The 215,398-nt window shown below is 65.2% G+C and carries 202 protein-coding genes, 1 tRNA gene, 6 pseudogenes and 3 riboswitches; of the genes and pseudogenes, 118 read left to right on the plus strand and 91 right to left on the minus strand.

Features of this window, described 5'->3' with window-relative positions; all coding sequences use genetic code 11:
* A partial coding sequence (locus tag FDW83_RS09740) for an alcohol dehydrogenase catalytic domain-containing protein (protein ID WP_171027525.1) occupies nucleotides 1-516 on the minus strand: 516 nt, incomplete at its 3' end.
* Between the two features lie 231 nt (nucleotides 517-747).
* Here FDW83_RS09740 and FDW83_RS09745 point away from each other — a divergent pair.
* Genes FDW83_RS09745 through purM form a run of 3 tightly spaced genes read left to right on the plus strand, consistent with a single transcriptional unit; the run spans nucleotide 748 to nucleotide 3,935 of the window.
* Nucleotides 748-1,062 carry a hypothetical protein gene (locus tag FDW83_RS09745; protein ID WP_138137898.1) on the plus strand — a complete coding sequence of 105 codons (315 nt, stop codon included), beginning with the start codon at nucleotides 748-750 and terminating at the stop codon, nucleotides 1,060-1,062.
* Nucleotides 1,063-1,110: 48 nt separating this feature from the next.
* Nucleotides 1,111-2,781, plus strand: a complete 1,671-nt coding sequence (gene purF, locus FDW83_RS09750) for an amidophosphoribosyltransferase (protein ID WP_138137899.1) — start codon at nucleotides 1,111-1,113, stop codon at nucleotides 2,779-2,781.
* Nucleotides 2,778-3,935 (plus strand): phosphoribosylformylglycinamidine cyclo-ligase, encoded by a 1,158-nt coding sequence (gene purM / locus FDW83_RS09755; RefSeq protein WP_138137900.1) that lies wholly within the window; start codon nucleotides 2,778-2,780, stop codon nucleotides 3,933-3,935. Before purF ends, purM begins: the two co-directional genes overlap by 4 nt.
* Nucleotides 3,936-3,994: 59 nt before the next feature.
* Here the strand turns inward: purM and FDW83_RS09760 are convergent, their stop codons facing one another.
* The gene (locus FDW83_RS09760; RefSeq protein WP_138137901.1) at nucleotides 3,995-4,759 is read right to left on the minus strand and encodes a VOC family protein; all 765 of its coding nucleotides are present in this window, start codon (nucleotides 4,757-4,759) and stop codon (nucleotides 3,995-3,997) included.
* A 94-nt stretch (nucleotides 4,760-4,853) separates the two neighbouring features.
* Between FDW83_RS09760 and FDW83_RS09765 the strand changes: the two genes are divergently transcribed.
* Nucleotides 4,854-5,624 carry an alpha/beta fold hydrolase gene (locus tag FDW83_RS09765; protein ID WP_138137902.1) on the plus strand — a complete coding sequence of 257 codons (771 nt, stop codon included), beginning with the start codon at nucleotides 4,854-4,856 and terminating at the stop codon, nucleotides 5,622-5,624.
* 140 nt (nucleotides 5,625-5,764) lie between these two features.
* The gene (locus FDW83_RS09770) at nucleotides 5,765-7,033 is read left to right on the plus strand and encodes an MFS transporter (RefSeq protein ID WP_138137903.1); all 1,269 of its coding nucleotides are present in this window, start codon (nucleotides 5,765-5,767) and stop codon (nucleotides 7,031-7,033) included.
* A gap of 233 nt (nucleotides 7,034-7,266) precedes the next feature.
* On the opposite strand, the gene FDW83_RS09775 is transcribed toward FDW83_RS09770, so the two are convergent.
* The gene (locus FDW83_RS09775) at nucleotides 7,267-7,500 is read right to left on the minus strand and encodes a DUF3073 domain-containing protein (RefSeq protein WP_138137904.1); all 234 of its coding nucleotides are present in this window, start codon (nucleotides 7,498-7,500) and stop codon (nucleotides 7,267-7,269) included.
* A gap of 275 nt (nucleotides 7,501-7,775) precedes the next feature.
* On the opposite strand from FDW83_RS09775, the gene FDW83_RS09780 reads away from it, so the two are divergent.
* Nucleotides 7,776-8,498, plus strand: a complete 723-nt coding sequence (locus tag FDW83_RS09780) for a septum formation family protein (RefSeq protein ID WP_138137905.1) — start codon at nucleotides 7,776-7,778, stop codon at nucleotides 8,496-8,498.
* Nucleotides 8,499-8,538: 40 nt separating this feature from the next.
* Here FDW83_RS09780 and clpB read toward each other — a convergent pair whose 3' ends face one another.
* Complete coding sequence (clpB, locus tag FDW83_RS09785) at nucleotides 8,539-11,178, minus strand: ATP-dependent chaperone ClpB (protein WP_138137906.1); 2,640 nt, start codon at nucleotides 11,176-11,178, stop codon at nucleotides 8,539-8,541.
* A gap of 156 nt (nucleotides 11,179-11,334) precedes the next feature.
* On the opposite strand from clpB, the gene FDW83_RS09790 reads away from it, so the two are divergent.
* Nucleotides 11,335-11,718 carry a hypothetical protein gene (locus FDW83_RS09790; protein WP_138137907.1) on the plus strand — a complete coding sequence of 128 codons (384 nt, stop codon included), beginning with the start codon at nucleotides 11,335-11,337 and terminating at the stop codon, nucleotides 11,716-11,718.
* A 68-nt stretch (nucleotides 11,719-11,786) separates the two neighbouring features.
* On the opposite strand, the gene FDW83_RS09795 is transcribed toward FDW83_RS09790, so the two are convergent.
* The 4 genes from FDW83_RS09795 to FDW83_RS09810 are packed head-to-tail and all read right to left on the minus strand — an operon-like array spanning nucleotide 11,787 to nucleotide 14,876.
* Nucleotides 11,787-12,845 carry a sulfate/molybdate ABC transporter ATP-binding protein gene (locus FDW83_RS09795; protein ID WP_138137908.1) on the minus strand — a complete coding sequence of 353 codons (1,059 nt, stop codon included), beginning with the start codon at nucleotides 12,843-12,845 and terminating at the stop codon, nucleotides 11,787-11,789.
* Nucleotides 12,842-13,693: an ABC transporter permease gene (locus FDW83_RS09800; protein ID WP_138137909.1), complete on the minus strand. Its 852-nt coding sequence runs from the start codon at nucleotides 13,691-13,693 to the stop codon at nucleotides 12,842-12,844. Before FDW83_RS09800 ends, FDW83_RS09795 begins: the two co-directional genes overlap by 4 nt.
* Complete coding sequence (gene modA / locus FDW83_RS09805) at nucleotides 13,690-14,469, minus strand: molybdate ABC transporter substrate-binding protein (RefSeq protein WP_138137910.1); 780 nt, start codon at nucleotides 14,467-14,469, stop codon at nucleotides 13,690-13,692. The genes FDW83_RS09800 and modA overlap by 4 nt, the downstream gene beginning before the upstream one ends.
* A complete protein-coding gene (locus tag FDW83_RS09810; RefSeq protein WP_138137911.1) occupies nucleotides 14,466-14,876 on the minus strand; it encodes a molybdopterin-binding protein in 411 nt (136 codons plus the stop codon). Before FDW83_RS09810 ends, modA begins: the two co-directional genes overlap by 4 nt.
* Before the next feature lie 115 nt (nucleotides 14,877-14,991).
* Here FDW83_RS09810 and FDW83_RS09815 point away from each other — a divergent pair, with 115 nt between their 5' ends.
* Nucleotides 14,992-15,861 (plus strand): DUF4031 domain-containing protein, encoded by an 870-nt coding sequence (locus FDW83_RS09815; protein WP_138137912.1) that lies wholly within the window; start codon nucleotides 14,992-14,994, stop codon nucleotides 15,859-15,861.
* Nucleotides 15,858-16,667 (plus strand): 2-phosphosulfolactate phosphatase, encoded by an 810-nt coding sequence (locus FDW83_RS09820; protein WP_138137913.1) that lies wholly within the window; start codon nucleotides 15,858-15,860, stop codon nucleotides 16,665-16,667. The genes FDW83_RS09815 and FDW83_RS09820 overlap by 4 nt, the downstream gene beginning before the upstream one ends.
* A 57-nt stretch (nucleotides 16,668-16,724) precedes the next feature.
* Here FDW83_RS09820 and FDW83_RS09825 read toward each other — a convergent pair whose 3' ends face one another.
* On the minus strand, nucleotides 16,725-17,126 hold the full coding sequence (locus FDW83_RS09825; RefSeq protein WP_138137914.1) for a YccF domain-containing protein: 402 nt from the start codon (nucleotides 17,124-17,126) through the stop codon (nucleotides 16,725-16,727).
* A 95-nt stretch (nucleotides 17,127-17,221) separates the two neighbouring features.
* A complete protein-coding gene (locus tag FDW83_RS09830; protein ID WP_138137915.1) occupies nucleotides 17,222-17,833 on the minus strand; it encodes a phosphoribosylanthranilate isomerase in 612 nt (203 codons plus the stop codon).
* A gap of 105 nt (nucleotides 17,834-17,938) precedes the next feature.
* On the opposite strand from FDW83_RS09830, the gene FDW83_RS09835 reads away from it, so the two are divergent.
* The 7 genes from FDW83_RS09835 (at nucleotide 17,939) to FDW83_RS09865 (ending at nucleotide 22,505) form a co-directional block, all read left to right on the plus strand.
* The gene (locus FDW83_RS09835; protein ID WP_138137916.1) at nucleotides 17,939-18,505 is read left to right on the plus strand and encodes a HutD family protein; all 567 of its coding nucleotides are present in this window, start codon (nucleotides 17,939-17,941) and stop codon (nucleotides 18,503-18,505) included.
* Nucleotides 18,506-18,597: 92 nt separating this feature from the next.
* The gene (locus FDW83_RS09840) at nucleotides 18,598-19,128 is read left to right on the plus strand and encodes a ferritin (RefSeq protein WP_138137917.1); all 531 of its coding nucleotides are present in this window, start codon (nucleotides 18,598-18,600) and stop codon (nucleotides 19,126-19,128) included.
* A 140-nt stretch (nucleotides 19,129-19,268) separates the two neighbouring features.
* Nucleotides 19,269-19,334, plus strand: a riboswitch (guanidine-III (ykkC-III) riboswitch).
* A gap of 9 nt (nucleotides 19,335-19,343) precedes the next feature.
* Complete coding sequence (locus FDW83_RS09845) at nucleotides 19,344-19,667, plus strand: multidrug efflux SMR transporter (RefSeq protein ID WP_138137918.1); 324 nt, start codon at nucleotides 19,344-19,346, stop codon at nucleotides 19,665-19,667.
* Entirely contained in the window at nucleotides 19,667-20,050 is a 384-nt protein-coding gene (locus tag FDW83_RS09850) for a multidrug efflux SMR transporter (protein WP_138137919.1), read from the plus strand. The genes FDW83_RS09845 and FDW83_RS09850 overlap by 1 nt, the downstream gene beginning before the upstream one ends.
* Nucleotides 20,051-20,161: 111 nt before the next feature.
* Complete coding sequence (locus FDW83_RS09855; protein ID WP_138137920.1) at nucleotides 20,162-20,788, plus strand: nucleoside/nucleotide kinase family protein; 627 nt, start codon at nucleotides 20,162-20,164, stop codon at nucleotides 20,786-20,788.
* A 37-nt stretch (nucleotides 20,789-20,825) separates the two neighbouring features.
* A complete protein-coding gene (locus tag FDW83_RS09860; protein ID WP_138137921.1) occupies nucleotides 20,826-21,818 on the plus strand; it encodes an aldo/keto reductase in 993 nt (330 codons plus the stop codon).
* 36 nt (nucleotides 21,819-21,854) lie between these two features.
* Entirely contained in the window at nucleotides 21,855-22,505 is a 651-nt protein-coding gene (locus FDW83_RS09865) for an MBL fold metallo-hydrolase (RefSeq protein ID WP_138137922.1), read from the plus strand.
* A 63-nt stretch (nucleotides 22,506-22,568) separates the two neighbouring features.
* On the opposite strand, the gene FDW83_RS09870 is transcribed toward FDW83_RS09865, so the two are convergent.
* Nucleotides 22,569-24,377 (minus strand): DEAD/DEAH box helicase, encoded by a 1,809-nt coding sequence (locus FDW83_RS09870; protein ID WP_138137923.1) that lies wholly within the window; start codon nucleotides 24,375-24,377, stop codon nucleotides 22,569-22,571.
* A 421-nt stretch (nucleotides 24,378-24,798) separates the two neighbouring features.
* On the opposite strand from FDW83_RS09870, the gene FDW83_RS09875 reads away from it, so the two are divergent.
* The gene (locus tag FDW83_RS09875) at nucleotides 24,799-25,605 is read left to right on the plus strand and encodes a bifunctional 2-polyprenyl-6-hydroxyphenol methylase/3-demethylubiquinol 3-O-methyltransferase UbiG (protein WP_138137924.1); all 807 of its coding nucleotides are present in this window, start codon (nucleotides 24,799-24,801) and stop codon (nucleotides 25,603-25,605) included.
* Between the two features lie 61 nt (nucleotides 25,606-25,666).
* On the opposite strand, the gene FDW83_RS09880 is transcribed toward FDW83_RS09875, so the two are convergent.
* Together FDW83_RS09880 and FDW83_RS09885 are read right to left on the minus strand one after the other, a co-directional pair.
* A complete protein-coding gene (locus tag FDW83_RS09880; RefSeq protein ID WP_138137925.1) occupies nucleotides 25,667-27,058 on the minus strand; it encodes an MFS transporter in 1,392 nt (463 codons plus the stop codon).
* Nucleotide 27,059: 1 nt separating this feature from the next.
* Nucleotides 27,060-28,385 (minus strand): MFS transporter, encoded by a 1,326-nt coding sequence (locus FDW83_RS09885; protein ID WP_138137926.1) that lies wholly within the window; start codon nucleotides 28,383-28,385, stop codon nucleotides 27,060-27,062.
* 126 nt (nucleotides 28,386-28,511) lie between these two features.
* Here FDW83_RS09885 and FDW83_RS09890 point away from each other — a divergent pair, with 126 nt between their 5' ends.
* The 3 genes and pseudogenes from FDW83_RS09890 to FDW83_RS09900 all read left to right on the plus strand — a co-directional run.
* Nucleotides 28,512-28,937 carry a hypothetical protein gene (locus FDW83_RS09890; protein ID WP_138137927.1) on the plus strand — a complete coding sequence of 142 codons (426 nt, stop codon included), beginning with the start codon at nucleotides 28,512-28,514 and terminating at the stop codon, nucleotides 28,935-28,937.
* 74 nt (nucleotides 28,938-29,011) lie between these two features.
* Nucleotides 29,012-29,935 (plus strand): tRNA (guanosine(46)-N7)-methyltransferase TrmB, encoded by a 924-nt coding sequence (gene trmB / locus FDW83_RS09895; RefSeq protein WP_138137928.1) that lies wholly within the window; start codon nucleotides 29,012-29,014, stop codon nucleotides 29,933-29,935.
* Between the two features lie 308 nt (nucleotides 29,936-30,243).
* Nucleotides 30,244-30,864 (plus strand): annotated as a pseudogene (locus tag FDW83_RS09900) (IS30 family transposase); the annotation flags it as partial.
* Here the strand turns inward: FDW83_RS09900 and FDW83_RS09905 are convergent.
* From FDW83_RS09905 to FDW83_RS09925, 5 genes are all read right to left on the minus strand, one after another.
* A complete protein-coding gene (locus FDW83_RS09905; RefSeq protein WP_138137930.1) occupies nucleotides 30,851-31,519 on the minus strand; it encodes a thioredoxin domain-containing protein in 669 nt (222 codons plus the stop codon). The pseudogene FDW83_RS09900 and the gene FDW83_RS09905 overlap by 14 nt on opposite strands.
* A complete protein-coding gene (locus FDW83_RS09910; protein WP_138137931.1) occupies nucleotides 31,516-32,340 on the minus strand; it encodes a cation diffusion facilitator family transporter in 825 nt (274 codons plus the stop codon). Before FDW83_RS09910 ends, FDW83_RS09905 begins: the two co-directional genes overlap by 4 nt.
* Nucleotides 32,337-32,663, minus strand: a complete 327-nt coding sequence (locus tag FDW83_RS09915) for a helix-turn-helix transcriptional regulator (RefSeq protein WP_138137932.1) — start codon at nucleotides 32,661-32,663, stop codon at nucleotides 32,337-32,339. Before FDW83_RS09915 ends, FDW83_RS09910 begins: the two co-directional genes overlap by 4 nt.
* Nucleotides 32,664-32,914: 251 nt before the next feature.
* Nucleotides 32,915-33,574 carry a zf-HC2 domain-containing protein gene (locus tag FDW83_RS09920; protein ID WP_138137933.1) on the minus strand — a complete coding sequence of 220 codons (660 nt, stop codon included), beginning with the start codon at nucleotides 33,572-33,574 and terminating at the stop codon, nucleotides 32,915-32,917.
* Nucleotides 33,571-34,065 carry a sigma-70 family RNA polymerase sigma factor gene (locus tag FDW83_RS09925; protein WP_138137934.1) on the minus strand — a complete coding sequence of 165 codons (495 nt, stop codon included), beginning with the start codon at nucleotides 34,063-34,065 and terminating at the stop codon, nucleotides 33,571-33,573. Before FDW83_RS09925 ends, FDW83_RS09920 begins: the two co-directional genes overlap by 4 nt.
* 174 nt (nucleotides 34,066-34,239) lie before the next feature.
* Here FDW83_RS09925 and FDW83_RS09930 point away from each other — a divergent pair, with 174 nt between their 5' ends.
* Nucleotides 34,240-34,797 (plus strand): hypothetical protein, encoded by a 558-nt coding sequence (locus tag FDW83_RS09930; RefSeq protein ID WP_138137935.1) that lies wholly within the window; start codon nucleotides 34,240-34,242, stop codon nucleotides 34,795-34,797.
* A gap of 49 nt (nucleotides 34,798-34,846) precedes the next feature.
* On the opposite strand, the gene FDW83_RS09935 is transcribed toward FDW83_RS09930, so the two are convergent.
* From FDW83_RS09935 to FDW83_RS09945, 3 genes are all read right to left on the minus strand, one after another.
* Entirely contained in the window at nucleotides 34,847-35,605 is a 759-nt protein-coding gene (locus tag FDW83_RS09935; protein ID WP_138137936.1) for a hypothetical protein, read from the minus strand.
* Nucleotides 35,598-36,176 (minus strand): RNA polymerase sigma factor, encoded by a 579-nt coding sequence (locus tag FDW83_RS09940; RefSeq protein WP_138137937.1) that lies wholly within the window; start codon nucleotides 36,174-36,176, stop codon nucleotides 35,598-35,600. Before FDW83_RS09940 ends, FDW83_RS09935 begins: the two co-directional genes overlap by 8 nt.
* 178 nt (nucleotides 36,177-36,354) lie before the next feature.
* Nucleotides 36,355-37,062 carry a protein tyrosine phosphatase gene (locus tag FDW83_RS09945; protein ID WP_138137938.1) on the minus strand — a complete coding sequence of 236 codons (708 nt, stop codon included), beginning with the start codon at nucleotides 37,060-37,062 and terminating at the stop codon, nucleotides 36,355-36,357.
* 146 nt (nucleotides 37,063-37,208) lie between these two features.
* On the opposite strand from FDW83_RS09945, the gene FDW83_RS09950 reads away from it, so the two are divergent.
* The gene (locus FDW83_RS09950) at nucleotides 37,209-37,844 is read left to right on the plus strand and encodes a DUF5655 domain-containing protein (RefSeq protein WP_240720943.1); all 636 of its coding nucleotides are present in this window, start codon (nucleotides 37,209-37,211) and stop codon (nucleotides 37,842-37,844) included.
* 65 nt (nucleotides 37,845-37,909) lie between these two features.
* Here the strand turns inward: FDW83_RS09950 and FDW83_RS09955 are convergent, their stop codons facing one another.
* On the minus strand, nucleotides 37,910-38,755 hold the full coding sequence (locus tag FDW83_RS09955; protein ID WP_138137939.1) for a hypothetical protein: 846 nt from the start codon (nucleotides 38,753-38,755) through the stop codon (nucleotides 37,910-37,912).
* Between the two features lie 220 nt (nucleotides 38,756-38,975).
* Here FDW83_RS09955 and FDW83_RS09960 point away from each other — a divergent pair, with 220 nt between their 5' ends.
* Nucleotides 38,976-42,473, plus strand: coding sequence for a DEAD/DEAH box helicase (locus tag FDW83_RS09960; RefSeq protein WP_138137940.1), 3,498 nt, complete (start codon nucleotides 38,976-38,978; stop codon nucleotides 42,471-42,473).
* Nucleotides 42,474-42,520: 47 nt separating this feature from the next.
* Here FDW83_RS09960 and map read toward each other — a convergent pair whose 3' ends face one another.
* Nucleotides 42,521-43,303 (minus strand): type I methionyl aminopeptidase, encoded by a 783-nt coding sequence (gene map / locus FDW83_RS09965; protein WP_138137941.1) that lies wholly within the window; start codon nucleotides 43,301-43,303, stop codon nucleotides 42,521-42,523.
* A gap of 66 nt (nucleotides 43,304-43,369) precedes the next feature.
* On the opposite strand from map, the gene FDW83_RS09970 reads away from it, so the two are divergent.
* Nucleotides 43,370-43,669, plus strand: a complete 300-nt coding sequence (locus FDW83_RS09970; RefSeq protein ID WP_138137942.1) for a helix-turn-helix domain-containing protein — start codon at nucleotides 43,370-43,372, stop codon at nucleotides 43,667-43,669.
* A gap of 181 nt (nucleotides 43,670-43,850) precedes the next feature.
* On the opposite strand, the gene FDW83_RS09975 is transcribed toward FDW83_RS09970, so the two are convergent.
* Nucleotides 43,851-45,521 (minus strand): HNH endonuclease signature motif containing protein, encoded by a 1,671-nt coding sequence (locus FDW83_RS09975; protein ID WP_138137943.1) that lies wholly within the window; start codon nucleotides 45,519-45,521, stop codon nucleotides 43,851-43,853.
* Between the two features lie 148 nt (nucleotides 45,522-45,669).
* Between FDW83_RS09975 and FDW83_RS09980 the strand changes: the two genes are divergently transcribed.
* On the plus strand, nucleotides 45,670-46,695 hold the full coding sequence (locus FDW83_RS09980; RefSeq protein WP_138137944.1) for a family 43 glycosylhydrolase: 1,026 nt from the start codon (nucleotides 45,670-45,672) through the stop codon (nucleotides 46,693-46,695).
* A 147-nt stretch (nucleotides 46,696-46,842) separates the two neighbouring features.
* Here the strand turns inward: FDW83_RS09980 and FDW83_RS09985 are convergent, their stop codons facing one another.
* The gene (locus FDW83_RS09985; protein ID WP_138137945.1) at nucleotides 46,843-48,132 is read right to left on the minus strand and encodes an ammonium transporter; all 1,290 of its coding nucleotides are present in this window, start codon (nucleotides 48,130-48,132) and stop codon (nucleotides 46,843-46,845) included.
* A 306-nt stretch (nucleotides 48,133-48,438) separates the two neighbouring features.
* Here FDW83_RS09985 and FDW83_RS09990 point away from each other — a divergent pair, with 306 nt between their 5' ends.
* From FDW83_RS09990 to FDW83_RS10000, 3 genes are all read left to right on the plus strand, one after another.
* Entirely contained in the window at nucleotides 48,439-49,542 is a 1,104-nt protein-coding gene (locus FDW83_RS09990) for a Gfo/Idh/MocA family protein (RefSeq protein ID WP_138137946.1), read from the plus strand.
* Nucleotides 49,542-50,291 (plus strand): ThuA domain-containing protein, encoded by a 750-nt coding sequence (locus FDW83_RS09995; RefSeq protein WP_138137947.1) that lies wholly within the window; start codon nucleotides 49,542-49,544, stop codon nucleotides 50,289-50,291. Before FDW83_RS09990 ends, FDW83_RS09995 begins: the two co-directional genes overlap by 1 nt.
* A 66-nt stretch (nucleotides 50,292-50,357) precedes the next feature.
* A complete protein-coding gene (locus tag FDW83_RS10000) occupies nucleotides 50,358-52,055 on the plus strand; it encodes an alkaline phosphatase D family protein (protein WP_138137948.1) in 1,698 nt (565 codons plus the stop codon).
* On the opposite strand, the gene gdhA is transcribed toward FDW83_RS10000, so the two are convergent.
* Nucleotides 52,052-53,389 (minus strand): NADP-specific glutamate dehydrogenase, encoded by a 1,338-nt coding sequence (gene gdhA / locus FDW83_RS10005; protein WP_138137949.1) that lies wholly within the window; start codon nucleotides 53,387-53,389, stop codon nucleotides 52,052-52,054. The genes FDW83_RS10000 and gdhA overlap by 4 nt on opposite strands.
* A 201-nt stretch (nucleotides 53,390-53,590) precedes the next feature.
* On the opposite strand from gdhA, the gene FDW83_RS10010 reads away from it, so the two are divergent.
* Entirely contained in the window at nucleotides 53,591-54,220 is a 630-nt protein-coding gene (locus tag FDW83_RS10010) for an AmiS/UreI family transporter (RefSeq protein ID WP_138137950.1), read from the plus strand.
* A gap of 8 nt (nucleotides 54,221-54,228) precedes the next feature.
* Here the strand turns inward: FDW83_RS10010 and purU are convergent, their stop codons facing one another.
* The 7 genes and pseudogenes from purU to glyA all read right to left on the minus strand — a co-directional run bounded on the left by purU (nucleotide 54,229) and on the right by glyA (nucleotide 62,967).
* Nucleotides 54,229-55,125 (minus strand): formyltetrahydrofolate deformylase, encoded by an 897-nt coding sequence (purU, locus tag FDW83_RS10015; RefSeq protein WP_138137951.1) that lies wholly within the window; start codon nucleotides 55,123-55,125, stop codon nucleotides 54,229-54,231.
* A gap of 4 nt (nucleotides 55,126-55,129) precedes the next feature.
* Nucleotides 55,130-56,503 (minus strand): L-serine ammonia-lyase, encoded by a 1,374-nt coding sequence (locus tag FDW83_RS10020; protein WP_138137952.1) that lies wholly within the window; start codon nucleotides 56,501-56,503, stop codon nucleotides 55,130-55,132.
* Complete coding sequence (locus FDW83_RS10025) at nucleotides 56,503-57,153, minus strand: sarcosine oxidase subunit gamma (protein WP_138137953.1); 651 nt, start codon at nucleotides 57,151-57,153, stop codon at nucleotides 56,503-56,505. The genes FDW83_RS10020 and FDW83_RS10025 overlap by 1 nt, the downstream gene beginning before the upstream one ends.
* On the minus strand, nucleotides 57,146-60,088 hold the full coding sequence (locus FDW83_RS10030; RefSeq protein ID WP_138137954.1) for a sarcosine oxidase subunit alpha family protein: 2,943 nt from the start codon (nucleotides 60,086-60,088) through the stop codon (nucleotides 57,146-57,148). The genes FDW83_RS10025 and FDW83_RS10030 overlap by 8 nt, the downstream gene beginning before the upstream one ends.
* Before the next feature lie 32 nt (nucleotides 60,089-60,120).
* Nucleotides 60,121-60,390: pseudogene (locus tag FDW83_RS10035) on the minus strand (sarcosine oxidase subunit delta); the annotation flags it as partial.
* Between the two features lie 19 nt (nucleotides 60,391-60,409).
* Nucleotides 60,410-61,630, minus strand: coding sequence for a sarcosine oxidase subunit beta family protein (locus tag FDW83_RS10040; RefSeq protein ID WP_138137956.1), 1,221 nt, complete (start codon nucleotides 61,628-61,630; stop codon nucleotides 60,410-60,412).
* Nucleotides 61,627-62,967 (minus strand): serine hydroxymethyltransferase, encoded by a 1,341-nt coding sequence (gene glyA / locus FDW83_RS10045; RefSeq protein ID WP_138137957.1) that lies wholly within the window; start codon nucleotides 62,965-62,967, stop codon nucleotides 61,627-61,629. Before glyA ends, FDW83_RS10040 begins: the two co-directional genes overlap by 4 nt.
* Nucleotides 62,968-63,102: 135 nt before the next feature.
* Here glyA and FDW83_RS10050 point away from each other — a divergent pair, with 135 nt between their 5' ends.
* Nucleotides 63,103-63,762 (plus strand): GntR family transcriptional regulator, encoded by a 660-nt coding sequence (locus FDW83_RS10050; RefSeq protein WP_138138078.1) that lies wholly within the window; start codon nucleotides 63,103-63,105, stop codon nucleotides 63,760-63,762.
* A gap of 36 nt (nucleotides 63,763-63,798) precedes the next feature.
* Here the strand turns inward: FDW83_RS10050 and FDW83_RS19150 are convergent.
* Nucleotides 63,799-63,918, minus strand: a pseudogene (locus FDW83_RS19150) (VOC family protein); the annotation flags it as partial.
* A 147-nt stretch (nucleotides 63,919-64,065) separates the two neighbouring features.
* On the opposite strand from FDW83_RS19150, the gene FDW83_RS10055 reads away from it, so the two are divergent.
* Together FDW83_RS10055 and FDW83_RS10060 are read left to right on the plus strand one after the other, a co-directional pair.
* The gene (locus FDW83_RS10055; protein ID WP_138137958.1) at nucleotides 64,066-65,979 is read left to right on the plus strand and encodes an amylosucrase; all 1,914 of its coding nucleotides are present in this window, start codon (nucleotides 64,066-64,068) and stop codon (nucleotides 65,977-65,979) included.
* A 109-nt stretch (nucleotides 65,980-66,088) separates the two neighbouring features.
* Entirely contained in the window at nucleotides 66,089-66,943 is an 855-nt protein-coding gene (locus FDW83_RS10060; RefSeq protein ID WP_138137959.1) for a prephenate dehydratase, read from the plus strand.
* Here FDW83_RS10060 and FDW83_RS10065 read toward each other — a convergent pair.
* Nucleotides 66,916-68,838 (minus strand): FAD-binding monooxygenase, encoded by a 1,923-nt coding sequence (locus tag FDW83_RS10065; RefSeq protein ID WP_138137960.1) that lies wholly within the window; start codon nucleotides 68,836-68,838, stop codon nucleotides 66,916-66,918. The two genes, FDW83_RS10060 and FDW83_RS10065, sit on opposite strands and share 28 nt — an antisense overlap.
* 265 nt (nucleotides 68,839-69,103) lie before the next feature.
* On the opposite strand from FDW83_RS10065, the gene FDW83_RS10070 reads away from it, so the two are divergent.
* From FDW83_RS10070 to FDW83_RS10095, 6 genes are all read left to right on the plus strand, one after another.
* The gene (locus tag FDW83_RS10070) at nucleotides 69,104-70,549 is read left to right on the plus strand and encodes a fumarylacetoacetate hydrolase family protein (protein WP_240720951.1); all 1,446 of its coding nucleotides are present in this window, start codon (nucleotides 69,104-69,106) and stop codon (nucleotides 70,547-70,549) included.
* Entirely contained in the window at nucleotides 70,542-71,216 is a 675-nt protein-coding gene (locus FDW83_RS10075; protein WP_138137962.1) for a GntR family transcriptional regulator, read from the plus strand. Before FDW83_RS10070 ends, FDW83_RS10075 begins: the two co-directional genes overlap by 8 nt.
* 29 nt (nucleotides 71,217-71,245) lie before the next feature.
* Nucleotides 71,246-72,784: a 5-carboxymethyl-2-hydroxymuconate semialdehyde dehydrogenase gene (gene hpaE / locus FDW83_RS10080; RefSeq protein ID WP_138137963.1), complete on the plus strand. Its 1,539-nt coding sequence runs from the start codon at nucleotides 71,246-71,248 to the stop codon at nucleotides 72,782-72,784.
* Nucleotides 72,785-72,850: 66 nt separating this feature from the next.
* Nucleotides 72,851-73,942 carry a 3,4-dihydroxyphenylacetate 2,3-dioxygenase gene (gene hpaD, locus FDW83_RS10085; protein WP_138137964.1) on the plus strand — a complete coding sequence of 364 codons (1,092 nt, stop codon included), beginning with the start codon at nucleotides 72,851-72,853 and terminating at the stop codon, nucleotides 73,940-73,942.
* A 3-nt stretch (nucleotides 73,943-73,945) separates the two neighbouring features.
* Nucleotides 73,946-74,731: a 2-oxo-hept-4-ene-1,7-dioate hydratase gene (gene hpaH, locus FDW83_RS10090; protein ID WP_138137965.1), complete on the plus strand. Its 786-nt coding sequence runs from the start codon at nucleotides 73,946-73,948 to the stop codon at nucleotides 74,729-74,731.
* Complete coding sequence (locus FDW83_RS10095) at nucleotides 74,716-75,516, plus strand: HpcH/HpaI aldolase/citrate lyase family protein (RefSeq protein ID WP_171027527.1); 801 nt, start codon at nucleotides 74,716-74,718, stop codon at nucleotides 75,514-75,516. Before hpaH ends, FDW83_RS10095 begins: the two co-directional genes overlap by 16 nt.
* A gap of 186 nt (nucleotides 75,517-75,702) precedes the next feature.
* Here FDW83_RS10095 and FDW83_RS10100 read toward each other — a convergent pair whose 3' ends face one another.
* From FDW83_RS10100 to FDW83_RS10135, 8 genes and pseudogenes are all read right to left on the minus strand, one after another.
* The gene (locus FDW83_RS10100; RefSeq protein WP_138137966.1) at nucleotides 75,703-75,939 is read right to left on the minus strand and encodes a hypothetical protein; all 237 of its coding nucleotides are present in this window, start codon (nucleotides 75,937-75,939) and stop codon (nucleotides 75,703-75,705) included.
* Between the two features lie 285 nt (nucleotides 75,940-76,224).
* Nucleotides 76,225-76,611, minus strand: a complete 387-nt coding sequence (locus tag FDW83_RS10105) for a hypothetical protein (RefSeq protein ID WP_138138080.1) — start codon at nucleotides 76,609-76,611, stop codon at nucleotides 76,225-76,227.
* Nucleotides 76,612-76,773: 162 nt separating this feature from the next.
* Nucleotides 76,774-77,199 (minus strand): heat shock protein transcriptional repressor HspR, encoded by a 426-nt coding sequence (locus FDW83_RS10110; RefSeq protein ID WP_138137967.1) that lies wholly within the window; start codon nucleotides 77,197-77,199, stop codon nucleotides 76,774-76,776.
* Between the two features lie 15 nt (nucleotides 77,200-77,214).
* Complete coding sequence (locus FDW83_RS10115; protein ID WP_138137968.1) at nucleotides 77,215-78,186, minus strand: DnaJ C-terminal domain-containing protein; 972 nt, start codon at nucleotides 78,184-78,186, stop codon at nucleotides 77,215-77,217.
* Nucleotides 78,187-78,268: 82 nt separating this feature from the next.
* The gene (locus FDW83_RS10120; RefSeq protein ID WP_138137969.1) at nucleotides 78,269-78,937 is read right to left on the minus strand and encodes a nucleotide exchange factor GrpE; all 669 of its coding nucleotides are present in this window, start codon (nucleotides 78,935-78,937) and stop codon (nucleotides 78,269-78,271) included.
* A 2-nt stretch (nucleotides 78,938-78,939) separates the two neighbouring features.
* Nucleotides 78,940-80,808, minus strand: a complete 1,869-nt coding sequence (gene dnaK, locus FDW83_RS10125) for a molecular chaperone DnaK (protein WP_138137970.1) — start codon at nucleotides 80,806-80,808, stop codon at nucleotides 78,940-78,942.
* A gap of 251 nt (nucleotides 80,809-81,059) precedes the next feature.
* On the minus strand, nucleotides 81,060-81,356 hold the full coding sequence (locus FDW83_RS10130; protein ID WP_138137971.1) for a hypothetical protein: 297 nt from the start codon (nucleotides 81,354-81,356) through the stop codon (nucleotides 81,060-81,062).
* A gap of 100 nt (nucleotides 81,357-81,456) precedes the next feature.
* A pseudogene (locus FDW83_RS10135) lies at nucleotides 81,457-82,107 on the minus strand (MMPL family transporter); the annotation flags it as partial.
* Nucleotides 82,108-82,167: 60 nt separating this feature from the next.
* Between FDW83_RS10135 and FDW83_RS10140 the strand changes: the two are divergent.
* The 6 genes from FDW83_RS10140 to pabB all read left to right on the plus strand — a co-directional run bounded on the left by FDW83_RS10140 (nucleotide 82,168) and on the right by pabB (nucleotide 87,798).
* The gene (locus tag FDW83_RS10140) at nucleotides 82,168-82,986 is read left to right on the plus strand and encodes a methyltransferase domain-containing protein (RefSeq protein ID WP_138137972.1); all 819 of its coding nucleotides are present in this window, start codon (nucleotides 82,168-82,170) and stop codon (nucleotides 82,984-82,986) included.
* A gap of 66 nt (nucleotides 82,987-83,052) precedes the next feature.
* Nucleotides 83,053-83,676 carry a LysE family transporter gene (locus FDW83_RS10145; RefSeq protein ID WP_138137973.1) on the plus strand — a complete coding sequence of 208 codons (624 nt, stop codon included), beginning with the start codon at nucleotides 83,053-83,055 and terminating at the stop codon, nucleotides 83,674-83,676.
* Between the two features lie 137 nt (nucleotides 83,677-83,813).
* Entirely contained in the window at nucleotides 83,814-84,353 is a 540-nt protein-coding gene (locus FDW83_RS10150) for a low molecular weight protein-tyrosine-phosphatase (RefSeq protein ID WP_138137974.1), read from the plus strand.
* 53 nt (nucleotides 84,354-84,406) lie between these two features.
* A complete protein-coding gene (locus FDW83_RS10155) occupies nucleotides 84,407-85,492 on the plus strand; it encodes a GTP-binding protein (protein WP_138137975.1) in 1,086 nt (361 codons plus the stop codon).
* A 67-nt stretch (nucleotides 85,493-85,559) separates the two neighbouring features.
* Nucleotides 85,560-85,682: a type B 50S ribosomal protein L36 gene (gene ykgO / locus FDW83_RS10160; RefSeq protein ID WP_138137976.1), complete on the plus strand. Its 123-nt coding sequence runs from the start codon at nucleotides 85,560-85,562 to the stop codon at nucleotides 85,680-85,682.
* Nucleotides 85,683-85,698: 16 nt separating this feature from the next.
* On the plus strand, nucleotides 85,699-87,798 hold the full coding sequence (gene pabB, locus FDW83_RS10165; RefSeq protein ID WP_138137977.1) for an aminodeoxychorismate synthase component I: 2,100 nt from the start codon (nucleotides 85,699-85,701) through the stop codon (nucleotides 87,796-87,798).
* 60 nt (nucleotides 87,799-87,858) lie between these two features.
* Here the strand turns inward: pabB and FDW83_RS10170 are convergent, their stop codons facing one another.
* Entirely contained in the window at nucleotides 87,859-88,590 is a 732-nt protein-coding gene (locus tag FDW83_RS10170) for a polysaccharide deacetylase family protein (protein WP_138137978.1), read from the minus strand.
* Between the two features lie 216 nt (nucleotides 88,591-88,806).
* On the minus strand, nucleotides 88,807-89,841 hold the full coding sequence (locus tag FDW83_RS10175) for a LacI family DNA-binding transcriptional regulator (RefSeq protein ID WP_138137979.1): 1,035 nt from the start codon (nucleotides 89,839-89,841) through the stop codon (nucleotides 88,807-88,809).
* 180 nt (nucleotides 89,842-90,021) lie between these two features.
* On the opposite strand from FDW83_RS10175, the gene FDW83_RS10180 reads away from it, so the two are divergent.
* Nucleotides 90,022-91,188: an endo-1,4-beta-xylanase gene (locus FDW83_RS10180; protein WP_138137980.1), complete on the plus strand. Its 1,167-nt coding sequence runs from the start codon at nucleotides 90,022-90,024 to the stop codon at nucleotides 91,186-91,188.
* Between the two features lie 66 nt (nucleotides 91,189-91,254).
* Here FDW83_RS10180 and FDW83_RS10185 read toward each other — a convergent pair whose 3' ends face one another.
* Together FDW83_RS10185 and FDW83_RS10190 are read right to left on the minus strand one after the other, a co-directional pair.
* A complete protein-coding gene (locus FDW83_RS10185) occupies nucleotides 91,255-92,166 on the minus strand; it encodes an aldose-1-epimerase (RefSeq protein ID WP_138137981.1) in 912 nt (303 codons plus the stop codon).
* A 29-nt stretch (nucleotides 92,167-92,195) separates the two neighbouring features.
* Nucleotides 92,196-93,221, minus strand: coding sequence for a LacI family DNA-binding transcriptional regulator (locus FDW83_RS10190; protein WP_138137982.1), 1,026 nt, complete (start codon nucleotides 93,219-93,221; stop codon nucleotides 92,196-92,198).
* Nucleotides 93,222-93,360: 139 nt separating this feature from the next.
* On the opposite strand from FDW83_RS10190, the gene FDW83_RS10195 reads away from it, so the two are divergent.
* The 6 genes from FDW83_RS10195 (at nucleotide 93,361) to FDW83_RS10220 (ending at nucleotide 100,466) form a co-directional block, all read left to right on the plus strand.
* Entirely contained in the window at nucleotides 93,361-94,659 is a 1,299-nt protein-coding gene (locus FDW83_RS10195; protein ID WP_138137983.1) for an extracellular solute-binding protein, read from the plus strand.
* 9 nt (nucleotides 94,660-94,668) lie between these two features.
* Nucleotides 94,669-95,622, plus strand: coding sequence for a carbohydrate ABC transporter permease (locus FDW83_RS10200; protein WP_138137984.1), 954 nt, complete (start codon nucleotides 94,669-94,671; stop codon nucleotides 95,620-95,622).
* Nucleotides 95,623-96,441 carry a carbohydrate ABC transporter permease gene (locus FDW83_RS10205; protein ID WP_138137985.1) on the plus strand — a complete coding sequence of 273 codons (819 nt, stop codon included), beginning with the start codon at nucleotides 95,623-95,625 and terminating at the stop codon, nucleotides 96,439-96,441.
* A 2-nt stretch (nucleotides 96,442-96,443) separates the two neighbouring features.
* Nucleotides 96,444-98,807, plus strand: coding sequence for a beta-glucosidase (locus FDW83_RS10210; protein WP_138137986.1), 2,364 nt, complete (start codon nucleotides 96,444-96,446; stop codon nucleotides 98,805-98,807).
* A gap of 97 nt (nucleotides 98,808-98,904) precedes the next feature.
* Nucleotides 98,905-99,132 carry a hypothetical protein gene (locus tag FDW83_RS10215; protein WP_138137987.1) on the plus strand — a complete coding sequence of 76 codons (228 nt, stop codon included), beginning with the start codon at nucleotides 98,905-98,907 and terminating at the stop codon, nucleotides 99,130-99,132.
* A 128-nt stretch (nucleotides 99,133-99,260) separates the two neighbouring features.
* Nucleotides 99,261-100,466 (plus strand): multidrug effflux MFS transporter, encoded by a 1,206-nt coding sequence (locus FDW83_RS10220; protein WP_138137988.1) that lies wholly within the window; start codon nucleotides 99,261-99,263, stop codon nucleotides 100,464-100,466.
* Between the two features lie 6 nt (nucleotides 100,467-100,472).
* On the opposite strand, the gene cls is transcribed toward FDW83_RS10220, so the two are convergent.
* Complete coding sequence (cls, locus tag FDW83_RS10225) at nucleotides 100,473-101,912, minus strand: cardiolipin synthase (RefSeq protein WP_138138081.1); 1,440 nt, start codon at nucleotides 101,910-101,912, stop codon at nucleotides 100,473-100,475.
* Nucleotides 101,913-102,044: 132 nt separating this feature from the next.
* Here cls and FDW83_RS10230 point away from each other — a divergent pair, with 132 nt between their 5' ends.
* Complete coding sequence (locus tag FDW83_RS10230; RefSeq protein ID WP_138137989.1) at nucleotides 102,045-102,971, plus strand: aminodeoxychorismate lyase; 927 nt, start codon at nucleotides 102,045-102,047, stop codon at nucleotides 102,969-102,971.
* 63 nt (nucleotides 102,972-103,034) lie between these two features.
* On the opposite strand, the gene FDW83_RS10235 is transcribed toward FDW83_RS10230, so the two are convergent.
* Nucleotides 103,035-103,739 carry a TetR/AcrR family transcriptional regulator C-terminal domain-containing protein gene (locus FDW83_RS10235; RefSeq protein WP_138137990.1) on the minus strand — a complete coding sequence of 235 codons (705 nt, stop codon included), beginning with the start codon at nucleotides 103,737-103,739 and terminating at the stop codon, nucleotides 103,035-103,037.
* Between the two features lie 223 nt (nucleotides 103,740-103,962).
* On the opposite strand from FDW83_RS10235, the gene FDW83_RS10240 reads away from it, so the two are divergent.
* Entirely contained in the window at nucleotides 103,963-104,217 is a 255-nt protein-coding gene (locus tag FDW83_RS10240; protein WP_138137991.1) for a hypothetical protein, read from the plus strand.
* 80 nt (nucleotides 104,218-104,297) lie between these two features.
* Here the strand turns inward: FDW83_RS10240 and opgC are convergent, their stop codons facing one another.
* Entirely contained in the window at nucleotides 104,298-106,775 is a 2,478-nt protein-coding gene (opgC, locus tag FDW83_RS10245) for an OpgC domain-containing protein (RefSeq protein ID WP_138137992.1), read from the minus strand.
* Nucleotides 106,776-107,005: 230 nt separating this feature from the next.
* A riboswitch (SAM riboswitch) is annotated at nucleotides 107,006-107,121 on the plus strand.
* A 13-nt stretch (nucleotides 107,122-107,134) separates the two neighbouring features.
* Here opgC and FDW83_RS10250 point away from each other — a divergent pair.
* The 3 genes from FDW83_RS10250 to FDW83_RS10260 are packed head-to-tail and all read left to right on the plus strand — an operon-like array spanning nucleotide 107,135 to nucleotide 109,029.
* Entirely contained in the window at nucleotides 107,135-107,413 is a 279-nt protein-coding gene (locus FDW83_RS10250) for a DUF1737 domain-containing protein (protein ID WP_138137993.1), read from the plus strand.
* Nucleotides 107,410-107,820, plus strand: coding sequence for a rhodanese-like domain-containing protein (locus tag FDW83_RS10255; protein WP_138137994.1), 411 nt, complete (start codon nucleotides 107,410-107,412; stop codon nucleotides 107,818-107,820). Before FDW83_RS10250 ends, FDW83_RS10255 begins: the two co-directional genes overlap by 4 nt.
* Complete coding sequence (locus tag FDW83_RS10260) at nucleotides 107,821-109,029, plus strand: O-succinylhomoserine sulfhydrylase (protein WP_138137995.1); 1,209 nt, start codon at nucleotides 107,821-107,823, stop codon at nucleotides 109,027-109,029.
* On the opposite strand, the gene FDW83_RS10265 is transcribed toward FDW83_RS10260, so the two are convergent.
* Nucleotides 109,026-109,349 (minus strand): DUF1905 domain-containing protein, encoded by a 324-nt coding sequence (locus FDW83_RS10265; protein ID WP_205754669.1) that lies wholly within the window; start codon nucleotides 109,347-109,349, stop codon nucleotides 109,026-109,028. The genes FDW83_RS10260 and FDW83_RS10265 overlap by 4 nt on opposite strands.
* Before the next feature lie 144 nt (nucleotides 109,350-109,493).
* On the opposite strand from FDW83_RS10265, the gene FDW83_RS10270 reads away from it, so the two are divergent.
* Nucleotides 109,494-111,059, plus strand: coding sequence for an HNH endonuclease signature motif containing protein (locus FDW83_RS10270; protein WP_138137997.1), 1,566 nt, complete (start codon nucleotides 109,494-109,496; stop codon nucleotides 111,057-111,059).
* Between the two features lie 92 nt (nucleotides 111,060-111,151).
* Here the strand turns inward: FDW83_RS10270 and FDW83_RS10275 are convergent, their stop codons facing one another.
* From FDW83_RS10275 to FDW83_RS10300, 5 genes are all read right to left on the minus strand, one after another.
* Nucleotides 111,152-112,381, minus strand: a complete 1,230-nt coding sequence (locus FDW83_RS10275) for a glutamate--cysteine ligase (protein ID WP_138137998.1) — start codon at nucleotides 112,379-112,381, stop codon at nucleotides 111,152-111,154.
* Nucleotides 112,382-112,448: 67 nt separating this feature from the next.
* Nucleotides 112,449-113,972 (minus strand): UDP-N-acetylglucosamine 1-carboxyvinyltransferase, encoded by a 1,524-nt coding sequence (locus FDW83_RS10280; protein WP_138137999.1) that lies wholly within the window; start codon nucleotides 113,970-113,972, stop codon nucleotides 112,449-112,451.
* A 780-nt stretch (nucleotides 113,973-114,752) separates the two neighbouring features.
* Complete coding sequence (locus FDW83_RS10290) at nucleotides 114,753-115,553, minus strand: energy-coupling factor transporter transmembrane protein EcfT (protein WP_138138000.1); 801 nt, start codon at nucleotides 115,551-115,553, stop codon at nucleotides 114,753-114,755.
* A gap of 13 nt (nucleotides 115,554-115,566) precedes the next feature.
* The gene (locus tag FDW83_RS10295) at nucleotides 115,567-117,117 is read right to left on the minus strand and encodes an ABC transporter ATP-binding protein (RefSeq protein WP_138138001.1); all 1,551 of its coding nucleotides are present in this window, start codon (nucleotides 117,115-117,117) and stop codon (nucleotides 115,567-115,569) included.
* The gene (locus tag FDW83_RS10300) at nucleotides 117,117-117,740 is read right to left on the minus strand and encodes an ECF transporter S component (RefSeq protein WP_138138002.1); all 624 of its coding nucleotides are present in this window, start codon (nucleotides 117,738-117,740) and stop codon (nucleotides 117,117-117,119) included. Before FDW83_RS10300 ends, FDW83_RS10295 begins: the two co-directional genes overlap by 1 nt.
* Nucleotides 117,741-117,799: 59 nt before the next feature.
* Nucleotides 117,800-117,936: riboswitch (TPP riboswitch) on the minus strand.
* 78 nt (nucleotides 117,937-118,014) lie between these two features.
* Here FDW83_RS10300 and FDW83_RS10305 point away from each other — a divergent pair.
* The 8 genes from FDW83_RS10305 to FDW83_RS10340 all read left to right on the plus strand — a co-directional run bounded on the left by FDW83_RS10305 (nucleotide 118,015) and on the right by FDW83_RS10340 (nucleotide 124,423).
* On the plus strand, nucleotides 118,015-118,566 hold the full coding sequence (locus tag FDW83_RS10305; RefSeq protein WP_138138003.1) for a heme-degrading domain-containing protein: 552 nt from the start codon (nucleotides 118,015-118,017) through the stop codon (nucleotides 118,564-118,566).
* A complete protein-coding gene (locus tag FDW83_RS10310) occupies nucleotides 118,563-118,769 on the plus strand; it encodes a hypothetical protein (RefSeq protein ID WP_138138004.1) in 207 nt (68 codons plus the stop codon). The genes FDW83_RS10305 and FDW83_RS10310 overlap by 4 nt, the downstream gene beginning before the upstream one ends.
* Nucleotides 118,770-118,886: 117 nt before the next feature.
* Entirely contained in the window at nucleotides 118,887-119,345 is a 459-nt protein-coding gene (locus FDW83_RS10315) for a DUF4383 domain-containing protein (RefSeq protein WP_138138005.1), read from the plus strand.
* A gap of 79 nt (nucleotides 119,346-119,424) precedes the next feature.
* Nucleotides 119,425-120,480: an iron-containing redox enzyme family protein gene (locus tag FDW83_RS10320; RefSeq protein ID WP_138138006.1), complete on the plus strand. Its 1,056-nt coding sequence runs from the start codon at nucleotides 119,425-119,427 to the stop codon at nucleotides 120,478-120,480.
* A complete protein-coding gene (locus FDW83_RS10325; RefSeq protein ID WP_240720944.1) occupies nucleotides 120,429-121,604 on the plus strand; it encodes a glycosyltransferase family 2 protein in 1,176 nt (391 codons plus the stop codon). Before FDW83_RS10320 ends, FDW83_RS10325 begins: the two co-directional genes overlap by 52 nt.
* Nucleotides 121,601-121,816, plus strand: a complete 216-nt coding sequence (locus FDW83_RS10330; protein ID WP_138138008.1) for a CDGSH iron-sulfur domain-containing protein — start codon at nucleotides 121,601-121,603, stop codon at nucleotides 121,814-121,816. The genes FDW83_RS10325 and FDW83_RS10330 overlap by 4 nt, the downstream gene beginning before the upstream one ends.
* Nucleotides 121,817-121,955: 139 nt before the next feature.
* Complete coding sequence (locus tag FDW83_RS10335; protein WP_138138082.1) at nucleotides 121,956-124,112, plus strand: hypothetical protein; 2,157 nt, start codon at nucleotides 121,956-121,958, stop codon at nucleotides 124,110-124,112.
* Between the two features lie 47 nt (nucleotides 124,113-124,159).
* A complete protein-coding gene (locus FDW83_RS10340) occupies nucleotides 124,160-124,423 on the plus strand; it encodes a DUF4235 domain-containing protein (RefSeq protein WP_138138009.1) in 264 nt (87 codons plus the stop codon).
* Between the two features lie 76 nt (nucleotides 124,424-124,499).
* Here the strand turns inward: FDW83_RS10340 and mnhG are convergent, their stop codons facing one another.
* From mnhG to FDW83_RS10370, 6 genes are read right to left on the minus strand one after another with little or no spacing between them, the layout of a single operon-like run.
* The gene (mnhG, locus tag FDW83_RS10345; protein ID WP_138138010.1) at nucleotides 124,500-124,925 is read right to left on the minus strand and encodes a monovalent cation/H(+) antiporter subunit G; all 426 of its coding nucleotides are present in this window, start codon (nucleotides 124,923-124,925) and stop codon (nucleotides 124,500-124,502) included.
* Nucleotides 124,915-125,193 carry a monovalent cation/H+ antiporter complex subunit F gene (locus tag FDW83_RS10350; RefSeq protein WP_138138011.1) on the minus strand — a complete coding sequence of 93 codons (279 nt, stop codon included), beginning with the start codon at nucleotides 125,191-125,193 and terminating at the stop codon, nucleotides 124,915-124,917. The genes mnhG and FDW83_RS10350 overlap by 11 nt, the downstream gene beginning before the upstream one ends.
* The gene (locus FDW83_RS10355; RefSeq protein WP_138138012.1) at nucleotides 125,190-125,735 is read right to left on the minus strand and encodes a Na+/H+ antiporter subunit E; all 546 of its coding nucleotides are present in this window, start codon (nucleotides 125,733-125,735) and stop codon (nucleotides 125,190-125,192) included. The genes FDW83_RS10350 and FDW83_RS10355 overlap by 4 nt, the downstream gene beginning before the upstream one ends.
* On the minus strand, nucleotides 125,732-127,369 hold the full coding sequence (locus FDW83_RS10360) for a Na+/H+ antiporter subunit D (protein ID WP_138138013.1): 1,638 nt from the start codon (nucleotides 127,367-127,369) through the stop codon (nucleotides 125,732-125,734). The genes FDW83_RS10355 and FDW83_RS10360 overlap by 4 nt, the downstream gene beginning before the upstream one ends.
* On the minus strand, nucleotides 127,366-127,887 hold the full coding sequence (locus FDW83_RS10365) for a Na(+)/H(+) antiporter subunit C (protein WP_138138014.1): 522 nt from the start codon (nucleotides 127,885-127,887) through the stop codon (nucleotides 127,366-127,368). The genes FDW83_RS10360 and FDW83_RS10365 overlap by 4 nt, the downstream gene beginning before the upstream one ends.
* Nucleotides 127,884-130,892 (minus strand): Na+/H+ antiporter subunit A, encoded by a 3,009-nt coding sequence (locus FDW83_RS10370; protein ID WP_138138015.1) that lies wholly within the window; start codon nucleotides 130,890-130,892, stop codon nucleotides 127,884-127,886. Before FDW83_RS10370 ends, FDW83_RS10365 begins: the two co-directional genes overlap by 4 nt.
* A 194-nt stretch (nucleotides 130,893-131,086) precedes the next feature.
* Here FDW83_RS10370 and FDW83_RS10375 point away from each other — a divergent pair, with 194 nt between their 5' ends.
* The 3 genes from FDW83_RS10375 to FDW83_RS10385 all read left to right on the plus strand — a co-directional run bounded on the left by FDW83_RS10375 (nucleotide 131,087) and on the right by FDW83_RS10385 (nucleotide 134,245).
* Nucleotides 131,087-132,490 carry an MFS transporter gene (locus FDW83_RS10375; protein ID WP_138138016.1) on the plus strand — a complete coding sequence of 468 codons (1,404 nt, stop codon included), beginning with the start codon at nucleotides 131,087-131,089 and terminating at the stop codon, nucleotides 132,488-132,490.
* Nucleotides 132,491-132,578: 88 nt separating this feature from the next.
* Entirely contained in the window at nucleotides 132,579-133,061 is a 483-nt protein-coding gene (locus tag FDW83_RS10380; RefSeq protein WP_138138017.1) for a cation:proton antiporter regulatory subunit, read from the plus strand.
* Between the two features lie 5 nt (nucleotides 133,062-133,066).
* Nucleotides 133,067-134,245, plus strand: coding sequence for a cation:proton antiporter (locus tag FDW83_RS10385; RefSeq protein ID WP_138138018.1), 1,179 nt, complete (start codon nucleotides 133,067-133,069; stop codon nucleotides 134,243-134,245).
* A gap of 11 nt (nucleotides 134,246-134,256) precedes the next feature.
* On the opposite strand, the gene dcd is transcribed toward FDW83_RS10385, so the two are convergent.
* A complete protein-coding gene (gene dcd / locus FDW83_RS10390; protein ID WP_138138019.1) occupies nucleotides 134,257-134,832 on the minus strand; it encodes a dCTP deaminase in 576 nt (191 codons plus the stop codon).
* Nucleotides 134,833-135,040: 208 nt separating this feature from the next.
* Here dcd and FDW83_RS10395 point away from each other — a divergent pair, with 208 nt between their 5' ends.
* Nucleotides 135,041-136,693 carry a CAP domain-containing protein gene (locus FDW83_RS10395; protein WP_138138020.1) on the plus strand — a complete coding sequence of 551 codons (1,653 nt, stop codon included), beginning with the start codon at nucleotides 135,041-135,043 and terminating at the stop codon, nucleotides 136,691-136,693.
* Between the two features lie 48 nt (nucleotides 136,694-136,741).
* On the opposite strand, the gene FDW83_RS10400 is transcribed toward FDW83_RS10395, so the two are convergent.
* Nucleotides 136,742-137,206, minus strand: a complete 465-nt coding sequence (locus tag FDW83_RS10400; RefSeq protein ID WP_138138021.1) for an SRPBCC family protein — start codon at nucleotides 137,204-137,206, stop codon at nucleotides 136,742-136,744.
* Nucleotides 137,207-137,446: 240 nt separating this feature from the next.
* Here FDW83_RS10400 and FDW83_RS10405 point away from each other — a divergent pair.
* Nucleotides 137,447-137,520: transfer RNA gene (locus FDW83_RS10405), tRNA-Gly, on the plus strand.
* A 42-nt stretch (nucleotides 137,521-137,562) separates the two neighbouring features.
* Here the strand turns inward: FDW83_RS10405 and FDW83_RS10410 are convergent.
* Nucleotides 137,563-138,945, minus strand: coding sequence for an MFS transporter (locus tag FDW83_RS10410; protein WP_138138022.1), 1,383 nt, complete (start codon nucleotides 138,943-138,945; stop codon nucleotides 137,563-137,565).
* A 142-nt stretch (nucleotides 138,946-139,087) separates the two neighbouring features.
* On the opposite strand from FDW83_RS10410, the gene FDW83_RS10415 reads away from it, so the two are divergent.
* Together FDW83_RS10415 and FDW83_RS10420 are read left to right on the plus strand one after the other, a co-directional pair.
* Nucleotides 139,088-139,942, plus strand: a complete 855-nt coding sequence (locus FDW83_RS10415; RefSeq protein WP_138138023.1) for a LysR family transcriptional regulator — start codon at nucleotides 139,088-139,090, stop codon at nucleotides 139,940-139,942.
* A 228-nt stretch (nucleotides 139,943-140,170) separates the two neighbouring features.
* A complete protein-coding gene (locus tag FDW83_RS10420; RefSeq protein WP_138138024.1) occupies nucleotides 140,171-140,485 on the plus strand; it encodes a hypothetical protein in 315 nt (104 codons plus the stop codon).
* 78 nt (nucleotides 140,486-140,563) lie between these two features.
* On the opposite strand, the gene FDW83_RS10425 is transcribed toward FDW83_RS10420, so the two are convergent.
* On the minus strand, nucleotides 140,564-144,082 hold the full coding sequence (locus FDW83_RS10425; RefSeq protein WP_171027528.1) for a bifunctional proline dehydrogenase/L-glutamate gamma-semialdehyde dehydrogenase: 3,519 nt from the start codon (nucleotides 144,080-144,082) through the stop codon (nucleotides 140,564-140,566).
* Nucleotides 144,083-144,410: 328 nt separating this feature from the next.
* Nucleotides 144,411-145,874 carry an amino acid permease gene (locus tag FDW83_RS10430; RefSeq protein WP_138138025.1) on the minus strand — a complete coding sequence of 488 codons (1,464 nt, stop codon included), beginning with the start codon at nucleotides 145,872-145,874 and terminating at the stop codon, nucleotides 144,411-144,413.
* 153 nt (nucleotides 145,875-146,027) lie between these two features.
* Here FDW83_RS10430 and FDW83_RS10435 point away from each other — a divergent pair, with 153 nt between their 5' ends.
* Genes FDW83_RS10435 through FDW83_RS10450 form a run of 4 tightly spaced genes read left to right on the plus strand, consistent with a single transcriptional unit; the run spans nucleotide 146,028 to nucleotide 149,558 of the window.
* A complete protein-coding gene (locus FDW83_RS10435; RefSeq protein WP_138138026.1) occupies nucleotides 146,028-146,939 on the plus strand; it encodes a LysR family transcriptional regulator in 912 nt (303 codons plus the stop codon).
* A 59-nt stretch (nucleotides 146,940-146,998) separates the two neighbouring features.
* Nucleotides 146,999-147,424 carry an aspartate 1-decarboxylase gene (panD, locus tag FDW83_RS10440; RefSeq protein WP_171027529.1) on the plus strand — a complete coding sequence of 142 codons (426 nt, stop codon included), beginning with the start codon at nucleotides 146,999-147,001 and terminating at the stop codon, nucleotides 147,422-147,424.
* A gap of 52 nt (nucleotides 147,425-147,476) precedes the next feature.
* The gene (locus FDW83_RS10445; protein WP_138138027.1) at nucleotides 147,477-148,403 is read left to right on the plus strand and encodes an AEC family transporter; all 927 of its coding nucleotides are present in this window, start codon (nucleotides 147,477-147,479) and stop codon (nucleotides 148,401-148,403) included.
* A gap of 30 nt (nucleotides 148,404-148,433) precedes the next feature.
* Nucleotides 148,434-149,558 carry an FAD-dependent oxidoreductase gene (locus FDW83_RS10450; protein ID WP_138138028.1) on the plus strand — a complete coding sequence of 375 codons (1,125 nt, stop codon included), beginning with the start codon at nucleotides 148,434-148,436 and terminating at the stop codon, nucleotides 149,556-149,558.
* A gap of 37 nt (nucleotides 149,559-149,595) precedes the next feature.
* On the opposite strand, the gene FDW83_RS10455 is transcribed toward FDW83_RS10450, so the two are convergent.
* The 6 genes from FDW83_RS10455 to FDW83_RS10480 all read right to left on the minus strand — a co-directional run bounded on the left by FDW83_RS10455 (nucleotide 149,596) and on the right by FDW83_RS10480 (nucleotide 156,037).
* Nucleotides 149,596-151,020: an MFS transporter gene (locus FDW83_RS10455; RefSeq protein WP_240720953.1), complete on the minus strand. Its 1,425-nt coding sequence runs from the start codon at nucleotides 151,018-151,020 to the stop codon at nucleotides 149,596-149,598.
* Nucleotides 151,021-151,091: 71 nt separating this feature from the next.
* Complete coding sequence (locus tag FDW83_RS10460) at nucleotides 151,092-152,084, minus strand: LLM class flavin-dependent oxidoreductase (RefSeq protein WP_138138030.1); 993 nt, start codon at nucleotides 152,082-152,084, stop codon at nucleotides 151,092-151,094.
* A gap of 262 nt (nucleotides 152,085-152,346) precedes the next feature.
* Nucleotides 152,347-154,680 (minus strand): chromosome segregation ATPase, encoded by a 2,334-nt coding sequence (locus tag FDW83_RS10465; protein WP_138138031.1) that lies wholly within the window; start codon nucleotides 154,678-154,680, stop codon nucleotides 152,347-152,349.
* Between the two features lie 481 nt (nucleotides 154,681-155,161).
* Complete coding sequence (locus FDW83_RS10470) at nucleotides 155,162-155,527, minus strand: SDR family NAD(P)-dependent oxidoreductase (RefSeq protein WP_138138032.1); 366 nt, start codon at nucleotides 155,525-155,527, stop codon at nucleotides 155,162-155,164.
* Nucleotides 155,482-155,718 carry an SDR family NAD(P)-dependent oxidoreductase gene (locus tag FDW83_RS19735; protein WP_171027530.1) on the minus strand — a complete coding sequence of 79 codons (237 nt, stop codon included), beginning with the start codon at nucleotides 155,716-155,718 and terminating at the stop codon, nucleotides 155,482-155,484. Before FDW83_RS19735 ends, FDW83_RS10470 begins: the two co-directional genes overlap by 46 nt.
* 61 nt (nucleotides 155,719-155,779) lie before the next feature.
* The gene (locus FDW83_RS10480; RefSeq protein ID WP_138138033.1) at nucleotides 155,780-156,037 is read right to left on the minus strand and encodes a hypothetical protein; all 258 of its coding nucleotides are present in this window, start codon (nucleotides 156,035-156,037) and stop codon (nucleotides 155,780-155,782) included.
* A 278-nt stretch (nucleotides 156,038-156,315) separates the two neighbouring features.
* Here FDW83_RS10480 and FDW83_RS10485 point away from each other — a divergent pair, with 278 nt between their 5' ends.
* The 7 genes and pseudogenes from FDW83_RS10485 (at nucleotide 156,316) to FDW83_RS10515 (ending at nucleotide 161,957) form a co-directional block, all read left to right on the plus strand.
* Entirely contained in the window at nucleotides 156,316-156,708 is a 393-nt protein-coding gene (locus FDW83_RS10485; RefSeq protein ID WP_138138034.1) for a cupredoxin domain-containing protein, read from the plus strand.
* Between the two features lie 8 nt (nucleotides 156,709-156,716).
* Nucleotides 156,717-157,196, plus strand: coding sequence for a hypothetical protein (locus tag FDW83_RS10490; protein ID WP_205754670.1), 480 nt, complete (start codon nucleotides 156,717-156,719; stop codon nucleotides 157,194-157,196).
* A 173-nt stretch (nucleotides 157,197-157,369) separates the two neighbouring features.
* Nucleotides 157,370-158,134 (plus strand): CHRD domain-containing protein, encoded by a 765-nt coding sequence (locus tag FDW83_RS10495; RefSeq protein ID WP_171027531.1) that lies wholly within the window; start codon nucleotides 157,370-157,372, stop codon nucleotides 158,132-158,134.
* A 20-nt stretch (nucleotides 158,135-158,154) separates the two neighbouring features.
* Entirely contained in the window at nucleotides 158,155-158,853 is a 699-nt protein-coding gene (locus FDW83_RS10500; RefSeq protein ID WP_138138035.1) for a class F sortase, read from the plus strand.
* Between the two features lie 47 nt (nucleotides 158,854-158,900).
* Complete coding sequence (locus FDW83_RS10505; protein ID WP_138138036.1) at nucleotides 158,901-159,536, plus strand: hypothetical protein; 636 nt, start codon at nucleotides 158,901-158,903, stop codon at nucleotides 159,534-159,536.
* A 46-nt stretch (nucleotides 159,537-159,582) separates the two neighbouring features.
* Complete coding sequence (locus tag FDW83_RS10510) at nucleotides 159,583-160,026, plus strand: cupredoxin domain-containing protein (RefSeq protein WP_205754671.1); 444 nt, start codon at nucleotides 159,583-159,585, stop codon at nucleotides 160,024-160,026.
* 672 nt (nucleotides 160,027-160,698) lie between these two features.
* Nucleotides 160,699-161,957, plus strand: a pseudogene (locus FDW83_RS10515) (IS256 family transposase).
* A gap of 75 nt (nucleotides 161,958-162,032) precedes the next feature.
* Here the strand turns inward: FDW83_RS10515 and FDW83_RS19490 are convergent.
* Together FDW83_RS19490 and FDW83_RS10525 are read right to left on the minus strand one after the other, a co-directional pair.
* Nucleotides 162,033-162,626, minus strand: a complete 594-nt coding sequence (locus FDW83_RS19490; RefSeq protein ID WP_240720945.1) for a polysaccharide deacetylase family protein — start codon at nucleotides 162,624-162,626, stop codon at nucleotides 162,033-162,035.
* Between the two features lie 531 nt (nucleotides 162,627-163,157).
* Entirely contained in the window at nucleotides 163,158-163,607 is a 450-nt protein-coding gene (locus tag FDW83_RS10525) for a hypothetical protein (RefSeq protein ID WP_138138038.1), read from the minus strand.
* A 494-nt stretch (nucleotides 163,608-164,101) separates the two neighbouring features.
* On the opposite strand from FDW83_RS10525, the gene FDW83_RS10530 reads away from it, so the two are divergent.
* Nucleotides 164,102-164,716, plus strand: a complete 615-nt coding sequence (locus FDW83_RS10530; RefSeq protein WP_171027532.1) for a helix-turn-helix transcriptional regulator — start codon at nucleotides 164,102-164,104, stop codon at nucleotides 164,714-164,716.
* Nucleotides 164,713-164,886, plus strand: a complete 174-nt coding sequence (locus FDW83_RS19160) for a hypothetical protein (RefSeq protein ID WP_171027533.1) — start codon at nucleotides 164,713-164,715, stop codon at nucleotides 164,884-164,886. The genes FDW83_RS10530 and FDW83_RS19160 overlap by 4 nt, the downstream gene beginning before the upstream one ends.
* A 350-nt stretch (nucleotides 164,887-165,236) precedes the next feature.
* Here the strand turns inward: FDW83_RS19160 and FDW83_RS10535 are convergent, their stop codons facing one another.
* From FDW83_RS10535 to FDW83_RS10550, 4 genes are all read right to left on the minus strand, one after another.
* Nucleotides 165,237-165,494 (minus strand): hypothetical protein, encoded by a 258-nt coding sequence (locus tag FDW83_RS10535; RefSeq protein ID WP_240720946.1) that lies wholly within the window; start codon nucleotides 165,492-165,494, stop codon nucleotides 165,237-165,239.
* A gap of 450 nt (nucleotides 165,495-165,944) precedes the next feature.
* On the minus strand, nucleotides 165,945-166,754 hold the full coding sequence (locus FDW83_RS10540) for a cyclase family protein (protein ID WP_138138041.1): 810 nt from the start codon (nucleotides 166,752-166,754) through the stop codon (nucleotides 165,945-165,947).
* Between the two features lie 69 nt (nucleotides 166,755-166,823).
* Nucleotides 166,824-168,470: a thiamine pyrophosphate-binding protein gene (locus FDW83_RS10545; RefSeq protein WP_138138042.1), complete on the minus strand. Its 1,647-nt coding sequence runs from the start codon at nucleotides 168,468-168,470 to the stop codon at nucleotides 166,824-166,826.
* A 115-nt stretch (nucleotides 168,471-168,585) separates the two neighbouring features.
* Entirely contained in the window at nucleotides 168,586-169,569 is a 984-nt protein-coding gene (locus FDW83_RS10550; RefSeq protein ID WP_138138043.1) for a LysR substrate-binding domain-containing protein, read from the minus strand.
* Nucleotides 169,570-169,690: 121 nt separating this feature from the next.
* Here FDW83_RS10550 and FDW83_RS10555 point away from each other — a divergent pair, with 121 nt between their 5' ends.
* From FDW83_RS10555 to FDW83_RS10620, 14 genes are all read left to right on the plus strand, one after another.
* Nucleotides 169,691-171,163, plus strand: coding sequence for a 2-hydroxymuconic semialdehyde dehydrogenase (locus tag FDW83_RS10555; protein WP_138138044.1), 1,473 nt, complete (start codon nucleotides 169,691-169,693; stop codon nucleotides 171,161-171,163).
* 5 nt (nucleotides 171,164-171,168) lie between these two features.
* Nucleotides 171,169-171,960 (plus strand): 2-keto-4-pentenoate hydratase, encoded by a 792-nt coding sequence (locus tag FDW83_RS10560; RefSeq protein ID WP_138138045.1) that lies wholly within the window; start codon nucleotides 171,169-171,171, stop codon nucleotides 171,958-171,960.
* Entirely contained in the window at nucleotides 171,957-172,373 is a 417-nt protein-coding gene (locus FDW83_RS10565; RefSeq protein WP_138138046.1) for a RidA family protein, read from the plus strand. The genes FDW83_RS10560 and FDW83_RS10565 overlap by 4 nt, the downstream gene beginning before the upstream one ends.
* Before the next feature lie 42 nt (nucleotides 172,374-172,415).
* Nucleotides 172,416-172,961: a 3-hydroxyanthranilate 3,4-dioxygenase gene (locus FDW83_RS10570; protein WP_138138047.1), complete on the plus strand. Its 546-nt coding sequence runs from the start codon at nucleotides 172,416-172,418 to the stop codon at nucleotides 172,959-172,961.
* 35 nt (nucleotides 172,962-172,996) lie between these two features.
* Nucleotides 172,997-174,046 carry an amidohydrolase family protein gene (locus FDW83_RS10575; protein ID WP_171027534.1) on the plus strand — a complete coding sequence of 350 codons (1,050 nt, stop codon included), beginning with the start codon at nucleotides 172,997-172,999 and terminating at the stop codon, nucleotides 174,044-174,046.
* A 68-nt stretch (nucleotides 174,047-174,114) separates the two neighbouring features.
* A complete protein-coding gene (locus FDW83_RS10580; RefSeq protein WP_138138048.1) occupies nucleotides 174,115-175,464 on the plus strand; it encodes an MFS transporter in 1,350 nt (449 codons plus the stop codon).
* A 149-nt stretch (nucleotides 175,465-175,613) separates the two neighbouring features.
* Nucleotides 175,614-176,756, plus strand: coding sequence for a thiolase family protein (locus tag FDW83_RS10585; RefSeq protein ID WP_138138049.1), 1,143 nt, complete (start codon nucleotides 175,614-175,616; stop codon nucleotides 176,754-176,756).
* Nucleotides 176,753-177,058 carry a Zn-ribbon domain-containing OB-fold protein gene (locus tag FDW83_RS10590; RefSeq protein WP_171027535.1) on the plus strand — a complete coding sequence of 102 codons (306 nt, stop codon included), beginning with the start codon at nucleotides 176,753-176,755 and terminating at the stop codon, nucleotides 177,056-177,058. The genes FDW83_RS10585 and FDW83_RS10590 overlap by 4 nt, the downstream gene beginning before the upstream one ends.
* Nucleotides 177,059-177,066: 8 nt before the next feature.
* A complete protein-coding gene (locus FDW83_RS10595) occupies nucleotides 177,067-178,680 on the plus strand; it encodes an ATP-dependent acyl-CoA ligase (protein ID WP_138138051.1) in 1,614 nt (537 codons plus the stop codon).
* A gap of 283 nt (nucleotides 178,681-178,963) precedes the next feature.
* The gene (locus FDW83_RS10600; RefSeq protein WP_138138052.1) at nucleotides 178,964-179,767 is read left to right on the plus strand and encodes a 2-keto-4-pentenoate hydratase; all 804 of its coding nucleotides are present in this window, start codon (nucleotides 178,964-178,966) and stop codon (nucleotides 179,765-179,767) included.
* A gap of 41 nt (nucleotides 179,768-179,808) precedes the next feature.
* A complete protein-coding gene (locus tag FDW83_RS10605; RefSeq protein ID WP_138138053.1) occupies nucleotides 179,809-180,765 on the plus strand; it encodes an acetaldehyde dehydrogenase (acetylating) in 957 nt (318 codons plus the stop codon).
* Nucleotides 180,762-181,793, plus strand: coding sequence for a 4-hydroxy-2-oxovalerate aldolase (gene dmpG / locus FDW83_RS10610; protein WP_138138054.1), 1,032 nt, complete (start codon nucleotides 180,762-180,764; stop codon nucleotides 181,791-181,793). The genes FDW83_RS10605 and dmpG overlap by 4 nt, the downstream gene beginning before the upstream one ends.
* Nucleotides 181,794-182,303: 510 nt before the next feature.
* Nucleotides 182,304-182,396, plus strand: a complete 93-nt coding sequence (locus FDW83_RS19740; protein ID WP_370281222.1) for a hypothetical protein — start codon at nucleotides 182,304-182,306, stop codon at nucleotides 182,394-182,396.
* Nucleotides 182,397-182,486: 90 nt separating this feature from the next.
* A complete protein-coding gene (locus FDW83_RS10620) occupies nucleotides 182,487-182,834 on the plus strand; it encodes a carboxymuconolactone decarboxylase family protein (RefSeq protein ID WP_138138055.1) in 348 nt (115 codons plus the stop codon).
* Between the two features lie 1,580 nt (nucleotides 182,835-184,414).
* Here the strand turns inward: FDW83_RS10620 and FDW83_RS10625 are convergent.
* Entirely contained in the window at nucleotides 184,415-185,383 is a 969-nt protein-coding gene (locus FDW83_RS10625) for an alpha/beta hydrolase (RefSeq protein WP_240720947.1), read from the minus strand.
* Between the two features lie 568 nt (nucleotides 185,384-185,951).
* On the opposite strand from FDW83_RS10625, the gene FDW83_RS10630 reads away from it, so the two are divergent.
* A complete protein-coding gene (locus tag FDW83_RS10630) occupies nucleotides 185,952-186,680 on the plus strand; it encodes a serine hydrolase (RefSeq protein WP_255469943.1) in 729 nt (242 codons plus the stop codon).
* 45 nt (nucleotides 186,681-186,725) lie between these two features.
* On the opposite strand, the gene FDW83_RS10635 is transcribed toward FDW83_RS10630, so the two are convergent.
* Entirely contained in the window at nucleotides 186,726-187,223 is a 498-nt protein-coding gene (locus tag FDW83_RS10635; RefSeq protein ID WP_138138058.1) for a hypothetical protein, read from the minus strand.
* A gap of 190 nt (nucleotides 187,224-187,413) precedes the next feature.
* Here FDW83_RS10635 and FDW83_RS10640 point away from each other — a divergent pair, with 190 nt between their 5' ends.
* Nucleotides 187,414-187,680, plus strand: coding sequence for a hypothetical protein (locus FDW83_RS10640; protein ID WP_138138059.1), 267 nt, complete (start codon nucleotides 187,414-187,416; stop codon nucleotides 187,678-187,680).
* Nucleotides 187,681-187,882: 202 nt separating this feature from the next.
* Here FDW83_RS10640 and FDW83_RS10645 read toward each other — a convergent pair whose 3' ends face one another.
* A complete protein-coding gene (locus FDW83_RS10645) occupies nucleotides 187,883-188,464 on the minus strand; it encodes a hypothetical protein (RefSeq protein WP_171027536.1) in 582 nt (193 codons plus the stop codon).
* 278 nt (nucleotides 188,465-188,742) lie between these two features.
* On the opposite strand from FDW83_RS10645, the gene FDW83_RS10650 reads away from it, so the two are divergent.
* On the plus strand, nucleotides 188,743-188,934 hold the full coding sequence (locus tag FDW83_RS10650) for a YegP family protein (protein WP_138138061.1): 192 nt from the start codon (nucleotides 188,743-188,745) through the stop codon (nucleotides 188,932-188,934).
* A gap of 147 nt (nucleotides 188,935-189,081) precedes the next feature.
* On the opposite strand, the gene FDW83_RS10655 is transcribed toward FDW83_RS10650, so the two are convergent.
* On the minus strand, nucleotides 189,082-189,384 hold the full coding sequence (locus FDW83_RS10655; RefSeq protein WP_138138062.1) for a DUF4193 family protein: 303 nt from the start codon (nucleotides 189,382-189,384) through the stop codon (nucleotides 189,082-189,084).
* Between the two features lie 351 nt (nucleotides 189,385-189,735).
* Between FDW83_RS10655 and FDW83_RS10660 the strand changes: the two genes are divergently transcribed.
* Nucleotides 189,736-191,340, plus strand: coding sequence for a polysaccharide deacetylase family protein (locus FDW83_RS10660; protein WP_240720948.1), 1,605 nt, complete (start codon nucleotides 189,736-189,738; stop codon nucleotides 191,338-191,340).
* Between the two features lie 283 nt (nucleotides 191,341-191,623).
* On the opposite strand, the gene FDW83_RS10665 is transcribed toward FDW83_RS10660, so the two are convergent.
* Nucleotides 191,624-191,989, minus strand: a complete 366-nt coding sequence (locus FDW83_RS10665) for a YgjV family protein (RefSeq protein WP_138138063.1) — start codon at nucleotides 191,987-191,989, stop codon at nucleotides 191,624-191,626.
* A 378-nt stretch (nucleotides 191,990-192,367) separates the two neighbouring features.
* Between FDW83_RS10665 and panD (FDW83_RS10670) the strand changes: the two genes are divergently transcribed.
* Entirely contained in the window at nucleotides 192,368-192,793 is a 426-nt protein-coding gene (panD, locus tag FDW83_RS10670; RefSeq protein WP_171027537.1) for an aspartate 1-decarboxylase, read from the plus strand.
* Nucleotides 192,794-193,436: 643 nt separating this feature from the next.
* On the opposite strand, the gene FDW83_RS19295 is transcribed toward panD (FDW83_RS10670), so the two are convergent.
* A complete protein-coding gene (locus FDW83_RS19295) occupies nucleotides 193,437-193,613 on the minus strand; it encodes a hypothetical protein (protein ID WP_205754672.1) in 177 nt (58 codons plus the stop codon).
* Nucleotides 193,614-194,115: 502 nt separating this feature from the next.
* Between FDW83_RS19295 and FDW83_RS10680 the strand changes: the two genes are divergently transcribed.
* Nucleotides 194,116-195,786 carry an alpha-amylase family glycosyl hydrolase gene (locus tag FDW83_RS10680; RefSeq protein WP_138138064.1) on the plus strand — a complete coding sequence of 557 codons (1,671 nt, stop codon included), beginning with the start codon at nucleotides 194,116-194,118 and terminating at the stop codon, nucleotides 195,784-195,786.
* Between the two features lie 57 nt (nucleotides 195,787-195,843).
* On the opposite strand, the gene FDW83_RS19165 is transcribed toward FDW83_RS10680, so the two are convergent.
* Entirely contained in the window at nucleotides 195,844-195,987 is a 144-nt protein-coding gene (locus tag FDW83_RS19165; RefSeq protein ID WP_171027524.1) for a hypothetical protein, read from the minus strand.
* Here FDW83_RS19165 and FDW83_RS10685 point away from each other — a divergent pair.
* On the plus strand, nucleotides 195,947-196,972 hold the full coding sequence (locus FDW83_RS10685; protein WP_138138065.1) for a LacI family DNA-binding transcriptional regulator: 1,026 nt from the start codon (nucleotides 195,947-195,949) through the stop codon (nucleotides 196,970-196,972). The genes FDW83_RS19165 and FDW83_RS10685 overlap by 41 nt on opposite strands.
* Before the next feature lie 258 nt (nucleotides 196,973-197,230).
* Nucleotides 197,231-197,581, plus strand: a complete 351-nt coding sequence (locus tag FDW83_RS10690; protein ID WP_138138066.1) for a hypothetical protein — start codon at nucleotides 197,231-197,233, stop codon at nucleotides 197,579-197,581.
* 66 nt (nucleotides 197,582-197,647) lie between these two features.
* Here the strand turns inward: FDW83_RS10690 and FDW83_RS10695 are convergent, their stop codons facing one another.
* Nucleotides 197,648-198,589 (minus strand): AraC family transcriptional regulator, encoded by a 942-nt coding sequence (locus FDW83_RS10695; RefSeq protein WP_138138067.1) that lies wholly within the window; start codon nucleotides 198,587-198,589, stop codon nucleotides 197,648-197,650.
* Between the two features lie 264 nt (nucleotides 198,590-198,853).
* Here FDW83_RS10695 and FDW83_RS10700 point away from each other — a divergent pair, with 264 nt between their 5' ends.
* The 11 genes and pseudogenes from FDW83_RS10700 (at nucleotide 198,854) to FDW83_RS10745 (ending at nucleotide 209,699) form a co-directional block, all read left to right on the plus strand.
* Nucleotides 198,854-200,203 (plus strand): sugar ABC transporter substrate-binding protein, encoded by a 1,350-nt coding sequence (locus tag FDW83_RS10700; protein WP_138138068.1) that lies wholly within the window; start codon nucleotides 198,854-198,856, stop codon nucleotides 200,201-200,203.
* 65 nt (nucleotides 200,204-200,268) lie between these two features.
* Nucleotides 200,269-201,237, plus strand: coding sequence for a carbohydrate ABC transporter permease (locus tag FDW83_RS10705; protein ID WP_138138069.1), 969 nt, complete (start codon nucleotides 200,269-200,271; stop codon nucleotides 201,235-201,237).
* The gene (locus FDW83_RS10710; protein WP_138138070.1) at nucleotides 201,234-202,151 is read left to right on the plus strand and encodes a carbohydrate ABC transporter permease; all 918 of its coding nucleotides are present in this window, start codon (nucleotides 201,234-201,236) and stop codon (nucleotides 202,149-202,151) included. Before FDW83_RS10705 ends, FDW83_RS10710 begins: the two co-directional genes overlap by 4 nt.
* A 40-nt stretch (nucleotides 202,152-202,191) precedes the next feature.
* Nucleotides 202,192-203,253 carry an NAD(P)-dependent alcohol dehydrogenase gene (locus FDW83_RS10715; RefSeq protein WP_138138071.1) on the plus strand — a complete coding sequence of 354 codons (1,062 nt, stop codon included), beginning with the start codon at nucleotides 202,192-202,194 and terminating at the stop codon, nucleotides 203,251-203,253.
* Between the two features lie 55 nt (nucleotides 203,254-203,308).
* Nucleotides 203,309-204,313 carry a carbohydrate kinase gene (locus FDW83_RS10720; protein ID WP_138138072.1) on the plus strand — a complete coding sequence of 335 codons (1,005 nt, stop codon included), beginning with the start codon at nucleotides 203,309-203,311 and terminating at the stop codon, nucleotides 204,311-204,313.
* 183 nt (nucleotides 204,314-204,496) lie between these two features.
* The gene (locus FDW83_RS10725; protein WP_138138073.1) at nucleotides 204,497-204,715 is read left to right on the plus strand and encodes a hypothetical protein; all 219 of its coding nucleotides are present in this window, start codon (nucleotides 204,497-204,499) and stop codon (nucleotides 204,713-204,715) included.
* A 916-nt stretch (nucleotides 204,716-205,631) separates the two neighbouring features.
* A pseudogene (locus FDW83_RS10730) lies at nucleotides 205,632-206,281 on the plus strand (hypothetical protein); the annotation flags it as partial.
* An 11-nt stretch (nucleotides 206,282-206,292) separates the two neighbouring features.
* Nucleotides 206,293-206,430, plus strand: a complete 138-nt coding sequence (locus FDW83_RS19745) for a hypothetical protein (RefSeq protein ID WP_370281218.1) — start codon at nucleotides 206,293-206,295, stop codon at nucleotides 206,428-206,430.
* Between the two features lie 81 nt (nucleotides 206,431-206,511).
* The gene (locus FDW83_RS19750; RefSeq protein WP_370281219.1) at nucleotides 206,512-206,799 is read left to right on the plus strand and encodes a GNAT family N-acetyltransferase; all 288 of its coding nucleotides are present in this window, start codon (nucleotides 206,512-206,514) and stop codon (nucleotides 206,797-206,799) included.
* Between the two features lie 48 nt (nucleotides 206,800-206,847).
* Nucleotides 206,848-208,566, plus strand: a complete 1,719-nt coding sequence (locus tag FDW83_RS10740; RefSeq protein ID WP_138138074.1) for a helicase HerA-like domain-containing protein — start codon at nucleotides 206,848-206,850, stop codon at nucleotides 208,564-208,566.
* Nucleotides 208,567-208,706: 140 nt separating this feature from the next.
* Nucleotides 208,707-209,699: a hypothetical protein gene (locus tag FDW83_RS10745; RefSeq protein ID WP_171027538.1), complete on the plus strand. Its 993-nt coding sequence runs from the start codon at nucleotides 208,707-208,709 to the stop codon at nucleotides 209,697-209,699.
* 127 nt (nucleotides 209,700-209,826) lie between these two features.
* On the opposite strand, the gene FDW83_RS10750 is transcribed toward FDW83_RS10745, so the two are convergent.
* The 4 genes from FDW83_RS10750 to FDW83_RS10765 all read right to left on the minus strand — a co-directional run bounded on the left by FDW83_RS10750 (nucleotide 209,827) and on the right by FDW83_RS10765 (nucleotide 215,031).
* Entirely contained in the window at nucleotides 209,827-210,240 is a 414-nt protein-coding gene (locus FDW83_RS10750) for an endonuclease domain-containing protein (RefSeq protein ID WP_240720949.1), read from the minus strand.
* 231 nt (nucleotides 210,241-210,471) lie between these two features.
* Nucleotides 210,472-212,478: an NHL domain-containing thioredoxin family protein gene (locus FDW83_RS10755; protein WP_138138075.1), complete on the minus strand. Its 2,007-nt coding sequence runs from the start codon at nucleotides 212,476-212,478 to the stop codon at nucleotides 210,472-210,474.
* Nucleotides 212,478-214,625, minus strand: a complete 2,148-nt coding sequence (locus FDW83_RS10760) for a cytochrome c oxidase assembly protein (protein WP_138138076.1) — start codon at nucleotides 214,623-214,625, stop codon at nucleotides 212,478-212,480. Before FDW83_RS10760 ends, FDW83_RS10755 begins: the two co-directional genes overlap by 1 nt.
* A 118-nt stretch (nucleotides 214,626-214,743) precedes the next feature.
* On the minus strand, nucleotides 214,744-215,031 hold the full coding sequence (locus FDW83_RS10765; protein ID WP_009358243.1) for an HU family DNA-binding protein: 288 nt from the start codon (nucleotides 215,029-215,031) through the stop codon (nucleotides 214,744-214,746).
* Nucleotides 215,032-215,398 lie beyond the last annotated feature (367 nt).

Raw genomic sequence — 215,398 nt, forward strand, 5'->3', positions numbered from 1 at the left:
AATGGCCGCCCCGATGCCGGCCATCACACCGCAGCCCAGCAGGCCAACAGCGGCAGCATCAACATCAGGATCGACCTTGGTGCACTGCCCGGCGGCGACCAGCGTCTTTTCCGCGAACGCGCCAATACCCAGGGCGGGAGAGAGTTCGGTGCCGTCCTCCAAGGTCATCTTCCGGGTGGCGTTGTGCGTGTTGAAGCAGTACTGCGGCTGGCCCTTGGCACAGGCACGGCACTGCCCGCACACGGCACGCCAGTTCAGGATCACCCGATCACCGGGAGCCACGGAAGTAACGTCAGGGCCCACGGCGCTGACCACGCCCGTGGCCTCATGGCCCAGCAGGTAGGGAAAGTCGTTGCCGATGCCGCCCTGCTTGTAATGCAGGTCCGTGTGGCAGACGCCGCAGGTGAGAATGTCCACCAGCGCCTCGCCCGGACCCGGATCCGGCACCAGGATCGTCTCCAACGAAACCGGCGCGTCCTTCTCCCGGACGATGACTGCTTGGACTTTGTGCACCATTGTTCTCGTGTTCCTTTCCTGGTTCCGGTGAGTCGGCAAACCACATGCCAATCTAGTCGACCCGCCGCAGCAGGAGCGCCATCCCGCAATTGCGTATTACACAACACGGTGCGCATGACGCTTACTGGAAAATATGACAGTGGCCACACTCCACTGTCAATAGAAGAGTGATCGTGACGGCCGGGTCCGCTGCTTTAGCCGGACAAAAACAGCGGCAGTAGGCTGGATGGCATGTCCTCGAAAGAACCGCCTGCCGAACGGCGCGAGATCACCGTACGCCGGGCCCCCAAGTATGTGCCCTTCCTGGTCCTCGGGGCGCTGGTGGGCATCGCGGCCGCGGCAGTGGTGGCATATGCGCTTCCGGGAAGCGAAAGCTTCGACAGGGGTGCCGTGTTCGGATTCTTCATGGTGATGCTCGCCGGCGCCGGCGCAATCCTGGGCGCCGTGCTCGCACTGATCCTGGACCGTCGAAGCGTCAAGCGCCGGCAGCGTGCGGTGGTGGAATCCGTGCCGGACACCGAACCGGACACCGACCCCCAGTCATAAAGCCGCAACCGGGAAAAGCCATACCCCATATCGTGCGATAATCGATCAGTGGCACGCGGCGATGGAAAACTTTCCCATGACCTTCTTCCCGGCGAAAAAGGACCCCAGGATGCCTGTGGCGTCTTCGGCGTCTGGGCACCGGGCGAAGAAGTAGCAAAACTCACCTATTACGGGCTGTACGCACTGCAGCACCGCGGTCAGGAGTCGGCTGGCATCGCCACCAGCGACGGCAAGCGGATCAACGTCTACAAGGACATGGGCCTGGTGTCCCAGGTCTTCGACGAGACCACCCTGAACACCCTCACCGGGCACCTGGCTGTGGGGCACTGCCGCTACTCCACCACCGGAGCCAGCCACTGGGCCAACGCCCAGCCCACCCTGGGCGCCACCAGCACCGGTACCGTGGCTTTGGCGCACAACGGCAACCTGACCAACACCGCCGAACTGAATGCGATGATCCACGAGCGCAATGGCGGCCAGCTCACCGGTGAGATGAAGCAGGGCAACACCTCGGACACTGCCCTGGTCACCGCGCTGCTGGAGGGCGAGCCGGGCAGGACCCTGGAAGAGACCGCCACCGAGCTCCTGCCCAAGATCAAGGGCGGCTTCTGCTTCGTCTTCATGGATGAAGGCACCCTCTACGCGGCACGCGACACCTTCGGCATCCGCCCGCTGGTCCTCGGCCGCCTGGACCGCGGCTGGGTTGTGGCCTCGGAGCAGTCCGCCCTCGCTACCGTGGGCGCAAGCTTCATCCGCGAGATCGAGCCCGGAGAGTTCATCGCAATCGACGAACAGGGTGTGCGGTCCAAGCGCTTCGCTGAACCGACGCCGGCCGGCTGCGTTTTCGAGTACGTTTACCTGGCCCGTCCTGACGCCGCCATTGCCGGCCGTTCCGTATACGAGTCCCGGGTGGAGATGGGCCGCCAGCTCGCCCGCGAAAACACGCACGCGGCGGACATCGTCATTCCCGTCCCGGAATCCGGAACGCCCGCCGCGGTGGGCTACGCCGAGGAGTCCGGCATCCCCTTCGCCCACGGCTTCGTCAAAAACTCGTACGTGGGCCGTACCTTCATCCAGCCTTCGCAGACGCTGCGCCAGCTGGGTATCCGCCTCAAGCTCAACGCCCTCGAGTCCGTCATTCGCGGCAAGCGCGTGGTAGTGGTGGACGATTCCATCGTCCGCGGCAACACCCAGCGGGCCATCGTCCGGATGCTCCGGGAAGCCGGCGCCTCAGAGGTCCATGTCAAGATTTCCTCGCCGCCGGTGCAGTGGCCCTGCTTCTACGGCATCGACTTCGCCTCCCGCGCCGAGCTCATTGCCAACGGCGCCACCATCGACGAGATCTCCCAGGCGATCGGCGCCGACTCGCTGGCCTACATCTCCGAGGACGGCATGATCGGCGCCACCCGCCAGCCGCGGGAACGCCTCTGCACCGCGTGCTTCACAGGCAAGTACCCCATCAAGCTGCCGGACGCCGACAAGCTCGGGAAGAACCTGCTCGAGCGCACGGATCTCGGCGGACTGAAGCCCTCGCCGTCCGCGCTGCCCGGTGAGACCGCCGCTTTGGCCGTGGACCCGCAGGAGGACCCTGCGGAAAAGTCCGGCGCCACAGGTTGCGATCCCGGACCGGACTCCGAATTCGAAAACCTGCTCACCGAGGCAGACCTCGTGCCCGACGTACATGCCGCCGCCAGCGCTGACAAGAAAGAGTCCCTATGACTTCCGCCAACACCGCCGCCGGTTCCGCATCGGAGAAGGCGGGCATCACCTACGCCTCCGCAGGCGTCGACGTCGAAGCCGGGGACCTCGCCGTCGAACTCATGAAGGATGCCGTCAAGGCAACCCACAACTCCTCCGTCATCGGCGGGGTGGGCGGCTTCGCGGGCCTGTACGACGTCTCCCGGCTGCTGACGTACAAGAAGCCGCTGCTGGCCACCTCCACTGACGGCGTCGGCACCAAGGTGGCCATCGCCCAGGCCATGGACATCCACGACACCATCGGCTTCGACCTGGTGGGCATGGTGGTGGACGACATCGTGGTGGTGGGTGCCGAGCCGCTGTACATGACCGACTACATTGCCTGCGGCAAGGTGGTTCCGGAGCGCATCGCCGGCATCGTCCGCGGCATCGCGTCCGCCTGCTCCGTGGCCGGCACCGCCCTGGTGGGCGGCGAAACCGCAGAGCACCCCGGCCTGCTGGGCGAGCACGAGTACGACGTCGCCGGCGCAGCTACCGGCGTCGTCGAAGCCGACGCCCTCCTGGGACCGGACCGCGTCCGCGCCGGCGACGTCGTCATCGGCATGGCCTCCTCCGGCCTGCACTCCAACGGCTACTCCCTGGTCCGCCGCGTGATCAACCATGCAGGCTGGGCGCTGGACCGCCAGGTCTCCGAACTCGGCCGCACCCTGGGCGAGGAGCTGCTTGAGCCCACCCGGGTTTACGCCGCCGACTGCCTGGACCTGGCCCGTGCTTTCCCGGTCACGGGTGATGCCGCGGTGCACGGCTTCAGCCACGTCACCGGCGGCGGCCTGGCTGCAAACCTGGCCCGCGTCCTGCCGCAGGGCCTGGTGGCAACCGTGGACCGCGCCACATGGGAACTGCCCGCAATCTTCAAGCTGGTGTCCGAGCTGGGCAACGTCCCGCTGGCCGACCTGGAACGCACCCTCAACCTGGGTGTGGGCATGGTGGCCATCGTGTCCCCCGAAGCCGCGGATGCCGCCGTCGCACGTTTGAATGACCGCGGCCTGCCGTCCTGGGTCATGGGCACGGTCACCGGGGACTCGGATGCGATCCTCAGGTCCGGCCCGGACTACGTCCAGGGCGCCAAGGGCGTGGACGGCGGCGCTGTCCGCCTGGTCAACGCCTACGCCTGAACCTCCATCGGCTGCTCCGCACTTGACGTATTGACGTACGGCAGGTGCGGAGCACCCGTTTAAGCGGGCAACTGGATGAGGCCCAGGATGCCGCCCTGCGGATCCCTGATGGTGGCAGGGCCCTCCCCGTCGGGCTCCACGAGCACCTCGCCGCCGCCCGCTACGGCAGCCTCGACCGCTGCCCGGAGGTCGGCAACACCAAAGTAGATCTGCCAGCCCGCCGCTTCACCTGCTTCGGCAGGGACAACGCCGGCCACCTCCCTGCCGCCGGTGATCAGCGCGGTGTAGCTGCCGCCGTCGTCCTGCGGATACTCGGTGACCTCGTGTCCGAAAAGCTGCTGGAAAAATCCGACGGCGGCCTGCGGCTCAGGCGTGGCAAGTTCCACCCAGGCCAGGGCACCGGGCTCGTTGGACAGCCGGCTGCCCCCGTGCGTTCCGGCCTGGCAGAGGCCGGTGGTGCCGCCGCCGGGCGGAGCGATGAAAGCGAGGGTGCCGGTGTCCGCCACACGCTCGGGTCCGAACTCCACGGTTCCCTGTGCGTAGGCGGTTTCCTCCACCAGGGCCCCGGCGTCCGCTGCAGCGAGGTAGACGTTCCACTGCCCCGGAGCCCGTGCCTTTCCCTGCGCCGGATTCTGCGGGGCGATGACCGATACCAGGTGGCCGTCCGTGAACGCCTGGGCGTAAACCTGCCCGTCGGGGGTGGGAAAGTCCCGGTAGGTCCAGTCGAACAGCCTGCCGTAAAAGTCCTTCGCTGCGGCAACATCGGGCGTTTGCAGGTCGGCCCGGCACGGTTCGCCGTGGCTGTATCCCATGATCTCTGGCATGCCATCAACGCTAGCAAGCCTTGTGGCGCCGGCACCCGGAAGGCAGAATGTCGCACAGACTGCCAGCAGCGGGATGATCGGGAACGGAAATCGGATGGCCGGCCGGATTGACATTGATGGGCACCCCACGTGGGTGGCGGACCTGGGCGGCAGCGGAGCTCCGCTGCTCCTGCTGCACGGAGGCATGGGGAACAGCGACGACCTCCTCAACGGCATCGGGCCGGAACTTTCCAGCCACTACCGGGTCATCGCCTTCGACCGGCGGGGACACGGCTATACCGCGGATACGGATGCCGACTTCCACTACGAGGACATGGCCGCCGAAACCGTGCGGGTGCTCGAAACTCTGGTGGACGGTCCGGCCCACCTGGTGGGTTGGAGCGACGGCGGCATCGTGGCCCTCCTGGTTGCCCTGCGCCGGCCTGACCTGGTGGACAAGCTGGTGGTCATCGGCACCAACTACCATGTGGACGGCAACCTTCCCTTGGAGATGGAGCCGGACGCCGGCGAGGCGCAGGTCCTGGCTGCAGCCTATGCCGAGCGGTCACCGGACGGACCGGAACACTTTGACGCGGTCATGCAGAAGAGCCTCCGGCTGATCAGCACCGAACCGACCCTTACGACGGTGGACATCGCCAGGATTACCAAGCCGGTACTGGTGGTCTCCGGCGATGACGACATCGTGGCCCTCCCCCACACGGTCTCGCTGTATGAAGCGCTGCCGGAAGGCCAGCTGGCCGTGGTACCCGGAGCGTCCCACCTGCTTCCGCTGGAACAGCCATCCACGCTCACCGGCCTCATCCTTCCGTTCCTGGGCGCTGACGGGCCGCCGCAGACCATGATGCCCGTCCGCCGCAAACGGTGACGTCCGGGGAGGGCCACCATTCCGACGCCCCCGGCCCCGCTTGGTAGCATGGGGCGACTCTTCCCCTTGCCTCGAAATGATGTATCCATGCCTGCTGCCATCCCGGTCCGGAACCCCTGCCTCCCAGGCAGGACGGCACCGTGACGGCACTGACAGAGGCAGCCCCGGCGGCCCTCCGGCGGCCGGCTCCCGGGCTCCTGCTTGCCAGCCAGCTCATCTTCAACATCGGGTTCTTCGCGGTTGTGCCGTTCCTTGCCCTGGTCATGAGCCGGGACTTCGGGATGACCGCCACGGCCGTCGGAGTGGTCCTGGGTGCCCGCGTCTTCAGCCAGCAGGGGCTCTTCCTCGTCGGCGGCATGGTCACCGACCGGTGGGGAGCCCGCGGCGCCATGCTGGTGGGCTGCCTGGTCCGGGTCTCCGGGTACCTCACCCTGGCCTTGGCGGACAGCTTTCCGCTCTTCCTCCTGGGTGCCGTCCTCACGGGGATGGGCGGCGCCTTGTTCTCCCCCGCACTGGAATCTCTGGTTGGCATGGCGGAAGAACGACGGCGGGACACCGGAGGGAAGTCCCCCACGCTTTTCGCACTGCTCAGCATCTGCGGCGAGATCGGCGCAGTGGCCGGCCCCTTGGTGGGCGCCCTGCTGCTCGGCGTCTCGTTCACATCCGCCGCGCTGGCGGGCGCAGCCGTTTTCACAGTGATGACAGGTGTCCTGTGGAGCTTCGTGCCGGCCGGGACACACCGGGACCCGCTGGCTGCTGACGGTGGACCTGCACCGGAAGCGGCACGACCGGCGGTGCGTGAAGGCCTGTCCGCCATGCTGCAGAACAAGCGTTTCCTCGCCTTTGCGGGCCTCTACAGCCTGAACCTGCTGGCGTACAACCAGCTCTACTTCGGCTTGCCGGTAGAGCTGGCCCGCAGCGGCGGCGGGCCCGGGGCCCTGGCAGGACTGTTCGCCGTCGCATCCGTCCTGACGGTTGCCCTGCAGTGGCCTGCATCCCGCCTGATGGGCCGGCTCGGTCCAGGGCGGGCCTTGATGGCCGGCTTCACGCTCCAGTCCCTGGCGTTCGCAGCCATGGCGTGTCTGGCCCCACTTGCCCCGCCCGCGACGGCACCCCTGCTCCCGCCGCTGCTGTTCGTCGCGGGCCTCTGCCTCGGCCACATGTGCGTGGTGCCGGTGGCGATGTCGCTTGTCCTGGACTTCTCCCGCGGACGGCCATCAGGGATTTACTATGGCCTCCTGGCCAGCGCCGGCGGCTGTGCCGTGTTGCTGGGGAACACCGTCCTCGGGCCGCTCTACGCAGATGCTGCGGTTCCGGGTCCTGCCGCCCTATGGCCGTGGACCCTCATGGCGGTACTCCTGGCAGTGCCCGCCGTCGGGCTGCCCCGCCTGCTGCGCACGCCCGTTTGACCTGGGACGCCGCTCGGTTCGGCACAACACCGGGGGACACCAAAAGCCCGTTGCCGGCATCCACATGATGCCGGCAACGGGCTTCCGCGCATAAGTCAGGCCCTGAATCTCAATCAGGGTGCCACAAATGAAGCTTTGCACCAGCGTCAGGACGGCGCGGATTTATACCGCTGGATCCATCAGTGCTGCTGCGTCACAGGGCTGCCAGCGCCCGGCATGGCAGCTTGCGACAACTAGCCGATGCGACGGGAATCTACCTCGTCGTCGTCGTCTTCCAAATCATCCGCGTACTTGTCCACGTAAGCCGAATAGTCCGGCTCAGCCGGTTCATTCGCGTAATGGCTCGTGGCACGACTCGACGGGCCCGTCAGCTCGCGCTGAAGTGCCGAATAGTCAGTGTTCGGGGAGTAGTACTTGATGTCCCGAGCCTGCTTAGTAGCTTTTGCCTTTTGACGGCCGCGCCCCATGGCGTGACCCCCTTTTGTACTTGGACCGGAGGTGGTCACCTTTGGCGATGGTGAGGCCCCGGAATGATTGGTCAATTTGTCGTACACCTAGATTACATGCTTTCGCGGTGCCCTGCTTGCCAGACGCGGCCCCCAGGGGTGGTCTGCGCTACCATTCCACCGCTCCACCCGCGAGTTTTCGGCTTTTTTCTTCGGTAGAGTCGCTTAAGCAACTGCTGAAACTGGACGGCTGACCGGCTGCCCACCCCGGACAGAACGCAGGAGGATGCACCGCCGTGAACCACCAGGACGTCCCGCCCAAGCCTGGCACTCCGCCCACTTCCGGCCTTCCCCAGGTTCCTGCCGCGCAGGCCCCGGACCACGGCCGTGCTCACGGCCACGCCCCCGCGCAGGGGCCCGCCCCGGCATCCGTAACCTGGTCCCAGCCGCGGCCCCAGGCGGAACGCGGACCGTCGCGGAAGCTGCCGGCAACAACCCGGCGGACGCTCTGGAAGGCGCTGTTCGCCGTCGTACTTCTGGCAGTGATTGCCGGCCTTGTGTGGCTCGCCCTCTGGCTGAACAGCAGCCCGGGCTCATCGGGGGACGACGACGGCGCCGCCGGGGTTCTTGAAACCACCGCCGCTCCGCGCGCTACACCACTGCCCCTGCCGCGCGACGGCGTGCAGCCCGCCGATTACGCGCTGGGGGACTGCTTTGCCGACTTCGACCCTGAGGCGCTGGCCTCCAGGCTGGTCCCCTGCGACACGGGGCATTCGGCCCAGCTGGTGGCCGTTTTCCGGTACCCGGAGTCCGAGGACTACCCCGGCGCAGAAGCGCTTAAGGCGAAGGCCCTGGAAGCCTGCCAGGCGGCACGGCTGGGGCCGGCGGCCAACGAGTACCAGCTGAACTACCAGCGCAGCTTCCCCAGCAGCACCAGCTGGGAGTCCGGGGACCGCAGGGTGGACTGCTACGTGACCGCATCCGGCGGCAACGTCATAAAAGCAAGCGTGCTGCCCTGACGGCATATCCGCCAGGACAGCACGCAGTGGGTACCGGGCGTTAGCCCTTCCGCTTCACCGACAGGCCGGAGGTCAGTGCCCCGGTCAGGGCGTCAACGTCAGCCCCATCCAGCTCGCCGTCCGGCGCCGTGTCCACCAGAACGGTGTCGCCGTCGCTGATGCCGCCGGCCAGGATGGCCTTGGCCAGCCGGTCCCCGATCTCGCGCTGCACCAGGCGGCGCAGCGGCCGGGCGCCATACGCGGGGTCGAAGCCGGAGATGGCGAGCCATTCCTTCGCAGCGTCCGTGACGTCCAGGGTGAGCCGGCGTTCGTGCAGCCGGCGGCCCAGGTCGGCAACGTGCAGGTCCACGATCCGGGAGAGCTCCTCCACGCTCAGGGCATCGAACAGCACCACCTCGTCCAGCCGGTTCAGGAACTCGGGCTTGAAGGACGCATTGACCGTGGCCATGACGGCGTTCCGCTTGGCCTCCGCATCCAGCGACTGGTCCACCAGGAACTGGCTGCCCAGGTTGGACGTCAGCACCAGGATCACGTTGCGGAAGTCCACGGTGCGGCCCTGGCCGTCGGTGAGTCGGCCGTCGTCGAGCACCTGCAGGAGGATGTCGAAGACCTCGGGGTGGGCCTTCTCCACCTCGTCCAGCAGCACCACGGAGTAGGGCCGGCGCCGGACGGCCTCGGTGAGCTGGCCGCCCTCCTCGTAGCCCACGTATCCCGGAGGCGCGCCCACCAGCCGGGCCACGGAGTGCTTCTCGCCGTACTCGGACATGTCGATCCGCACCATGGCGCGCTCGTCGTCGAACAGGAAGTCCGCGAGCGCCTTGGCCAGCTCCGTCTTACCCACGCCGGTGGGGCCCAGGAAGAGGAACGAACCGGTGGGCCGGTTGGGATCGCTGATGCCCGCACGGGCACGGCGGACGGCATCGGACACTGCCGTGACGGCTTTCATCTGGCCAATCAGGCGCTTGCCGAGTTCTTCCTCCATGTGGAGCAGCTTCTGGCTCTCGCCCTGCAGCATGCGCCCGGCGGGAATACCGGTCCACGCGGAGATGACCTCGGCGATGTCGTTCGCGGTAACTTCCTCGGCCACCATTTGCGCGGACTTGTCCGTCACGGCGGCCTCTGCTTCCGCCGCGGCGTTCAGCTCGCGCTCCAGCGCCGGGATCTCCCCGTAGAGGATGCGCGAGGCGGTTTCGAGGTCGCCTTCACGCTGGGCCTTGTCAGCGGCGCTGCGCAGCTCGTCCAGCTTCGCCTTCAGGTCGCCCACCCGGTTCAGGCCGGCTTTCTCGGCCTCCCAGCGGGCGTTGAGTGCGGCGAGTTCCTCCTCCTTGTCCGCCTTGTCCGCACGGAGCGCGGCAAGCCGTTCCACGGAGGCCACATCGGTTTCGCCTTCCAGGGCCAGCTCTTCCATGGTGAGCCGGTCCACGGCGCGGCGGAGCTGGTCGATCTCCTCCGGGGCGGAGTCGATCTCCATGCGGAGCCGGGACGCGGCCTCGTCCACGAGGTCGATGGCCTTGTCCGGCAGCTGCCGGCCCGAGATGTAGCGGTTGGACAGCGTAGCCGCGGCCACCAGGGCGGAGTCGGCGATGGACACCTTGTGGTGCGCCTCGTAGCGCTCCTTGAGGCCACGGAGGATGCCGATGGTGTCCTCGACACTTGGCTCGCCCACGTACACCTGCTGGAAGCGGCGTTCGAGGGCCGCATCCTTCTCGATGTTTTCGCGGTACTCATCAAGCGTGGTGGCACCAATCAGCCGGAGCTCGCCGCGGGCCAGCATGGGCTTGAGCATGTTGCCCGCGTCCATGGAGGAATCTCCGGTGGCGCCGGCGCCCACCACGGTGTGGATCTCATCGATGAAAGTGACGATCTGGCCTTCGGAGCCCTTGATCTCCTCAAGCACCGCCTTCAGCCGCTCCTCGAACTCTCCGCGGTACTTCGCGCCGGCCACCATGGAGCCGAGGTCCAGGGAGATGAGCGTCTTGCCGCGCAGGCTTTCCGGGACGTCGCCCGCGACCATGCGCTGCGCCAGCCCTTCCACCACAGCGGTCTTGCCAACGCCCGGCTCGCCAATCAGCACCGGGTTGTTCTTGGTGCGGCGGCTCAGGACCTGGACCACGCGCCGGATTTCGGAGTCGCGGCCGATCACCGGGTCAAGCTTGCCGGCCCGGGCCATCGCGGTGAGGTCCGTGCCAAACTTCTCCAGCGACTGGAAGGTGTTTTCCGGGTCCGGGCTGGTGACCTTCCTGTCACCGCGGACACCCGGCAGGGCGGCGAGGAGCGCCTCGCGGGAGGCGCCGGCGTCACGCAGCAGGCGTCCGGCAGCGTCGCTTCCGGCAGAGAGGCCCAGCAGGAGGACCTCGGTGGAGACGAAGGTGTCGCCCAGCCGGTCGGCTTCCTCCTTGGCGTTCTGGATGGCCTGCAGGGCGGGCCGGGAAAGCTGCGCCTGCTGGCTGGATCCGCCGGAGGTGGCGGGCAGGGCCTTGATGGCGCTGCTTGCCTGCACGCTGACGGCATCGGGATCGGCGCCGGTGGCGCGGAGAAGCGCGACGGCGACGCCCTCGCGCTGGTCCATCAGCGCCTTGAGCAGGTGGGCGGGTTCAACCTGCGGGTTGCCTGCCGTGGAGGCGTTCATGGCCGCAGCCGAAAGAGCCTCCTGGCTCTTGGTGGTGAATTTGACGTCCAAAGAGAGCTCCTTTCAGGGGCAGTTTGTCTAAGTTGAGTCTACTACGCTCAACTTTGCTTTGGTGCGGTTTATTTCCTGCCCGAGCCCCCTGTTTGCCCACGGCGAACACGGGTCCGGTTGTTCCCTTGCCTGCCTGATGCCCCTAGGATCGGACGCGTGACCGGGGAGGACGGTTCCGCCGGCGCACTCGAGACGGGACAGGAAATGAAAAAGTTTGTTGTTCTCTACATCGCAGACCAGCCAGCGCAGGCCCAGATGGCGGAAAGCTCGCCCGAGGCCGCCCAGGAGGGGATGAAGGCCTGGATGGAGTGGGCCGGCCGCGCGGGCGACGGCATCGTGGACATGGGCAGCCCGCTGGGCACCGGCAAGGAAGTCACCGCCAGCGGCTCCTCGGAAGCTTCCACCGGGGTTGCCGGCTACGGCATCCTGCAGGCCGAGGACCTGGCCGGTGCCGAGGCGCTGCTGGACGGGCATCCGCACCTGATGATGCCGGGCGCCAGCATCCAGGTGTACGAGACCCTGGACCTCCCGGGCATGTAACCCCCAGGAGTTTTTGTCCAGATATGCAGGGTTAAGCGGCCCGGAAGTCGGCATACCTGGACAAAAACTCAGGCCTCGTAGACGGAGACGGCGGCGGCCTTCACCACGAAGTGCACCGTCATCCCCGGGACCAGGCCCAGGTCCGCCGAGGCGGCGGGCGTGATGTCCGCGGCGAGCCCGCCCGCGCGGACCCGGATCTGGTCGCCGTGCGGTTCCAGGTCCGTGATGGACACCGGGAAGGAGTTCCGTGGACTGCCGTGCGCGTCCGTGAGGAACACGGAAACGGCCGACGGCGGGAACACGGCCACGCCGGGACCGCCCGGCCCGTGCCGGGGGCCGGCTTCCTCAAGGTGGCCGGCCACTTCCCTGCCGCGGCCCGTCCGGATGCCGTCCTTTGTCAGTGTTCCCGGCATGAAGTTCAGCCCGGCGAGCCCGGCTGCGAACGGGCTGCGGGGCTGCTCCAGCACCCGGCGGGTGGGACCGTGCTCAACCACCTTTCCGCCGTCCAGGATCAGCACCCGGTCCGCGAGCATCAGCGCATCCAGCACATCGTGGGTGACGATGACCGCCTGCCGTTCGGCGAGGACACGCTTAAGCAGGCGGCGGAGAAGCGGCGCGGAATGGATGTCCAGGGCCGCCATGGGTTCGTCCAACAGCAGGAGCGCGGGATCGGTGGCGAGCGCCCGGGCCACCGCGACGCGCTGGGCCTGCCCGCCGGACAGTTCCGCCGGGCGCCGCCTGGCAAGATCCAAGGCCTCCACTTCCGCCAGCCAGCGTTCCGCCTCCCGGTTTGCAGCTTTCCGGGGTACGCCGGCGCTGCGCGGGCCGAACGCCACGTTGTCCAGGGCCGTCAGGTGTGGAAACAACAGGGGTTCCTGCGCGAGCAGAGCGGTTCCGCGCCGGTGCGGGGGCGTCCACCGGCTGCTGTTGCCGCCCAGGTGGAAGATGGTGCGTCCGTTGAGTTCGGCGCGGCCGCCGTCCGGCTTGAGCAGGCCGGCGATGCTGGAGAGCAACGTGGACTTGCCGGCGCCGTTGGGTCCCATGACGGCGACGGTTTCGCCCGCTGCCAGGCTCATGGTGACGTCGAAACCCCGCTCAGCCAGGGCTGCCTGGTAGGAGAACGTCACGGAACCGTCCCTCCGGGCGCGGCGGACGCCGTCGCGCGTTCCGTGGAGGCCTGGCGCACTCCCCTGCCCGCCGGGCGCCGGTACGCAAGCGCCACCACGGCAACCGCAACCGCCACCAGGACCAGGGACAGTGCGACGGCGGCGTCCGGGTCAGTCTCCCGCTGCAGATAGATTTCCAGCGGCAGGGTCCGGGTCACCCCCTGCAGGCTGCCCGCGAACGTGAGGGTGGCACCAAACTCGCCCAGGCTCCGGGCAAAGGAGAGCACCGCACCGGACGCCAGCCCGGGCAGCATCAGCGGCAGCGTAACGCGGCGGAACACCACGCCGGGCGGGGCGCCAAGCGTCGCGGCCACGGCCTCGTACCGCTGCCCGCCCGTCCGCACGGCCCCTTCAAGGCTGACCACCAGGAACGGCAGCGCAACGAAGGTCTGGGCCAGCACCACCGCGGTGGTGGAAAAGGCGATCTGGAGTCCCAGCACTTCCAGCGTGCCGCCCAGCAGGCCCTGCCGCCCGAAAGTGTAGAGCAATGCAATGCCCCCGACGACGGGCGGCAGCACCAGCGGCAGCAGCACCAGGGAGCGGAGCAGCCCCTGCAACGGGAACCTCCCCCGGGCAAGGACCAGGGCCAGCGGCACACCCAGGACGATGCACAGCAGGGTGCTGGCGACAGACGTCCGCAGGCTCAGGCCCAGGGCGGACAGCGCCGACTCTGACGTGACCAGCGGCAGGAAGTCAACCCAGTTGACCCTGGCCACGATGGCGGCCAAGGGCAGGACCACCACCAGGGCGGCCAGGACCGCCAGGCCGTAGAGCCAGCGCGGAAGGCCGGTGTAGGTCCGGGTGTTCACTTTCTCCCGGCCCCGAAACCGGCCCCGGCAAGGACAGACTGGCCTTCGGCCCCGGTCACCAGGTTTAGGAACGCGCGGGCCGCTTCCTTGTCCTGCGCGCCGGCCAGGACGGTGATGGGGTAGCTGTTGACTGCGGCACCGGCCTCGGGGAACGGGACGCTTTCCACCTTGTCCCCGGCGGACCTCACGTCCGTGACGTAGACCAGGCCGGCGTCAGCTTCTCCAGAGATGACCTTGCCCAGGACGTCTGTAACAGAGTTTTCCTCGCTGACGGGCTTCAGGACCGTCCCCTGCCGTTCCGCTATGGTGGCGGCAGCAGCGCCGCACGGCACCTGCCGGGCACAGACCACCACCCGGGTGCCGCCCTTGGCCAGGTCTGCGAAGGAGCTGATACCTGCGAAATTGCCGGCCGGGACAGCGATCGCCAGGGTGTTGGTGGCGAAGACAGCCGGTTCGCCGTCCGCGAGTCCGGCGTCCGCCACCTTGCCCATGTTCCTGGTGTCGGCAGCGGCGAACACATCCGCCGGAGCGCCCTGGCCGATCTGCGTCGCCAGGTCCGATGAGCCCGCAAAGTTCAGGACGACCTTTGTGCCGGGATGCTGCGCCTCGTAGGTTTCGGCCAGCTCAGTGAAGCTGGATTTCAGCGAGGCGGCTGCGAAGACGGTCAGCGTTTTTTCTGTGCCTCCAGCCGCGGGGTTGGTGCTGGAGTTTGCACAGCCGCTGAGGCCTGCCGCGAGCGCAATGGCCGCCAGGAGGATTCCGGTTGCCCGTTTCATGGCGCGCCCTTTCCCTGCGGGGTTTCGATAATGACGGTGGTGGCCTTGACCACGGCAGTGGCCACCGAGCCCGGTTCCAGCCTCATTTCCCGTACGGCCTCGCTGCTCATCAGCGACACCACCCGGAAGGGGCCGCATTGCAGCTCCACCTGCGCCATCACCTTGTCTGCGGTGATGCCGGTGACCAGCCCTACGAACCTGTTGCGCGCCGAGCTGCCCGAGCGGTGCGGGTCTTCGGGCAACTGGGCCAGCTTTTGTGCATGCAGGGCCAGTTCAAGGCCGTCGACGGCGAGCCGGCCGGACTCATCCCGGAGCGGGGTAAGGGAGCCGTTGTCCGTCCAGCGCCGGACGGTATCGTCACTGACGCCGAGGAACCGGGCCGCCTCGGAAACGCGGATGATGGTCATTTCCCCACTATAGGACGCAGATGCGGTTCTATCCGCGCTGTTCTTCCGCTTTTCCGAATGTGACTGTTTATTGGTGGCGCCGCCGGCTATGCATGTGCAGCACTACACTTCCTCCATGGCCATTTACATCGACCCGCCTTTATGGCCTGCGCACGGAACGCATTTTTCCCATCTGGTTTCGGACACCTCGCGGGAAGAGCTGCACGCCTTTGCGGCCGCGCAGGGGATCCCGGAGCGGGCCTTCGACGGCGACCACTACGACGTGCCGGAGCGCCGGGTCGAGGAACTGGTGGCAGCGGGCGCCGTTCCCGTCGAAGCCCGCATGCTGGTCCGGAAGCTCATCGCCAGCGGCCTCCGCATCCCTGCACGGCAGCGCAACAAGGCGCTCAAGGTGCCGCTGCAGCTGCGGTGGGAAGCCATCATGCCCGGCCACGACGCCCTTTTCCTCGAACTCCTGGACCGCTGGGCGGAGCCGCACCGGCGCTACCACGGCTGCACCCACCTGCTCTCCGTGCTCGAATCCCTGGACCTGCTCACCGAACCGGCGGACCCGCCCCGGACCGTGCTCCTGGCGGCCTGGTTCCATGATGCCGTCTACCAGGGAATCCCGGGGCAGGATGAGGAGGAGTCAGCCCGGCTTGCGGAGGACCGCCTGCATGCCGCCGGACTGCCACCGGGGGACGTGGCTGAGGTGACGCGGCTTGTCCGGCTGACGAGCCACCACCGTCCCGACGAAGGGGACGGCGACGGCGCCCTCCTCTGCGACGCCGACCTCTCCGTCCTTGGCGGGGACCCGGACGAATACGCCCGCTACCTTTCCGCCGTCCGCCAGGATTATGCGCACGTGGGTGACGCCGACTTCGCAGCCGGACGCGCCGCCGTCGTACGCCGCCTGCTGGACCTCACCCCGCTCTTCCACACCGGGCGGGCAAAGGAACTGTGGCAGGACGCCGCGCACCGAAACCTGCTGGGGGAGCTGGCATGAACGTCCCCCTGTCCAAGAACGTGCACGTGCATTCCGCGAGCGCTGCGCACTGGCAGCTTCCCTACACGGTCCGGCTGGAGTGGGGGCTCGACGGCGCCCTGACGGTGGCTCCCAGGGCGGACCTTGCGGTGGTGGTGGACGTCCTTTCCTTCAGCACGTGCGTCAGCGTCGCCCTTGACCGCGGAGCCGAGGTGTTTCCCTACTCGTGGAAGGACACCAGCGCCGAGGAGTTCGCCGCACGGCACGGGGCAGAGCTGGCCGGTCCCCGCGACGGTGGCGGGCTGAGCCTCTCTCCTGCAAGCCTGCGTGCCGCGGAGTCCCTGGACCGGGTGGTGCTCCCCTCTCCAAACGGCTCCGCTTTGTGCCACGTGCTGGCCGGCGAGGTGCCGCTGGTGGCCGCAGTGTGCCTGCGCAATGCGGCAGCCACGGCAGAGTGGGCGGCAGCCAACCTTGCCGACGACGCGGTGGTCGCCGTTGTGGCGGCCGGTGAACGCTGGCCGGACGGGAACCTTCGCCCTGCCGTGGAGGACCAGATCGGGGCCGGCGCGTTCATTGCCGGGCTGATGGCTGCGGGGAAGGGCGGCTATGAGGCGGAGGACGGCCGGCACGGCTACTCCCCGGAGGCGGTTGCGGCAGCGGCGGTCTTCGAGGCCGCGGAGCCGCGCCTGCGCGGGATGCTGCACGGCTGTTCCAGCGGGCAGGAGCTTGCCGGTGGGGGCTACGCGGAGGACGTGGACATCGCCGCTGAACTGGACGACAGCGATTCCGTGGCCATCCTGGTGAACGGAGCGTTCAGCCCCCGCTGACGTTTCACGTCATTGCCTTCGGCGGGCGGACACGAATTTGGAGCGGCGGTCTGCCGGTCAGCGGTACACGGACACGAACGGCGCGCTGGTGGGCACAATCTTCTTGCCCAGCGGCATCAGGGACACCGGGATGAGCTTGAGGTTGGCGATGGCCAGCGGGATGCCGATGATGGTGACGGCCATGGCGAAGGCCGTTACCACGTGGCCGATGGCGATCCAGATCCCGGCAACGAGCAGCCAGATCACGTTGCCCAGCAGCGGGAAGACGCCCGTCCCTCCCGGCTTGTCCACCACCGTGCGGCCAAAGGGCCAGAGCGTATAGGCGGCAATCCGGAACGAGGCGATGCCCCACGGGATGGTGATGATGAGCAGGCAGCAGATCACACCGGCCACGGAGTAACCGAGGGCGAGCCAGAACCCGCCGAAAACCAGCCAGATGATGTTGAGCAGCGTCTTCATCCACCCATTGTCCCTTCAGGGGTCCGACAATAACGGTCGGGGAATCCCCTGAACGGACCCTGAGCCGCGGGTACCTGCCGGCGGGGCCTCTTCTGTCAGGCCGTGGCGCGAGACTTCGCGGCATGCACGAATGCGCGGATCTTCGCCAGGTCCTTGACGCCGCGGGAGGCCTCCACGCCGGAGGAAACATCGACACCCCAAGCGTGGGCCATCACGGACGCGTTGGCCACGTTATCGGGGTTAAGCCCGCCGGCCAGCAGCCAGTGGCGGCCCTGGAGTTCCAGCACGTCCGCCATCGAGGCGTAATCCCAGTCCTCCCCGGAGCCCGGCACGGCTGCATCGATCAGGAGCAGGTCCTCACCCCAGTCCTCGAACTCTTCCCGCGGGGAACCCATGGTGACGGCCCTGATCAACTTCATGCCGGCATCGTGCACGGTGGCCACGTCCTCCCGCGAGCGGCTGCCGTGCAACTGGATCCACTCCAGCCCCGCCGCGCGGGCTATCGCTACGGCGTCTGCCACCGGCTCGTGGCGGAACACGCCAATGGGGGAAACCCTGTCCGGGACGTCCGCCAGGAGCGCGGAGACTTGGTTGGGCGTGACCACCCGGGGACTGGCGGTGAGGACAAAACCTACGGCGTCCGCTCCGGATTCCACCGCTTCACGGACCGAATCGGGCGTGCTCAGACCACACACTTTGACGAACATTCCCGGCTCCTTCAGGCTGTTTTCGTGTTGACCCCCCGGAGGAGATTAGCAGGCACCGGCCTATCCCGCGACGGGTGAGGGGTTACGGGGAACTAGGCTGGGCTGATGCAGATCATCCGCTTCGCAGACCTTCCGGCAGAGCCGTGGCGCAACGGCGGCGGAGCCACCCGCCAGGTGGCCGGCCGCGCCTCCGCGGACGGCTCCGGCTGGGACTGGCGCGTGAGCATCGCGGACGTCACCAGGGCCGGGGACTTTTCGTGTTTCCCCGGGATGGAGCGGCTCCTGACGGTGGTGGAAGGCGACCTCCTGCTGCTCACCATCGAGGGAGCCGAACGTCCCGTGGAAAAGCACCGGCCTTTCCGGTTCGACGGCGGTGCGGCCACGGCTGCCAGGCTCCCCACGGGCGATATCCGGTACCTCAACGTGATCACCAGGGCCGGCGCGTACAAGGCCTACACGTCCGTCATCGAACTGTCGAAAAAACGCGCCCATCCGTTGTGGGCCGGCCAGTTAGGGGTCTTTTTGCAGGGGCAGGTTACGGTTTCAGACGACGCCAGTGGCCAGGAAGCGCTTGCACGCTATGACGCCGTTGTCGGTTCGGATGACACCACCCCGGAGGTATTGGGTCGGGGTTTCCTGGCCGTGGTCTCCATCGATCCCGTGGAGGACTAGTTCCGGAACGGGACAGGCCAGCCTCGCTTGCCTTGCCAAGCACAGCCTTTCCGCACTGGTTACCGGCCCCCGCCGTACCTAAACTCAGGGCTATGACCACAACAACGTTCAACTCGCTCCTGTCCACCCAGATCGCCAACGAATTCACGGCGTCGCAGCAGTACATTGCCGTTGCAACGTGGTTCGCCAACCAGGACCTTCCCCAGCTGGCCAAGTATTTCTACCGCCAGTCCGTGGAGGAACGGAACCACGCCATGATGATGGTGCAGTACATGCTGGACCGGGACATCCCCTTCACCATTCCAGGCGTCCCCGCCGTCCGCAATGACTTCGCCTCCGTGACCGAGCCGCTGGCCCTGGCCCTGCAGCAGGAAAAGGATGTCACCCGGAACATCGAGGACCTTTTCCGCGCCGCCCGCAGCGAGAATGACGCCCTGGGCGAGCAGTTCATGCTCTGGTTCCTCAAGGAGCAGGTGGAGGAAGTGGCGTCCATGACCACGCTGCTCAACATCGCCGAGCGTGCGGACAACCTGTTCGACATCGAGAACTTCATTGCCCGCGAAACCGTCGGCGACGGCGGCCGGGACGCCGGCGCCCCCGAGGCTGCCGGCGGCGCCCTCTAAGCTCCTCCCATCTGGGTAGCAGTAAGTGCCGTTTTGGGCCGTGAAAACGACAGTTACTGCTACCCAGTTGGGAGAGTGGCACCAGTGGTGAGGTTGGCCACCAACGTGGCAACCCGCCGTCGGGCGTTGCTACGCTGGAAACAAGGCTCCGAACCCGAGCCTCCGGACGACGGTTCAGTACCCGGAACGCGACAAGACTGGCCAAAGGATTCGTCATGTCGTGGATAATTCTGATTCTCTCGGGAGCACTCGAGGCCGTTTGGGCCGCCGCGCTGCACCGCACCTTCAAGGCCTCCGGCCGCCGCCGCATCGCGCCGGCCGCCCTGTTCCTGGTTTCCGTGGCAGCCAGCACCGCCGGCCTGGCGATCGCCATGCAGTCCATCCCCACGGGCACCGCTTACGCCGTATGGGTCGGGGTGGGCGTGGTCCTGACATCCGCCTATGCGATCCTCACCAAGGTGGAACGCCCGACGGCGGCGCGGCTGCTCCTGCTGTCCGGCATCGCCGCGTGCGTGGTGGGCTTGAAGGTGGTGGCGTGATGTTCCGCCGTTCAATTCCCTGGCTGGTGCTGCTGGCGTCGGCTGTCCTGGAAGCCGTGTGGGCAACAGCCTTGGGTCTGTCCGATGGCTTCAGCAAGCCCCTGCCCACCGTGGTTTTCGTTGTCACCGCGGTCCTGAGCATGCTCGGCCTGGGCCTGGCCATCCGGACCATTCCACTGGGCACCGCCTACGCCATCTGGGTGGGGATCGGCGCCGCGTTGACCGTCGGCTGGGCGATGGCCACCGGCGTGGAACCCTTCAGCCTGCTGAAACTGCTGTTCATCGCGGGCATCGTGGGGTGTGCCGCGGGGCTGAAGGCGCTGCCGGCGGAGAAAAAGCCCGAGAAGGAGCCGCGGCCGGCACGCGAGCCTGCGCACCGCTGAGCCTTCCCACGTCGAAGGCGGCCTTACGGCGTCTTCCGCCAAACCGCCGTCGGCCTCCCGCCATCCGGGATGAAAGCTAAGGAGGTTCGGTGCCCGGTTTAGGCTTTTGCCATGGACTCCCCCGAGATCACCCAGGCGATAGCCGCCCTCCGCGCCCGGATGGCGTCCGGCAGCCGAACCATTTTGGGCATCACGGGCCCGCCGGGTTCAGGAAAATCCACCTTCGCAGCCTGGATCCGGGAGCAGTTTGGCCCGGGCGCGGCCGTGGTGGTTCCGATGGACGGGTTCCACCTGGGCAACGCCATCCTCGACGGCACCCCGCTCCGCCAGCGGAAGGGCGCCATTGATACGTTCGACGGCGGCGGGTACCTTTCGCTGCTCCGCCGCCTGGTGCGCCGGGACGAGCCGGTGGTCTACGCCCCGGAATTCCGGCGCACCATCGACGAACCCGTGGCCGCGTCCATCGCCGTCCCCGCCGAGGTTCCGCTCATCATCACCGAAGGCAACTACCTGTTGGCGGAGCAGGAGCCCTGGAAGGAGGTCCGGGCGCAGCTGGACGAGGTGTGGTTCCTGGACACACCGGACCAGCTGCGGGTGAGCCGGCTCGTGGCCAGGCATGTGCAATTCGGCATGGACCAGTCCGCGGCTGAAGCGTGGGCCGCCGGACCGGACGAGGCCAACGCCCGGCTGATCAGCTCTACCCGGCCAGCCGCGGACCGCATCATCCCCTGGCTCTGAAACCGCCGCCCCACCCCACCGAACAAAGGAGATCCCCATGGCACCCACCACCATGCTGGGTGACGGCCTGAGCGTCAGTCCCCTCGGCTTCGGCGGCATGGCCCTCACCCCGGTCTATGGCGGGGTGGACCCGGCCGACGCGCTCAAGACCCTGCACCATGCCGTTGACGCCGGCATCAGCTTCATCGACACCGCTGATGTCTACGGGGCAGGCAGCAACGAGGAGCTGATTTCCCGGCTGCTGCGGGAGCGGCGGGGCGACGTGCAGCTGGCCACCAAATTCGCACTGGTGGGAAGCCCCGGCGAGGGGTACTCGGATGTCCGGAACGATCCGCCCTATATCCGGCAGGCCTTGGACCGGAGCCTGCAGCGGCTCGGCACGGACGTGATCGACCTGTACTACCTGCACCGCCGTGACCTCCGCGTTCCGATTGTGGAAGCCGTGGAGGCCATGGCTGGGCTGGTGCAGCAGGGCAAGGTCCGCCACCTTGGCCTGTCCGAGGTAACCGCCCGGGAGCTGGAGGAGGCCTGCTCGGTCCACCCCATCGCGGCAGTCCAAAGCGAGTGGTCCATCTGGAGCCGCGACGTGGAACGCAACGTTGTTCCCGCCGCCGCCCGCCTGGGAGTGGGCTTCGTGCCGTACTCACCCCTGGGCCGCGGATTCCTCACCGGCACCGTCGACGCAGCCAGCCTGGGTGACAACGACTTCCGGCGCCGCATCCCCCGCTTTGCCCCTGAGGCAGCCAGCGCCAACCAGGCAGTGGTGGACACCGTCCGGTCAGTGGCCGCGAAACTCGATGCGACCCCCGCGCAGGTAGCCCTGGCCTGGCTCCTCGCCCAGGGCCAGCGCCTGGGACTGCCGGTGGTACCCATCCCCGGAACCCGGAAGCGGGAGCGGATTGACGAGAACCTGGGAGCCCTTGCCCTCCACCTGGCCCCGGCGCAACTGGAGGCGCTTGGCGAAGCCTCTGACGCCGTCGTCGGCTCGCGCTCTGCGGATCCCACCTGGGTGTCGGAGGGCCGGGAGTAGCCTGAGCCGCGGACCGTCGTCCCTAGACTGAAGCCCATGGACTCACTTCTGTACGACCTGCCGGCCCTGACCATCCGCAGCATTTCCGTCAGCGAGATGGACAACAACGTTTACCTGCTGACTGCGAAAGCCAGCGGCGAGCAGGTGCTGATCGACGCCGCGGACAACCTGCCGGCCATCCAGCGGCTGCTGCAGGACGCCGCCGCGGACACGTCCGCGGCGCCCAGGCTTGCCCTGATCGCCACCACGCACCAGCACTGGGACCACGTCCGGGCGCTGAAGGAACTGGCGGAGGCAACGGGTGCGTCCACCGCAGCAGGCATTGACGACGCCGACGCGTTGCCTGTGCCGGTGGACCAGCGCCTCGGGCACGGGGACACCGTGGCCGTGGACGGCTTTGAGCTGGCGGCTGTCCACCTGCGCGGGCATACGCCTGGCTCGATCGCCTACGTGTACGAGGAACCCCGCGGGCTCACCCGCATCTTCTCCGGCGACTCGCTGTTCCCGGGCGGGGTGGGCAACACCCAAAAGGACCCGGAGCGGTTCAACCAGCTGCTGGACGACGTCACGGAGCGGCTGTTCGGCACCTACCCCGATTCCGCCGTCGTGCACCCCGGCCACGGCAAGGCCACGACGCTCGGCGCCGAACGCCCGCACCTCGGCGAATGGCGCGAGCGGGGCTGGTGACGCCCACTGGTGGTTGAGCACGCCGAAACCCGGTTTCGACAAGCTCGACCACCGAAGTGGGGACTACCGCCCGCGGCGCTCGTTCGACGCCGGAGCGGAGGCACGGCGCGGGCCGCTGCGCTTGGCCCGGCCGGAGCCGCCGTTGCCGGAGCCGTAGGATCCGCTTGAAGCCCCTCCTGTCGTGGAGGACCAGACGGCCTTGCTGCCGCCGCTAGTGGCGGAACCCGCACCGGACCGCTGGGCGCCGCGCCCACCTGAGGTGCCGGCAGCAGCGCGCTGGCCGGTGGCCGGACGTCCGCCGCGCTGTCCGTCGGAACCGCGGCCGGCCGATGAGCGGCCACCTGCTGCGGGGACGTCATTGCGGTGGGTATTGCCGGCGGTACCGCGGACGCGTGCATTGCGGCGTGCGGCGGCAGCTGCGATCGCGCGGTCCTCGTTCTGCTCGCGGACCAGCTCGGCCGCGGCGCGGGCCTCGCTGCGCCCCTCGAAGGCGGCGGCGCGGCGCTGGGCACGGGGGACGTCGGTGCGGACCGGCTCAGCGGAAACCTTGCCGCGGCCGCCACGTCCGCCCCGGCCGCCCGCTGTGGGGGACGCCTGGCGGCGGGCCCGCTTCCGCTCGGCGTTGGCACCGGTGGAGGTGCCGCCGCCCTGCTTGGGCATGTTGGCGGCCAGCAGCGCGGCCCGGGTGCGCGGGTCCACCTTCTCCGCAACCTCGCCAACCAGCTCTGCCACGATCAGCGAGGAGGCCGTCACACGCTCGAAGCTGACGTCCACGCCGGCGGCCTTCATCAGCTTCTTCACGTCGGTCTGCTGCTCGGGGAGGGTCAGCGTGACCACGGTTCCGTCGGAACCGGCACGCGCAGTACGGCCGGAGCGGTGCAGGTACGCCTTGTGCTCGGTGGGCGGGTCCACGTGGATCACCAGCTCGACGTCGTCCACGTGCACCCCGCGGGCGGCGACGTCGGTGGCCACGAGGACGCGCACGTCCCCGTTGGAGAACTCGGCCAGGTTGCGGTCACGGGCGTTCTGCGAAAGGTTGCCATGCAGGTCGACGGCGGGGATTCCGGCGTCGGTCAGCGTCTTGGCCAGCTTGCGGGCGTGGTGCTTGGTCCGCATGAAGAGGACTCGGCGGCCCGCCCCGGAGGCGAGCTCCACGATCAGCTGCTTCTTGACGGTCTGGTCGTTGACCACCAGCACGTGGTGCTCCATGGTGGTCACCGCGGCCTGCGGGTCGTCCACGGAGTGGGTGAGCGGATTGGACAGGAAGCGCTGGACGAGCTTGTCCACGCCGTTGTCCAGGGTGGCGGAGAAGAGCAGTCGCTGGCCCTGCTTGGGGGTCATGTCCAGCAGCTTCTTGACCACGGGCAGGAAGCCGAGGTCCGCCATGTGGTCCGCCTCGTCCAGGACGGTGATCTCCACCGTTTCCAGGGTGAGGATGCGCTGGCGAATCAGGTCCTCCAGGCGGCCGGGGCAGGCGATGACGATATCGACGCCGGCCCGCAGCGCCTTTTCCTGGCGCGCCTGGGAGACGCCGCCGTAGATCACGGTGGTGTTCAGCCCGGCTGCCTTGGCCAGCGGCTCGATGGTGGCATTGATCTGGGTGGCCAGCTCACGGGTGGGTGCCAGCACCAGGCCCATGGGGCGGCCGGGCTTTCGGAAGTGGGCTGCCTCCCGCTCGGCGAGGCGGGCCACCAAGGGGATGGCGAAGGCGATGGTCTTGCCGGAGCCGGTGCGGCCGCGGCCCAGGACGTCACGTCCTGCCAGCGTGTCGGGAAGGGTCTTCACCTGGATGGGGAACGGTGATTCGATTCCCTGGGCGGCGAGGGTGTCGGCAAGGGCTTTGGGCGTGCCGAGGGCAGCAAAAGTAGTCAAAGTCAAAGGTCTTTCAGGCGGTATCCAGGCGGATATCGGCCCCCGACGCCGGTTGGGCCAGGGGGTTCGCCGAAGAAAAGTCAGGTGGTCGACCAGCCAGCTGCCATCTGCAGGACGGCGGCCGGGACCAAATGGAACGCGTTCATCGACGCAGGACGTGCCTCTCACATGAAAAAAGCCCACTCCCCCGGAAAGGGACTCCAAAATCAAGGAGCGAGCGGGCATCACTGCACATCAAGTTCCACCATTGTAGCATCACGCGGTCCCCCACCCTTTCCCCGGCCCGCCCCTGTCGCCCGTCCGGTCCCGGGCCCGCCCCGCAACCAGGTAGCGCGAAGCGCCGTTTTGGGTACTCAGAACGGCACTTCGCGCTACTCACTTGGGCGTTGCCTTGGCAGGCGGGTCAGGGCAGGCTTGTGGCATGAGCGAACACGCGGGTCACCACCATGGAACGCACGACGACGGCACCACCACAGGCGGCAACGGCACCTTCGGCGGGGGTTCTGCAGGCGGCATCGGCACAAGCACTGACACGGGCACCGGCGGCGGCATCGGGAGCGGAATCCGCGGGGACGATGCAGCGTCGGTCTGGGACGAGCGGTACCGGTCGAAGCCGCAGATGTGGAGCGGCAAGCCCAACCCCCAGCTGGTCCGCGAGGTGAGCGGATTGCACCCCGGGAAGGCGCTGGACCTTGGCTGCGGCGAAGGCGCCGACGCCATCTGGCTGGCGCAGCACGGCTGGGCGGTGACCGCCGTCGACGTTTCCGCCGTAGCACTGGAGCGTGCCCACTCGCACGAGAAGGCCGCGCGGGCGAGGGAAAGTGTGCACGCGGCGGAGGGGAATATCGGCAGCCGCATCAGGTGGCAGCAGGCAGACCTGGAGGAGTGGAAGCCCGAGGGATCGTTCGACCTTGTGACCTCGCAGTTCCTGCATGCCGAGGAACTCGCCTGGCAGGGGCCGCTGCGGACGGCGGCATCCGCGGTCAAACCCGGCGGGACGCTGCTGGTGGTGGGCCATCATCCGGACCACCTGCCCCCGTGGGGCGGCGGGCACCATCACCACCGGGAAATGTTCTACACCGGCGATGACCTGGTCCGCGAGCTGGGACTGGACGGGCCCGAGTGGCAGCTGGAAGTCGTGACCAGCCGGGAGCGGCCGGTGACCGGGCCGGAGGGCCAGCACGCCACTATCGCGGATGTTGTCCTGCGCGCCACCCGCCTCCCCTGACCTGTCCCTTCGGGTTTTTGCACACGTACGGCCTTCTATCCCGTGACAGCTGTCCAAAAACTTAGGGTGACGGGGTGGTGACCCGCGGCGCAACGGATACCGCGGCCAAGGCGACCACAGCGGCGAGGCCGAAGACGCCGGCGAAGGATGCCGCCGTCGTCGTAAACGCCGCGAAGACGATGCCGGTTGTGGCCAGGGCGAGCGCACCGCCCAGCGAGTCCGCGATGGACATGGCTGAACTGTTGAAGCCTTCGTTGTCTTTGGTGGACAGGGCCAGGGTCATGACGCTGAGCCGCGGGTAAAGCAGGCCCATGCCGCCGCCGGCGAGGACCCACCCAGCGATAGCGGCGGCGGCGGGCCAGTGGAGTGCCGACGTCGCAAGGGCCAGCAGCACGGCGGTGAGGACCATCAGCGCACCAACGGACACCGCGCTCCGGTGCGGGAGACGGGCTCCCAGACGGCCCTGCACGGCGGACGCTCCTGCCCATGCCAGCGCCCCGCCCGTGAGGGTGAGGCCGGCGAAGGTGGGTGCAAAAGCGTACTGCTCGATCAGCAGGTACGGCAGGTAGACCTCGGCGCCGAAGAACGCGGCTGATGCCAGCCCGCGCGCCAGGATGACGCTGGGCAGTCCAGGCCGCGCCATGAGGGTGCCCCGGGGAACCAACGGCCGGACTGCCACCATCGCCATCACGACGGCGGCGACGGCCAGGACTGCGGTGGCCGCCGGAACACCAGGGGTGTGGACTTGCGCTGAGAGGTTCAGGGCCAGGACCGCAACGGCGGCGAGCACCGCCCAGGCGAGGCGGCCGGCAGCCCACGGGGTGCCCGCAGCGGCCGAAGCCTGCTGCGGCATCCTGCGCAGCACCGGTGCGATCATCAGCAGCGCGGGGACCACCAAACCCACCACACCCAGGAACACCCAATGCCAGCTGAAGACCTGCGCCACGATCCCCGCCGCGAACGGACCCACCAGGGAAGGGATCACCCAGGCTGCCGAGAACGCCGCAAAGATTTTGGGGTGAAGCACGCCCGGGAAGACGCGGGCCACCAGCACATACAAGGCAACGGTAAGGGCACCGCCGCCCAGGCCCTGGACCAGCCTGCCGGCGACGAGCAGAGGCATTGACGCCGAGGTACCGACGATCAGCAGCCCCGCAACGAACAATCCGACGGAGGCATAGAGGGGTGCCGCCGGGCCGCGCCGGTCGGACCAGTTGCCGGCAGCCACCATGCCGATGACACCGGTGGCCAACGGTCCCGCGAAGGCCAGTGCGTAGAGGCCTGCGCCGTCCAGTTCGCGGCTCACCAGGGGCATGATGGTGGTCACCGCGAGCGACTCGAAGGCGGCAAGGAACACCAGGGAACAAGTGCCGATGGTGACCCACAGATACGTCCGGTGGAGGATGCCTGCAACGTGGGATGTGGCCGGGACGGTGGAGTCGGGCACGGCCATCTCAGCCGCCCACGTACCGGTTGCGGCCTGCCCTGTAGCCGAAGACGGCGGCCAGTGACCCGACCACCAGGAACAGGACGCCGGCGGCGGCGAAGGATCCGGTGGCCTGGTGCAGCTGGCCCACCATAAGGGTCCCGGTGGAGCCGAGGCCGTAGCCGACGCCCTGCATCATCCCGGAAAGATGCGCCGCCGTGTGCCCGTCCCGGGTCCGGAGCATGATCATGGTGAGCGCGACCGCGGTCAGGCTCCCCTGCCCCAGGCCCAGCAAACCGGCCCAACCCCATACGAGCTCCAGCGGCCCGAAAATGCACAGGGCAAAGCCGGCTCCGGTCATCAGGGCAACAACGGTGTTGATGGCGCGCTGGTCCCGGAACCGGGCTGCCAGCGCCGGCGCGAACAGCGAACCCAGCATTTGCAGCACAATGCTGGCCGAGACGATCAGCCCCGCAGTGCCTCCGTCCACGCCGCGCTCCCGCAGGATGGGCGCCAGCCAGGCAAAGACGCTGAAGGACATCATCGCCTGCAGCACCATAAAGATGGTCACCTGCCACGCCACCGCCGAGCGCCACACGTTCACCCCGTCCCTGGCAACCTGGTGCTTTACCGTCCGCTGGCGGACAGCCACGGGAAGGAACAAAAGAAGGACGACGGCGGCAGGCACCGCCCAGAACCACAGGGCCAGGGTCCACTCCCCCGTCGCAGCAAAGACGGGGTAGGTGAAGCCCGCTCCGAGTGCCGCCGAGGCGCAGATGGCGGTGGTGTACAGCCCGCCCATCAAGCCGAGGCGGTGCGGAAAGTCCCGCTTCACCAGCCCCGGGAGCAGGACGTTGCACAGGGCGATGGCCGCCCCGCAGGCTGCCGTTCCGGCCAGCAGGCCAGGCAGGTGGCCGGCCCCGGATAGCCCTGTGTCGACCGGGCGCAGCAGCAGCCCCGCCGTAAGCACGGCCATCGCAGCCAGCAGGATCCGCTCGGCGCCAAACCTTCGGGCCAGGACCGGGGCCAGCGGGGCGAACACACCCAGCAGCGTGACGGGCGCCGTTGTCAGCACCACTACCGCCCACCCCGGCAATGCCGCCTGGGACGTGACCTCCGGGAGCACGGCGGAGAAGCTGGAGAAGACGGTGCGCAGGTTCAGCCCGATCAGGACCAAACAAAGGCCCAGGTACGCCAGCTGCCGCCGGCTGCCAACCCGGGTTGGCGCAGGAGCAGGCAGTTCATCGGCCTCGGCGTCCACGAGTGTCTCCACCTGGTGAAGGCCGCTCCGATCGGGCCCATGTCCTTCGGCCCGCCGCTGCTTCCCTGCTGCGGAGTCTGTTGCTTCCGTCACCCGCCCATTTTTGCAGGCCGACGGCTGCGGCTGGCTTATCCACATAGGGCCCGGCCGGCCTTCCGGCGGTCCGGCCGGCGTCCCTAGGTTGGAACAGCATCCAGATTCCCAAAAGCAAGGAGAGCCATGGGCATGCCACCCTCTTCCGAGCCCCTTCCCGTGGAGGCAGCCGGGGAACCAGCGCCCGCAGCTTCAGGCGCATTGGCGGAGCCACCGGGCAACGGCCATACCGCGGCAGCCATCGCCAGCCTGGTGCTGGCCATTGTGGCGCCCGTGAGCCTCCTCTTTACCGCACCCTTTGCCAGCTTCGCCATGCTGCTGGCCTTCCCGTATGACGGCCCGTCACGAAATCCATGGCTGGCTCCGCTCGCCTTCTGGAGCCTGCCCATGGTTTTCGGAACCATTTCCGCGGGCCTGGGCATCTACAGTCTCCGGAAGTCCAAACGCAGTGGAGAGAGTAAGGGCCTGTCCTTGGCCTCGCTCTGCATCACCGCAGTCTTCTTTGTTCTGGGCCTGAGCTTCACCCTCCGGTTTGTTTACATGATGCGGTGATGCAAAAGGCCCCGTGGTTCCACGGATCCCCGGTCAAGGCATGCCAGCTTCCTCCCGGCGCTATTCTGGAAGGGATGAGCGAATCCCCGGAAACTCCCCAGCAGCCGCATGTCCCCAGGCCGGTCACGCCCGGAACCCAGGCGTCCTACGGCACCTATGGTGGCCGGCCAGTCAGCTTTGTGCGCCGCGGCACCCGCCTCCAGGGCCGGCGGCAGGCGGCATGGGAGGAGCACGCCGAACGGTGGGCCATCAACGTTCCACGGCATGTGGCCAACACCTCGATCCATCCGGACTACGTTTTCGACGCCGAGGCGGAGTTCGGACGCAAGGCGCCGTTGATCGTCGAGGTGGGATCTGGCCTGGGCGATGCCATCTGCCACGCCGCGGAGCAGAACCCGGACACGGATTTCCTGGCTGTGGAGGTCTACACCCCCGGGCTGGCAAACACCATCATGAAGATCAACAGCCGCGGGCTCCGGAACGTCCGCGTGGTGGAGGCCAACGCCCCCGAGGTGCTCGCCACCATGCTTCCGGCAGGCTCGGTTGACGAGCTCTGGGTCTTCTTCCCCGACCCCTGGCACAAGTCCCGCCACCACAAACGCCGGCTGATCCAGCCGGAGTTCGCCGCCCTGGCCGCCCGTGCCCTGAAACCGGGCGGGCTGTGGCGGATCGCCACCGACTGGTCCAACTACGCCATCCACGTCCGCGACGTGCTGTCGGAGTCACAGGACTTCGAGAACCTGCATACAGGCGAGCGCCGCGGCCCTGAAAGCCCGCTCACGCAGGTGTGGCAGTCCGGCGTCGAAACCGTGGTGGGCGGCGCCCCTGTCCGCGAGGGCCGGGCCCCGGTGAGCACCGAACACACCGGCCCGAACGAGGGCATCGATGAAACGGGCGGCTGGGCACCCCGCTTTGCGGGCAGGATCCGCACCAGCTTCGAGGCGAAGGCGCACGAGGCCGGCAGGCTGATCTTCGATCTCTGCTACCGCCGGCGGTAGACCGAATCCGGCCCGGCAGCACCCACTGTTCCAGAGTGGGGCACGCACACCAGTGAACCACCGCGCAGGCGCTGCGCACGCACCAACGAAAGCCATCAATCCGTGGGGGCCGGCCGCATTTGCTACGGGGTGGGCGGTTTCTTTCGGTCGTTGCAACACCGACCGAAAGAAGTGTTGTTTCATGCGCAGTTCGACGCGCCGATCACGGAAAATGGGCCCGGAGGCCTTGGTTGAGAAGAAGCCCTTATATGTTCAGCTCATGAAAGAAGGGCACTCAAACTCGGCAGCATGCAGGAAAGTTCAGCAGGCGGCCGCGATCCAGGACCAAGGTAAAGCCACGCCAGTACATCACTGATGCCCTGAAGATTGCTGACCGCCCTGCCCACATTGCTACCAGGGAAGAAGCTGGCCACTGGGAAGGTGATTTCATCATGGGGAAGGGGAACAAATCAGCGATAGTGACGTTAGTGGAGCGATCTTCCCGGTTCCTCATCGCCTTTGTGCTCCGCCCGGGAAACAGGTCCGACAACATGCGTGACCAGCTCATTCAGGCGCTCGGGGTCATGCCGGCCACGCTCCGGAGGACCTTGACGTGGGACCGTGGCTCCGAGATGGCCGAGCACGCCGAGGTCGCTGCGGCGCTGGGGACGCTGGTGTACTTCTGTGATCCGGCCAGCCCTTGGCAGCATGCATCTGACGAAAACGCCAACGGTTCGCTCCGCCAGTACTTCCGAAAGGGAGATGACCTGAGCACCCTAGAACCGGCAGATGTCCTGTTCGCCGCTGAGGAGATCAACAGCCGGCCCAGAGCCGTCCTGGATTGGTCCAGCGCAACTGCCAGATTCGCCGCCCACCACACGGCTGCGGCAACGCGAGGCCGAAGGAGTAGCAGAAGCACTCCGGCTGCGGCTCTTGCTACTTCTGGCTAGCGTTATCGAGCAGCTGCCTGAACTGCGCTTCGCTGTCCAGAATGAGCTTTTCGCCGTCAAGGAAGAAGGTGGGAGTGCCTGTCACGCCAAGTGCTTTGCCATCGGCAATGTCCTGGCGGATGCGTTCCTTTGTTTCTTCTGCCGCGACCTCCGTGTCGTACTGGCTCATGTCCAGGCCCAGCTCTTCGGCGTAAGTCCTGAAGAGCGTGGCCTGGGAGTCTTGCTTTTCGCCCCATTGAGGCTGGGTCTCGAAGAGCTTGGCGGCCATCTGTTCGTACTTGCCCTGTTGGGCGGCGGCTTCGACGGCGAGGGCGGCGGTGCCTGAGTTCGCATGACCTGGCAGGGGGAAGTAACGGTGAATGAAGGTGATCCGGTCCCCGTATTCCTGCTTCAGTTTCTGCACTAGGGGCTCGGCCGAGCGGCAGGATTCGCATTCGAAGTCCAGGAACTCGACCAGCTGGGCCTTCTCAGTGACGGGGTTCGTGACGCGGTGACTGTTCTCCCGCATTAGCTGAACGTCGCCGGCTTGAGGCGCGGCGGGCGTTGGCTTGTTTGTGGAGACCACGGCGTACCAGATCACCCCGGCAGCGAGGAGGAAAGCGAGGATCGTCCAGATGGCGATCCGAACGTTCCGTGCGGTGGTTACAGCGCTCACCGGTCGGGCGGCTTCGTTCCGAGGGTCACGGACACCGTCGCGGGTTTCCTATCGGCTTGGCAGCCGGCGCAGCAGGCCCCTTCCTGCTCCTCAGGGGCAGAAACCGCGGCTTCCGCAGGGCTGCTTGTTGAGGCTGCTGGGGCGCAGCAGTCATCGTCCTCTTCACCGTGGCCATGGGCGTCGCCGCTGGCGTGGGGAAGGGCGCAGCAGGCCTCCCCGCGCCAGGCATTGATGCCCTCACGGACCGAGATGCCTGCGATAACCAGGGCGGCGCCTGCGTCGGCCCACCACCAGCCCAGGGTGCTGTTCAGGACCAGGCCGACGAGCAGGACGGCGGAGAGGTATGTGCACAGCAGTGTCTGTTTGGAATCGGCCACAGCTGTCCGGGAACCCAGTTCCCGCCCTGCCCGACGCTGGGCCCAGGACAGCACGGGCATAATCGCCAGGCTCAACGCTGCGATCACGATGCCGGGGACAGAGCGCTGAGCTTCTTCACCGCCCGTTAGTGACGCAACAGCGTCCATGGTCACGAACGCGGCGAGAGCGAAAAACGAGATAGCAATGATCCGCAGCGTCAGGTGCTCGCGCCGTTCGGGATTCTTCGAGGAGAACTGCCACGAAAGTGCCAGGGCAGAGGTCACCTCGATAATCGAGTCCAATCCGAAACCGATCAAAGCTGAAGAGTCGGCAATGTTGCCGGCCCAGAGCGCGACGACGGCTTCAATGACGTTGTAGGTGATGGTGGCGGCCGCGAACAGCCGGATGCGGCGGTTCAGCACGGCACCGCGTTCCGGGGTGGGTGCCTGCAGCAGCGCGGTCATACGAGGCATTCCCCGTCCGGTGCGCAGCAGGCCGGATCAACAGCGAGGACAACACCCAGCAGATCCTTAATCGCGTGGCCTAGCCGCGCGTCAGCGAGCTCGTACCGCGTCCGCCGCCCGTCAGGGACAGCAACCACCAGGCCACAGCCACGCAGGCAGGTCAGGTGATTGGACATACTCTGCCGGGAGACGCCAAGGGTATCAGCGAGGTCGGACGGGTAGGACGGAGCATCTGAAAGAGCCAAGAGGATCCGAGAACGGGTAGGGTCCGAGACCGCATACCCAAACCGGGCCAACACCGGTGCCTGCGTGAGCGTTTCCATAAGGCTAAAGTACAGCCCAGCATGTATTCACGCAAATATGTACTCAGGCTTGCTCTTGCACATCAAACTCCTCCGGGTTAGTACTCGTCTTCGAACTCATACCTGACCTGCTACGTTCAGATCAGACCTGTTGCGACGTTTATGAGAAACCGCCGTGTTCATGATCGTGCGGGCCAAACTGGCCAAGATGATGCAGTAGGGCGGGCAGTGGCCTGGAAGGGGCAACGGCCGGCGGGCGGGCGGGTAAGGCCTCAGGGCACCGTGATCACGGCGACGGCATGCTGCGTCCCGTCCCGCAGTTCCACGCTGGAGATGCTGCCCAGCTGGATCGGCGTGGCCCCGGTGATCCGGACCCTGCCGCTGGACGTTGCCGTCCAGGCGCAGGCGCGGTCCTCGCTGCCGGCGCGGTCGCGGACCCAGAGGGATAATGTTCCGTCCTGCGGCAGGCTGCTGCCGTTGACGGCAAGCTCGGTTCCCCAGTTCTTCCGCGCAAGGTCGATGTTGACCTGCAGGCCGTCCCCGGACTGCACCGAGTAGGTGGCATCAGGAGGGTCGGGCCGCGCCAGGAGCGGTCCCGCCAGGATGCCCAAAGCGAGGCACGCGGCGGCGACGGCGCCCACGAGTGCCGCCCACCGCCGTCGGGAGGTCCGACGGCGGCGCGCCAGCCGGGCTAGGAGCGGCGCCGGAGCGGGGACGCTGGAGGGGGCGGCCAGGCTTGAAACGGCAGTCAGTGCCACCGCGTCCGGAACGGGAAGGATATCCAGGAGGACTGGAACAGTCTCCAGCCCTGCCAGTTCCTCCCGGCACTCGGTGCAGCCCTCCAGATGGGCTTCAAAACCCGCCCGGTCCGCGGGTTTGAGGCCGCCCAGCAAGTAAGCACCGAGCAGCTGGTGCTGTTCGACGCTGTTCACCGTTCCACCCCCATCTCGTCCAAAATGGTGCGGAGCGCCCGTACCGCGTAATACGCCCGGGACTTGACCGTGCCACTGGGGATGTTGAGCTGGACCGCGGTTTCGTTGACGGTGAAGCGGCGGTAGTGCAGGGCCACCAGGACGTCCCGGTGCTCCTTGCTCAACCGGAGCAGGGCTTCTTCGACCAGCACCCGGTTGAGCAGGTCATCCACGCGTTCCATAACCTCGGCAGGATCCGGGCCGCTCTCGAGTGATTCGGGGCGGCGTTGGGCGCGGCGGTAGTTGTCGATCATGATGTTCCTGGCCGTCCGGTAAAGGTAGCTGCGCAGGCTGCCGTTGATGTCCGGGGCGTGCTGCCACACGCGGAGCACTGTCTCCTGGACCACGTCCTCGGCCATTTGGGGATCATGTGAGGCACTGGCGACAAAACGGCGGAGCGCGGGGCCATGTTCACGGTAAATGGACTCCACCACGTCTTCATCCAGCGGCATAGCGTCCCTCCCACCCGGGCCTTCGTCCCACCATTCCTGCTTACCACCTGAAGACGCTGTTGCCGGGCAGAAAGTTCAGATTAGGGGGCGCTGCTGTGAACCGTTCTTCACCCGGTTACGTCGTAGCGGTTACCGTCCGGTGATTCGACGCCGGGCCCAGCCAAGGAGCATCCCATGAAACACCACGTGGGCGCAGGCCTCGCCATCCTGGCCCTTTCCGCAGTCCTGACTGCCTGCGCCGGCGGTACGGGAACCGCGCCGGCAACCAGTCCTGCCGTCACGGCGGGCTCGCCTGCCGCCTCTGCGACGGCCCCCGCCGCTTCCGTTTCACCGCCTTCGGCAACCTCCACCACCACGGCGAGCGCCGCCGTCGACCTCATGACAGCGTCCTCCAGCGCCGGTGAGATCGTGGTGGACGGCAAGGGCATGAGCGTCTACTTCTTCACCAACGATGTGAAGGATTCCGGAACCAGCGCCTGCACGGATGCCTGCCTGGCGGCGTGGCCGCCCGTGGTCACTACTTCGGCCACTCCTGCCGCCGAGGGCGTCACGGGAACGCTGGGCACCATCAACACCCCGGACGGCAAGATGCAGGTCACGCTGAACGGGATGCCGCTGTACTACTTCGCCAAGGACACCAAGCCTGGTGACGTCCTGGGCCAGGGCGTCAACGGCGTCTGGTACCTGGCCGACCCGGCAGGCGGAATGATCATGACGGGCGGTGCCGGCTAGGAAGCAGATGCAGCGCGCGCCCAGCCGGTAAAGCGGGCCGCAGGCGCCTTCACCGCAGTGGAACTGCGGGGAGCGTTTCCGGCAGAGGCAGATCTGACGGGCCGGGAACGGGCACCTGCGGCTGCTGGCCCACCCCGTTGGTCAGGTCCTTGGGGACGGCGGTGGGCAGGTCCTTGACCACGGGCAGTTCCTCCGGCTTGCCGGGGGCTGCGGGGGTCCCGGTGGCCTCTTTTGCGGTCTCCGCCGGCGTGGCAGGAACGGCCGACGGCGGCACCTGGCCCGGCTGCGCGGCCCCGGCGGGATCGGTGGGAACCACTCCCGGGGCGGCAGGGCCGGACGGAGCCGGCAGCAGGGGTTCCTCTGCGCGGTCTTCGGCGGGCGCCGGGCTTGATCCGGTGACGAACGAGGTGATGGCCCGGTTGAACTGGGTGAACGAGTCGCGGAGGCCCTGGTCCGAGGCTACGGCCACTGCGCCTCCGGCGGAGAGTGAGACCGCCACGGACAGGGCCGTGAGGGCTACGCGCCGCTTGGCGCGGCGGCGGGCGGCGAGTTCATCGACGGGCGCACTGACAACCGTGTCTGCTGCGGGCGCCTCACCGGTGGCCGCTGCCGTCACGTCGGGAAATGCCGGCGCCTGCTTGGCCCGCGCCAGCAAGGCGGCTACTTTTGCGGACGGCTCCGGGGTCCCGGTACCCAGCGCGCGGAGCTGCAGGAGGGCGGGGCGGAGCTGGCCGTCGTCGTCCAGTCCTGCCTCGAGCAGCAGCTGGTCGACGAATCGGTCGCTGCGGGATCCTGCGGTGTCACTCATGGTTCGCCTGGTTTCTTGTGAGCGTTTGTGCTTTGAGGTTTTGAAGGGCCCTGCGCTGGAGCTGTTTGATGGCCCCCGTGCTCTTGCCCATGATTGCGGCCACCTGTTCGATGGACAGGTCCGCCACGACGCGGAGGGCCAGGACTTCCTGGTGTTCCTCGCTGAGTCCGGCCAGCATGTCGGCGGCCCCGCCGGTCAGTTCCACGGCGTGGTCCTCCGCGGACGGCGTCGTTCGTCCGTCGTGCTGGGGATCGTAGGGGCTTAGCTGCGGCCTGCGCTCCAGCCGGCGGTAATAGTCCACCATCCGCGCGTGCGCAATGGAGAAGATCAGCGACCTGGCGCCCTGCAGGCCGCCGGTGAGTCCGCTGATTTTCGGGTAGAACGCCAAAAACACGTCCTGCGTCACTGCCTCGGGATCATCCACTCCGCGGGCTTTGAGGTAACCGTGCACGGGGCCGGCGAAGGACCGATAGGCAGCGCCGAAGAGCACAGCCGGATCCGTTCCGGCCGCACTCTCGAATATGTCAGTCTCTTCTTGGGCCAAAGTGCTTAGCACCAGCGGCTCCTCCATCCGCGGACGCGGCTCATGCCTGTCCCGGTTGCCGGTTTCAACTGCCAGTTCCCCATGGTCGTACCCCGCTGCCGTCCGGCAGCAATTCCGGCGGGCACCCGACAGGGGATGCCCCGGACTGCAGTACTGCGGGAAATGGACGTGTGCCGTTTCCCGCAGTACAGACTAGTCAAAGCCCTTAGCGCACCGAAACGGACGGGGCGTTCACGGTCGCGCTGCCGCCGTCGACCGATACGTTGGGAACGGCAGGGACAGCAGGCACGGCGGGCTCGCCGTCGACGCCCGGAACGGCGGGCACTGCCGGAACGGCGGGCACAGCGGGAACGGCGGGCACAGCGGGACGCTCAACCTCAACAGCGGTGGAACCGGTGGCGGCAGCGCCGGCTTCCGCAGCTGCGCCGGCCTCGGCAACGACGCCGGTGCAGAAGCTTTCGACATTGGCTTCGCCTTCAGCGGCAATCACCAGCGAGGAGAAGCCCTCGGAGGAGGCGTTCAAGCCACCGTTGGTGAAAGCGGTGCACAGGCCGAATGCTGCGGCTCCGGCGGCGTCCACGGCGGCATCTGCTGCAACGGAGGCGGAGGCCTGGGCGGCGACGCTGTCACCGCTGACCGTGGCCTCTGCGTTAGTGGCGGCTTCGGCATCTGCGGAAGCGTCGGCGTCGACAACGGCGTCAACGGTGGATTCTGCGGCGGCCTGGGCGTCAGCTGCTGCTTCGGCTGCCAGCTCCGGAGCCGGGGCGCCGAGGAGTTCGTGGGCGGCCTGCTGCGCTTCGGTGGGAAGGGCACCGGAAACAGCAGCAACGCCGGTTCCGCCAACGGCCAGGGTGCCGGCAGCCAGAACGGAGGCGGCGACTTTACTGGTGGCGAGAACGGTGAACACAGACATGAGGCACTCCAAAACTAGACGATTATGGGGTTGGGCCCGGCGGGCGGACCCATCACCTCCTACATCGCCGGGGTCAGCGGAAAGGTTACGGTCCCCGGAAAAGTTTTCTGCGCACCTGCCAGCGCCGCCGCGATTACGATCAATGCATGCCTGAACCCACACAGCCTGAAGAACGTGCACCGCGGCGGCCTGAGGAGGAGGCGGCTGTCCGGAAAGAGGCCGGAACGTGGCAGTCGATGGTGGATAACAACAAGGCGCTGCTCCTGCGGAAGACAGGCAAGGACACGGCCTACTGGACGGAACAGGCACGGGCGGCGGGCATCGCCAGCGACGGGGAGCTCCGGGACTGGATGCGCAACCAGTTCGGCGTGACGGGCTACGCGCAGTACGCGGTGTCCTGGGAGATGTTCGGCTACCCGGAGTTCATGCTGCGGGATGCGGACGAACTGCTGGACGGCCAGTACGTCAACCACCCGGACCTGCGTCCGATCGCGGATGCGGTCCTGGCCTGGGCATCAGCCACCGAGGGCGTGCAGATCCAGATGCGAAAGGGCTATGTGTCGCTGCATAGCGCGCGCCGGAAGTTCGCACAGCTGACGCGTTCGACCAACACCGCAGTGGACATCACGTTGCGCCTGGACGCACCGGCGGAGGGCAGGCTCGAAAAAGTCCGGACCCGCGCGGATGATCCCTTTACCCTCCGGGTGCGGCTGACTGCGCCGGAACAGGTGGATGACGAGCTGCTGGAAATCCTTGTGCTTGCCCTGGAACAGAACAGCTAGACGAAACGGGCAAAGCCGGCCGGGGCCGCTTTGTATCCACACCGGCCCCGGCGTAAGTCTGGCTGCTACGCCTCGACCAGGTCTGCGTCGGACTCCTCGAACTCCACGGCCGCCACGATCTCGAGCGTCTCCGGGTTGATCATGAACGCTTCGTCGGCCTCCTCGACCATGATGAAGTCCCCGTGATCGGTGGCGAAGTGCCAGGCAAGCGTCTTTTCGCCGTCGTGGATGTAGTTGGGGTCGCCCATGGTGATCTTGAGCAGCTCGTAGCTGGCGATGGCGCAAAGCTCGCGGATGATGATTTCGAAATCCGGGGCGTCCTCCAGTGCTGCCGCCTCGGCCTGCGCCTTGCGTTCGGGCAGGTCGGGGATCCGGGCAACGAGTTCTTGGATGTAGGCGCCCACCTCCTCGTCGTCGAGGACCAGCAGGTCCGGCTGGCTGCGCAGCCAGGCAGCGTTGAGGGCGGTGATGTTTTCCCGCTCCAGCAGCTCCTCGAACTCGTTGTCGAGCTCCTCCATGCGGAGGACGCCGTCGGGGGTTTCCTCCGCGTCCAGGCCGTCCAGGTAGTACTCCTCTTCCTCCTCGGACAGGTGGTCGTAGGCCTCCACGGCCCGGTTGAACAGGTCCAGGTGGGCCGTTGCGCCCATGCCTGCCATTCCCTCGCGGACCAGGGTGTCCGTTTCGGCGCGGTCAGCAGACATGAAAGCGTACTGTGCAAAGCCGCCTTCCAGCGCCTGGCTGAGGTAGAAGTCCACGTAGTAGCTGCGGACGGCCACAGGGGACATCTCCCCGGTGCGCAGGAGGGCGATATGCATGGCGTCCACCACGCTCACATTGGCCTCGACCGCCTCTTCATCGCTTGCTTCAATGCTGCTGCTGGTCAGGATGACGGGCTGCTGGCTGGTGATCATGGCAATCCTCACTGCTCATCGCGGGTGGTGCTTGGGACGCTTTCACGCTACGTGTTCGGGACCGCGGGGCTATTGAGGAGGAAGTGAACGTCACAAGAAGTTTTCGGTGGCAGCCGGCAAAAGGGTCCGCACGCTCCCCTGCCGGCGGCGAACTAAGATGGATCAGATAACCAACCGACGGACCCGGCCCCGCCGTGTCCTGCTGAAAGTAGCGCGCACCATGCCACCCCAACCGGACGAGAGTGCGGACCTGGCGATTCAAACCCCTGCCATCAACGACCGCTCCCTGGCTGCGGGCCTTGCCTATGCCATGGGCAGCCGGGTTTCCGGCGTCTCGTTTGACGCCGGCACCGGACTTATGCTCGGCAAGGTCCGGGGCAGTGCGGACGTGCCTTATTCCACGACCGCCAAACTGGTCCGCAAGGGTGGCGGGTGGAGCTGCACGGTGGGTGTGTGCAGCTGCCCTGTGCGGAAGGACTGCAAGCACGTCGCGGCCTTGCTCTTCGCTGCGGAGGACAACCCGGCCATCCGCGTCCAGCTCCTTTCCCCGTCCATGGCTGCCCAGGTGTCCCGCGGGCCTGCTGCAGTCCTGTCCGACTGGGAACAGGCCCTCAGTCCGCTCATCTCGCAGCGCGGCGGTGCCCCTTCCGGCAACGGCGTCCCGCTGGCGCTCCAGTTTGAGATCGAGGAACCGGCCCCGCACTTCTCCTACACAGGCCGCCGGGATCCGGTTCGCGGTGTACGGCAGCTAAAAGCGCGTCCGGTGATCATGGGCGCCAAGGGCAAATGGATCCGCGGCGATGTCTCCTGGAACACCCTGAGCTACCTGAATTTCCGGCGGGAATGCAACGAGGCGCACGTGGAGTGGATGCAGGAGTTCCTGGCCAATCATTCCGCCTCCGCCAGCCGGATGCACAACTCTTCCGGCCTCTGGCTCAGCCTGAACTCCTATTCCGGCAAAAACCTGTGGAGCCTGCTGTCTGACGCCCGCAAGATCGGACTCGCCCTGGTCCACTCGCGCGGCACTGAGCCGGTCCAAGTGTCGGAGGCGCCTGCCGCCGTCGGACTTAATCTGGGGCGGTACGGCACAAGCAGTTCCAAACCACCGGAACCATTTGTCGCAGCGCCCGACGGCGGTTTGGAGCTTTCGCCCACCATCACCGTTGAGGGCGTGGAGGTTGATCCGGCCTCGGTGGGCACCATCGGCCGGCCCGCGCACGGGTTGTTTGTCACATCGGGCGAGGCGGCCCTGCCCGGCGTTCCCGATCCCGAAGGCACCATCACCCTGGCCCCGCTGGAAGGCGGGCTGAGTGAGGAACTCCTGGCGTTCGTCACAGCGGGCAGCACCCTGCACATTCCGGCCAAGGACGAGTCGCGATTCCTCACCGGCTTCTATCCGAAGCTCAAGCAGACGGCCCGGGTCACGGCCCGCGACGAATCGGTGGAGCTGCCGGCCCTTGCCGTCCCAACGCTCTCGCTGCTGGCAAATTACGGGACCGACCACCGGGTGCGGCTGCACTGGGAGTGGCACTACAAGAGCGGAAACCTCGTCACGGCGCAGCCCCTGTGGCGGCATCCGGGCGACCAGGGCTACCGCGACGATGCTGCCGAGGCGCGCATTCTGGAAGGCGTCGGCCGGTTGTGGGAGGTAGTGCCCGCCCTGGGTGAATCCGCTGCCGGCGGCTGGGGCACTCCCCGGCTGGCGGCGTCGGCCGAGCTGAAGGGCCTGGACACGCTGGCTTTCACCGAGGACGTGCTGCCGCGGCTGCGCCAGACCCCGGACGTGGACGTGGAGACGGCGGGCGACATCGCCGACTACCGCGAGGCCGAAGAAGCGCCGGTGGTGTCCATTTCCACCAAGGCCACCGAGCAGCGTGACTGGTTCGACCTGGGCATCCAAATCACGCTGGAGGGCGAGCCGGTATCGTTTGCGGCGGTCTTTTCCGCCCTGGCGGCGGGGCAGACCAAGATGCTGCTGCCGAGCGGCGCCTACTTTTCCCTGGATTTGCCGGAGCTGCACCAGCTGCGCGCCCTGATTGAAGAGGCGCGGTCGCTGCAGGACAACAAGGACGCGCCCCTGCAGATCAGCCGGTTCCAGGCGGGATTGTGGGACGAGCTGGCGCAGTTGGGCATCGTGGACGAGCAGGCTGCGGCATGGCGGTCGGCGGTCGGCGGCCTGCTGGAGGGCGGCATCGACGGGCTGTTGCTGCCGGCCTCCCTGAACGCTGAATTGCGGCCGTACCAGCTGGAGGGCTTCAACTGGCTCACGTTTCTGTACCGGCACAGCCTGGGCGGGGTCCTTGCCGACGATATGGGCCTCGGCAAGACCGTCCAGGCGCTGGCGCTGATGTGCGCGGCGAAGGAACACGCTTCCGCTGCTGCAGCGCCGGCAGGCGTTGTTGCAACAGCGCCCGACGACGGTGCTGCCGCCGGCTCTGTTGCCCCGGATGCCGGCGGCGCGGTCCAGCCCGCCGCCGTCGCGCCTTTCCTGGTGGTTGCGCCCACCAGCGTGGTGGGGAACTGGGCGGCTGAGGCGGCACGCTTCGCCCCCGGGTTGAAGGTGCAGGCCGTCGGCGAGACGTTCGCCAAAAGCGGCCTGGACCCCGCGGAGACCCTGGCAGGTGTTGACGTGGTCATCACCTCCTACGCGCTGTTCCGCATCGACTACGACTCCTACGCTTCCCGCCGGTGGTCGGGGCTGGTGCTGGATGAGGCGCAGTTCGTCAAGAACCACCAATCAAAGGCATACCAGTGCGCCCGGAAGCTGCCGGCGTCGTTCAAGCTGGCCATTACCGGCACCCCACTGGAAAACAACCTCATGGAGTTCTGGGCGCTCACATCCATTGTGGCTCCGGGTCTCTTTTCCAGTCCCAAGCGCTTTGCCGAGTACTACCAGAAACCCGTGGAGAAGAACGGCGACAAGGGGCAGCTGGACAAGCTCCGCCGTCGGGTCCGTCCACTGATGATGCGCCGCACCAAGGACCAGGTGATCAAGGACCTGCCGCCCAAGCAGGAGCAGGTCCTTGAGGTGGTGCTGAACCCGCGGCACCAGAAGGTGTACCAGACGCACCTGCAGCGGGAACGGCAGAAGATTCTCGGCCTGATTGACGATGTGAACAAGAACCGGTTCACCATCTTCCAGTCCCTGACCCTGCTCCGGCAGCTCAGCCTCGACGCTTCGCTGATTGACCCGTCCCTGTCCGGCGTGCGCTCGAGCAAGCTGGACGTCTTATTCGAACAGCTTGAGGACCTGGTGGCGGAGGGCCACCGGGCGCTGATCTTCAGCCAGTTCACCGGGTTCCTGGGGAAGGTCCGGGAGCGCCTCGAGGAGCAGGAGATTGAGTACTGCTACCTCGACGGTGCCACCCGTAACCGTGCCGATGTTGTCAGCGAGTTCAAGAACGGCAGCGCGCCGGTATTCCTGATTTCACTGAAGGCGGGCGGGTTCGGGCTGAACCTCACCGAGGCCGATTATGTCTTCCTGCTGGACCCCTGGTGGAACCCGGCGTCCGAGGCACAGGCTGTGGACCGGACCCACAGGATTGGGCAGGCGCGGAACGTGATGGTGTACCGGCTGGTGGCCAAGGACACCATCGAGGAAAAGGTCATGGCACTGAAAGCCCGGAAGTCGCAGTTGTTTGCCGACGTGGTGGAGGGCGACGCCCTGGCCGGTGGCGCCATCACTGCCGAGGACCTGGCGGGGCTGTTCAAGGAGTAGCCCCGGTCAAGGAGTAGCGCTGTATTGGCTGTATTGGACGGGCCCCGTTACGCCTTGGGCCCCGTTGGAAGGGTGAGGATTTCGGCGCCGTCATTGGTGATGGCGATGGTGTGCTCGCTGTGGGCCGTCCGGCAGCCTGTGGCGCTACGGAGGGTCCAGCCGTCGGTATCGGTGACGAGTTCTGCGGTGTCCGCCATGACCCAGGGTTCCAGTGCGAGCAGCAGGCCGGGACGCAGTCTGTAGCCGCGGCCGGGGCGCCCGGCGTTAGGCACATGCGGGTCCTGGTGCATGGTTGACCCGATGCCGTGGCCACCGAACTGGGTGTTGACGGGGTACCCCGCGTCGCTGAGCACTGAGCCGATGGCGTGGGAGATGTCGCCGATGCGGGCACCCGGCCCGGCTGCGGCGATGCCTGCTTCCAGGGCGCGTTCGGTGGTGTTGATCAGCGCCATGCTTTCCGTGGGCTGCGAGTCGCCTACAACAAAGCTGATGGCAGAGTCCGCTGCGACTCCTCCCAGTGAAACGGCCAGGTCCAGGCTCAGCAGGTCACCATTGGCAAGGGTGTAGTCGTAGGGCCGCCCATGGAGCACCGCATCATTGACGCCGGTGCAGATGTAGTGTCCGAACGGACCGCGCCCGAAGGACGGCGCGTAGTCGACGTAGCATGACTGCGCGCCGGCTTCGGCAATCATTTCCGCTGTCCACTTGTCGATGTCCAGGAGATTGGTGCCCACTGTGCTGCGGCGCTTCATGGCCTGGAGGATGTCCGCTACCAGGGCGCCCGTCTTCTTTCCCTGCGCCAGTTCGGAGTGGTTCAGGATTTCGATCATGGGCGTCCTTCGCGTTACTACCAATAATTATCCCGGCCATATTATCCCGGTATTAGTATTGGAGCCATGGTCAGGTTGCCACTCACGCCCGAAGAAGTGGAACGGGGACAGCGGCTGGGAGCCCTGTTGCGCCGTGCACGAGGAGAACGACCCATGCTGGAGACGGCACTGGATGCCTGCCTCTCGCCGGAAACCCTCCGGAAAATCGAGACCGGACGGGTAGCGACGCCTGCTTTCTCCACTATCGCCGCGATCGCCAGCGTCCTGGGGCTCTCCCTCGACGACGTCTGGCGTGAGATCACCAAAGCCGATGGTGGAACTGAAGTAACCAGCTCCAGCAGCTCGCGCCAGCACTTGGCCTCCTAGAACTAAATCGGATTCATAAACCAGCGATGCTATGAAAATCCCACCAGGTCAGAGCCAGCTCCCAGTTTGAGCAGGTCCCGGGGGCAGGGCGATGGGCGTTGCGAGGAAGAAGAATTGGTCCCATAGTTCGTCATCCGATGGGGTGTCGCCGGGGTCCACGAGGTCTTCGCCGGGTAGTTCCTTAGCCGGGTAGTTCCTTAACTGCAGGGTCCGGTGGAAGGCCGTCCGGGGCTTCGGGCGGCAGAACATCATTCAGGGAGAACTCGGCAGCGTGGGAGGCGGAGCCGACGACACCACGAACCGGCGCGAGTGGACGTGCAGCAGCCTCATCATGAATCTGCAGAACTCGGCCCGGTTCGCCGTCAGTCAGGGCGGGTGGCCAGTGGGGTGGTTCCCAGTCCTGGTGTTCGCTGGTGTAGCGGCGTCCGGCGGGTGAGATCCAGCCGGGTGGTTCGTTCTTGGTGGCGGGGGTGGGTTGCCAGGCGCTGGTGTGTTTCATGCGGTGGTGTTTGGGGCAGGGCTGGGCGAGGTTGGTGATTCCGGTGGTTCCGCCGTGGTGCCAGGCCAGCAGGTGGTCGGCTTCGTTGTCGAGGGAGTGGTTGCTGCAGCCAGGGAACGGGCATTTACCGTCCCGGAGCCTCAGCCAGCGGCGCATCGCTTCCGGGATCCGGTAGCTCTTCCGCCCGATCTCCAACGGCGCCCCGTCCCTGGGATCGACCAGGACCCGGTAAAACGAGTCCGCCCCGCCGGAGACGAGTCTGCGGGCCATCGACGCCGGGATCGGGCCGTGCCCGTCCAGCATTGCCGGTTCCTCGGTGGCGGCCAGGAGCGAGAACACCGGGACCGTGACGAGCACCTGCGCCCGCGGCACGGGCGGGTGAGCAAGTTCGAGACCGCCTTCGTTCACGTGAGAGTCGGCAGAGGCACCACCGCACCGTGCGACGCCATCCGGTGGACCATGGGTGGGGGTGTGTCCGGTGCCGAGGAGGGCTGTGGCGCCGATGTCTGCCATCAGTTGCGGAAGGGTGCGGGGTTCGTCCGGTCCCTGCAGTCCGCGGGCCAGGGCCCGGGTCCGGTTCCAGGCGGCGTTGGCCTGGTCTGCGGGCAGGTACAGGGAGACCCAGGCCATCGCGTCCCGGTCCGGGGCGTATTCCATCCGCCGGTCCGCCACACCCCTGGCGTGGCGTTCCTCGATCGAGTCGGGGTGGTGGCGTTCCCGCCAGGAGCGCACCTTCGGCCGCAACCTCGCCGGCGGCAACACCCCTGCGACACCACCAGGGCCGGCACCGGGTGTATCGGGGTTCAGGAAGTGCTTTTCCAAGGCTGTGGCGGCGGCGGGGTCAAGCCCGGTGGTCTCGTCGATGAGGACCTTGGTGTTCTGCCACGACACCTGCCCGGCCTGCAGCGCATCCAGCACCGCCGGCAATGAACTGGTCAAGGCCTGGGCTTCACCGATCAGGGCACTTGCGGCGCGTTCACCGATGGTCAGGACGCAGGCGACTTCGGCCACGGAGGCCATCTCGCGGCCTTTGGCCCATTCCGGACCCGCCGCCGGGTCCTCCATGGCAGCGACGGCGCCGACGTGCCCGCCCACCAGCAGCACCTTCACCGCGGCAGCGGCGGCCTCAAGCTTCCGCTGCACCGCCAAACCGTCCAGGCAGTCATCCGCGAACACCCGCAACGGATCAGCCCCCGCGGCCAGGGCATCAGAAAAGCCAGCATCAGGACTACCTGAAACAGCGGAGCCGCCGGCAACAATACGGGCGAGCTCATCAACGAAACCAGCCACCGACGCAACAGCAGCCAAAATCCCGGCCCTGCCTCCCCCGCCCCAGGTCGCTCCGCTTTCCATACCCCAAGCATGCCAAGGGGGTCTGACAAAACATCCGCCTGGGAGGCTATTCCGGGAAAAGATTCCAGGACTTTTTGATAGCAGGAACGGACCTCAAGCGGTGGGCCATAAACTGGACATCAACAGAATTACAACGTTGGAGAGCGCTTTGTCTCAACAGCAAGTCGCCCATCAGGCCGGTGCGCCGTCAGAACAGACCCCGGCCCTTCCTCCCCTGCGCGCCGACGCCTTCACGGTTCCTTACCGCGACCCCGTCTGGGACGGCCCCACGGACCCCATCCTGGTGGCCGACCATCGCAAAGGGGAATGGGTCCTGTTCTACACTCAGCGCCGCGCCACGGAACCCGGGCTGACCGGCGTCGAATGGGTACACGGCACGGCGATCGGCGCCGCGAGATCGTCCGACGGCGGCGCAACCTGGCGCTATCAAGGAACCGTGGACGGACTCGTTCCGCCGGGAACGGAACTGCCGGCAACACTCTGGGCGCCCGACGTCGTACGCATCGGCGACCAGTGGATCATGTACCTGTCCGTCCTGGGCGGACGCCGGACCGGCTGGACCGGGAATGCGTCCATCGTGCAGTTCGCCAGCCCGGACTTGGATCATTGGGAATACCTGGGCGCCATCGACCTGGACTCCACGAGGGTCATTGATGCGGCTGTGGCACGCTGCGGGGACGGCCGGTACCGGCTCTGGTACAAGGACGAAACGCGGGACTCGAACACGTACAGCGCCGTCAGCGGCACCCCTCAGGACCCGGCTTCGTGGGTCGTGGAAGGCGTGGCTATCCCTGGACGCCCGCACGAAGGACCAAAGGTCTTCCGGATGGATGGCACGTTCTGGATGGTCGTGGATGAGTGGCGCGGCCAGGGCGTTTTCCGCTCACCTGACGGCGCCGGCAACTGGACCAGGCAGGAGTACCTGGACGGCCTCATCCTCACCGGGCCGGAGGAAGTGGCGGGGCGGCCCGTCGTCGGACGCCATGCGGACGTGGTTCCGCTCGCACCGGGCGACGACGGCCGGGAACGGGCCCTGCTGGTGTACTTCACGCACCCCTACTGGGGCGGCGAGGACATCGGCACCATGGAGCCGGACCCGCGCACGCACCTGAGCCACGTCCGGGCCGCAGTGCTGAAAGTCCGGGACGGCAACCTGGTGTGCACGGAGCAGTGACCGGCAGGCGCCAAAGGATAAAGGATGACAAAGGGCCAGACCTTGGAACTATAAGCCGGCTGCTGCCGGCACCGGTCCAAGGCCTGGCCCCCTGCCTGACTCGTGCGCCGGGCACCGCCTCCCAGCGGGCGGCCCCGGCAGTTTGTGTCAGCCCCGCTGCGGGGAACCCAGCTCCACCGGATCCTCATCCGTCAGGTAGGCAAGTTCGGAGTGGGCAGCGAGGTCGATGCCGCGCAGCTCGTCCTCCGGGTTGATGCGGAGGCCAACGGTCTTGTCCAGGATCTTCGCCAGGACCCAGGTGACGCCGAAGGAGTAAGCCAGCACCGTAACCGTGGCGAGGGCCTGGGTCCCCAGCAGTTCCACGCCGCCGCCGTAGAAGAGCCCGTTGACCCCATTCGGGGCGGCGTCCGTGGCGAACAAGCCAATCAGCAGGGTGCCAAGGATGCCGCCCACCAGGTGCACGCCAACGACGTCGAGCGAATCGTCGAAGCCCAGGCGGAACTTCAGCTCGATGGCCAGGGAGCAGACAGCGCCGGCAACCAGGCCGATTGCCACCGCGCCGAGCGGGCTGACTGCCCCGCAGGCCGGGGTGATGGCTACGAGTGCCGAGATGATGCCGGACGCGGCGCCCATGCTGGTGGCGGCGCCGTGTCGGAGCCGCTCCACAAAGGCCCAGGCGAGCAAGCCGGCAGAGGCGGCAAGAGCGGTGTTCAGGAAGACCACCGACGCCGACTGGCCGGCAGAGAGTGCCGAGCCGGCGTTGAAGCCGAACCAGCCCACCCACAGCAGTCCGGCGCCGACCAGGACCAGCGGGCGGCTGTGCGGCTTGGCGTGTTCCACCTTGGGCCAGCCGGAGCTCTTGCCCAGGACCAGGGCCAGCGCGAGGGCTGCGGCGCCGGCGTTCATGTGCACCGCCGTGCCGCCGGCGAAGTCGATCGCTTTGATACCGTTGGCGATCCAGCCGCCAACCGTGGAGCCGTCCGCGGAGGAAAAGGCGAAAACCCAGTGCGCGATCGGGAAGTAGACGATGGTGGCCCAGATGCCGGCGAACAGCATCCACGCACCGAACTTCATGCGCCCGGCCGCCGCCCCTGCCACCAGCGCGGTGGTGACGCAGGCGAAGAACAACTGGAACGCGGCAAACAGGATGACCGGAATGGATGCCCCCTCGTCCGCGGCGAGCAGCTGCCCCATGCCGGGGAACTCCGTGACGTCACCGATCAGGCCCATCCCGCCAACGGAGTTTCCGAAGGCCATCGAGTAGCCGAACAGCGCCCAGAGCACGGCCACCAGGCTGGCTCCGCCGAAACACATCATCATCATGTTCAGAATGCGGCGCGACCCCACCATGCCCCCGTAGAACAGGGCCAGGGCGGGGATCATCATGCAGACCAGCGCCGAGCTGGCCAAAATCCAAGCGACATTTCCCGAATCCATTGGGAACCCCTTTCGTGATGCGAGGAGAGAACGGAAATCGCCGGTAGGAGCCACTCCGGAGGAGGGACGCGGAATCAGAACCACGTCCGCTGGAGGGCGGCTATTGCCGTCTGGTTCCAACTGTATGGCGGGCATTCGGGGCTGGGTTTCGGGTGCGTTAAATGATGGTTTCAGTCATCCACACCGAAGTTTCAGGAGTCCCTTTAAGTCGCGTGGCTAGCGGGCGGGCGGCAAGGCGTGGGCATAAGCTGGGGAATGCCACGCACCGGAATGCACAGCAGGGTTACTGCGAAAGGACTAACGGAAATGGCGCAATCGACCGGGCAGGACCTTCAGGAACTGAGGGTGGGCGTTGTCGGCATCGGCTGGGCGGGACAGCAACACCTGAAGGCCTACGATGCCCTGGAAGGGGTACGCATCGTTTCCCTGGCCGGGATGGAACAGGAACTCCGCGGCACGCTGCAGGCCGAGTACGCGATTCCCAACGCCTTCTCCGACTGGTCCGAGATGCTGGAGCACGGCGGCCTGGATGCCGTCAGCGTGGCCGTGCCCACCTTCCTGCACGCCCCGATCGCCGTCGCGGCCCTGGAGCGCGGCCTGCACGTGCTGAGCGAGAAACCCATCGCACGCAACGCGGCCGAAGGCCAGGCTATGGTTCAGGCCGCCCGCAAGGCCGGGAGGGTGCTGGACGTTGCCTTCAACCACCGCCGCCGCGGCGACATCCGGGCCCTGAAGGGCGTGATTGACGACGGCGGGTTGGGCCGGCCGTACTACGCCAAGGCATCCTGGCTGCGCCGCTCCGGCATTCCCACGATCGGGAGCTGGTTCACCAACCCGGAGCTTGCGGGCGGCGGCCCCCTGGCCGATATCGGTGTCCACGCCCTCGACTACGCCCTGCACCTCCTCGGGGAGCCCAAGGTACTGGCAGTCTCCGCCGCCACCCACTCCGAGCTGGGCCCGCAGGGGCGGGGCGGCGGAAGACAGTATTCGGCGCTCGCGTCCAGCCATGCGTTCGAGGTGGAGGATTTTGCGTCCGCGTTCATGCGCCTTGAGGGCGGCGGGACGCTGCTGATCGAGGCCAGCTGGGCCACCTACCGCGAGACCGACGACCTGCTGGACTTCACCGTCTACGGCACGGACGGCGGCGCCGAGCTCAAAGTGCAGGGGGCGCCCTTCCCGCCCGTAGGACAGCTCCGCGTGTTCACGGACAAGGACGGCGAATCCGCCGACTACGTCCCGCCGGTACTGCCGGGCCGGGCCCATGATGCGGTGGTGGAAGACTTTGTGACGGCAGTCCGGGGCGGAGAGCAGGTGTGGGCCGGGCACGACGGTTCCCTGGCGCTCTACCGCGCCCGGATCATCGACGCGTGCTACCAGTCCGCGCGGGAGGAGAGGGAGGTCCGTCTCTAATGGACAACAAACTACGTATCCTGGTGTGGAACGAAGGGGTCCACGAGGCCATCAACGAGCCGCCCCACATTGGCGAAATCTATCCTGACGGCATCCACGGCGCTATCGCCGCGGGCCTCCGCTCCCACTACCCGGAAGCGGACATTACGACGGCGGTCCTCGCCACGGATGATGAGCACGGCCTGCACGAGGAGGTGCTGGCGGAGACGGACGTCCTGCTCTGGTGGGGACACAAGGCGCACCAGGAGGTGAGCGATGCCGTCGTCGAACGCGTCCACCGGCACGTGCTCGGCGGCATGGGCCTCCTGGTGCTGCACTCAGGCCATTTCGCGAAGGTCTTCACGCGCCTCCTGGGCACCAGCTGCTCCCTTGCGTGGCGGAACGAGGGTGAACGCGAACTCGTCTGGACCGTCAAGCCGTCGCATCCGATCGCGGAGGGTGTGGACAGCCCCATTGTCATCCCGGAGCAGGAGATGTACGGGGAGCTGTTCGACATCCCCGACCCGGACGACCTGATCTTCATCAGCTCCTTCGCCGGCGGTGAAGTCTTCCGGTCCGGCGTCACCTTCACCCGCGGCAAGGGGCGCATCTTCTACTTCAGCCCAGGCGACCAGGAGTATCCGGTCTACCACCATCCGCAGATTCAGCGGGTCCTTGCCAATGGGGTCAAGTGGGCGGCGCAGCCCGGGCTTCAGCGTGCGGTTCCGGAGGTCACCAATCCATCCCGGGACTGGTTTGGGGAGGCCTAGGAGGAGGCGGCTTCAGTTGCGGATTTCCCCATGGCGGTGGAGGTCCCGGACGGGTACAACTGAGAGATGACTACCCCGGTGCTGGTGCTAGGTCCCATGATGCGGTTCGTGGATCAGACGAGGGCGAGCGTCTGGGTGGAAACCCGGGACACAGCCCGGGTAGCGGTGCAGGCCGGCGGCAGGGAGTGGCAGGCGTCCACCTTTGCCGTCCACGGGCACCATTACGCCCTCGTGGATGTGGACGGGCTGGAACCGGGAACGGTCACGCCGTACACAGTGACCATCGACGGCGTGAAGGTCTGGCCAGAGCAGGACATCGGCGGGTTTCCGCCGTCCGCCATCGCCACGCTTAAACCCGGCAAACCCCTGCGCCTGGCGTACGGGTCCTGCCGCACCAGCGTCCCGCACGACGCAGCGGGCAACAGAAGCCACGGGGTGGACGCGCTGCGCGCCTTCGCACTGAGCCAGTCCGGCGACGGCAGGCCCCGGCCGGACCTGGTGGTGTTCCTGGGCGACCAGGTCTATGCCGACGCCACCAGCAAGCAGATGCACGAGTTCATCAAATCCCGCCGGGACATCCGTAAGCCTCCGGGCGGGGAACTCCAGGATTACGAGGAATACGCCCACCTCTACTGCCTGGCCTGGTCGGACCCCGCAAACCGCTGGCTGCTCTCCACCCTCCCCAGCGCCATGATCTTCGACGACCACGACATCCGCGATGACTGGAACGCCTCCCGCAGCTGGCGGGAAGTGATGGGCAACAAGCCGTGGTGGCGCCGCCGGATTACGGCGGGCCTTGCGTCGTACTGGGTGTACCAGCACCTGGGCAACATGTCTCCGCAGGAGCGCCTGGCGGACCCCGTCTGGCAGAAAGTCGCCGCGCACCCGGGCGGGGCGGAGCTCGACATCACCCAGGACCTGGACGTGCTCGCGGAGCAGGCGGACCGGGACCCGGAGGCCTACCGGTGGAGCTTCTGCCGCGACTTCGGTGGCACCCGCCTCATCGTGCTGGATTCCCGCGCCGCCCGGAACCTGGAACCGGACCACCGGGCACTGCTGGACGACCAGGAGCTGGCCTGGCTGGATGAGCGGATGCGCGGCGGCTTCCGGCACCTGCTGGTGGCCACGTCGCTGCCGTTCCTGCTTCCCATGGGCCTGCACCACCTGGAGTCCTGGGACGAAGCCGTGTCCGAAGGCGCGTGGGGGAAGCTTGCGGCGAAGGCCGGCGAAAAACTGCGCCAGGCGTTCGACCTGGAGCACTGGGGAGCGTTCCAGAAGAGCTTCCAGCAGGTGGCCGCCATGGTGACGGAGGTGGCGGACGGCGCACGGGGCCCGGCACCGGAAACTGTGACGTTCATTTCCGGCGACGTGCATTTCTCCTATGTGGCGGAGGTGGAGAGGGCTTCGGGCAGCCGTGTCATCCAGGCCGTCTGCTCCCCCATCCGCAATCCACTCCCGCGGCTCCTGCGCTCCTTTGGGGCAGTGATGTCCTACGGATTCGCCGCGCCGGTGGGCGCTGCGATGGCCCGCTCCGCGAAAGTCCAGGATCCGCCCTTCCAGTGGTCCGGGATCAAGGGACCGTGGTTCGACAACAACCTGGCCACTTTGGAGGCGGTGCCGGAGGGGCTGAAGCTGTGGTGGGAGAAAGGCGTGGTGGAACGCGGCGGTACTGATCCACGGCTGGAGCGGGTTGCGGAAATCACCGTCGCATCCCGCAAAGCCGGCGAAACCGCCAGGGAACCGCTCCAGGAGGGCACAGGCTAGATCAGGCCCTGCGCCAGCATGGCGTCCGCCACTTTCACGAACCCGCCGATATTGGCGCCCAGGACGTAGTTGCCCGGATCACCGTACTCGTCCGCGGTGGCGGCGCAGCGGTCGTGGATGCCAACCATGATGTCGGTCAGCCGCTCCTCGGTGTGTTCAAAGGACCACGAGTCCCGGCTGGCGTTCTGCTGCATCTCGAGCGCCGACGTCGCCACCCCGCCCGCATTGGCCGCCTTGCCCGGCCCGAACAGCACACCTGCCTCCTGGAAAACGGCTACAGCCTCGCGGGTGGAGGGCATGTTGGCGCCCTCACCGACGGCAACCAGGCCGTTGCGCACCAGGCGGGCGGCAGCATCGCCGTCGAGCTCGTTCTGCGTGGCGCAGGGCAGCGCCACCGTGGCATCAACGTCCCAGACCGAACCGCCGTCAACGTAGGAAACGCCGCTGCGGCGTGCCGCATAGTCCTTCAGACGGCCGCGCTCCTCTTCCTTCACCTCGCGCAGGAGTGCGACGTCGATCCCCGCCTCGTCAACGATGTAGCCGGAGGAGTCGGAGCAGGCCACCACGGCGGCGCCAAGGGACTGCGCCTTGGCGATTGCGTTTATGGCCACGTTGCCGGAGCCGGACACCACCACGCGCTGGCCGTCGAACGAGTCCCCGCGGGTCTTCAACATCTCCTGGGTGAAGATAACGGTGCCGAAGCCGGTGGCCTCGGGGCGCACCAGGGAACCGCCCCAGGAGATGCCCTTGCCGGTGAGCACGCCGGACTCGTAGCGGTTGGTGATGCGCTTGTACTGGCCGAAGAGGTACCCGATTTCGCGCCCGCCGACGCCGATATCGCCGGCCGGAACGTCGGTGTATTCGCCGATATGCCGGTAAAGCTCGGTCATGAAGGACTGGCAGAACCTCATTACCTCGGCGTCGCTGCGGCCGCGGGGATCGAAGTCGGAGCCGCCCTTGCCGCCGCCGATGGGCATGCCGGTGAGGGCGTTCTTGAAAATCTGCTCAAAGCCGAGGAACTTGACGATCCCCAGGTACACGGAGGGGTGGAACCGCAGGCCGCCTTTGTAGGGCCCCAGGGCCGAGTTGAATTCGACGCGGAAGCCGCGGTTGATTTGCACGCGCCCCGCGTCATCAGTCCACGGGACGCGGAAGATAATCTGCCGCTCGGGTTCGCAGAGGCGCTCCAGGATGGCGGCGTCGAGGAACTCGGGGTGCCTGTCGTGGACCGGGCCGAGGCTTTCAAATACCTCCACCACTGCCTGGTGAAACTCCGCTTCGCCGGGGTTCCTGGCCAGGACGGTATCCCTGATGGCCTCCAGCCGTGCATCCATGATGGTCCTTCCGTCCAGCCGGACAGGGAGCCCGCCTGGGCGCCTTTGCCGGCTTCAATACTTGAGCTTTCAACATTAGCCGAATGTGACTGTGCACCCTGATAAGCAGACCGCAAGCTCGGCTAATCTCCGTATTGTGACATTTACTTTCCGCAAAACGAAAAGCGACGGCTTGGCACTCCGCCTTCCGGAGGCCTCCTGATGCCCTACGTTTGCCTCCTCCTCTCCGGCGCCGCGCTGCTTCTCAACGGGCTCGCGATGCTTGGGCGCCTGCCCCGCCGCGACGCTGCCGTCCTCAGCCTGGTGGTAGGAGGCACGCAGCTGGTGCTCGGCGTCGTACACCTGGGCACGGCTGCCGGGGCGCCATTACTGACAGCGGCCGGAATGTTCCTGTTCGGGCTGACCTACGTTTACGTGGGCCTGGACGTCCTCCTGGACCTCGGCTCGAAAGGTACTGGCTGGTTCTGCGGGATGGTTGCCTTTGTCGGGCTGCTGCTGGCTGCCGCCTGGCTTGGCACCGATCCCCTGCTGGCGGTGCTGTGGCTTGCCTGGGCGGTACTGTGGGGCCTGTTGTTCGTATCGTCTGCCCTGGGCCGGACAGGCCTGGATGCGACCATCGGCTGGGCGCTGGTGCTGGCGAGCCAGACCACCGCAACCCTGCCCGCGTTCCTCGGACTGGCGGGGATGTGGCCGCGGCAGGGGGAAGCAGCATTGCTTGCCGCACTTGTCCTGGCCGGTCTTTTTGGTGCAGCACGCACGCTGGCCCGGCGCGGAGCTGAAGCTCCAGGCCGGGCCAGTCCAGTTCCTCCCGCCCGAGGCATCGGAAGTTAGTGCGTCCCCTACCGCAGCACCACGGTACGGTTGCCCTGCAGGATCACGCGGCCCTCGCAGTGCCAGCGCACGGCGTTGGACAGGGCCTTGCATTCCGTGTCGCGGCCGGCGGCCACCAGGTCCTCCGGACCGAAGGTGTGGTCCACCTCCACCACCTGCTGGGCGATGATGGGACCCTCATCGAGTTCGGCGTTGACGTAGTGGGCGGTGGCGCCAACGGTCTTGACACCGCGGGCGTAGGCCTGGTGGTACGGCTTGGCGCCCTTGAAGCTGGGCAGGAACGAATGATGGATGTTGATGGCACGGCCGTCCAGCTTGCGGGTCAGTTCGTCACTGAGGACCTGCATGTAGCGGGCCAGGACCACCAGCTCCACGTCCAGGCCGTCCACCAGGTCCATCAGCTTGGCCTCGGCCTCGGGCTTGGTGTCTGCAGTGACCGGAATGTGGTGGAACGGAATGCCATGCCACTCGACCAGCCCGCGGTGGTCCTGGTGGTTGGACACCACGGCCACCACCTCAACCGGAAGCTCGCCGATCCGGGCGCGGAACAGCAGGTCGTTGAGGCAGTGCCCGAACTTGGACACCATGATCAGCACTTTACGCTTGGATCCCTGCCGCTCCAGCTGCCACCGCATGCCGAACTTATCGGCGACAGGGGCAAAAGAGCTGCGCAGCGCGTCCAGCGTGGATTCGTCCCCCTCCGAGACGAAGTGCACCCGCATGTAGAAGTGGCCCTCTGCGCGGTCACCGAACTGCTTGTTGTCGATGATGTCGCAGCCGTTTTCCAGCAGGAAGCCGGAGACGGCGTGCACGATGCCCGGGCCTTCGGGGCAGTCGAGCGTAAGGACGTGCTCCACGGTGGTGGGCAGTTTAGTACCGGCAATATCGGTTTCAGTCACAGTCATGGCTTCAGCACTCGATCACGTTCACGGCCAGTCCTCCTCGGGAGGTTTCCTTGTACTTGGTTTTCATGTCGGCTCCGGTATCGCGCATGGTCTTGATCGCCTTGTCCAGCGAGACCTTGTGGCTGCCGTCCCCGTGCAGGGCCAGCCGTGCGGCGTTGATCGCCTTGACGCTGGCAATGGCGTTCCGCTCGATGCAGGGAATCTGCACCAGCCCGCCCACCGGATCGCAGGTGAGGCCGAGGTTGTGCTCGATCCCCACCTCCGCGGCGTTCTCCACCTGCCCGGGGGTTCCGCCCAGGACCTCGCAGAGCCCGGCCGCAGCCATCGAGCAGGCCGAGCCAACCTCGCCCTGGCAGCCCACCTCGGCACCCGAGATGGAGGCGTTCGTTTTGAACAGGATCCCGACGGCGGCCGCCGCCAGGAGGAAGCGGACCACGCCGTCGTCGTCCGCTCCTGGAACAAACTTCACGTAGTAGTGCAGGACGGCGGGGACAATGCCCGCTGCGCCGTTGGTGGGCGCCGTGACGATCCGGCCGCCCGCGGCGTTTTCCTCGTTGACGGCAAGGGCGAACAGGTTCACCCATTCCATGGCGTGGAGCGCATCGGTGCTGCCCGAGTCCTGCGACAGGGTTTTGTAGAGCTGCGGCGCCCGGCGCGGAACCTTCAGCCCGCCCGGCAGGATTCCCTCGGCGTTGCAGCCGTTCTGCACGCATTCACGCATGACGGCCCACAGGTCCAGCAGCTTCTCCCGGAGTTCGGCTTCACTGCGCCACACCAGCTCGTTGGCAAGCATCACGTCCGAGATGGACATGTTTTCCCGGCGGCAGATCTCCAGCAGCTCGTCTCCGGTGGAGAAGGGGTACGGCTGCACGGTGGTGTCCGCCACCACCTTGTCCGCGCCCGCGGCGTCGCCGCCAACCACGAAGCCGCCCCCAATTGAATAGAAGCTCCGCTCGCTGAGGACGGCCCCGGTGTGGTCGAAGGCCCGGAAGGTCATTCCGTTCGGGTGGGCGGGAAGGGACTTGCGGCGGTGGAGGACCACGTCTTCTTCCCAGTTGAAGTCCACGCGGTGTGTGCCCGCGATGTGCAGCTCGGCGTCCAGCGCGGCAGCAGCCACCTGGTCATCCGCGGTGAACGTGTTAACCGTCTCCGGCTCCAGGCCCTGCAGGCCCAGGACCACGGCCTTGTCCGACCCGTGGCCGCGCCCGGTGGCGCCGAGCGAACCGAACAGTTCCGACTGGACCCGGGCAGTGGAGCTCAGCTGCCCGTCCGCCTTCAGGTCGTCGGCGAACTGCTTGGCCGCCCGCATCGGGCCCACCGTGTGTGACGACGAGGGCCCGATGCCAACGGAAAACAGGTCAAGGACGCTGAGCGCCATCAGGGAACCTCGGGTGAGGCGTACTCCCGCATGGCGTCCAGGAGCCAGCGGCCCAGGAATTCGGCGAAGGATGCCCGGGGGAAGATCCGGAAGGATTCCTCACCCGTCTTCCACAGGATCACCGGAATGTTGGCAACCTCGGTGGAGTAGGCGGTGCCGGCCTTGAGCACCCGGGGGTGCAGGTCCAGCGAGCAGCCCTTCTCCAGGACGGCCCGGGCCCGCGGGCCGGTCAGTTCGAAGGTGGTGCGGTTGGCGGAGAGGTCCACCACCTGGCCCTGGCCATCCGCCAGTGCGGACTGGAGGGCCTGTATCAGGTCGCCGCCCAGGGACTCGTGCGCCTCGGTGGGAGCCACCACCAGGAACTCGCCCGGCCCCAGCCACAGGACCGTGGTGTCGCCGTTGGTGACGGTCCCGCCGCACTGTGCCGGCAGGCCGCCGGTGACCGACGCGAGCCGCTGTGCCGTCTCGGAACCGGCCTGGGCCCGCAGCCCCACCAGGGTGAGGAAGGGCACCTCGGCCAGTTCAACGGTGCCGGCCAGGGAACCTGAGGCGAACGCTTCCGCGAGCTGCCGTGCCGGGCTGGTGCGGACGGCCAGGTTCTGGGCTGCGAGGTTCTTCTCGGAGGTCGGGGATGCTGCTGTCTCAGCCATCTTTACGGGTCCCTTCGGGGTCAAAAAGCACTGTTTCTGCCACAACGACGTCCACCAGCTGGTCGCCGGCGGCTGCCACCAGTGTTTCGCCGATGCGGTTGCGGCCGTTCTTGATCAGGGCCAGGCCAAAGGACCGGCCCAGTGCGGCGCTGTGGTAGCTGGAGGTGACGAAGCCCTCCATTGGGACCGGCCCGTAAGCCGGGTTGGTGGAGCGGCCCTTTTCCACCAACTGGGTGCCTTCGGGCAACCGAAGCGTGCCGTCGACCGGAAGGACGCTGACCAGGTGCTTGCGGTCCTCGCGCTGAGCGTCCACCCGGGAGTAGGAGCGCTTGCCAATAAAGTCCTTGGCCTTGGAGACGATCCACTCCATGCCCGCGTCCTGCGGGGTGACGGTGCCGTCGGTGTCCTGGCCGACAATCGGGTAGCCCTTCTCGGCGCGCAGGACGTGCATGGTCTCGGTGCCGTACGGGGTGATGTTGAATTCCGCACCGGCAGCCGCCACGGCTTCCCAGGTGTTGAGCCCGTACCAGGTGGGCACGTTGATTTCGTAGGCCAGTTCACCGGAGAAGGAGATCCGGCAGATACGGGCGCGGACGCCTGAGGCGAGGATGGTTTCCCGGAACGTCATGAACGGGAACGCCTCGGCTTTTAGGCCGCCGTTCGCGGCCAGTTCCGGCGCCACCTTGGCGATGACGTCGCGTGACTTCGGCCCCACCACTGCAATGGTGCTCCACTGCTCGGTCACGGAGGTGCAGTGCACATCGAGTTCCGGCCATTCGGTCTGCAGCCATTCCTCGAGCCAGTCCAGGACCTTGGCGGCACCGCCGGTGGTGGTGGTCATGAAGTAGCGGTCCTCGTCGAGGCGGAGCGTGACGCCGTCGTCGAAGATCATGCCGTCCGGCGTGCACATGACGCCGTAGCGGGCGGATCCGGGGGCGAGCTTCTTGAACGCGTTGGTGTAGACGCGGTTCAGGAACTCGCCCGCGTCCTTGCCGCGGATTTCGATCTTGCCCAGGGTGGTGGCGTCCATGAAGCCCACGGATTCCCGGACGGCGGCACACTCGCGCAGCACCGCGGCGTCCATGTCCTCCCCGGCCTGCGGGTAGTACCAGGGCCGCTTCCACTGTCCAACATCCTCGAACAGGGCGCCCTTCGCCACGTGCCAGGGGTGGATGGAGGTGATACGGGCGGGGTCGAACAGTTCGCCGCGCTGACGTCCGGCCAGAGCTGCGAAGGCCACCGGGGTGAACGGCGCCCGGTAGGTGGTGGTGCCGATCTCGCCGATGCCGCGGGAGGCCTCCCCGGCCTGGCGCAGGGCTGCCGCGATCACGCCGATGGCGTTGACGCCGGAGGTCTTGCCCTGGTCGTTGGCGGTGCTGATGGAGGTGTAGCGCTTCACGTGCTCCACGGAGCGCATGCCGGCGCCGGTGGAACGGAGCACGTCCGCCACGGACTGGTCGCGCTGGAAGTCCACGAAGTGGTGGTGCCAGTCGTCCGGGGTGCCAGTCTCGCCCGGCACCAGCCACAGCTGGCGGGTGGGGGCGGAAGCCTTCGGCTCGCCGATCGGGGAAGGCTCGACGGCGGAGCTGAAGCCGGCAGCGGTGGCTGCGGTGACACCGGCGGAAATACCTTCGCGGACGCAGTCCGCGGTGACGAAGGAGCCGCGGCCGGAACCGACGATCTGCTGGTTGGGGACCTCGGCGGCGGGCACGAAGGCGGCCAGCTCGTCGTCCCAGCGCAGCTTGCCCTGCCGCTGGGAGTGCAGGTGGACCAGCGGACTCCAGCCGCCGGAAACTGCCAGCAGGTCTGCGGCGATCTGTTCGATGCCGGAGGTGAGCTCGCCGTCGTCGTTGATGCTGCGGACGGTGACGCCATCAAGCCGGCCCGTTCCGTCAGCGGAGGTGTTGGCCACTGCGCTGCCGATCAGCACGCGGGTGCCGGCTTCGACGGCGGCTGCGGCTGCCTCGGTCATCTTGGGCCGGGCGTCCACCACGGCGGCGATCTTGACGCCGGCTGCGCGGAGGTCGGCGGCGAGGGCGTAGGCGCTGTCATTGGTGGTGCTGATGACCACGCGCTTGCCCGGGGCCACGGCGTAGCGGTTCAGGTAGCTGCGGACGGCGGAAGCCAGCATGATGCCGGGGCGGTCGTTGTTCTCGAATACCAGCGGACGCTCGTGGGCGCCCGGGGCCAGGACCACCTGATTGGCACGGATGTGCCAAATGCGCTGCCGGGAGACACCGGGGGCGGCGGGGCTGGAAAGGTGGTCGGTCCGGTTTTGGACGGCAATGACATAGTTGGCGTCGTAGGCGCCGAAAGCAGTGGTCCGGTTCAGCACGGTTGATTCCGCGCCGGACACCAGCTCAGCTTCCACATCGGCAACCCATTCCAGCGCGGGCTTGCCCTCGATGGTCTCGGCCAGCTCCGGCGACGTGGAGCCGGAGAGCAGGGAGCCGCCCAGTTCGGGCTGGTCGTCGAGCAGCATGACGCGGGCGCCGGTGCGGACCGCCTCACGGGCCGCGGCCAGGCCGGCCGGGCCGCCGCCGATCACCAGGACGTCGGTGTGGACGTACTTTTTGTCGTACTCGGCCCTGTCTTCCTCCGGGTCCAGCCGGCCCAGGCCGCTGAGCAGTTCTGCCTTCAGGCCGTCCACCAGGGAAACAGTGGTTGCGGGAAGCATGGATTCAGCCACGTGGCCGGGGAAGCGGGCAGCCACCTTCACCAGGGCGTTGGGTTCCTCCACGCCGGCCGCCAGGATGCCGCGGGGGCGGTCCTCGTACAGGGAGTTTCCGACGGCGACGCGGCCGTTGGCGAGCAGCGCCGAGGCAAGCGTGTCCCCCGGGTGTCCGGTGAATTCCTCGCCGTCGACGGTGAAACGCCAGGAGATGGTGCGGTCGATGCGGCCGCCGGTGCTGAGGCGGGCGTTCAGGGAAGTCACTTGGCTGCTCCTTCCGGGGCGGCAGGGGTGGTGTCGGGGCGGGGTGTGCCCATCGGGTAGACGGCCTTGATGTCGTAGCTCACGGTGTCCCGGAGCATGTTGAACCACTGCCGGCAGCCGGTGCTGTGGACCCAGCGCTCGGCGAAGGTGCCCTTGGTGTTCGCGCGGTAGAAGAGGTACCGGGACCACTCGACGTCGTTCAGTTCGTTCGGGTTCTCGGGGTAAGCCACGTGGGCCTGGCCGCCGTAGTGGAATTCGGTTTCATCCCGGGGGCCGCAGTTGGGGCATGAGATCAGCAGCATGTGCGTTGTCTTTCTCGGGCTAGTGGGCCACGGCGGCGGCGCCGTGTTCGTCGATGAGGGCGCCGGTTTCGAAGCGCTCCAGGGAGAACGGTGCATTCAGCTTGTGCGGCGTTCCGGTGGCGATGGTGTGCGCGAAGGTCATGCCGGCGGCGGGGGTTCCCTTGAACCCGCCGGTGCCCCAGCCGCAGTTCACGAACATGTTCTCCACGGGGGTGGTGCCCACGATCGGCGAGGCGTCCAGCGTAGTGTCCACGATGCCGCCCCAGGTCCGGAGCACGTGGGCCCGGGCGAAGATGGGGAAGAGCTCCACGGCGGCGGCCATCTGCTGCTCGATTACGTGGAAGGAGCCGCGCTGGCCGTAGCCGTTGTAGGAGTCGATGCCCGCGCCCATTACCAGCTCGCCCTTGTGCGCCTGGGAGACGTACACGTGCACGTGGTTGGACATGACCACGGTGGGGTGGACAGGCTCGTGCAGTTCGGAAACCAGTGCCTGCAGCGGGTGGGACTGGATGGGCAGCTGGAAGCCGGCCATTTCGGCCAGGACGGAGCTGTGGCCGGCGGCGCACAGGCCCACCTTTTCGGTGTTGATGGTGCCGCGGGTGGTCTTGACGCCGACCACGCGCCCGCCGTCCTTGATGAAGCCGGTGACTTCGCAGTTCTGGATGATGTCCACGCCCATCTCGTCGCACTTGCGGGCGAAGGCCCAGGCCACGTGGTCGTGCTTGGCGATGCCTGCGCGCGGCTGGTAGGTGGCGCCCATGACGGGGTAGCGGATGTTGTCGCTGATGTTCAGGATGGGGCAGAGTTCCTTGACCTGCTGCGGGTCCAGCCACTCGGCGTCGACGCCGTTGAGCTTGTTGGCGCCCACGCGGCGCATGCTTTCGCGTACGTCGCCCAGGGTGTGGGCCAGGTTCATCACGCCGCGCTGGCTGAAGAGGAAGTCGTATTCGAGTTCCTCCGGCAGGATCTCCCAGAGCTTGAGGGCGTGCTCGTAGATGGCCGCGCTTTCGTCCCAGAGGTAGTTGGAGCGGATGATGGTGGTGTTGCGGGCCATGTTGCCGCCGGCCAGCCAGCCCTTTTCCAGGACGGCGATGTTGGTCATGCCGTGGTTCTTCGCGAGGAAGTACGCGGTGGCGAGGCCGTGCCCGCCGCCACCCACAACCACAGCGTCGTAGGAGGACTTGGGGTCCGGGTTCCGCCAGAGGAAATCCGGGTGCTCAGGAAGGTGGGGTGCGCTCACTGGGCTGCTCCAATCAGGTCTGCTTCGGCACCGGCCAGTGCGGCTTCTGCGTTGAGGTGCGGGTACAGCGGGAATTTCCCCGCCAGGGCCGTGACGCGTGCGCGGAGTTCGACGGCGGTGTCCCCGGGCAGGGTGCCGGTGCCGGCGGAAGCGATCAGGGCCTTGGCGATGATGTCCGCGACCTCGGTGAACTCGGCGGCGCCGAAGCCGCGGGCTGCCAGGGCGGGGGTGCCGATGCGGAGGCCGGAGGAAACCATCGGCGGGCGCGGGTCGAAGGGGACGGCATTGCGGTTCACCGTGATGCCGATCTGGTGGAGGGCGTCTTCGCCCTGCTGGCCGTCCAGTTCCGAGTTGCGGAGGTCAACCAGGACCAGGTGCACGTCGGTGCCGCCGTTGACCACGGAGATGCCGGCAGCGGCCACGTCTTCCTGGAGCAGGCGCTGTGCCACCAGCTGGGCGCCCTGCAGGACGCGTTCCTGACGCTCCTTGAACTCGGGGGCGGCGGCCAGCTTGAAGGCCACGGCCTTGGCGGCGACCACGTGCTCCAGCGGCCCGCCCTGCTGGCCGGGGAACACTGCGCTGTTGATCTTCTTGGCGTACTCCTCCTTGGCGAGGATGACGCCGCCGCGGGGGCCGCCCAGGGTCTTGTGCGTGGTGGTGGTGACCACGTCCGCGTAGGGGACGGGGTTGGGGTGCAGGCCGGCTGCAACCAGGCCGGCGAAGTGTGCCATGTCCACCATCAGGTAGGCGCCGACCAGGTCGGCGATGCGGCGGAACTCGGCGAAGTCCAGCTGGCGGGAGTAGGCGGACCAGCCGGCCACGATCAGCTTGGGCTTGTGCTCGAGGGCCAGGGCTTCCACCTCTGCCATGTCGATGCGGAGGTCCTCCTCGCGGACGTGGTAGGGCACCACGTTGTAGAGCTTGCCGGAGAAGTTGATCTTCATGCCGTGGGTCAGGTGGCCGCCGTGGGCGAGGGAGAGTCCGAGGATGGTGTCGCCCGGGTTCAGCAGGGCGAACATGGCTGCGGCGTTGGCCTGGGCGCCGGAGTGCGGCTGGACGTTGGCGAACTCGGCTCCGAACAGGGCCTTGACGCGGTCGATGGCGAGCTGCTCGACGACGTCCACGTGCTCGCAGCCGCCGTAGTAGCGCTTTCCGGGGTAGCCCTCGGCGTACTTGTTGGTCAGGACCGAGCCCTGCGCCTCCATGACCGATGCCGGAGCGAAGTTCTCCGAGGCGATCATCTCGAGGGTGGTCTGCTGCCGCTCCAGCTCCTTTGCTACGGCGGCAGCGACGTCGGAGTCCACCTGGGCGAGCGAGGCGTTCAGTACGTTCTGCATGTTTCTCCTTTAGTGCCCTTGGAAGTTACTGACCCACAACTGATCTGTAACTGATATATTAGAACTAACGCCATAGTATGTTTCACATCACAGAAGAGTCAATACCGAAACAGGGGAGAGCCTGGAATGAGCCTGATGCTTGACAACCAGCTGACGGCCGGGGGCGAGATCTCGCTCGCGGAGCAGGCCTACCGGCACCTCCGTGACAAGCTGATCATGCTGGACATCCGGCCCGGCGAAGCCATCAATGACGGCAGGCTGGCCGCGGAAATGGGAATCGGGCGGACCCCCGTCCGGGAAGCGCTCAAGCGCCTGGAAAGCGACCACCTCGTGATCTCCTATCCGCGCCGCGGAACGTTCGCCACCATCGTGGACATCACCGAACTGGCCGACGTCTCGGAACTCCGTGAGACCCTTGAACCGCTCGCCGCGCGGCGTGCCGCCAAGGCCGCGTCCCCTGCCGTCCGCGAGGAGTTGCGGGACACTGCGGCGGCGATCGCCACGATGGATGCGACGGACGACCCCTACGCGCTCATGCGGTACGACATGAAGGTGCACCGACTGATCTACCGCGCGGCTGGCAACGCGCACCTTGAAGACGTCCTGATCCGCTACGACAACCTCGCCACCCGCATCTGGTGCATGGTGCTCGAAAAGGTGCCGTCAGTGGCCGGACATATCTCCGAGCACATCGAACTGCTGCAGGCCATCGCGGACGGGGATTCCGAACGCGCCGGCAAACTCGCCTTCGACCACGTCTCCAGCTTCGAAGAGGCCATCCGCAGCGTGCTCTGACGCTCCCGGCAGCTGCTTCGGGCCTGTGTTACCGGCTTACTGCTCCAGCCGCCTGCGCAGCAGGCAGAATTCGTCGCCCTCCGGATCGGCCAGGACGTGCCATGGCTCGTCGCCGGCCTGCCCGACGTCGGCCGGGCGGGCTCCGAGCGCCAGCAGGTCGGGGTCGGCACAGTTCAGGACCAGTTCGCTGATACGGGACACCATGGCGCCAGTGTACGGGGACGGCCCAGCTTTTTGTGACGTGGGATACTTCCGTACGGGTGCCGCTGGATCCGCCGGCGGACCAGGAAAGGGGCCACGGGCATGCAGGAATCGGTCAGCGTGTACGAAGGGACAAGCCGGTATGTCCAGGCGGCACTCTCCCGCGCACGGCAGGCGGGCCTCACCCCGGACCCTGCCTTCGACCAGCGCCTGGACCGGCACCTGCCCCTCCTGGCCGGCCTTTTCGGGTCCTTGTACGGCTCCCGGTCCGACTGGCAGGAGCAGCTGGCGGCACTGGTGGTCCAGAGCGCCCGGTCCTGGCACGACCGGCCGGCCGACCTGAAGGCGCTGGACGCGGAGCGGGAAGGCAGCAGCAGCTGGTTCCAGGCCAACACCATGCTGGGCGGCGTCTGCTACGTGGACCGCTACGCGGAAAACCTGGACGGGGTCCGGGCCAGGATTCCCTACTTCAAGGAGCTCGGGCTCACCTACCTGCACCTCATGCCGCTGTTCCTTGCGCCCGAGCCGCATTCTGACGGCGGCTACGCGGTGTCCAGCTACCGGGAGGTCAACCCCAGGCTGGGCACCATGGAACAGCTGCGCTCATTGGCCGCCGAACTGAGAAGCAACGGGATCAGCCTGGTGGTGGATTTCATCTTCAACCACACCTCGGACGAACATGAGTGGGCGCGGAAGGCGGCTGCCGGTGATCCGGATTTCAGTGACTACTACTGGATTTTCCCGGACCGGACCATGCCGGACGCCTTTGAGCGGAACGTGCGGGAGATCTTCCCGGAGAACCACCCGGGCTCCTTCATCCGGATGGCCGACGGACGCTGGGTCTGGGCCACGTTCCACACCTACCAGTGGGACCTGAACTATTCGAACCCGGAGGTGTTCCGTGCCATGGCCGGCGAGATGCTGTTCCTGGCCAACCAGGGTGTGGAGATACTGCGGATGGATGCAGTGGCGTTCATTTGGAAGCAACTGGGCACGTCCTGCGAAAACCTTCCCGAGGCCCACATCCTGCTGCGGGCGTTCAACGCCGTCTGCCGGCTGGCGGCGCCGTCGCTGCTGTTCAAGTCCGAGGCGATCGTCCACCCCGACGAGGTGGCGCTCTATATCGACCCCGCCGAATGCCAGCTTTCCTACAATCCGCTGCAGATGGCGCTCATCTGGGATTCCCTGGCCACCCGGGACGTCTCACTGCTGGCGCAGGCGCTGAAGCGGCGGCACAGCATTCCCGCGGGAACGTCGTGGGTGAACTACGTCCGCAGCCATGATGACATCGGCTGGACCTTCGCGGACGAGGACGCCGCGGAACTGGGCATCAACGGCTTCGACCACCGCCGCTTCCTCAACTCCTTCTACGTCAACCGGTTCCCCGGCAGCTTCGCCCGCGGCGTCCCCTTCCAGGACAACCCCAGGACCGGTGACTGCCGGATTTCAGGCACGACGGCGTCCCTGTGCGGCATGGAGGTCAACCCGGCCGAGGGGGTGGAACGGATCCTCCTGGCCCACTCGGTTGCCTTCAGCACCGGGGGCATCCCGCTCCTGTACCTGGGCGACGAAGTGGGCCAGGTCAACGACTACAGCTATGCGCAGGAGCCGGGCCACGAGGAGGACAGCCGTTGGGTGCACCGGCCCCGCTTCCCCAAGGAGCAGTACGCCCGGCGCACCGAGCCGGCCACGCCTGAAGGGGCAGTGTTTGCCGGGCTGCAGCGGATGATCAAGGTCCGGTCCGGCACCCCCGAACTGGCAGGGACGCGGCTCATCGATTTTGATACGGGGAACCGCTCGGTCCTGGCGTACCAGCGGCCGGGCAGCAGCGGGGAAGGCTCTCTTATCCTGGCCCTCGCAAACTTCAGCGACTTCGCCCAGGCCCTGCCCGCCGCAACGTTCGGCGGATACTCCCCCGCCGCCGTCGACCTTCTCTCCGAGGCAGCGCTGCAGCTGGACGAAGGCGTCACGCTCCTCCCCCGCCAGTACCTCTGGCTGCGCGTCACTCCCCTCTGACCTCCCCCCACCCAACTAACTCGCACTTAACGTCGTGAAACCGTGTTTTCGCGACGTTAACTGCGACCCAGTTGGGCGGGTGGGGGCGGAGCGTGAAACCATACGGACCATGCCCCAAAAGATTGCGTACCAGGGTGAGCCCGGCGCCAACTCCAATATTGCCTGCCAGCAAATGTTCCCGGACATGGATAGCGTTCCGTGCGCCAGCTTTGAGGACGCGTTCGAGCTGGTGTCCAGCGGCGAGGCGGAGCTGGCCATGATCCCGATCGAGAACTCGATCGCCGGCCGGGTGGCGGATATCCATATCCTGCTGCCGCAGTCCAACCTGCAGATCGTGGGCGAATACTTCCTGCCCATCCACTTCGACCTGCTGGGCATCCCCGGCAGCACCATCGAGGCCGCCACCGAGGTCCACAGCCACATCCACGCCCTGGGCCAGTGCCGCAAGCTGATCCGCGACCATAACCTCAAGCCGGTGATCGCCGGTGATACCGCCGGGTCCGCCCGGGAAGTGGCCGAGTGGAACGATCCCCGCAAGCTGTCCCTCGCTCCCCCGCTGGCCGCCGAGATCTACGGCCTGGAGGTGCTGGCTTCCAGGGTTGAGGACGATCCCTCCAACACCACCCGCTTTGTGGTCCTGGCCCGCGAAGCGGAGCTGCCGGCCCGGGAGGAGCTTCCCGGACCGACCGTCACCAGCTTTGTGTTCCGCGTCCGCAACGTACCGTCCGCCCTGTACAAGGCCCTGGGCGGGTTCGCCACGAACGGCGTGAACATGACCCGGCTGGAGAGCTACATGGTGGGCAACGAGTTCGCGGCCACCATGTTCATGGCCGACGTCGAGGGCCACCCCGAGGACCTGCCGCTGAAGCTGGCCCTGGAGGAACTGGACTTTTTCACCACCGAGGTGCGGATCCTCGGCGTGTACGCCGCGGCGGACTACCGGGCAGCGGCTGCCACGGCCTGAGGCGGTGAGGGTGGCGCGGCCTTCAGGAGCGGGGCGAAGAACGCGCCCAGCTCCGTGGTAGCCGTGAGCGGCAGGACATTCGCGACGTACTGGTCGGGGCGGACCACCACAACGACGCCGTTGCGGTCCAGCCCGCGCAGGTCGAAGATGTCCGCGTTCGGATCCGTGCCGTAGACCTTCTCGTAGTCCGTCAGCTTGAACGGGCCCACCTGCGGCTTGAACACGGGCGGCACCTTGCCAATGTCCAGTCCCGTGTGCGGCTGCTGGTAGACCACCTTCAGATCGAACCAGGCGTCCGGATCAGCGTCCGGCGGCGTTGCGGCCAGCGGCGATTCCGGCGAGGCCGCGAACCACTCAGCGAGCTTGTCCGTGGCTGAGTTCGTGCCCGGCAGCGCGGCGTCTGCGAAGACGTAGATCCGCCAGCGGCCGTCCGCCGTGGCGTGGTGGCCGAGGTGGATGGGGTTGGTGTCGGCCACCCGCACCACCGGCGCCGACTTGAAGCGCTTGCCGATGGGGAATCCGGCCGCCAGGTCCTGATGGTCGTCGCTGCCAATAATCAGGGACGGTGCGTACTGGGTCATGAACCCGGCCGGAAACTCGGCGGTGCGGACGTAGAACTCCTCCAGCTCCGACGGGTCCTCGAACTCCTCGGGCTTCTTGGCCATCATCGCTGACCACTGCTTGTCGAAATCGATCAGGTTCCGGGCCACCACCTGGCGTTCCGCCGAGTACGTGGACAGCAGGCTCTCGGGGCTGCGGCCCTCGAGGACATGGCCCAGCTTCCAGGCGATGTTGAAGCCGTCCTGCATGGACACGTTCATGCCCTGGCCGGCCTTGGCGCTGTGGGTATGGCAGGCATCGCCGGCGATGAAAACGCGGGGTGTGCGGGTGCCGCGGTCCTCCGGCAGGACGTCGTCGAACCTGTCCGTCAGCCGGTGGCCCACCTCGTAGACGCTGTGCCACGCCACGTTCCGGACATCCAGCGTGTAGGGGTGCAGGATGGCATTCGCCTTGGCAATGATCTCGTCGATGGAGGTGTTGCGCACGGCATGGTGGGTGGCAGGATCCACCTCGCCCAGGTCCACGTACATCCGGAACAGGTGCCCGCCTTCACGCGGGATCAGCAGGATGCTGCCCTTTTCTCCCTGGATGGCGCATTTGGTCCGGATATCCGGGAAGTCGGTGACGGCAAGCGCGTCCATCACACCCCAGGCGTGGTTTGCCTGGTCACCGGCCATGGTGCAGCCGATCGCCTGCCGGACCTTGCTCCGCGCACCATCCGCCCCCACCACAAACTTGGCGCGGACGGTCCTCTGCTGCCCTTCGTTCGGCCCCGCCGTGTGCAGGAGGGTCACGGTGACCGGGTACTCGCCGCCGTCCGCGACTTCGAGGCCCTGGAAATCGTAGCCATAATCCGGCTTGAGCCGCGAGGGCGAGTTCGCAGCAAACTCGGCGAAGTAGTCCAGCACGCGGGCCTGGTTCACGATGAGGTGCGGGAACTCGCTGATGCCTGTCTCGTCGTCAACAGCACGGGCGGTACGGATGATATTGGCGTGGTTCGCCGGGTCCGGCTTCCAGAAGGCCATCTCCGTGATCCGGTACGCCTCGGCGATGATCCGCTCCGCGAAGCCGAAGGCCTGGAAGGTTTCGACGCTGCGCGCCTGGATGCCGTCGGCCTGGCCGATAGAAAGCCTTCCCGGCCGGCGCTCGATAATGCGGGTGGTGACGCCGGGGAACATCGACAGTTGCGCGGCGGCCAGCATCCCCGCCGGGCCGGTGCCCACGATGAGCACGTCGACTTCCTCGGGAAGTTCTTCAGGGCGGTTGAGGCCGACGCCGGCGGCCGGCTTGACCCTTGGGTCACCGGATACGTAGCCGTGGTGGTGGAACTGCACGGAATTTCCTCACTTCATTGTGGGTGGCTACCGGCTAGCGTGTTCTATAAAAGAACACCGGATTCGATATTCGAAAGCGCTTGATGTGGCATCCACTGTACGCCCGATGTGACGGACCCGACAAGGGGCCCACATTTCCTGCGCAGCACTGCCGCTGGCCCGTTCGGAGAAGTCGGGCTTGACGAACCCGCGGGACAAGCGAATAGTGATCGTATACGATTTTGTACTTCCTTGGGAGAAGACTTTGGAGCAGGTCAACGAGGACATGCTGGCAGCGGCACGCAAGGTGGTAGCGGTGCATATCAACTACCCCAGTCGGGCTGCGCAGCGCGGACGCACCCCTGCCCAGCCGTCCTATTTCCTCAAGCCGTCCAGCTCCCTTGCGGTGAGCGGCAGCTCGGTGGAACGCCCTGCCGGGTGTGAGCTGCTGGGTTACGAGGGCGAGATTGCCCTGGTGATCGGCAAGGGCGCCCGTCGGGTGGGGATCGAGGACGCGTGGAGCCACGTCGCCGCCGTCACTGCCAGCAACGACCTTGGCGTCTACGACCTGCGGTACGCGGACAAGGGCTCAAACGTCCGGTCCAAGGGCGGGGACGGGTTCACTCCGGTGGGTCCGGCCCTGATCCCGGCGGACGCCGTCGACCCCGCCAGACTGCGCATCCGCACCTGGCACAACGGCGACCTGGTCCAGGACGACACCACCGAAGACCTGCTCTTCCCGTTCGCCCGGCTGGTGGCGGACCTCTCCCAGCTGCTCACCCTTGAGGAGGGGGACATCATCCTCACCGGCACCCCGGCCGGCGCCTCGGTTGCCAAGCCGGGCGACGTCCTCGAAGTTGAGGTGGGTACGGTGGATGGCGGCCTGGCCACCGGGCGGCTGGTGACCACTGTTGAGGAAGGCACGACGCCGTTCGCGGACTTTGGCGCCCGGCCCAAGGTTGATGACCTGCAGCGGGAGGAAGCCTATGGCTCCCGTGAGGCAGCGGGGCTTCCCGCTCCGGCCAGTGCGCTCTCTCCTGAGCTGAAGGCCAAGCTGGAATCCGTGGCGACCGCCACCCTGTCCTCGCAGCTGCGCAAGCGCGGCCTGAACAACGTCAGCATCGATGGGCTGCAGGGCACCCGCCCGGACCGGAAGGTAGTGGGCCTGGCCCGGACCCTGCGCTATGTCCCCAACCGCGAGGACCTCTTCAAGACCCACGGCGGCGGGTTCAACGCCCAAAAAAAGGCCATCGACTCCGTCAATGAGGGCGAAATCCTGGTCATGGAAGCCCGCGGCGAAAAGGGCACCGGCACGGTTGGGGACATTCTCGCCTTGCGCGCCCAGGTCCGCGGCGCCGCTGCCATCATCACCGACGGCGGGGTCCGCGATTACACCGCCGTGGCCGGCCTGGAGATGCCTACCTGGTTCGCGAACCCGCACCCGGCAGTGCTGGGCCGCCGCCACGTGCCGTGGGATACGGACATCACCATCGCCTGCGGCGGAGCCACCGTCCAGCCCGGCGACATCATCGTCGCCGACGCCGACGGGATCCTGGTGATCCCGCCGGCCATCGCCGATGAACTGGCCGATGACTGCATCCGGCAGGAAAAGGAAGAGGTCTTCATCTTCGAGATGGTCAAGCAGGGCAACAGCGTGGACGGTCTCTACCCCATGAACGCCGAATGGCAGGCCAAATACAAGGAATGGGAAGCGGGCAAAACCTATGGCTAAAACCGTGGCCGACATCTCCACCACCCCTGCCGGCAGCAAAGCGGAGCAGGCGTACCGGGCCGTGAAGGCCCGGATTGTCGAGGGCACCTACACCCCCGGCTACCGGCTGGTCCTGGGCACCATCGCCAAGGACCTGGGCTTCAGCGTGGTCCCGGTTCGCGAGGCAATCCGCCGGCTCGAGGCCGAGGGCCTGGTGACATTCGAACGAAACGTCGGCGCCACCGTGGCCGGGATCGACCCCACCGAATACCTCTACACCATGCAGACCCTGAGCATCGTGGAAGGTGCAGCCACGGCGTTGTCGGCGCCGCTGATCGATCCCGCGGCGATCGCGCGGGCGCGGGCGGTGAACGAGGAGATGCGCGAGTGCCTGGACCACTTTGATCCGGTCCGCTTCACCCGGCTCAACCAGGACTTCCACTCGGTCCTGTTCGAGCACTGCCCAAACCCGCACATCCTGGACCTGGTGCACCGCGGCTGGAACCGGCTCGCCTCACTGCGCTCCTCCACGTTCCGCTTCGTCCCCGGCCGCGCCCGGGACTCCGTGGACGAACACGAAAACCTGCTCCAGCTCATCGAAACCGGAGCCGACGCCGACACCATCGAAAAAGCAGCCCGCCGGCACCGGGCCACCACCCTTGACGCCTACCTCGCCCACACCCGTTAGTCAGCACAGCACCAAAAAGGACCTCAACGATGACGACCTCCACCGAAAGCACCACCCACTACGTGCCGCAGGATCTGCCCACGCACATCCAGCACTACATCAACGGCCAGTTCGTTGATTCGGTCTCCGGCAAGACCTTCGACGTGCTGGATCCCGTGTCCAACCGGAACTACGCCACCGCCGCGGCCGGGCAGAAAGAGGACATCGATCTCGCCGTCGCCGCCGCCCGCGAAGCGTTTACCAGCGGCCCCTGGCCGAAAATGAAGCCTCGTGAGCGTGCCCGCATCCTCAACCGGATCGCCGACGCCGTCGAGGCCCAGGAAGCCCGGCTCGCCGAACTCGAGACCTTCGACACCGGCCTGCCGATCACCCAGGCCAAGGGCCAGGCCCTCCGCGCGGCGGAGAACTTCCGCTTCTTCGCGGACCTGATCGTGGCCCAGTTCGACGACGCCATGAAGGTCCCCGGCTCACAGATCAACTACGTGAACCGCAAGCCGATCGGTGTCGCAGGCCTGATCACCCCGTGGAACACCCCGTTCATGCTCGAGTCCTGGAAGCTCGCCCCGGCCCTGGCCACCGGCAACACCGTGGTCCTCAAGCCGGCCGAGTTCACCCCGCTCTCCGCCTCGCTCTGGGCCACCATCTTCAAGGAAGCCGGCCTGCCCGACGGCGTCTTTAACCTGGTCAACGGCCTGGGCGAAGAAGCCGGAGACGCCCTGGTCAAGCACCCGGACGTGCCGCTGATTTCCTTCACCGGCGAGACCACCACCGGCCAAACGATCTTCCGGAACGCCGCCGCCAGCCTCAAGGGCCTGTCCATGGAGCTCGGCGGAAAGTCTCCGTGTGTGGTGTTCGCCGACGCCGACCTGGACGCCGCCATCGACTCGGCCCTGTTCGGTGTCTTCTCCCTCAACGGAGAACGCTGCACCGCCGGCTCCCGGATCCTCGTCGAGCGGGCTATCTACGACGAGTTCTGCGAAAAGTACGCCGCCCGGGCAAAGAACATCGTGGTCGGCGACCCGCACGACCCCAAGACCCAGGTGGGTGCCCTGGTCCACCCCGAGCACTACGAAAAGGTGGCCTCCTACGTGGAGATCGGCAAGTCCGAAGGCCGGCTCCTGGCCGGCGGCGGCCGCCCCGACCACCTGCCCGAAGGCAACTACATCGCACCCACCGTGTTCGCCGACGTCGCCCCCGATGCCCGGATCTTCCAGGAGGAAATCTTCGGACCCGTCGTGGCCATCACCCCGTTCGAGAACGACGACGAGGCCCTCGCCCTGGCGAACAACACCAAGTACGGCCTCGCCGCCTACATCTGGACCCAGAACCTGACCCGCGCGCACAACTTCTCCCAGAACGTCGAAGCCGGAATGGTGTGGCTGAACAGCCACAACGTCCGCGACCTGCGCACCCCGTTCGGCGGCGTCAAGGCCTCCGGACTGGGCCACGAGGGCGGTTACCGCTCCATCGACTTCTACACCGACCAGCAGGCCGTGCACATCACCCTCGGGACTGTCCACACCCCCAAGTTCGGCAGCATCGAAGCGTCCGCAACCAACGAAGGCTAAACCAGGCACCCAAGCCGCCTGCCGCCGTCGTACTTTTCCAAACCTTTCAAAGAAGAGAGACTCCAAATGACCAACTTCGTTCCCACCCCCACCGTCCCGGCTCCGGACATCGTCCGTTGCGCCTACATGGAGATCGTGGTCACCGACCTCGCCAAATCCCGCGGGTTCTACGTGGACGTCCTGGGCCTGCACGTCACCGAGGAAGACGAAAAAGCGATCTACCTGCGCTCCCTGGAGGAGTTCATCCACCACAACCTGGTGCTCCGCGAGGGACCGGTCGCCGCCGTCGCCGCCTTCGCGTACCGGGTGAAGTCCCCCGCGGAGGTGGACGCCGCCGAAGCCTACTACCGCGAACTGGGGTGCAGGGTGGAGCGCCGCAAGGAAGGCTTCACCAAGGGCGTCGGCGACTCCGTCCGCGTCGAGGACCCGCTGGGCTTCCCGTACGAGTTCTTCTACGAGGTGGAGCACGTGGAGCGCCTCACCCAGCGCTACGACCTCTACTCCGCCGGTGAGCTGGTCCGCCTGGACCACTTCAACCAGGTCACCCCGGACGTTCCGCGCGGCCGCAAGTACCTCGAGGACCTGGGCTTCCGCGTCTCCGAGGACATCAAGGACTCCGACGGCGTCACCTACGCCGCCTGGATGCACCGCAAGCAGACCGTCCATGACACCGCGCTGACCGGCGGCAACGGCCCGCGCATGCACCACGTCGCGTTCGCCACCCACGAGAAGCACAACATCATCCAAATCTGCGACAAGATGGGCGCCCTGCGCATCAGCGACCGGATCGAACGTGGCCCCGGCCGGCACGGCGTGTCCAACGCCTTCTACCTCTACATCCTCGACCCGGACGGGCACCGCATAGAGATCTACACCCAGGACTACTACACCGGCGACCCCGACAACCCCACCATCACCTGGGACGTCCATGACAACCAGCGCCGCGACTGGTGGGGCAACCCCGTGGTCCCGTCCTGGTACACCGAAGCCTCCCTGGTCCTGGACCTCGACGGCACCCCGCAACCCGTCATCGAACGCGAGGAGAAGTCCGAGATGGCAGTGACAGTCGGCGCCGACGGCTTCTCCTACACCCGCAAGCCCGAGGACGCGGCAGCAGGCAAAGACGCTGTGGGTTTCAAGCTGGGAGCGCAGGTCTAACCAATGCTCGAGCCGAGGACGATTGAGGCCATCGCCGACGAGCTGCTGGAAGCCGGCAGGACCCGCACCCCTGTCCCGCTGCTGACCGCCCGCTACCCGGACATGACGGTGGAGGACTCCTACGCCGTGCAGCAGTTGTGGCGGCGCCGGAACGAGGAAGCCGGCAGGACCCTGGTGGGGCGGAAAATCGGCCTCACGTCCAAGGCCATGCAGGACGCCACCGGCATCACCGAGCCCGATTATGGCGCCATCTTCGACGACATGGTGCTGGAAACCGGCTGCACCGTGGAATGGGACAAGTACACCCATCCGCGGGTGGAGGTGGAGCTCGCGTTCGTTCTGAAGGACGGGCTCAAAGGCCCCGGCGTCACCATCTTCGACGTCCTGAAGGCCACCGACTACGTGGTCCCGGCCTTGGAGATCCTGGACTCCCGGATTGAGATGAAGGGCCGGACCATCGTGGACACCATCTCGGACAACGCTGCCATGGGTGCCATGATCATTGGCGGCCGCCCGGTAAAGCCCGACGCCGTGGACCTGCGCTGGGTCTCCGCCATCCTCTACAAGAACCAGACAGTGGAAGAGACCGGGGTGGCCGCCGGGGTCCTGGACCATCCGGCCAACGGGGTGCACTGGCTCGCGAACAAGATCGCCGCCCACGGCGACTCGCTCAAAGCCGGGGACATCATCCTCGCCGGGTCCTTCACCCGCCCGCTCTGGGCCTACAAAGGCGACACCGTCCACGCCGACTACGGACCCCTGGGAGCAGTGACATGCCGCTTCGAATAGAAGACACCTTCCGTTCCGCTTTGGCTCAAGCGAACCGGCCGCTGGCCGGGATGTGGGTGTGCTCCGGCAGCCCGCTGGTCGCCGAGATCTGCGCCGGGTCCGGCCTGGATTGGCTGCTGGTGGACGCTGAGCACAGCCCCAACGGACTCGAATCCATCGTCGCCCAGCTCCAGGCCATCTCCGCCTACCCGGTGCACACCATGGTCCGGCCGCCGGTGAACGACACCGTGGTGATCAAACAGTACCTGGACCTGGGCGTGCAGAACCTGCTGCTTCCCATGGTCAACTCCGTCGCCGAAGCCGAGGCCGCGGTGGCCGCCACCCGGTACCCGCCGCAGGGCGTCCGCGGCGTGGGCTCCGCCCTGGCCAGGGCCGCCCGCTGGAACCGCGTCCCGGACTACCTCGCCCGCGCCAACGAAACCATCAGCGTCACCGTTCAGATCGAATCCACTGCGGCCGTTCAGGCTGTGGAGGACATCCTCAAGGTCGACGGGGTGGACGCGGTCTTCATCGGCCCGTCGGACCTCGCCGCGTCCAAGGGGCTGCTTGGCCAGCAGGAACACCACGAGGTGCGCGCCGCCGTCGAACACTGCCTGGAAGCCGCCAGGGCAGCCGGCAAGCCCGCGGGCGTGAACGCCTTCAACCCTGATACGGCTCAGCATTACCTGGACCACGGCGCCAACTTCATCCTGGTTGGCGCCGACGTCGCCCTCCTGGCGAGGGGCTCCGAAGCCCTCGCCGCCCAATATGTGAAGCCGGCCGGCGGCGGCAAACCCAGCTACTGAACCGGGCAGCAGCAACCCCGGTGTCACGCACAGCACGCTTTCCGGCCCACTCCCGGCGACGAAGCCGCGGAAACCCGAGGTTCCGCCGTCGGACATTGTGCAAAAACATGCCCGGCGTGACGCTGCGCAAAACAAAAGCGCCCGCCACCCCTGATACACAGGGATGGCAGGCGCTTTTCAGATGGGTCAGCCAACGCGGGTGTAGCTGATCTCCGTCTTCCCGGCCGGGGCCGCGTGAAGTGTCACGTACGTACCCTGGGCCCTGCTGCCGCTTGCGGACCGGGTTCCGGGCAGTGTGACATAGCTGCCCTGGCTCCGGGGGGCAGCCTCCAAGTGGGCGGGGAGGGTAATGTAGCTGCCCCCGAGAGGGATGCCGGAAGCTGCTGTTGGGCGGACTTCAATGAGCTCGGACTGCAAAGTCATGGTGTTCTCCTGCGTTTCTGGGATGGCGGCGGCGCCGAACGCCCAACACCTGAGCGGCCTGGTGGCAGCAAAAGGCGTGGTATTCGCTGTCGAATGTTCGGTGGGATTGGTTTGCCTGGATCCGGGGAGGATTCACCCGGCGGTTTTTCGAGGGCTTCGCCGGCCTGGTATTAATTCTAGGGCTTAATCTGAGAAGTTCACAATAAGGTGGTCAATGTCACGGCAGGATGGACCGGGAACCCGGCATCCCGTCCCGCAGTGCCGGGCTCCCGATGCTGTTGGGGATTACCCCATGGCCGGGGCGGCGGTGGTCCGACCTGCGAACTGGCGGCGGGCCCAGCGGGCCAGCTTCTTGCCCTTGCCCTTCCACCAGTTGTCCTCGTCCTTGTCGTGGTGCAGCCGGAAGATGATCGCCACGAGCACGAACATCCCCATGACCACGTCCACCCAGGACGCCACCACCAGGGCAATAAGCACGGTAATGCCGTTGGCAATGATGGACGGGACGGCAAGGGTGCGGAAGACCGTGCTGGCCACGTAGCGGCGGTGCGACCGTGGCACGGACAGCGCGCGGACCATGTCGAAGCAGACGCACACCACCACGATGGTCTGCCCGATCGCCAACAGCACCTGGCCAGGGACGGAGCCGCTGAACGCGGCCACTGCCTCCATTCCCGGGCTCACGGCCGGGCCTTGCGTTGAGAACCACACATGGAAAACCCCCAGAAACTTGGAACCACTGCTGATCCAGCGGTGGTTCCATTGAAGTTTCCGGGGGTTCAAGAGACACGAGTAGCGGGTACTCGAATTTTTGCCGGCCCGTTGGCGGAGTACTTATTGCCCGATCGCCCGGGGCCGCCAGAGCACCACGGCCTGGGACCTTGGGCGGGGGCGCTGGCCGCGGGCAAGGCTCACCACATCACCTGCCGCGCCTGCGGCGAAGATGCGGGAGTCGAAAGGCTTCGGCCGGCGTTCGAGTTCCTCCGTCAGTTCTGACACGCGCTGCTGCAGGGCCGCCACCTGGTTCTCGAGTTCCAGGATGCGCTTGATCCCTTCCAGCGAGACGCCTTCCTGGGACAGCCGCTGCACCTCGCGGAGCATGTTGACGTCCCGTTGGGAGTACCGGCGCGATTTCCCGGGCGCCCGGCTGGGCCTGACGATGCCCAGCCGGTCGTACTGGCGGAGGGTCTGGGGGTGCATGTCGGCCAGCTCGGCCGCCACGGAAATCACGAAGATCGGCTGGTCAGCGTTGATGTCCACGGCACACCTTCCCTGCTAGAGCCGGGCCTTGGCGGCAAGGCCCTCCCGGACGTCGGCGCCGGACGTCGCCTCGGCGAAGGCCTTGACGGCAGCCTCGGCTTCCTTGTTCAGGTTCTTGGGAACGGCGACGTCGATGGTCACCAGCAGGTCGCCAGTGGCCTTCGAGGTCTTCACGCCTTTGCCCTTGACCCGGAGGGTACGGCCCGACGGCGTCCCGGCCGGAACGCGGACCCGCACCTTTTCGCCGTCGATGGTGGGCACCTCGATGTCGGCGCCCAGCGCAGCCTCGGGAAAGGTGACGGGGACGTGGATGCGGAGGTTGTCGCCGTCGCGCGTGTAAAAGGGATGGGGCTGGACCGAGACGGACACCACCAGGTCGCCGTTGCCGGCCGCGCCGGCCTGGCCCTTGCCGCGGACACGCACCTTCTGCCCATCCTTGATGCCGGCGGGAATGCGGACGTCGATGACGTCACCGCTGGGCTCGCGCAGGCCAATGGTGGTGCCGCGGATGGCGCCGGCGAACGAAATGCTGGTGGTCGCGGTGCGGTCCGCGCCTTTCTGCGGTCCACGCTGGAAGCCGGTCTGCCCGAAGCCGCCGCCAAAGAGGTCGGCGAACTCCGGCGGGATGCCGCCCGCGGAGGGGTTGAACCCGCCGGCGTGGCGGCCGGTGTTGCCCGTGAACAGGCCGCCGAACAGGTCCTCGAACCCGCCGTTGCCGGCACCGGCGCTGCCGGGAGCAAAACGGGCACCGCTGCCCATGGCGCGGATGGCGTCGTACTGCTGGCGCTCGTCGGGATCCGAGAGCACCGAATAGGCCTCGGAGATGTCCTTGAACTTCTTTTCGGAAGCGGTGTTCCCCGGATTCTTGTCAGGGTGGTGCTCGCGGGCCAGCTTCCGGTAAGCCTTCTTGATATCGGCGTCGGAAGCGTCCTTGGCAACACCAAGGATCTTGTAAAAGTCCTTGTCTACCCAATCCTGGCTAGCCAATGGCGTTTCCTTTCAAAAGTTATGGATCGGTGGTTGAGCTTGCCGAAACCGGGTTTCGACAAGCTCAACAGCCGAGGTAATGCTACGCAGGTACCGCGACGATGACCTGTGCTGCGCGGAGGACGCGTTCGCCTGACTTGTAGCCGGAGCGGAGCACCTGGCTGACGGTGTCAACCTCGATGTCCTCGCCGGGCTGCTGGATCAGGGCCTCGTGGATGGTCGGATCGAACTCCACGCCGGTTTCGTCGATGCGGACCAGGCCGTAGGTCTTCAGCGCGTTCTCCAGCTTGGTGGCGATCGCGGCGAAGGGTCCATCGGCGAGGTCGCCGTGCTGCCGGGCGGCGTCGACGTCGTCCAGCACCGGCAGCAGGGAGTTCAGGACGCCGATGACGGCCATTTCCCCAGCGACGGCGCGGTCGCGTTCAACGCGCTTGCGGTAGTTGACGTACTCTGCCTGCAGGCGGAGGAGGTCGTTCTTAAGCTCGGCTGCCTCGGCGCTGGAGGTACCCTGGGCCACGGATTCCGCCGCGGGCACGTCCATGCCGTTGAGGATCTCCTCGGCCTGGGCGAGCGCGTCGCCGTCGGAATCCGCGTCGGCCTCCGGAGCAGTCTGGCCGCCCTCCGGGTGCCGGGCCTGGCCGGTCACCGGATCAACCTTGCGGTTGTCCCGGATGACCGGTTCCTGGCCGTTGGCCTTCCCCTCCTGGTTCGCGGATGAGATGTGCTCTTCCTCGTTACCGTGGTGCGGCATGGTTACTTCTTCGCTTCGTCTTCGTCGATGATTTCGGCGTCGACGATGTCCTCGTCAGCCTTGGCACCCGCGCCGGCTGCGCCGTCGGCACCTGCAGCACCGGTGGCGCCGTCGGGCGAACCGGCCTGGGCGTAGATGGCCTCGCCCAGCTTGGTCTGGGAAGCCTGCAGCTTCTCGAAGGCGGACTTCACAGCGGCGTCGTCGGTGCCTTCCAGGGCCTTCTTGAGGTCGTCGACGTCGGCCTGGACCTCGGTCTTGACCTCTTCGGGCAGCTTGTCGGCGTTGTCGGCGATCAGCTTGTCCACGGAGTAGGCGAGCTGCTCGGCGCTGTTGCGGGTGTCGGTTGCCTCGCGGCGGGCCTTGTCCTCGGCTGCGTGCTCCTCGGCGTCCCGGACCATGCGGTCGATGTCCTCCTTGGAGAGGGCGGTGCCGCCGGTGATGGTCATGGACTGTTCCTTGCCCGTGCCCTTGTCCTTTGCGGACACGTGGACGATGCCGTTGGCGTCGATGTCGAAGGTGACCTCGATCTGCGGGATGCCACGCGGGGCCGGTGCGATGCCGGTCAGTTCGAACGTGCCCAGCGGCTTGTTGTCGCGGGTGAACTCGCGCTCGCCCTGGAAGACCTGGATGGCCACGGACGGCTGGTTGTCGTCTGCCGTGGTGAAGGTTTCGGACCGCTTGGTGGGGATGGCCGTGTTGCGCTCGATCAGGTGCGTCATCACGCCGCCCTTGGTTTCGATGCCGAGGGACAGCGGGGTGACGTCGATGAGGAGGACGTCCTTGCGCTCACCCTTCAGAACACCTGCCTGCAGGGCTGCACCAACGGCCACAACCTCGTCCGGGTTGACGCCCTTGTTCGGCTCCTTGCCGCCGGCCAGTTCCTTGACCAGCTCGGAGACGGCGGGCATACGGGTGGAACCACCCACCAGCACGATGTGGTTGATGTCGGACAGCTTGATGCCGGCTTCCTTGATGACGTCGTGGAACGGCTTCTTGGTGCGCTCGAGCAGGTCCTTGGTGAGGTCCTGGAACTTGGCGCGGGTCAGCTGCTCGTCCAGGTGGACCGGGCCGTCGGGGGTGACGGACAGGTACTGGAGCGACACGTTGGTGCTGGTGGAGGAGGACAGTTCCTTCTTGGCCTGCTCGGCTGCTTCGCGGAGGCGCTGCAGGGCGATCTTGTCCTTGGAGAGGTCGATGCCCTTGACCTTGAGCTGGTTCAGCAGGTATTCAACGATGCGCTGGTCCCAGTCGTCGCCGCCGAGGCGGTTGTCACCGGCGGTGGCGCGGACCTGGATGGTGGAAAAGTTGTCTTCGTCCTTGCCGACTTCCAGCAGGGAGACGTCGAAGGTACCGCCGCCCAGGTCGAAGACCAGGATGAGTTCGTCTTCCTTGCCCTTGTCCAGGCCGTAGGCGAGTGCCGCGGCGGTGGGCTCGTTGACGATGCGCAGGACGTTCAGGCCTGCGATTTCGCCGGCTTCCTTGGTGGCCTGGCGCTCGGCGTCGTTGAAGTACGCCGGGACGGTGATGACGGCGTCGGTGACCTTTTCGCCCAGGTAGGACTCGGCGTCGTTCTTCAGCTTCATGAGGATACGCGCGGAGATTTCCTGCGGCGTGTACTTCTTGGCGTCGATGTCCACCTTCCAGTCGGTGCCCATGTGGCGCTTGACGGAAGCGATGGTGCGCTCGATGTTGTTGACGGCCTGGCGCTTGGCGATTTCGCCGACCAGGACTTCGCCGGACTTGGAGAATGCAACAACCGACGGCGTGGTGCGGCCACCCTCGGCGTTGGCAATAACGGTGGGCTCGCCACCTTCGAGAACGGAGACGACGGAGTTGGTGGTTCCGAGGTCGATACCTACTGCACGTGACATGTGTTGCTTCCTTCTTTCCTTGGAAACTTGGGTGCGCCCGCTAATTGAGCGTTCTGCACTCAACTCTACTCACGCCGGAATAGATGTCAATCCAAAGTTGAGTCGAGTACGCTCAACTTCTTCGTTTGGACACTGAAACCCACCTCGACTTCCTTGTGTTGGCGCGGCCCAAAGGCAAAAGAAAGCCCGACGGCGGTTCTCCGTTTCGCTGTGGGAGAACCTGCCGCCGGGCTGCTTTTGCCGCGTCCGGCCTACCTTTCAGCGTCCGGGCCACCGTGCAGCGGGCCGCGCTCGTCGGCTGTGGTGTTGACCTGGCCGTCGGTCAAGCGCTCGCGGATGCCGTCCTCCGCTCGCGCTTCTCCGCCGGCACCTGCGTCGCCGTAGTCGCCGTCCGGATATTCGCCGTCCTCGAGGTTTGCGGCAGGGGATTCGACGGAACCGGCATCGCCGTAATCGCCGTCAACGTACTGGCCTCCCTCGCCTTCAAGGCCGGGGGCGCTGCTGCCCCTCCGCGCCTCTTCGCCGGGGATTTCGGGATTCTCAGTCATAAGGCATCTCTCCTTTGAGTTCCGCGTCCGTCCGGGCGCACAGGCAGTCTATCCACCAGCAAGTCGAGTCAACAGAGGGACTTTTGCCACGAAGCCTGAGCTACCGTCCGCTGGGAACCACTGCGACCTCCCGGTCAGCGGCGCCCCGGACCTCCGAAGAAACGCCAGGCCTGGCGGGCTTGCCGGGCCACCAGATCTTCGGCCCGATGTCGTAGGCCAGCGCCGGCACCAGCAGCGAGCGCACCAGGACGGTGTCCAGCAGGACGCCGAAGGCCACGATGAAGGCCAGCTGCACCAGGAACATGATGGGAATGACGCCCAGCGCGGCGAACGTGGCGGCCAGCACTACGCCGGCGGACGTGATCACCCCGCCGGTCACGCCCAGGCCGCGGAGGATGCCCGGCCGGGTGCCGTGCTGCAGGGACTCCTCGCGGACGCGGCTCATCAGGAAGATGTTGTAGTCCACGCCCAGGGCAACCAGGAAGACGAACCCGAACAGCGGAACGGTGGCGTCGGCGCCCGGGAAACCCAGGACGTTGTTGAAGACCAGCGCGGAAACTCCCATGGCCGCGGCGTAGGACAGCACCACCGAGAGCACCAGCAGGACCGGCGCCACGACGGACCGCAGCAACAGCATCAGGATAAAGAGGATCACCCCCAGGACCACGGGGATGATGATCACCAGGTCGCGCTGGGCCGTGGTGTTGGTGTCCAGGGCCGTTGCCGTGACACCGCCCACCAGCGCCCCCGCTGACTCTTTGAGCACCCAAAATGACAGTTAGGGCTGCATTGTTAGGGGTAGCGTTTGGTTATGAGTGCGCAGCAGCCTGAAGAAGATGTCTATACGCATGGCCACCACGAGTCGGTGGTCCGCGCCCATGCCGCCAGGACCGCCGAGAATTCCGCCGCGTTTGTCCTGCCGCACCTGACCCCGGGCGCGGACCTGCTCGACGTCGGCTGCGGTCCCGGGACCATCACCTGCGACTTCGCCGCCCTCGTAAACCCCGGCAGGGTTACAGGCCTGGACCGCTCGCCGGACATCATCGCCCAGGCCAAGGAACTCGCCGTCGAACGTGAAGTCTCCAACGTCGAATTCATGGCGGGGAACATCTACGGCCTGGAGTTCGAGGACGAGACGTTCGACGTCGTCCATGCCCACCAGGTACTGCAGCACCTCACCGACCCCGTCGAAGCCCTGCGCGAGATGCGCCGCGTTGCAAAGGCGGGCGGCATCGTTGCCGTCCGCGACGCCGACTTCCATGGCATGAGCTGGTACCCGGCAATTCCCGAGCTAGATGAGTGGATGGAGCTGTACCAGCGCATCGCGCGGCGCAACGGAGCAGAGCCCGACGCCGGGCGGCGGCTGGTCAGCTGGGTCCAGTCAGCGGGTTTCACGGATGTTGCACCCACCAGCAGCAACTGGCTTTACGCCACGGGGCAGCAGCGGCGCTGGCAGGCAAGGGTTTGGGGCGAGCGGGTTTTGCACTCCGCCTTCGCGGAGCAGGCGCTGGAGTACGGGTTCGCAAGCCCGGCCGACCTCGCCCGCATGTCCGCCGGATGGCACCGCTGGGGCTCCACCGACGACGGCTGGTTCCTGATCCCCAACGGCGAGGTCGTCGCTCGGGCCTAGCCTCCCCCGGCTCCAGGGGTTCAGCCGGCGTCAAACCTTGCGCCGCGCCGGCACTAGGATGTTTGGGTGCAGTTCTCCCTTTGGCTGGCCTTGGCCGGCGCCGGCGCCCTGATCAGTTTCACCCCGGGCGCGGGAGCCATCAACACCATGAGCAACTCGCTCAATGCCGGCTTCCGCCGCTCCATCTGGGGAATCCTGGGGCAGCAGGCAGCCTTGGTGCTGCACGTGGTGATCGTGGCGCTGGGCGTGGGCGTCCTAGTGGCCAGCTCGCCGGCTGTGTTCAACGTGATCAGGTACGCCGGTGCCGCCTACCTGATCTACCTGGGCATCCGGCAGTTCCTCAGCAACCCGAACGTGGAAGAGGACCAAGCGGCAGCGCGGCAGAATGAGCCGGCCTGGTCAATTTTCAGGCGGGGCTTCTGGGTCAATCTGCTGAACCCCAAAGCCATCGTCTTCTTCCTCGCCTTCACTCCGCAGTTCATCCGGCCCGGGCAGCCGCTCTTTCCGCAGTACGCAGTGCTGACTGCCACTATCGTGGCCATCGACATCCTGGTGATGTGGTTCTTCTTTGCCGCCGCGGCCCGATCCTTCCAGCGCTTCACCCAGACGCCCCGGGGCCAACTGGTACTCAGCAAGGTGTTCGGGGTGCTGTTCGTCGCCGTGGGCATCCTGCTGGCACTGATGCACTGACACGGCTTGGCATGTACAAACGTTCAAACCCTGCTACATACCCCTTCGCCGGGGAAGTCATGCATTTTTACAAAACAGTCAAGTAATGTGAAAGCGCCGCTAGCCAAGGGGCGTACGTGGCGCGCATGCTTAGCACTATGAACTCAGCGCCGAGCCCATATCGCGTCATTGCCGTCTGCACGGGCAACATCTGCCGCTCGCCCATGGCCGAAGTCATGCTGAAGGCGGCCCTCGAGCGCGAAGGGCTTGACGGCCTGGTGGAAGTCGATTCGGCCGGCACTACCGGCTACGAAGCCGGGCGCCCCATCGACCCCCGTGCGGCCCGCCGCCTGGCGGCAATCCAGCTCGCCTCCGAACTGCACATCGCACGCGAATGGCTTCCGGAGTGGTTCCGCCAGCGGGACCTGATCCTCGCTTTGGACATTGACCACCACGCCTGGCTGAGTGAAGCGGCCCCCGATGGCGAATCACTGGGCAAGATCCGCATGCTCCGCAGCTTCGATCCCGCCATGGCAGGCCGCGACCTCCTGGACCAGGGCATTGAAGACCCATGGTATGGCGGGCAGGCGGACTTCGACATTGTGTGGCGCCAGATCCATGCGGCCATCCCCGGGATCGTGGACCACATCAAGGCAGCAGTAGGGAGCCCCGCAGAGCTGCAGCGGCAGGGAAGCTAGGCGCCACCAGCCTCCTTTTGTAGTTGAGAATCGTTCTCAACTAGAGTGTCCTCATGGACCTCATCGTCGTTAGTTCCCTTGATGCCCTCTGCCGTCAGGAGGCGTGTGAAGGCCTGGCCGCATCCCATCCTGGCAGTGCGGTGGTTTTTTATGACCTGCTTGAGAACGGCCGTGTCATCCGCCGCGTCTACAACAGCACCGGTGTTATGGACCGGGACGAAACCCTGCTGGAGCACGGCTGCCTCAGCTGCGCCGTGCGGCTGGACCTGGCGCCGAGCCTCGAGCGGCTGATCCAGGCCGGGCAGGGACCGGTCATCGTCGGACTGCCCCCTGCAGTTCCTGCCGCAGCGGCCGTGTCCGCACTTAGCCACGGGCTTCGCAGTGAAGCAAGGGTCTCCTCGGTCATCGTCGCGTGTGCACCCGACGCGATGGAGGACCATATCCGGGATGCACACACGCTGTTCGAGTCCGGCTTCACCCCCGTGCCCGATGACGAGCGGACAGCCGGTGAATTCCTGCTGGGGGAACTCGTGTTCGCGGACACGGTCCTGCTCGCGGAGCCGGAGATTGTCCCGTCGGATCCGGCAGGACGGGACCGCGGCCTGCATCTGATCCGGGAACTGGCCCCGCATGCGGCCATCGCTTCGGATGCTGCCGCCGTTCATCACGGCTCGCATCACTACGCGGAAGCTGTACAGCGGACTGTCCCCGGCACCTTCCAGCCCCACAGAACTGCGGCCGCAGCCACAGGCTCCCCGTTCATCACAGTGTCCCAGCAGGTGGAACGGCCGCTGCATCCGGGCCGGTTCCGTCAGGCGCTGGGCACCCTCGCGGCAAGCTGCTGCGTCTTGCGGGGCCAACTATGGATGGCTTCGGCCCCCGAATGCCGGATAGCCATCCAGGGCATCGGAAACCGTGTGTGGCTGGAAAACGTCGGCAAGTGGCCGGAAAGCTACCTGAACGGAAAGCACGAAGGCCAGGCGACGTCCCCGGCCGCGGCCACCGTCATCATTGCAACCGGCGAGGATCTGGATCCGGCTGGGTTCGAACGGCTGCTGCGGAACTGCGAACTTACTGACGACGAACTGGCTTCCGGGGAGGACCTGCACGATCCCTTCGGGCTGGACACTGCCCGCTGACCGGGCTTCCGGGGTTGGCCCGTCAACCCACCATCGCCAGGAACACATAAATAAGGAGGAAACCATCATGAAGGTACGGAACTCGCTGCGCGCACTGAAGCAGATCCCGGGCGCCCAGATCGTCCGGCGCCGGGGCAGGACGTTCGTTATCAACAAGAAGAATCCCCGGATGAAAGCCCGGCAGGGATAACGGTACGCTCTAATATATGAGCCCACCCCCCGTCATTATCGCCATCGACGGGCGCTCCGGCGCAGGGAAGACCACACTCGCCGTCGAACTGGCCGCACGGTTGCGCGTCCACCACAAGGTCTCCCTGTTCCACCTCGAGGACATCTACCCCGGCTGGAACGGCCTTGCGGCCGGCGTCGAACGCTATGTTTCCACCGTCCTCACCCCGCTGAGCCGCGGCGAGGCAGCAACCTGGGTCAGCTGGGACTGGGAGAACCATTACGACGGCGACGCCCGGGTCACGCTGCCGGCAGAGATCGTTATCGTGGAGGGAGTGGGGGCAGCCGCCGCCGGGGCCCGCCCCTTCCTAACCGCGGTCATCTGGGCCGATTCACCGGACGATGTCCGGAAAACGAGGGCCCTCGAGCGCGACGGTGCAACCTATGCGCCCTACTGGGACCAGTGGGCGGCGCAGGAAGAGGAATGGCTGGCGGGCGACGACGTCCCGCAGCACGCCGAGGTCCGTGTACTCAATCGCGCGGACGGGTCAGCCGTGGTTGACCTGCTAAAGCTGCTCCCCTACCTTCCCGCGCTGGCGCCGGTCCTCGCCCCGGAACTGTCCGCCCGCCGGGGGCTCCGCCTCACAGCGGAACGGCTGGACCGGACACCCGGCGCCCCGGCCCTGTTCCGGTCACTGTACGGCGGATCGGCGAACTCCGTGTGGCTGGACTCCTCCAACGCGGCATCCGCGGCGGCAACAGCTGACGGCGCAGCAGGCAAGGAAGAGGCCGCGAGGACCGCCGCCGAACGCAGCCGGTTCACCATCATGGCGGACGATTCCGGCAGCTTTGGCCAGGCGGTGACACACCGGTCGGGCGAAAGCCTGATCAGCGCCGGCTCGGCAACCGTCCGGGTGGACGGGCCGTTCTTTCGCTGGCTCGACTCAGTCTGGGGCCGCCGGGCCGTCCGCACCCCTGATGGCTATCCGGGGCAGTTCACGCTAGGCTGGCTGGGCTGCCTGGGGTACGAATTGAAGCGTGAAACAGGCGGTTCCGACGTGCCTGCGCACACCCCGGATGCCGCCCTGATTTTCGCCGGCCGGGCAGTGGTGCTGGACCATCACGACGGCGCCACCTGGCTCCTGGCCCTTGAAGCCCCCGACGCCGAGGACTGGTTGGCGTCCGCGCGGCGCGCCGTGGACAATGCCTGCGCGCACGCTGCAGGAGAGGCAGCAGCGGATGCCGGCGGCAGCACCGGCGTCGTGCTTTCACCGGCTCCGGCCTTCTACAGCCGGGACACCGGCACCGCCTACCGGAAGAAGATTGCCGCCTCGCAGCACGAAATTGCAGAGGGCAACACCTACGAAGTCTGCCTCACCACTACCCTGTTGGCCCGGGTTCCGGCTGATGCCATGGATCCCTGGCGCACTTACCTGGCACTGCGCCGCCGGAACCCCGCACCCTTCGCAAGTTTCCTGCGGCTTGGTGCCCTGACAGTGGCGAGCACGTCGCCGGAGCGGTTCCTCAAGATCGCGTCCGACGGCGGCATGCGCGCCGAGCCGATCAAGGGAACGCGCCGCCGGGCTGCTGACCCGGCGGAGGATGAGCGGCTGCGGAGGGACCTGGCCATCTCCCTCAAGGACCGGGCGGAAAACATCATGATCGTGGACCTGCTGCGCAACGACCTCAGCCACTTTGCCGTCCCGGGGACCGTCACGGTGAGCAGGCTGTGCGCCATCGAGAGCTATGCCACCGTGCACCAGATGGTCAGCACCATCGATGCCCGCCTCCTGCCCGGATCATCGCGGGCGGAGGCGGTGGCTGCCTGCTTCCCGGCGGGCTCCATGACGGGCGCCCCGAAGATCAGCACCATGGCGATCCTCGACCGGCTGGAGGATGGCCCGCGCGGGGTCTACTCGGGCGCCATCGGATATTTCTCCCTGAACGGGGCCACCGACCTCGCCGTCGCCATCCGGACCCTGGTGATTAATGACGAAGGCGACGGTACCGCGGAACTTTCGCTAGGGGTCGGCGGGGCCATCACCGCTGATTCCGTTCCTGACGAGGAGTACGAGGAAATCCGGACCAAGGCCTACGGCGTCCTCTCGACGCTGGGCGCCGCATTCCCCGAGGACTGACGGTCCCCGGGGTTGGGCAGCGCCGGGCGGGCCGGCCGCAACCCGCCCGGACCTGGATTGTCAGCCGCGCCGGGCAGGACGGTCGAACTTCCATCCTTCGGACTTGAGCTCCGGGATGACCTGGTCCACCGCCTCCACTGTTTGGGTTCGGTCGCCGCCACCATCGTGCAGGAGCACTACGCCGCCGGGTGTGATGCCTTCGCGGATCCGCCTCACGAGTTCTGGCGTTCCCGGGGGCTCCCAATCGCTCACGGTCAGCTGCCAGCCGAGCGGCTGCAGGCCGAGTTCGGCGGCCACTTGGGGTGTCTGCCCCCAGCTTCCGTAGGGGGCACGGAAGTAGTCGATCTTCGCATCCGGAACGGCTTCCCGGATGACCGCGCTGGTTTCCAGGAGATCCGCCCTGATGGCGTTGGCACTCCATGTGCCCATGTTGTCGTGATGCATGGTGTGGTTGCACAGCAGGTGTCCGGCGGCGGCAATCTGCCGCACGATCTCCGGATGCTGCTTTACGTGGTCCCCCCATAAGCAGAACGTTGCCTTGACGTGGTGTTTCTCCAGCACAGCCAGCAGCCTGGGCGTGGTCACCGGGTCCGGCCCGTCATCAAACGTAAGGCTGATGTATTTGCCGTCGTGCCTTGTGGAATCGACGATGGCAGGAGTTGCCGCGTCCGCCTGGGCGGCTGGAGCCCCTGCAAGGCCCGCCGGAACTGAGGCGGCCAGGGCAAGGGCAGCTGCAGCGAGTGGGAGGGTTGCCTGGCGCCGGGAGACTGCGCGTTGGATCGGGAGCTTCATTGCTGTCCTTTCGGATCATCGCGGGCACTGCACACGGCATCGGGGTCCGCTGAGGACGCCGGAAGGTCGGCGCTCTGGCAGGAGGCGATGAGGAGCACTGCGAGGATAACGAGAGTTTCCGGTAATTTCCGGAATGCGCTCAGCGTAAGCTCCTGCCGGAAGCGCCGTCAAGGGTCGATGCGGGAAGAAGCACCCTCGGGCTGCCCGCGGCAGGAATCAGAGGCTGCCGGGCTCCGTGGTGCTCTCACGGACAACCAGGCGGGTGGCGAGTTCCACGCGCGGGCTCTCCGGCCCCTCCCCCTGGACCATGCGCAGTACGGTGCGGGCCGCAAGCTTGCCCATCTCGGCCAGCGGCTGGCGCACGGTGGTGAGGGGAGGCGAGGCCCAGCGCGCTTCGGGGAGGTCGTCAAAGCCTACGACGCTGATGTCCTCGGGCACCCGGAGACCTTTCTGGCGAACCGCTTCATAGACTCCGAGGGCCATTTGGTCGCTTGATGCGAAGACCGCTGAAGGCGGGTCTGCCAACTCCAGGAGCCGGCAGCCTGCCCGAAAGCCGGACTGGTAGTCGAAGTTCCCCTGAACCACGAGTTCCGGGTCGAAAGCAATACCCGCCGCGTCAAGACCCGCACGGTAGCCGTCCAGCCTCGCCCTGCTGCACCAGAGGCCTGGAGTTCCGGCCACGAACCCTATGCGGCGGTGCCCCGTTCCGGTCAGGTGCTCGGTGGCACCCACGGCCCCCGTCCAGTTCGTGGCGCCGATGGTTGGAACGTCGAGGTCGGGCACTCCGGCAGGATCAACAACCACCGCGGGCATCTGGAGGCGCTGCAGTTCGGCGCGGAGGAACGAGTCCAGGTCAGTGGTTACGAGGATGGCTCCGTCGCTGGCCCTGGCACTGACGTTGTCCAGCCACTGCCGCGTGGATGTGGCACCCGACTTGCGGTGGATGGCCGAGACAACAGTGGAAGCGCCTGCCTCGTTGGCCGCCTCTTCCACGCCGCGGATGATTTCCACTGCCCAGGGGCTGTCGAGGTCATTGAAGACCAGGTCGATCAGGCCGGAGCGCGCCCCGGCCGCCGGGCGGGTTCCCCGACGCTGGTAGCCGTAGTCCCGGAGCAGCGTTTCGACCCGTTCCCTGGTGCGGGGAGCAACATCGCCGCGGCCATTGAGCACGCGGGAGACCGTTGGCACGGATACACCCGCTTCCGCGGCAATGGCCGAAATTGTGACTGCCGGGCGGTGACTCTCCTGCACGCATTCCTCCTGGTCCGGTGCAAGTATAGGCGGCCTGCTGCAATAGCTGGCTTGAATTTTGGTGAAACCCTTGACGGTCTGTCCGGAATGTTCCTAATCTACTACGACCGAGTTCCGGAAATTTCCGGAACTCGGTCGGGCATGTGTCCGATTCTTTCGTACCTCAAAGGAGAGCTCTTCATGAAGGTTGCAAAACTCGTCGCCGCCGCCGCCCTGGCGTCGACCTTTGTCCTCCCTACGGCACTGCCGGCCATGGCAGCACAGGAGGACAAGCCGCAGCCCCCCGGCCTTGCCAAGCAGGACACCCTGCGCTGGGCCGCACCCAAGGACGTCCGCATCGGCACGGCTGTCGCCGGCGGCGGCCACCACGAAACAATGCCTTACGCCAACCCCTTCACTTCCGATGCGCAGTACCGTGAGTTGCTTGCTGCCGAGTTCAGCTCGGTGTCGCCGGAGAACCAGGCGAAATGGGAATTCATCCACCCCCAGCGCGACCAGTACCGCTTTGCGGAGATGGACGCCATCGTCGAGTTCGCCCAGCAGCACGGACAGGTGGTCCGTGGACACACGCTGTTCTGGCACAGCCAGAATCCCGCCTGGCTGGAACAGGGCAACTTCAGCAAGGAGGAACTCCGCTCCATCCTGAAGGACCACATCACTGCCGTGGTGGGACGGTACGCCGGCAAGATCCAGCAGTGGGATGTGGCCAACGAAATCTTCAACGAGAACGGAACACTGCGCACCACGGACAACATCTGGATCCGTGAACTCGGGCCGGAAATCATCGCGGACGCCTTCCGCTGGACCCATGAGGCCGATCCGAACGCCAAGCTGTTCTTCAACGACTACGGCGTGGAAGGCATCAACGCCAAGAGCACTGCTTATGTGGACCTGATTTCCAGGCTCCTCGCCCAGGGCGTCAAGGTTGACGGCTTCGCCGTGCAGGGCCACTTGAGCACCCAGTACGGCTTCCCGGGTGACATGCAGGCAAACCTTCAGCGCTTCGATGACCTCGGACTGGAAACTGCTGTCACCGAGATCGATGTCCGCATGAACATCGCCGCCGGCACTACGCCGACGCAAGAGCAGCTGGCCAAGCAGGCCAGCTACTACCAGCGGGCACTGGAGGCATGCCTCAACGTGGATGACTGCAAGTCCTTCACCATCTGGGGCTTCAACGACAAGTACTCCTGGGTGCCTGTATTCTTCACGGGCCAGGGCGAGGCAACTGTGATGTGGGAGGACTACACCCGCAAGCCTTCGTACTACGCACTGCAGTCCACTCTTGCTGCAGCGAAACCGGGCGGCGACAAGCGTTACGCCCAGCACCCCGCATACCAGCAGTAACAGAGACCTGAGCAACATAAAGATGGCCCGGTACCTCGCGGTTCCGGGCCATCTGCGTTGGGGCGGCTAACCTTCTGCCGCGTGAATCCTGAATGCGAGCGCGTGCGACTGGCCGGGATCCAGGACCACCAGGTCCTGGCCCGAATTGAAGGCGTCAGGCGGGCAGCTCATGGGCTCCACGGCCAGCCCCTTGCGGTTACGCAACTCGCCCGAGTAGAGCTGCACCCAGGGTGCCTGGATACCGGTTGACTGCACCACTGCCGCCAGCTTGAGGGCCGGGTTGCGGAGGGTGACATCCCATTCCCCCTCGGGAAGGGCGGTGAAGGCGTGGTCCAGCGACTGACCGCCAATGCTCCGGATCTCCGAGAAATCAAAGTCCGTCCCCTTGGTATCCATCAGCCCTGCAGGCCGGAGCTGCTCATCGGTCAGCAGCACCTTGCCGGCCCGGAAGCCCAGTTCGCAGTTTGAAATGTCCTCGCCGCCCACTGTGATGTAGGGGTGTGAGCCGCAGCCGTAGGGCGCCGCTGCGGCGCCGCAGTTGCGGGCACCAAGTTCGGCCCGCAGTCCGGCGTCCTCATCCAGCACATAGGACACGGAGAGGGCAAGCTGGAAAGGGTAGCCGGGTTCGCCGTGGAGCACGTGGGTCAGGGTCACTGCGGCCTGGCTACGCTGCTCCACCCGCCATTCGCTCCACAGTGCCAGCCCGTGCAGCGCACTTCCGGTGGACGCCTCGTTGACAGGCAGCTCGAAGCGCTGTCCGCCAAAGGCAAAGGCTCCGCCCGCCACCCGGTTCGGCCAGGGCATGAGCGTTTTGCCCGCATAAGCCGGAGGCAGCTGGCCCGGGGGGAAGGGCAGCACCAGGTCGTGGCCGCGGAAGGAGAGGCGCTGCAGCCCCGCTCCAACGGTCGTGACGGCTGCTGCGTAATGCCCCGCTTCAAGGGTGATCAGCTCACCGTTGGGGTTCGAGGTGGATGACATACGGTTCCTTCCGGGACTTGGGACAGGCGTCAGCTGGCGCCGGGACTTGCCGTGCTCTGGCGGACAACGAGGGATGTTGCGAGGTCCAGGCGCGGATTCTGGGGCCGGTCCCCTTCCCGAAGGCGCAGGACCATGCGCGCGGCTTCTTCGGCCATCTCGATCAGCGGCTGGTGCACGGTGGTGAGGGCAGGACTGGACCACCGCGCCACCTGGAGGTCGTCGTATCCCACAATGGACAACTCCTGCGGAACGGACAGCCCAAGCTGACGGGCTGCATCCAGCACACCGAGCGCCTGGAGATCGCTCCCCGCGAAGATGGCGGTGGGCCTGTCCTTCATCTGCAGCAGTTCGAGGGCGTGTGCGCGCCCGCCGTCCACATGGAAATCCCCGTAGCGGATCAGGGAGCGGTCAATCGGAATACCGGCAGTGTTGAGGGCCGAACTGTAGCCGTCGATGCGCGCCAGCGAGCACATCATGTCCTCCGGACCGGAAATTGCGGCAATGCGGCGGTGGCCCAGTTCGATCAGGTGGCGGGTGGCCATCATGCCGCCGGCCCAGTTGGCCGAGCCCACTGACGGGACATCGGGAGCGGGGTCGCCGGCGGGATCGATGATCACGAAGGGGATGGAGCGCGATTCCAGCTGCTGCCGGTATTCCAACGGCAGGTCGGAGAAGACCAGGACCACCCCTGCGGGCCGCCGGGCCATCACTCCTTCAACCCAGCCCGCACCCGGCGCTTTCCTGGTGCCGCTTTCCGTAAGGATCACGCTCATACCGTTCGCCTTGGCCACATTCTCCACGCCACGGATGATCTCCAGCGCCCAGGCACTCTCGAGTTCCGGGAAGACCAGTTCGAGGAGCGCAGATTTCGACGCGGCATTCCGCCGCTTGTACCCGTGCTCCTCCAAAAGCTCCTCAACTTTCGCCCGGGTTTTTCGAGAAACATCGGAACGGCCGTTAAGGACTTTTGAGATTGTCGATAGCGAGACGCCGGCCTCCTCCGCCAGTTGTGCCAAGGTTACGCGCGCATCGGAAGGAGTAACGGGGCTGGTCATGGAGGACAGCATAGCGAAAGTTTCAGTCAAAAGCTCGCAACATAGCGAAACGGTTGCACCGCCGCGAGACCCGTTCTAGACTGTGATCCACCAAACAACTTTCGGTCAAAGCATCGAAACTTTCGAGAGGCGTTCAAGGATGAACAAGAACGGATGGGTAACCCGGGGCCTTGCCGGCCTGGGGGCCCTGGCCCTTGGCCTGACAATGGCCGGCTGCTCCGGAGGCTCCGGCTCGGCAAGCCGGCCCGAAAACGAAATTCACATCGCCATGTACGGCGATGCCGGCAATACGGTCGAACAGAAGATCATCGACACCTTCAACGCCACATCTGAGGTAAAGGTGGTCCTGGACAAGATTCCGGGCGCCGAATACCAGTCCAAGCTGCAGACCATCATGGATACGCCCAACGCTCCCGATATCTTCTTCAACTGGGGCGGCGGCAGCATCAAGAGTTTCGTGGACGCGGACCTGGTGCTGCCTTTGGATGACTTCATCAAGGAAGATCCCCAGCTGAAGGAAGCCTTCCTGCCATCGGTGTTCGACACGGCTGTGATCGACGGGAAGTCCTACGGCATCCCCATGCGCGGCACGCAGCCGGTCATGCTCTTCAACAACTCCAAGGTCCTCGCTGATGCGGGCATTAGTGCCCCGCCGGCGACCTGGGAAGAGCTGCTGGAGGACGTGAAGATCCTCAAGGACAAGGGCATCACCCCCATCGCCCTGGGCGCCGGCGACCGGTGGCCCACACTGATGTGGTTTGAATACCTCTACGACCGGGTTGCCGGTGATGGCCTCTTCAAGAAGGCCCTCGAAGGGGACACCAGCGTCTGGGAGTCCGAAGACAGCCGCAAAGCGCTTGGCATGCTGCGGGAGCTTGTGGATGCAGGAGCGTTCGGCACCAACTTCGACTCGGTGAAGTTCACCGACGGCGGGTCCCCCGCCCTGCTGGCGAGCGGCAAGGCCGGCTTTGAACTGATGGGTTCTTGGGAGTACTCCACCCAGCAGAGCAACGACGCGCAGTTCGCCGCCGAGGTCCTCGGTTACAGCGAGTTCCCGAAGGTCGAAGGTGGAAAGGGCGACGAAAACAACCTCGTGGGTAACACCAACAACTTCTACTCGGTCCACAAAAACACGCGCTACCCGGAAGTCGCGCGCGATTTCCTGAAGCTCATGTACTCCGATCAGTTTGTGCAGGAGCAGGTAGGCATCGGTAACCTCCCCACCACCACGAATACCGAGAAGTTCCTCGACAAAGCGGCGGATCCCGAATACGCCAAGTACCAGTTCAACCTGGTCAAGGAAGCGCCGTCCTTCCAGCTTTCGTGGGACCAGGCGTACCCGCCGGAAGCGACTGTCACCATCCTCACCGCCGTCTCCCAGTTCTTCAGCGGACAGATTGACGAAGACGGCTTCATCAAGGCCATGCAGAGCCTCTAGGAAAAAACCATGACCACGACGCTTGCAAACCGCAGGCGCCCGACACGCGCGGGCGGCCCCGAAGAGGGCCGCCCCGCGCGCCGGAACGGCTCCTCCTCGAGCCGTCCCGGCTTTGTCTGGGCCCTTCCTGCCACCATCTTCTTCGGACTCTTCGCGCTGGTCCCGCTGATCGCGGTGGCGGTGCTGTCCTTCACCACGTGGAGAGGCCTCGGCGACCCCAAGTTCGTAGGGCTCAAGAACTGGGAATCCCTCTTCCAGGACCCTGTCATGCTCCAGAGCCTCTGGCTCAGCCTGCTGTTTATTGTGCTTGGCATCGTGACCCAGACACCGCTGAGCATCCTGCTGGGCGTCTGGGCAGCCGGCACGCAGAAAAACCGCGCCATTCTGAGCGCCATCTACTTCGTTCCGCTGCTGCTGTCCTCAGCCGCGATCTCCGTCCTGTGGCGTGCCCTTCTTGACCCCAACTTCGGCATTCCGGGGCAGATGTCCTGGCTGTTTGGCGACGGCAATGTCCTGGGCACCCAGACCGGCGCCATCGCGGTGCTGATCTTCGTGGGCATGTGGCAGTTCACGCCGTTCCACACACTCATTTACCAGGGTGCAGCCAAGCAGATTCCGCCGGTCCTGTACCAGGCCGCGTCGATCGACGGCGCCGGTACCGTCAGGCAGTTCTTCAGCATCACCCTGCCGCAGCTGAAAAACAGCATCATCACGTCCGTGATCCTGATGGTGGTGGGCGGCCTGACCACCTTTGAAACGGTCCTGATCCTGACCAACGGCGGACCGGGCACCAGCACCACCATCACCGCTTTCCACATGTACCAGGAAGCGTTCCGCCGGTTCGATTTCGGTGCCGGCAGTGCCATCGCCCTTGTACTGGTCATCATCTCCACGGCAATTTCATTTGCTGTGGTCCGCGTTTCCGGATACGACAAGATGCGCAGTTCCCTGGAGGGGCTCTAAATGAAAACGCGTCCGAATTACCTCGCCGGCATCGGCGCCTTCATCTGGCTGGCCATCGTTGCTGTTCCGCTGTACGTAATGCTTTCCGCGACCTTCCAGACTCGTGCCGAGTTCGGCGACAACGGGCCGCTGTCCCTGCCGACCAGCTTCACGCTGCAGAACTATGTGGATGCCATCACCAGCGGCTTCGGCCGGTACTTCTTCAACACAGTCATCGTTACGGTCGGCGTCGTTGGCCTGGTCCTGCTTCTTGTACCCCCGCTGAGCTATGCCATCGTCCGGAGCCAGAGCCGCGCTGCCTCGGTCATCTTCCGCGTGTTCCTCCTGGGCCTGGCCATTCCCGCCCAGGCTGTCATCGTTCCGGTGTTCTACCTGATCAACACTGTGGGCCTCTATGACAATCTGCTGGGCGTTATTCTTCCGACGGCGGCCTTCGCCCTTCCGATCTGCACCATCATCCTCAGCGGAACCATGCGGGACATTACTCCCGAGCTGTACGAGGCGATGGCCATGGACGGCGCCACCCCCGCCCGTTCCTTCCTTCGCCTGGTCCTGCCGCTGTCCAAGGGCGGATTGTCCACCATCGCGGTGTTCTCGGCCCTCCAGGCCTGGAACGGGTTCCTCTTCCCGCTGATCCTGACGCAGTCCGAATCCACCCGGGTGGTCACCCTCGGCCTGTTCAACTTCCAGACGCAGTTCGGCATCAACATCCCGGGCCTCCTGGCCGCCGTGACCCTCTCCATGGTGCCGGTTCTGCTCGCCTACCTCTTCGCGCGCCGCGCACTAGTCCAGGGCCTCATGGGCGCTGGCGGAAAGTAATCATGACGGAAACAAAAACCCACAGCGCGCCGTGGCGCGACACCGCCGCCACGACCCAGGAGCGCGCCGACAGCCTCATCGCAGCCATGACGCTCCGGGAAAAGACTGCCCAGCTCTACGGAGTATGGGTGGGTGCCTCCAGCGAGGGCGGCGAGGTTGCCCCGCACCAGAACGAAATGAATCCGCCCGTTGACCTGGACACGATCCTGCCGCACGGCCTCGGCCAGCTCACCAGGCCGTTCGGCACCGCGCCCGTGGACCCGGCCCTGGGCGCCCTGTCACTGCAGCGGACCCAACAGCGCATTGCCGCGGCGAACCGCTTCGGCATCCCGGCACTGGTTCACGAGGAATGCCTGGCCGGCTTTGCCGCATGGCAGGCCACGGCCTACCCGGTGCCGCTGGCATGGGGCGCCACATTCAACGCCGAACTCATCCGCACCATGGGCGCGGCAATCGGTGCCGACATGCGGTCCGTCGGTGTGCACCAGGGCCTCGCCCCTGTCCTGGACGTCGTCCGTGACGCGCGGTGGGGCCGGGTGGAAGAGACCATCGGTGAAGACCCTTACCTGATCGGAACCCTCGCCACCGCCTACATCCAAGGCCTCGAAAGCAGCGGCATCGTCGCCACCCTCAAGCACTTCGTTGGCTACTCGGCCTCAAAGGCGGGCCGGAACCTGGCGCCCGTTTCCGTGGGGGCCCGCGAACTGGCCGACGTCCTCCTTCCGCCGTTCGAGATGGCCATCCGGGAATCCGGCGTGCGCTCCGTTATGCACGCCTACACCGACCTGGACGGCGTCCCCACCGCCGCAGACTCATCCCTGCTGACGGACCTCCTGCGTGATACCTGGGGATTCAATGGCACCGTGGTGGCGGACTACTTCGGGGTCGCTTTCCTCAAGAACCTGCACGCGGTGGCCGGATCGTTCGGCGAGGCGGCGGCAGCCGCCCTGGCCGCCGGCGTCGACGTCGAACTTCCCACCGTCCACGCATTCGGCGAGCACCTCATCGCAGAAGTCGAAGCCGGCCGCGTCCCTGTCAGCCTCATTGACCGCGCGCTGCACCGGGTCCTCGTCCAGAAAATTGACCTGGGCTTGCTGGATGAGGACTGGTCTGCCGTTCCGGCCGCCCTGCAGGAAGCCAACCTGCAGGATGCCGCACGCCTGGAAGGCAGCGTCACGCTGGACACCGAGGCCAACCGCAAGCTGGCGGCACAGATTGCCGAAGAATCAATCGTCCTGGTCAGCAACAACGGCGTTTTGCCGCTTCGCAGCCCCGGCCGGATCGCCGTCGTCGGACCCAACGCGGACAACACCCAGGCATTCCTGGGCTGCTACTCCTTCCCGGCGCACGTTGGCGGGCAACACCCCGATGTCCCGGTGGGCATCGAATTGCCCACCGTCGCTGAGGCCCTGCGGGCCGAGTTCCCCGGCAGCTCGATCACCGTCACCGCGGGCTGCTCCGTCGACGGCGACTCCCCCGGAGGTTTTGACGACGCCGTTGCTGCCGCGGCTGCCGCGGACGTCGTGGTCGCCGTCTTGGGAGACCGCGCCGGCCTCTTCGGCCGGGGAACCAGCGGTGAAGGCTGCGACGTGGAATCCCTGGTGCTGCCGGGCGTCCAGCAGCAGCTGCTGGACCGGTTGATCCGCACCGGCAAACCCGTGGTGCTGGTGCTCCTCACCGGACGCCCCTACGCCGTGGGCTCTGCGGCGGAAAATGCCGCCGCGATCGTCCAGGCCTTCTTCCCCGGCGAGGAAGGCGGACCGGCCGTGGCAAAGGTACTCAGCGGCCGGGTCAACCCGAGCGGGCGCCTGCCCGTCAGCATTCCCGCCCGCCCGGGCGCGCAGCCTTCCACGTACCTGGCGTCCCGCCTCGCACGTGCCAGCAGCGTCTCCAACATCGATCCCGCGGCTGCCTTCCCGTTCGGCCACGGCCTCAGCTACACCACGTTCGAGTGGAGTGGTTTGACCGTTGACGGGCCCGCTGCCGTGCCGGTGGATGGCGAAGCCGCCGCCAGCATTACCGTCACCAACACGGGCGACCGTGCCGGAACGGAACTGGTGCAGCTGTACCTGCACGACGGCGTCGCATCGGTTGTGCGGCCGGAGCAAAAACTCGTGGGGTATGCCCGTGTACCCTTGGACCCCGGAGCCTCAGCCAGGGTGTCCTTTACCGTGCCGGCCGACGTTACCTCGTTCACCGGCCGCGACGGCCGCAGGATCGTCGAACCCGGCGGTATCGAGCTCGGCTTCGGCGCCTCCAGCGGTGACATACGCCTGCGGGCAACAGTCACGCTCACCGGTGAGACGCGGGCTGTGGACCACACCCGGCGGCTGCACTGCGGCGTGACGGTAACACCGGACGCCTGACGCATTGGCCGGGGCGTCGCTTTCCGGGCGCCTCGGCCATCCGCATCTTCCCGCCCCGCACTGCATACTCCTGCACCTCCAAGCGAAAGGAAGCGACATGGGCATCGGCCTTCACCGCCTGACGATCTTTGCAACGACCCGTGCCGAGGCAGAGGAAAAGCTCAACAGCTCGGTCCAGCAGCTCCGTGACGTCGCCATGCAAAATCCGACAAGGGGTATTCTCGTGACGAAGAGGGGCGCTGGCCATTTCACGGTTGAACTCAGCGACCAGGTCCCCTACGGGCAGACTTGGGAATCCGTAACGCACCGGGATTCCGCCAGCTAAACCCGCTCAAGACAAGCGGCGGACCCCATCACCAGTGCCTCCAGACAAGTTAGGTTTGCCGCGTGACGGACACCGCATCATCCCCCACTCATGGGTCCCGGCCGCCCCGGACAACAAAGTATGTCCTGATGCTTGGCGCACTTGCCGCGCTTCCGGCTGTAACCACCGACATGTACCTGCCTTCGTTGCCCGACGTCGCGCAGGACTTTGAAACCAGCCAGGCTGCCGCCCAGCTGACATTGTCCGGCACCCTCCTCGGCGGAGGGGTGGGCCAGCTGGTTATCGGCCCGTTTTCCGACCGGTTCGGCCGGCGGCTGCCGCTGATCATCGGGATTTCACTGCACATCCTGATCTCGTTGCTGTGCTCCATCACGCCCAACATCGAAACCCTCACCGGTTTGCGCGTCCTGCAGGGCTTCTTCAACGCGGCGGCAGCGGTGGTGGCCATCGCGGTCATCCGGGACCGTTTCGTGGGTTCCGCAGCCGCCCGGCTGCTGTCCCGCCTGATGCTGGTGATCGGCGTCGCCCCGCTCTTCGCCCCCACGATAGGCCAGGCCATCGCGGGACTCTGGCACTGGCGGGCCGTCTTTTATGCGCTGGCGCTCATCGGCGTGCTCCTTGTGGCCATCGTGTGGAAATTCATGCCGGAGACGCTGCCCGAGGACAGGCGGAGCCCCGGGCGCCCAGGGCATGTCGCCGGGGCCTACTGGGCGCTGCTGCGGGACAAACACTTTATGGCGCTGGCCGTCATCCCGGGGTTGGGCCTTGCCCTGATCATGAGCTACGTGGTGGGTTCACCCTTCGTATTCCAGAACGAGTACGGCTTCACGGAGCAGCAGTTCGCGCTTGCCTTCGCCCTGAACGGCGCGGCACTTGTCCTCTCGGCACAGCTCAACGCAGCGCTGGTCCGGAAATTCCCGCCGGTCCGCCTCCTGCGCACCGCTGTCCTCGTCCAGCTGGCGCTTGCCATGCTGCTCCTCGCGGTGGTGGCCACCGGCGCCGGCGGCGCGTTCGGCCTCATGGCGGGACTGTGGCTTGTCCTGGCCGCGCAGGGAATGATTCCGGCCAACGCCTCGGTGCTCGCGCTGCACAACTACGGGCATATGGCCGGAACTGCGGCAGCCGTGATCGGCGCCTTGCAGTCCGGCGTGGCGGGCCTGGTGAGCCCGCTGGTGGGGCTGTTGGGCGGCACGGCTTTCTCGATGGTCAGCGTGATGATCGGCAGCTGCCTCCTGACCGTTGCGGTGCTGGCGGCCGGAACGTCCGCCTACCGCAAGGGCGGCTGGCCGGAGTCCGCAGAGCGCAGCGGCGAGCGCCTGCCAGCCGATGACTAGCGGCGCCTATTGCACCGTCGCGGTCAGCCGCGCCACGTTATCCACATAGCGGGCGGCGAGCGGCCGCTTGATCCAGTCCGAGAGCCGCAGCTCGTGGGAGATGTCCCGGTAGGTATCCTCCACGGCCCGCATCTTGGCGACAATGTCCTCACCGAGCAGCATCACGGACACTTCCAGGTTGAGGGAGAAGGACCTCATGTCCATGTTGCTGGAACCCAGGACCGCCACCTCGTCGTCGATGGTGAAGTGCTTGGCATGCAGCACGAACGGAGCCTTGTAGAGGTAGATCCTGACCCCGGCTTCGAGGAGCGCCTCGTAGTAGGAACTCTGTGCGTGGTGGACCAGGAACTGGTCACCCTTCTCGGAGACGAACAGCTCCACGTCCACCCCCCGCTGGGCCGCCGTGGTGATGGCGTACAGCAAGGAATCGTCCGGCACGAAGTAGGGGCTGCAGATGGAGATGCGGTGCTGGGCCGAATAGATCAACGTATTGAACAGGCGCAGGTTGTTTTCGGTGCTGAACCCCGGGCCGCTGGGCACCACCTGGGCGGTGACGTTGCCCGGGTGGTGGTCAGCGGGCAGCTGCAGCTGGTCTTCCAGCGATTCGTCGGTCTCGCTGAGCCAGTCGGTGGCGAAGACAACATTCAGGGTGGTGACAATGGGCCCGCGCAGGCACGCCATCAGTTCGATCCATTCGCGCCCGGCCTTGCGGTGCCGGGGGTTGTTGTAGGAGGGTTCGATCAGGTTCTGTGATCCCGTGAAGGCAATTTCGCCGTCCACCACCATGATCTTCCGGTGGTTCCGCAGGTCGGGCCGGCGCCACTGGCCGTGGATCGGCATGAGCGGAAGCATCCGCTTCCATTGGATCTTGCCGGCTTTGAGCCGCTTGAGGAGTTTCCGGTAGCCCTGGACGCGGAGGGTGCCGATGTGGTCGAAGAGCACCCGCACTTCAACACCGCGTTCGGCGGCTTCCTCCAGGGCCGTGAGGAGTTCGTCCGTGATGTGGTCCGTGCTCATGATGTAGAACTCTGCGTTGACGAACTTTTTCGCCTTCCGCACCGCCTCGGTCATGGCCACGATGGAGTCCGGGTAGCCGGGAATGAGGTCCACGGAATTGCCGTCCACCATCGGCAGCGACCCGAGCCTGCGGTTCAGCTCCGCGGCGGACGTCACCCATTCCGGGCCCGGGTAATGGCTTTCGACGTCGGCGAGCGAGGAGATGCCCGCCTTCACCCTGTCATTGACCAGCTGCTGTTGCTCCCGCCGCCTGCGCGAGAGTTGGAAATTGCCGAACAGCAGGAACAGGATGATTCCCAGGAACGGCACAAAGAAAATGCCCAGCAGCCACGCCATCGCTGTCGTGGGACGCCGGTTCCCGGGGATGATGCCCACGGCAAGGACCCTGATGACCAGGTCGGCGACGCCCAGCAGCACCACGACCCACATCGGCGCGGTGCCGGCAAGCGGAAACGGCCACAACACGGAAAAAGCAACCCCCGGATAATGAGCTCCCGGCGGGCGGTTCCCGGCGGGCACTTCGCCCAGCTTAGCCGCGCGGCGCCGCACTAAGCTGTAGCCATGACCTCACCTGCCTCGGTTGTTCTCGTTTTCCTTGACCCCGCCTTCCCGGACGGCCGGCTGGCGGACGCTACGAAGCCGCAGCTGATGGTCACGGACCAGGGTGCCACCCGGGGCGACGGCGTGTTCGAGACAATGCTCGCCGTCGGAGGCCATGTCCGGAAGATGCAGGCCCACCTGGACAGGCTTGGGGGCTCGGCAGAGGCCCTGGACCTGGTCATTCCGGAGCAGGACGAGTGGCGGCGGGCCATCGCCACAGCCGTGAACGAGCACCGCGCGCAGCATCCGCCTGCCGGGGCCGAGGACGAACTGGTGGTCAAGCTGGTGGTCACAAGGGGCGTGGAGGGCGCCGCTGCGCCTACCGCCTGGGTGCAGGTGGCGCCCGCGGGAGCGGCAGGCCGCCGCCAGCGTGAAACGGGCATCGATGTCATCCTCCTTGACCGTGGGTACGACAGCGACGTGGCCGAGCGTGCCCCCTGGCTCCTCCTGGGCGCCAAGACCCTCTCCTACGCCGTCAACATGGCGGCACTTCGCCACGCCCGGAAGCAGGGCGCCGACGACGTCATTTTCTTCTCCTCCGATGGCCGGGTCCTGGAAGGCCCCACGTCCACGGTGCTGCTTGCCCGGGTGGAAAAGTCCGACGACGGCACAACAGTCAAGCGCCTCGTCACCCCGCAGCTGGACAGCGGCATCCTGGCCGGCACCTCCCAGGGCGCCCTGTTCAAGGCCGCCAAGGCGGCGGGCTGGCAGCTCGGCTACGGACCGCTGGTGCCCCGGGACCTGCTGGACGCCGACGCCGTCTGGCTGATCTCCAGCGTGCGGCTGCTGGCCCCGGTCAACCGCATCGACGGCAAGGAAATCGGAACACTTTCGCTGCAGAAGGAGCTGACGGCCGAGCTGGCCGGGCTGTTCGCCGGGATCCAATAGCACGACATCTGGAACATCAGGATGCAGGACCGCCGGCGCGCTTCTTTGGAGTAGTTCCGGGACCTAGCCGGTCCGCCGGGCCAGCTGGGCTTCCAGCCCGGTGAGCCGGATGGTCAGTCCCTGGTCCAGTTCCTCGGACCCGTCGTAGTCGGCAAGGGCAGGCGCCAGGGCGCGGAGCCTCGGGAAGTCCTTTGCCGGGAGCCGGTGCAGGCCCAGCCGGAGCAGCGCCTCGCTTTCTTCCGGATCCACAATGAACTCCTGCAGCTCGTTCAGGATGTGGCCATAAAGGAACCCGTAGTACGCGCGGTAGACGTGCAGGGCGTCTGAGGGTTCGAACCCTGCGGCGATCAACAGGGAAAGGATCTGCTCGAGCGGGCGGAGGGTGCCGAGGGGTCGCATTCCCAGCGGCGTGGACAGCGGCCTGGTGACCAGCAGCGGCACCACGTGGGGGTGCTGGAGTGCCAGCTTGCGGAAGTCGTGGGCGAGGAGCCGGAGTTGTACCTTCCAATCGGGGTCTCCGGGCTGGATGGAGAGTTCATCCAGGACGAGCTCGGCCACGCCGTCAAGAAGTGCCGCACGGCTCTCCGCGTACCGGTAGAGGCTCATCGGGTCACAGCCCAGCCTTTGGCCGAGGCGGCGCATGGTCAGTGCGTCAATGCCTTCAGCGTCCACCAGTTCCAGCGCCTTGGACAGCACTGCGTCCCTGCTGAGCGGCGGCTTTTGACTGCCGGAGCTGCGGCGGCTTTTGGCCCGGTTTGCGGATCCCATTGTTTTGTCCAAGAGTGGGTGCGGCCTTCCGGAGGGTCATTCCAAGCACTTGCCGGAAGCGTGGTCTACGGGTAAAGTCTACAGTGTAGATCGGGCGTAAGCCTCACGTGGGGTCCCAGTTTTCCGCAGGACCCAGTCACACTCCACTGCCTCCGTGCAAGGCACTGAAGTCCGTTGCTGTAGTCCCACGGCAGCGTCACGCACTTAGCGAAGGGACGCCTTCATGGCACATTCGCAGTTCGACACTTTTCTCCAGGAAGCCACCTACCTCGACCAGGCCCCTGGATATACGCTCAACCGTGACCGCCTTTACGGCCTCTACACCAGCTGGTGCTTCATCAACCAGCAGGTGCTCGGCAATGAGGACAGTTTCTGGGCAGCGATGAACAGCCGGATCGACCCGGACCACAACAATCTCCGCATGAAGGGTCCGGCGGCAACCGATTACATCCTCACAAGCCGCCCCGACCTGGTCTAGGGCCAAAGCCAAAAAAGCGTGAACCGCCGGCAGCTGCCGGCGGTTCACGCTTTTTTAGTTCCGCCTGGCAGGGACCATGGCTACGTCGGAATGATCTTGAAGAGGAACCTGGTCCGCACCATGACCCAGAGCAGCCCCAGCACCACGGCGTAGGCAAGGGTGTTGAGCAGAATGTTCTCCTGCTGCAAAACGGGGATATTGGCTACGACGGCGATCAAAACCACGTGCATGATGAACACGTAGAGCGTGGCGCGGCCCAGCGGAATCAGGAACCACCCGAGGGCGCGCTGCACCGGTTTCCAGAAGACCGTGAGGAAGGCGTAAGCCGCCACCACCAGCACCAGGACATTGAGCAGCCGGCCGGGTGCCAGGTAGGTCCGGGCAAACAGCGCATCGTAGGCGGCGCGGTACAGCGTGTCCGGGATGAGGGCCAGGCGGACATCGAATCCGTTGGCCAGGTACGGGTTGCCCCAGGACAGGAAGGCGAAGAGGAAGGCGAGCGCGGTGCAAGCGGCCACCATCCAGGTCCGCGCCGAGAGCCACGTAACAATGCTGCGCCTATGAAATCCGGCCACAAGGCCGATCACGAACAGCACCTGCCACACGAGCAGCGGAAATGAGTCCTCGAACTGCGAGGGCAGCAGCCGGAAACGGGTGGTTGATCCTACCGCGTAAACCGCGAGTGTCCCTGCCAGCACCCACCAGGCCTTGCCCCGGTTGAGCGCCCAGAGGATCAGCGGGCCGGCCAGGAGCAGCACCACATACAGTCCCATGACGTTGAACTGCCACGGGCCGAACTGGAGCAGCAGGATGGCGGGAAGGATTTGCGGCGGTACCGGGAACTGGAACAGTGACTCCATGCCGGCATAGAGGTCGTAGGTCCGTCCGGCGCCGTCGTGCCCTGCCCCGCCGGTGCCCTGGTCCACGAAGGTAGTGAGCGCCTCGGACCGGAAGATGGGCAGCAGGGACACCAGGAAGACCCCAACCAGGACCACCAGGGCCGTCAGGTAGAGCTTGCCGGCGCGCCTGGAGGTCAGATCCACCACCGAGCCGAACTCGTCCTTCACCCGGGGCCCGTAGACCATGCCCACCACCAGTCCGGAGAAGAGCACGAACAGTTCGGCACCTGACACAAAGCCGACGGCTTCCTGGGTGAGCAGCTGGAACAGGGATGTCATGCCCAGGTGATTCACCACCACGAACACGATGGCCAGCCCGCGCAGCAGGTCCACGCGCGAGTCCCGGTTGGACGGGTCTGCGTAGCCCCAGTGTGTTGCGGCGTTGACGCGGCGGGGGATCTGCCACAATGCCACCAGCAGGATGAGGAGTGCGGCCCCTACGGTCCAGGCGGCGGCGCCGGCCAGTGTGTTGGCACGGACGTACCCGCCACCGGCAGTGACTTCGGTGACCGGGCCCGTCACCACGGACGAGGACTCGATCCGCTCCAGCGCGGCCTTGGCGATGCCCGGGTTGCCGGTCAGGAGCCAGTCGATGCTGGCCACCCCGGTATCCCTGGTGCTGGTCCGTTCGTCCCATACGATGGCGGCCGTCCTGGCAAAGTCTGCGGACGTGGCCACCCCCACCACCTGGTTCCACCAGTCGACTTTGATGTCACCCTCGGGCGCACCGCCGGAGGCAGGGCTGTAGAAGGCTGCGGTCTGCAGGAGGAACGGTTTTTTCCGGTCCACGGCGTAGGTGCCATAGAAGTTCTCGCCACCGGGCGCAGTCAGCATCTCCTGCAGTTCACCCGCTCGTGGAAAGGTGTTGACGGCTGCGCCGCCTGCAGTGTCATCGTGGTAGGCGGTCAGACCCACCCAGTCAACGGCGTCGTCACCGGGGTAAAAGGGTTCGTAGGCACTGTCGGATCCGTCCCAGGCGCCGTCGCCGTTCGTGTCCAGCAGGGCGAAGCCTTCACTTCCGGGGGCCGGGGCGTTCCGGTTCCGGTCAAAGGGGTAGTCCTTGCCTAGGTAGGGCTCCCATACCAGGATGGCGCTGCCGCCGTCGGAATCCTTGAAGGCGGACGAAACCGCCCTGAAGGCGTCCCGGTACGCGGCAGGCTGCTGGCCCCATTCCACCCAGCTGGCGTTCATGTCCGGCGCAAACCGGACCAGCACCTCCCCGATGAACCCGGATGTCAGGTTCCGGACCTCGCCGGCGAACGCCTCAGCAGCCGCAGCATCGATCTGGTCGAGGGGTACCGTGGGCTTCACGGTCAGCATCGCGTGCGCGCCCTGCAGCGACGCCTGCTCCAGGAAACCCCGGATGTCGTCCTGCTCGGAGGGACGGTAGGGAAACGCGAGATCATGCCCGAAAACGGCAGGCGAAGTGCCTAGGCGTTCAGCAAAACCGGCGGCTGTATCCTCGCCCCACTCCAGGACCGCACCGAGCAGCGGCTTGCCCTCGTCCGTGACAGGTTCCGCCGCCCGCGCCGCTCCGGAGGGAAGGAAAACTGCCAGCAGCGCAACAAACAGGGCGGCAAGGAACGCTGCCAGCGCACGGAGACGGGGGACCCGGAGTGGACTGGTACGGCGTCGTGGCGCGACCGCGCGCGTGTTCATAGGGACCCCCCCAGATACTGTTCTTCGGCGACGGGGCGCTGCCCCCAAGAACTGTATCTGGCCGCCTGGCCGCGAAGGGAAAGAAAAACCCGCCCACCTGCGCTGATGCCGCCGTCGTACCTTCCCTTGCCCCTCCTGCGCCGCCGCCTCCGGCAGGGGGTCCGCTTCAGTTACGCAACATGACGACGGCGGCGATGCGGGCGCCGGTGCCAGATGTTACGTTTTTGGGGAGTAATGAGTACCGGCGCCAAGCCCTGACTGGCCGGTCGGCAACCCTCCTTCCGCGGCGGGGTGCCTCAGGTGAATACTCGGCATATCGACCGTATTCGAGCTGCAAGCGTGAGAGAAGGAGATCCGTCGTGTCTGACGCGCCTGCCCCTGAAGAAAAGCTGTCCTACCGCCTCATCAGTGGGCCGGACAACCGTGAATTCTGCGAGCGGATCTCAAACGCCCTCGCCGAGGGCTACGTGCTGCACGGCAGCCCGGCGGCAGCCTTCAACGGCACCAGCGTCATCGTTGCCCAGGCCGTGGTCCTGCCCGCTGCGATCGCTTCGGCGGATGCGGCCGTCGCCACTGCCGTGGACGACCTGGAAGCAGCCAACGAAGACCTCGAGTTCGACGGCGAGGGCCACGCATGAGCTACGCCGGGGACCTGACGCCGCAGGAAGCCTGGGCCAAGCTGGAGCAGGGCGCCATCCTGGTGGATGTCCGTACCGAGGGCGAATGGGCCCACATCGGCATCCCGGATACCAAAGCCACGGACAATGATCCCCTGTTCATCCAGTGGACGTTCCCGGGCGGAATCCCCAACCCGGACTTCATCAAGGACCTGAGCCAGCAGGCGCCGGAGGATTCGAACACCGAGCTGCTGTTCATCTGCCGCTCCGGCCAGCGCTCCATCGCCGCTGCGATCGCCGCCACGCAGGCCGGCTTCACGTCCTACAACGTCCTTGAAGGCTTCGAAGGCGAACCCGACCGCTACGGCGAACGCACCGTCAACGGCTGGAAGAACCGCGGCCTGCCTACGAACCTGGGAAACAACTAAGTGACTTTCAACGAAGACGCCGCTGGCTGGAGTCCCGACACCCAGGCCGTCCGCGGCGGGCTGGACCGTACCAACTTCCAGGAAACCGCGGAGCCGGTCTTTTTGAACTCGGGCTTCGTCTACGAGTCCGCCGCCGCTGCGGAGCGTGCCTTCACAGGCGAAGACGAACGCTTTGTCTACTCCCGCTACGGCAACCCCTCGGTGGCCACTTTCCAGGAGCGGCTCCGCCTGCTCGAAGGCACCGAAGCGTGCTTCGCGACGGCGTCCGGCATGTCGGCAGTCTTCACCGCCCTGGGTGCGTTGCTGGGTGCCGGTGACCGGGTGGTGGCGGCCCGTTCGCTGTTCGGCTCCTGTTTTGTCATCCTGAACGAAATCCTGCCCCGCTGGGGCGTGGAGACGGTGTTCGTGGACGGACCGGACCTGGAGCAGTGGCGGTCGGCTTTGTCCGAACCCACCACTGCCGTATTCTTCGAATCGCCGTCCAACCCCATGCAGGAGATCGTGGATATCGCCGCGGTCAGCGAGCTGGCGCACGCGGCCGGGGCCACCGTCGTCGTCGACAATGTCTTTGCCACTCCCCTGCTGCAGCGCTGTGGGCAGCTCGGCGCGGACGTCATTGTCTACTCCGGGACCAAGCACATCGACGGCCAGGGCCGGGTGATGGGCGGCGCGATCCTGGGCAGCAAGGAGTTCATCGAGGGCCCGGTCAAGCAGCTGATGCGGCACACCGGGCCGTCGCTCTCGCCGTTCAATGCGTGGGTGCTCACTAAGGGCCTGGAAACCATGGCCCTGCGCGTGAACCATTCTTCCGCCACCGCCCTGCGTTTGGCGGAGTGGCTGGAGCAGCAGCCTGCCGTGAACTGGGTGAAGTATCCGCTGCTGAAATCCCACCCGCAGTATGAGTTGGCTGCGAAGCAGATGAAGGCCGGTGGTACGGTGCTCACGCTGGAGCTTGCCCCTTCGGGCGGGCGTTCCGGCAAGGAGGCCGCGTTTGCGCTGCTGGACGGGCTGCGCATCATCGACATCTCCAACAACCTGGGTGACTCGAAGTCCCTCATCACCCACCCGGCCACCACCACGCACCGTGCCATGGGGCCCGAGGGCCGCGCCGCGATTGGCCTGAGCGACGCCGTGGTCCGTCTCTCCGTGGGGCTCGAGGATGCCGACGACCTCATCCGGGACCTGGAACAGGCGCTGAAGCAGATCTAGCTGGCTTTGCGGGGCTTTGCGTCGTTCGGTTGGAGCTCCAGCTTTGCTTCCACCCGGTCCCCGGCGCTGATCCCGGCCTTGTCCCGTACTGCCTTCTTCACCGGCAGCAGGTAGGAGCCGGTTTTGGCGTCGGGGAAAAGCGACGTCTGCCAGCTGTGTCCGGCAACTTCCGCCGTGACCTTCACCGACCCGAAGGCTTTGCTGCTGGTGCTTTGCTCCGCGACGTCATCAGCCACGGCCGGCGGCAGGGTGAGGAAGTGCCAGCCGGCCTCGCCGGGGAACAGCCACAGCTCGGCAACAAATACGTACGACGGCGTCACGCGCCGAGTATCGCATGTCACCTCTTGGGGCACCAGCAGTTGTTCAGCCTGCCGAGACCCCGACGGTTGAGCTTGTCGAAACCCACGTCCTCCTGCCCCGGCATCTGACCATGGATTGTCAGACCCCCTTGGCATGCTTGGGGTATGGAAAGCGGAGCAGCCGGGGGCGAAGCGACCGGGGGCGGGGGAGGCAGGGCCGGGATTCTGGCTGCTGTTGCGTCGGTGGCTGGTTTCGTGGATGAGCTCGCCCTCGTTGTTGCCGGCGGCTCCGCTGTTTCAGGTAGTCCTGATGCTGGCTCTTCTGATGCCGGTGCCGCGGGGGCTGATCCGTTGCGGGGGTTTGCCGATGACTGCCTGGACGGTTTGGCGGTGCAGCGCAAGCTTGAGGCCGCCGCTGCCGCGGTGAAGGTGTTGCTGGTGGACGGGCACGTCGGCGCCGTCGCTGTGATGGAGGACCCGGCGGCGGGTCCGGAATGGGCCAAGGGCCGCGAGATGGCGTCCGTGGCCGAGGTCGCCTGCGTCCTGACCATCGGTGAACGCGCCGCAAGTGCCCTGATCGGTGAAGCCCAGGCCTTGACCAGTTCGTTGCCGGCGGTGCTGGACGCGTTGCAGGCCGGGCAGGTGTCGTGGCAGAACACGAAGGTCCTCATCGATGAGACCACCGGGCTGGACCCTGCCGCCACTGCGGCGCTGGAGCGGCACTTTCTTGACCCCGATACTCCCGGCGCCGGCCCTGGTGGTGTCGCAGGTGTGTTGCCGCCGGCGAGGTTGCGGCCGAAGGTGCGCTCCTGGCGGGAACGCCACCATCCCGACTCGATCGAGAAACGCCACGCCAGGGGTGTCGCGGACCGGCGGATGGAATACGCCCCGGACCGGGACGCGATGGCCTGGGTCTCCATGTACCTGCCCGCGGACCAGGCCAACGCGGCCTGGAACCGGACCCGGGCCTTGGCCCGCGGACTGCAGGGACCGGACGAGTTCCGCACCCTTCCACAACTGATGGCAGACATCGGCGCCACAGCCCTCCTCGACACCGGACATACCCCCACCCATGGTCCACCGGATGGCGTCGCACGGTGCGGTGGTGCCTCTGCCGACTCTCACGTGAACGAAGGCGGTCTCGAACTTGCTCACCCGCCCGTGCCGCGGGCGCAGGTGCTCGTCACGGTCCCGGTGTTCGCGCTCCTGGGCGCCACCGAGGAACCAGCAATGCTGGATGGGCACGGTCCGATCCCGGCGTCGATGGCCCGTAGACTCGTCGCCGGCGGAGCGGATTCGTTCCACCGGGTCCTGGTCGATCCCAGGGACGGGGCGCCGCTGGAGATCGGGCGGACGAGCTACCGGATCCAGGAAGCGATGCGCCGCTGGCTGAGGCTCCGGGACGGTAAATGCCCGTTCCCCGGCTGCAGCAACCACTCCCTCGACAACGAAGCCGACCACCTGCTGGCCTGGCACCACGGCGGAACCACCGGGATCACCAACCTCGCCCAGCCCTGCCCCAAGCACCACCGGATGAAACACACCAGCGCATGGCAACCCACCCCCGCCACCAAAAACGCACCACCCGGCTGGATCTCACCGGCCGGACGCCGCTACACCAGCGAACACCAGGACTGGGAACCACCCCACTGGCCACCCGTCATCCTGCCTTGGCACCAAAGCATTCTGGAGGAGGCATTGGAGCGATTCCGCCTGCCGGCAGGTAGCTGACGGACGGGAGGCAGGTAAGGGTTTGGATGCAATACCTCTTGTTCACGGGCGGTCTTATGTGCCAGATGAGGCCTTGTACACCGGCAGAAAGCTCAAGTCTGCCGGACCCGGATCAGCTCCGGGATAGCATCAACCTCGGAAAGATCCAGCGCGTCCCGCATGGTTACCTTAACGGCGTGCCGGACTACGGCGCCAAGGCCCATATCCTCAGGCGGCGGCCCTGTCAGCAACTTGTCACGGACCCGGCGTTGTTCTGCGGCCCCCGTCCCCCGTGCAATGATTTCCTCCACGCCCTGCTTGGCCAAGGCGAGTTCTCCCTGTTCGTCCAGCACGGGCGCGAGGTAGTCCACCAGCGAATGCACCACATTAGCGGCAGGAACCGGGCGGAAGGTGCCAAAGTCCAGGAGTTCACCGCTGAGCCCCTCGCTGCTCGCCTGCCACGCTGCCATCCGCAGCAGCACGGTGGGCACGGGCGAGGGATCGACGCCGTCACGCCATTCCCGGCCTGCAGTCTCCACCAGGGCACGGACCAGAAGCGCGATCAGTGCTGCGTCCTCGGCGCGCAGGCATACATCGGCAACACGCACCTCCACTGTGGGATGGTTGCGGGAGAGCCGGGCGTCGAAGTAGAGCATGCCTTCATCCAGCATCACACCACTGTCCAGCAAACGGGTGACCAGGCGGCGGTAGGCGGGATAGGTCCCATAGATGCCCGCCGGCCCCGACGTAGGCCAACGGTTCCAGGCCTGCGTCCGGTAACTCTCGAAACCAGTCTGCAGCCCGTTCCAAAACGGTGAATTGGCGCTAAGGGCAGTCAGCACAGCCAGTTTGTCGCGGATGCGGTCCAGGACCGCAACGCCTTCTTCGGGTGACTCCACATACGTGTGCACGTGGAAGCCGCAAGTCAGCTGCTCCTGGGCAGTCAGGCCAAAGCGTTCCAGCATCCTGGCGTATCGCGGGTCGGGGGTCGTATGGCTGTTCAGCCCCAGAGGCGAGGTGGCAAGCGCCGCCACGCGCGCGTGGTGCCTTTGCGCCGCCTGGTCCGCCAGCATCCGCCCCGCCCTGATCTGGTCAAGGAGGGGGCCGTACTCAAGGCAGGGCCGGGTCTGCGTCTCGATCTGCTCAAGTTTCAGCTCGGCACTCAAGCCCATCTCGTCGTCGTCGTAAACCGTCTTGTCTTTGGTCTCGAGCGCATGCGGATCCTGCGGGCCGTCGTCAGCCGGGCCCCACCGGTTCGACAGCAGCGCGTCGGCCAGGGCAAGGGGTTCACCCGTCTCCGGGTGAACGATCAGCAGCTCTTCCTCCACGCCGAAAGTACGCATACTTACATTCTGCGCCAGCCCAAGGGCATATGAAGATACTCCGGCCTTCATGACGAACCGTGAATGGTCAGTCCTGGAAGTACTCCACCTTGGCGCCGATGGTGTTCAAGCGCTCCGCCAGGTCCTCGTATCCGCGCTCAATGACATAGATGTTCCGGAGCTCGGACACCCCGCGGGCCGCCAGCATTGCCAAGAGCAGGCATGCCGCCGGGCGCAGCGCGGGCGGGCAGCCTACTTCAGCCGCGCGCCACTTGGTGGGTCCGTTGACGTAAATGCGGTGCGGATCCAGCAGCTGGACCTGCGCCCCCAGCCGGTTCAGCTCGGTCAGGTAGATGGCCCGGTTCTCATACACCCAGTCATGGATCATGGTCTGGCCGGCGGCGTTTGCAGCGATGACGGCAAAGAACGGCAGGTTGTCGATATTCAGGCCGGGGAACGGCATCGGGTGGATCTTGTCTTCGGGCGCCCTCAGCTCCGAAGGCTTGGTGGTGACATCCACCAGCCGCGTCCGGCCGTTGCGCGCCATGTATTCCTCGGAGATTTCCAGTTCCTGGCCCATCTGCTCCAAGGTAGCCAGTTCAATCTCCATGAACTCGATGGGCACCCGGCGGACAGTGACCTCGGAATTGGTGACGATCCCGGCAGTGATGAGGCTCATCGCCTCAATGGGGTCCTCGGACGGGAAGTACTCGATGTCGGCATCGATGTGCGGCCGGCCGGTGATTTTCAGGGTGGTGGTTCCCACGCCCTTGATGGTCACACCCAGCATCTCCAGGTAGAAGCAGAGGTCCTGGACCATGTAGTTGGGGCTGGCGTTCCGGATGATGGTGGTTCCCTCGCGGTGAGCCGCCGCCATGATGGCATTCTCGGTGACGGTGTCCCCGCGCTCGGTGAGGACAAATGAGCGGTCGAGGGCGTCAGCCGCGGGCGCCTGCACGGTGTAGAAACCGGCGGTTGCCTCCACGGACAGCCCGAACTGGCGCAGGGCCTGCATGTGCGGCTCAACAGTGCGGGTGCCAAGGTCGCAGCCTCCGGCGTACGGCAACCGGTATTCCTCCGACTCGTCCAGGAGCGGACCCAGCAGCATGATCACGCTCCGGGTGCGCCGGGCGGCTTCAACGTCCATCCCCTCCAGGTCCAAAACAGCCGGGCGCCGCAGCCTGAGATCGGTATCGTTGAGCCAGGTGCACTCCACGCCGATGCTGGCCAGCACCTCGACGATCCGGTTGACCTCTTCGATCCGCGCCAGGCGGCGCAGCACTGTAGTACCGCGGTTGATCAGGCTGGCGCAGAGCAGCGCCACGCCGGCGTTCTTGCTGCTGTTCACGTCCACGGCTCCGGACAGTGTGCGCCCGCCCTCAACGCGCAGATGCGTCATCTGCGGTTTGCCGACGTTGACGATGCTGCGGTCAAAGATGGCTTCCAGGCGCTGAATCATCTTCAGACTCAAGTTCTGCTTCCCCTGCTCCATCCGGGCAACAGCACTTTGGCTGGTCCCCAACTCAGCGGCGAGCTGGCCCTGGGTCCAGCCTTTCTCATTCCGGGCGTCCCGGAGCATTGCGGCAACGTGCTCAGTGGTTTCCAGCGTCATGCACGAAAATATATCATAAATGAGTTACAACGGCGGCAGACGGCGCGGTAGCGTGGCGCCAGGAGAGCGTTTACCCACTACATGCGATAGAAAACGCACGCTTGGTGACCTTGTCCTGCCGTCCAGTCCGCGGGAGGCTGAACGGCAGTAACGAAACCACCAGATGCGCCCAACCCACACCCGCCCGTCCCTGTTCAGACTGGCAGGGCTGCTGGTCGCCCGGGCTCCCCGCCCAGCCTCCGGTCTCCCTGTACGTGAATACCGCCAACCCCGGCAGCGCGGGTTCCTGGTGGCCAACCAGCAATGAGTACCCATCGGGCGGACGGTCAACAACCCCTGCGGCTCCTGCGAAGAGGGCGAATACGGCACGGCCTGCGCCTACATGCATGGCTACGCCAAGGCTTATGACAACGCCTACGTCCGCGGCGTCAGCAACCCCCGGGACTACTTCTGGTGGCTGGATGTGGGGACCGAAAACAGCTGGACCGGTAACAAGGACGCCAACCGGGCCGTGCTGGAGGGCATGACGGACTTCTTCCACAGCATCGACGTCAAAGGCGTGGGACTCTATTCCACCAGCCTGCAGTGGGCCGGATCGTGGGAACCGTCAGTAGCTCCAGCAACCTCTACCCGCTGCCGAGCTGGCTGGCCGGTTCCCGCAACGCGTTCAGGGCTGTTAACGCCTGCTCAGGCGCACCGCTCACGGGTGGCGGCAAAGTTGTCCCTGACCCAGTTCGTCGCCAACGGCTTCGACTACAACCACCCGTGCAACCAGGGACCTCAGCTCCCCAGCCACACCATGTTCCACGTGCCGGCAGTTACGGCTGCTGCCATGGCCAGCCCCGCCACCAGCAGGCCGCCCGCCAACACCCAGGCATCCAGTGACGTGAAGGTCGAGGCGCGGGCCCACGTCCGGGCTCCGCCGCCGAACCCGCGGGCCTCCATGGTGACGGCCAGCCTGGATGCGCGGCGGATCGCCTGCACCAGCAAGCCAAAGCTCTGCCCCAGGGTCGCCTTCACCCGCTGGACAGCACTGCCGCGCGAGCCGACACCGCGCGCCCTGCGCGCCATGCCGATGGTCTGCCACTCCTCCGCCATGAGCCCCACCAGCCGCATCGCGGCCAGCGTGCCCAGCACGAACCGGTGTGGCAGCCGCGCCTTCTGTGCCAGCGCGTCCGCCAGGTCCGTGGGATCGGTACAACTCATCAGCAGCACCGCCGGCAGCGCAATGGCCAGCCCGCGGAGCATGAACCCGACGCCCATCTCCAGCGAGCCTTCGCTCATGGTCCAAATGCCGACGTCGATCAGCGTCCTTCCGCTGTCCGGCGCCAGGATCGAGGTGCTCCAGCCGCCCACCGCCGCGGCGAGTATCAGCGGCCAGCCCCGCTGCCACAGCAGCGTGAGCGTGAGGCCCGCCAGCGGAAACAGCAGGAACTCAAAGACCAGCGCAACGGACGCAGACACCCAGTCTATGGACAGTGCCAGCACCACGGTGATGAGTACGACGGCGGCGACCTTGCTCAGCGGGTTGGCGCGGCTCAGGAGGGCGTGGTTGCCCTGCAGGTTCAATTCCTGCCTCACGGGGCTGCCTTTCTCACAGTGCCACCTTCTCGCGTGCGGACAGCTTGAGCTCGGCCCCACCGAGGGCTGCACTGAATTCCGCGTCATGGGTTACGGACACCACGGCAGTGCCGGCATCCAGGAGTTCGGACAGGAAGGACGCCAGTTCAGCCCAGGTGTTGGCGTCCTGGCCGAACGTTGGCTCGTCCAGGACCAGGACCTGCGGACTGGCCGCGAGGACGGTGGCCACCGAAAGGCGCCGCTTCTCCCCGCCTGAGAGCGTGTAGGGGTTGGCATCCACCAGGGACGTAAGCCGGAGGCGCTCCAGCAGTTCGTCGACCCGCTCCCCGCCGTGGCCCAGGTGGCGCGGCCCGAACATCAGTTCGTCCAGCACCCTCCCGGTAACGAACTGGTGTTCCGGCTCCTGGAACACGGTGCCGACCCGTTCGATCAGTTGCTCGGCTTTCCACTTGTACGGGTCGATTCCGGCACCGCGGCTCAGGCCGGTGGTGGCGGACACCTTTCCGGCAACGGGCTCGAGCAGCCCCGCGAGGGTCAGTGCAAAAGTGGATTTCCCGGCGCCGTTGGGCCCGGTGATGGCAAGCGCCTGCCCCGCCCGGACCTGCCCCGTGATGTCCTCCTGCACGGGGACGGGCGGGATCTTCCGGAAGCCGCTGCGGCGTGGACGGGCGCGGGATACGGCAAGTTTTTCGGCCGCAAGCAGGAGGTTGCCTGTCCCGGCAGCCGGTTCGGCGGCACGCGGGCGTGTGGCCGGCACATGGCCGGGCACCCACACGCCTGCCCCTAGCAGCATGGCGCGGGCCTCGGTGAGCACCTTGTCCGGCGGGCCGTCCAGGATCACAGCGGGATCGGTGGCGGATCCGGGTTGCAGGACCACGATCCTGTCCACCAGGTCCTTCCACACCGCCACCCGGTGCTCCACCACCACCAGCGTGGCACCGGTCTTGTCCAGGCACCGCGCCACGGCATCCCGGACTTCCAGCACCCCTGCCGGGTCAAGGTTGGCGGTGGGCTCATCCAGCAGGATCAGCCCTGGCCGCATCGCCAGGATCCCCGCGAGCGCGAGGCGCTGCTTCTGGCCGCCGGACAGGGCCGACGTCGGGTGGTCCAGCGGCAGGTGGGAAAGCCCGACGTCGGCAAGCGCCTCATGCACGCGGGTCCAGATGTCGTCCCGGGGCACTGCGAGGTTCTCGGCGCCAAAGGCGACGTCGTCCCCCACACGCGACAGGACCACCTGCGTCTCCGGGTCCTGCTGCATCAGCCCGGCGCGGCCGCGCTGCCCGCGCGGGGACCCGCCGTCGACCAGCAGCGAACCGGACTCGTCGGAGTCGCCTGCCTCGCCGTCGTCGTTCACGTCACCAAGCACCCCCGCCAGGGCATGCAGCAGCGTGGACTTGCCGGCACCGGACGGGCCAAGCAGGAGCACACGCTCCCCCGGCCTGATGTCCAGGTCCAGGCCGTGGACCGCGGGTTTGACCCGGCCGGCGTGGCGCCAGCCCCAACCGCGGGCCGTAATCGCCGCCGGCCGCACGGCCGTACCCGTGCCGTGGGTAGGGGCAGGCATCAGGAGAAGACGGGCTCTGTGGCTGCCTTGCGGGAAGCGAAGGAGCTCAGCACACCGGTCCGTGCCAGCCCGCGGGTGGCGATCCAGGACAGGGCGCCGGCGATGATGGCTCCGGAGATCGTGGTGAAGATGATGTAGGCCAGCTTGTCACCGGCTGCGTAGGCGATGTTCCAGCCCCACGGCGCGAAGGAATCGTTGAGGCCGCAGAACAGTCCGGCGGCGGCACCGGCCAGCAGCGCCACCGGCAGGTTGAACTTCCTGTACACGAAGATGGCGAAGATGATCTCCGCGCCCAGGCCCTGGACGAAGCCGGAGAACAGCACGGACGCGCCGTACTGCGAGCCCATCAGCAGCTCGCCGGTGGCCGCGACCGTCTCGCAGAACAGCGCCGCGCCGGGCTTGCGGATGATCAGCATGCCCAGCACCGCCGGGATCATCCAGCCGCCGGCAATCAAGCCGGTCAGCGGCGGGTAGACGGCGTTCATCGGCCCGGACACGGCTGCCGCGCCCTGGGACCAGGCCCAGAACATGACACCGCCGGCGACGGCGATCAGGGCCGCCACCACGATGTCCACGACGCGCCAGGACTTGCTGGTGCTCTTCTTGATTGCTGCAGTGCTCATGAAATCCTCCTGAAACAGGAGGGGAAAGCGCGGCAACGGCAACACTTGCCGCCGCCCAACACTTCGAGAACTCGACTCCCTTGCGCCGGTACTAACCGGATCAGGTTCGAGGGTCTGCGGCTGTCCGCACTCTCAGCGCCCACCTACGGTGCCTGGACTGGCCAGTTCCGACGGCGGCGCTCCCCTGTCGTTAAGTGATGCTTGGTAATTAATGCGTTGATTGCCCTTCCGGGCGTGGTCCAGTTTACACCTGGGGAGGGGTAGATTGTGGGCCATGACCGCCAATCCGCCGCATGTGACTGACTTCGATCCGGACTCCGATGCCGTTCAGCCGGAGGGGTCCCTGGAAGCCCTCATTGGCCGCATCGAGGGTGAAATCCGGGAACTGCAGTTCCCCGGTTTCTCCCTCGACGATGCACTGAACCTTGGGCTGCTCCTTGTGGAACTGGGCAAAGAGCGCGCGTTGCCCATCGCCATCGACATCACCAAGGGCGGGCAGGTGCTGTTCCATGTGGCCCTGCCCGGCGCCACCCCGGACAACGAACACTGGATCCGTGCCAAGCAAAGGACAGCCGCCCGGTATGAGGTGCCCTCCCTGCTCGTGGGGCTGCGCGGCCGGCTCCGCGGCGGTCGGATCGAGGACAACGCGTGGTTCGACCAGTCCCGCTACGCCGCGCACGGCGGGTCCTTCCCCGTCTACGTCGCGGGGGTGGGAGCCGTGGCTACCGTGACCGTTTCCGGGCTGCCGCAGGTGCAGGACCACAACCTGGTGGTGGAGGCGATGCGCGAGGTGCTGCGCACAACAAGTAGTGACGGTGCGCCATGAGCGGCGGGTTGGCCGGGAACGCCGTCCGGGCGGCGCTGGACAAGGCCGAGGACGAGATGATCTACATCGGCCCGGACCACCCCTACTATCCCCTGCTCGCCGAACTGGTCTCCGCCGTCGGGGAGGCCTGGCAGCAGGGGTATGAGCAGGGCCGCCTGGGTGGACAGCATCCCAACCCGTACACCTGGAGCAGCAGGCAATAGCGGTAGACGGTTACCCAAGAGGCCTCACCAGCACTACGTACCGGACCAAGCGCTGCTTAGCTTTTATTAGTAACCATGCTTACTATGTTGTTCCAGAGCGTACGAGGAGTATAGGACATGGCCGTCAGCACCCGCCCACCGGGCGTCCGCACTGCCCTGCAGTGGTCCGCCCTGGCCTCAGGCGCCGTGTTCCTGCTCGCGGGCATCCTTGGGTTTGTTCCCGGAGCCACGAGCAATCTGGGTTCCCTGGCTGTCGCCGGCCCCGCTTCGAAAGCCCTGCTGCTGGGCGTCTTCCAGGTGTCTGTCCTGCACAACGCGGTGCACCTGCTTTTCGGAGTGGCCGGCGTTGTCATGGCGCGAAGCCACCGGCAGGCACGGAACTTCCTCATCTACGGCGGGGTCATCTACCTGGTTCTGTGGCTTTACGGCCTGCTGATCGGAGACGAAACCCCGGCGAATTTCATCCCCGAGAACTATGCGGACAACCTGCTGCACCTTGTCCTCGGCCTGGCCATGATCACACTGGCCATCGTCTTGTCCCCGCGCACAACCGCTACCGGCCGCCGGGGGCACTGACCGATTTTTCCACCTCTTTCCACTGCCGCCAGCGCAGACGGCACCGTACCGTATCCCGCCCGAGAACAAGGAGCACACCATGCACATTCCGGAACCCCGAGGCCCCATCAGCAGCGCCCTGTTCGAGCTCCTGGCGGGCGAACCCGGCAACGCGGGTGACTCCCTTGCCGGGCTGCACCGGCTGGTCACCACCCGGTTGGCCGGGATCCAGGAGATCATTGGCGACGACGACGCCCAACTGACCCTGTTCTGCCTCTATGAGCTCCACTACTCCGGGCTCGACGGCGTCAAAGACGAGTGGGAATGGGAGCCGGGGCTGATCCAGGTCCGGCAGTTGCTCGAGAAGCCGTTCGAGGCTGCCTTGCGGGCAGCGGCGAAAGAGGCCATGGGCGACGTGGACCTGCCTGCGCGTGACGGACTCACCAGCGATGCGGTGGCTGACGTACTGTTCGGCCTGGCCGGCAGGGACACCGGCCCCAGCGTCTCACGGTATGTTGCCAAGAAGGCCAGCCTGGATCAGCTCAAGGAGTTCCTGATCCACAAGTCCGTCTACCAGCTGAAGGAAGCGGATCCGCACACCTGGGCCATCCCGCGGCTTGCCGGACGCGCAAAAGCCGCACTGGTGGAAATCCAGGCCGACGAGTACGGCGGCGGCCGCCCGGACCGGATGCACAGTGCTCTCTTCGCCAGGACCATGCGGGGACTGGGCCTTGACGACCAGTACGGTGCCTACGTCAACGCCGTCCCCGCTGTGTCCCTTGCCTCCGTGAACCTGATGTCCCTGTGCGGGCTGAACCGGCGGCTCCGCGGCGCCATCACCGGCCACCTGGCTATTTACGAGATGACGTCCTCCCAGCCGAACCGCTTCTACGGCAACGGCTTCCGCAGGCACGGCTTCGACGCCGGGGTCACCCACTACTTCGATGAGCATGTTGAAGCGGACGCCGTCCACGAACAGATCGCCGGACGCGACCTCGCAGGCGGCCTGGTGGAAGCCGAGCCGGCGCTGCTCGATGACGTCCTGTTCGGTGCCACGGCGGTGATGGCCGTCGACGCCCAACTTTCCGCCCACCTGCTCGATTCGTGGGAGAACGGCCGCTCCTCACTCAGGGCGGCAGTGGCCGCCGCCGCATGACGTCGCCGGTCATTGAGGCGTCCGGCACGCTGGACACCTCGGCTACGGAGCCTGGCCTGCTGCAGGCGGAGTACATCCTGCCGTTGCGGTGGACCGATGACGCCGGGCTCCCCGAACTGGCGGCCTATCTGCAACGCCTCTCCGCATGGATCCCGGTCACCGTGGTGGACGGGTCCGCGCCGGAGCTGTTTGCGCGCCACCGGGAAGAGTTCCCGCCGCAGGTCCGCCACACCCGGCCCGCGGATCCCGGCGGATCCGGCAACGGGTCTGGCGGGCAGCCCGGCAACGGAAAGGTCGCCGGGGTTTTGACGGGCGTCCGCGAGGCCCGGGCGGAGCTGCTGGTGATCGCCGACGACGACGTCCGCTACACGCGCGGGTCCCTCGCCGCCGTCGTGCGCCATCTGGGTTCGGCGGACGTGGTGCGCCCCCAGAACTACTTCGCCCCCCTGCCGTGGCATGCCGCGTGGGACACCTCCCGCAGCCTGATCAACCGGGCCTGGTCCGCGGATTTCCCCGGCACCCTGGGAGTGCGCCGGAGCGCCCTGCTGGCGACGGACGGCTATGAACCGGTCCTGTTCGAAAACCTCGAGCTGATCCGAACGGTCAAAGCTGCCGGCGGACGGGAACGCGTGGTGCCGGACCTGTTCGTGGCCCGCCGGCCGCCAGGGGCCCGGCACTTTTTCAAGCAACGCGTCCGGCAGGCCTACGACGACTTCGCCCAGCCCCGCCGCCTCGCCGCGGAGCTCGCGCTGCTGCCCGCCGCCGTCGGAACCTTTTTCCTCCCTCCCAAGCCACGCGGCCGGGTCCTGCTTGGTTTGGCACTCGCCGCTACTGCCGCGGCGGAGGTCGGTCGGCGCCGGGACGGCGGAACAGCCGTTTTTCCGCTCCGCGCGGTATGGTTCGCACCGCTGTGGGCGGCCGAACGCGCCCTTTGCATCTGGGGCGCCCTCGCGTTTCGGCTGGCGGGAGGAGTGCCTTACGCGGGTTCCCGGCTGAAGACAGCGGCCAACCCGGAAACGGAGCTCCGACGCCGGCACCAGGGCAAGCTGCGGCGTTTCCGGCAGGAGGAGGCGGCCGCGCAACAGGACGGCACATCAACACCAAGTATGAAGGAGCAGCCATGAACCAGGACCAGCCCGAGAGCTCCATCGTGGTCTGCCCCGACGGGCCGCTGATCGTGCGGGGCGACTTCGAGATCGTCACGCCATCGGGCGACCCCGTGCCGCGGGAGCGGAAGACCGTGGCATTGTGCCGGTGCGGCGCGTCAGCCATCAAGCCGTACTGCGACGGGACGCACAAGATGATTAAGTTCCGGACCGAACCGCCCGCCTCCTGATCCGACTTCCGCTGAAGCCGCGGCCTTCCCGGCCCGCGCTGCACTGGTTGACAGGCCATCGGAGCGCTACAAGGATGGTTGGAAACCGTTTTCTGATTTTCTGACCCGAGGAGGGCGTGCGCCGGTGCACAGCCAGCAGATGAAGATCGACCGTGAAGCCTTGGTACGCCGCCACAACGTGGAACAAGGCAGCCTCGATCCCCGCAGCCCCGTGTCAGTGGGCAACGGCGAGTTCTGCTTCACCTTTGATCTCACCGGCCTGCAGTCCCTTCCCGCCGAATATCCCGTTGGCGCCAGGGACGAGTTGTCGCCCGGGACGCTGCTGGGAACGCAGTCGCAGTGGGGCTGGCACTCCATCCCGCCGGAGCAGGACTACGCCTTATCCGATTCCACAGTCCTCTATGATTCACCCCGCGGCCCTGTGCCGTACGTGGACATGGTGGGCGGCATCGTGGACGGCCGGGAAACCGGCACCGCCAAGGGCGAAACATGGCTGCGCGCCAACCCGCACCGGCTGGATTTGGGCAGGATCGCTTTCACCCTGCCGGAACGGGACAACCCGGGCCTCGCGCCGGAGGACATCGAGGATCCGCACCAGGTCCTGGACCTTTGGACCGGAACAGCCACCAGCAGCTTTACCCTCTTGGGCCGGGCAGTCCGGGTCACCACCGCCTGCCACCCGGACCGGGACGAGCTGGGGTTCCGGATCGAATCCGCCGCCCTGCAGCACGGCCTGGCCGTCTCACTGTCCTTCCCCTACGGCTCCGAAGCCTGGCACAACGCCGCTGACTGGACGCGCCCCGCCGCCCACGGCACCCGGCTTGAAGAAGTTCCGGCATCCGGCAGCACCCGGAAGTGGGCGATCCACCGGAACCTGGACGCCAGCGGATACCAGGTTGTTGTCACGGGCAGCGGCCTGGAGCTGGAGCAGGCCAGTCCGCACGGCATCCTGGCCCGGGCGGCGGACGGGCAGGACGTCCTGGACCTCAGTGTGCACTTCCTTAGCACCGGCAAGGGTGACTGCCTCCCGCGCGGCACCGGCGGCATCGGAGGAGCCGGCGCCGGCACCCTCCCGGACGCCGGCACGACGCCGGGAAGCGCCGTCGTCGAAGCGTCCCGCACGTCCTGGCCGTACTTCTGGAAGTCGGGAGCCGCCGTCGAATTTTCCGCGCCGGAGGATCCGCGCGCGGCGGAGCTGGAACGGCGGACAATCCTGTCCCAGTACCTCACTGCCATCAACTGCTCCGGGTCGCTGCCGCCCCAGGAGACAGGTTTGGTCTGCAACTCCTGGCGCGGGCGCTTCCACCTCGAGATGCACTGGTGGCACGCGGCCCACTTCGCCGCCTGGAACCGGACCCCGCTCCTGCTTCCGGCCCTGCGCTGGTACGCCTCCATCCTGGAACCCGCACGGCAGACGGCGAAGGCGCAGGGGTTCGACGGCGTCCGCTGGCCCAAGCAGGTAGGACTGGACGGGCGCGAGAGCCCAAGCCCCATCGGCACGTTCCTCATCTGGCAGCAGCCGCATCCCATCCACTTGGCGGAACTGGCCTACCGGGCGGAGCCGTCGCGGGAACTGTTGGAGGAGTTTGCGGAGATTGTCTTCGAGACTGCCGGGTTCATGGCCAGCTTCGCCTGCCCCACGGACCGGGGCTTCGAACTGGGCCCGCCGCTGGTCCCGGCGCAGGAGAGCTACGAGTCCACCCGGGGGACGGCCAGCAACCCCACGTTCGAGCTCGCCTACTGGCAGTGGGCGCTGCGCGTGGCAGGCACCTGGCGGGAGCGGCTGGGGCTGCCGCCGCGGGAGGAATGGCGGACGGTGGCCGACGGCATGGTCCGGCCCAAGGTGCGGGACGGCGTCTACGCCGCGATCGACGTCGAACCATTCACCATCCGCACCGACCACCCGTCCATGCTGTGCGCCCTGGGCGTGGTCCCGCAGACGGACGTCATCGATCCGGACATCATGCGCGCCACGCTGGCCGATGTTTTTGCGGACTGGGACTGGGACAGCACGTGGGGCTGGGACTATCCGGTGATGGCCATGACCGCGGCCCGCCTTGAGGATCCGGAGACTGCGGTGGACGCGCTCCTGCTGGACGCCGCCAAGAACGTGGTGCTGCCCAACGGGCACAACCGGCAGACCGACTCGCTGCCGCTGTACCTGCCGGGGAACGGCGGCCTGCTGTCCGCCGTGGCGCTGATGGCGGCGGGCTGGGACGGCGGTCCGGAGCGGCACGCCCCGGGGTTCCCGGCGCACTGGACCGTTGCGTGGGAAGGCCTGGTCCCGGCACCCTGACGCTAGGCTAGGGAAGGACCTGCATTCATCACGCTAGGAGGCGCGCAATGAACTTCTTCATCAAGCTGCTGGGCACGGGCATCAGCCTGCTGGCCGGATTCGCGGGAACCAAGGCCGTGGACGTGATCTGGGAGAAGACCACCGGCAAAAAGCCGCCCAAGCACGACAAGGACGACGTCCCCACCACGCTCCGGACCGCGCTGACGTTCGCGCTGGTGTCCGCCGCGGTGAGCGCCGTCATCCAGGTGCTAACCAACCGCGGCACGCAGCGGGCGATCACCCGGTTCGCCAAGACCAAGGACATCGTCTAACCATCGGAGTTTTTGTCCAGGTATGCAGGCTTGAGGGCTGTTTAGCCCTGCATATCTGGACAAAAACTCTTCGGGTTTAGTGCGGGGAGCCGTCGCCGAAGCCGTCCTTCCGGGCGGCCTTGGCGGCGGCTTTTTGCACCACCGCATCCAATTCGTCCGTGCTCAGCAGTTCGCGGTGCAGGTGCTTGGTGCGGTAGCCGGCCCGGCCCACCATGTGCGCGGAAACAGGCGCGGTGAGGAGTTGGAAGATCCAGGCCACCAGCAGCACCGGCCACACCCACCAGGTCCGCATCTGCAGCCCGATGGAAGCCAGCAGCAGGAACAGTCCCAGCACCTGCGGCTTGGTGGCAGCGTGCATCCGGCTCAGCAGGTCCGGAAAACGGAGCAGGCCGATCGCGGCGCCCAGCGACATGACGGCGCCAACCACCATAAAGACGGCGGAGACCAGGTTGATCCAGGCGTCCCCGGTTGCCAGGTCAAGGTTCCAGCTGTCAGGGCTCATTGGGCTGCTCCCTCCGGTCGGCCACGAACCGGGCCACCGTCACCGAGCCGATGAAGCCGATCACGGAGATGGCCAGCACCAGCATGAGGTTGTTGAGGTGGCGGTTCACGGCCATGTCGATGCAGAGCGCCCCGCCCAGGATCGCGAGCAGCACGTCGGACGCGAGCACCCGGTCCAGCAGGGACGGGCCGCGGGCGATGCGGATGATCGCACCGGCGGCGGCCAGCGAAAAGATGACGGCCGTGACGGCCAGGACGGCGTGCATCATCCGGCTGCCTCCATCCGGACGGCTTCGAGTTCTTCGCGGGTGCCCATGATCCGGATCAGTCCGGCCTCAATGGACCGTACCTCGTTGCGCAGGTTGTCCACATCCTCCGGGGAGCTGATGTTGATGGCGTGCAGGTAGAGGGTAGACGTTGACCGGTCCACCTCCACCACCAGGGACCCCGGGATCAGGGAGATCACGTGCCCGGTGGCGGTCACCAGCAGGTCCTGGTGGCTCCGCAACTGAACCGCGACGACGGCGTTGGTCACCCTGGGTCCCTTGGCGATGGCCAGGTACAGGATCTGGGCGCTGGCGGCCCCCACCTTGGCCAGGAACACCAGGGCGAACGGGATGGCGTAGAGGATGTTGAACCGGCCGCTCAGCTCCACGGGCGGCAGGTAGAACATGCGCGCGACGGCGATGGCCAGCAGGGCGCCGAACAACAGGTTTCCGGGGCTGAAGTCCTGCCACAGGGCGCCCCAGACGATCACCAGCCATACCAGGAGCGGCAGTTCCTGCCGCAGCGAAATCCTTTGGCGGCTCATTGTCCTCCCCCATTGCCGGTGACGGCAGCGGGCAGGACCGGCGGCACCACCGTGTCTTCACCCATGACGGCGTGGATGTAGGGGGTCCTGTCCAGCATGTCGTCCGCTGCGCGGTCCGAGAGCCCGAACAGGGGGCCGGCAAAGACAGTCAGCGCAACACCCAGGACCACCAGGCCCAGGGTGGAGCCGACCATAGTGCGCGGCATCAGGGTGGCGGCGCGGGTGCGCTGTGCGGTTAGCAGGCCGCCGCGGCCGGAGGCTTCGTCCTCTTCAGGGACCGCCAGCAGCACCGGGTCCGGGTGCTCGGCGTCGGAGGGCCGGCGCCAGAACGCGCGGTTCCACACCCTGGCCACCGCCAGGAGGGTCAGCAGGCTGGTGACCACTCCGCCGACCACCAGCGCATAGGCGAGCGGCGTGCCCAGCTCGATGCCTGCCTGCATCAGCCCCACCTTGCCGAGGAAGCCGGAGAAGGGCGGGATGCCGGCCAGGTTCATGCCGGGGATGAAGAACAGCAGCGCCAGCAGCGGCGACAGCTTGGCCAGGCCGCCCAGGCGGTCCACGGAGGAGCTGCCGCCGCGGCGTTCAACCAGGCCGGTGACCAGGAAGAGGCTGGTCTGGATGGTGATGTGGTGGGCCACGTAGAAGACGGCTGCGCTAAGGCCCGCAACGGAGGACATAGCCAGCCCGAACACCATGTAGCCGATGTGGCTGACCAGGGTGAAGGAGAGCAGGCGCTTGATGTCGCTTTGCGCCAGGGCGCCGAGGATTCCCACCACCATGGTGAGCAGCGCCGCGATCATCAACGGTGTGTTCAGCGAGTCCCCGGGGAACAGCAGGGTCTCAGTGCGGACCATGGCGTATACGCCCACCTTGGTCAGCAGGCCGGCGAACACCGCGGTGACCGGTGCGGGGGCGGTGGGGTAGGAGTCGGGAAGCCAGAAGGACAGCGGGAAGACGGCCGCCTTGATACCGAACGCCACCAGCAGCATCACGTGCAGGAGGGTCCGCGTGCCCGTGTCGAGTTCGCCCAGCTTGAGGGCAAGGTCAGCCATGGTCACGGTTCCGGTGGCGCCGTACACCATGGCGATGGAGATCAGGAACAGCACCGAGGACACCACGGAGACCACCACGTAGGTGACGCCGGCGCGGATGCGCGGGCCCGTGCCGCCCAGGGTCATCAGCACGTAGCTTGCGGTCAGCAGGATCTCGAAGCCCACGTAGAGGTTGAAGAGGTCGCCGGAGAGGAACGCGTTGGACACCCCGGCCACCAGGATCAGGTAGGTGGGGTGGAAGATGGACACCGGGGCGTCGTGGTCGCCGTCGGCCATGCCCTGCCCGGTGGCGTACACCAGCACGGCCAGGCTCACGGCGGAGGACACCACCAGCATGAGCGAGGAGAACTGGTCCACCACCATCACGATCCCCCATGGCGGCAGCCATCCGCCGATGGTCACCGCCACGGTTCCGCCGTCCCACACGTGCGCCAGCAGCAGGCATTCGAGCAGCAGGGTAAGGGAGAGCAGGCCGATGCTGACCGCCCGCTGGGCGCGGGAGTGCCGGATCAGCAGGAAGGTCAGGGCGGCACCCAGGATGGGAAGTACGACGGCGAGCGGGGCAAAGCTGGCGATGTTCACTTTCCGCCTCCTTCCGGGCTTGGGGGTACGTTGTTCGAGCCGGGTTTCTCTTCCGCGGCGGCTTGCCCGGCAGGCAATTCGCGGCCTCCGGCCGTGACGGTTGCCAGCGGGAACTCGGACGTTTCGGCAGGGATCTCGGCGTCGTCCTCGGCGTCGAAGCTGGGGGTTTCGGCGACGCGGAGGTCTTCCACGTCGTCCTGGATCTCGTCGCGCCGCGCCAGCACCCAGGTGCGGTAGATAATGCCGAGCATAAAGGCCGTGACCGCGAAGGAGATGACGATGGACGTCAGGATCAGTGCCTGCGGCAGGGGGTCGTTGTAGTCCCCCGCCCCAATGTCCTTCGAGTACAGCGGCGCCAGGCCAGCGTAGCCGCCGGTGGCGAGGATCAGCAGGTTGGTGGCGTTGGCCAGCAGCATCAGGCCCAGCAGGACCCGGGTGAGGCTCCGTTCCAGGATCAGGTAGATCCCGCAGGCGTAGAGGGCACCCATGACGATCAGCAGTGCCAGGTTGACGCTCATGCATTGCCCTTCACGGTGGTTTCGGCGGTGAGGCCGTCCTGGTCATCGGCCGGGGCGGCCGCACGCTCCTCAAAGTGCTCGTCGATTTCGGCACCGAGGCTCCGCAGCACATCCAGCACCAGGCCGACCACCACGATGTACACGCCGATATCGAAGATGGTGGAGGTGACGAACTTGATGTCCCCGAACACCGGCAGCCAGAACTGGATGATGGCCGACTGGAACACCTGGCCGCCCAGCAGCAGCGGCACAACGCCGGAGGCGGCGGCCACGGCCAGGCCGATGCCCAGCAGGGCGCCGGCGCTGACGGGGGTGGCCTCGCGCAGTTCGAACCGCCCGCCGGCCAGGTACCGGATGGTCAGGGCAAGGCCGGCCGTCAGGCCGCCCGCAAACCCTCCGCCGGGCAGGTTGTGGCCGGCCAGCAGCAAGTACAGGGAGAAGATCACCAGGGAGTGGAAAACCAGCCGGGTGACCACTTCGAAGATAATGGACCGGCGTTCCGGCGCCAGCGTGCGGCCGGCAACCAGCCAGGCGTCACGGGCGGCTGCGGCGAAGCGCCGGCTGATGGCAAGTGCAGCACCGTCCCGGGAGCCGGGGTCCACCCCGTGGTGCCGGCCCACGGAGCCTTCGGCCACTAAGGCGGATGCCTGGATCCGATCTCCGCGGCCGCGGACAAAGATCAGGCTGGCCACGCCGGTGGCCGCGAGCGCCAGGACACTGATTTCGCCGAAGGTGTCCCAGGCGCGGATGTCCACGAGCGTCACGTTGACCACGTTCAATCCTCCGCCGCCCTCGTAGGCCAGCTGCGGGAACTGCAGCGAGACCGGGGTGGCGATGCGCGCGCCCATCGCGAAGATGGCGGCAAACACCATGGTGGCGCCGAAGCCCAAACCGATGATGACGCGGACCACCCGGTACTTCCCGCCGGTCCGGTCGCGGAGTTCCGCCGGCAGGCTGCGCATGGCCAGGACGAAGGCCACCAGGATGATGGTTTCCACCAGCATCTGGGTGAGGGCGAGGTCCGGTGCCCCCTGCAGCGCGAACATCAAGGCGATGCCGTAGCCGGTGACAGACACCATCAGGACGGCCAGGAAGCGTTTGTTGGCCTTGACCGCGGCCAGCGCGCCGATGATGATGCCTGCTCCCACCACGAGCTGCAGCGGCGAGCCCGGGTCCACGAGGTAGATGCCCTCCGGCAACGGCTTGCCGTCCACCAGGATGGTGGCCAGAGGCAGCACGAACGCCACGCTGAGGATGACGGCAAGGTAAAAGTACAGGGAGCCGCGCTGGGTGCGGCCGGTGATCCACACGGCGACGTCGTCCAGGGCGCCGATGGTCAGCTGGTAGGCGCGGTCGGCGTCCACCCAGTCAGGCACCTTTGACTGTGCCTTCGAGACGGCGTTGCGGCCGAAGTACATGCCAAGGCCAAGGGCGAAGGTGAGGGCGGTGAGGCCAAGCGCCGGACTGAAACCGTGCCACAGCGCAAGGTGCCCTGCCTGCTCGGCGGGGGAGCCGGCGTCGTGCCCGGTGGAAGCGAACAGCGCCGCATATGGCTGGATCCAGGCGTCCGCGGGGACGGGCCATAGCCCGTAAACAACGGTGAGGAGGCTCAGGATGGCGGGTGCGGCGAGGAAGGACGGCCGGATGGCCTTGAACGGCGTGCGCTCCACACCCGGCTTGACCGCAAACGCGCCCCACATAAAGCGCGCGCTGTAGGCAAACGTAAGGACGGAGCCCAGCACGATCCCGGCCAGGACCAGCATCCCCCACGGCCCTGCCGCAGGATCTTCCGCGTGGTGTACAAAGGCTTCGAGGACGGACTCCTTGGCTACGAACCCGCCCAGCAGCGGCACACCTGCCATGGACGCGGCGCCGATGCCGGCCACGATGCCCAGGGCGCGGGCCGAGCTGAAGACTCCGGACAGCTTCCGGACGTCCCGCGTGCCGGACTGGTGGTCGATGATGCCCACCACCAGGAACAGGGTGGCTTTGAACAGGCCGTGAGCCAGGAGCATCGCAAGTCCGGCCAGGGCGGCGTCGGGCGTGCCAAGTCCCACCACCATGGTGAGGAAACCCAGCTGACTCACCGTTCCGTAGGCCAGGATGAGCTTGATGTCGGTCTGCCGGAGCGCGCGGTAGCCGCCCACCAGCATGGTGGCCAGGCCCAGGCCGAGTACCACCGGCTGCCAGTATGCGGTCTCGGAGAACCCGGGAGCGAGGCGGGCCACCAGGTAGATGCCGGCCTTCACCATCGCAGCGGCGTGCAGGTAGGCGCTGACCGGGGTGGGTGCGGCCATGGCCCCGGGCAGCCAGAAGTGGAAGGGCACCAGGGCGGACTTGGTGATGGCGCCCACCAGGATAAGTACGACGGCGGCACCCACCATGGCGCCGGACGCTCCGCCCACCAGGCCGGAAGCCTGGTCAAGGATGGCTGAGATGCGGTAGGTGCCGGCAGCGTGGCCGAGCATGATCAGGCCGACCAGCATGGCCAGGCCGCCGGCCGTGGTGACCATGAGCGCCTGCAGCGCCGACCGGCGGGCTGCCAGCCTGGTCCGGGCAAAGCCGATCAGGAGGTAGGACAGGATGGTGGTCAGTTCCCAGAAGATGAACAGCAGCAGCAGGTCATCGGCCACCACCAGGCCGAACATGGCACCGGCGAAGGCCAGCAACTGGGCACCGAATGCGCCGAGGTCCTGGTCTTTCCGTTTGAAATACCGCCCGCAATAGAAAAGCACCAGGGTTCCGACGCCCAGCACCAGCAGTGACATCACCCAGGACAGCGCATCCATGCGGAACGCGAACTCGAGGCGCAGGCCGGGGATCCAGGGAACCACCTCGGCCACGGCTCCGGTGCCGGAATACACGGGCGCGTGCTGGAACAGGAGCCATACGAAGGATGCCGCCGGGACAACCGCCAGGGGGTAGAACGCGTTGCGGCCCCAGGCCCTGAAGAAGAACGGCGCCAGGACAGCCACCGAAAAGTGCACGGCAAGGACTGTGATCACTGGGCTCTCCGCAACGTCAGGAATTCGATTGTCAAAAGTTAAAGCAGGCGGCAAAAAAGTTAGGTCCGGGAGGGGACAGTTTACCAAGTCCGTGTAATCACCCTGTCCGTGATGCCCGGTCCACCTGCCGTTTTCCACGCCGTGGCAGGGCCAGGATTCCCGGGCTGTTCGCCAGCGGCGGATACGATGCAAATATGAACAGCGCCAGCGCCGCGGGGGCCATGCAGCCGGCCTCGGAACTTGAATCCGGACACCATGCGTCCAGCCGCGGAAGGATCTTGGCCTGGGCATCCTGGGACTGGGGGTCAGCCGCCTTCAACGCCGTGATGACTACCTTTGTCTTCACCGTCTACCTGACGTCCAACACCTTCGGCGGGGAAGACCAGGCGTCGGCGGTGCTGGGCGGCGCCCTGGCGGCAGCTGGCGTCGCCATCGCCCTGCTTGCCCCGGTAACCGGCCAGCGCTCGGACGCCGGCGGCCGGCGCAAGCTGTGGCTGGGAGTCAACACGGCCGCCGTCGCCGTCCTCACGGCACTCTGCTTCTTCGTCTTCCCGCGTCCCGAATTCCTGCTCCTCGGCGTCACGCTGATCGCCTTGGGCAATGTCTTTTTCGAGTTCGCCGGCGTCAACTACAACGCCATGCTTGCCCAGGTTTCAACGCCGCGGAACATCGGCAAGGTCAGCGGGTTCGGCTGGGGGGCAGGGTACCTGGGTGGCATTGTCGCTCTGCTGATCGTCCTGCAGCTGTTTGTCCAGCCCGCCTTTGACTGGTTTGGCGCCTCCACGGAGGACAGCCTGAACATCCGCCTGGTCGCCGTCTTCTCGGCCCTGTGGTTCTTCATCTTCGCCCTGCCCGTGCTGTTCGCCGTCCCGGAACTGCCCACGACGGACCAGTCCGCGAGGCTGCGGTTCGCGGCCAGTTACCGGCTGCTGGTCCGCCGCATCAAGGCCATCTACGCCACGAGCCCGCACACCATCTACTTCCTGCTGGCCAGTGCAGTGTTCCGCGACGGGCTCGCGGCGGTCTTCACATTCGGCGGGGTCATCGCCGCGGGCACCTTCGGCTTCGAACTGTCCCAGGTCATCTTCTTCGCCATCTTCGGGAACGTGGTGGCCGCCGTGGGGGCGGTCATCGGCGGATTCCTGGACGACCGGGTGGGCCCTAAAGCGGTGATCATCGGCTCCCTGGTGGGGCTCCTGGTGGCCGGCACGGTGATCCTGGTCCTGGGCAACGGCGATTACGTCTTCTTCGGCATGGACTGGGCGGGCAGCACCACGTTCTGGGTGTTCGGCCTCTTCCTCTGCCTGTTCGTGGGTCCTGCCCAGTCGTCCTCGCGCGCCTACCTCGCACGCCTGGCCCCGCACGGCGAATCGGGGGAACTCTTCGGCCTGTACGCCACCACCGGCCGGGCGGTCAGCTTCCTGGCGCCTGCCCTGTTCACCCTCTGCATCACGGTAGCCACACCTCTGGTGGCACCGGGTGAAGGGCAGCGCTGGGGCATCCTGGGCATCATGGTGGTCCTGCTGGCGGGGCTCCTGGTGCTGCTGCCGGTAAAGTCGCCCGGCAAGGCGCCCATCGCGGTGGTTCCGGCCTCGTGATCCCCCGGTTCAGTCGCCGCTTCTTCGGCTCAGCGCCAGGGAACCTGCCGCGGCCCCAAGTGCATGCCGGGAAGACTAGGCTTAAACCATGAACGTGGATGAGACCGACCTTCCGGGCCTTGGCCTGCGGAAGGATTTCATGACAGCGTCAGGCCGCCGCATCGGCGTGGTGGAGCGGCGCGAAGGCCAGACCGAACTTATCGTTTCAACCTGGGATGATCCCGATACCTGCCAGGCGTCCATCCCACTGACCAGCGATGAAGCTGCCACCCTGGGAAACCTGCTGGGCGGGCAGCACCTGGCCATGAAGCTGACCGAAGAGCACAAGGACGTCCCCGGAATCGTCACCCGGCAGTTCTCCATCGCTCCGGACTCCCCCTTCCAGAACCAGCCCATGGGCAAGGCCTGTATCCGCACCCGCTGTGGCGTCTCAATCGTCGCCATCATGCGTGAAGGCGAGGTTCTTCCCTCGCCGGGACCCGACGTCGTGCTTCACACCGGTGACCTTCTGATCGCTGTCGGAACCCAGGAAGGCCTCGACACAGCGGCCGACATCCTGCGCCACGGATAACCCCTATGGACCCGCTGGCCCTGACCCTCATTGAACTTGGGGCCGTTGTGTTCTGCCTCGGCCTGTTGGCGAGGCTGGCCGGACGGATCGGAATGTCGCCCATCCCGCTCTATCTCCTGGGCGGGCTCGCCTTCGGCGCCGGAGGCATCATCAAGCTGGAAGGTATGCACGAATTCGCACACCTTTCCGGCGAGATTGGTGTCATCCTGCTGCTGCTTATGCTTGGGCTGGAATATACGGCGGCCGAGCTCTTCACCGGCCTGCGCCGGTCCTGGCAGGCCGGCGTGCTGGACCTCGTCCTGAACTTCCTGCCGGGCGCCCTGCTTGCCCTGCTCCTGGGCTGGGGCGGCGTAGGCGCCATGGTGATGGGCGGTGTCACCTACATTTCCTCTTCGGGAATCGCGGCGAAGGTGATCACGGACCTGGGCCGCCTGGGCAACCGCGAGACTCCCGTGGTGCTCTCCATCCTCGTGTTCGAGGATCTCGCGATGGCCGTCTACCTGCCCATCCTCACTGCCATCCTCGCCGGCGTCAGCTTCCTGGGCGGCCTCACCGCCGTTGGGATTGCCCTCGCGGTAGTGAGCCTGGTGCTGATGGTGGCCCTACGGCACGGGCACCGCGTTTCCAAGGCCGTCCACAGCGAGAACTCCGAGGTATTCCTGCTCAACGTCCTGGGCGCGGCCCTGCTGGTCGCGGGTGTGGCATCCGCCATGCAGGTCTCCGCCGCAGTGGGGGCCTTTATGCTGGGCATCGCCATCTCCGGCGCCACCGCACACAACGCGACGCGCATCCTGGAACCGCTGCGGGACCTTTTCGCAGCAATTTTTTTCGTGGCATTCGGCCTTAACACGGACCCTTCGTCCATCCCGCCCGTGCTCGGCTGGGCACTGGTGCTGGCGGTGGTCACGGCCGCCACCAAGATGGTCACGGGAATCTGGGCGGCCAAGCGTGCGGGCATCGCGCAGCGCGGCCGGTTCCGCGCAGGAGCGGCACTCATCGCCCGCGGCGAATTCTCGATCGTGATCGCGGGCCTCGCCGTTACCTCCGGAGCAGTGCCGGACGAACTGGCAGCCCTTGCCACGGCCTACGTACTGATTATGGCCGTGATGGGGCCGCTGGCCGCCCGCTACGTGGAGCCGATCGTCGCGGCGACCGGCAGCACCGGGGTTCCCGCGAAGGCGTAGCTGCCTGCCGGCTAGATGCTGGTGCGGTGGAAGTTCAGGTGGCTCCGGCTCGCAGTAGGGCCGCGCTGGCCCTGGTAGCGGTTGCCGTAGTCCCCCATACCGTAGGGGTACTCCGCCGAGGAGGTGAGCCGGAAGAAGCAGAGCTGGCCGATCTTCATGCCCGGCCACAGCTTGATGGGGAGCGTGGCCATGTTGGACAGCTCCAGGGTGACGTGGCCCGAGAAGCCGGGGTCGATGAAGCCTGCGGTGGAGTGCGTGAGGAGACCCAGCCGGCCCAGTGAGGACTTGCCCTCAAGACGTGCCGCGACGTCATCCGGGAGCGTCACGGTCTCGTAGGTGGAGCCCAGGACGAACTCCCCCGGGTGCAGGATGAAGGCTTCGTTCTCTTCCACTTCCACCAGCCGGGTCAGCTCGGGCTGCTCCAGGGCGGGGTCGATGTGTGCGTATTTGTGGTTGTCGAACAGGCGGAAGAATTTGTCGATCCGGACATCCACGGACGACGGCTGGACCATCGCGGGCTCATAGGGCTCCAGGACAATCCGCTGGGAGTCGATTTCGGAACGAATGTCGCGGTCAGAGATCAGCACCGTCCCAAATTACCGTATGCGTTATCCACACCCACATTCTTGCGTTGTTGCTGTGGCCTGCTGGGGCTAAAGTTGCTTCAGATACTCAGGCGCCGGATGGTCTCCCGGATGGCCCAACAGAGCTGGGGATGTTGTGAATAGATTTGTAGCGCCCTCTTTTATTGGCGCGCTATGCGCCTTGGTGCTGGTTTCCTCCTCAGGCGGCGTGATGCCGGCCACGCTGGCGGACGGGGGGCAGGCTGCCGTATCCGGTCCTGGCAGTGTCCTCCTGGAGTCTGCTGTGGCCGCGGCCGGCTCCTCCGCCGGAAACGGGTCCACGGCTTCGGCGCTTACCCCAGCCGTGGAACCGGAGATCCGCGCGGCCTCTCCGACCGCCACGGTTGACCCGGCCCCCGCATCCGGTACCACCATGGAAGCGGCGCCCGCAGCCCAGTCCCAGCCTTCGCCGTCGGCTCCCCTGGCGGTGACGAAGGAGGCCGGCACCACGCCTGAGCCTCCATCAATACCGCCGCTGTGGGCACCGGACGAGGAACTGGGTAAGACCGTTCCGCGCGTGACCGGCCCCGAAACCACGATGGCTGCCCCCGCCCCCGAAGCCCTGGTGAAGGACGACAATACGGCAGCGGTCCTCACGGTGTTCAACAGGATCAATGAATACCGCGCGGCCAACCGGCTAAACCCCGTGAAGTACCACCCCACAGTGGCAGGCCTGGCGCAGGAATGGTCGGACAGTATCGCCTCGCGCGAGGTCATCGAACACCGCGCCAGCTTCTGGACCGATCCGCGGGCCCTCAACCCGAACAACGGGGCCGGCGAAGTCATCGCCATCCGCACTGACCGTGACGCCGCGCAGCTCGTGGAATGGTGGAAGGGATCCCCCGGGCACAATGCCATGCTGCTGGACCCCCGGTTCAACGTCATGGGCGCCGGTATCTCCTACACCAACAGCACGTACAGGATCTGGGGCGTGGTCAACTTCTTCGGCTACACCACACTTCCCGCAGGTACCCTTGAGTCCCCCGGCGGTTCCGTTGGCGGCGGCGGAGGAGCAGCGCTGCCCCCGCCCGCACCCAGCATGTGTGACGCGCCAGTGCGGCACATGCCGCCCACACTCGATCTCTCCGCGGCAGCCATCAAGGGGCCCGCCGACCTGGTCACCGTGGATGCGGCCGGCCAGCTCCTGGGCCGAACCTCCCTGGGGGTACGGTCCTATGGACCGCCCAGGGTGATCGGCTCCGGATTCTCCGGCGCCAAGGAAGTCTTTGTCACTGACTGGGACCGTGACGGCGCCTTTGACCTGCTCACCCAGTGGACCAACGGGAACCTTACGCTCCACCGGGGCATTGCCACCGGCGGGTTCCAGGCGCCCGTAACCCTCGGCGCCGGCGGCTGGCAGTCCCTGACCCTGGCGGTGGGTGGCTGGTGCGCCAATAACCGGATGCCCCAAATCCTCGCCCTGGACACCGCCGGGAGCCTCCATCTGTACTCCAACAAAGGCACCGGGGACCTCGCCGCCCGGGTCACTGTCGCCAGCGGCATCAGCGCGGCCCGGCTGGCCATGGTGGATTACGACGCTGACGGATTCCAGGACATCCTGAGCCTGCGCACCGATGGCAGCGTGCAGCTCTACCGCGGCTGGGGAACCACTGCACTGCGTGCGGAAACAAGGGCGACCGTTGCCACCGGCTGGCAGGACGTGACAGGCATCAAGGCCCTGAGGGACGTAACCGGGCTGAACTCCACCGGCATCGCCCTCCGGCGGGCGTCCGACGTTGTGCAGTACTGGGACCTCAGCACCGGAAGCCTGGCGTCGCCGTCGAACATTGCCGGCCCCTGGTCCGGCCAGCGGCTGGCCCAGTAGGGCAGGACTGGCCGGTCCGGCTGCTACTGCTGCCGCCGGGGAACCTGTCTACTGGACTGCCGGCTGCAGCTCCAGGATGTCCTTGAGCTGTTCCAGCTGCGCTACTTCCGCCCGGACCCGCCGCTGGGCCATCTTGTTGAACAGGCCCACCCTGTCCAGCAGGCCAAAGATGCCCTCGGGCTCGGATGCAAGCGCAAACCTGACCCGGGTCCCGGAGCTCTCCGTACTGAGGTAATAGCCTCCGGTTCGGTTTGCGGGTCCGGATGTGACCCGGAACTGGATTTCGGCGCCCGGCCGGGCAGCGGTGATTTCCAGATCGGCCGGAATGCTCAGCCCGGACCTGCCGGCCACCATCTTCCGGTAGACGGCTCCTTTGGTCGCGGCCGGGCCCTGCAGCAGCTTCACGCTGCGGACTGCCTCCCGCCATGAGGGCAGGTTGGTGGCGTCCAGCAAGTAGAGGTAAACAGTCATCGCGTCGCGGCGGATGAGGACCTCGTGCTCTGCGGATGCCATGAAGATCTTCCTGTTTTGACGTCGGCCTGGCTCGATAGCCGCCCTCCCCCTGACGTCGCAGCTATCCCGATTACGTTAGCCAGCGCACCGCGCCGCCACCTAGCCAGTGCCGGTGACGTTATTGAAGAGTTACTGGATGACGCCGCAAAGTCCGGGACACGGCCCTCTGCGCTCCAGGTTGGCGGGCGCGGCCGCGCACTTGCGCTAAGCTAAGTTCTGCCCCGCGCATGCGGCGGCAGCGCGGCTGTAGCTCAATGGTAGAGCGCTAGCTTCCCAAGCTTGATACGCGGGTTCGATTCCCGTCAGCCGCTCCAACACCCTTCCACAGATACCCGAGGCGCCGGCGGCCGTTCCAGCTAGGCAGCCGCCCGGGAAGCAATCCGCAGCGGACGGCGCCGGTCCTTCAATTCCACCTGCAGCCGAAGCGAGCCTTTCCGGGCCAGCACGACGGCGACCGTCAGGGCTGCGAGCGCAGGCACCCCACCGGAGACCAGCAGTGCCACGTGCGGGTCTGCGTGTTCGGCGATCCAGCCGAGCATGGGTCCGCCCAGGGCCTGGCCGCCGATCAGCACCATGATGTAGAGGCTCATCACGCGTCCCCTGATGCCCATGTTCGAACTGACCTGGACCAGCTGGTTGGAACCGGTCAGGAACATCAGGCACCAGAAACCGGACAGGACCATCGCGGCGCCGAACAACTCAAGCGAGGGTGCCAGCGCGGCGAGGCAGAGCATGGCGCCGTACATGCCTGCGCAGAACACCACGGAGCGGAGCCGGAGCTGCCGGCGCCGCGTGGATGCAACAGCGCCGGACAGGGCGCCGAGCGCAACCAGGGCGTTAAGCAGGCCGTAGCCGCCGGCGCCCACCTTGAAGACGTGGTCCGCGAAGGCGGCAAGCACCACGGGAAGCCCCATGGCGAAGACCGCAATGAACCCGGCCATCAGCCACGGCCAGTAGATGGTGGGCTTGCTCAGCGCGTACCGGAGGCCCTCCCGCAGCATCCCCTTGCTCTTGGGCGTGGGTGCGTTGACAAACAGCTGGTCCTTGCGGAGGACAAGGAGCATCACCACCGTGGAGCAGCAGGCGAAGGCGTTGCCCGCAAACGCCCATCCTGCACCCACGGCGGTCAGGAGCCATCCGGCCAGGGCAGGGCCGATCAGGCCGCCCAGCTGGAACGTTGTGGAGTTCACGCTGATGGCGTTGCGCAGGTATGTCGGGCCCACCAGCTCATTGACGAACACCTGCCGGGCAGGTTGGTCGAGGACGGTGACCAGCCCCAGGACCAGGGCGATCACATAAACATGCCAGACCTCGATGGTTCCGGTGAGGGCGAGGGCCGCAAGCGCTGCGGCCAGCACCGCTGCCACGGCCTGGCACAGGATCAGGATCTTCCGCTTGGCGAACCGGTCAGCCATCATGCCGCCCCATGGTCCCAGGAGCAGGGAGGGCAGGAACTGCAGCGCCACGGTGATTCCCACTGCCGTCACTGAACCCGAGAGCTCCAGCACCAGCCAGTCCTGTGCGATGCGCTGCATCCAGATTGCGACGACGGCAATGAAGTGCCCGATGGCGAAGATGCGGAAGTTCGGCACCTTCAAGGAGATGAACGTGTGCCGCCACGGGAGCCGCTCAGAGACGACAGGCAGCGGCTGGGTCTGGTTTTCGTTGGGTGGCGCAGAACCCGCGGAGTCGATGACGGGCTGGGTGACGGTTGCCGGCGACGGCGGTGGGGGTGCCACAGGAGTGTCCTCAAATTTGCGGGCGGTCCGGGATGCCCTTAACGCTAGGCTGGGCCTTGCCGATTATGAGGGCGTATTGTCCCTATAACTCGTATTGCAATGTGCAATGAAGCAGCAGCACTGAAAGCCGCAGGAGTCCTCCGTGTTTGAACCAGCCCAGCTCCGTTCCTTCCTTGCCGTGGCCGAAACACTGAGCTTCACCAAGGCTGCCGACCGGCTGGGGCTGGCCCAGCCCACTATCAGCCAGCACATCCGGAAACTGGAGGCCGCGGCCAAACGGGTGCTCATCACCAGGGACACGAGGGACGTCCGGCTGACGGACAACGGCGATGCGATGGCGGGCTTTGCCCGCACCATCCTGTCCGCCCACGACGCCGCCGCCCGCTACTTTTCGGGGTCCGCGATGCGCGGACGGCTGCGATTCGGGACCGCGGACGATCTGGCCATCACCAGCCTGCCCCGGATCCTTCGTGAATTCCGGCAAATCTATCCGCAGATCAACCTCGAACTGACGGTGGGCCAAAGCGACCAGCTCTACCGCAAACTGAATGCCGGCCAGCTGGACCTGGTGTTCGTGAAGTGGGTGGCAGGAGCCAAGGACGGCACCGTGGTGCAGCATGATTCCTTCTCCTGGGTGGGCCTCGAGCAAACCACCCTTGAACCCGGGAACCCGGTGCCGCTCATTGCGTACCCCTCCCCCAGCCTCAGCAGGAAGCTCGCTATCGACGCACTTGAATCCCACGGCAGGACGTGGCGGATTACCTGCACCACGCGCCAGATCAGCGGTGTTCTTGCTGCCGTCCGGGCGGGAATCGGCGTCGCGGTAATGCCCTCGTCGCTGGTGCCCGACGACCTCAAGATCATCACGCGACGGTTCGACCTTCCGCCGGTGGGGGACGTCGACTTCACGCTGATCCGCAACCCTTTGGCCAACACGGAAGTAATCGACGCGCTGACGCAGTCCATCGTGGGCCGTTCCATTAACCGGCAAACGTAAATAATAGAAAACCGGGAACATGCAGCCCGGAGAATTCTTTTTCCAGTCTGATATGTCCACACTGGAAAGGTGAATTTTGGACTACGGACGAAAAGAAGACAACCCGTTCTCCATTGATGCCGGAACGTTACATAACCTATGCTTGTTTCCCCATGGTCAAGCAGATGGCCGTTCACTAATTCGAGCGCAACCTGAACAACAGAACTCTGCGCCCGGGACAGGCAGCCAATGACGACAGCCAGGAACACCCACTTCAACGCGGCCCACGCACGTCCGCACACCACTTCGCGGCCTTCAACCCGCCAAACCACCCTCGGCGCCGGGATAGCAACCACAGATTCCGGTTACGTGGGAAAGCCTACCTGCGACAAATGCCGCACCGATGAATTTATCTACCTCGAGTCCTACATCCCGCCGACCTACCGGCGTGATGGGTCCGTTGCCACTCTTGGGGAGGTGGCCTACACCTGCACCCGTTGCGAGGACTTCTCCGCACACAGCGTTCCCGTGACGTGGACGCCGCCCGGGTGGTACCTGGGCTAACTGACGCGGGTCTCACCGCCGACTAAAAGGCCGGGCAGCCACCCAGAAGGTGGCTGCCCGGCCTTTTGCATGCAGGGACTAAATCAGCGCATCGGACAGGTGGTTCGGCGTCCCAAACCGGTGTGCCGTGATGCTGACGGCCTGCTCGTGCAGGAAAGGCAGCAGTTCAACGCGCCCGGCTTCGGTGACCGGGTGCGCGTACACGGCCAGGTCCGGCCGGCCGCCAGTTGCCTCGGCGAGGGCGGAGGCGTCACCTCCAATCAGGCGGATCCTTCCGTTGGACAGCCTGCCCGTGGAGGCAAGGCGGCCCGCCGAAGCCAGCCAGCCGGCGTCGGACTCCACCGTCACCTCGATGTCCAGGGCGGTGAGCACGGCGCGCAGCTGGGCGGGAAGCTCGACGGCGGTGGACACCGTCAGCTCCGACGCGGCCAGGACGCCGGCCGCAACAGTCCGGACTAGCTGCGCGAGCGGCGCGCCTTCGGAGAGGCGCACGGTGACCGGCAGGCTGCGGTAGCGGAAGACATTGCGCTCGGCGCTCAGGCCGGACACGTCCTTCGCGGTGCCGAACTCCCCGGCCCAGGCCTCGGCGTCGGAGGCCAGGGCGCGCTGCACGGACTCCAGCTCGGCGGGCTCCAGGGCGGGGCCGGCGGCGTTGAGGATGCGGCGGACGCCGGGGTGGGTGATGGCGGCCGTGGCGGACGCCTCCGCGGGAAGCCAGTCGCCCAGGCCGGCCAGGTAGTTGGGCCCGCCGGCCTTGGTGCCGGCACCAACAGCAGACTTCTTCCAACCGCCGAACGGCTGGCGCTGCACGATGGCTCCCGTGATGCCGCGGTTGACGTAGAGGTTGCCGGCCTGAATGCCGTCCAGCCAGATCCCAAGCTCGTCCGCGTTAAGGGAGTGCAGGCCGGCGGTGAGGCCGTACTCGATTTGGTTCTGGATGGCGATGGCTTCTTCCAGGGTCTCGGCGGTCATCACGCCGAGGACCGGGCCGAAGAACTCCGTCAGGTGGAAGTAGGAACCGCGCTTGACGCCGTAGCGCACGCCGGGGCTCCAGAGCTTGCCACTCTCATCCAGCTTCTTCGGCTCCACCGCCCAGTTCTCGCCCTCGCCCAGCGTGGTGAGCGCGTTCAGGAGCTTGCCGTTGGCGGGCTCGATGATGGGGCCCATCTGGCTGGTGGGATCCTGCGGGTAGCCCACCTTCAGCGAGGTGACGGCGTCGATCAGCTGGTTGTGGAACCGCTTGGACTTGGCCACGGAACCCACCAGGATCACCAAAGAAGCGGCGGAGCACTTCTGGCCGGCGTGGCCGAACGCGGAGTAGGCCACGTCCTTGGCTGCCAGGTCCAGGTCCGCGCTGGGGGTGACAATGATGGCGTTCTTGCCGCTGGTCTCCGCCAGCAACGGCAGGTCCTTGCGGAAGGAGCGGAACAGCTCGGCCGTTTCGTAGCCGCCGGTGAGGATGACACGGTCCACGGCCGGGTGGGAGATGAGCTGCTTGCCGAGCTCGCGCTCACCCAGCTGCACCATGGTCAGGACATCCTTGGGGACGCCGGCTTCCCAGAGGGCTTCCACCATCACGGCACCGCTGCGGGCGGCCTGCTTGGCGGGCTTGATGACGACGGCGGACCCTGCGGCCAGTGCCGCAAGGGTGGACCCTGCCGGGATGGCGACAGGGAAGTTCCACGGCGGCGTGACCACGGTGAGTTTGGCAGGAACGAACGTGGCGCCGTCGACCCTGTCCAGCTTGCGCGCGGACTCGGCGTAGTAGTGCGCGAAGTCAACGGCCTCGCTGACCTCGGGGTCGCCCTGGTCGATCGTCTTGCCGGTCTCGCTGGCCATGACCTCGAGCAGGTCGGCGCGGCGGGCTTCAAGGATGTCCCCGGCGCGGTGCAGGATGTCGGCGCGCTCGTCGCCGGAGAGCCCGCCCCAGGCCTTGCCCTTTTCGACGGCGGTCTCGATCACCTTGTTGAGGGTGGCCTCGTCGGTGATGGATGCGGCTGCCACGGAGGCGTTGCCCAGCGTGGAGCCCGGGATGCGCTTCAGGATGGCGCGGCCCCATTCGCGGTTGTCGGGCAGGGACGGGTCGGTGTCCGGGGTGTTGTGGAACCCGTTGTGCGGCATCGGCACCGGCGGCATGTTGCGGTCCTGGCGGCGGTTGGGCAGCGGCACGCTTTTGTCCAGGGCTTCGAGGGAGGACAGGAAGCGCTGCTTCTCGCGCTCAAAGAGCCCTTCGTTCTTGTCCAGCTCGAACACGGCGGACATGAAGTTTTCCTGGCTGGCACCCTCTTCGAGGCGGCGGATCAGGTAGGCGATGGCGACGTCGAACTCGGACGGGTGGACCACCGGGGTGTAGAGCAGCAGGGATCCGACGTCCTTCTTGACGGCTTCCGCCTGGCCCTGCGCCATACCCAGCAGCATCTCGAACTCGATGCCGGACTCCACCCCGCGCTGCTTGGCCAGGAGCCACGCGAAGGCGATGTCGAACAGGTTGTGGCCGGCCACGCCGATCCTGATGTTCTTGACCCGTTCCGGGTGAAGCGAGTAGTTGATGACGCTCTTGTAGCTGGTGTCCGAGTCCTGCTTGGTGCCCCAGGTGGCGAGCGGCCAGTCGTGCAGGGAGGATTCCACCTGCTCCATGGGCAGGTTGGCGCCTTTCACCACGCGGACCTTGATGCCGGCACCGCCGTTGGCGCGGCGTTCGGCGGCCCAGTCCTGCAGCCGGATCATGGCGGACAGCGCGTCCGGAAGGTAGGCCTGGAGGACGATGCCGGCCTCGAGGTTCTTGAACTCGGGCTTGTCCAGGATCCTGGTGAAGACCGCGATGGTCATGTCCAGGTCCTTGTACTCCTCCATGTCCAGGTTGATGAACTTGGCCTTGCCGCCGGTGCTGCTCCCCGGGGCGGCGAAGGAGTTGGCGAGCTCGAACAGCGGGGTGAGCTTTTCGACGACGTGCTCCACGGCTTCGTCGAAGGCCCAGGCGGAGTGCGGGGCGACGGTGGAGGACACCTTGATGGAGACGTAGTCGACGTCGGGGCGGGCCAGCAGGGTGTGGGTGCCTTCGAGGCGGCGGGAGGCCTCGCGCTCGCCCAGTACTGCCTCGCCGAGGAGGTTGACGTTGAGCTTGATGCCGTCCTTCTTGATCTTGGCGATGGCAGGACCGAGCTTGGCGTCGGTAGCGTCCACAATCAGGTGGCCCACCATCTCGCGGAGGACCTTGCGGGCGATGGGGATGACAACCTGGGGCATGGCCGGGGCCATGGTGCCGCCGAGCGCGACGGCGCTGCGCATGTACCAGGGCAGGAACGCCGGGACCTTGGGGGCAAGCTTGGCGAGGTTGCGGGCGGCGACGTTCAGGTCCTCGGGGCGCACCACGCCGTCAACGAAGCCGACCGTGAAGTCCAGGCCGTTGGGGTCCTTCAGGACGCCGGCCAGCTGCTCGGCGGAGGCGTCAACCGGAACCTTGGCGGCCTCGGTCAGCCAGTGGCGGACCAGGGCGACGGCCTCGCTGGCCAGGGCCTTCGCCTGGGGCACGTCGACGTCGACAGTCTGCGGCGCAAAGCCGGTGGAGACTGCCGGTTCCATTGCTACGTGGGTCATGGTCTTTCCCGTTCTTTCCTGGGGTGGCGAGGTGGTCTTTCCACCAGTATGAGCCTCAGTTCACATAAGATAAAGCGATCTTTTCCAATCAATACAGGTTAGAAAAACCAACGATTTTGATGGGTCCCATTCCCTGACGCTCTCTCGCTTACTGCACCCCTAAACACCACCCTCTCTCACTTACCGCACCCCCTTCCTGAACGCTCTCGCACCTATCCGGACACGAACGAACCCTCCCCCACAGGAGTGAGAGAGGGTTCGTCGATTTGCTGCAGCAAGTGAGAGAGGGTTCGTCGATTTGCTGCAGCAAGTGAGAGAGCGTCCCGGGTCAGCCGAGGGGGCGGTGCATCTCCACGAGTTCCTCGTGCCGCGGGCTGTTGGGGTTCATCAGCGAGTGCTTGCGGCCGTAGAAGAAGTAGATGGCCAGGCCGATGACCAGCCATACACCGAAGCGCATCCACGTCTCCCAGTGCAGCTGGAACATCAGGAAGGCAGAGGCGAGGACGCCGAATGCGGGAACCACCGGCATCAGCGGCAGCCGGAAGGTGCGCGGCGCGTCCGGGCGCTTGTAGCGGAAGATGATCACCGAAATGCAGACGACGACGAACGCGGCCAGGATGCCGATGTTGGTGAGGTCCGCGACTTCCTTGATGGGGAAGACGCCGGCGAGGAACGCCGAGCCGATGCCCGCGATCCAGGTGACGCGCTGCGGCGTGCCGTGGCGGTCAGTCTTGGAGAACCAGCCGGGCAGGAGTCCGTCGCGGCTCATGGCGAACCAGACGCGGGTGACGCCCAGGAGGAAGGTGAGCATCACGGTGAGGATGGACAGCACCGCAAACACCGAGATGATGGTGGCGATCACGGGCAGGCCCACGCCGGTGAAGGCTGAAGCGAAGCCGGCGGTGGGGTCGATGTCCCGGTAGTTCTGCATGCCGGTCAGCACCAGGGTGGCCGCAACGTAGAGCAGCATGGCGATGATCAGGGAAAGCACAATCGCCTTCGGCATGTGCTTCTTGCCGTCGGTGGCCTCTTCGGCGGCGGTGCTCATGGCGTCATACCCGAAGACGGCGAAGAAGACGGTGGCGGCGCCTGCGAGGACAGGGCCGAAGCCGCTGGGCATAAACGGGTTGTAGTTGTTGGTGTCGATGTAGAACACGCCCAGGCCGATGATGAAGAGGATCAGCAGGACCTTGATGGCCACGGCCACCAGTTCAAAGCGGCCGAACGCCTTGGTGCCGCGGGACAGGATCCAGGTGACCAGGAGGCAGACCAGGATGGCAGGAATGTTGACGATGCCGCCCTTGCCTTCATCCGCCGTCGAGGTCATCCAGGCCGGCATGTTGATGCCGATGCCGGAAAGGAAGGCGTCGAAGTATCCGGAGATGCCGATGGCGACCACGGCCACGATGGCGATGTATTCCAGCAGCAGGTCCCAGCCGATGAACCAGCCAATGATTTCGCCCAAGGCCACGTAGCCGTAGGTGTAGGCGGAACCTGCGCGCGGGATCATGCCGGCGAATTCGGCGTAGGACAGCGCGGCGGCCGCGGAGGCAAGGCCGGCCACCAGGAACGAAATCAGCACCGCGGGCCCCACTCCGGGCGTGCCTTCGCTTCCCGCGGCCACCAGCCCCGCAAGGGAGAAGATGCCGACGCCGATAATGCCGCCGACGCCGATGGCCGTCAGCTGCCACAGCCCGAGCGACTTGAAGAGGCCGCTGTGCTTGTTCTCTTCTTCGATATCGTCGATGGGCTTGCGCCTCATGACCGACTGGCTCATATCTCTACTACTCATCAGGAACTCCTGCTTGGGGTGCGACCCCGCCGCGGCACGCCAATAATTGGCTGTGACGGGGGTAACTCGATCCCAACAGTATGCAAGTACCCTTGCATTAGATAAAGTGGCTACTTCTAACCTATATTCGTTAGTTTAGGTAAGGATTTCCTCATGCTTGACGTGCGCAGGCTGCGGCTGCTCCGCGAGCTCAGCATCCGCGGGACCCTTGCCGAGGTGGCGGAGGCACTGCAGTACAGCCCGTCGTCGGTATCCCAGCAGCTGGCCCTCCTCGAAAAGGAGGTTGGCGTGGAGCTGCTCCGGAAGACCGGCCGCCGGGTGCAGCTGACGCCGCAGGCCGAGGTGCTGGTGGCGCACACAGCACAGCTGCTGCAGACCATGGAACAGGCAGAGGCGGACCTCGCCGCGTCGCTCACCACGGTCACCGGGACGGTCCGGATCGCGGTGTTCCAGTCCGCGGCGCTGGCGCTGATGCCGGACACCCTCACCAGGATGACCACCAACTACCCCGAGGTCCGGATCGAGATGATCCAGCGGGAGCCTGAAACCGCGCTCCACGAAACCTGGGCGCGCGATTTCGACCTGGTGATTGCCGAGCAGTACCCGGGCCATGCCGCGCCCCGCTACCCGGAGCTGGACCGCATCAAACTGACCACTGACGCTATCCGGCTTGCCGTTCCCCCGGCGTCCGACGGCGGCACGGCCATCCGCTCCATCGCGGACACCGCGGAACTCGCTTGGGTCATGGAACCGCGGGGTGCCGCATCGCGCCATTGGGCGGAGCAGGCGTGCCGCAGCGCCGGATTCGAACCTGACGTGCGCTTTGAAACGGCCGACCTACAGGCCCAGATCCGGCTGATCGAGTCCGGTAACGCCGTCGCGCTGATGCCGGACCTGGTGTGGACCGGCCGCGGCACCACCGCACAGCTGCTGGAACTGCCGGGCAAGCCGCACCGCACCATCTTCACCTCCGTCCGCCGTTCCAGCGCCAAGCGCCCGGCCATCCTCGCGGCCCGGGAGACGCTCGCCGCAGCAGCGGAGGCAATTTCCGGCGACGCTGCTTAAGCCGGGATGTTCCCTGCGTCACTGCGGCAAAAGCACCCCGGCGCTAGACTGGAGCCGTTATGAATCGAACAATGTTCAAGTCCAAAATCCACCGGGCCACTGTTACGCACGCTGACTTGCACTACGTCGGCTCTGTCACCGTGGACCTGGACCTGCTCGAGGCCGCGGACATCCTGCCCGGCGAGCTGGTGTCCATTGTGGACGTGACCAACGGCGCCCGGCTGGAGACCTACACGATCGCCGGCGAGCGCGGTTCCGGCGTGATCGGCATCAATGGCGCCGCCGCCCACCTCATGCAGGAAAACGACATTGTCATCCTGATCACATACGCACAGATGACCACCGAAGAGGCCAAGGCCTACGAGCCCAAGGTGGTCCACGTGGACGAGAACAACAAGGTGATCCAGCTGGGGAACGACCCCGCCGAGGGCCTGACGCCCGGACTTCTCCGCCCGCCGCACGCCCTCAACAACGCCATAGTCTAGCCCGGAGCGTGCGCCCCGGTTCCTTATCCCGCCATGCCCGGCAGGGTGACCCGTGCTAGGAGTGCTGGCGGGCTTCTTCGTGGTGTGGTGCATCATCCTGGTGGGATGGTTCGTGGGCCGGCAAAAGATCCTCGGGGATAACGCCCGGCCGGTCCTGAGCGCACTCACATTCTTCGTGGCCAGCCCGGCCCTGCTCTTCGAAACGCTGAGCAAGGCCAGCCTCCAGGAAGTCTTTGCGGAACCGCTGCTGGTGGCTGCGGTCTCGGCCGTCGCCACCGCGGCCGTCTTCTTTGTCCTCGCTAAATTTTGGCTGAAGCGCTCCCTGCCGGAGTCGCTGATGTCCTCCATGTCCGCGTCGCTGGTCAACTCCGCCAACCTTGGTATTCCAATTGCGGTATATGTCCTGGGCGATGCCAGCTACGTGGCACCCCTGCTGATCTTCCAACTCGCCTTCTTCACGCCGCTGTTCCTGATGATCCTGGACTCGAGCACCAGTTCGCATCGCACCACTGCCCTGGGCTTCGTCGTGATGATCCTGCGGAACCCGATGATTGTGGGATCCGCGCTGGGACTGATCGTGGCCGGCACCGGCTTCCAGGTGCCGGACCTGGTGATGGAGCCCATCCACCTGATCGGCGGCGCCGCGATCCCGGCGATGCTGATCGCGTTCGGCATGAGTTTGAACGGCACCCGCCCGTTGCAGGCGTCGGAGGGCCGCCGGGTGGACACCCTCCTGGCCAGCGCCTTCAAGCTGGCCGTCCAGCCGGCGCTTGCCTACGTCTTTGCCCGCTATGTGCTTGGCATGGAGGGGCACCTGCTGTTCGCCGTCGTCGTGACCTCCGCCCTGCCCACCGCGCAGAACGTCTTCGTGGCAGCCAGCCGGTATAAAACGGGACTGACGGTGGCGAAAGATACGGTCCTGATTACCACTGTGGTGGCTGTTCCTGCGATGATCGGCGTCGCGCTGCTGCTGACCTGACCCCTGACCTCACGCAAGCCTGGAGGCCTGATGAACACTGTTCCCGATACCGTGGTGATCGGCGGCGGCGCCATGGGTTCGGCCGCTGCCTGGGCGCTGTCCCGCCGAGGCCGACAAGTGACGCTGGTGGAGCAATTCGGTCCGGGGCACAAGATCGGCGCCTCGCACGGCAGCACCCGAAACCTTAATCCCGGCTACCAGCGGCCGGAGTACGTGGCCATGCTCGCCGAGAGCTTCACGCTGTGGGAGGAACTGGAGCAGGAGGGCGGCGAGCAACTGCTGACGCGGACCGGCATTGTCACCCACGGGCCGGACCCGCAGCTTCCCGAAATCGCCGCCGTGCTGACGCAGGCCGGCCTCCGCGCTGAGCTCCTGCACCCGGACGAAGCGGGCGAACGCTGGCGCGGCATCCGCTTTGACCAACAGGTCCTGCACATGCCCGACGGCGGCCAGCTCAACCCTGAGGCAGCGCTCCCCGCCTTCCGGCGCCTTGCCGCAGCCCGGGGCGCGGACATCCGGCACAACACCAAGGTGGTGGACTTCCAGGTGACGGACGACAGCGTCCGGCTGGTTTTGGAGTCGGCGGCGGGAACGGAGACTGTCACCGCTGCCCAGGTTGTGGTCACTGCGGGCGGCTGGACGGAGAAGCTGCTCGGCGCCGCTGGCGGGTTCCGGCTCCCGAAGCTCACCGTGACACAGGAGCAGCCGCTGCATTTCCGGATGGCGGACGAGGGTGCTGTCTGGCCCGGCTTCAACCACTACCCCGGCTCGGGACCGGAATACCAGGGCTGGTACTCCCCCGTTTACGGCATGCACACCCCTGGCGAAGGGATCAAGGCCGGCTGGCACGGGGTGGGACCCGTGGTGGACCCGGACCGGCGGTCCTTCCTGCCGGAGCCGCAACAGCTCGCCGCGCTGCAGGACTATGCCCGGACCTGGCTGCCCGGCGTGGACGCGGACTCCTTCGTAGCCATCAGCTGCACCTACACCACCACGCCGGACGAGGACTTCATCCTGGACCGGATCGGGCCCGTGGTGATCGGGGCAGGCTTCTCCGGGCACGGGTTCAAGTTCACGCCCGTCATCGGCCGCATCCTTGCGGACCTCGCCACCGGAACGCGACCCGCGCCGGAGATCTTCCGCGCATCTCGATAGCCACCGGGACCCACAGCCCCCACCAGGCAGGCCAGTGTCAGCGGGGAGTCTCCTCCGCCTCGGTGAGGGCCGGCTCCCCGGCCGCGCCGCCGTCGTCGTCCGTTCCATAGTCAGCGTTGGCACCCGCCCTGACGGCCGGCATGGCCAGTACGGCAGCGACGGTGAGCAGACCCGCCACCAGCGCGGCCAGGAATACCGCTCCGGAAGCGGCCACCACGGCAGGACCATGGCTGTCGCCGCCCGGCGCGCCTGCGTAGATGGCGTTGGCTACCGCACCGAAGACGGCTACGCCCAGGGCGCTGCCGATGGAGCGGGCGAACATGTTGGTGCTGGTGACCACGCCGCGTTCGTGCCAGGGGACGCTGGACTGGGCGGAGATCAGAGTGGGCGTCGCCACCAGGCCCAGGCCGAGTCCGACGACGAAACAACCGAGGGCGACCAGCAGCACGTTGGGTGCCGCCGACGTGAGCGCCAGGATAAGGAGTCCCGCAACGGTGACGATAATTCCGATGAGGGCTGTGGCCTTGAACCCAATGCGCAGGTAGAAACGGCCGGCCTGCGAGGCGCTGATGGGCCAGCCGAGGGTGAGTGCCGCCAGGGCCAGCCCGGCCACCAGGGGCGACGTTGCCAGCGCGCCTTCCAGGAAGGTGGGCACGTAGGACGTCAGGCCGATCATCACCGCACCAACGCCGAAGGACACCAGCGCGGTGGTGCCCAGGAGCCGCCGGGAAATGACCCAGGCCGGCAGGATGGGCTCCGCGGCCCGCCGCTCCACCAGCAGGAACAGGACCAGGAGCACGGTGCCCACCGCGAAGATGGCGACGCTGATTGCCGAGTTCCACGCCCAGGCCTGGCCGCCCTGCAGGGCTCCTAGGATCAGCAGACCAAGGGACACCGCCAGCAGGCCGGCGCCGGCGTAGTCCACGCGGTGCTTGGCCCGGTCCACGTTCTCGTGCAGGGTCCGGACCAGCATCCACCCGGCCAGCAGGCATAGCGGGATGTTGACCAGGAAGATGCCGCGCCAGAAACCAAGCGAGGCAAAGATGCCGCCCAGGCTGGGACCCACAACGGAGGAGGCCGCCCACACGCTGGCGAGGTAGCCCTGGACCTTGGCGCGTTCCTCAAGGGAGTAGATGTCGCCGGCGATGGTGATGGAGACCGGCAGCACGGCGCCGGCGCCGAGGCCCTGCAGGGCGCGGAACGCGATCAGGGCCGGCATGCTCCAGGCGATGCCGCAGAGGACGGACCCGAGCAGGAACAGCCCGATACCGGCCAGGATGATGGGTTTGCGGCCCAGCATGTCGGAGAGCTTGCCGTAGATGGGGACCGAGACGGCCTGGGCCAGCAGGTACGCGGAGAAGAGCCAGGGGAAGGACTCGAAGCCGCCGACGTCGCGGACGATGGACGGGACTGCGGTGGCCACGATGGTGGAGTCGATGGCCACCAGTCCGGTGGCCAGCATCAGGGCGATGAGGATGGGTCCGCGGTCCGAGCGGAACCCCACGCCTTCAGTCTTGGCTGCCACGGAGTGCCTTAGATCCGGACCAGGTTGGCGGCTTCGGCGAGCAGCTCGACGGACCGCAGCCGCTCACCGGTGCCGGTGCTCTGGTGGGCGACGATGAGTTCGTCGGCGTCGGCGTGCTTGCCGAAGTCGTCCAGGTAATCGATCACCACGTCCGGGGTGCCCACGGCGGAGTACGTCATCATCTGCGAGACGTGCTGGCCCTGCGGCGAGTCGAGGATCATGTCCGCCTCGTCGTCGGTGAATTCCCGGGTGCCGCCGCCGAAGAACAGGGACACGCGGGCGCGCTTGGTGGCCTGCAGCATGGCCTGCGCCTCGGAAGCGGAATCGGCAGCGATCACGTTCACGCCGGCGATGACGTAGGGCGCGTCCAGCTGGGCGGACGGCTTGAACTCGCGGCGGTAGAGGGCGACGGCGTCCTGCAGCGCGTTCGGCGCGAAGTGCGAGGCGAAGGCGTACGGCAGGCCCAGCTGGGCGGCAAGGCGGGCGCCGAACAGGGACGAGCCCAGGATGTAGAGCGGGACGTTGGTGCCCTTGCCGGGGGTGGCTTCCACGCCCTGGATACGGGTGGGACCGGTGAGGTAGCCCTGCAGTTCCAGGACGTCCTGCGGGAAGCTGTCCGCGGACATCGGGTCTCGGCGGAGGGCGCGCATGGTGTTCTGGTCGCTGCCCGGTGCGCGGCCCAAACCGAGGTCGATCCGGCCGGGGTGCAGGGTTTCCAGGGTGCCGAACTGCTCGGCGATGGTCAGCGGCGAGTGGTTGGGCAGCATGATGCCGCCGGCGCCCAGCCGGATGCTTTCGGTGTGCGCCGCAACGTGGGCGATCAGCACGCTCGTTGCGGACGAGGCGATGGAGGACATGTTGTGGTGCTCGGCGTACCAGACGCGCCGGTAGCCCAGCTTTTCCGCGCTCTGCGCCATGGCCACGCTGCCTGCGAAGCTCTCCGCCGCCGTCTGGCCTTTGCCGATGGTTGCCAGGTCAAGGATGGAGAGCGGGAGAGTCACGTCGAGTGCCGGCCTTTCAAAAAATTTCGTAGTAGGGCCCGCTCGCGGCGGGCACTTAGGACATAACGACGGCGGGGCCCGGCTTATTTCTGTGATCTGCGGAACGCCGGACAGGACGAAGCGCAAGGCGAACCAGCTAAGCCTGCGCGTTCATCACGGCGCTCAGATGTCTCATGTCGGATGCCACAGAAAGGGGACCAGTCCGTTGTGGACTGGTCCCCTCCTTGCGGCGCACGTCATTGGGCGCCGGTTTCCACACCGCTTAGACGGCGCAGCCTCCCAGGGCGATGGTGCCGTCGATGGCCCTGATCTGCTTTTGAACGTCGCCCAACTGGGTGGTCAAGCCCAATACCACCGCCTTTTGCGCCTCCACTGCTTCCTTCTTTGCCCCCCTCTGGCTCTGGACCACGCGGAGTTTGTCCTGCGCTGCCACCAACTGTCCATCCAACGCAATCAGCTGGCTCTGCAAGGCAGCCAGGTTTGCTTCAGCTGCCGTGATCTCATCCTTGAACTGGTTGAGCTGGGTTAGCAGCGGCGCAACCCGGTTCTGCAGCGTCAGGATTTCGGCTTCCGCGGCCGAGATCTGCGTGTTCAGGGCGTTCACATCGGCGGAAAGCTTCTCCGCAATGTCGTTGAGGCTGCCAATTACATAGGTCTTGTCAGTGACGGCTGTGTTCGCCGCTGTCAGGGCAGACTCGAGGGCGGGCAGCTCGGCCTGAAGGTCGGAGAGCTCGCTTGCCGCGGATTCAACGGCTGACCTGGCGTTCTCCAACTCCGCGTTGGCGTCGGTCAATGCATCCTGTTTGGCGGCGAGGACGTTCCTCTGTTCGGCAATAGCCTCCTGTGCTTCCACTACCCTTGATGTCAGCCCTGGCAGTGCTTCCTCAAGGTCCGCAACCACCTGCTGTTGGGCCGCGACTGCTTCTGCTGCGCCAGCGGCAGCAGTTTCGAGGCCGGGAAGCTCGGCCAGCAGGTCATCGAGCTGGACCTGCTTTTCGGCGACAGCGCTATTGGCAGCTGTCACGGCGGCCTGAAGTCCCGGCAACTGGCCTTTCAGCATGCCAATTTCGGTTTGCTGGGCGGTGACCCCGGCATTCGCTGCATCCAGTGTCGTCTGGAGTGGCGCCGCCTTCTGCTGCAGTGCGCTGCTCTCCTGCTGCTTTGTGAGGAGCTGGGAATTGAGTGAATTAACTTGTCCCTGAAGTGTTTTCAGGTCGCCCTGCAGGCCCGAGATCTGAGCGTTCTTGTCGGCGATCTTGGTGTTTAGCGTAGCGAGCTCGCCTTGCTTTTGAGCCCGGGCTGCCTCCAGTTCCCGCTTCTCCCTTGAGTTGCCCTTGATGGCATCGATTTGCCTCGTTAGCTCCGCGATTTCCGCCTCGAGGGTGGTCTTTTGCGTGTTGAGCGCCTCCAACTCCCCTTGCGCTTTCCTAATCTCATCCTGCTTCGCCGTGATCTTGGCATTCAGCGTGGTGATCTGGCCCTGAAGAGAAGTGATGTCTTTGCTGAGGGTGCCGATCTTGGCCGTGTTGTCGTCCACCGCTTTTGCCGCTGCCGCCGCCTCGGCCTGCAAGGTGACCAGCTCTGTCTCGGCAGCGGCTATGTCGGCATCCTTGGTGTCGAGGACTGCTTTGGCGTTCGTCGCAACACCTTGCAGTCCCGCGAGCTCTCCTTCGGCTGTGGTGATCTGGCCCTTCTTGTCGATGACGGCCGTCTCAGCAGTTTCCGATGCAGCAACCAATATGGCAAGCGTCTTCTCTGCTTCAGCCACCAAGAGCTCCCGGGCCTGCAGCTCCTGGGCTGCCTCGGCGCCTGCGGCTTCCAGGGCTTCCAGCATCTCCTTGGCCTCGGTAACTTCCTGTTGAGCAATGTCGACGGCGTCCGCGGCCTGCTCTGCTTGGGTAGTCAGCGTCTGCAGGTCACTTTGCGCCTGTTCGATGTCTGCATTCTTGGTGGTGACAGCATCGGCGGCGTCGGCAACAGCCTGCCGGAAGGTTTCCAACTCAGCTTGTGCTGCGGTGAGCGCCGCACGGTTGGCTTCCTCATCGGCGACGAGGCCCGCCAGCCGCTCCTTCAAGCTTGCGGCTGCGGCTTCTGTAGCCGCCAGGTCCGCCTTCAGCGGCGAAACTGCGCTTTCTACGTCCGCAGCCTGGTTCTGAAGCGCCGCCAGCGCTGCCTCCGCGTCCGCAATAGCCGTCGTCGTGCTGGCTTGTTTCTCCTCCAGCAGTTGCAGCTGGGCCGCAGCTGCAGCCTCCTCGACGAGCAATTGCTGTTCCTGGTCTTCAAGATCTGCGAGTGTCTTGTCTGCAGCCGCGATCCCGGCCTTCAATTCAGCTTCCTGCTTCTGCAGCTGAACCTTCTCCGCCTCCAGCTTGGCGATGGCATCCGCGTTCTTCTTGGCAGCGGCCTTGAGCAGGTTTGCCTGGACGCCGCCCCGGTGGGCCTGCTGGTTGACCACGCCGTTGCAGATGGCGCCGTTGGATGTTGTGCCGGCCACGGCGGGCTGAACCAGAATGAGGCTGCTGGTCAGCAGGCCGGGCAGGACAACCGCTGCCGCGAGACGGCGTGCAAGGACAGACTTTTTGGGGGACGTGCGCATGCGAGCTCCTGTTGAGACCATCGGGCGGCCCACTCTGGCCGCTGCCTAAACCAAAAGTACGTTCCCGTCGGGGCGGATAACACGCGTAATGCCACACCTGTCTTTCGTTGCCAAGTACTCGATTTCTGAAGCCGTTTGGCGGAGCCACTACTTGGTTCTTCACTCTCAGAAGCGGCAAATGTGACCGCAGCGGTCGCCTCGTTAACCGCCGTTACCCCCTGTATCCCCGCGTTTCGCAGCCTTTGATTCCTCCTTTGCGGCTGCCGGATAGTCGCTGCAAAGCATCCACTTCCGTTGCATCACCTGTCGATTTCCCAGAGGGAACCATGGCCATCAAGGCAAAGCCCGCCGCCCTCACAGCACTTACTCTCACCGTGCTGCTGGGGCTGGCAGCTGCGCTGACCCTGGCGCGACGGCAGCGACAGCACCGTCGTCGTCATCACCTGCCCAGCTCCATATATTCGCTCTGGTGCTGTGCTGTTTAGGGCCAGCCTTCTTCGAGCAGGGGTGTCACGGTCACTTCGTTGAGAAGCATCTCCCGTGGTGAGAGGGCTATCCAGGTGATGAGGTCCGCGAGGTGACCGGGGGCAGTGACTGCTGTGCCGGAGCGCCGCCTTTGGCTTGTTGGTCTCTGTAGGAGGGATCCCATGCGCCCCATTGCGTGTCCATAGCCCCGGGGTACAGCAGGCAGGTTCTGATGCCGGACTTTTTGGCCCTCGGCGGCAAGGGACTGGGTCAGTCCGGTCAGCGCGAACCTGGAGGCGCAGTAGGCTCCGGCGTTTGCCCATCCGCGGCGCCCGGCTACCGAGCCGATGTTGATGATGGTGCCCCCGCCGGCATACCGCATCCCGCATCCCGCATCCCGGGAAATACTGCCCTGGCAAGGAGGAAGACTTCCCGGAGGTTGACGTTCATGACCCTGTCCCAGTCTGCTGCCTCGAGCTTCTCAACAGTGCCGGGGACGTCTGTGCCGGCGGCGTTAACGAGTATGGTGACAGGCCTTAGGTCCCGACGGATGTTTTCCGTGGTCAGCGACACGACAACCGGTCCGTAGGCCGGTATCCCTTCTACGGCGTTGATGCGCCTGTCCCAGTTTTCGTCAAGTGCCAGGGTCGGGCATTCGTTCAGGCCTGGTGTAGTGGATGTGCTGGGCGTGGGGTGCGTCAGGGGTCAGGCCCTCGGCGTGGACCTCGATGTGTCCGATCTTCTGGTTTTTCACCACGGCGGTGGCGGTCCCGGAAGCGCCGGAACCGTTCAGTTCATGAAGCTCGGCTGTGAGCGTCACCGACTTGTCCTCTGCTTTGTCGTTGTGGGCCAGGACAGGGCCTGCTCCCATCGACACCGCGGTGATGACCACTGCTGCTGCTCCGCCAAGAGCCAGCTTGGAATTCTCATGTTTTCGCTCCCTATCAAGGGGCCGCCCAGGAATTCGGCGGTCGTCTGTGATTCCCGCCACAGCGGGGCGGGATGAGTCGGGCCCCTACCTTTATCGTTGGCCCGGTCTTAGTGAGGGGAGGCTTCAGCCTCACGGGGCAGTCCGTGAGGGCTGGGGTGACGAATAGTGGGTGTGGGGTAGTTTCCTGATGGGCGCGCCGTCCGGTGTGTGCAGGACATATCCCTGTGAAGGGGATTGTCATGAAATGGATCAACCGTGTTTTAACCGTAGCCGCCGCCGTGTCGGTGGTCGCCATCAGCGGGTGCGAAGCGCAGGACGAGGGGAATTTCGCGCCGCCTGCGGCAAGTTCCCCCACCGCGTCAGCGAATGCATCGGCCCAGGCCACCGAAGCCGTCATCACTATCAAGGATTTCAAGTATGAGGTTCCGGCGTCGGTGAAGCCTGGTGCGATGATGACGGTGACGAACGCCGACAGCGCACCACATACCGTGACTGCCAAGGATGAGGGCGGGTTCGACATTGAAGTCCGGGGTGGTTCAACGGTAATTTTTCAGGCACCTGACGCTCCGGGTGAGTACGGCATTATCTGCAGCTTCCACCCGCAGATGACCGGGACGCTGGTGGTGAAGTGAGCCGAGAAATGACAACGCCGGAACCGAAGCCACAGACAGAGTCACTGTCGGTATTGCGCGCAGGTGTTGCGGTGGCCCTGACGGCCAGCGCGGCGGTCCATGTCCAGCTCGCCGCGGGCTACCAGCAGGCAGCCCCCGGTGGCGTCGGCCAGGGCGCCCTGTTTCTGGTCCAGGCCGGCGCGACGGCCCTGGCCGCGGTGTTCGTTCTGCTCAAAGGCTCCCGTAAGGCTTTCGCTGCCGCCGCGGTGGTGGCGTTGTCGTCCCTGGCCGCGGTCATCCTTTACCGGTATGTCCAGGTCCCTGCTATTGGGCCGCTGCCGTCAATGTATGAACCGGTCTGGTACACGGCCAAAGTCATCACGGCCGTCGCTGAAGCGGCCGCAGGGGCCCTGGCAGTGGTGGGGTACGCCCTGCTGCCCAAGAGCCAGGCTGGATCAGGGCGCGCTGCCCCGGGGCCGGCGCCGCGGCACCTCGGCTGCTTGAGTTAACACGCCACAACCAGCTTAAGAGCCCTGGAAAACCTGCTCGCGGCAGCCCGCCCAAAAAAATATGTGAACCCGGCCACATCCTCACCCATCCTTTCCTTGAGCTGGTGCGAAGTACTGTTATCCCCTCCCCGGGGCATCAACATCACACGCGCGTGCATGAGGAGATTTTTCTGATGAATAAGACACTCCGCTTTATGGCTGTACCCACCCTCGCCTTGGGCGCCCTTGCCATTTCCGGTTCCCCGGCCATGGCCGCCGACCAGTCCTACCAGACCACCCTCGGCCAGCTGAACGGCAGTTCAGCTTCTGGTACCGTTACCGTTGACGTCACGGGCAACCAGGCCCACGTTGTCCTGAACGTTTTCGGGCTGGCCGCGACGTTCATGGACGCCCCGTACCCGCACGTCCAGCACATCCACGGCGGTGCCAAAGGCATGTGCCCTGATCCTTCAGCTGATACCAACGGCGACCAGGTCATCAACACCACCGAAGGCGCACCAGCCTACGGCGGCATCGTCACCACCCTGTCCACCAGCGGGGACACCAGCCCGGCAGCAGGCCTTGACCTCAAGGTCGCCGGCCAGGGCGCCACGTACACCATTGACCGCACGTTCGAATTGAACGCCGAAACCAAGGCCGCCCTGGAAGCAGGCACCGCAGTGGTGGTTGTCCACGGCCTTGACCCCGCAACGCTGAGCCCTGCCGCCCAGGCAGCCAAGAGCGATCTTGTCCCTGAGCTTCCGCTTGCCGCCACCTCCCCCGCCCTGTGTGGAACCTTGACGGCCGGGCAGATGAAAATGCCCGCAGGCGGCGCAGCAACCGGCATCCCACAGGAGACCGGCACCGACACCGGAGCCCTCGCCGTCGGTTCCGGCATGGCACTTGTCGCCCTCGCCGGCGGAGCCTACGTCGTCCGCCGCCGCAACGCTGCAGCCTAAGCGTTGAGAGGATCAATACAGTGACACCCAAGAACCCCGGCCACCACAGAGGCCCCCTGGCCTCCACGGCGGCCGGGGTTCTGCTCCTGCTCACCCTCGCCGGCTGCGCCGGACCCGCCACCACCCAGGATGCCGGAACGGCACCTCCAGTCTCGGTTTCAGCCCCTGCTGCGCCTGGCACTCCCAGCGCTCCCGCGGCTGCGGCCGCCCCGGCACCCGCCCCCGCCGCGGTCCCGTCCGGACAGCAGCTTCCGCCGGTCATGGCTGCCTCGGCTCCCGTGACCCTGACCATTCCCTCGATCTCGGTCCGGACGGACCTGATCCACCTGGGACTGGAAGACAACGGCTCCCTGAAAGTGCCCCAGGATGACGGCAACGGCGCCCCTGCCAGCTGGTACGACGGCTCCCCCACGCCGGGGGAACGCGGACCCTCTGTGTTGCTGGGCCACGTGAACTCGCCCAATGGTCGTGGCGGCGTTTTCGCGGACCTGCGCAAACTCACCCCCGGCGCTGAAATCACCGTCTCCCGGGCCGACGGCAGCACCGCCGTGTTCACCGTTGACCGCGGCGCCCTCTACCCCAAGGACAAGTTCCCCACCCTCGAGGTCTACGGCAACACTCCCGGGTCCGAGCTGCGGCTGATCACCTGCGACGGCTACGACCCCGCCACCGGGGAGTTTGATGACAACTACGTCATCTACGCCACCCTCAAAGCCTGAGAAACGGCCGCCACCGCCCAGACGGGGCGGCCAGGATGGAAAAAGCGATGAAACAGCACACGCCCTTGCTGGCCTCCCTGGCACTCTCGGCCCTGCTGCTAACCGGCTGCGCCACAACGGCCGGATCCATCACCGCACGGTCCGGCCCCTCGGCACCAGCAGCTTCCACCGAAACCGGGCACTCTGACAGCCACGGCAGTGGTCACCACGACGCCAATTCGTCATCACCGGGTGCACCCAATGCCGACGAGCCCAGCGAGGCTGCCCTGATGGTGTGCGGGGACCAGCCCATGGACAGGCTCACCGCCATCTTGGACCTTGATTCGGACCCGCACACCATCAACGACTGGGCGGACAGCACCTTCACCTGCACCTACCACCTGGACGAAGGGGACCTGGTCATCTCGGTCAAGGAAGCAAAAGACCAGCACACGGCACTGACCTACTTCGATGCGATGCAGGCCCTCGCAAAGGACGCCACACCCATCGAGGGCCTCGCCAACCTCGGCTTCCCCGCCTACGAAACAGCTGACGGATCAGCAGTCTTCCAAAAGGACAGCTTCATCCTCCAGGTAGACGCCACAGACCTGCCCGCCACTTTGGGACCGGAGAACATCACCAGGAACGCCCTGGCCTACCAGCTCTCCACCACCATCCTCGCCTGCTGGATCGAACACCCCTGACAGTGCAGGATTCATCGTCCCAGCCCGCCCACCGAAAGGTTTCATCATGAAGGCAAGCAAAAGAACCGGCAGCGCATTCGGACTCGCAACAGCAGTTGTACTGGTCCTGTCCGGCTGCGGGGGCATGTCCGGGTCAGGCACGACAGCGGCCCCGACGTTGACCGAGCAGTTCCCGTCAGCTCCTGCCGCCACCACAGAACCTGCTCCTACAGCTTCCGGCACGGGTTCAACACCTGCGGTGGCCCCGGCCGAAATACTGATCAAGGACTTCAAATACCAGGGCGGGGAAACTGTGAGCCCCGGAGCAGAAATCACTGTCACCAACGAAGACAGCGAACCCCACACCGTCACCGCTGATACGGGCAACGAGTTCGACGTCACCATCAAAGGCAGCGAAACCACCACCTTCACCGCCCCGACCCAGCCCGGGACCTACCCCTACCACTGCAACTTCCACGGCAACATGAAAGGCACCCTCACGGTGAAATAACACCCTGGGGGAAGCCAGTCACAGGTACTTCCAAGCTGCTATTTGAGCGCGCCACGTGACCCGTGCCTGGCCGGAGAGCACTGCGCCGGGCGCCTGCCGCAGTTGGGGGTGAACAGTAAGGTTTCCACCGTCAGTGGCGGACAAGGCCATGGAGCAGATCCGCTCCCGTATACAGCACCGGCATCACATTGGCGCGGTGGCACGTGGACGCCGGGCTGGCTACACGAGTGGCCACAAGGCGTTACCTACTTTCCCCCATAAAAAGTAGGTAACGCCCCACTGCAGACCTAACGCGAGAAGACCATTCTGGGAATAGCGGCAAAAAGAACCATTTTATGCAGCGGCATACCCCTCCTGCACCTTCCACCGAGGTGCTACCCATATGGTTGCTCGGGCTTCGGCCGAAGGAAGACTGCGCGCATCCCATCCGCCTTCCCGATGTCAGTGTGACGATGGCTTACAACATAGCCGTTCAAGACATCTACTCGATGGCTTACCCCGACGCCTGTAGCGTCTTTCAAGGACAGCCCACCGGTTCCCCCATCGGTGGGCTTTTCTTGCCCCTTACCAGCAGGACAGTGCACAGTGCCGGTTTTGCGCGAAGTTTGTCTGTCACCAGGGGACTGTAAGAAAAACGGTGGGAACGGCGTGGCCTGACCGAAAGGCAAGGCTATGACCGAGACCGCAGAGATGATCGATCCCATGACGGGAGAGATCATCGATCAGAAGGAGCTCGCGGAGGCGCTGCTGGAGCAGGCGCGTGAGCAGGGCGTGAGCCTGCTGGGCCCGGGTGGGCTGTTGGCAGGCTTGAAGAAGAATGTGCTTGAGACCGCGCTGGAGGCGGAGATTACCGAGCATCTCGGCCACGAGCGCCACGGGGCGGCCGAGAGCGGGAATGTGCGTAACGGGACCCGGTCCAAGACCGTATTCACAGAGGTCGGCCCCGTTGATATCGATGTTCCCAGGGACCGGGCGGGTAGCTTCGAGCCGCGGATCGTGAAGAAGCGCCAGCGCCGCCTGGACGGGATCGATGAGGTCGTCCTGTCCCTGACGGCCCGTGGCCTGACGACCGGAGAGATCGCAGCGCACTTCGATGAGGTCTATGGCGCCACCGTCTCGAAGGACACGATTAGTCGGATCACGGAGAAGGTCTCGGAGGAGATGGCGGAATGGGCCAACAGGCCCCTTGACCGCGTCTACCCGGTGGTCTTCATCGATGCGATCCACGTCAAGGTCCGCGATGGGCAGGTGCGCAATAAGCCGTTCTACGTCGTCTTGGGCGTCACCGTGAACGGTGAACGCGACATCCTCGGAATCTGGGCCGGAGATGGCGGGGAGGGCGCGAAGTACTGGCTCGGGGTGCTGACCGAGATCAAGAACCGCGGGGTGGAGGACGTGTGCATCGTGGTGTGCGACGGGCTTAAGGGCTTGCCCGAGGCGATCACTACCGTCTGGGAGCAGGCGACTGTCCAGACGTGCGTGATCCATCTGATCCGCAACACTTTCCGCTACGCACCGCGCCAGCACTGGGACGAGCTCTCGCGGGATCTCAAGCCTGTTTACACCGCCCCTACCGAAGCGGCGGCCCGTGAACGCTTCGCCGATTTCGAGGCCAAGTGGGCTACGAAGTACCCGGCCATTGGGCGTCTCTGGCGAAGCGCCTGGGCTGAGTTCGCCCCGTTCCTTGACTGGGATGCCGAGATCCGAAGGGTGATCTGTTCGACGAATGCGATCGAATCCCTCAATGCTCGCTACCGGCGCGCGGTGCGGGCACGAGGTCATTTCCCGAACGACGCCGCGGCGCTGAGAAATGCCTCTACCTCGTAACCCGTTCCCTTGACCCCACAGGGCAGGGACGAGCACGATGGGCCACGAGGTGGAAGCCGGCTTTGAACGCATTCGCGATCGCATTCGAAGGCAGAATCAATTAACCGCAAGCCAGGCCAGACCCACCGTTAATCTGACAGACCCGTCACCAGCCCTGCTCTCCATCGCTGCCGCCCGGGTCAGGGCAGGGCCGTGCCGAGGGTGGTGAAAACATAGCCTTTGTCCAGCAGGGCCGGGATCGCTGCCGAGAGTCCGGCCCCCGTGCCGGAGCCGGGGTGGTTTCCGTGGGAGATGATAATGTCCCCCGGCCGTGCTTTGGCCGTTTCGGCCGCGACCACGGATGCCGGGTAGGTCGCCCCGGCGTCGGCGTTGATGCTGAACCCGGTGGGGACCACGCCCAGGGCGAGGGCGATCTCGGCCGCCACGTCATCCAGGTAGGCGGTGCCGGGACGGAAGAAGCGAGGGCGCTTACCGGTGATTTCCGTCAGGAGGTTGTCGTTGGACATGATCTCCTCATAAACCTGGCCGCTGCTTTGCGTTCCGGGGATTCCGTAGGCGGAGTTACCGGCCACACTCAGCGGCGCGTGGCGGGTTCCGTGGTTGGCCAGTTCGAAGAGGGGCTCGGCCGCGAGCTCCCGTGTCAGGGCTCGGTTGTGGTGGATCCATCGGGCGTTCAGGAACAGTGTTGCCGGAATCCCGAGGTGTTTCAGCGTCTTCAGAGCTACATGGTCGGTTCCGTTGCCTCCCGGACCGCCGCAAAAGTCAAGGGTCAAGGCGATTCCTGCTGCGGGTTCTGGCAAGACCTGAAGGACGTTCGGCGCCTGCAGACCCCAGTAGGAAGGACTACGCCCCGAGAATTCTGCGATGATCTGCTCCTGCGACCGGGTTGTCGGCTCCGGCCCGGAAGCCGGTACGGCGGGCTCTGGTTCAGGAGAAACGAGGGGTATAGGTGCAGCCGCTGACGTTGCTGGCACCGGGGCAACTGTCCTCGGCCGCAGTGCCGAGGACGACGGGCCGGTGGCCTCCACTGGCTTGCATCCGGAGAGCAGCAACACCGCCGCTGACAGGAGGAACACCCGGCGCTGCGGATTACCGATCAATTGATGCATGACAAATTCCCCCCATTGATATCCCTGCGCGTTAACAGCAAATCGGCCGCGCAGGCCATGTCCACCACCACCGTACATTCCGGGACCGGAAGTTACCTTGTAACGGTTGGTTGTGGCGGGAGTTTTGGAACGACTTGTGGAGCAGCAAGATTACGCGTGTTCCGTGGACCCAGGCCCACCGGGGGAAGCTCTTCTTCAGGTGTCCCGATTCCAAGGAACTGAAATAGCAAATTCTTCATGAATTTTCCAGTACCGGAAGTCTTCATTCGTGGCAATGTGTTCGACTTTGAAGCCGCGGGAGGTTTCGATGTAAGCGGCATCGTGCGCCTTAAAAATGTCAATCTCGAGCGATTTGAACAACGCTGTTGGTCCAGTCTGATCAAAGCTGTGGCGAACGCGGCATGGTAGGTAGCGGAAGCCGCCAAGCCCGGAAATCCAGCTAGCGTTCCGTATGTACGTGAAGGTAAGGGCACACTCCAACCTGACGTCAGGGCGCCTGGCCAGTGCAAATGTTGCCTGCGCGGCGAACTCCGGCTTGTTTTCAGGAGCCCGGGAGTTCACAGCATGTGACATAGCCACCGCGTGCCCCAAGAGGATTTCACCCCAGTCCAGACTCTTCGACCATTTCGAGGTTATTTTGGCCAAGTACTCTCGCTTCCTTTTCCCTCCGACTGTCAGGGTGGGATCTGAAAACATCATGAGGAACTGTGAATAATGCGGAAAATTGACATTGCTCTGACGCCAAAGCGCGCAGGAGAAACTCGAGTGCCAGGCATGCCAAGAATCTCGTCGGATGCGAAGGGTTGCCTAAGCAGCGAAGGAAACACCGCGGAGAATGTGAGACGGCACAGTTCATCCTGAGGGGCAGTTCATAGGTTTCCATATTTGATATTTAGTGATCTCCACTTTGGGCCCGGCGCTGTTCCCTGCCCAAGGCGACCTCCGCACGGCGTGTAGCGGACCCTGCTCCCGCCCCCGGAACAACCTGCGGGAGTTCCAAGGAGGTGGCCTCTCCCCCGGGCCGCCAGTCCCGATCCTCTTCGTGCGGTGAAGACGCCATCGACCCCCATGGACTACCTGAAGCCCAAACATCACTCGCACATTATGATGGATTTATCCGACATGAGAGTGTGATTGGCGTGAATAAGATCCAGGACGCGCGGGAACTTGGCGAGCAGGTGAAAAGTCACCGGCTCCATGCTGGCCTGTCCCAGGAGGAACTTGCCCGTACAACCGGTATCAGCCGTTCAACCCTCATTGATCTTGAGCAGGGCAGGAACGTCTCCATCAGCACTGCCCTAAAGGTTCTTTCTCAGCTGGGCGCCGGGCTGGCGATCGCGGGGACCGCCCGGGAACCGAAACTTCACTGGACCGCGGAAACGGCAGCCCGTGAGATTAAGCGGGAACTGCGCAACGGCGATCCGGATTTTGCTATGCGCGTGCTGTCCATGGCCGCCAGTTATTTCGACGATCTTAATCCAGCTGATCGCCGACAATTCCTCCGCGCTCGGCCCGGGTCGACTGGACGAAAGCGCTGGGATGCCCTGCTGGCCCGGACTTTCGCCTACAAATGCCATCAGCACGGGATAAAAGAGCCGGACTGGACGAGCACTGCCCCGCTGGCGTCGAAGTGGTATGCCACCCCGCGCAAGCACGTATCGCCTGCCTGGAAGCAACGAATGACGGACCGGACCCCCATTGAATTCGCCGAAGCAAATATCGTCTTCGATGCCGCGAACCTGGCCGCAGCATGAGGAAGGGTCGCCGGCCATCTTACGGATCGGATGAGGAAATGGGCCTGGACCCGCGATGGCTGAACAACGCCGCCCGGGCCTACATCCCTGACGGACAGGACACGGAGGCGGCGGAAGTGACGATTGCCGACAACCTCGTGCTGCGCGTCGCCTCACAAGGTTCCTCTTAGCCATGAAGCTCGCGGCCGGCCGGGACCGTGACATCCCCGACATCGCGGTACTCTGTCAAGCCCTGAACATAAGCACCCCGAAGCGGCCGTAGACATAGCGGTCGAGCTTTACGGTGAGCACTCAATGCAACTCAGTAACCGCGACGGTTTGCTCCTGGTCGCCCAAGAGGCCCTGGACAGGAACAACAACTACCCCAGCGCTACCGTAGACGATTTCTACCGTGACGATCGCAGAATCCGTTGGTGCTAGGGGGCGGAACGAATCCCTTGGTTCAACGACTGGTGCAGTCACCAGCCTGACAGAATCTCCTATATCGGCGTTCGCAATCGGCGGGTTGCGTGGAATCGAGCTAGTCCCGTTTGTGAAACTGCCGGTGTAAATGTTCGTCGGTCATCCGGTACCGCATGTTCCCTTCGAGCAGACGCGGTTCAATCCACACCTCGTAGTTGTCAGCTGCCGAAAATAGCTCACGTCCTTGTACGCCATCTGCCGCTACCCAGAGCAGATTGGAGTCCTGCATTGCGTCTTCAACAATGCCGGCACGGACGAGGGTGCCCCACCTCGTTATTTCCACAGGGGCGCCGATCAGTAGGTTCCATTCCTTCATCGGGTACTTGACCGTTCGTTTTAGTGACATATGGAGCCTAACGGCCGCAGTTCTGAGCCAGATTTTGAAGCCCTATCACCCGGTGTGGTTCCTCAAGTGTTCCTGCTGCCGGCCTGCGCAGAGTTGTGGAGGCGCAGGCAGCAGGAGTCGGCGTCGAGGGATTCTGTCTTGAACCAGAACCGGACGTAGTAGTGGCATCAGGCGTAGTGACGCGTTTGTCCCTCTGTGGTGAAGTCGTTTCCCTCGCCAAGATGGTCTCCCTGTTTTGGATAGCGTGAGGTTTGAGCCGCGCGATGCGAGCCACCGCGTCAGTGTGGTTACAGATCCAAAGCAACCGACGGGCTGTGCCGGGGCCTCGTTCCTACCGCGTCATCCTCCAGAAGCAGGCATGTATGTATTCAACCCGTCCTTTGTATGCCCTGAATGGGGCGGTTGCCGTGGTTGTCCGTGCTATGCCCGGGATGCCTCGACGAAGGCCAGCACACGCGCTGGACTAGCTGTCCCGCCGACAATCGGCAACGGTGTGACGACAATGCAGGTCCCGGTAGCCGGAAGCCGGTTGACGTTTTTCAGCGACGTTACGCCGTACTTGTCGTTACCAAGGAGGAAGTGATGCATTGGGAAAGGCGGTTCGAGACCGAATCCCGCCCCAGCATCAATGCCGACGGTCTCGACACCGAATCCTGCGATTTCCGTCTCTTCAGCCAGCCAGCGCGCGCAATCAGATGAGACGCCAGGGGTATGTGGCCCTGTTTCATCGGCGTTGAGGAACAGAGCTTCGTCGTGCCCATATTGATCCCATCCTGTGCGGTAAAGCAGCCAAGCACCCTTGGGCAGCTTGCCATGGGCGTCCTCCCACGCCTTAACATGGTGGACCTCGAGCAGGAAGTCCGGGTCTGCGGCGACTTCGGTGCTCACATCGATCACGACGGCGGGTCCGACGAGTCTCTCGACGGGCAGTTGGGATACGTCCCGGCCTGCCCGACCGCTGATCCAGTGAATCGGAGCATCGACGTGTGTGCCGAAATGCTCTCCAACATGAATGTTGTTGTGAGCCCACATGGGACCGCGTTCATCGTAAGCGGCAACCTCTTCGAGGCTGAGATCGATCACATTGGTCAGCGGTTCGGGCAAGCGCAGAGCGGGAGTCTCCGGCGTCAGTGGTGTGGTGAGGTCGATGACCTGGATGTGTCCTTGTGCCAAGCCTTCGAGCAGGCAGTCAAGCGTACCGGCCCCTGCGGTCGGTGCTGTCTCGGTCATGGTCGTTCCTGCCTCTCGATCTCTCATGCAAGCCGGAGTTTGTGTTCCAGGGATTTGTTTGGGCTTTCCTTAGTGGCCTTTGAACGCTTCCTCAAGCCACCACGAGGCAAAGCTGACGGTCTTCGCGTCGATCAGCAGCGGGGTATCACGAGGTCCAGCGAGCCACTGACGGACGGGATCGAGGTCCCTGGGTGTCCTGACGGTGGCGGCTGTGAAACCATACCCGCGGGCGATGGCCGCGAAGTCGGTGTCGGGGAACGTAATGAGGCCAAGTGCGTGGTCGCTTTCACCGAAATGGTGGACTTCGGCCCCATAGGCGGAGTCGTTGTAGACGATAACTACCAGCGGAATGCCCAGACGGACGACCGATTCCATCTCGGCCGACGCCATCAGTGCACCGCCGTCACCGGTACCAAGAACCGGAAGACGGTCCGGCTGAGCGTACGCGGCGCCAATAGCACTGGCTAGACCGAGGCCGACACACTGGAATGCTTGGCTGAAGACGAGCCCGTTCTCGTCCGGGATATCAAGGAAAGCGCTGGGGTAGCCGAGAAAGTTACCCGAATCGACCGCCACCACGCGTTCCTTATCGAGCAGGCGGTCCAGAGCGATGGTTAGCGTGCGGGGGTCTATGCGCTCACCGTCACCGAGATCCTCGTAAGGAACGTCCTGCCAGCGGCCCTCACACTTGATAGCCTTGGCCATTTCTTCCGTGCGGTAGCCAACCCGCGACAAACCACGCTTTTGCAGCTCCTCCGTCACTGCGGCTGCCGTGACAGCGGAGTCACCGAGTACCCCCAAGCTGATGGGACGGTGCTTACCAGGTGCCAGGGGATCTACATCGACCTGCACCACAGTGGCTTCGGGACCAATGAGCGTGCCGTGACGCATTGTCCACATATTCAACGCCGAACCGAACGAGATAATCAGATCGGCGCCGCGGATGCTCCGTGCCGCCAAGGGCGTACTGAAGCCGCCGGAGATATCCAGGTAAAAGGGGTCATCATTGAACAGCCCCCTGGCAACGGCGGAGGTTGCCAACAGAGCCCCCGACGCCCGGGCAAGTTCCCGCAACTCAGGACCGGCATTGCGGCCGCCACGGCCGGCAATGACAACTGGGCGTTCGGACCGCTCGATAAGATCGGCCAAGCGGGTAACAGCTCCGGTTGCGGGCGCCACCAAGGAGCTCAGGGCGGCTAAACCGGGCAGGGATGGCAGAAACTGTTCAGTGGTCTCAGCGCCCTGCACATCAAGGGGCAGATTGACCAGCACAGGGATGCGCCGTGTGACGGCGATCCGATAAGCAAGGGCAACATCGCGGGCTGCGGTTTCGCGAGTGATGCGGAAGCTGACAGCCCCTACCGATTCGACCAGGCGGTCCTGCTCAATGCGGAAGTTGGAGTGAATTGCCGAAGCTGCAACCTCCGCTGTAAGAATCAGCATCGGAGAACCCGATTTGGCAGCCTCTGCTATGCCGGTTATTGCGTTTGTGAGGCCGCAGCCCTGGTGCAGTGAGATGGCAGGAACGGAGTCACCAACTCGCGCGAAAGCATCAGCCATGGAAGCTGCACCGCCCTCATGGCGCGCTGCGACGTAGGTTGCCCCGTGCTCGACAAGGGCTTTCGTAATGTCATAGTTGCCGCTGCCAACGACGCCGAAGACCTGCCGAACGCCAAGGCCAACAAGCGTTTCGGCCACTTTCTCAAATACACGCATCTGAATACTTACCTCGACTATCGGTAGGGGCAGTGGGGCCACAAGGTTTTGATCAACATGCTTCCCTGCCGGGGGCGGACATGGCTAATGCCAATTTGCGCGCCCCACATTCGTATTAGGGCATACCTGGCCCCTCCACGGCCCCTGGGTGTTTTCGCATATCGGCAGGAATTGTCCTGCGGATGCCGATGGCCACCTGCTCCATGCATCGCAACATCAGGGCGACGGCGGGGCTTGGCAACCTGTCCGGCAATGTGGTCACACCAACAGTCTGTCCGATGCCTTTGATTCGCGCATCCACGAGGCGCAGCAGCGGGTCGGCGGCGGCGATCGTGTGCGGTTGAAGGGCGAGAAAGTCGGTTTCTGCCAGGATGGCACGAAGCGTCATCGGTGAGGAACAATCGACCTGCTCCTCGGGCAGGTCGAGCCGCTCACGGGTAAAAGCCCGCTCCAGCTCTCCGCGTAGTGCGGTCTGCCCCACAGGCATGACCCAGGGGTAATTCCGCAGCTCGGCCAGAGTCGTTGGACCGAGGTCAAAAACAGGATGTCCAACCCGCGCAACAACCTCGAAGGGCTCATGATAGAGAGCGGCCTGCTGCAGCTCCGGCACGCCGTGCTGGGCAGTGAGGCGTCCTACGACAACGTCGATTTCACCGGCCACGAGACCGCTGGTTAACCGGTCGGGGGTTGCCTCGTGGACGTAGATGTTCACGTGCGGGCGTTGCTGTTTCAGCAGCGCTATCGCCTTGGGTAGCAGCAGGTTTCCGCCGGCTACATATGTGCCGACCGTAACCGATCCGGCGGTCGCATCCGCAAGCTCGGCTATGTGTTGTGTCGCCTGCTTGAGGTGTCCCACGACGGCCCGTGCATGGTCGATGAAAACTTCCGCAAACGGTGTGGGTCGAACGCCACGCGCCCCTCTTTCGAACAGCGGGGCTCCCAGAGCCTCCTCGACCTCGCGCAGTCCCCGGCTGACCGCTGGCTGGGTGATGTAGAGGTGTCTGGCCGCGCTGACGATGCTGCCCTGTTCGGCGATGGTCAGCACCAGGACGAGGTGGCGAATTTTGAGCGGCCCGTTTAGGAGAGATCTGATGTCCATGGCGACGATGATATGCCCATGTGGACATGGGAGGTACAGGAATAAGCATTCGACGGACATGGACTCTGCGAGCAGACTGGGTGATGTAACCCACATCGACGACCCGGGAGAAGTGTCCATTATGGCGATTCCTACCCTGCGTAACTTCGTCGGCGGAGCCTTTGTTGACGCGACCGCTGCCACGTTTGAAAAAATCAGCCCGGTGGACGGCAGCGTGGTCTCTTACGTTGCCGAAGCCGACCGCGGCACTATCGACATGGCAGTGAAGGCAGGCCGCGATGCCCTGCAGGGCCACTGGGGCCGTTCAACTGTCAATGAGCGGGCAGCGCTGCTGCGCCGCATCGCCGACCGTATCGAGGCACGTTTTGATGACCTGCTGGTGGCGGAAATCGCGGACACTGGCAAACCGGAAGCTCTGGCCCGGGACCTTGACGTCGCTCGCGCGGCCGCTAATTTTCGGGCATTTGCCGACATTATTTCCGCCGAGGGCCTCGACTCCTTCCTGACCGAACTGCCCGACGGACGCCGGGCTCTCAATTACGCGCTTCGCCGGCCGCTGGGTGTCGTTGCCGTAGTGGTGCCCTGGAATCTGCCGCTGCTGTTGCTGACATGGAAGGTTGCCCCGGCGATCGCATGCGGGAACGTCGTCATCGTGAAGCCATCGGAGGAAACACCATCTTCTGCCACGGTGCTCGCGGAGATCATGGCCGAGGCGGGAGTGCCCGATGGCGTGTTCAACCTGGTTCACGGCTTTGGGCCGAACTCCGCCGGAGAATTCCTCACCACGCATGAGGGCATCGATGGAATCACTTTCACAGGCGAATCATCGACCGGTTCGGCTATCATGCATGCCGCCGCAGCCAACGTGCGGCCCGTTTCCTTTGAACTCGGCGGCAAGAACGCTGCACTCGTCTTCGCCGACACCGATATCGAACGCGCCATAGACGGACTCACCCGGTCCATTTTCACAAACACCGGCCAAGTGTGCCTCTGCACCGAACGTGTGTACATCCAGCGCCCTATTTTTGATGAAGTGGTCGAGGGACTGGCCGAGCGCGCCAAGGGCTTGACGCTTGGTAAGCCCCGGGACGCCCGCACCACGACTGGTCCGCTTATTTCGCTGAACCATCGGCAGAAAGTGCTTTCATACCTCGAACGGGCACAACAGCAGGGTGGAGACGCAATCGTGGGCGGCGGCATCCCGAACCTTGGTCAGGAGCTCAGCCGCGGCGCCTGGATCGAACCGACGTTGTGGACCGGACTCAGCCACGACGCGCCCGTCATGCGTGAAGAAATTTTCGGTCCCGTCGCTGGCCTTATCCCCTTTGACGATGAGGAAGAAGCAATACGTTTGGCCAACGATACAAAGTACGGACTGGCCGCCTCCGTCTGGACCAGCGATCTGGACCGTGGTCACCGCGTGGCCGGACGCATGAATACGGGCATTACGTGGGTCAATACATGGTTCCTGCGTGACCTTCGCTCCCCTTTCGGCGGCGCCGGGCTGTCCGGCATCGGCCGCGAGGGCGGCACTCACTCCCTGCATTTCTACACCGAGCCCACAAACGTGTGCGTGAATCTCAGCGAGGCCTGATCTTAGTGACCACTACACAGTCAACCACCCACGAAGCCACGGCGATTGCCCGCCAGCTCGACCAAGCTGAGCGTGAGGGCAACGCCATCGCCCAATTCGGTGACATGCTCTCTCTTGAGCAGGCCTACCAGATACAGTCCGAACTGCTCGCGCTTCGCTTAGCCCGGGGAGAGCGCATTGCCGGCGCCAAACTCGGTTTCACCAGCGAGGCAAAAATGGCGCAAATGGGCGTGCATGAAGTTATCGTCGGATTCCTGACTGCGGACATGCATGTGGACGGAGGCGCCGCTCTCGCGCTTGAAGGGCTCGTTCACCCGCGCATCGAACCTGAGGTTGCCTTCCGCTTCGGGCGGGCTATTCCGCCAGGGGCATCGGAGGAGCAGATTATTGCGAGCGTTGACGCGGTCGCTCCCGCACTTGAGATCATAGATTCGCGCTATCGGGACTTCTCCTTCAGCCTCGCCGACGTCGTCGCGGACAATACCTCCGCAAGCCGCTACGTGCTGGGGGAATGGACAGAATTCACAGACGATCTTGCCGGCCGCGCCGTAACCCTGCTCGTCGACGGAACAATCACCGAAACGGGAAATACTTCAGCGATCCTCGGCGATCCCATGAATGCACTCAAAGCGTTCGCACGAATGAACTCGCGCTACGGGTCGGGGCTGCCGGCGGGCGCCGTGCTTCTGGCGGGCGCGGCGACCGCCGCGGTCGCTCTGGCGCCAGGACGCACAATCACGGCGATTGTCGCTGGCATCGGCACTGTCGAACTGGAGACGGCCGGAGCTGCAGCATGAGCGGCGCCAGGCTCATTGAGCACTTGGCAAAGCCCCGGGGCCGCTTTCCTCACGTCAAGGTCGCAGGGGACTTCATCTACGTGTCCGGGACAAGCAGCAGGCGCCCGGACAACACCTTCGCCGGCGTAGAAGCGGACGAGCTGGGCACAACAAGCCTGGATATTCGAGCGCAGACTGAGGCGGTCATCGAGAACATCGGCGAGATCCTGCGCAATGTCGGCGCCTCCCTCGACGATCTCATCCAGGTCACGGCATTCCTGGTCAACATGAACGACTTCGGCGGCTACAACGAAGTGTACGCACGGTACTTCGACGAAAACGGTCCCACCCGCACTACCGTCGCAGTCCACCAGTTGCCCCACCCGCATCTTCTGATTGAGATTCAAGCCGTGGCACACAAGCGGCAACACTGAACCACCATCATCACCACAACCGGAGTAACAAGGAGTAAGGCAATGACCGACAGCAAGAACAAGACGAATGTCCTGCCCGTCTTCAACTTCCAGCATTGGCTGGCCGAGAACGAGGCCTCACTGAAGCCGCCGGTAAACAACAAGGCCATGTGGACCCAGGTAGACGATTTCATCGTGCAGGTCGTGGGGGGCCCGAATCAGCGCACCGACTTTCACGTTGATCCCTACGAAGAATGGTTTTACCAGGTCAAAGGCAACATGCACGTCAACATTGTTACCGATGAAGGCGTGAAGCGGGTCGATATCCGCGAGGGCGAAATGTGGCTGCTCTCCGGGAATATCCCGCACTCGCCCCAGCGCCCGGAGGCCGGCTCAATCGGCATCGTCATCGAAAGGATCCGCGAGGAGGGCACCACCGAGAAATTCCAGTGGTACTGCCTGGAATGCTCACACCTCGTTCATGAGGTCGAACTGCAGGTGCGGGACATCGTCGCTGACCTGCCGCCGGTATTCGAGAAGTTCTATGCCAGCGACGCGGCCGCCCGCACTTGCAGCAACTGCGGCTCCGTCCACCCCGGCCGGGGCTGACCTCCGGGTCCGACAAGACACGAGGAAAAGAACACGTGCACACCGTTCAAGCAACCATAGACATTCATACCCACTACGTGCCCAAGGGCTGGCCGGATCTCGAGAGGGAAACCGGCGGCAGCGGCCCCTGGCCCTGGCTGCGCAGCGATTCGGAGCGGGAGGCAATGCTTATGCTTGGCTCCAAAGAGTACCGTCCCCTCCGAGCCGCTGCGTGGGCCGCCGAAGAGCGGCTGGCCGCAATGGATGCTGACGGCGTCGACGTGCAGGTAGTCTCACCCACTCCGCTGTTCTTCTCCTACGCCCGTGAAGTTCCAGAGGCCATAAAGGTCAGCCGCATCTTCAATGACCTCGCTCTCGAACTCTGCGTTCCAGCGCCTCAACGCCTGATCCCGTTCTGCCAGGTACCGTTACAAGACACAGACGCGGCCTGCAGGGAACTCGACCGGTGCCTGGACAATGGACACGTCGGCGTCGAGATCGGCAACCACGTGGCGGACCGCGACCTTGATGACGAAGGCATCATCGCATTCCTTCAGCACTGCGCGGACCGCAATGCAGCCGTCTTTGTCCATCCCTGGGACATGCCCAGCTCGCCACGATTGGAGCGCTGGATGGCCCGCTGGTTAGTGGGCATGCCCGGGGAGACACACCTTTCGATTCTCTCGCTCATCCTGGGCGGCGGCTTCGACAGACTCCCCCCACATCTGCGCTTGTGCTTCGCCCACGGCGGCGGGTCCTTTCCATACTGGGTCGGCCGCATGGACAACGCCTGGCACCAGCGGCCCGATCTCATCGCAACATCCGAATTTCCCCCGTCACATTATCTGAACCGGTTCAGTGTTGACTCAGCGGTTTTCAACAACGCCTCATTGCGGCTCCTAGTGGACGTAATGGGCAGCGAACACATCATGCTTGGTTCAGACTTTCCGTACCCCCTGGGCGAACGCCCAGCCGGAAACCTCATTAGGCAAGCGGAATTCCTTACAAAGGAACAACAGCAGCAGATGCTGGGCGGCAATGCCCAACAATTTCTCGGAATTGATTCCGGATTCACCATGCTGGCGGAAAAAAAGGCCGCCAGCTGATATCACGTCGGCGCGATCCCCACTGTCGTGGATCCTTACCGAAATCCCTTTTCCATCAGGAGACGCTCATGTCACAGCAAGCCCCTGGCGCTACTAGCGCCAAAAGTCCAGGAATCAGGCGTTACGTCATAGCTTCCCTCGTCGGAAACTCCCTGGAATGGTACGACTTCTTCCTATATGCAACAGCTGCGGCCATCGTATTCGGGAAACTCTTCTTCCCGGCCGACACCAATCCCCTCGTGGGAACGCTGGGTGCCTTTGTCGGGTTTGCCGTCGGATTCGCCGCCCGCCCCTTGGGGGGTATCCTCTTCGGTCACATTGGCGACCGGGTGAGCCGAAAATCCGCGTTGGTTATGACCCTGAGCATCATGGGCATCGCCACCTTCCTCATGGGACTGCTCCCCACCTATCAGCAGGTAGGAATCTGGGCACCCATCCTGCTGGTCATTCTGCGGATTCTTCAAGGCATCGCTGCCGGCGGCGAATGGGGCGGCGGAGTTCTGATCATCAGCGAAAACTCCTCCGACCAGCGCCGGGGACTCTTCTCTGCGTTCAGCCAGGGAGGAGTCACCCTCGGGTTCGTCCTCGCTTCTGCAGCTTTCTACCTGGCCCAACTGCTCCCGGAGGATCAGTTCATGGCGTGGGGCTGGCGTCTGCCCTTCCTCCTGAGCGTGCTGCTCTTCGGCGTCGGCATGTACATCAGGTTCCGTTTGCCGGAGACGAAAGAGTTCGAGCAGGTGAAAAAGACTGGCGAACGGGCATCGGTGCCCGTTTTGGCGGCGCTGCGGACTCATCCCAAGGAAATCTTGGTCGCAATGGGCCTGAGGGTGGCGGAAAACGGCGGTTCTTACCTGTTGCTGTCATTTTCCCTGGTTTACGGCGTGCACGTCGGAGTCGAAAGAGGAACGCTACTCCTGGGCGTGATGCTTTCCATGCTGTTCGCCTTTTGCACTATCGTCTTTTTTGGACACCTATCGGACAAGATCGGCCGGCGGAAGGTTTATGCTTTCGGCGCCTCAGCTCTGGCACTGATGGCCTTCCCATTCTTCTGGCTCATCGATTCAAACTCATCGGCCCTGATCATCGTTGCCTACTTCATCGGTAACGGAATCTGCCATGCAGCAATGATTGGGGCTCAGCCGGCATTTTTCCACGAACTGTTCAGCCCCGAAGTCCGCTACTCCGGCATGGCGTTGGGCCATGAGCTTGCCGCAGTATTTGCCGGAGGTCTGGCGCCCTTCATTGCCACCGCCCTGCTGCTCACATACGACAGCTCGACGCCCGTATCGTTGTACGCCATTGGACTGGCCGCGGTTACCTTGACGGCGCTGGCCTTCTCCAAGAATATGGGCCGGCACGGTACCTCGCCAACGGATGAGCAGACCGGTGTTTCTGCGCTCAAAGCGGGACAGCACTAGTTTCCGAACATTCCGGCCGACGACCCGAGTCCTGCCTCCGGGCAAGCCCCAGGCCTCAGGTGCACATCCGTCAGTGGCAGGCAGGCACTTGCAGTTCCTGCCACTGACGGAGGGCGAACAACAACACTAGAAGAGAAAAGAAACCAGTCATGGCAGTTTCCATCATCGGCGCGGGCGAGTCACCGTATACGCGACATCCTCAACCGGGAACCACCACATCACGCACGCTCGCTGACGCAATCGGCCGGGCCCTGAAAGATGCAGGGCTCACTCCGGGTGATGTCGATGGCTTCGCAGTCTCGAGTTTCACCCTGGACCCGGACCACGCAATAGACCTGGCCTGGAAGATGGGATTTGAGCTGTCCTGGCTTATGCAGGACACCAACGGCGGTGCCAGTGCCGGAAACATGCTCCAGCACGCGGTCCATGCAATTACGGCCGGCGACGCCTCCGTGATCGTGGTCGCAGCGGGAGACCTGATGGATCACACAGCCTTCGCCAAGCTAGTGGCCAGGTACAACAGCGCCACAGAGAACCACCTCTCGCCGTTGCCCCTGGCTGGTCCCAACGCTCTGTTTGCCATGTTGACAAGCCGACAGATGGAAAAGTTTGGCCTTGTGCGTGAGGATTACGGCCGGATCGCCGTGGCCCAGCGCCAGTGGGCAGCAGGAAACCCGGGGGCCGTCTACCGCACCCCGCTGACGCTGGACGACTATCTTGGAGCGCCCCTGGTCGCCGAACCATTGGGTCGATTCGACTGTGTTCCCCCGGTCACGGGTGCCGACGCGGTCGTCATAGTCGCTGATGAGAGAGCAGACGGGAAGCGGAAGGCCAAAGTACTCTCGGTTACCGCATCCTACAACGCCGACAACCAGGTCGGGGACGGCCTCCAAACCGGACTGCGGAAGTGTGCACCGTTGGCATGGGAGCGGGCAGGCGTCTCACCGGAGGATGTCGACATCATCAGTGTGTACGACGACTACCCGGCCATGGTGGTGGCGCAGTTGATGGACATCGGTGTCGTCACTGACGGTGCAGACATCGCAGAATTTATTGATACCCGAATCCATTCCCGGGATCTTGCGCTCAACACTTCAGGAGGGCAGCTCTCCGCTGGCCAGGCAGGATCGGCCGGTGGCTTGCATGGTCTCGTCGAAGCGGCGCGGCAATTGCGCGGGCAGGCAGGAGACAGACAAGTGCATGCAAAAACTGCTGCAGTCAGCGGATACGGCATGGTGCTGTACCGGCACGGATCATGCGCAAATTTGACAGTCCTGGAGGCGGGCCAGTGAGCGCAATCATCCAGACGTGCACTAACTGCTCGGCATCTTATTTCCCGGCCCGGCTCATCTGTCGCCACTGCCATGGGACAGAGTTCGCGGACGACAAGGCCGACACTGGAGTAGTTGAGACAACCACCCGGCTCTCCAATGGCTTACAGATAGCCACGATCACCTGCCCAGGTGATGTCTACCTCATCGCCCGCATCATTGGTGGAACTGCCGATGCCGGTGACCGGATCAGGCTGACTAACGATCCGAACGACGACACCGCAGTGGCTGCATTTGTGCCTCTGCACGGAACGGAACTTTAGGAAATATCATGAGAGAGATCGCCACTACCAATCCAGGACCCGGCGCAATGACGGTGTCCGGCATGTTGCTCGGAAGGGCACAGGAATCACCCACCACGCCCCTCCTGCGCTACGGTTCCATCCGCCGCGACGGACAACAGATGGTTCAAGCGGTTGCGCGCGCTGGCGACGTCCTGCTCAAGCATGGAATCCACGCAGGCGATCACGTTGCTTTGATGTCCGCAAACCGGATCGAACTGCTTGACTTCATCCTCGGCTGTGCCTGGATCGGGGCCGTTGCGGTTCCGATCAATTCAGCGGCCCGCGGAGAGCAGCTCCATCACATTCTCTCCAACTCCAAGTCATCCCTTCTCATCACCGAGACCCCCTTGCTGGAGCATGTAAATCGCCTTCCCCAGCTTCCGGAACTTCGCCAAATATGGGTCGTCGAAGAGCCTGACGTCCCGGTAGAAACCGGCTATCCGGTTTCTGCACTGCCCACCTCAGCTACGGAAGCTGAACCCGCCGACGTTGCTCCCGGCGACACAGCAGCAATTCTCTACACCTCCGGAACGACCGGCGTATCAAAGGGCGTCCAATGTCCTCACGGACAGTTCTACTGGTGGGGTACAAATGTAAGCCGGCAGCTTGAGATCACTGATAGTGACGTCCTGTACACCTGCCTGCCGCTCTTCCACACGAATGCCCTCAACGCATTCAGCCAGGCGCTCGTCAGCGGAGCCGAATATGTCCTTGGACCGCGCTTCTCCGCGTCACGATTCTGGTCGGACGCCCAGGAAGCGGGAGCAACGTTTACCTACCTGCTCGGCGCCATGGTCAGCATCCTTGCCAGTAAGCCGCCTGCTCCCGGCGACCGGGATCACGGTATTGCCGCTGCTTTGGCCCCTGCAACCCCAGCTGGATTGCTGGACGATTTCCGGGACCGTTTTGGAGTGACGCTGATAGACGGCTACGGCGCCACCGAAACGAATTCGATCGTGGCTGCAAGCAGGTCTGAGCAGCGTCCTGGCTTCATGGGAAAGATTCAGCCCGGGTTCACCGCCCGCGTAGTGGATGAATACGGCCTGGAAGTCCCGGCGGGTGAACCGGGCGAACTGTTGCTGCGCAGCGACCAGCCTCATGCATTCGCAACCGGTTACTATCAGATGCCCGAAGCTACGGTCCAGGCATGGAAGGACCTATGGTTCCACACCGGGGACCGCGTCGTGATAGAGCCCGACGGATGGCTGCGGTTCGTGGACAGGATCAAGGACGTTATCCGACGCAGGGGCGAGAACATCTCCTCCGCTGAGGTCGAACAGGTCCTGCTTGAGCACCCCGCCATCAGCGAAGTAGCGGTGTACGCCGTGGACTCTGAACTCGGAGAAGACGAGGTCATGGCGGCCATTGTTCCCAAAGGCCCGGTAGATTTCCGCGAAATCGCAGAATTCTGTGAGCCGCGGCTCGCGAAGTACGCCATCCCCCGCTTCATGCTCGTGCGCGAAGCTCTGCCCCGCACCGAGAATGGAAAAGTGCGCAAATCCGTCCTGAGGGACGAAGGTAAAGAAGCCGCTCAGTGGGACAGGGAACTGGAAAAGACCCGCGAACAGACGCCCGTACTCAGCACACCGGTACTCAAATAAGAACGCAAAAGCTAACGGGCACCGTCGGACGCGATTCGAGCAGACAAACCGCGCTGACGTGGAAGCGCTGGCAAAGAAACAACCCTCACAGGACTACCGGTTGGTGGGCGTTTTTTCACAGCTTGCTGCTCCTAAACCAAGTACAAGCATTCTTCATCTAAAAAGCCCACGCTCGTCTTTCCACAATCAGCCCTACGCAACTACACACAACCCGCCGGGTTACCCTCCTTCGCCAAAGTACGGGAGATGACCGGCAGGATTTGAATACAGATGGGAGCAAGGAATGCAGACCACTCACACCCCTTCCCGTGAGGCCATCCTGAATGGGTTCGCCGAGGAACTTATGACTGCCGGCCTAACGCGCGTACCCGTGGCGCCGCTGCGGGACCGGGTCACGGCCATGACCACGCAGGACGCGTATGAAGTCCAGGAGGCCCAGCTGCGCCGGCACCTCAATGCCGGCCGGGTACTTGCTGGCAGGAAGGTTGGTTTGACCTCACTGGCCATGCAGGCCCAGCTCGCCGTCGATGCCCCGGACTTTGGGTTCTTTTTCAAAGACATGGTCCACCACGAAGGTGCGCGGATCCCTGCTGATGGCTTTATAGCCCCGAAGGTCGAGCCTGAGTTCGGGTTCATGCTCAAGGATTCGCTGCAGGGCCCGGGTGTGACCTACCAGCAAGCCGCAGCCGCGATCGGGGCGGTATACCCTGCGATGGAGATCATCGATTCCCGGATTGCGGATTGGGACATCCGTTTGGTGGACACAGTGGCGGACAATGCGTCCTGCGGAGCCATCGCCGTGGGGCAAAGCCCGTTGGATGTCCCTTTAGACCGGCTCACTGAGGTCGAATGCGTGCTGCGCATCGATAACCATCCGGCCGAGACCGGCACCGGTAAGGCCGTTATGGGTGATCCTATCGAAGCGTTGGTTTGGCTGGCCAACGTCCTCGGAGAACAAGGGGTGGCCTTGACCGCCGGCCAGCTTATCCTTCCGGGATCTTTCACGAAGGCTCTTCCGGTCGTGGCGGACAGCAGTGCAACAGCTGATTTTGGGGACCTCGGGTCCCTGACTATCCACTTTATCTAGCCCGGCGCCACGTGCAGCCGAAAACAATCAAAGGAACCCGAATGGCTAAGAAGACTGCCGCGATCGTCGGCTCCGGCAACATCGGCACCGACTTGATGTTCAAGATCATGCGCCGCTCGAAGAACGTCCAAGTCAGGTACATGATCGGCATCGACCCGAACTCGGATGGCCTTGCCCGCGCATCACGCCTGGGCGTAACCGTCTCCGCCGAAGGCGTCGACTGGCTGCTTGCTCAGGAGGAGAAGCCGGACTTCGTGTTCGAATGCACTTCCGCCAAAGCCCACGCCGCCAATGCCCCAAAGTACCGCGAAGCCGGCATCCGCGCGATTGACCTGACCCCGGCCGCGGTAGGGCCCTACGTTGCCCCCGTGGTCAACCTGGAGTCCCTCAATGACACCATGAACGTGAACATGATTACCTGCGCCGGTCAGGCCACGACGCCCATTGTGGCGGCGATCTCTTCCGTCGTCCCAGTGGATTATGCGGAGATTGTTGCTTCTATTGCCTCCAAGTCCGCCGGCCCAGGCACCCGGGCCAACGTGGATGAATTCACCGAAACCACCGCAGAGGCACTCCAGGTTGTTGGCGGTGCCAAGCGAGGCAAAGCCATCATCATCATCAATCCGGTCGAACCTCCAATGATCATGCGCAACACCATCTACTGCGCCATACCGGCCGCGGCCGCCGAACCCGGGAACATCCAGGAGCGGATCCGCGCAGCAATCAATGAGGCAGTTGGCAAGATCCGCGAATACGTTCCCGGCTACGAACTGCGAGTTGAACCGCAGTTCGACACTGCACGCGAAGACTGGAACGGCGCCGGACGCGTCGGTGTCTGGGTCCAAGTCAAGGGAGCGGCGGACTATCTGCCCGAGTACGCCGGCAATTTGGACATCATCACGGCGGCCGCGACCCGCACCGCAGACCTCCTCGCCGAGAAGATGGACAGCTCTGAGCTGGTCACTGCCGGCATCAACAACATTAGGAGCCAGTCATGACCCACTCCCTGGACACCAGCTTCAATGTCCGATTGACAGATACCACCCTGCGCGACGGCTCGCATGCAATGAGCCACCGGTTCACCGAACGCCACGTACGCAGCGTAGTCCGGGCGCTGGATGATGCCCGCGTAGAAGTCATCGAGGTGTCCCATGGGGACGGCCTCGGCGGCTCTTCCTTCAACTATGGCTTCTCCCTTACTCCTGAACTGGACCTGATCAAGGCGGCCGTGGACGAAGCCACGCATGCCAAGATCGCCGTGCTCATGCTCCCGGGCCTTGGCACCATCCACGACCTGAACAGGGCTTACGATTCCGGTGCCACCGTGGCCCGGATCGCCACACACTGCACCGAGGCCGACATCTCAATGCAGCACTTCGCCCATGCCCGGAAGCTGGGCATGGAGACCGTTGGCTTTCTGATGCTCTCACACCGGGTTGGACCCGAGGACTTGGCCCAACAGGCCCGCATCATGGCGGATGCCGGCTGCCATTGCATCTACGTCGTCGATTCGGCAGGAGCGCTGATCCTTGAGGACGTCGGCGACCGCGTTTCCGCGCTCGTGACTGAGTTGGGTGACGACGCACAAGTTGGCTTCCACGGGCATCAGAACTTGAGTTTCGGTGTCGCCAATTCCGTGTTTGCGGTGCGCGCCGGCGCCAAACAGATCGACGGCACCCTCGTCGCCCTCGGTGCCGGAGCGGGCAACTCTCCCACCGAAGTGCTCGCCGCCGCGTTTGACCGCCTGGGAATAAAGACCGGCGTCGATGTCCAGGGCCTCATGGCTGCAGCTGAAGACATCGTCAAGCCCATCATTACCCGGATGCCCGTCATGGACCGGGCTTCCATCATGCAGGGTTATGCAGGGGTTTACTCCTCCTTCCTCATCCACGCCGAACGTGCGGCGGAACGCTACGGCGTGCCGGCTTGGAAAATTCTGCAGGAAGTTGGAAACGCGGGGTACGTCGGGGGCCAGGAGGACATGATCGTCGATGTCGCCGTAAACCTGATGGCCGGAAGCAGGTGAGTCAAGAGGGAATAAGGCCCTCTGTGATGCCCCTTCGGCGCTGAGATGGGGGCAGCAAGTTCCAAGAACAACGGCAACGCCAAAACCCTCCAGACGCTGTCCATAGGCTGGCTTGCGATCCTTGGAACCCTTCCGGGGCCTGCAACGAGTGAGGGAGGAGGACATATCTCTCAACCCCGCTACCGCGTAAGAACGACGGGTAAGGAAGGATTCATGCCCTGCCGGATCCACCACAGGCGTGCGGGGCTTTACTGACGGCAAGGGCGTCGATGTCGTTGGCAAGGCCACTTGCGACGGTTCACTGATGGCGCTTGCCGTGCGCGGAACCTTGGTACTGTTCGGCACAATCTCGGGCCCTGTGCCACCCGTAGGCTTCCAGCGCCGGATCGCTGAAGGTTCGACATTCCTGACCGCCCCAGCCTGGCTTCCTACCTGCAAAATGCAGAGGAACGTCGTTGGCGGTCCGGTGAGATCTTCGCTGCCGCGTCCAACCACAACCTCAAAGTCTCCATCGGCGCCACGTATCGGCTATCTGAAGCCGCCCAAGCCCACCGAGATCTGGAGGGACGTCGCATCGCAGGTAAAGGGCTCCTTATCCCATAACCAATAAATGAACTCCACCACCCTGACCCCGAGGCAAGTGGCTGCCCCTAACACCGTCACCCGTTTTGAATGAAAGAAAGTTGGTTGAAAATGACACAGGAATTGGTTGAGCATTACCACCACCCTTCGGACCGAAAATTCGACCGGCTAACGCGTCAGGGGGCGCCGGCAGGCAATAAGGCCTTCATTGAAATGCACCAGGCCGCTTTCGATCCTGAGGGTGAGGTTCCGCTGAAGTTTAAGGAGCTGATGGCTTTGGCCATTGCCCTGACAACACAATGCGCTTGGTGTATCGAAGCACATAGCAAAGGTGCCAAGGCACAGGGCGCTACCCCCGGGGAAATCGCTGAGACCATCACGTTGACAGCAACTATGCGTGCCTCTGCCGCAATGGCGCACGGCAGGATGGCTTGGAAGTTTTTCACCGCAGAGGCCTAAACAACGGCACCCCAAGGGATGCACCAGGCCTGTGGAGTTGGCCCGGATCGTCCCGCTCATAGAAAGACCATTGACGATGACAGAAAATGAACCCAGTACGCCCGGACCGCGGCGTCCGCGCAGTGTTCGAGGGACCGATAAGCGGTTGGTTATCAGGGTCATGACGGCGGGGGCTCGCGGCTTCGATGCTCATGACGGGTTCCGCCCTTCCGGCGGTGTCTGCTCAAGATGCCAAAACTGGCTAAGCATCTAACCGCCCAGCCCCAGTTTTAGCTGCACGCAGTGCCCAAATCATCAAGGTGGACGGCCTGGAGTTTCGTCACCTTGACGGCAGCGGCGACTTGACGCCGTACGAAGACTGGCGCCTCATCCCGGGCCAACGGGTCAAAGTCCTCACAGCCCGGACAGCCATGGCATCCGAGGTCGACCAAGGACTGGAGGCATGGTGGACCAGGCGATAAAAAACGAAACGGGGAGCAAACCAGTAGTGGTTGCCCGAGAGCTCTACCGCTTCTACGCGCAGGAGCACTAAGTGAAGGGCAAAAGGTTCCTCTTGACCTTCTTGCGTTTGTTGGCAAGAGGAACCTTATGTCCCTCGCTGATTTGCGGGAGGAATTGCGGGAACCGCTGGCAGTGCCCCAGCCGACGCTTCCACGCCTCACCCGGCGGCTCGGGTGCTTTTGGAGCCGACCCATTCTCCGGATAATGCACGAATTCGCGCAACTTGCCCTTGGGTTGGAATCTGTCCCTGTCACACCCCAACCTGACGTCGGGTCGTCCTGGCCAGGGAGGATTCGCCTGTCGGCGGAGCCCTGGTCTTGTTCCCAGACATATGCCGAGCTACAAGAGGTGACATTGCCAGCCACTGCCCCAAGAAGTTTCCATCAAACCCCGATTCTTGGACTATTTCTATGATTCCCGGGCTAGCGCAACGCGGTTTCCGGTCTCCCGACTGTCAGGGTGGGATCTGAGAACATCACGCAGCCAGTGTCTATAAAACGGATCTTTGCGCTATTCGGACACCAACGCAGGTCGGTGCGTCCAATTTCGCTTGCCGTAGTAGGACTGCCGGCCGGCGGCCGTAAGTGACCCCGCGCTACCCGCCACCCCCGTCCTACGCGGCTACGGCGAGGCGACCTCCGAGAGACCTCGACGCGCGTGGCGGGTAGCGGATCCTCCTACGGTTTCTGCTGCCTAGGGCATAACCCGCAAACGACTTGACCGAAAATCCGTTATCGGCATTCGGAAAGAGCAGCGAAATGCGCGCAGGTGACGGGTTACGGCCGGCTGCTTCGGTTCCTGCAAGCCTAGGTGTCGGTGAGTCGGTGGCCTAGTACGACTTGACCGTAGACCGTGGAAACGTGCATTGGATGCAGGAAACCTACTCAGTGCGCTTCGGGCTTGTCCGAGCCACGGTTGTCTCCTCCTTTTAACTTTTCCCGTGAAGTATGTTCTCCGGCTCGGCCAGGGCGGGTGGGATGTCATGTTGGTGACGGGAGAATCAATGAAGGGCAGTGAGGATTCGGGCCAGCCATATGACGGTGGGGCGAGAACCACTCCGATCAAAATCAGGGGATCCTCTAAAGTTTCCGTCCCGCGTGTGTGGAGAGGAAGTCGAAGGTTTTGTCGCGCGCCTTGCGTGCCTCGTCAAAGTTCAGGTGGAATTGGTATTCGTGTGGCAGCTCAGGCTCGTGCGTGGCGGGCCAGAAGAGCTCGGTCACCGGGACTCCGGCGTCCTTGAGCCGGTTGCTGTAAGGAACAGACTGCAACCACGTGAGCCCGTCACCGTTGCCGCCGCTGATAAAGGTCGGCGGGAAGTCGTCGGTCACGAAATCGATGGTGGACATGGTCGCCCCAGCGTAGGTAGCTGACCAGTCTTTCGTGCCTGTATAGGCCCACAGGGACGTCTTGAAACCCCAGGCTACGACGCCGCTGAGATCCGCCATGGCCCGAAGGTCGTAGACACCGCAATGCAGGACAGTGGCCGCCAGATCTGACTTCTGCAGCGTAGGTTGGATTCCCATCAAGTTGGCGTACTCGGGATTCACGGTCAGGGTGGTCATCTGGCTCGCGAGCTGCGCGCCGGCAGAGTCACCGGCCAGGACGATGCGGCTGGTGTCCACGTTCAGCTCCGCGGCGTGGGCCTTGATGTAGGCAAGAGCCTCGTTGATGTCCCGCACAGCCGTGGGGTAGGTGGCCTCAGGGGCGACCGGATAGCTCATGCCAATGGTGGTGTAACCCTCGGCCGCGATGATCTGGAGATACGGATTCACATCTCGCTGGGCTCCCGAAATCCAAGCGCCACCGTGAATCCACACCACAGTAGGAAGTGGTGCGGTGGTCCCTGCAGGACTGAAGACATCGAAGGTGGAACCTGGCTTGTACATGACGCCGGCTTGGGTTTGCAGCGGTGTATCCGGAACGTACGGCGTCATTTCGTCGATGGTCGCCTGTGCCCCGCGCTCAAAAACACTCCGGATCAGCATGGCCGAAGGCCACGGAGTAGCCGAAAGCGCCAGCGCGACAACCAGCACCAGCAAAATCGCCAACTCAAGCTTCCTCAATCGCGAGGATCGTTGACGCTTCCGAGGAACTCGAGGAAACGAACCAGCAACTACTGATTCGCCCTTCGCCGTCCTGCCCTCGACGGTTTCTACCGGCCCCATGACACACTCTCCCCCGTTAGGTGTACCTCCGACCATGCTAGAACGCCTCGAGAAGATTCATCGTCACATAACCAAAACCTTTGGGCTCGGCTCGTCATTAGCGTTGGGCGGCTGCTCCGCTGCCCAGTCGGGAGCACAGCGATCGGAACGGCAGGTCGAACGCTCGGTCAATCTTCGGCATCAGCCCAGCCGCGGATGCGGCGTGCGTGGCCAACCCCGAAGCCGTGGTCGGGCGGACCCTGCCGGCGGCAGCGTCCGGCGAGATGCCGGCGGGCACAGCGGCGGCACTGGACCAGGCAGCTCAGGAGGGGCTTTCGAACACCTATTCCGCTGGCGCGATCGGGAAGTACCTCCCCGGTATTCCGCGTGGGAATGACGTCACAATCCGCATGCTGTTGAACACGACGAGCGGGATCGCCAGTTACTCCATCGACCCACTTTCCAGCAGGAAATCTTCTCCAACCCGTCCAAGCAGTGGAACCCGGACGACCTCATCGCCATGGGTCTGGCCCTCCCCCGGCCGCTCGAGCCCGACGCGAAGTTCGACTACTCCAACACCAACACCCTCATCCTGGGCAGGCTCATCGAGAAGATCACCGAAACCACCTATGCCGATGCTCAAAAGACCCACATTTCTGATCCCCTCAGCCTCACCGGCACATCACTGCCCGGGAGCGACGGTGCACTGCCCGTACCCCATCCGACCGGGCTCACCCTCCATAGGCTCCCGGAGGGGCAGACGACGCCGCAGGATGCCACCGCGCGGAAGCCATCCTGGGGTTGGACTGCCGGCGCGCTGACCTCGACGGCGGCGGACATGCTCACCTACGGGCGGGCGCTCGGTACCGGCCAGGGGCTCCTGGAACCTAAGACCCAGGCGCTGCGGTTGGCATCGATCCCAGGCCCTGCCGGTTATGGGCTTGCTGGCGGCTGCATCGACGGATGGCTCGGGCACTCCGGTGAAATTCCCGGGTTCAACACATCCCTGTACTACGACACCCGCTCGGACACGACAGTGGCCAATTTAGCCAACAGTGACATCCTCTCGGGAGACTGCACCCAGTCGCCCACCCTCCTGAGCAACCCGACACAGCTGCCGTGCATGGATCCAGCAGGCCGCATCCTCATCGCGGTCTCCGCAGCGCTCGGCCGTCCCTTCATGCCGAACCCGAAGTCCTAGCCGCCAACAGGGGTAGCGCCGGCAAGACAGGCTGAGCGTTTTGGGTCAGCGCAGAATTTCGACGAGCGCGACCCAGGAGAAGACGACGGCGCCGATTAGTGCCACGATCGTGGCCAGGGCCACCACGAGCAGGCCTGCGGGAACCGCCAGTACGAGCAGCACGCCGCCCACGGCGTAGATGACGAGCGGCAACACGAAGGATGCGATGTGCTGGGTGTCCCAATCGCTCCGGCGTCCGGGACTATCGTCCTGCAGGATCGCCCGACCTGCGAGGGCCGCGACCACCCCTCCAGCCAAAGTGCCGGCCAGGACTTCCGTTCCGAATACCCACAGTGGCTGGTCCGGGATGAGCGCCGCGCACGCCAGGACCACACCAAGGATCAGTGCGGAGATGGCCGCGCCGGCGCGGGCGGCCAGTCCGCGGGACTCCGCTATTTGCTTGATGTTCACGGAGAGGGCCACGATCAGCAGCCCGCCGAGCGCCGCACCGGCTCCCGCGATGGCCACGTTAAACTCCCCCCACGAGGCCAGCGCCGTTTCCATGGAATCAGAGTATCGACACGCTCGTGGCGGGCGGAAGGCAGCCCTCGAGGCAGGGGCCCTCCCGCACCCGCTGATCCGGGACTGTGGGCGTACCGTCGGGGTCCGGCGCGAGGTGTCCCGGTCAGGCAAGCACCCGGCCCGGCCGGCAGCACCGTGAGCGGGCCGCGCACCCATAATGGGACCATGAACGATGGGGACGTGGCGGGGTCACCAAGGCACCCGAAAGCGTGCCCTGGACGAGATCGACGACGGCGGACGACAGCTCTGGCCTTTCCTGCTCATCTGGGTCCTGGCATCCTACGTCCTGCTGCCCAGACTTAACCGGCTGCTGACCGGGATCTACCTTCCCAGCTACTTCATTGGCCGGACCAGAACCTCTGACGGTTTGCTCGGAGATCCGGTTAACCTGGCGGTGATCGGAACACCGGAGCGGCTGCGGGCATCGATGCTAGCTTGATAGACCACCCAGCCGGCCAGGAGCGTCAGGAGAAAGAAGAATGCCCGCCGGGCCCATGAGGAAAAAGGTTTCCGGCGCACTGCAAGACCGCGGTCCGGGGCTTGACAGTACTGACGAGCGGCCGCTTTCTCTGCTCGTTGAGGCGGCGCCGGCCAGAGGACAAGCTGGCTCTCGCAGTATGGGAGGTTGGTGTATCGTGCGTCTAGCGTGTCCACTCCGTAGGAACCTTCGCTATCATCAACGGTTCCGTGGTTGGGCTGTAACCATCTCCGGCCTCTTTTGTGTGGAGGTCACCGCTGAGCAGGGTTACCTCTCTGGTTCCGGCGGCTTTGAGCCAAAGGGCGCTGTCCCGGTTCTGGGGGTCGAGTTGCCGTGACCACACGAGGTTGTTGTCGACCAGCAAGAGGACCAGCCCCTCGGTGGAGGCTCGGCACCGGACGCTGCCGTCGGCCAGCTGGGCTTTGAGTACTACGTCTTGAAGATCCGGAGTGCGGGCAGGCTTGAAACCTCGTCCCAGCAGTTCCAGCGCCGGCAACGGCCACCGCTGGCCGTCCGCCTGCCCCGCGACGGCTGGTTGTGCGGCCTCGAATGCCAGAGCAGCGTAGTACAGGATCCCGAAAGAGCCTTCTATCCCGACCGTTAGCCGGTAACCGAAGCCCTTCAGGTTAGGTGAAGCTATGTACATGCCGGTGCCCCCGCCCGCTGTGAAAGAAGGGCATGCCCGCCCCCTCAGGAAAAACGATAGTTTGCATGCACGCAGCAGGGAATGGAATAACTCCATCAATCCGACAAATTGCGGAAATCTTGAGACAGGCCTCCGGCACCCGCATCGTCCTGCCATCCGGTTAGCGGCCCCGCCGAACCGCTCATGCTGTGCATGACCGATTAGGGGACGGAAATTAGGGGACGGAAATGCGGGGATACGGTGCCGTACTAGTGAGTAAGCGATTTCTTCGTTATGGTTGATTTGTCGGGCGGCTGGGGGGCCGGAGCGCATTGGCGCGCTTTCATCAGGTGACGCGAGCCCGAGGCCCTGTGCTTTGGGCGGCATAAGGGGAAACCATGACCGGAACATTTGAGCTCTACAACGTCGATCGAATCTTTTACGGCTTTAGGCTCAAGGCCGCCGACGGGTCCGTTGTAGCGGTGTCAGCACGCTACCCGGACAAGGAATCCGCAGTCCAGGGGATCCGGACGGCGCGCGAGTGCGCCGCGACCGGGCTTATCAGTGATTGCTGCACCTCGGGCACCTAAGCACCCTTCAGAAAACTGCCGCACCCGCCAAAAGAAGAGGGCCGTGACCGGCTGGATCGAAGATCCGAGCCTAGGCCTTCTGTGACGACCAGCGCCCCGACAAAGAGCATGCGCGCCGACGCTGGCCGTTTGAGGGCCATCTGATTGTCAGCCTTCACACTCGATGCAGTAGGAGTGCCCGTCGCTCTCATGTGCCAGCTGGGAGCGGAGACGGACAAGGAAACACGAGGAGCAGGTGAATTCGTCCCTGCCCTGGGGTATGACCTGGACGATGACTTCCTCGGAGACGATTTCTCCGCCGGGTGTCAGGCCCTCGTCAAAGGCATCGCTTTCCTCCAGTTCGGTAACCACGCTGCGGGCATCGGGGGCGTCGGCGGTCTGCAGATCTTCCAGGGAACGTTCCTGGGATGTCTTGACCTCGGGGCGGACTTCGTCGTAATCGCTGGCCACGCGGCGCTTCTCGTTTCTGTCGTTCGTCTTGTGCTGTCTTCGACGTGACTGCAACGCACACAGTTGTGTCGTTGAACCCGCTCCGCCGTCAGGGACGGGCAGGCATTTGGCGCAGACTCAATAGGGACTTCCCGTGGACTTCCTTGGGACTATCCCAGCATCCTCATGAGGGTCACCGGCACCCCTCCGGAAAGCACACTCCTGCAACTGCCTATGCGTACCTATACCCCTAAGCGACACGCCCCAAATAGGGGAGGCCAGTGTCACGGGTTGGGAAATGCCACGGTTTAGCGTTGGGCCCATCACCCGTCGCGACCTTAACGCAGGTTGCATAGTTTGACCGGAGGATGCGTGGAAAAGCCCAACTTTGTGCGCCTGCCGCTCGGGATTTCGCTGACGGTTGTTACCGGGCTGGTCCTGACGGCTTCGGTCGCTGGACCTGGCCAGCCCGCACCCTCGGCCCAAACCGCCGACGCGACGGTCTCGGTCGCCGGACCTCGCCAGCCTATACCCTCGTCGCAAACCGCCGACGCGCGCCCCGGGCCGGTGCCGGGCAGGACGGTGGTCGACGCGTCCGTTCTTGTGGACATGCGTACCCGCGGGGCGGGGGCGGTCCCGACGGACGCGAGGTGGCAGTACATCCACGGTGCGGAGGCGTTCAATACCCGGCTGGACACACGCCTTCTGACCATGCTGGATGCCTATGCCGGTGGCCGCCACGACCCGTCGGTACAGACCAGCGCCGCCGAGGAACCCCTCAAGGACGGAATGACGGTCGCACACGAAGTAGTGCTGGCCACCGGGGCGATCGTCGGGTCACGCCTCGTGCAGGCAACAATGAACGAAGGGCGCGCGGCCGAACACAGCGAGGAAGTCACCTACGAAGACCTCAGCACCGGTGTCATTTCCGGCAGCCCGTCCCTGATCAACCCCGAAAAGATCGGCGCGCTGCGCGACATGCTCCGGACGGTGCCACTCCCGGCCGCCCCGCCGGCCCCGGAGCAGAACTCGACACCAGCATCTGCTGCCGGAGAACTCGGCACTCCGCCTGCAGAACCGACGCCGGCTTCAGAACCAACGGCGGGAACGGGGCCAATCCCGGATGACCGGCTGCTCTCTGCGGTCACGTTTACCTCCGACGGGGACGTCAGCATCACGGTCAGTCAGGATCCCGATACCGGCGCCCGGCTCTCTGCACCCCAGACGGTCACCCTCAGCACGGATGCCACGGGCCGGGTCCTCTCGGCGGCCGGGCAGGCACTTCGCCGGCAGGTCATCGCCGGTACTCCCTTCAATGCCCCAGATCCGTCGGGTGTCGAGCACATCAACTGCGACCTTGTTGCTTGTGCTGCGCTGACTTACGATGACGGGCCGAACCCGCAGACCGCGAGGCTGCTCGAAATCCTGGAAAAGCACAACGTGAAGGCCACATTCTTCGCACAGGGCGCCTACGTCCAGACACACCCGCACGTTGCCAGGTCGATAACTGCCGGGCGCCATACGATCGCGAACCACACCTTGAACCACCCGTACCTGACCAAGCTCTCTTCATCCGGCATCGCCCGGGAGGTCCAGGGGGCGCAGGCTGCCATCGAGACAGCGACCGGCGTCGTCCCGGCCTACCTGCGTCCACCCTACGGCGCGACGAACGCCAGTGTTGCCGCATCCGTTGGGCTCCCCCAGGTCCTGTGGGATGTCGACTCAATGGACTGGCAGTCCCGCAACAAGGCCCTGTACATCCCGCGGATCCTCAGCCTGGTCAAACCCGGATCCGTCATTCTCCAACATGATGTCCACGCCGCCACCGTCGACGGCCAGGACGAGCTCATCACACAGCTTCAAGCCAAGGGCTACTACCTGGTCACCCTGCCACAGCTTTTCGCCGGCATCGACCTGAAGCCCGGGGGAACCTACAAATGCCGCGGCACAGCCCCCGGGTGCACACCCGGCCGCTGACCGCCGTTGCACCAGCAGGCACACAGGCCTGGCCGCCCTGACCATCTTCGATGCTCTCGTCGTAATCCTGACCGGGCACGGATACGAACAGAGCTACTGGAGGGGTCTCCTCCGCGCTCGTCAGGTGGCGGAATCTCCATTATCGGCGTTTGGAAATGCCGGGGGACTTTACCAGTCCGTCCAGGCCCGCCAGGGTACGGATCTTCGATCCAGAAAACCTCCACACCGCTGCCATATATCAGCCCTCGATGCTGAGGGGACCGTTCCGTCCCCTTCCGGAGAGTCACGGAAGGGGGCGTTGCCTCTCAACATCGTTGTGATCGTAACCGGTGAGACCTTCAACAACAGCCAATTGGCCGGTGTCAGGGACGCCAGGGAATTGAACCTGCGCCTCAGCAGCTGCAGAAGGCTGCTTCGCTGAGCGCATGCGAAGAAGCGCGACCGCGGAAATGAGGAACCAGACGATATTCGTGACCACGGACGGCCATGCTTCGTAGAATGCGCCATTGACAATGAATGCGCAAGCACCCAGGAGATTTGCCGTCTGGAAGCCTTTGCCGGCCTTCAGCCAACCCATGGAGACAGCCAGGTACGCGCTGAGTATCGCAACGGCGCCTGCCCAACCGGCTATTTCCCACAGCAGTTCCATGGAGTCCCCTTTCAAAAGTGGTCCTTCGCTTAACATGCTTTGTCGACGAATTTTGTTTAGAGCTGAATGAGGTTGGTACGTTGGTCAGCAGCCTGAACACCTGTCGGCAAGCGAGAGGGAATAGATGTGCTCTGGATATGGGACAGCGGCGTCCCACCAGTGTCGAGCGATGCTGCTGCCAGCTCTTGCCTGAACCACTCAAGCGGCCGGGCGGATCGGGCGATCCGTTCCGTTCCGCCCGAGGCAGGTTTGTCCAGGTTTTCCGCCCCGCTGCCACCTTAAGGTTCATGCTCATCTAACAAACGGAACTACCCTGGATCGCCGTACGTACAGCCATGTTTTGTCACTCATGGACACGAGAGGAGCAATTCCATTCTCATGAATCGAATTATGTTCAAGTCCAAGATTCACCGCGCAACCGTCACACACGCCGACTTGCACTACGTCGGGTCAGTCACTGTTGATTTGGACCTCCTAGATGCTGCCGACATCCTTCCCGGCGAACTTGTGGCCATCGTTAACGTAACCAACGGCGCCCGTCTGGAAACGTATACCATCGCGGGTCAGCGCGGGTCGGGCGTGGTCGGAATCAATGGGCCCGCGGCTCACCTGATGCACGAGAACGACATCGTCATTCTCATCACCTACGCCCAGATGACTATAGAGGAAGCCAGGGACCACGCCCCACGGGTAGTTCACGTGGACCAGCACAACCGCATCATCGGCCTCGGCCAGGACCCTGCCCAGGCCCTTACCCCCGGGCTGCTTCGTCCCCCGTTCGCGCTGGATAACGCTGCTTTCTGAAGGACGGACGCCAGCAGCAGCCCGTCGGCCCGTGACCACTCGCCATATCGATACTTCACCCAGCGCTTGTCCAACTGGTGCAACGCAAGGTGCCGAGCCAAAGCGCTCTGTCCGAATGAGGCACACCCAAACCTGACGTCGGGGACGCCTGATCAGGGAGATTCAGGCTGCCGGCCGAGGGCGGTCTTGTTTTGGGATGCCCGCAGAGTCGTCGCAAGAGGTCTCATCCCAGCCCCTGCGCCAGACACACGTCATCAAATCCGGATTCTTCGGGCTATTTCGAGGATTCTCGAGCTGTCGCATCCCGATTCCACGTCCCTACCTCTGTCAGGATGAGATCTGAGAGCGTCGTGAGCCACTGTCAGTAGTACGGAGTTCCGCGTTATTCTGACGCCGATTCAGGTCTTGACTTTGGATTTGGCGCACTAGACGAGGACGGGCAGACCGGCGGCCACAAGTTGCCTCACTCCGCCCATCCTCGTACAACGTAACTCGACGGCGATGCGCTCCCGGAGACCCGATCGCTACCCTGACGGAATTTGCATTTAGGACGATTCACTTCTGAATGTGGGCCCAGCCGGATCAGGCCGGTGAATACCACGTGAACTCAATCCGCCGCGGGCTTGGACAAAGAGCTGACTGTTTATGCAGCATGATCAGGCCACGCTGTGCTGTCCCATCGAATGGGATAGACCACGGCTGGCGGGTTCGTGAGCCGCGCTACCTCCAGGTCTTCAAAATCAAAATCCAGCAGGCTGCGGGTTCCGTTCCTGGCGTCGATGATCCAGACCATGCCCATCGAGGGCAGGGTATAGCTCACGTGCCCACGATGAATTAGCCTGCCATCTCGCCCATGCCTCGATCTCATCCCCAGGCGATAACTCCGAACATGAACGGACTATCCAGTCCTCGATTACGGCCATGATCACACGCCCCCTTGCGACAATCTTTATGCTCCTGATTTGAAGATTGGCCTGGAAAGTTGCACCTTCGTTTCCGGCGGGTGATTTTCCTGTATCCCTACTTCCCCGGGTATGGCTGGGCAGGGTAAGCCACTACCCCACGGTAGCTGCCCCTTCAAGCGCGGGACGGGAAAATTAGTACCAGAAACCGGCAATTCTGGGGCTAGTTGGGTCCTATCCCGCAACCTAAGGTTGGTGAAGATCCGACACCAACACCTTGCCTTTGCCATCCCGTTGATCGCTAACGGCAAGGTGTACCTCGACCTGCTGGTCCCCTGAAGGTTTGGCTTCGCCGACGGTGAAGAGACGCAGTTCGAGAAAGCTAATGACGATGACGAGATTCGCTAAAGGGGAGCCTTGATGCATGAGGGCCTGCAGTACCAGCACACGACTAACGAGGGCCTCGTCGGTAGGACTTCAGCACCTGAATGGCTGGCAGATGCGGTCATCTACGAGATCTATCCGCAGTCGTTCGCGGACTCGAACGGTGACGGGATAGGTGACCTGCCCGGAGTGCTGCGACATCTGGACTATCTCCAGTGGCTGGGCATGAACGTGATCTGGTTCAACCCGTGTTTTGCCTCACCGTTCCGCGACGCCGGGTATGACGTTTCGGATTACGTCACTATCGCGCCCCGATATGGGACGAATGCGGACATGATCACGCTGGTAAAGGAAGCGAAGGCGCGCGGAATCAGGGTGTTGCTGGATCTCGTCGCAGGCCATACATCAATTGAACATCCATGGTTCCGTGCGTCGATGAACGATCCTTCCGATCACCGCTACATCTGGTCGGACCGGCCAAGAGAGGCCTTCGTGGCCGCACCGGAAGGCCCCAGGGGCTGGTACATGAAGAACTTCTTCCCGGAACAGCCCGCCCTGAACTTCGGATACTCAAGACTGGCACCTGACGAGCCCTGGCGGCAGCTGCCGGACGCTGCGGGACCCCAGGCGAACAGAGCCGCACTGAAGGAAATCATTGGCTACTGGCTTGACCGAGGCGTCGCCGGGTTCCGGGTGGATATGGCCTTTTCATTGGTCAAGGACGACCCTGGCCTGGTCGAGACCACGGCTCTGTGGCGAGAGGTGGGGGAGTGGATGCGGCAGGCACATCCTGACGCAGTCCTCCTCCCGGAAAGCGATGAACTACGAACGGTCGACGCCGGCGTGCGGGGCAACTTCGATGCTGACTTCTCACTCGTAATCCACGAGGAACACAGTGCGCTCTTCAACAATGGCGGCGCGGGCCTGTTGCCCTGGCAGCAGGAGGTTGAGCCGTGCTATTTCGATCCCGACGCCGATGTTGACGAGGGCAGGCGCGCATTTGAGAGGTTCCTGGGCCTGTGGAACCACCATCTCGAAACTAACGGTCCCGATCGCCTCGTCGTGCTGCCCTCATCCGATCACGACTTTTTCCGACTGGTATGCGGGAACAGGACCATCGAGCAACTTCCGGCGGTTTTCACCTTTCTCCTGACCTGGGGCTCCATTCCCTCGATCTACTACGGCGACGAGATTGGCATGCGCTATCTGGAAGAGGCTCCCGAGAAGGAAGGCAGCATCTGGACCCCTGCCTTTAACCGCGCTTCCTGCCGCACGCCAATGCAGTGGGACGACAGGCTTCCGAATGCGGGCTTCTCGACCGGATCCACGGAAAGCCTGTACCTTCCGCAGGACCCCGACGCCGACCGGCCTACCGTGGCAGCGCAACTGGATGATGCCCACTCGCTCTTGCGTTTCGTTCAAGGCCTGGTGCAGCTGCGCCGTTCGGTTCCTGCCCTGGGAACCAGAGCGTCCAGAACCGTGCTCTCTTCCGGCTATCCGCTCGTATACCTTCGCGACGAAACCCATCTGATCGTCGTCAACCCACTCCGCCAGGCAATGGAAGTGAAAGTCGAAATGCCTGCGGGTACGGCCGCACGGCACCTCTTCGGGCCCGGCGTCGGCCTTGACGACGGCGTGATCTGCGCGACCGGATTCGGTTGCGGCGTATTCGAACTGGCATCGCTCCGAGAGCAAGGGCGGAGCTGACACCGGCAAACGGCAGCAAGGCGCCCCCGCTCTCCCCGATTGCCGTGCCTGCCATCCTCAGACGAATGTTTTCTGCCTGACCGGGCGCAGGATTGCCTGTTCCCAGCTGACGATCGCCACCTCCAGAAAGGGTTGAGCCGTGCTGACCGAAACTAGCCCAGTGACCATCAAAGACGTCGCAACACTGGCGGGAATCTCCATCTGTGCTGCCTCACGGGCCCTTAGAGGCCTGCCGGGCGTATCCGAGTCCACGTGTGCCAAAGCACACGAATCCGCAGAGAAGCTCCGCTACCGCGTCCCATCCCCAGCTCAAAGCAACAACAACAGGAGCGGAGCTGTGGCAGTCGTCGTTCCAACGGCCACAACCTGGTACTTCGCCCATGCTGCCGAGGCGGCCCAGGAGATCATTGCCGACGCCGGACTGGATCCAGTTCTTATTAGCCTGCGCGGACAGGAACACATTCAGTCGCGACTCTTTGACGACCCAAGGGAACTAGCCCAAACAGTGGACGGCTTCCTGATCATCGACGTCGACCTCACCCCCCAACAAACAGCGGCACTGTCCTCCAGCCACCGAGCAATCGCAAGTGTCGGCATGCACAACGTCCCTTGGGACAACGTGGGTATCGACAATGTCGCTGCGGCAAAGGCAGCCACCAACCGGCTGCTGTCCCTTGGTCACTGGGATATAGCGTTTCTGGCCGGTGGCCAGACCGGCAACGGCAAGATTAGGGCCACCCCGGACCGCAGACAAGGATTCGAGTTAGCTCTTGCCGAGCATGATGCGGTAGCGCACCCGGACTGGGTCATCGAGGCCGGCTACACCCTTGAAGGCGGGCGTCAGGCAATGGAAGAACTGATTAAGCACAGGGATATACCCACGGCCGTCTTCGCTGGCTGCGACGAGGTTGCCTTCGGTGCACTTATGTCCTTAAAGGACCACGGGCTCGCCTGCCCAGGGAACATCTCCATGATTGGTATTGATGATCATCCAATCAGCAGGGTCCTCGGTCTAACGACGATTGCCCAACCAGTCGCCGACGAAGCTGCCTTCGCAGCAACCCTCCTTCTGGACAGGCTTCAGAGACCCACCGAGACAGGAAGCCCCGGGAACCACTACCTCCCCACAGTGCTGACGGATCGCACGAGTACCGAGCGCAGAGTGGCATCACAACTTCACCGATAAAACAATCAATCTTCTTTAGGGGTGCCGGGAGTGTCATGGCTTCAGGATTCAAGACCGGTAAGTGCAGAACTGAAGAGGCGCTGCAAAGGTTTCCTACTCTGGGTCCTAGTGGTTGAGGTGGTCTTCATCCTTCCACTTTGGCTGAGCTGGCTCACGGAGGACGTTCCTAATGAGACGTACGCCCATCACCTACCGTTTGCAGTCTTACTGCTCGGAGGCTGGACTGTCCTGCTCATCACTCCGTCCTTGACTGCACGTATGGCGGTGCCTGACGAGCATTTTGCGTCCTTTAGATATGCGTTGCGCTCAGGAAAACTGTCCCTCGCTAGCCTTTTCTGCGATTGGAGCCAAGAGCTGGAGACGTGGCGTCGTCATTACCAGTTGGTCCTCCGGCTTGCGCCAATCCTTACCACTGCCGGCCTTGCGCTTGATATCTGTGGCTTATTGGTCGAGCCGCAGGAACACACTTTCTATACTCTTGCCGCTGTAGGTGTGGCGATAGCTGGTCTCGTTGCTTACGCTTCAGCTGCATTCAAGCTTCATAACATCATCAGTCTGGGGAAGGAACTGCAGGCGCAGCAGCGCATGTTGGCACCCTACCGAATCTGACTCGGGATCCGGCTTCGGTGTCTTCAGCACTGAGTGGTTCCATTCGTGGTGGCCTGTTATGGATTGCTATGAGTTGTGGGTATTTTGACCTGCAGCTCTGTAGGCCCTGGGAGTGACTCCAATGTCCTTGAGAAAGTGACGATTGAAGTTGGAGAGGTTGCTGAACCCGACCTCGTAGCAGATGTCGGAAATCGGTTTGTCGCTGTGTTCAAGCAGGCGACGCGCGTGGGCGAGCCGGAGCTTACGGACCAGATCACTAAAGTTCTGGCCGGTACCGCGCTTAAAGTATTTCGAGAAAGTAGCTTCCGGCATGCCCACCAGGGCCGCCGCCTCTGACATTCTGACACTTCCTGCATGGTTGCTGAAAACGTACTCGAGGACGATGTCCACCACTGCCGCGGCTTGGCCATCGAGCTGGGGTCTGAACCACTCTTCAGCCAAATAGCGGCGTTCTTCCTGCGGGGAGCGGGTGAGAACCACGAAAAGGTCAAGCAGGTGTCGGAATCGTTCCAGTCCATTGGTCGCACCCATCGCTTCGATAGCATTGGCAGCTGCTTCCGCTGAGGACCCAAGGAACTCGATGCCGCGGGCCGACTGGGCAAGGAGGGGCTTCACCTCCGCTATCTCCGGGACCAACGCCGCAGTTTGCTCGACCCACTTCCCGTCGAACTGGATCACGGCGTCCCGGTTCTCAAGGACCTCTCCTGGTTCGAGGTCGCTAACCCAGTCGTGCGGCAGACCGGACCCGACTATCGAGACATGGCCGGCGTCGAACGTTCCGATGTAGTCCCCCACGATGAACCGACCACTGCCCTTTCGGATGAGATGGATCTCGTACTCCGGGTGGTAGTTCCAGCGTGCCACCGGGCTGGGATAGTCATGCTGATGCCAGCGGACAGAGTGAGTGGGGTCCGGCGGAATGACCTCGCGGTTGGCCTGCATCCCCATCAGCCTTTCCGCCAGCCGGGCAGCAGCCTCATCGTCGGGGTTTACAGTGCCTATGCTCATTTCTCCTTCTCCTGGGTCTATAAAAAATGGACAAGCTATATCACGCAGTTCCCAACATCACCGGGCCAGCCCCAGCAACACCATGCAAATAAGTATCAGCATTCTTCAACTACGACGCTAGTTGTCCTCTAACGCACGCCCCTATCGTTGAGGAACATCAGCGAGGTATGCCGGTTTCGGCGTCCCGCTCCCCCGCGGTCCCGATAGCCGACACAGCAGTCGGCCTACCGGACCTGCTCCCCTTAAAGAACAAAGGAGTCCTTAATGCGCCCGAAGCTACGTGCCGCCTCATTGGCCGCAGGTGCCCTCTGTATCGCGCTCTCCGCCTCTGCCTGTTCAGGTGCCGGCGGTGGCTCGGCGGCAGGCGATGAGAACAGCATCAATGTGCTGATGGTAAATAACCCGCAGATGGAGGATCTGCAGAAACTTACGGCCGACAACTTCACCAAGGAAAGCGGGATCAAGGTTAACTACACGATCCTTCCGGAGAATGACGTCAGGGCAAAGATCAGCCAGGAGTTTTCCACTCAGGCGGGCCAGTACGATGTCGCTTCGCTGTCCAACTACGAAATCCCGTTCTATTCCGCCAATGGATGGCTGGCCCCTGTTGACAGCGTCGCTAAGGACCCGGAGTTCGACCAGGATGACATCCTGCCGGCCTACACCGCTTCGCTCACGGGTGAAGACGGCAAGCTTTACGGTGAGCCTTTCTATGGCGAGTCCTCTTTTTTGATGTACCGGAAGGACGTCTTTGAAGCCAAGGGCCTGACGATGCCTGAGAAACCGACTTGGGACCAGGTTGCTGACCTCGCCGCTAAGGTCGACGGAGCAGAGCCGGGCATGAAAGGCATCTGCCTCCGGGGCCAGCCCGGCTGGGGCCAAGTTTTCGCCCCGCTGACAACGGTGGTGAACACCTTCGGGGGAACGTGGTTCGACAAGGACTGGAACGCGAAGGTGAACTCCCCCGAATTCACTGCTGCTACTGAGTTTTATGTCAACCTTGTCCGGGAACACGGTGAAGCAGGCGCTGCCCAGGCGGGGTTCACTGAGTGCCTGAACAACATGGGGCAGAGCAAAGTCGCTATGTGGTACGACGCCACCTCCGCAGCTGGCGCTCTGGAGGCCGACGCATCCCCCGTAAAAGGCAAGATCGGTTACGCTCAGGCTCCCGTCAAGGAAACAGAGTCATCGGGTTGGTTGTGGACCTGGTCGTGGGGCGTCCAGGCTGCCTCAAAGAAGCAGGAAGCCGCGGGCAAGTTCATCGCTTGGGCCAGCTCGAAGAAGTATGAGGAACTCGTGGCCTCCAAGCTCGGGTGGGCCAAAGTCCCCTCGGGCAAGCGCATCTCCACTTACGAAAACCCTGAGTTCCAGAAGGCCGCTCCCTTCTTCACCGCTGAGCGGTCCGCCATCGAAAATGCCGATCCGAAGAACCCCGGCGTCCAGGAACGTCCCGTGGTCGGCATCCAGTTCGTAGGCATCCCCGAGTTCGCTGACCTTGGCACTACGGTCTCCCAGGGCGTCAGCTCCGCCATTGCCGGACAGGGTTCTGTCGCCGACGCGCTGGCCAAGGGGCAAGAAGCCGCACAAAAAGTCGGCGATAAGTACAAGAAGTAATAACCCACCAACCGGTGCTGTAGCCCGCCTCCGGGCGGGCTACAGCACCGCAGGAGACCCCCACTATGACGACCGCAACAGCGCCCATTTCCCGCACCGGGCATAGCGCATCCAAACCGCCAAAAAACGCCAGGTCCCGTGAACGTGCCCTGGTCTGGGCCCGGCGTGCGCCGCTGCTGCCGGCCCTGATCTTCCTCATCATCGTCACCCAGCTTCCGTTCGTGGTGACCCTGATCATCTCTTTCCTCAACTGGAACAGCCTGCGCCCGGACCAAACCGGGTTCGCCGGATTCGGAAATTACGTCCAGGTGCTGACAAATGCCGACCTTCGTCAGGCCATTTTCACCACCATCATCCTCACCGTCGCGGTGGTCCTGGTCAGTCTGCTCATCGGGCTCGGACTGGCACTGTTGCTGGACAAGAAATTCATCGGCCGTGGCCTGGCACGCACCCTGCTGATCGCCCCGTTCCTCGTTGTCCCTGTGGCCGCTGCACTTATCTGGAAGCACGCCCTGCTGAACCCTACCTATGGGTTGATCAACGGAACGCTGACCTGGATCTGGTCATTGTCCGGAAGCAACAACCCGCCCCAGCCGGACCTCCTCTCACAGGCACCCCTCATGGCGGTAATCGTGTCCCTGGTCTGGCAGTGGACCCCGTTCATGATGCTGATTCTGCTCGCCGGGCTGCAGTCCCGACCGATGGACACGATCGAAGCCGCCCAGATGGACGGTGCGACCCCGTGGATCATCTTCCGCGACCTGACGCTGCCGCACCTGCGCCAGTACCTGGAGCTCGGTGGGTTGCTCGGTGCGATCTATATCGTGCAGAACTTTGATGCCGTCTTCACTCTTACCTCTGGCGGCCTGGGCACAGCGAATCTGCCCTACGCGATCTACCAGACGTTCTACTTCGCCAATGAATACGGCCTGGCTTCCGCCGCCGGTGTCGTCGTGGTCATCGGGACGATCATCGTCGCGACCTTCGCACTCCGCACCGTTTTCTCGCTCTTCAAGAAGGAGGCAGCACGATGAGCACGCTCAGCCCCGCCGCGCCCCGCAAGACACCACCGGGTCCGACAGCACTGAACACTGTTTCGCGTCGCCGCGGCAAAAGCCGCATGGACCCTACCCGGAACAACACCGCCGCCGGCATCGCCGCATGGCTGCTGGCCCTGCTCTTCGCAACACCGGTGCTGTGGATGATCCTGACCTCCTTCCACTCAGAGACGGACGCTGCAACCAACCCACCATCGATAGCGGCTGACCTGACACTGGATGCCTACAAGGAATTCTTCGGCGCAAGTTCCGGAATCAGCCCCTGGCCACCCCTGATCAACTCAGCCACCGCCTCCATCATCTCGACCCTCCTGGTCCTCGCACTGGCCATCCCCGCGGCCTACGCACTGTCCATCCGGCCGGTGAAAAAGTGGACCGACGTCATGTTCTTCTTCCTTTCCACGAAGATGATGCCCGTGGTCGCCGCGATCCTGCCGCTTTACCTGTTCGCCAAGACAGCCGGAGCACTGGACAACATCTGGTTCCTGATCCTGATGTACACCTCCATGAACCTGCCCATAGCGGTGTGGATGATGCGGTCCTTCCTCGCCGAAGTTCCCGAAGAAATGCTCGAGGCAGCTCAGATCGACGGCGCCAACCTCCTGCTCATCCTCCGCAAGATCATCGCCCCCGTCGCAATGCCCGGCATCGCCGCCACCGCTCTGATCTGCTTCATCTTCAGCTGGAACGAACTCCTCCTGGCCCGCGTCCTCACCGGCGTCGTCGCCGGCACCGCACCGGTCTTCCTCACAGGCTTCGTATCAAGCCAGGGCCTCTTCCTCGCCAAAGTGTGCGCGGCTGCCGTCATCATCTCCCTGCCGGTGCTGTTCGCAGGGTTCGCCGCCCAGGACAAACTCGTCCAGGGCCTCTCCCTCGGCGCCGTCAAGTAACCAGTGGCCCTTCCAAGACGTATATAAAGGACAACTTCAGATGACAACATCCACCGCCCAGACCGGCAGCCAATCGGCCCACAAGCTGCCCGACACCATGCGCGCATCCGTCCTGAAGCATCAGGGTGACATGGTGATGGAAACCCTTCCCCTGCCGAAGCTCAACGCCGACCAGGTCCTGGTCCAGGTCGCCGCCGTCGGCATCTGCGGAAGCGACGTGCACTACTACGAACACGGCCGGATCGGCGACTACGTCGTCGACCACCCGCTGATCCTCGGCCACGAACTCTCCGGCAGGATCACCGCCGTCGGCAGCAACGTTGACCCGGCACGCATCGGCAAGCGCGTCGCCGTCGAACCCCAGCGCCCCTGCCGCACCTGCAAGCAGTGCAAGGCCGGCCGCTACAACCTCTGCCCGGACATCGAGTTCTACGCCACCCCACCCGTCGACGGCGCCTTCACCGAGTACGTCACCATCCAGTCCGACTTCGCCTTCGACATTCCCGACAGCATCAGCGATGAAGCAGCTGCCCTCATTGAACCGCTCTCCGTAGGCCTGTGGGCCTGCGAACGTGCCGGGATCCGACCCGGCAGCCGCGTCCTGATCGCCGGCGCCGGCCCAATCGGCATCATCGCCGCCCAAGCGGCCCGTGCCTTCGGGGCCACGGAAATCTACATCAGCGACATCGCAGAAGACCGCCTCGCCTTCGCCCTGGAACACGGCGCCACCCACGCCCTGAATGCACGCACCGACACCGTTGAGGGGCTGGAAGTGGATGCGTTCATTGACGCTTCCGGTGCGCCTCAGGCGGTCCGTTCAGGTATCAAGGCCGTGGCGCCCGCTGGAAGGGTGATCCTCGTGGGTCTGGGGGCAGACGACGTCGAACTCCCAGTCTCGTACATTCAGAACCGGGAGATCTGGCTCTCCGGCGTCTTCCGCTACACCAACACCTGGCCCCTTGCCATCCAGCTCATCGCCGACGGCAAGATCAACCTCGAAGTGCTCGTCACCGGCAAATTCAGCCTCGCCGAATCCGAAGAAGCGCTCAAAGCGGGCAAACAGCCCGGACAACTAAAGGCAATCGTCTACCCAGGCCGCTGACCAGCGCCTTCAGCTAAGCAGCAGAAACGTCCACAGTGACGACAAGGAGGCAACAATGTCATCACTAACTAACCGGCGCCAAGAAGAGGTCTTTGACGACGAAGCCTTGGTAACCGTCATCGGCGAGTCACTCGTCGACATCATCGATGACTCCCGCCACGGGCACAGCGCGCCCGAGACCCATCCGGGTGGCAGCCCACTAAACGTAGCCGTCGGGTGTGCACGTCTGGACCTGCGGACCAAACTCGTCACCCACTTCTCCGACGACCGCTACGGGCAGATGGTCGCTGACCATCTGGAAAGAAACGCTGTCCAGGCGATCGTGGGAGGTTTGCGGCCGACCTCAACCGCACTGGCGTCCCTGGACCAAAAAGGCTCGGCTCAATACACCTTTGCCATCAGTTGGGACATTAATGGAGCTCCCGTCCCCGCCCTGGCCGCGGTACAGAGCTCGCTCCACGTCCACACCGGATCCATCGCCACTGTCTTGCCCCCGGGCAACAAGTGCGTCATGGGACTGATCGAGGCAGCACGGCCCCACGCCACGATCAGCTACGACCCCAACTGCCGGCCGAACATCAGCCCCGACGCAGCCGCGGTCCGGGAGGAGGCCGAAAGGTTTGTCGCAGTCAGTGACATCGTCAAAGCCAGCGACGAGGACCTCCGCTGGCTTTATCCCGACAGAACCCTGGAGGAGTCAATTGCGGCGTGGCTGAACCTCGGTCCTGGGATAGTCGCACTAACGCGCGGCGCCAGTGGTTCGGTCATCCTCAGCCGCTCCGGACGGATCGACCTACCAGGTGAAACCGTCGCCGTGGCAGACACTGTCGGGGCCGGGGATTCCTTCATGGCTGCACTGATCGCTGGCCTCGCTCATCTGACTCTGCTAGGTGCTTCCGCCAGGCGACGCCTCTACGGAATCACGCAGGAACAGCTTCACGCCCTGGCCTGCTACGCAAACACGGCCGCCGCCATCACTTGCTCCACCCCGGGTGCCAACCCGCCCCGCTTAGCGGAGCTCGGACCCGTAACGATACCGTCCTTCGTCCGGGAAAGTTAGGCACAGACGCACCCTACGATTCGACCGGTCCGGCACTATTTTGCGGCACAAATGCACCTCTCCTGACAGTGGCGCTGACGGCACGCCCGGCGGGCATGCGGCGTCACAGACTCCTGGCTGCCCGCTGCCAAACATTTCATCCGGGCAGCAAGCCCGTATTCATCTGTAAGAAAGGGAAACTTAATGATCAAGATGACGCAACCGGGGCAGTTCCGGATCACCGTCACCCATCCGAGCCAAATCGATGCCGAGTTGTGCGCAGCCGAGTTGCTGGTGCGCCCGTACGCTCACGACGCCCGGCAGGGGATACTAGTCACTCGGTTGGACCACGGGAAATACACTGTTGCACCAGACGCCAGCGTCCCCTATGGGGTAACCGACGAACGCGATACCGCCCTGTAGCCACCCACGCCGCCTATCCGGCCACTCCTCGTCGGTGAAACTCCCGATGCAGCCGAGTCGAGTACGTCTTGCTCGGCAGGGCGTACTCATCCCGCGGTTGAGCCTGTGCTGTATGTGCTGGGCCGGGGAATCTCGCCGAGTGCTTGAGCGGGCGTTGGCGCTCTTGCCATGATTTTTTCCAACCTCTTCCTGCAAAACTTTGGAGTGGTGTCATTAGATGGGTCCACGCAGTCTCTTTGGTCTTCACGCAGGTGTACTGCTCACTACCGATTCTCTGCACGCTTCGTTGAACCCGTGGACCGGGTGTCGAGATAGCCCATAACCAACGCCGCTGCGACGAGGGCAGCCGAGAAGGGCATACACGCAATCCACCGGCGTCATTGCACTAGTTACGAGCAAGCTACCGATATATCTGCCCAGCCTTGGTTCTCGTTCTGGCCGGCTGCGCTGGTTGTCCGTCAGATTCGTTTCGGTGTACCTCCAGCAGCGAAAGCTCATGGAACGTCGACACAGTTGAGGCCGAGACAGCCATGAAGAAACACCTCGACGCTGTCGGGGCGGCCGTTGGCCCGATCACTGCCCAGTAACGGCAATACTAGGGCTTCAAGCGTGCTCCCCACTTATCGAATCAATCCCCGCACCTAATGCCTCTAGGGCCAAATCTGCTAAAAGTTAGGCGAGGTCGAACCTTGCCTTGCTAACCAGGCGCCGATGCGGAAATTTCCGGAGACCCCGGCGCGCAGGCTTGGAGTTCGTCCAGCTAGCGCACACCCCAACCTGACGTCAGGTAGCACATCAAAACCACGTTAGATTAGGGCTAGATACGCCGATTCCGACACTCCGTGCAGCAGGTCTTAAGGTCCATCCTGACACTCCCCGCCCTGACAGAGGCCGCGGCCAGAAACCTAAACCATTTCCCGACGCCGGCCTGCACCTGGACCTGGAGCGGCTGGACCGCCGCTTGGCGGACCTGCAGGAGGTGCAGTCCGCAGTGACCGGCTACATCGAGCACGACCTTGCCCTCCGACAGCCCGGACCACCCGGAAACCCTTGCGCTGTTCCTGGCCCTGCTGCACGTATATATGGAAGTGGGCCGCGTGGTCCCGGCCGAGCGGTTGAACGCCCGCTCCCAGCAGATAGGAAGCCACCGGAACGTTCCGTGCAGTGTCTGCCCAGTCCGGCGCGGAGGTGAGTGCCACGGCGTTCATCGAGGCCCGGCTGCCGTCCACGTCGGTGGCCCGTTCGCTGAATGTCGTACTTTCATCCCTGCACTCCAGCGGGATCGGCACCGAGCAGCAGCTACTCACGGCCGAGGGCATCCACTCCACCGGCAAGCTGCTGGTGAACCCGGATTATCGGCTGGTGGGCGCGGACGGTCAGGCGCAGGAGACCCTGTTCGGCATCGGTCCCGGCACGTCCGGCTGGGGAGCCGGTGCCTTCGCCCGGCCCAACACCAAGGCCGCGCCGTTCCGAGAGAACGACGCTCTGGCGCGGACCATCCTCACCACCGCCCGCGGACTCTCCGCCACAATATCTCCAGAACCCACCGCCGTCGGAAAGAACTGAACGCAAGGAGGGTGGACCGCGCAGCCTTGACGGTGCTCAACCTGCCCATGCACGATCCCCGCGTCCGGCCGCTGCTGGACGAACTCGCCGTCGAGTACGACACCTGTTACGGCGACCGCTTGGGGCGCAGCGCTGCGCCGAGGAACTGAACAAGTACCCGGCCGCGGAGTTTGAGGGTCCCGGCGGCGCGTTGCTGGTGGCCCAGGAAAACGGGGAGTCCATCGCCGGCGGTGCCTTCCGCAGGTTATGACGCCACCACCGCCGAACTGAAACGGATCTGGACCTCCTCAGCCCACCGCCGTCGTGGTTTGGCCCGCCTGGTGCTCGCCGAACTCGAAGCCCTGACAGCCCGCCGCGGATACACCCGGATCTACCTCACCACAGGTCCCGGGCAGCCCGAGGCCAAGCACCTCGACCTCAGCACCGGTTACCAGCCGCAGTTCGACGTCTCGGCCGACCCGGAAACCGTGGGCATCCTGACGTTCACCAAGGACCTGCCGGCAGCGTCGGACAACTGACCGGCCCGGTACCTCGGCTCCCGGTTGATGCGCCGCTAAGCTAGCGCCATGGCCGGGAAAACCACTGCAGAGAAGCTTGCCACCATCCAAAAGGGCTACACGCTGGAGGGAGCCACTATCGAGCTCGGAGCCGCCATCGTGGACGGTGAACTCCACAAGGACGCGCCCGTACGGCTGCCACTGGCCATGATGAACCGGCACGGGCTGGTGGCCGGCGCCACCGGCACGGGCAAAACGGTCACGCTGCACATGATGGCCGAACAGCTGTCCGCCGCCGGGGTTCCCGTCTTCCTCGCCGACATCAAGGGCGACCTGTCCGGACTGGCCACCGGGGCGGCCGGCAGCGAGAAGCTCAGGACCCGCACCGAGAGCATCGGCCAGCCCTGGCAGGGCAAGGCGTTTCCGGTGGAGTTCCTGGCGCTCGGCGGCGACGGTAACGGCGTCCCGGTCCGGGCCACAGTCACCTCATTCGGGCCCATCCTGCTGTCCCGCATCATGGAGCTGAATGACACCCAGGAGTCCAGCCTGCAGCTGGTGTTCTACTTCGCGGACAAGAACGGCCTGGAGCTGATTGACCTCAAGGACCTGCGGGCGGTCATCTCGTTCCTCACCTCCCCCGAAGGCAAGGACCAGCTGAAGGAACTCGGCGGACTGTCCAAAGCCACAGCCGGGGTGATCCTGCGCGAACTGGTGAACCTCGAGGCCCAGGGACTGGAAAAGTTCTTCGGCGAACCCGAGTTCGATACCGCCGAGCTGCTCCGCACCGCACCGGACGGCCGCGGCGTGGTCACCTGCCTGGAGCTGCCAACCCTGCAGACCAAACCGCTGCTGTTCTCCACGTTTCTGATGTGGCTCCTGGCCGACCTCTTCGAGGACCTCCCGGAGGCCGGCGACCTGGACAAACCCAAGCTGGTGTTCTTCCTCGATGAGGCACACCTGCTCTTCAACGGCGCGTCGAAAGCATTCCTCGAGGCCATCACCACCACAGTACGGCTCATCCGGTCCAAAGGAGTGGGCATCTTCTTTGTCACCCAGACACCCAAGGATGTCCCCGCCGACGTCCTGGGCCAGCTGGCCAACCGCGTCCAGCACGCCCTGCGCGCGTTCACCCCGGAGGACGCCAAGGCCCTGAAAGCCACGGTCTCCACCTTCCCGGTCAGCGACTACGACCTCGAGGAGACCCTGACGTCCGCGGGCATCGGCGAGGCTGTCATAACCGTCATGAACGACAGGGGTGCGCCCACCCCCGTGGCGCACACCCGGCTGCGGGCCCCCGAGTCCGTCATGGGGCCCAGCGACGAAGCCCTGGTCCGGAGCACTGTGGCTTCGTCCGCTTTGCTGCCGAAGTACGGGACCGCCGTTGACAACCCTTCCGCCTACGAGAAGCTCACCGGCAAGGCGGCAGCGCCCACCGGCCCGGCCGCCACTGGCATGCCTGCTCCGGATTCGGGCATCCCGGCCGGCGGGTATGACCTTGATGCGGAAGCCCGCCGGATCGAGGAGGAGATCCTGGGCCGGTCCAGCAGCAGGCCCGCACCGCGCCGGGACACTCCGGCCCGGGACGCCGGTTATGACGCTCCCCGGGCACCCCGCAGGCAGCAGCCTGAGTCCCAGCCGGCCGGCGGAATGATGGACGACCTGGGCGTGGTCCTCGGCGGTGCCCTGGGCGGCGGGCTGAAGAGCATGGCACGGTCGGTCGGAACGCAGCTGGGTCGGGAGCTGTTGCGCGGGGTGTTCGGCACGTCGTCCCGGCGCCGCCGCCGCTGACTGTCGCGCTGTCCAAGGCGCCCTTTTCCGGCTGTCCCACGCGCCGTCGTCGTACGTTTTTCCCGCCTGGACCCACCGGATGAGGGGAGACACCAACTTCAGTGTCCGTTCGCACTGCCGTTACTGTAAGAACCGTGCAGATGAGTCAAGCGTTGGTGAGGATAGCGGCCGGGTGGCTGCTGGGCCTCATGCTTGCCGTCGCAGGAGCCGTGGTGGCCGTGAACCTGGTGAACAACACCGTGGCCAGCCCGCAGCAGCCTGTGCGCGAGTATCTGGACGCGCTGCAAGACGGTGACGGCGGCAAGGCGCTGGGGCTGTTGCGGGCCACCGTTCCACCGAGCAACGCCGCCATGCTGGACGGGACCGGGCTTCAGACCGCGGCGTCCCGGTTGGCGAACATCGAGATCGGCGACCCGGTGGAACGCCCAGGCGACCAGGTGGTGGTGCCCATGGAGTACACCATCGACGGCAGCCGGCTCCGCACCGACTTCCTGCTGGAAAAGACCGGCACCGAATGGATCTTCTTTAACACCTGGGCTTTTGTTCCCACCCGGCTGCCCACCATCGACATCACCGTGGTGAACGGCAACCGGGCCAACGTCAACGGGGTGCCGGTAAACATGCCCAACGGCCGGAACTCCTTTGCCGTGTTCTACCCCGGCGAATATGAAGCCGCCCTGGACGGACAGTACTTTTCCGCCCCCGCAAGCCGGGCAACAGTGACGGCCCGCGACGTCCCGGTCGCGCCACTCAACCTCCTCACCCAGGCCACGGGCAAGCTGAAGGAGGACGTGGCGGGCAAGGTCAAGGAGTTCCTGGACAACTGCGCCGCGGAAGCCATGAAGGAGCAGCGGCTGCAGCCGGACTGCCCGTTCTACTACGCGAGCAACAACAGGGTGCAGGACGGCAGCATCAAGTGGACCGTCACCGAATACCCCAACGTCTCGATCGAACCTTTCGACGGCCGCTGGGTGGTGGCGCCGCTGGACGGCAAGGCCAAGGTGGAAGCCCTGCAGCAGAACCTGTTCACCGGTGTCTGGTATCCGCTCGAGGAAGAGGTGGACTTCAGCTTCACCACCCGCCTGGACGTCTCCGGTGACACCGTCAAGGTCACCCCGATGCTGACCTTCTAGGGTCCCTTTCACCGCTGCGTCACGCTGGGCACCCTTTTGGGCCAACTGCACTGCCCAGCCCTTGAGTTTCCGGGGTTGTGGCTCGCGGTGCCCGCCAAAAACACGTTCCGCGTGACGCCGACGTTCCTTACCGCCGTCGTGCCAGGACCTGCAGTACCCGGGCAACCATAACGTCGGGACGGTGGACGACGTCCGCGTAGTAGTACCTCAAGGCCGTATACCCCTGTCGCACCGACTCGTTGTTCCGCCGGTGGTCCTTCTGTACCTGCTTCCACTCGGCATGGTGCCGGCCGTCGAGCTCCATTACCAGCCAGCCGTCCAACAGCAGGTCGACGTACCCGACGCTCTCCAGGTAAACCTGCGCCTGCACCGATATGCCGGCTTGACGGAAGTACGTCCTGGCCAGCGTCTCCAGCAGTGAGTCCGCTCCGGTGTCCACCCAGTCCAGCACTGCCCTGGCCCTCCCGTTCCGTTTACCCGGCAGCCGATCGCGCGGGACTCCGATGGTCATGTCGCCGCGGGCCACTGCGCACTCGACCATCACCAGCGACTCCGGAAAGGGCAGGCAACGGCATGGATCAGCAGATCGGCAAGGGCCGCCACCGGCCGGTGCGGTGAAGGCGGCAACAGCAGGGCATGTTTTTGGGTTGTGCCCCACGGCACAGCCGCGGAATCACGCGGTTTCACCGAAGCCGGGTACCCAAAAGGCTGCTGCCCGTGACACCAGAGTCACGGGCAGCAGCCTCTCAAAGACTTACGACGGGGCCGAAGGTCAGTCCATGCCGCGGAGGTCCAGGACCAGTTCGGTGTCGCCGTCGCCCTGCAGCACCACCGGAATGCCCCAATCCTGCTGGTACAGGTGGCAGGCGGCGTGGTCCGGGATCTCGCCATCCTCGGTCTCGGGACCGTCACATGCTGCGGCTCGGGCGGTAATGTGCAGCACGCCCTCCGGTACATCCGGGGACAGCTCAACAGTCCGGAGCAGGCCCACGGAGGTCCCGCCGCCGGACACCAGCAGCTCCGGCGGGGTGGACGAGATCTTCAGCTGCGTGGGGTCGCCCCAGCGGTCATCCAACTTCTGCCCGGTGGGGGCGGTAAAGCGGACGGTCAGCTCCAGCGGGCCCGGCGCCACGGGGCTCTTGGGCCGGTGGGTCTGGGACGCGCCCTCGTCCACCTGCTGGGCTTCCTTGGGGATCGGAACGTACACCAGCTGGTGCTGGTTGGCCTCAACCACCACCAGCAGCGGCTCGGAGCCGGCCGAGTGGGTGTGATCGACGATCACGTCCGAGGGCTCAAGGAGGCCGCGGGCCAGGGTGCTGACAGTCCCGGAGGAAGGATCGTAGCGGCGGACGGCACCGTTGTAGGTGTCCGCGATAGCCACCGAACCGTCGGGCAGGACCGTCACGCCCAGCGGGTGCTGCAGGCGTGCCTCGGCCGCTGCGCCGTCCCGGAAACCGAAGTCGAACAGGCCCTTGCCGACGGCGGTCTCCACCGTGATGGTGCGGTCGTCGGCAATCACCAGCTTGCGGAGGGCGGACGTCTCCGAATCGGCCACCCAGATGTTGCCGTCGGCGTCCTCGGCCACACCGGAGGGCTGGGCGAACCAGGACTCGTGGGCCGGGCCGTCCAGCAGGCCTTCGAGGCCGTTGCCGGCGATGATGTCCACTTCACCGCCAACGGGGTCGAAGCTGAAGATCTGGTGCGTGCCGGCCATGGCGATCACCACGGCGTCCAGCTTCCGTGACCACACCAGGTCCCACGGAGAACTCAGCGATACCTCGAGCGAGTGCTCGCTCAGCTTGCCTGTGAACCCGGCGGCGTCCTCATCCACGCGGGCCGGGCCGGTTTCCAGCAGGCGCTGGATCCCGTTACCGGCGAGCGTGGAGGCCTTGCCGTCCGTGAGGGACAGGCCGCGCAGGCGGTGGTTGACGGAGTCGGCAATAACGACGTCGTACCCGACCTTGGCTGCCACTTCTTCCGGCAGCATGACCAGGCCCTGGGGTTCGTTGAACCGGGCGGTGGCTTCCTGACCGGCGGCGGGGCCGTCGACATAGCCCTTGGTGCCCGAGCCGAAGGTTGCCAGGACCGTCTTGAAGTCGGTGTCCAGTTCCACCAGGCGGTGGTGGCCGGTGTCGGTGACCAGCCAGGAACCGGAAGTTGCGGCACCTGCTGCCGCGCCGCCGTCGTCCGCTGCTCCTGAAGCAGACCCTCGTCCGGCGGGCATGAAGAGGGCCTTGCCCGGGAACCGCAGGGTGCCGGAGGTCGGCTCGGGGGCCACGTACGGGCCGGAACCGCGGTGGAGCGTGCCCTTGGCCTCGTGTTCGGCGATGAGTTCGGGGATCAGGACCGCCAGCCCGTCCGCGTGACCCTCACCGGAGAGGTGCGCCACGATGTAGCCCTCGGGGTCGATGACCACCAGGGTGGGCCAGGCGCGGGCGGTGTACGCCTTCCATGTGTCCAGTTCGGGGTCGTCCAGGACAGGGTGGTGGATTTCGTAGCGCTCGACGGCGGCAGCGAGGGCAACGGGGTCGGCCTCGTGCTCGAACTTGGGCGAATGGACCCCGACCGTCACCAGGACGTCCGAGTACTCCTCTTCCAGCGGACGCAGCTCGTCCAGGACGTGCAGGCAGTTGATGCAGCAGAACGTCCAGAAGTCCAGCAGCACGATTTTGCCGCGCAGGGCTTCGAGGTCGAGTGTCTTGCCGCCGGTGTTCAACCAGTTGCGGCCCACTAGTTCAGAGGCACGGACCCGGGCGTGGGTGCGTACGGTTTCGCTCATCAGCGTCCTTCCAGCTTGTTGCGTTCAGCCAGCTTGGCGTCGCGTTCGGCCAATTTGGCAAACATATCGTTGTAAGCGGTGAGATCGGCGTCGTTATTCCTGTCGGCCGCGCGGTCCACCCGTTTGGTCTCGCGTGCGTCGGAGCGGGACCACATGATGGCGACGCCGATCGCCACCAGGAGGGTGGGCACCTCGCCGATGCCCCAGGCCACTGCACCGCCCTTCTGCTGGTCAACCAGCGCTGAGTCACCCCAGTCGCGGCCCAAATTGCCGAAGTAGTCCGCGGCGAGCAGGTTGTCACCGCCCATGATGGCGACGCCGAAGAAGGCGTGGAAGCCCATGGTGGCCAGAAGCAGGAGCAGCCGCAGCGGGTAGGGTGCGCGGCGTGGCAGCGGATCGATCCCGATCATCCCCAACACGAAGATGTAGCCGGTGAGCAGGAAGTGCAGGATCATCAGCTCGTGGCCCACGTGCTCGCGCATCGCGAAGCCGAAGAGGTCCGAGTAGTAGAACAGGACGATCGAGCCGGCGAAGTTGGCTGCGGCGAACAGCGGGTGCGTGACCACCTGGGAGAACTTCGAGTGGACGAACACCAGGATCCACTCGCGCGTGCCCCGTGACCCGTCGCCGCGTGGCTGCAGTGCCCGCAGGGCGAGGGTGACCGGGGCGCCGAGCACCAGGAAGATGGGCGCCACCATGGTCAGGGCCATGTGGTCCACCATGTGCGCGGAGAACAGGACGCGCCCGTAGACCGACGGCGGGCCGGACGTGATGTAGGTGAGCACGACCAGGCCGATCACCCAGTTCACTGAGCGGAACCACTGCCACTTGTCGCCGCGCCGGTAGATCTTTGCCACACCCAGGAAGTAGGACACCAGGCCAAAGAGCGCCGCGGCAATCCACAGCCAATCGAGGCGCCACTCCGTCAGCCAGCGCTCCGGCGTGAGCTCAGGGGGAAGTTCGTAGCCGGTCAGGATAAAGGCCGGCGAGGCGTCGGGTGCATACGTGGTGGGCTGCGGCGGTGCCGAACGGCCCAGGGCGACGGCGACGCCGGAGGTGGCGCCCATGACCAGCAGTTCCACCAGGACCAGCTGCCAGAGGACGCGCCTCGACGACATGGTGGAGCCCTTACGGCCGAGCTGCGGGATAACCCACTGGCGGTGCATGAAACCGATGCCGCCAAGGACCAGCGTTGCCGCCGTCTTGGCCAGGATCAGCTGCCCGTAGGCGGAGCCAAAGAGGTCACCCCAAGTGGTGATGCGGATGCTGGCGTTGATGACACCGGATGCGAACACCAGCACGAAGGCGAATCCTGCCAGGCTTGAGAAGCGGCGAAGGGTTGCTTCCGTGATGTCGCCGGCAGCACCGGCCTTGGCGCCGGTCAGGATTCCGGACAGCAGTGTGAGCAGGATGATCCCGCCAACCCATGTCGTGACACCCACCAGGTGCAGCCCAAGGGAGTTGATGGCGCCTTCATGGTCCGAAGAGCTGGAGGAATGGCCGATCAGTGCGGTGGGGACGAGTCCGATGAATGCAAGGATCAGGGTCAGCGCCAGTCCGCCCAGGGACCGCACGCCGAACAGTGCCGTGGTAACGACCGCCGCGATGATGGTGACGGCGAGCCAGGCGCGTCCGGTCTCGATGTCCGTCATGAAGAACACCAGGGCCTGCGTGAACGCCGCATCCCCGGACAGCCCCTGCCCGGCAACATCCGCGTAGGTGAGGACCAGGACGGCGATCGCGGACAGGGTCCAGGCAGCGCCGGCTGCCGCCGCAGCGGCCAGGGCCCGGCTGAAGGCGGGGTGTTCCGGGCCTTCTTCTTCGCCCCTCCCGCGGACTGACAGGCTCTTGGGCAGGATCCCGACGGCGAAGATCAGTCCGCCAATAACGGTCGCCGCGGAGATGTTGTGGACAGCCTTGCTGACAGGGAGTCCCCAACGCACCAGGGCGCCGGGATCCGCGACGCCGCGGGCAGCCGCTGCGCCGGAGAAGATCAGCGCCGCAACCAGCCCCAGGACCAGGGCGGCAAGCCCCGCGAGCTGCCAGCCTGCGGAGATGCCCAGGGCGCCGCTGTCCTGGCCCCGGGCTCCCTTGTGGGGAGCCGGCCGGGAAGTTGTGGAACGTGGTTTTGCGGCAGAAGACACCACTCCATTGTCCGCTACGCCTGCCCGGGCGGCGAATCGGCCGGGGATAAAGCAAGAGGGCGGTGACCACGTGGTCACCGCCCTTTGAACCCTACGGCGCTATCGCCTGCGGGAAGAAGCTCTACTTCTTGTTGGAGACAGCAGCCTTCAGCTTGGAACCGGCGGTCAGCTTGACGCTGTGGCCTGCTGCGATCTGGATGGTCTCACCCGTCTGCGGGTTACGGCCGGTGCGTGCTGCACGGTCGGTGCGCTCGACGGCGAGCCAGCCCGGGATGGTGATCTTCTCGCCCGCGGCGACAGAAGTCTCGAAAACCTCGAACAGTGCGTCGAGAACGGAGTTGACGGCAGCCTGGCTGGTGCCGGCCTTGCCCGCAACCTCTGCAACAAGTTCACTACGGTTCTTAGCCATTTATGTCCTCCTGGACGGTCATGATTATGGAGCCTGTACGCGGCATGCGCACAAGCCACTGTCCGAAAACTTACCAGCTTGACGGGGCCGGGGCCGCAAATTCCGCGTGTTTCCGCGACTTTTGAGGTTAATCACCGGAATTTTGAGGGTTTTCGGCCCTTTCCGGACCCCCTCCAGACCCGCTGCCGTCGCCCACGGGAACCCTCTCTCACGTCCTGCGGTGTTTTCCGGGTTGCTCTATCGGGTCCTGTTGTTATTCCAGGGTTTTTGGGGGCCGGATCCGATAGGGCATCGAGGGGGCTCTCGCAGGGGTTGTTAAATGTGGGAGGCCCCAACCAGTGCTGGTTGGGGCCTCGACCGTGATGTG

It is taken from the genome of Pseudarthrobacter sp. NamE2 (genome assembly GCF_005796205.1).
GTDB lineage: Bacteria > Actinomycetota > Actinomycetes > Actinomycetales > Micrococcaceae > Arthrobacter.

Bases quoted from the DNA above. Each gene is read 5' to 3' on its own strand.
- FDW83_RS09745 (WP_138137898.1), top strand. From the start codon at position 748: ATGTCCTCGAAAGAACCGCCTGCCGAACGGCGCGAGATCACCGTACGC.
- purM (WP_138137900.1), top strand. From the start codon at position 2,778: ATGACTTCCGCCAACACCGCCGCCGGTTCCGCATCGGAGAAGGCGGGC.
- FDW83_RS09760 (WP_138137901.1), bottom strand. From the start codon at position 4,759: ATGCCAGAGATCATGGGATACAGCCACGGCGAACCGTGCCGGGCCGAC.
- FDW83_RS09765 (WP_138137902.1), top strand. From the start codon at position 4,854: ATGGCCGGCCGGATTGACATTGATGGGCACCCCACGTGGGTGGCGGAC.
- FDW83_RS09775 (WP_138137904.1), bottom strand. From the start codon at position 7,500: ATGGGGCGCGGCCGTCAAAAGGCAAAAGCTACTAAGCAGGCTCGGGAC.
- modA (WP_138137910.1), bottom strand. From the start codon at position 14,469: ATGAAACGGGCAACCGGAATCCTCCTGGCGGCCATTGCGCTCGCGGCA.
- FDW83_RS09810 (WP_138137911.1), bottom strand. From the start codon at position 14,876: ATGACCATCATCCGCGTTTCCGAGGCGGCCCGGTTCCTCGGCGTCAGT.
- FDW83_RS09815 (WP_138137912.1), top strand. From the start codon at position 14,992: ATGGCCATTTACATCGACCCGCCTTTATGGCCTGCGCACGGAACGCAT.
- FDW83_RS09820 (WP_138137913.1), top strand. From the start codon at position 15,858: ATGAACGTCCCCCTGTCCAAGAACGTGCACGTGCATTCCGCGAGCGCT.
- FDW83_RS09825 (WP_138137914.1), bottom strand. From the start codon at position 17,126: ATGAAGACGCTGCTCAACATCATCTGGCTGGTTTTCGGCGGGTTCTGG.
- FDW83_RS09830 (WP_138137915.1), bottom strand. From the start codon at position 17,833: ATGTTCGTCAAAGTGTGTGGTCTGAGCACGCCCGATTCGGTCCGTGAA.
- FDW83_RS09835 (WP_138137916.1), top strand. From the start codon at position 17,939: ATGCAGATCATCCGCTTCGCAGACCTTCCGGCAGAGCCGTGGCGCAAC.
- FDW83_RS09840 (WP_138137917.1), top strand. From the start codon at position 18,598: ATGACCACAACAACGTTCAACTCGCTCCTGTCCACCCAGATCGCCAAC.
- FDW83_RS09845 (WP_138137918.1), top strand. From the start codon at position 19,344: ATGTCGTGGATAATTCTGATTCTCTCGGGAGCACTCGAGGCCGTTTGG.
- FDW83_RS09850 (WP_138137919.1), top strand. From the start codon at position 19,667: ATGTTCCGCCGTTCAATTCCCTGGCTGGTGCTGCTGGCGTCGGCTGTC.
- FDW83_RS09855 (WP_138137920.1), top strand. From the start codon at position 20,162: ATGGACTCCCCCGAGATCACCCAGGCGATAGCCGCCCTCCGCGCCCGG.
- FDW83_RS09860 (WP_138137921.1), top strand. From the start codon at position 20,826: ATGGCACCCACCACCATGCTGGGTGACGGCCTGAGCGTCAGTCCCCTC.
- FDW83_RS09865 (WP_138137922.1), top strand. From the start codon at position 21,855: ATGGACTCACTTCTGTACGACCTGCCGGCCCTGACCATCCGCAGCATT.
- FDW83_RS09875 (WP_138137924.1), top strand. From the start codon at position 24,799: ATGAGCGAACACGCGGGTCACCACCATGGAACGCACGACGACGGCACC.
- FDW83_RS09880 (WP_138137925.1), bottom strand. From the start codon at position 27,058: ATGGCCGTGCCCGACTCCACCGTCCCGGCCACATCCCACGTTGCAGGC.
- FDW83_RS09890 (WP_138137927.1), top strand. From the start codon at position 28,512: ATGGGCATGCCACCCTCTTCCGAGCCCCTTCCCGTGGAGGCAGCCGGG.
- trmB (WP_138137928.1), top strand. From the start codon at position 29,012: ATGAGCGAATCCCCGGAAACTCCCCAGCAGCCGCATGTCCCCAGGCCG.
- FDW83_RS09910 (WP_138137931.1), bottom strand. From the start codon at position 32,340: ATGACCGCGCTGCTGCAGGCACCCACCCCGGAACGCGGTGCCGTGCTG.
- FDW83_RS09915 (WP_138137932.1), bottom strand. From the start codon at position 32,663: ATGGAAACGCTCACGCAGGCACCGGTGTTGGCCCGGTTTGGGTATGCG.
- FDW83_RS09925 (WP_138137934.1), bottom strand. From the start codon at position 34,065: ATGCCGCTGGATGAAGACGTGGTGGAGTCCATTTACCGTGAACATGGC.
- FDW83_RS09930 (WP_138137935.1), top strand. From the start codon at position 34,240: ATGAAACACCACGTGGGCGCAGGCCTCGCCATCCTGGCCCTTTCCGCA.
- FDW83_RS09935 (WP_138137936.1), bottom strand. From the start codon at position 35,605: ATGAGTGACACCGCAGGATCCCGCAGCGACCGATTCGTCGACCAGCTG.
- FDW83_RS09940 (WP_138137937.1), bottom strand. From the start codon at position 36,176: ATGGAGGAGCCGCTGGTGCTAAGCACTTTGGCCCAAGAAGAGACTGAC.
- FDW83_RS09945 (WP_138137938.1), bottom strand. From the start codon at position 37,062: ATGTCTGTGTTCACCGTTCTCGCCACCAGTAAAGTCGCCGCCTCCGTT.
- FDW83_RS09950 (WP_240720943.1), top strand. From the start codon at position 37,209: ATGCCTGAACCCACACAGCCTGAAGAACGTGCACCGCGGCGGCCTGAG.
- FDW83_RS09955 (WP_138137939.1), bottom strand. From the start codon at position 38,755: ATGATCACCAGCCAGCAGCCCGTCATCCTGACCAGCAGCAGCATTGAA.
- FDW83_RS09960 (WP_138137940.1), top strand. From the start codon at position 38,976: ATGCCACCCCAACCGGACGAGAGTGCGGACCTGGCGATTCAAACCCCT.
- map (WP_138137941.1), bottom strand. From the start codon at position 43,303: ATGATCGAAATCCTGAACCACTCCGAACTGGCGCAGGGAAAGAAGACG.
- FDW83_RS09970 (WP_138137942.1), top strand. From the start codon at position 43,370: ATGGTCAGGTTGCCACTCACGCCCGAAGAAGTGGAACGGGGACAGCGG.
- FDW83_RS09975 (WP_138137943.1), bottom strand. From the start codon at position 45,521: ATGGAAAGCGGAGCGACCTGGGGCGGGGGAGGCAGGGCCGGGATTTTG.
- FDW83_RS09985 (WP_138137945.1), bottom strand. From the start codon at position 48,132: ATGGATTCGGGAAATGTCGCTTGGATTTTGGCCAGCTCGGCGCTGGTC.
- FDW83_RS09990 (WP_138137946.1), top strand. From the start codon at position 48,439: ATGGCGCAATCGACCGGGCAGGACCTTCAGGAACTGAGGGTGGGCGTT.
- FDW83_RS09995 (WP_138137947.1), top strand. From the start codon at position 49,542: ATGGACAACAAACTACGTATCCTGGTGTGGAACGAAGGGGTCCACGAG.
- FDW83_RS10000 (WP_138137948.1), top strand. From the start codon at position 50,358: ATGACTACCCCGGTGCTGGTGCTAGGTCCCATGATGCGGTTCGTGGAT.
- gdhA (WP_138137949.1), bottom strand. From the start codon at position 53,389: ATGGATGCACGGCTGGAGGCCATCAGGGATACCGTCCTGGCCAGGAAC.
- FDW83_RS10010 (WP_138137950.1), top strand. From the start codon at position 53,591: ATGCCCTACGTTTGCCTCCTCCTCTCCGGCGCCGCGCTGCTTCTCAAC.
- purU (WP_138137951.1), bottom strand. From the start codon at position 55,125: ATGACTGTGACTGAAACCGATATTGCCGGTACTAAACTGCCCACCACC.
- FDW83_RS10020 (WP_138137952.1), bottom strand. From the start codon at position 56,503: ATGGCGCTCAGCGTCCTTGACCTGTTTTCCGTTGGCATCGGGCCCTCG.
- FDW83_RS10025 (WP_138137953.1), bottom strand. From the start codon at position 57,153: ATGGCTGAGACAGCAGCATCCCCGACCTCCGAGAAGAACCTCGCAGCC.
- glyA (WP_138137957.1), bottom strand. From the start codon at position 62,967: ATGCAGAACGTACTGAACGCCTCGCTCGCCCAGGTGGACTCCGACGTC.
- FDW83_RS10050 (WP_138138078.1), top strand. From the start codon at position 63,103: ATGCTTGACAACCAGCTGACGGCCGGGGGCGAGATCTCGCTCGCGGAG.
- FDW83_RS10055 (WP_138137958.1), top strand. From the start codon at position 64,066: ATGCAGGAATCGGTCAGCGTGTACGAAGGGACAAGCCGGTATGTCCAG.
- FDW83_RS10060 (WP_138137959.1), top strand. From the start codon at position 66,089: ATGCCCCAAAAGATTGCGTACCAGGGTGAGCCCGGCGCCAACTCCAAT.
- FDW83_RS10070 (WP_240720951.1), top strand. From the start codon at position 69,104: ATGCTGGCAGCGGCACGCAAGGTGGTAGCGGTGCATATCAACTACCCC.
- FDW83_RS10075 (WP_138137962.1), top strand. From the start codon at position 70,542: ATGGCTAAAACCGTGGCCGACATCTCCACCACCCCTGCCGGCAGCAAA.
- hpaE (WP_138137963.1), top strand. From the start codon at position 71,246: ATGACGACCTCCACCGAAAGCACCACCCACTACGTGCCGCAGGATCTG.
- hpaD (WP_138137964.1), top strand. From the start codon at position 72,851: ATGACCAACTTCGTTCCCACCCCCACCGTCCCGGCTCCGGACATCGTC.
- hpaH (WP_138137965.1), top strand. From the start codon at position 73,946: ATGCTCGAGCCGAGGACGATTGAGGCCATCGCCGACGAGCTGCTGGAA.
- FDW83_RS10095 (WP_171027527.1), top strand. From the start codon at position 74,716: ATGCCGCTTCGAATAGAAGACACCTTCCGTTCCGCTTTGGCTCAAGCG.
- FDW83_RS10100 (WP_138137966.1), bottom strand. From the start codon at position 75,939: ATGACTTTGCAGTCCGAGCTCATTGAAGTCCGCCCAACAGCAGCTTCC.
- FDW83_RS10105 (WP_138138080.1), bottom strand. From the start codon at position 76,611: ATGGAGGCAGTGGCCGCGTTCAGCGGCTCCGTCCCTGGCCAGGTGCTG.
- FDW83_RS10120 (WP_138137969.1), bottom strand. From the start codon at position 78,937: ATGCCGCACCACGGTAACGAGGAAGAGCACATCTCATCCGCGAACCAG.
- dnaK (WP_138137970.1), bottom strand. From the start codon at position 80,808: ATGTCACGTGCAGTAGGTATCGACCTCGGAACCACCAACTCCGTCGTC.
- FDW83_RS10130 (WP_138137971.1), bottom strand. From the start codon at position 81,356: ATGACTGAGAATCCCGAAATCCCCGGCGAAGAGGCGCGGAGGGGCAGC.
- FDW83_RS10140 (WP_138137972.1), top strand. From the start codon at position 82,168: ATGAGTGCGCAGCAGCCTGAAGAAGATGTCTATACGCATGGCCACCAC.
- FDW83_RS10150 (WP_138137974.1), top strand. From the start codon at position 83,814: ATGAACTCAGCGCCGAGCCCATATCGCGTCATTGCCGTCTGCACGGGC.
- FDW83_RS10155 (WP_138137975.1), top strand. From the start codon at position 84,407: ATGGACCTCATCGTCGTTAGTTCCCTTGATGCCCTCTGCCGTCAGGAG.
- ykgO (WP_138137976.1), top strand. From the start codon at position 85,560: ATGAAGGTACGGAACTCGCTGCGCGCACTGAAGCAGATCCCGGGCGCC.
- pabB (WP_138137977.1), top strand. From the start codon at position 85,699: ATGAGCCCACCCCCCGTCATTATCGCCATCGACGGGCGCTCCGGCGCA.
- FDW83_RS10170 (WP_138137978.1), bottom strand. From the start codon at position 88,590: ATGAAGCTCCCGATCCAACGCGCAGTCTCCCGGCGCCAGGCAACCCTC.
- FDW83_RS10180 (WP_138137980.1), top strand. From the start codon at position 90,022: ATGAAGGTTGCAAAACTCGTCGCCGCCGCCGCCCTGGCGTCGACCTTT.
- FDW83_RS10185 (WP_138137981.1), bottom strand. From the start codon at position 92,166: ATGTCATCCACCTCGAACCCCAACGGTGAGCTGATCACCCTTGAAGCG.
- FDW83_RS10190 (WP_138137982.1), bottom strand. From the start codon at position 93,221: ATGACCAGCCCCGTTACTCCTTCCGATGCGCGCGTAACCTTGGCACAA.
- FDW83_RS10195 (WP_138137983.1), top strand. From the start codon at position 93,361: ATGAACAAGAACGGATGGGTAACCCGGGGCCTTGCCGGCCTGGGGGCC.
- FDW83_RS10200 (WP_138137984.1), top strand. From the start codon at position 94,669: ATGACCACGACGCTTGCAAACCGCAGGCGCCCGACACGCGCGGGCGGC.
- FDW83_RS10205 (WP_138137985.1), top strand. From the start codon at position 95,623: ATGAAAACGCGTCCGAATTACCTCGCCGGCATCGGCGCCTTCATCTGG.
- FDW83_RS10210 (WP_138137986.1), top strand. From the start codon at position 96,444: ATGACGGAAACAAAAACCCACAGCGCGCCGTGGCGCGACACCGCCGCC.
- FDW83_RS10215 (WP_138137987.1), top strand. From the start codon at position 98,905: ATGGGCATCGGCCTTCACCGCCTGACGATCTTTGCAACGACCCGTGCC.
- FDW83_RS10220 (WP_138137988.1), top strand. From the start codon at position 99,261: ATGCTTGGCGCACTTGCCGCGCTTCCGGCTGTAACCACCGACATGTAC.
- cls (WP_138138081.1), bottom strand. From the start codon at position 101,912: ATGTGGGTCGTGGTGCTGCTGGGCGTCGCCGACCTGGTCATCAGGGTC.
- FDW83_RS10230 (WP_138137989.1), top strand. From the start codon at position 102,045: ATGACCTCACCTGCCTCGGTTGTTCTCGTTTTCCTTGACCCCGCCTTC.
- FDW83_RS10235 (WP_138137990.1), bottom strand. From the start codon at position 103,739: ATGGGATCCGCAAACCGGGCCAAAAGCCGCCGCAGCTCCGGCAGTCAA.
- FDW83_RS10240 (WP_138137991.1), top strand. From the start codon at position 103,963: ATGGCACATTCGCAGTTCGACACTTTTCTCCAGGAAGCCACCTACCTC.
- opgC (WP_138137992.1), bottom strand. From the start codon at position 106,775: ATGAACACGCGCGCGGTCGCGCCACGACGCCGTACCAGTCCACTCCGG.
- FDW83_RS10255 (WP_138137994.1), top strand. From the start codon at position 107,410: ATGAGCTACGCCGGGGACCTGACGCCGCAGGAAGCCTGGGCCAAGCTG.
- FDW83_RS10270 (WP_138137997.1), top strand. From the start codon at position 109,494: ATGGAAAGCGGAGCAGCCGGGGGCGAAGCGACCGGGGGCGGGGGAGGC.
- FDW83_RS10275 (WP_138137998.1), bottom strand. From the start codon at position 112,381: ATGCGTACTTTCGGCGTGGAGGAAGAGCTGCTGATCGTTCACCCGGAG.
- FDW83_RS10280 (WP_138137999.1), bottom strand. From the start codon at position 113,972: ATGACGCTGGAAACCACTGAGCACGTTGCCGCAATGCTCCGGGACGCC.
- FDW83_RS10295 (WP_138138001.1), bottom strand. From the start codon at position 117,117: ATGCCTGCCCCTACCCACGGCACGGGTACGGCCGTGCGGCCGGCGGCG.
- FDW83_RS10300 (WP_138138002.1), bottom strand. From the start codon at position 117,740: ATGAGCACTGCAGCAATCAAGAAGAGCACCAGCAAGTCCTGGCGCGTC.
- FDW83_RS10305 (WP_138138003.1), top strand. From the start codon at position 118,015: ATGACCGCCAATCCGCCGCATGTGACTGACTTCGATCCGGACTCCGAT.
- FDW83_RS10310 (WP_138138004.1), top strand. From the start codon at position 118,563: ATGAGCGGCGGGTTGGCCGGGAACGCCGTCCGGGCGGCGCTGGACAAG.
- FDW83_RS10315 (WP_138138005.1), top strand. From the start codon at position 118,887: ATGGCCGTCAGCACCCGCCCACCGGGCGTCCGCACTGCCCTGCAGTGG.
- FDW83_RS10320 (WP_138138006.1), top strand. From the start codon at position 119,425: ATGCACATTCCGGAACCCCGAGGCCCCATCAGCAGCGCCCTGTTCGAG.
- FDW83_RS10330 (WP_138138008.1), top strand. From the start codon at position 121,601: ATGAACCAGGACCAGCCCGAGAGCTCCATCGTGGTCTGCCCCGACGGG.
- FDW83_RS10335 (WP_138138082.1), top strand. From the start codon at position 121,956: ATGAAGATCGACCGTGAAGCCTTGGTACGCCGCCACAACGTGGAACAA.
- FDW83_RS10340 (WP_138138009.1), top strand. From the start codon at position 124,160: ATGAACTTCTTCATCAAGCTGCTGGGCACGGGCATCAGCCTGCTGGCC.
- mnhG (WP_138138010.1), bottom strand. From the start codon at position 124,925: ATGAGCCCTGACAGCTGGAACCTTGACCTGGCAACCGGGGACGCCTGG.
- FDW83_RS10350 (WP_138138011.1), bottom strand. From the start codon at position 125,193: ATGATGCACGCCGTCCTGGCCGTCACGGCCGTCATCTTTTCGCTGGCC.
- FDW83_RS10355 (WP_138138012.1), bottom strand. From the start codon at position 125,735: ATGAGCCGCCAAAGGATTTCGCTGCGGCAGGAACTGCCGCTCCTGGTA.
- FDW83_RS10365 (WP_138138014.1), bottom strand. From the start codon at position 127,887: ATGAGCGTCAACCTGGCACTGCTGATCGTCATGGGTGCCCTCTACGCC.
- FDW83_RS10375 (WP_138138016.1), top strand. From the start codon at position 131,087: ATGAACAGCGCCAGCGCCGCGGGGGCCATGCAGCCGGCCTCGGAACTT.
- FDW83_RS10380 (WP_138138017.1), top strand. From the start codon at position 132,579: ATGAACGTGGATGAGACCGACCTTCCGGGCCTTGGCCTGCGGAAGGAT.
- FDW83_RS10385 (WP_138138018.1), top strand. From the start codon at position 133,067: ATGGACCCGCTGGCCCTGACCCTCATTGAACTTGGGGCCGTTGTGTTC.
- FDW83_RS10395 (WP_138138020.1), top strand. From the start codon at position 135,041: ATGCCGGCCACGCTGGCGGACGGGGGGCAGGCTGCCGTATCCGGTCCT.
- FDW83_RS10400 (WP_138138021.1), bottom strand. From the start codon at position 137,206: ATGGCATCCGCAGAGCACGAGGTCCTCATCCGCCGCGACGCGATGACT.
- FDW83_RS10420 (WP_138138024.1), top strand. From the start codon at position 140,171: ATGACGACAGCCAGGAACACCCACTTCAACGCGGCCCACGCACGTCCG.
- FDW83_RS10425 (WP_171027528.1), bottom strand. From the start codon at position 144,082: ATGACCCACGTAGCAATGGAACCGGCAGTCTCCACCGGCTTTGCGCCG.
- FDW83_RS10430 (WP_138138025.1), bottom strand. From the start codon at position 145,874: ATGAGTAGTAGAGATATGAGCCAGTCGGTCATGAGGCGCAAGCCCATC.
- FDW83_RS10435 (WP_138138026.1), top strand. From the start codon at position 146,028: ATGCTTGACGTGCGCAGGCTGCGGCTGCTCCGCGAGCTCAGCATCCGC.
- panD (WP_171027529.1), top strand. From the start codon at position 146,999: ATGAATCGAACAATGTTCAAGTCCAAAATCCACCGGGCCACTGTTACG.
- FDW83_RS10450 (WP_138138028.1), top strand. From the start codon at position 148,434: ATGAACACTGTTCCCGATACCGTGGTGATCGGCGGCGGCGCCATGGGT.
- FDW83_RS10455 (WP_240720953.1), bottom strand. From the start codon at position 151,020: ATGCTGGCCACCGGACTGGTGGCCATCGACTCCACCATCGTGGCCACC.
- FDW83_RS10465 (WP_138138031.1), bottom strand. From the start codon at position 154,680: ATGCGCACGTCCCCCAAAAAGTCTGTCCTTGCACGCCGTCTCGCGGCA.
- FDW83_RS10470 (WP_138138032.1), bottom strand. From the start codon at position 155,527: ATGCGGTATGCCGGCGGGGGCACCATCATCAACATCGGCTCGGTAGCC.
- FDW83_RS10485 (WP_138138034.1), top strand. From the start codon at position 156,316: ATGAAATGGATCAACCGTGTTTTAACCGTAGCCGCCGCCGTGTCGGTG.
- FDW83_RS10490 (WP_205754670.1), top strand. From the start codon at position 156,717: ATGACAACGCCGGAACCGAAGCCACAGACAGAGTCACTGTCGGTATTG.
- FDW83_RS10495 (WP_171027531.1), top strand. From the start codon at position 157,370: ATGAATAAGACACTCCGCTTTATGGCTGTACCCACCCTCGCCTTGGGC.
- FDW83_RS10505 (WP_138138036.1), top strand. From the start codon at position 158,901: ATGAAACAGCACACGCCCTTGCTGGCCTCCCTGGCACTCTCGGCCCTG.
- FDW83_RS10510 (WP_205754671.1), top strand. From the start codon at position 159,583: ATGAAGGCAAGCAAAAGAACCGGCAGCGCATTCGGACTCGCAACAGCA.
- FDW83_RS19160 (WP_171027533.1), top strand. From the start codon at position 164,713: ATGAGGAAGGGTCGCCGGCCATCTTACGGATCGGATGAGGAAATGGGC.
- FDW83_RS10535 (WP_240720946.1), bottom strand. From the start codon at position 165,494: ATGAAGGAATGGAACCTACTGATCGGCGCCCCTGTGGAAATAACGAGG.
- FDW83_RS10540 (WP_138138041.1), bottom strand. From the start codon at position 166,754: ATGACCGAGACAGCACCGACCGCAGGGGCCGGTACGCTTGACTGCCTG.
- FDW83_RS10545 (WP_138138042.1), bottom strand. From the start codon at position 168,470: ATGCGTGTATTTGAGAAAGTGGCCGAAACGCTTGTTGGCCTTGGCGTT.
- FDW83_RS10550 (WP_138138043.1), bottom strand. From the start codon at position 169,569: ATGGACATCAGATCTCTCCTAAACGGGCCGCTCAAAATTCGCCACCTC.
- FDW83_RS10555 (WP_138138044.1), top strand. From the start codon at position 169,691: ATGGCGATTCCTACCCTGCGTAACTTCGTCGGCGGAGCCTTTGTTGAC.
- FDW83_RS10565 (WP_138138046.1), top strand. From the start codon at position 171,957: ATGAGCGGCGCCAGGCTCATTGAGCACTTGGCAAAGCCCCGGGGCCGC.
- FDW83_RS10570 (WP_138138047.1), top strand. From the start codon at position 172,416: ATGACCGACAGCAAGAACAAGACGAATGTCCTGCCCGTCTTCAACTTC.
- FDW83_RS10580 (WP_138138048.1), top strand. From the start codon at position 174,115: ATGTCACAGCAAGCCCCTGGCGCTACTAGCGCCAAAAGTCCAGGAATC.
- FDW83_RS10585 (WP_138138049.1), top strand. From the start codon at position 175,614: ATGGCAGTTTCCATCATCGGCGCGGGCGAGTCACCGTATACGCGACAT.
- FDW83_RS10595 (WP_138138051.1), top strand. From the start codon at position 177,067: ATGAGAGAGATCGCCACTACCAATCCAGGACCCGGCGCAATGACGGTG.
- FDW83_RS10600 (WP_138138052.1), top strand. From the start codon at position 178,964: ATGCAGACCACTCACACCCCTTCCCGTGAGGCCATCCTGAATGGGTTC.
- FDW83_RS10605 (WP_138138053.1), top strand. From the start codon at position 179,809: ATGGCTAAGAAGACTGCCGCGATCGTCGGCTCCGGCAACATCGGCACC.
- dmpG (WP_138138054.1), top strand. From the start codon at position 180,762: ATGACCCACTCCCTGGACACCAGCTTCAATGTCCGATTGACAGATACC.
- FDW83_RS10620 (WP_138138055.1), top strand. From the start codon at position 182,487: ATGACACAGGAATTGGTTGAGCATTACCACCACCCTTCGGACCGAAAA.
- FDW83_RS10635 (WP_138138058.1), bottom strand. From the start codon at position 187,223: ATGGAAACGGCGCTGGCCTCGTGGGGGGAGTTTAACGTGGCCATCGCG.
- FDW83_RS10640 (WP_138138059.1), top strand. From the start codon at position 187,414: ATGGGGACGTGGCGGGGTCACCAAGGCACCCGAAAGCGTGCCCTGGAC.
- FDW83_RS10650 (WP_138138061.1), top strand. From the start codon at position 188,743: ATGACCGGAACATTTGAGCTCTACAACGTCGATCGAATCTTTTACGGC.
- FDW83_RS10665 (WP_138138063.1), bottom strand. From the start codon at position 191,989: ATGGAACTGCTGTGGGAAATAGCCGGTTGGGCAGGCGCCGTTGCGATA.
- panD (WP_171027537.1), top strand. From the start codon at position 192,368: ATGAATCGAATTATGTTCAAGTCCAAGATTCACCGCGCAACCGTCACA.
- FDW83_RS10680 (WP_138138064.1), top strand. From the start codon at position 194,116: ATGCATGAGGGCCTGCAGTACCAGCACACGACTAACGAGGGCCTCGTC.
- FDW83_RS19165 (WP_171027524.1), bottom strand. From the start codon at position 195,987: ATGGAGATTCCCGCCAGTGTTGCGACGTCTTTGATGGTCACTGGGCTA.
- FDW83_RS10690 (WP_138138066.1), top strand. From the start codon at position 197,231: ATGGCGGTGCCTGACGAGCATTTTGCGTCCTTTAGATATGCGTTGCGC.
- FDW83_RS10695 (WP_138138067.1), bottom strand. From the start codon at position 198,589: ATGAGCATAGGCACTGTAAACCCCGACGATGAGGCTGCTGCCCGGCTG.
- FDW83_RS10700 (WP_138138068.1), top strand. From the start codon at position 198,854: ATGCGCCCGAAGCTACGTGCCGCCTCATTGGCCGCAGGTGCCCTCTGT.
- FDW83_RS10705 (WP_138138069.1), top strand. From the start codon at position 200,269: ATGACGACCGCAACAGCGCCCATTTCCCGCACCGGGCATAGCGCATCC.
- FDW83_RS10710 (WP_138138070.1), top strand. From the start codon at position 201,234: ATGAGCACGCTCAGCCCCGCCGCGCCCCGCAAGACACCACCGGGTCCG.
- FDW83_RS10715 (WP_138138071.1), top strand. From the start codon at position 202,192: ATGACAACATCCACCGCCCAGACCGGCAGCCAATCGGCCCACAAGCTG.
- FDW83_RS10720 (WP_138138072.1), top strand. From the start codon at position 203,309: ATGTCATCACTAACTAACCGGCGCCAAGAAGAGGTCTTTGACGACGAA.
- FDW83_RS10725 (WP_138138073.1), top strand. From the start codon at position 204,497: ATGATCAAGATGACGCAACCGGGGCAGTTCCGGATCACCGTCACCCAT.
- FDW83_RS10740 (WP_138138074.1), top strand. From the start codon at position 206,848: ATGGCCGGGAAAACCACTGCAGAGAAGCTTGCCACCATCCAAAAGGGC.
- FDW83_RS10745 (WP_171027538.1), top strand. From the start codon at position 208,707: ATGAGTCAAGCGTTGGTGAGGATAGCGGCCGGGTGGCTGCTGGGCCTC.
- FDW83_RS10750 (WP_240720949.1), bottom strand. From the start codon at position 210,240: ATGGTCGAGTGCGCAGTGGCCCGCGGCGACATGACCATCGGAGTCCCG.
- FDW83_RS10755 (WP_138138075.1), bottom strand. From the start codon at position 212,478: ATGAGCGAAACCGTACGCACCCACGCCCGGGTCCGTGCCTCTGAACTA.
- FDW83_RS10765 (WP_009358243.1), bottom strand. From the start codon at position 215,031: ATGGCTAAGAACCGTAGTGAACTTGTTGCAGAGGTTGCGGGCAAGGCC.